207 protein-coding genes, 1 other RNA gene, 1 pseudogene and 1 riboswitch (2 of these 210 cut by a window edge) are annotated in these 225,968 nt (G+C 61.0%); of the genes and pseudogenes, 99 read left to right on the forward strand and 110 right to left on the reverse strand.

Annotated elements, in window-relative coordinates; all coding sequences use genetic code 11:
- Positions 1 to 939, reverse strand: partial view of a tyrosine--tRNA ligase gene (gene tyrS, locus ACZZ0Q_RS21190; protein WP_463540907.1) — the 5' portion only. 261 nt of this gene lie to the left of the window's left edge; the window shows 939 of its 1,200 coding nt (coding positions 1-939); the start codon lies at positions 937 to 939; its stop codon lies beyond the left edge, outside the window.
- 211 nt (positions 940 to 1,150) lie between these two features.
- Here tyrS and ACZZ0Q_RS21195 point away from each other — a divergent pair, with 211 nt between their 5' ends.
- Both ACZZ0Q_RS21195 and ACZZ0Q_RS21200 read left to right on the forward strand, forming a co-directional pair.
- Positions 1,151 to 2,575 carry a peptidoglycan DD-metalloendopeptidase family protein gene (locus tag ACZZ0Q_RS21195; RefSeq protein ID WP_463540906.1) on the forward strand — a complete coding sequence of 475 codons (1,425 nt, stop codon included), beginning with the start codon at positions 1,151 to 1,153 and terminating at the stop codon, positions 2,573 to 2,575.
- A 3-nt stretch (positions 2,576 to 2,578) separates the two neighbouring features.
- Positions 2,579 to 3,670, forward strand: coding sequence for an anhydro-N-acetylmuramic acid kinase (locus ACZZ0Q_RS21200; protein ID WP_463540905.1), 1,092 nt, complete (start codon positions 2,579 to 2,581; stop codon positions 3,668 to 3,670).
- Positions 3,671 to 3,724: 54 nt separating this feature from the next.
- On the opposite strand, the gene erpA is transcribed toward ACZZ0Q_RS21200, so the two are convergent.
- Positions 3,725 to 4,075 (reverse strand): iron-sulfur cluster insertion protein ErpA, encoded by a 351-nt coding sequence (erpA, locus tag ACZZ0Q_RS21205; protein ID WP_108099340.1) that lies wholly within the window; start codon positions 4,073 to 4,075, stop codon positions 3,725 to 3,727.
- A 127-nt stretch (positions 4,076 to 4,202) separates the two neighbouring features.
- Entirely contained in the window at positions 4,203 to 5,237 is a 1,035-nt protein-coding gene (argC, locus tag ACZZ0Q_RS21210; protein WP_463540904.1) for an N-acetyl-gamma-glutamyl-phosphate reductase, read from the reverse strand.
- A gap of 195 nt (positions 5,238 to 5,432) precedes the next feature.
- Between argC and hemJ the strand changes: the two genes are divergently transcribed.
- From hemJ to ACZZ0Q_RS21235, 5 genes are all read left to right on the forward strand, one after another.
- Positions 5,433 to 5,858, forward strand: coding sequence for a protoporphyrinogen oxidase HemJ (hemJ, locus tag ACZZ0Q_RS21215; RefSeq protein WP_463540903.1), 426 nt, complete (start codon positions 5,433 to 5,435; stop codon positions 5,856 to 5,858).
- 65 nt (positions 5,859 to 5,923) lie between these two features.
- Positions 5,924 to 6,886 carry an NAD(P)H-dependent flavin oxidoreductase gene (locus ACZZ0Q_RS21220; protein ID WP_463540902.1) on the forward strand — a complete coding sequence of 321 codons (963 nt, stop codon included), beginning with the start codon at positions 5,924 to 5,926 and terminating at the stop codon, positions 6,884 to 6,886.
- Entirely contained in the window at positions 6,883 to 8,148 is a 1,266-nt protein-coding gene (locus tag ACZZ0Q_RS21225) for an alanine racemase (RefSeq protein ID WP_463540901.1), read from the forward strand. Before ACZZ0Q_RS21220 ends, ACZZ0Q_RS21225 begins: the two co-directional genes overlap by 4 nt.
- A gap of 93 nt (positions 8,149 to 8,241) precedes the next feature.
- Positions 8,242 to 9,357, forward strand: a complete 1,116-nt coding sequence (locus ACZZ0Q_RS21230; RefSeq protein ID WP_463540900.1) for a DUF805 domain-containing protein — start codon at positions 8,242 to 8,244, stop codon at positions 9,355 to 9,357.
- Between the two features lie 42 nt (positions 9,358 to 9,399).
- Positions 9,400 to 10,191, forward strand: coding sequence for an SDR family NAD(P)-dependent oxidoreductase (locus ACZZ0Q_RS21235; RefSeq protein WP_463560908.1), 792 nt, complete (start codon positions 9,400 to 9,402; stop codon positions 10,189 to 10,191).
- Here the strand turns inward: ACZZ0Q_RS21235 and ACZZ0Q_RS21240 are convergent.
- Positions 10,188 to 11,669 (reverse strand): AAA family ATPase, encoded by a 1,482-nt coding sequence (locus ACZZ0Q_RS21240; protein ID WP_463540899.1) that lies wholly within the window; start codon positions 11,667 to 11,669, stop codon positions 10,188 to 10,190. The two genes, ACZZ0Q_RS21235 and ACZZ0Q_RS21240, sit on opposite strands and share 4 nt — an antisense overlap.
- 94 nt (positions 11,670 to 11,763) lie before the next feature.
- On the opposite strand from ACZZ0Q_RS21240, the gene ACZZ0Q_RS21245 reads away from it, so the two are divergent.
- From ACZZ0Q_RS21245 to coq7, 3 genes are all read left to right on the forward strand, one after another.
- Positions 11,764 to 12,102, forward strand: a complete 339-nt coding sequence (locus ACZZ0Q_RS21245) for a histidine triad nucleotide-binding protein (protein WP_463540898.1) — start codon at positions 11,764 to 11,766, stop codon at positions 12,100 to 12,102.
- Complete coding sequence (locus tag ACZZ0Q_RS21250) at positions 12,102 to 12,902, forward strand: formylglycine-generating enzyme family protein (protein WP_463540897.1); 801 nt, start codon at positions 12,102 to 12,104, stop codon at positions 12,900 to 12,902. Before ACZZ0Q_RS21245 ends, ACZZ0Q_RS21250 begins: the two co-directional genes overlap by 1 nt.
- Positions 12,903 to 12,983: 81 nt before the next feature.
- Positions 12,984 to 13,631 carry a 2-polyprenyl-3-methyl-6-methoxy-1,4-benzoquinone monooxygenase gene (gene coq7 / locus ACZZ0Q_RS21255; RefSeq protein WP_122497352.1) on the forward strand — a complete coding sequence of 216 codons (648 nt, stop codon included), beginning with the start codon at positions 12,984 to 12,986 and terminating at the stop codon, positions 13,629 to 13,631.
- Between the two features lie 222 nt (positions 13,632 to 13,853).
- On the opposite strand, the gene speD is transcribed toward coq7, so the two are convergent.
- Positions 13,854 to 14,648 carry an adenosylmethionine decarboxylase gene (gene speD, locus ACZZ0Q_RS21260; protein ID WP_463540896.1) on the reverse strand — a complete coding sequence of 265 codons (795 nt, stop codon included), beginning with the start codon at positions 14,646 to 14,648 and terminating at the stop codon, positions 13,854 to 13,856.
- Positions 14,649 to 14,912: 264 nt separating this feature from the next.
- Positions 14,913 to 15,335: an OsmC family protein gene (locus ACZZ0Q_RS21265; protein ID WP_108099318.1), complete on the reverse strand. Its 423-nt coding sequence runs from the start codon at positions 15,333 to 15,335 to the stop codon at positions 14,913 to 14,915.
- 235 nt (positions 15,336 to 15,570) lie between these two features.
- Here ACZZ0Q_RS21265 and crp point away from each other — a divergent pair, with 235 nt between their 5' ends.
- Positions 15,571 to 16,215 carry a cAMP-activated global transcriptional regulator CRP gene (gene crp / locus ACZZ0Q_RS21270; RefSeq protein ID WP_108099316.1) on the forward strand — a complete coding sequence of 215 codons (645 nt, stop codon included), beginning with the start codon at positions 15,571 to 15,573 and terminating at the stop codon, positions 16,213 to 16,215.
- Between the two features lie 158 nt (positions 16,216 to 16,373).
- On the opposite strand, the gene trpC is transcribed toward crp, so the two are convergent.
- From trpC to ompR, 14 genes are all read right to left on the reverse strand, one after another.
- Positions 16,374 to 17,201 carry an indole-3-glycerol phosphate synthase TrpC gene (gene trpC / locus ACZZ0Q_RS21275; RefSeq protein ID WP_463540895.1) on the reverse strand — a complete coding sequence of 276 codons (828 nt, stop codon included), beginning with the start codon at positions 17,199 to 17,201 and terminating at the stop codon, positions 16,374 to 16,376.
- Entirely contained in the window at positions 17,198 to 18,247 is a 1,050-nt protein-coding gene (gene trpD / locus ACZZ0Q_RS21280) for an anthranilate phosphoribosyltransferase (protein ID WP_463384564.1), read from the reverse strand. Before trpD ends, trpC begins: the two co-directional genes overlap by 4 nt.
- Complete coding sequence (locus tag ACZZ0Q_RS21285) at positions 18,244 to 18,840, reverse strand: aminodeoxychorismate/anthranilate synthase component II (protein WP_122450742.1); 597 nt, start codon at positions 18,838 to 18,840, stop codon at positions 18,244 to 18,246. Before ACZZ0Q_RS21285 ends, trpD begins: the two co-directional genes overlap by 4 nt.
- A gap of 12 nt (positions 18,841 to 18,852) precedes the next feature.
- Complete coding sequence (gene trpE, locus ACZZ0Q_RS21290; RefSeq protein WP_463540894.1) at positions 18,853 to 20,355, reverse strand: anthranilate synthase component I; 1,503 nt, start codon at positions 20,353 to 20,355, stop codon at positions 18,853 to 18,855.
- A gap of 162 nt (positions 20,356 to 20,517) precedes the next feature.
- Complete coding sequence (locus ACZZ0Q_RS21295) at positions 20,518 to 21,354, reverse strand: phosphoglycolate phosphatase (protein ID WP_463560911.1); 837 nt, start codon at positions 21,352 to 21,354, stop codon at positions 20,518 to 20,520.
- Positions 21,351 to 22,025, reverse strand: coding sequence for a ribulose-phosphate 3-epimerase (gene rpe / locus ACZZ0Q_RS21300; RefSeq protein ID WP_463540893.1), 675 nt, complete (start codon positions 22,023 to 22,025; stop codon positions 21,351 to 21,353). The genes ACZZ0Q_RS21295 and rpe overlap by 4 nt, the downstream gene beginning before the upstream one ends.
- A gap of 179 nt (positions 22,026 to 22,204) precedes the next feature.
- Entirely contained in the window at positions 22,205 to 23,035 is an 831-nt protein-coding gene (locus ACZZ0Q_RS21305; protein WP_463540892.1) for an ABC transporter permease, read from the reverse strand.
- Positions 23,036 to 23,049: 14 nt separating this feature from the next.
- Positions 23,050 to 24,282, reverse strand: coding sequence for an ABC transporter permease (locus tag ACZZ0Q_RS21310; protein ID WP_463540891.1), 1,233 nt, complete (start codon positions 24,280 to 24,282; stop codon positions 23,050 to 23,052).
- A gap of 148 nt (positions 24,283 to 24,430) precedes the next feature.
- On the reverse strand, positions 24,431 to 25,462 hold the full coding sequence (locus tag ACZZ0Q_RS21315; protein ID WP_463540890.1) for an ABC transporter substrate-binding protein: 1,032 nt from the start codon (positions 25,460 to 25,462) through the stop codon (positions 24,431 to 24,433).
- 62 nt (positions 25,463 to 25,524) lie between these two features.
- Entirely contained in the window at positions 25,525 to 26,637 is a 1,113-nt protein-coding gene (locus ACZZ0Q_RS21320; RefSeq protein ID WP_463540889.1) for an ABC transporter ATP-binding protein, read from the reverse strand.
- 227 nt (positions 26,638 to 26,864) lie between these two features.
- Positions 26,865 to 30,290, reverse strand: a complete 3,426-nt coding sequence (locus tag ACZZ0Q_RS21325; protein WP_463540888.1) for an ATP-binding protein — start codon at positions 30,288 to 30,290, stop codon at positions 26,865 to 26,867.
- Between the two features lie 258 nt (positions 30,291 to 30,548).
- Positions 30,549 to 34,325, reverse strand: a complete 3,777-nt coding sequence (locus tag ACZZ0Q_RS21330) for a bifunctional diguanylate cyclase/phosphodiesterase (protein WP_463540887.1) — start codon at positions 34,323 to 34,325, stop codon at positions 30,549 to 30,551.
- A 194-nt stretch (positions 34,326 to 34,519) separates the two neighbouring features.
- Positions 34,520 to 35,833 carry an ATP-binding protein gene (locus ACZZ0Q_RS21335; protein ID WP_122497387.1) on the reverse strand — a complete coding sequence of 438 codons (1,314 nt, stop codon included), beginning with the start codon at positions 35,831 to 35,833 and terminating at the stop codon, positions 34,520 to 34,522.
- A gap of 112 nt (positions 35,834 to 35,945) precedes the next feature.
- Positions 35,946 to 36,677, reverse strand: coding sequence for an osmolarity response regulator transcription factor OmpR (ompR, locus tag ACZZ0Q_RS21340; RefSeq protein ID WP_122497389.1), 732 nt, complete (start codon positions 36,675 to 36,677; stop codon positions 35,946 to 35,948).
- A 163-nt stretch (positions 36,678 to 36,840) separates the two neighbouring features.
- Between ompR and ACZZ0Q_RS21345 the strand changes: the two genes are divergently transcribed.
- The 4 genes from ACZZ0Q_RS21345 to rmf all read left to right on the forward strand — a co-directional run bounded on the left by ACZZ0Q_RS21345 (position 36,841) and on the right by rmf (position 41,637).
- Positions 36,841 to 39,153, forward strand: coding sequence for a Tex family protein (locus tag ACZZ0Q_RS21345; protein ID WP_463384557.1), 2,313 nt, complete (start codon positions 36,841 to 36,843; stop codon positions 39,151 to 39,153).
- A gap of 3 nt (positions 39,154 to 39,156) precedes the next feature.
- Positions 39,157 to 39,561 (forward strand): PaaI family thioesterase, encoded by a 405-nt coding sequence (locus tag ACZZ0Q_RS21350; protein WP_463540886.1) that lies wholly within the window; start codon positions 39,157 to 39,159, stop codon positions 39,559 to 39,561.
- A gap of 170 nt (positions 39,562 to 39,731) precedes the next feature.
- Positions 39,732 to 41,315, forward strand: a complete 1,584-nt coding sequence (gshA, locus tag ACZZ0Q_RS21355) for a glutamate--cysteine ligase (RefSeq protein ID WP_463540885.1) — start codon at positions 39,732 to 39,734, stop codon at positions 41,313 to 41,315.
- Between the two features lie 109 nt (positions 41,316 to 41,424).
- Positions 41,425 to 41,637 (forward strand): ribosome modulation factor, encoded by a 213-nt coding sequence (rmf, locus tag ACZZ0Q_RS21360; RefSeq protein ID WP_463540884.1) that lies wholly within the window; start codon positions 41,425 to 41,427, stop codon positions 41,635 to 41,637.
- A 166-nt stretch (positions 41,638 to 41,803) separates the two neighbouring features.
- On the opposite strand, the gene argA is transcribed toward rmf, so the two are convergent.
- Both argA and argE read right to left on the reverse strand, forming a co-directional pair.
- Positions 41,804 to 43,102 carry an amino-acid N-acetyltransferase gene (gene argA / locus ACZZ0Q_RS21365; protein ID WP_463540883.1) on the reverse strand — a complete coding sequence of 433 codons (1,299 nt, stop codon included), beginning with the start codon at positions 43,100 to 43,102 and terminating at the stop codon, positions 41,804 to 41,806.
- 103 nt (positions 43,103 to 43,205) lie between these two features.
- The gene (gene argE / locus ACZZ0Q_RS21370; RefSeq protein WP_463540882.1) at positions 43,206 to 44,369 is read right to left on the reverse strand and encodes an acetylornithine deacetylase; all 1,164 of its coding nucleotides are present in this window, start codon (positions 44,367 to 44,369) and stop codon (positions 43,206 to 43,208) included.
- A 184-nt stretch (positions 44,370 to 44,553) separates the two neighbouring features.
- On the opposite strand from argE, the gene ACZZ0Q_RS21375 reads away from it, so the two are divergent.
- From ACZZ0Q_RS21375 to ACZZ0Q_RS21400, 6 genes are all read left to right on the forward strand, one after another.
- Complete coding sequence (locus ACZZ0Q_RS21375; protein WP_463540881.1) at positions 44,554 to 45,924, forward strand: CYTH domain-containing protein; 1,371 nt, start codon at positions 44,554 to 44,556, stop codon at positions 45,922 to 45,924.
- 214 nt (positions 45,925 to 46,138) lie between these two features.
- Entirely contained in the window at positions 46,139 to 47,923 is a 1,785-nt protein-coding gene (gene tfpB / locus ACZZ0Q_RS21380; protein WP_463540880.1) for a type IV pilus assembly ATPase TfpB, read from the forward strand.
- A gap of 42 nt (positions 47,924 to 47,965) precedes the next feature.
- On the forward strand, positions 47,966 to 48,892 hold the full coding sequence (locus tag ACZZ0Q_RS21385) for an SPFH domain-containing protein (protein ID WP_122449711.1): 927 nt from the start codon (positions 47,966 to 47,968) through the stop codon (positions 48,890 to 48,892).
- Positions 48,893 to 48,905: 13 nt separating this feature from the next.
- Entirely contained in the window at positions 48,906 to 49,355 is a 450-nt protein-coding gene (locus ACZZ0Q_RS21390) for an NfeD family protein (protein ID WP_463540879.1), read from the forward strand.
- Between the two features lie 104 nt (positions 49,356 to 49,459).
- Positions 49,460 to 49,780 carry a DUF2388 domain-containing protein gene (locus ACZZ0Q_RS21395; RefSeq protein WP_463384551.1) on the forward strand — a complete coding sequence of 107 codons (321 nt, stop codon included), beginning with the start codon at positions 49,460 to 49,462 and terminating at the stop codon, positions 49,778 to 49,780.
- A 92-nt stretch (positions 49,781 to 49,872) separates the two neighbouring features.
- Positions 49,873 to 50,097, forward strand: coding sequence for a hypothetical protein (locus ACZZ0Q_RS21400; protein WP_463540878.1), 225 nt, complete (start codon positions 49,873 to 49,875; stop codon positions 50,095 to 50,097).
- A gap of 93 nt (positions 50,098 to 50,190) precedes the next feature.
- On the opposite strand, the gene gcvH is transcribed toward ACZZ0Q_RS21400, so the two are convergent.
- The 8 genes from gcvH to ACZZ0Q_RS21440 all read right to left on the reverse strand — a co-directional run bounded on the left by gcvH (position 50,191) and on the right by ACZZ0Q_RS21440 (position 59,189).
- Positions 50,191 to 50,580 carry a glycine cleavage system protein GcvH gene (gene gcvH / locus ACZZ0Q_RS21405; RefSeq protein WP_122497420.1) on the reverse strand — a complete coding sequence of 130 codons (390 nt, stop codon included), beginning with the start codon at positions 50,578 to 50,580 and terminating at the stop codon, positions 50,191 to 50,193.
- A 97-nt stretch (positions 50,581 to 50,677) separates the two neighbouring features.
- Positions 50,678 to 51,760, reverse strand: a complete 1,083-nt coding sequence (gene gcvT / locus ACZZ0Q_RS21410) for a glycine cleavage system aminomethyltransferase GcvT (RefSeq protein ID WP_463540877.1) — start codon at positions 51,758 to 51,760, stop codon at positions 50,678 to 50,680.
- Between the two features lie 178 nt (positions 51,761 to 51,938).
- Positions 51,939 to 53,552: an ABC transporter permease gene (locus ACZZ0Q_RS21415; protein ID WP_463540876.1), complete on the reverse strand. Its 1,614-nt coding sequence runs from the start codon at positions 53,550 to 53,552 to the stop codon at positions 51,939 to 51,941.
- Between the two features lie 116 nt (positions 53,553 to 53,668).
- The gene (locus ACZZ0Q_RS21420) at positions 53,669 to 54,628 is read right to left on the reverse strand and encodes an extracellular solute-binding protein (protein WP_122497708.1); all 960 of its coding nucleotides are present in this window, start codon (positions 54,626 to 54,628) and stop codon (positions 53,669 to 53,671) included.
- Positions 54,629 to 54,770: 142 nt separating this feature from the next.
- On the reverse strand, positions 54,771 to 55,991 hold the full coding sequence (locus ACZZ0Q_RS21425; protein ID WP_463542276.1) for a 2-octaprenyl-3-methyl-6-methoxy-1,4-benzoquinol hydroxylase: 1,221 nt from the start codon (positions 55,989 to 55,991) through the stop codon (positions 54,771 to 54,773).
- 52 nt (positions 55,992 to 56,043) lie between these two features.
- Positions 56,044 to 57,264, reverse strand: coding sequence for a 2-octaprenyl-6-methoxyphenyl hydroxylase (gene ubiH, locus ACZZ0Q_RS21430; RefSeq protein ID WP_463540875.1), 1,221 nt, complete (start codon positions 57,262 to 57,264; stop codon positions 56,044 to 56,046).
- Positions 57,261 to 58,595 (reverse strand): Xaa-Pro aminopeptidase, encoded by a 1,335-nt coding sequence (gene pepP / locus ACZZ0Q_RS21435; protein WP_463540874.1) that lies wholly within the window; start codon positions 58,593 to 58,595, stop codon positions 57,261 to 57,263. The genes ubiH and pepP overlap by 4 nt, the downstream gene beginning before the upstream one ends.
- A 36-nt stretch (positions 58,596 to 58,631) precedes the next feature.
- Positions 58,632 to 59,189, reverse strand: a complete 558-nt coding sequence (locus ACZZ0Q_RS21440; protein ID WP_463540873.1) for a YecA/YgfB family protein — start codon at positions 59,187 to 59,189, stop codon at positions 58,632 to 58,634.
- A gap of 180 nt (positions 59,190 to 59,369) precedes the next feature.
- Between ACZZ0Q_RS21440 and ACZZ0Q_RS21445 the strand changes: the two genes are divergently transcribed.
- From ACZZ0Q_RS21445 to ACZZ0Q_RS21470, 6 genes are all read left to right on the forward strand, one after another.
- Positions 59,370 to 59,576 carry a TIGR02449 family protein gene (locus ACZZ0Q_RS21445; protein WP_122449701.1) on the forward strand — a complete coding sequence of 69 codons (207 nt, stop codon included), beginning with the start codon at positions 59,370 to 59,372 and terminating at the stop codon, positions 59,574 to 59,576.
- Positions 59,576 to 59,887, forward strand: a complete 312-nt coding sequence (locus ACZZ0Q_RS21450) for a cell division protein ZapA (protein WP_108097941.1) — start codon at positions 59,576 to 59,578, stop codon at positions 59,885 to 59,887. Before ACZZ0Q_RS21445 ends, ACZZ0Q_RS21450 begins: the two co-directional genes overlap by 1 nt.
- A 33-nt stretch (positions 59,888 to 59,920) precedes the next feature.
- Positions 59,921 to 60,099, forward strand: a non-coding RNA gene (gene ssrS / locus ACZZ0Q_RS21455) — 6S RNA.
- 79 nt (positions 60,100 to 60,178) lie between these two features.
- Positions 60,179 to 60,817 carry a 5-formyltetrahydrofolate cyclo-ligase gene (locus ACZZ0Q_RS21460; RefSeq protein WP_463540872.1) on the forward strand — a complete coding sequence of 213 codons (639 nt, stop codon included), beginning with the start codon at positions 60,179 to 60,181 and terminating at the stop codon, positions 60,815 to 60,817.
- 339 nt (positions 60,818 to 61,156) lie between these two features.
- Positions 61,157 to 61,606, forward strand: a complete 450-nt coding sequence (locus tag ACZZ0Q_RS21465; protein ID WP_463540871.1) for an EVE domain-containing protein — start codon at positions 61,157 to 61,159, stop codon at positions 61,604 to 61,606.
- Between the two features lie 18 nt (positions 61,607 to 61,624).
- Positions 61,625 to 63,496: a sensor domain-containing diguanylate cyclase gene (locus ACZZ0Q_RS21470; protein WP_463540870.1), complete on the forward strand. Its 1,872-nt coding sequence runs from the start codon at positions 61,625 to 61,627 to the stop codon at positions 63,494 to 63,496.
- Between the two features lie 13 nt (positions 63,497 to 63,509).
- On the opposite strand, the gene ACZZ0Q_RS21475 is transcribed toward ACZZ0Q_RS21470, so the two are convergent.
- The gene (locus ACZZ0Q_RS21475; protein WP_122497712.1) at positions 63,510 to 63,929 is read right to left on the reverse strand and encodes a flagellar basal body-associated protein FliL; all 420 of its coding nucleotides are present in this window, start codon (positions 63,927 to 63,929) and stop codon (positions 63,510 to 63,512) included.
- Positions 63,930 to 64,071: 142 nt separating this feature from the next.
- Here ACZZ0Q_RS21475 and ACZZ0Q_RS21480 point away from each other — a divergent pair, with 142 nt between their 5' ends.
- A complete protein-coding gene (locus tag ACZZ0Q_RS21480) occupies positions 64,072 to 65,049 on the forward strand; it encodes an NADPH:quinone oxidoreductase family protein (protein WP_463540869.1) in 978 nt (325 codons plus the stop codon).
- Positions 65,050 to 65,152: 103 nt separating this feature from the next.
- Here the strand turns inward: ACZZ0Q_RS21480 and ACZZ0Q_RS21485 are convergent, their stop codons facing one another.
- From ACZZ0Q_RS21485 to trxA, 4 genes are all read right to left on the reverse strand, one after another.
- Complete coding sequence (locus ACZZ0Q_RS21485; protein WP_463540868.1) at positions 65,153 to 66,118, reverse strand: CDP-6-deoxy-delta-3,4-glucoseen reductase; 966 nt, start codon at positions 66,116 to 66,118, stop codon at positions 65,153 to 65,155.
- Positions 66,118 to 67,584, reverse strand: a complete 1,467-nt coding sequence (gene ubiD / locus ACZZ0Q_RS21490; protein ID WP_463540867.1) for a 4-hydroxy-3-polyprenylbenzoate decarboxylase — start codon at positions 67,582 to 67,584, stop codon at positions 66,118 to 66,120. The genes ACZZ0Q_RS21485 and ubiD overlap by 1 nt, the downstream gene beginning before the upstream one ends.
- Positions 67,585 to 67,707: 123 nt before the next feature.
- A complete protein-coding gene (gene rho, locus ACZZ0Q_RS21495) occupies positions 67,708 to 68,967 on the reverse strand; it encodes a transcription termination factor Rho (RefSeq protein ID WP_122449691.1) in 1,260 nt (419 codons plus the stop codon).
- 261 nt (positions 68,968 to 69,228) lie between these two features.
- On the reverse strand, positions 69,229 to 69,555 hold the full coding sequence (gene trxA, locus ACZZ0Q_RS21500; protein ID WP_122449690.1) for a thioredoxin TrxA: 327 nt from the start codon (positions 69,553 to 69,555) through the stop codon (positions 69,229 to 69,231).
- A 356-nt stretch (positions 69,556 to 69,911) separates the two neighbouring features.
- Between trxA and ppx the strand changes: the two genes are divergently transcribed.
- Positions 69,912 to 71,414, forward strand: a complete 1,503-nt coding sequence (ppx, locus tag ACZZ0Q_RS21505; protein ID WP_463540866.1) for an exopolyphosphatase — start codon at positions 69,912 to 69,914, stop codon at positions 71,412 to 71,414.
- Positions 71,415 to 71,545: 131 nt separating this feature from the next.
- Here the strand turns inward: ppx and ppk1 are convergent, their stop codons facing one another.
- Together ppk1 and hemB are read right to left on the reverse strand one after the other, a co-directional pair.
- On the reverse strand, positions 71,546 to 73,930 hold the full coding sequence (gene ppk1, locus ACZZ0Q_RS21510; protein WP_463540865.1) for a polyphosphate kinase 1: 2,385 nt from the start codon (positions 73,928 to 73,930) through the stop codon (positions 71,546 to 71,548).
- Positions 73,931 to 73,949: 19 nt separating this feature from the next.
- The gene (gene hemB / locus ACZZ0Q_RS21515; RefSeq protein ID WP_463384537.1) at positions 73,950 to 74,963 is read right to left on the reverse strand and encodes a porphobilinogen synthase; all 1,014 of its coding nucleotides are present in this window, start codon (positions 74,961 to 74,963) and stop codon (positions 73,950 to 73,952) included.
- A 209-nt stretch (positions 74,964 to 75,172) separates the two neighbouring features.
- On the opposite strand from hemB, the gene ACZZ0Q_RS21520 reads away from it, so the two are divergent.
- Positions 75,173 to 75,727 carry a DedA family protein gene (locus tag ACZZ0Q_RS21520; RefSeq protein WP_463540864.1) on the forward strand — a complete coding sequence of 185 codons (555 nt, stop codon included), beginning with the start codon at positions 75,173 to 75,175 and terminating at the stop codon, positions 75,725 to 75,727.
- Here ACZZ0Q_RS21520 and ACZZ0Q_RS21525 read toward each other — a convergent pair whose 3' ends face one another.
- Positions 75,728 to 76,966 (reverse strand): sterol desaturase family protein, encoded by a 1,239-nt coding sequence (locus ACZZ0Q_RS21525; RefSeq protein WP_463540863.1) that lies wholly within the window; start codon positions 76,964 to 76,966, stop codon positions 75,728 to 75,730.
- A 317-nt stretch (positions 76,967 to 77,283) separates the two neighbouring features.
- On the opposite strand from ACZZ0Q_RS21525, the gene elbB reads away from it, so the two are divergent.
- The 9 genes from elbB to ACZZ0Q_RS21570 all read left to right on the forward strand — a co-directional run bounded on the left by elbB (position 77,284) and on the right by ACZZ0Q_RS21570 (position 85,888).
- Positions 77,284 to 77,949: an isoprenoid biosynthesis glyoxalase ElbB gene (gene elbB, locus ACZZ0Q_RS21530; RefSeq protein WP_463540862.1), complete on the forward strand. Its 666-nt coding sequence runs from the start codon at positions 77,284 to 77,286 to the stop codon at positions 77,947 to 77,949.
- Positions 77,950 to 78,018: 69 nt separating this feature from the next.
- Positions 78,019 to 78,549 (forward strand): GspH/FimT family pseudopilin, encoded by a 531-nt coding sequence (locus ACZZ0Q_RS21535; RefSeq protein ID WP_463540861.1) that lies wholly within the window; start codon positions 78,019 to 78,021, stop codon positions 78,547 to 78,549.
- A 178-nt stretch (positions 78,550 to 78,727) separates the two neighbouring features.
- Positions 78,728 to 79,276 (forward strand): type IV pilus modification protein PilV, encoded by a 549-nt coding sequence (gene pilV / locus ACZZ0Q_RS21540; RefSeq protein ID WP_463540860.1) that lies wholly within the window; start codon positions 78,728 to 78,730, stop codon positions 79,274 to 79,276.
- An 11-nt stretch (positions 79,277 to 79,287) separates the two neighbouring features.
- Positions 79,288 to 80,064 (forward strand): prepilin-type N-terminal cleavage/methylation domain-containing protein, encoded by a 777-nt coding sequence (locus ACZZ0Q_RS21545; RefSeq protein WP_463540859.1) that lies wholly within the window; start codon positions 79,288 to 79,290, stop codon positions 80,062 to 80,064.
- The gene (locus ACZZ0Q_RS21550; protein WP_463540858.1) at positions 80,061 to 80,609 is read left to right on the forward strand and encodes a pilus assembly PilX family protein; all 549 of its coding nucleotides are present in this window, start codon (positions 80,061 to 80,063) and stop codon (positions 80,607 to 80,609) included. Before ACZZ0Q_RS21545 ends, ACZZ0Q_RS21550 begins: the two co-directional genes overlap by 4 nt.
- Positions 80,606 to 82,615, forward strand: coding sequence for a pilus assembly protein (locus tag ACZZ0Q_RS21555; RefSeq protein ID WP_463560914.1), 2,010 nt, complete (start codon positions 80,606 to 80,608; stop codon positions 82,613 to 82,615). The genes ACZZ0Q_RS21550 and ACZZ0Q_RS21555 overlap by 4 nt, the downstream gene beginning before the upstream one ends.
- The gene (locus ACZZ0Q_RS21560; RefSeq protein ID WP_463540855.1) at positions 82,602 to 83,051 is read left to right on the forward strand and encodes a type IV pilin protein; all 450 of its coding nucleotides are present in this window, start codon (positions 82,602 to 82,604) and stop codon (positions 83,049 to 83,051) included. The genes ACZZ0Q_RS21555 and ACZZ0Q_RS21560 overlap by 14 nt, the downstream gene beginning before the upstream one ends.
- Before the next feature lie 83 nt (positions 83,052 to 83,134).
- A complete protein-coding gene (locus ACZZ0Q_RS21565; protein WP_463540854.1) occupies positions 83,135 to 83,605 on the forward strand; it encodes a thioesterase family protein in 471 nt (156 codons plus the stop codon).
- A gap of 141 nt (positions 83,606 to 83,746) precedes the next feature.
- The gene (locus ACZZ0Q_RS21570; protein WP_463540853.1) at positions 83,747 to 85,888 is read left to right on the forward strand and encodes a putative bifunctional diguanylate cyclase/phosphodiesterase; all 2,142 of its coding nucleotides are present in this window, start codon (positions 83,747 to 83,749) and stop codon (positions 85,886 to 85,888) included.
- Here the strand turns inward: ACZZ0Q_RS21570 and ACZZ0Q_RS21575 are convergent.
- The 5 genes from ACZZ0Q_RS21575 to ACZZ0Q_RS21595 form a co-directional block, all read right to left on the reverse strand.
- Positions 85,873 to 86,334 (reverse strand): YaiI/YqxD family protein, encoded by a 462-nt coding sequence (locus ACZZ0Q_RS21575; protein ID WP_463560916.1) that lies wholly within the window; start codon positions 86,332 to 86,334, stop codon positions 85,873 to 85,875. The genes ACZZ0Q_RS21570 and ACZZ0Q_RS21575 overlap by 16 nt on opposite strands.
- Positions 86,335 to 86,409: 75 nt before the next feature.
- Entirely contained in the window at positions 86,410 to 88,326 is a 1,917-nt protein-coding gene (locus tag ACZZ0Q_RS21580; protein WP_463540852.1) for an FTR1 family protein, read from the reverse strand.
- Positions 88,327 to 88,500: 174 nt separating this feature from the next.
- A complete protein-coding gene (gene rhtB / locus ACZZ0Q_RS21585; RefSeq protein ID WP_463540851.1) occupies positions 88,501 to 89,133 on the reverse strand; it encodes a homoserine/homoserine lactone efflux protein in 633 nt (210 codons plus the stop codon).
- 95 nt (positions 89,134 to 89,228) lie between these two features.
- A complete protein-coding gene (locus ACZZ0Q_RS21590; protein ID WP_463540850.1) occupies positions 89,229 to 89,996 on the reverse strand; it encodes a TerC family protein in 768 nt (255 codons plus the stop codon).
- Between the two features lie 48 nt (positions 89,997 to 90,044).
- Positions 90,045 to 91,955 carry an ATP-binding cassette domain-containing protein gene (locus ACZZ0Q_RS21595; RefSeq protein ID WP_463540849.1) on the reverse strand — a complete coding sequence of 637 codons (1,911 nt, stop codon included), beginning with the start codon at positions 91,953 to 91,955 and terminating at the stop codon, positions 90,045 to 90,047.
- Positions 91,956 to 92,004: 49 nt separating this feature from the next.
- Here ACZZ0Q_RS21595 and ACZZ0Q_RS21600 point away from each other — a divergent pair, with 49 nt between their 5' ends.
- Positions 92,005 to 92,454 carry a TIGR02444 family protein gene (locus tag ACZZ0Q_RS21600; RefSeq protein ID WP_463540848.1) on the forward strand — a complete coding sequence of 150 codons (450 nt, stop codon included), beginning with the start codon at positions 92,005 to 92,007 and terminating at the stop codon, positions 92,452 to 92,454.
- On the opposite strand, the gene ACZZ0Q_RS21605 is transcribed toward ACZZ0Q_RS21600, so the two are convergent.
- The gene (locus ACZZ0Q_RS21605) at positions 92,451 to 93,494 is read right to left on the reverse strand and encodes an AlgP family protein (RefSeq protein ID WP_463540847.1); all 1,044 of its coding nucleotides are present in this window, start codon (positions 93,492 to 93,494) and stop codon (positions 92,451 to 92,453) included. The genes ACZZ0Q_RS21600 and ACZZ0Q_RS21605 overlap by 4 nt on opposite strands.
- A gap of 114 nt (positions 93,495 to 93,608) precedes the next feature.
- Between ACZZ0Q_RS21605 and ACZZ0Q_RS21610 the strand changes: the two genes are divergently transcribed.
- Positions 93,609 to 94,265, forward strand: coding sequence for an FKBP-type peptidyl-prolyl cis-trans isomerase (locus tag ACZZ0Q_RS21610; protein WP_463540846.1), 657 nt, complete (start codon positions 93,609 to 93,611; stop codon positions 94,263 to 94,265).
- Between the two features lie 31 nt (positions 94,266 to 94,296).
- On the opposite strand, the gene rsd is transcribed toward ACZZ0Q_RS21610, so the two are convergent.
- From rsd to ACZZ0Q_RS21650, 8 genes are all read right to left on the reverse strand, one after another.
- A complete protein-coding gene (gene rsd, locus ACZZ0Q_RS21615) occupies positions 94,297 to 94,770 on the reverse strand; it encodes a sigma D regulator (RefSeq protein WP_463540845.1) in 474 nt (157 codons plus the stop codon).
- A 251-nt stretch (positions 94,771 to 95,021) separates the two neighbouring features.
- Positions 95,022 to 95,516: a disulfide bond formation protein B gene (locus ACZZ0Q_RS21620; RefSeq protein ID WP_122497483.1), complete on the reverse strand. Its 495-nt coding sequence runs from the start codon at positions 95,514 to 95,516 to the stop codon at positions 95,022 to 95,024.
- A 185-nt stretch (positions 95,517 to 95,701) separates the two neighbouring features.
- On the reverse strand, positions 95,702 to 96,943 hold the full coding sequence (locus tag ACZZ0Q_RS21625) for a heme biosynthesis HemY N-terminal domain-containing protein (RefSeq protein WP_463540844.1): 1,242 nt from the start codon (positions 96,941 to 96,943) through the stop codon (positions 95,702 to 95,704).
- Positions 96,940 to 98,106 (reverse strand): uroporphyrinogen-III C-methyltransferase, encoded by a 1,167-nt coding sequence (locus tag ACZZ0Q_RS21630; protein WP_463540843.1) that lies wholly within the window; start codon positions 98,104 to 98,106, stop codon positions 96,940 to 96,942. Before ACZZ0Q_RS21630 ends, ACZZ0Q_RS21625 begins: the two co-directional genes overlap by 4 nt.
- A gap of 16 nt (positions 98,107 to 98,122) precedes the next feature.
- Positions 98,123 to 98,896 (reverse strand): uroporphyrinogen-III synthase, encoded by a 774-nt coding sequence (locus tag ACZZ0Q_RS21635; RefSeq protein WP_463540842.1) that lies wholly within the window; start codon positions 98,894 to 98,896, stop codon positions 98,123 to 98,125.
- Entirely contained in the window at positions 98,893 to 99,834 is a 942-nt protein-coding gene (gene hemC / locus ACZZ0Q_RS21640; RefSeq protein ID WP_463540841.1) for a hydroxymethylbilane synthase, read from the reverse strand. Before hemC ends, ACZZ0Q_RS21635 begins: the two co-directional genes overlap by 4 nt.
- A gap of 107 nt (positions 99,835 to 99,941) precedes the next feature.
- Complete coding sequence (locus tag ACZZ0Q_RS21645; RefSeq protein ID WP_122497493.1) at positions 99,942 to 100,688, reverse strand: LytR/AlgR family response regulator transcription factor; 747 nt, start codon at positions 100,686 to 100,688, stop codon at positions 99,942 to 99,944.
- The gene (locus ACZZ0Q_RS21650; protein ID WP_122497495.1) at positions 100,685 to 101,770 is read right to left on the reverse strand and encodes a sensor histidine kinase; all 1,086 of its coding nucleotides are present in this window, start codon (positions 101,768 to 101,770) and stop codon (positions 100,685 to 100,687) included. The genes ACZZ0Q_RS21645 and ACZZ0Q_RS21650 overlap by 4 nt, the downstream gene beginning before the upstream one ends.
- 258 nt (positions 101,771 to 102,028) lie before the next feature.
- Here ACZZ0Q_RS21650 and argH point away from each other — a divergent pair, with 258 nt between their 5' ends.
- Positions 102,029 to 103,423, forward strand: coding sequence for an argininosuccinate lyase (gene argH / locus ACZZ0Q_RS21655; protein ID WP_463540840.1), 1,395 nt, complete (start codon positions 102,029 to 102,031; stop codon positions 103,421 to 103,423).
- Positions 103,424 to 103,487: 64 nt separating this feature from the next.
- Here argH and ACZZ0Q_RS21660 read toward each other — a convergent pair whose 3' ends face one another.
- Entirely contained in the window at positions 103,488 to 104,147 is a 660-nt protein-coding gene (locus tag ACZZ0Q_RS21660; RefSeq protein WP_463540839.1) for a glutathione S-transferase family protein, read from the reverse strand.
- 144 nt (positions 104,148 to 104,291) lie between these two features.
- Here ACZZ0Q_RS21660 and ACZZ0Q_RS21665 point away from each other — a divergent pair, with 144 nt between their 5' ends.
- From ACZZ0Q_RS21665 to ACZZ0Q_RS21680, 4 genes are all read left to right on the forward strand, one after another.
- A complete protein-coding gene (locus ACZZ0Q_RS21665) occupies positions 104,292 to 104,576 on the forward strand; it encodes a hypothetical protein (RefSeq protein ID WP_463540838.1) in 285 nt (94 codons plus the stop codon).
- A 106-nt stretch (positions 104,577 to 104,682) separates the two neighbouring features.
- On the forward strand, positions 104,683 to 105,462 hold the full coding sequence (locus ACZZ0Q_RS21670; RefSeq protein ID WP_463540837.1) for a substrate-binding periplasmic protein: 780 nt from the start codon (positions 104,683 to 104,685) through the stop codon (positions 105,460 to 105,462).
- Positions 105,463 to 105,560: 98 nt separating this feature from the next.
- Positions 105,561 to 105,806 (forward strand): TIGR02647 family protein, encoded by a 246-nt coding sequence (locus ACZZ0Q_RS21675; RefSeq protein ID WP_122449656.1) that lies wholly within the window; start codon positions 105,561 to 105,563, stop codon positions 105,804 to 105,806.
- A 137-nt stretch (positions 105,807 to 105,943) separates the two neighbouring features.
- The gene (locus ACZZ0Q_RS21680; RefSeq protein ID WP_463540836.1) at positions 105,944 to 108,790 is read left to right on the forward strand and encodes a class I adenylate cyclase; all 2,847 of its coding nucleotides are present in this window, start codon (positions 105,944 to 105,946) and stop codon (positions 108,788 to 108,790) included.
- Between the two features lie 84 nt (positions 108,791 to 108,874).
- On the opposite strand, the gene ACZZ0Q_RS21685 is transcribed toward ACZZ0Q_RS21680, so the two are convergent.
- The 5 genes from ACZZ0Q_RS21685 to ACZZ0Q_RS21705 form a co-directional block, all read right to left on the reverse strand.
- The gene (locus tag ACZZ0Q_RS21685; RefSeq protein ID WP_463540835.1) at positions 108,875 to 109,675 is read right to left on the reverse strand and encodes a lipase family protein; all 801 of its coding nucleotides are present in this window, start codon (positions 109,673 to 109,675) and stop codon (positions 108,875 to 108,877) included.
- Between the two features lie 50 nt (positions 109,676 to 109,725).
- On the reverse strand, positions 109,726 to 110,130 hold the full coding sequence (gene rnk / locus ACZZ0Q_RS21690; RefSeq protein WP_122497510.1) for a nucleoside diphosphate kinase regulator: 405 nt from the start codon (positions 110,128 to 110,130) through the stop codon (positions 109,726 to 109,728).
- A 182-nt stretch (positions 110,131 to 110,312) separates the two neighbouring features.
- Complete coding sequence (locus ACZZ0Q_RS21695) at positions 110,313 to 110,534, reverse strand: DUF1289 domain-containing protein (protein WP_463540834.1); 222 nt, start codon at positions 110,532 to 110,534, stop codon at positions 110,313 to 110,315.
- Between the two features lies 1 nt (position 110,535).
- Positions 110,536 to 110,868 (reverse strand): iron donor protein CyaY, encoded by a 333-nt coding sequence (gene cyaY, locus ACZZ0Q_RS21700; protein ID WP_122497512.1) that lies wholly within the window; start codon positions 110,866 to 110,868, stop codon positions 110,536 to 110,538.
- 62 nt (positions 110,869 to 110,930) lie between these two features.
- Positions 110,931 to 111,968 carry an AraC family transcriptional regulator gene (locus tag ACZZ0Q_RS21705; RefSeq protein ID WP_463540833.1) on the reverse strand — a complete coding sequence of 346 codons (1,038 nt, stop codon included), beginning with the start codon at positions 111,966 to 111,968 and terminating at the stop codon, positions 110,931 to 110,933.
- Positions 111,969 to 112,127: 159 nt separating this feature from the next.
- Between ACZZ0Q_RS21705 and lptM the strand changes: the two genes are divergently transcribed.
- From lptM to ACZZ0Q_RS21735, 6 genes are read left to right on the forward strand one after another with little or no spacing between them, the layout of a single operon-like run.
- Positions 112,128 to 112,253: an LPS translocon maturation chaperone LptM gene (gene lptM / locus ACZZ0Q_RS21710; RefSeq protein WP_122449649.1), complete on the forward strand. Its 126-nt coding sequence runs from the start codon at positions 112,128 to 112,130 to the stop codon at positions 112,251 to 112,253.
- A 9-nt stretch (positions 112,254 to 112,262) separates the two neighbouring features.
- Positions 112,263 to 113,510: a diaminopimelate decarboxylase gene (lysA, locus tag ACZZ0Q_RS21715; protein ID WP_463540832.1), complete on the forward strand. Its 1,248-nt coding sequence runs from the start codon at positions 112,263 to 112,265 to the stop codon at positions 113,508 to 113,510.
- A 5-nt stretch (positions 113,511 to 113,515) separates the two neighbouring features.
- Complete coding sequence (gene dapF / locus ACZZ0Q_RS21720) at positions 113,516 to 114,346, forward strand: diaminopimelate epimerase (RefSeq protein WP_463540831.1); 831 nt, start codon at positions 113,516 to 113,518, stop codon at positions 114,344 to 114,346.
- Positions 114,343 to 115,044, forward strand: coding sequence for a DUF484 family protein (locus ACZZ0Q_RS21725; RefSeq protein ID WP_463540830.1), 702 nt, complete (start codon positions 114,343 to 114,345; stop codon positions 115,042 to 115,044). The genes dapF and ACZZ0Q_RS21725 overlap by 4 nt, the downstream gene beginning before the upstream one ends.
- Before the next feature lie 39 nt (positions 115,045 to 115,083).
- The gene (xerC, locus tag ACZZ0Q_RS21730; protein ID WP_463540829.1) at positions 115,084 to 115,980 is read left to right on the forward strand and encodes a tyrosine recombinase XerC; all 897 of its coding nucleotides are present in this window, start codon (positions 115,084 to 115,086) and stop codon (positions 115,978 to 115,980) included.
- The gene (locus tag ACZZ0Q_RS21735; RefSeq protein WP_463540828.1) at positions 115,977 to 116,672 is read left to right on the forward strand and encodes an HAD family hydrolase; all 696 of its coding nucleotides are present in this window, start codon (positions 115,977 to 115,979) and stop codon (positions 116,670 to 116,672) included. The genes xerC and ACZZ0Q_RS21735 overlap by 4 nt, the downstream gene beginning before the upstream one ends.
- A gap of 241 nt (positions 116,673 to 116,913) precedes the next feature.
- On the opposite strand, the gene sutA is transcribed toward ACZZ0Q_RS21735, so the two are convergent.
- The 4 genes from sutA to glnK form a co-directional block, all read right to left on the reverse strand.
- Positions 116,914 to 117,246 (reverse strand): transcriptional regulator SutA, encoded by a 333-nt coding sequence (sutA, locus tag ACZZ0Q_RS21740; RefSeq protein WP_463540827.1) that lies wholly within the window; start codon positions 117,244 to 117,246, stop codon positions 116,914 to 116,916.
- A gap of 77 nt (positions 117,247 to 117,323) precedes the next feature.
- Positions 117,324 to 117,776, reverse strand: a complete 453-nt coding sequence (locus ACZZ0Q_RS21745) for a secondary thiamine-phosphate synthase enzyme YjbQ (protein ID WP_463542274.1) — start codon at positions 117,774 to 117,776, stop codon at positions 117,324 to 117,326.
- A 203-nt stretch (positions 117,777 to 117,979) separates the two neighbouring features.
- Complete coding sequence (locus ACZZ0Q_RS21750; RefSeq protein WP_463540826.1) at positions 117,980 to 119,296, reverse strand: ammonium transporter; 1,317 nt, start codon at positions 119,294 to 119,296, stop codon at positions 117,980 to 117,982.
- A gap of 36 nt (positions 119,297 to 119,332) precedes the next feature.
- On the reverse strand, positions 119,333 to 119,671 hold the full coding sequence (glnK, locus tag ACZZ0Q_RS21755) for a P-II family nitrogen regulator (protein WP_003457590.1): 339 nt from the start codon (positions 119,669 to 119,671) through the stop codon (positions 119,333 to 119,335).
- 405 nt (positions 119,672 to 120,076) lie between these two features.
- On the opposite strand from glnK, the gene ACZZ0Q_RS21760 reads away from it, so the two are divergent.
- The 3 genes from ACZZ0Q_RS21760 (at position 120,077) to ACZZ0Q_RS21770 (ending at position 122,257) form a co-directional block, all read left to right on the forward strand.
- Complete coding sequence (locus ACZZ0Q_RS21760; RefSeq protein ID WP_122497530.1) at positions 120,077 to 120,337, forward strand: accessory factor UbiK family protein; 261 nt, start codon at positions 120,077 to 120,079, stop codon at positions 120,335 to 120,337.
- Positions 120,338 to 120,376: 39 nt separating this feature from the next.
- Positions 120,377 to 121,873, forward strand: coding sequence for a YifB family Mg chelatase-like AAA ATPase (locus ACZZ0Q_RS21765; RefSeq protein WP_463540825.1), 1,497 nt, complete (start codon positions 120,377 to 120,379; stop codon positions 121,871 to 121,873).
- A 162-nt stretch (positions 121,874 to 122,035) separates the two neighbouring features.
- The gene (locus tag ACZZ0Q_RS21770; protein ID WP_463540824.1) at positions 122,036 to 122,257 is read left to right on the forward strand and encodes a SymE family type I addiction module toxin; all 222 of its coding nucleotides are present in this window, start codon (positions 122,036 to 122,038) and stop codon (positions 122,255 to 122,257) included.
- Between the two features lie 42 nt (positions 122,258 to 122,299).
- Here the strand turns inward: ACZZ0Q_RS21770 and ACZZ0Q_RS21775 are convergent, their stop codons facing one another.
- From ACZZ0Q_RS21775 to ACZZ0Q_RS21785, 3 genes and pseudogenes are all read right to left on the reverse strand, one after another.
- Complete coding sequence (locus ACZZ0Q_RS21775) at positions 122,300 to 123,160, reverse strand: methyl-accepting chemotaxis protein (protein ID WP_463561044.1); 861 nt, start codon at positions 123,158 to 123,160, stop codon at positions 122,300 to 122,302.
- Positions 123,155 to 124,282, reverse strand: a pseudogene (locus tag ACZZ0Q_RS21780) (Cache 3/Cache 2 fusion domain-containing protein); the annotation flags it as partial. The gene ACZZ0Q_RS21775 and the pseudogene ACZZ0Q_RS21780, both read right to left, overlap by 6 nt.
- 185 nt (positions 124,283 to 124,467) lie before the next feature.
- Complete coding sequence (locus tag ACZZ0Q_RS21785) at positions 124,468 to 125,388, reverse strand: LysR substrate-binding domain-containing protein (RefSeq protein WP_463540823.1); 921 nt, start codon at positions 125,386 to 125,388, stop codon at positions 124,468 to 124,470.
- A gap of 150 nt (positions 125,389 to 125,538) precedes the next feature.
- Between ACZZ0Q_RS21785 and ACZZ0Q_RS21790 the strand changes: the two genes are divergently transcribed.
- Positions 125,539 to 126,966 (forward strand): NorM family multidrug efflux MATE transporter, encoded by a 1,428-nt coding sequence (locus ACZZ0Q_RS21790; protein WP_463540822.1) that lies wholly within the window; start codon positions 125,539 to 125,541, stop codon positions 126,964 to 126,966.
- Here the strand turns inward: ACZZ0Q_RS21790 and ACZZ0Q_RS21795 are convergent.
- Positions 126,890 to 128,554 (reverse strand): putative bifunctional diguanylate cyclase/phosphodiesterase, encoded by a 1,665-nt coding sequence (locus tag ACZZ0Q_RS21795; protein WP_463560917.1) that lies wholly within the window; start codon positions 128,552 to 128,554, stop codon positions 126,890 to 126,892. The two genes, ACZZ0Q_RS21790 and ACZZ0Q_RS21795, sit on opposite strands and share 77 nt — an antisense overlap.
- A gap of 253 nt (positions 128,555 to 128,807) precedes the next feature.
- Here ACZZ0Q_RS21795 and rep point away from each other — a divergent pair, with 253 nt between their 5' ends.
- Positions 128,808 to 130,817, forward strand: coding sequence for a DNA helicase Rep (rep, locus tag ACZZ0Q_RS21800; RefSeq protein WP_463560919.1), 2,010 nt, complete (start codon positions 128,808 to 128,810; stop codon positions 130,815 to 130,817).
- 61 nt (positions 130,818 to 130,878) lie between these two features.
- Positions 130,879 to 131,451, forward strand: a complete 573-nt coding sequence (locus ACZZ0Q_RS21805; RefSeq protein ID WP_463540820.1) for a xanthine phosphoribosyltransferase — start codon at positions 130,879 to 130,881, stop codon at positions 131,449 to 131,451.
- Positions 131,452 to 131,478: 27 nt separating this feature from the next.
- On the opposite strand, the gene ACZZ0Q_RS21810 is transcribed toward ACZZ0Q_RS21805, so the two are convergent.
- From ACZZ0Q_RS21810 to dadA, 6 genes are all read right to left on the reverse strand, one after another.
- The gene (locus ACZZ0Q_RS21810; protein ID WP_463540819.1) at positions 131,479 to 133,605 is read right to left on the reverse strand and encodes an acetyl-CoA hydrolase/transferase C-terminal domain-containing protein; all 2,127 of its coding nucleotides are present in this window, start codon (positions 133,603 to 133,605) and stop codon (positions 131,479 to 131,481) included.
- 283 nt (positions 133,606 to 133,888) lie between these two features.
- A complete protein-coding gene (locus ACZZ0Q_RS21815) occupies positions 133,889 to 134,317 on the reverse strand; it encodes a c-type cytochrome (RefSeq protein ID WP_463384504.1) in 429 nt (142 codons plus the stop codon).
- A 110-nt stretch (positions 134,318 to 134,427) separates the two neighbouring features.
- Positions 134,428 to 134,976 (reverse strand): cupin domain-containing protein, encoded by a 549-nt coding sequence (locus ACZZ0Q_RS21820; RefSeq protein ID WP_122497550.1) that lies wholly within the window; start codon positions 134,974 to 134,976, stop codon positions 134,428 to 134,430.
- Positions 134,977 to 135,076: 100 nt separating this feature from the next.
- Positions 135,077 to 136,165, reverse strand: a complete 1,089-nt coding sequence (gene alr, locus ACZZ0Q_RS21825; protein WP_463540818.1) for an alanine racemase — start codon at positions 136,163 to 136,165, stop codon at positions 135,077 to 135,079.
- 39 nt (positions 136,166 to 136,204) lie between these two features.
- Complete coding sequence (locus tag ACZZ0Q_RS21830) at positions 136,205 to 136,558, reverse strand: RidA family protein (protein ID WP_122497554.1); 354 nt, start codon at positions 136,556 to 136,558, stop codon at positions 136,205 to 136,207.
- Positions 136,533 to 137,831, reverse strand: a complete 1,299-nt coding sequence (gene dadA, locus ACZZ0Q_RS21835) for a D-amino acid dehydrogenase (protein WP_463540817.1) — start codon at positions 137,829 to 137,831, stop codon at positions 136,533 to 136,535. Before dadA ends, ACZZ0Q_RS21830 begins: the two co-directional genes overlap by 26 nt.
- Positions 137,832 to 137,987: 156 nt before the next feature.
- Here dadA and dadR point away from each other — a divergent pair, with 156 nt between their 5' ends.
- Positions 137,988 to 138,476 carry a transcriptional regulator DadR gene (gene dadR / locus ACZZ0Q_RS21840; protein WP_108098017.1) on the forward strand — a complete coding sequence of 163 codons (489 nt, stop codon included), beginning with the start codon at positions 137,988 to 137,990 and terminating at the stop codon, positions 138,474 to 138,476.
- Positions 138,477 to 138,480: 4 nt separating this feature from the next.
- Here the strand turns inward: dadR and ACZZ0Q_RS21845 are convergent, their stop codons facing one another.
- Positions 138,481 to 138,834, reverse strand: a complete 354-nt coding sequence (locus tag ACZZ0Q_RS21845; RefSeq protein ID WP_463540816.1) for a YkgJ family cysteine cluster protein — start codon at positions 138,832 to 138,834, stop codon at positions 138,481 to 138,483.
- Positions 138,835 to 138,965: 131 nt separating this feature from the next.
- Here ACZZ0Q_RS21845 and ACZZ0Q_RS21850 point away from each other — a divergent pair, with 131 nt between their 5' ends.
- Entirely contained in the window at positions 138,966 to 140,264 is a 1,299-nt protein-coding gene (locus tag ACZZ0Q_RS21850) for an NAD(P)/FAD-dependent oxidoreductase (RefSeq protein WP_463540815.1), read from the forward strand.
- 41 nt (positions 140,265 to 140,305) lie between these two features.
- Here ACZZ0Q_RS21850 and gbdR read toward each other — a convergent pair whose 3' ends face one another.
- Complete coding sequence (gene gbdR, locus ACZZ0Q_RS21855; protein ID WP_122497562.1) at positions 140,306 to 141,409, reverse strand: choline metabolism transcriptional regulator GbdR; 1,104 nt, start codon at positions 141,407 to 141,409, stop codon at positions 140,306 to 140,308.
- Between the two features lie 484 nt (positions 141,410 to 141,893).
- Entirely contained in the window at positions 141,894 to 143,270 is a 1,377-nt protein-coding gene (locus ACZZ0Q_RS21860; RefSeq protein ID WP_463540814.1) for an L-serine ammonia-lyase, read from the reverse strand.
- Between the two features lie 352 nt (positions 143,271 to 143,622).
- Here ACZZ0Q_RS21860 and ACZZ0Q_RS21865 point away from each other — a divergent pair, with 352 nt between their 5' ends.
- From ACZZ0Q_RS21865 to betA, 7 genes are all read left to right on the forward strand, one after another.
- On the forward strand, positions 143,623 to 144,567 hold the full coding sequence (locus tag ACZZ0Q_RS21865; RefSeq protein ID WP_463540813.1) for a choline ABC transporter substrate-binding protein: 945 nt from the start codon (positions 143,623 to 143,625) through the stop codon (positions 144,565 to 144,567).
- A gap of 298 nt (positions 144,568 to 144,865) precedes the next feature.
- Positions 144,866 to 145,807 (forward strand): choline ABC transporter substrate-binding protein, encoded by a 942-nt coding sequence (locus ACZZ0Q_RS21870; RefSeq protein ID WP_122497568.1) that lies wholly within the window; start codon positions 144,866 to 144,868, stop codon positions 145,805 to 145,807.
- 102 nt (positions 145,808 to 145,909) lie between these two features.
- Entirely contained in the window at positions 145,910 to 146,755 is an 846-nt protein-coding gene (gene choW, locus ACZZ0Q_RS21875; protein ID WP_463540812.1) for a choline ABC transporter permease subunit, read from the forward strand.
- Positions 146,752 to 147,930, forward strand: a complete 1,179-nt coding sequence (gene choV / locus ACZZ0Q_RS21880; protein WP_463384498.1) for a choline ABC transporter ATP-binding protein — start codon at positions 146,752 to 146,754, stop codon at positions 147,928 to 147,930. The genes choW and choV overlap by 4 nt, the downstream gene beginning before the upstream one ends.
- A 243-nt stretch (positions 147,931 to 148,173) precedes the next feature.
- Positions 148,174 to 148,764 (forward strand): transcriptional regulator BetI, encoded by a 591-nt coding sequence (gene betI, locus ACZZ0Q_RS21885; protein ID WP_463540811.1) that lies wholly within the window; start codon positions 148,174 to 148,176, stop codon positions 148,762 to 148,764.
- A gap of 40 nt (positions 148,765 to 148,804) precedes the next feature.
- On the forward strand, positions 148,805 to 150,277 hold the full coding sequence (gene betB, locus ACZZ0Q_RS21890; protein WP_463540810.1) for a betaine-aldehyde dehydrogenase: 1,473 nt from the start codon (positions 148,805 to 148,807) through the stop codon (positions 150,275 to 150,277).
- Positions 150,278 to 150,400: 123 nt separating this feature from the next.
- Complete coding sequence (gene betA, locus ACZZ0Q_RS21895; protein WP_463540809.1) at positions 150,401 to 152,083, forward strand: choline dehydrogenase; 1,683 nt, start codon at positions 150,401 to 150,403, stop codon at positions 152,081 to 152,083.
- 473 nt (positions 152,084 to 152,556) lie between these two features.
- Here betA and torT read toward each other — a convergent pair whose 3' ends face one another.
- Positions 152,557 to 153,588 carry a TMAO reductase system periplasmic protein TorT gene (gene torT, locus ACZZ0Q_RS21900; protein ID WP_463540808.1) on the reverse strand — a complete coding sequence of 344 codons (1,032 nt, stop codon included), beginning with the start codon at positions 153,586 to 153,588 and terminating at the stop codon, positions 152,557 to 152,559.
- Positions 153,589 to 153,787: 199 nt separating this feature from the next.
- Here torT and mdtD point away from each other — a divergent pair, with 199 nt between their 5' ends.
- On the forward strand, positions 153,788 to 155,215 hold the full coding sequence (gene mdtD, locus ACZZ0Q_RS21905; protein ID WP_463540807.1) for a multidrug transporter subunit MdtD: 1,428 nt from the start codon (positions 153,788 to 153,790) through the stop codon (positions 155,213 to 155,215).
- Positions 155,216 to 155,232: 17 nt separating this feature from the next.
- Here mdtD and ACZZ0Q_RS21910 read toward each other — a convergent pair whose 3' ends face one another.
- Positions 155,233 to 156,483 (reverse strand): HD-GYP domain-containing protein, encoded by a 1,251-nt coding sequence (locus ACZZ0Q_RS21910; protein WP_463560922.1) that lies wholly within the window; start codon positions 156,481 to 156,483, stop codon positions 155,233 to 155,235.
- A gap of 222 nt (positions 156,484 to 156,705) precedes the next feature.
- On the opposite strand from ACZZ0Q_RS21910, the gene dbpA reads away from it, so the two are divergent.
- Both dbpA and ACZZ0Q_RS21920 read left to right on the forward strand, forming a co-directional pair.
- Positions 156,706 to 158,085, forward strand: a complete 1,380-nt coding sequence (gene dbpA, locus ACZZ0Q_RS21915) for an ATP-dependent RNA helicase DbpA (protein WP_122497583.1) — start codon at positions 156,706 to 156,708, stop codon at positions 158,083 to 158,085.
- Positions 158,086 to 158,201: 116 nt separating this feature from the next.
- Entirely contained in the window at positions 158,202 to 159,437 is a 1,236-nt protein-coding gene (locus tag ACZZ0Q_RS21920) for a GGDEF domain-containing response regulator (RefSeq protein ID WP_463540806.1), read from the forward strand.
- On the opposite strand, the gene ACZZ0Q_RS21925 is transcribed toward ACZZ0Q_RS21920, so the two are convergent.
- The gene (locus ACZZ0Q_RS21925; protein ID WP_463540805.1) at positions 159,434 to 160,225 is read right to left on the reverse strand and encodes a substrate-binding periplasmic protein; all 792 of its coding nucleotides are present in this window, start codon (positions 160,223 to 160,225) and stop codon (positions 159,434 to 159,436) included. The genes ACZZ0Q_RS21920 and ACZZ0Q_RS21925 overlap by 4 nt on opposite strands.
- A 148-nt stretch (positions 160,226 to 160,373) precedes the next feature.
- Between ACZZ0Q_RS21925 and ACZZ0Q_RS21930 the strand changes: the two genes are divergently transcribed.
- The gene (locus tag ACZZ0Q_RS21930; protein ID WP_463560924.1) at positions 160,374 to 161,552 is read left to right on the forward strand and encodes a BaiN/RdsA family NAD(P)/FAD-dependent oxidoreductase; all 1,179 of its coding nucleotides are present in this window, start codon (positions 160,374 to 160,376) and stop codon (positions 161,550 to 161,552) included.
- A gap of 161 nt (positions 161,553 to 161,713) precedes the next feature.
- Positions 161,714 to 163,909 (forward strand): YccS family putative transporter, encoded by a 2,196-nt coding sequence (yccS, locus tag ACZZ0Q_RS21935; protein ID WP_463540804.1) that lies wholly within the window; start codon positions 161,714 to 161,716, stop codon positions 163,907 to 163,909.
- Between the two features lie 88 nt (positions 163,910 to 163,997).
- On the opposite strand, the gene ACZZ0Q_RS21940 is transcribed toward yccS, so the two are convergent.
- Positions 163,998 to 164,858 (reverse strand): HDOD domain-containing protein, encoded by an 861-nt coding sequence (locus ACZZ0Q_RS21940; RefSeq protein WP_463540803.1) that lies wholly within the window; start codon positions 164,856 to 164,858, stop codon positions 163,998 to 164,000.
- Positions 164,859 to 165,135: 277 nt separating this feature from the next.
- Here ACZZ0Q_RS21940 and ACZZ0Q_RS21945 point away from each other — a divergent pair, with 277 nt between their 5' ends.
- The gene (locus ACZZ0Q_RS21945; protein WP_122451486.1) at positions 165,136 to 165,378 is read left to right on the forward strand and encodes a DUF2789 domain-containing protein; all 243 of its coding nucleotides are present in this window, start codon (positions 165,136 to 165,138) and stop codon (positions 165,376 to 165,378) included.
- Here the strand turns inward: ACZZ0Q_RS21945 and ACZZ0Q_RS21950 are convergent.
- The gene (locus ACZZ0Q_RS21950; RefSeq protein WP_463540801.1) at positions 165,375 to 165,881 is read right to left on the reverse strand and encodes a YgjP-like metallopeptidase domain-containing protein; all 507 of its coding nucleotides are present in this window, start codon (positions 165,879 to 165,881) and stop codon (positions 165,375 to 165,377) included. The two genes, ACZZ0Q_RS21945 and ACZZ0Q_RS21950, sit on opposite strands and share 4 nt — an antisense overlap.
- Positions 165,882 to 166,144: 263 nt before the next feature.
- Between ACZZ0Q_RS21950 and ACZZ0Q_RS21955 the strand changes: the two genes are divergently transcribed.
- Positions 166,145 to 166,840, forward strand: a complete 696-nt coding sequence (locus ACZZ0Q_RS21955) for a polysaccharide lyase family 7 protein (RefSeq protein ID WP_463540800.1) — start codon at positions 166,145 to 166,147, stop codon at positions 166,838 to 166,840.
- Positions 166,841 to 166,976: 136 nt separating this feature from the next.
- Here ACZZ0Q_RS21955 and fba read toward each other — a convergent pair whose 3' ends face one another.
- From fba to tkt, 7 genes are all read right to left on the reverse strand, one after another.
- A complete protein-coding gene (fba, locus tag ACZZ0Q_RS21960) occupies positions 166,977 to 168,041 on the reverse strand; it encodes a class II fructose-bisphosphate aldolase (RefSeq protein WP_463540799.1) in 1,065 nt (354 codons plus the stop codon).
- A 106-nt stretch (positions 168,042 to 168,147) separates the two neighbouring features.
- The gene (locus ACZZ0Q_RS21965; protein ID WP_463384486.1) at positions 168,148 to 168,480 is read right to left on the reverse strand and encodes an MliC family protein; all 333 of its coding nucleotides are present in this window, start codon (positions 168,478 to 168,480) and stop codon (positions 168,148 to 168,150) included.
- Between the two features lie 44 nt (positions 168,481 to 168,524).
- Positions 168,525 to 168,728 (reverse strand): hypothetical protein, encoded by a 204-nt coding sequence (locus ACZZ0Q_RS21970; RefSeq protein WP_463540798.1) that lies wholly within the window; start codon positions 168,726 to 168,728, stop codon positions 168,525 to 168,527.
- 98 nt (positions 168,729 to 168,826) lie between these two features.
- On the reverse strand, positions 168,827 to 169,081 hold the full coding sequence (locus tag ACZZ0Q_RS21975) for a hypothetical protein (protein WP_463540797.1): 255 nt from the start codon (positions 169,079 to 169,081) through the stop codon (positions 168,827 to 168,829).
- Between the two features lie 8 nt (positions 169,082 to 169,089).
- A complete protein-coding gene (locus ACZZ0Q_RS21980) occupies positions 169,090 to 170,262 on the reverse strand; it encodes a phosphoglycerate kinase (RefSeq protein WP_463540796.1) in 1,173 nt (390 codons plus the stop codon).
- A 26-nt stretch (positions 170,263 to 170,288) separates the two neighbouring features.
- Positions 170,289 to 171,362: an erythrose-4-phosphate dehydrogenase gene (gene epd, locus ACZZ0Q_RS21985; RefSeq protein WP_463540795.1), complete on the reverse strand. Its 1,074-nt coding sequence runs from the start codon at positions 171,360 to 171,362 to the stop codon at positions 170,289 to 170,291.
- Positions 171,363 to 171,515: 153 nt separating this feature from the next.
- Positions 171,516 to 173,513 (reverse strand): transketolase, encoded by a 1,998-nt coding sequence (gene tkt / locus ACZZ0Q_RS21990; RefSeq protein ID WP_463540794.1) that lies wholly within the window; start codon positions 173,511 to 173,513, stop codon positions 171,516 to 171,518.
- 187 nt (positions 173,514 to 173,700) lie between these two features.
- On the opposite strand from tkt, the gene ACZZ0Q_RS21995 reads away from it, so the two are divergent.
- Together ACZZ0Q_RS21995 and metK are read left to right on the forward strand one after the other, a co-directional pair.
- The gene (locus ACZZ0Q_RS21995; protein ID WP_463540793.1) at positions 173,701 to 174,726 is read left to right on the forward strand and encodes an ArsR/SmtB family transcription factor; all 1,026 of its coding nucleotides are present in this window, start codon (positions 173,701 to 173,703) and stop codon (positions 174,724 to 174,726) included.
- 19 nt (positions 174,727 to 174,745) lie between these two features.
- Positions 174,746 to 175,936 (forward strand): methionine adenosyltransferase, encoded by a 1,191-nt coding sequence (gene metK, locus ACZZ0Q_RS22000; RefSeq protein WP_122497613.1) that lies wholly within the window; start codon positions 174,746 to 174,748, stop codon positions 175,934 to 175,936.
- A gap of 281 nt (positions 175,937 to 176,217) precedes the next feature.
- Here metK and ACZZ0Q_RS22005 read toward each other — a convergent pair whose 3' ends face one another.
- On the reverse strand, positions 176,218 to 176,535 hold the full coding sequence (locus ACZZ0Q_RS22005; RefSeq protein WP_463560926.1) for a hypothetical protein: 318 nt from the start codon (positions 176,533 to 176,535) through the stop codon (positions 176,218 to 176,220).
- Between the two features lie 89 nt (positions 176,536 to 176,624).
- Here ACZZ0Q_RS22005 and ligB point away from each other — a divergent pair, with 89 nt between their 5' ends.
- Positions 176,625 to 178,301, forward strand: a complete 1,677-nt coding sequence (gene ligB, locus ACZZ0Q_RS22010) for an NAD-dependent DNA ligase LigB (RefSeq protein WP_463540791.1) — start codon at positions 176,625 to 176,627, stop codon at positions 178,299 to 178,301.
- Between the two features lie 112 nt (positions 178,302 to 178,413).
- On the forward strand, positions 178,414 to 178,818 hold the full coding sequence (locus ACZZ0Q_RS22015) for a DUF1090 domain-containing protein (protein ID WP_463540790.1): 405 nt from the start codon (positions 178,414 to 178,416) through the stop codon (positions 178,816 to 178,818).
- Here ACZZ0Q_RS22015 and ACZZ0Q_RS22020 read toward each other — a convergent pair whose 3' ends face one another.
- The 3 genes from ACZZ0Q_RS22020 to ACZZ0Q_RS22030 all read right to left on the reverse strand — a co-directional run bounded on the left by ACZZ0Q_RS22020 (position 178,819) and on the right by ACZZ0Q_RS22030 (position 180,238).
- Entirely contained in the window at positions 178,819 to 179,268 is a 450-nt protein-coding gene (locus ACZZ0Q_RS22020; protein ID WP_463540789.1) for a c-type cytochrome, read from the reverse strand.
- Positions 179,269 to 179,342: 74 nt separating this feature from the next.
- Positions 179,343 to 179,729 carry an MAPEG family protein gene (locus ACZZ0Q_RS22025; protein ID WP_463540788.1) on the reverse strand — a complete coding sequence of 129 codons (387 nt, stop codon included), beginning with the start codon at positions 179,727 to 179,729 and terminating at the stop codon, positions 179,343 to 179,345.
- 104 nt (positions 179,730 to 179,833) lie between these two features.
- Positions 179,834 to 180,238: a hotdog domain-containing protein gene (locus ACZZ0Q_RS22030; protein WP_122497623.1), complete on the reverse strand. Its 405-nt coding sequence runs from the start codon at positions 180,236 to 180,238 to the stop codon at positions 179,834 to 179,836.
- 177 nt (positions 180,239 to 180,415) lie between these two features.
- Positions 180,416 to 180,533: riboswitch (S-adenosyl-L-homocysteine riboswitch) on the forward strand.
- A 21-nt stretch (positions 180,534 to 180,554) separates the two neighbouring features.
- Between ACZZ0Q_RS22030 and ahcY the strand changes: the two genes are divergently transcribed.
- The 5 genes from ahcY to ACZZ0Q_RS22055 all read left to right on the forward strand — a co-directional run bounded on the left by ahcY (position 180,555) and on the right by ACZZ0Q_RS22055 (position 187,902).
- Complete coding sequence (gene ahcY / locus ACZZ0Q_RS22035) at positions 180,555 to 181,949, forward strand: adenosylhomocysteinase (RefSeq protein ID WP_122497625.1); 1,395 nt, start codon at positions 180,555 to 180,557, stop codon at positions 181,947 to 181,949.
- A 115-nt stretch (positions 181,950 to 182,064) separates the two neighbouring features.
- Complete coding sequence (gene metF, locus ACZZ0Q_RS22040; RefSeq protein ID WP_463540787.1) at positions 182,065 to 182,910, forward strand: methylenetetrahydrofolate reductase [NAD(P)H]; 846 nt, start codon at positions 182,065 to 182,067, stop codon at positions 182,908 to 182,910.
- Between the two features lie 64 nt (positions 182,911 to 182,974).
- Positions 182,975 to 185,074 carry an outer membrane assembly lipoprotein YfiO gene (locus tag ACZZ0Q_RS22045; protein ID WP_463540786.1) on the forward strand — a complete coding sequence of 700 codons (2,100 nt, stop codon included), beginning with the start codon at positions 182,975 to 182,977 and terminating at the stop codon, positions 185,072 to 185,074.
- Positions 185,075 to 185,078: 4 nt separating this feature from the next.
- Complete coding sequence (locus ACZZ0Q_RS22050) at positions 185,079 to 185,804, forward strand: DUF3142 domain-containing protein (RefSeq protein WP_463540785.1); 726 nt, start codon at positions 185,079 to 185,081, stop codon at positions 185,802 to 185,804.
- 172 nt (positions 185,805 to 185,976) lie between these two features.
- Entirely contained in the window at positions 185,977 to 187,902 is a 1,926-nt protein-coding gene (locus ACZZ0Q_RS22055; RefSeq protein ID WP_463540784.1) for a DEAD/DEAH box helicase, read from the forward strand.
- A gap of 197 nt (positions 187,903 to 188,099) precedes the next feature.
- Here ACZZ0Q_RS22055 and ACZZ0Q_RS22060 read toward each other — a convergent pair whose 3' ends face one another.
- From ACZZ0Q_RS22060 to ACZZ0Q_RS22070, 3 genes are all read right to left on the reverse strand, one after another.
- Positions 188,100 to 188,690 (reverse strand): YceI family protein, encoded by a 591-nt coding sequence (locus ACZZ0Q_RS22060; protein ID WP_122497631.1) that lies wholly within the window; start codon positions 188,688 to 188,690, stop codon positions 188,100 to 188,102.
- Positions 188,691 to 188,720: 30 nt separating this feature from the next.
- Positions 188,721 to 189,275, reverse strand: coding sequence for a cytochrome b (locus tag ACZZ0Q_RS22065; RefSeq protein ID WP_463540783.1), 555 nt, complete (start codon positions 189,273 to 189,275; stop codon positions 188,721 to 188,723).
- A gap of 191 nt (positions 189,276 to 189,466) precedes the next feature.
- Complete coding sequence (locus tag ACZZ0Q_RS22070; protein ID WP_463540782.1) at positions 189,467 to 190,384, reverse strand: SdiA-regulated domain-containing protein; 918 nt, start codon at positions 190,382 to 190,384, stop codon at positions 189,467 to 189,469.
- 139 nt (positions 190,385 to 190,523) lie between these two features.
- Between ACZZ0Q_RS22070 and ACZZ0Q_RS22075 the strand changes: the two genes are divergently transcribed.
- From ACZZ0Q_RS22075 to ACZZ0Q_RS22100, 6 genes are all read left to right on the forward strand, one after another.
- On the forward strand, positions 190,524 to 191,540 hold the full coding sequence (locus ACZZ0Q_RS22075; protein WP_463384473.1) for an AraC family transcriptional regulator: 1,017 nt from the start codon (positions 190,524 to 190,526) through the stop codon (positions 191,538 to 191,540).
- Between the two features lie 141 nt (positions 191,541 to 191,681).
- On the forward strand, positions 191,682 to 192,737 hold the full coding sequence (locus tag ACZZ0Q_RS22080; protein ID WP_463540780.1) for an ABC transporter ATP-binding protein: 1,056 nt from the start codon (positions 191,682 to 191,684) through the stop codon (positions 192,735 to 192,737).
- Entirely contained in the window at positions 192,734 to 193,648 is a 915-nt protein-coding gene (locus ACZZ0Q_RS22085; protein WP_463560928.1) for an ABC transporter permease, read from the forward strand. The genes ACZZ0Q_RS22080 and ACZZ0Q_RS22085 overlap by 4 nt, the downstream gene beginning before the upstream one ends.
- Positions 193,645 to 194,433 (forward strand): ABC transporter permease, encoded by a 789-nt coding sequence (locus tag ACZZ0Q_RS22090; protein ID WP_463560930.1) that lies wholly within the window; start codon positions 193,645 to 193,647, stop codon positions 194,431 to 194,433. The genes ACZZ0Q_RS22085 and ACZZ0Q_RS22090 overlap by 4 nt, the downstream gene beginning before the upstream one ends.
- 34 nt (positions 194,434 to 194,467) lie before the next feature.
- The gene (locus ACZZ0Q_RS22095) at positions 194,468 to 195,514 is read left to right on the forward strand and encodes an ABC transporter substrate-binding protein (RefSeq protein WP_463560932.1); all 1,047 of its coding nucleotides are present in this window, start codon (positions 194,468 to 194,470) and stop codon (positions 195,512 to 195,514) included.
- 146 nt (positions 195,515 to 195,660) lie between these two features.
- A complete protein-coding gene (locus tag ACZZ0Q_RS22100; protein ID WP_463560934.1) occupies positions 195,661 to 196,692 on the forward strand; it encodes a histone deacetylase family protein in 1,032 nt (343 codons plus the stop codon).
- Positions 196,693 to 196,764: 72 nt separating this feature from the next.
- On the opposite strand, the gene ACZZ0Q_RS22105 is transcribed toward ACZZ0Q_RS22100, so the two are convergent.
- From ACZZ0Q_RS22105 to ACZZ0Q_RS22120, 4 genes are all read right to left on the reverse strand, one after another.
- Positions 196,765 to 197,112: a NirD/YgiW/YdeI family stress tolerance protein gene (locus ACZZ0Q_RS22105; RefSeq protein ID WP_463384781.1), complete on the reverse strand. Its 348-nt coding sequence runs from the start codon at positions 197,110 to 197,112 to the stop codon at positions 196,765 to 196,767.
- An 89-nt stretch (positions 197,113 to 197,201) separates the two neighbouring features.
- Positions 197,202 to 198,128: an SdiA-regulated domain-containing protein gene (locus tag ACZZ0Q_RS22110; RefSeq protein ID WP_463540779.1), complete on the reverse strand. Its 927-nt coding sequence runs from the start codon at positions 198,126 to 198,128 to the stop codon at positions 197,202 to 197,204.
- A 177-nt stretch (positions 198,129 to 198,305) separates the two neighbouring features.
- Positions 198,306 to 198,971: a fumarylacetoacetate hydrolase family protein gene (locus ACZZ0Q_RS22115; protein WP_463540778.1), complete on the reverse strand. Its 666-nt coding sequence runs from the start codon at positions 198,969 to 198,971 to the stop codon at positions 198,306 to 198,308.
- 99 nt (positions 198,972 to 199,070) lie between these two features.
- Positions 199,071 to 200,465 carry an FAD-binding oxidoreductase gene (locus ACZZ0Q_RS22120; protein WP_122497652.1) on the reverse strand — a complete coding sequence of 465 codons (1,395 nt, stop codon included), beginning with the start codon at positions 200,463 to 200,465 and terminating at the stop codon, positions 199,071 to 199,073.
- A gap of 202 nt (positions 200,466 to 200,667) precedes the next feature.
- Here ACZZ0Q_RS22120 and serA point away from each other — a divergent pair, with 202 nt between their 5' ends.
- Positions 200,668 to 201,897 carry a phosphoglycerate dehydrogenase gene (serA, locus tag ACZZ0Q_RS22125; protein ID WP_463540777.1) on the forward strand — a complete coding sequence of 410 codons (1,230 nt, stop codon included), beginning with the start codon at positions 200,668 to 200,670 and terminating at the stop codon, positions 201,895 to 201,897.
- Between the two features lie 272 nt (positions 201,898 to 202,169).
- On the opposite strand, the gene ACZZ0Q_RS22130 is transcribed toward serA, so the two are convergent.
- Entirely contained in the window at positions 202,170 to 202,637 is a 468-nt protein-coding gene (locus ACZZ0Q_RS22130; RefSeq protein WP_463384465.1) for a DUF4399 domain-containing protein, read from the reverse strand.
- 321 nt (positions 202,638 to 202,958) lie between these two features.
- On the opposite strand from ACZZ0Q_RS22130, the gene ACZZ0Q_RS22135 reads away from it, so the two are divergent.
- Positions 202,959 to 203,501 (forward strand): DUF6160 family protein, encoded by a 543-nt coding sequence (locus ACZZ0Q_RS22135; RefSeq protein WP_463540776.1) that lies wholly within the window; start codon positions 202,959 to 202,961, stop codon positions 203,499 to 203,501.
- A gap of 40 nt (positions 203,502 to 203,541) precedes the next feature.
- On the opposite strand, the gene ACZZ0Q_RS22140 is transcribed toward ACZZ0Q_RS22135, so the two are convergent.
- On the reverse strand, positions 203,542 to 204,168 hold the full coding sequence (locus tag ACZZ0Q_RS22140) for a 2OG-Fe(II) oxygenase (RefSeq protein ID WP_463540775.1): 627 nt from the start codon (positions 204,166 to 204,168) through the stop codon (positions 203,542 to 203,544).
- Positions 204,169 to 204,255: 87 nt separating this feature from the next.
- On the opposite strand from ACZZ0Q_RS22140, the gene ACZZ0Q_RS22145 reads away from it, so the two are divergent.
- Complete coding sequence (locus ACZZ0Q_RS22145; protein ID WP_463384463.1) at positions 204,256 to 205,026, forward strand: hypothetical protein; 771 nt, start codon at positions 204,256 to 204,258, stop codon at positions 205,024 to 205,026.
- A gap of 10 nt (positions 205,027 to 205,036) precedes the next feature.
- Here ACZZ0Q_RS22145 and bipL read toward each other — a convergent pair whose 3' ends face one another.
- Entirely contained in the window at positions 205,037 to 205,966 is a 930-nt protein-coding gene (bipL, locus tag ACZZ0Q_RS22150) for a phospholipase BipL (protein ID WP_463540774.1), read from the reverse strand.
- A 120-nt stretch (positions 205,967 to 206,086) separates the two neighbouring features.
- Here bipL and ACZZ0Q_RS22155 point away from each other — a divergent pair, with 120 nt between their 5' ends.
- Together ACZZ0Q_RS22155 and ACZZ0Q_RS22160 are read left to right on the forward strand one after the other, a co-directional pair.
- Positions 206,087 to 206,662 carry a DUF6436 domain-containing protein gene (locus ACZZ0Q_RS22155; protein ID WP_463540773.1) on the forward strand — a complete coding sequence of 192 codons (576 nt, stop codon included), beginning with the start codon at positions 206,087 to 206,089 and terminating at the stop codon, positions 206,660 to 206,662.
- Positions 206,663 to 206,757: 95 nt separating this feature from the next.
- The gene (locus ACZZ0Q_RS22160) at positions 206,758 to 208,257 is read left to right on the forward strand and encodes a methyl-accepting chemotaxis protein (protein WP_463560936.1); all 1,500 of its coding nucleotides are present in this window, start codon (positions 206,758 to 206,760) and stop codon (positions 208,255 to 208,257) included.
- Here ACZZ0Q_RS22160 and ACZZ0Q_RS22165 read toward each other — a convergent pair.
- Positions 208,254 to 209,276, reverse strand: coding sequence for an AraC family transcriptional regulator (locus ACZZ0Q_RS22165; protein ID WP_463540770.1), 1,023 nt, complete (start codon positions 209,274 to 209,276; stop codon positions 208,254 to 208,256). The two genes, ACZZ0Q_RS22160 and ACZZ0Q_RS22165, sit on opposite strands and share 4 nt — an antisense overlap.
- Positions 209,277 to 209,413: 137 nt before the next feature.
- On the opposite strand from ACZZ0Q_RS22165, the gene ACZZ0Q_RS22170 reads away from it, so the two are divergent.
- On the forward strand, positions 209,414 to 211,798 hold the full coding sequence (locus ACZZ0Q_RS22170; RefSeq protein ID WP_463540769.1) for a penicillin acylase family protein: 2,385 nt from the start codon (positions 209,414 to 209,416) through the stop codon (positions 211,796 to 211,798).
- A 309-nt stretch (positions 211,799 to 212,107) separates the two neighbouring features.
- On the opposite strand, the gene ACZZ0Q_RS22175 is transcribed toward ACZZ0Q_RS22170, so the two are convergent.
- The 8 genes from ACZZ0Q_RS22175 to ACZZ0Q_RS22210 all read right to left on the reverse strand — a co-directional run bounded on the left by ACZZ0Q_RS22175 (position 212,108) and on the right by ACZZ0Q_RS22210 (position 221,419).
- Positions 212,108 to 213,007: an ABC transporter permease subunit gene (locus tag ACZZ0Q_RS22175; protein WP_463540768.1), complete on the reverse strand. Its 900-nt coding sequence runs from the start codon at positions 213,005 to 213,007 to the stop codon at positions 212,108 to 212,110.
- Positions 213,004 to 213,885, reverse strand: coding sequence for an ABC transporter permease subunit (locus ACZZ0Q_RS22180; RefSeq protein ID WP_163016725.1), 882 nt, complete (start codon positions 213,883 to 213,885; stop codon positions 213,004 to 213,006). Before ACZZ0Q_RS22180 ends, ACZZ0Q_RS22175 begins: the two co-directional genes overlap by 4 nt.
- A 23-nt stretch (positions 213,886 to 213,908) precedes the next feature.
- Positions 213,909 to 215,051, reverse strand: coding sequence for a polyamine ABC transporter ATP-binding protein (potA, locus tag ACZZ0Q_RS22185; protein WP_463540767.1), 1,143 nt, complete (start codon positions 215,049 to 215,051; stop codon positions 213,909 to 213,911).
- A 143-nt stretch (positions 215,052 to 215,194) separates the two neighbouring features.
- Positions 215,195 to 216,289 (reverse strand): polyamine ABC transporter substrate-binding protein, encoded by a 1,095-nt coding sequence (locus ACZZ0Q_RS22190; RefSeq protein ID WP_463540766.1) that lies wholly within the window; start codon positions 216,287 to 216,289, stop codon positions 215,195 to 215,197.
- 257 nt (positions 216,290 to 216,546) lie between these two features.
- Complete coding sequence (locus ACZZ0Q_RS22195; RefSeq protein WP_463540765.1) at positions 216,547 to 217,644, reverse strand: extracellular solute-binding protein; 1,098 nt, start codon at positions 217,642 to 217,644, stop codon at positions 216,547 to 216,549.
- Positions 217,645 to 217,842: 198 nt separating this feature from the next.
- On the reverse strand, positions 217,843 to 219,210 hold the full coding sequence (locus tag ACZZ0Q_RS22200; protein ID WP_463540764.1) for an aspartate aminotransferase family protein: 1,368 nt from the start codon (positions 219,208 to 219,210) through the stop codon (positions 217,843 to 217,845).
- A gap of 54 nt (positions 219,211 to 219,264) precedes the next feature.
- Positions 219,265 to 220,623 (reverse strand): glutamine synthetase family protein, encoded by a 1,359-nt coding sequence (locus tag ACZZ0Q_RS22205; RefSeq protein ID WP_463540763.1) that lies wholly within the window; start codon positions 220,621 to 220,623, stop codon positions 219,265 to 219,267.
- A gap of 43 nt (positions 220,624 to 220,666) precedes the next feature.
- On the reverse strand, positions 220,667 to 221,419 hold the full coding sequence (locus ACZZ0Q_RS22210; protein WP_463540762.1) for a gamma-glutamyl-gamma-aminobutyrate hydrolase family protein: 753 nt from the start codon (positions 221,417 to 221,419) through the stop codon (positions 220,667 to 220,669).
- Positions 221,420 to 221,696: 277 nt separating this feature from the next.
- Here ACZZ0Q_RS22210 and ACZZ0Q_RS22215 point away from each other — a divergent pair, with 277 nt between their 5' ends.
- The 4 genes from ACZZ0Q_RS22215 to aguB form a co-directional block, all read left to right on the forward strand.
- Complete coding sequence (locus ACZZ0Q_RS22215) at positions 221,697 to 223,073, forward strand: glutamine synthetase family protein (protein WP_463540761.1); 1,377 nt, start codon at positions 221,697 to 221,699, stop codon at positions 223,071 to 223,073.
- A gap of 235 nt (positions 223,074 to 223,308) precedes the next feature.
- Positions 223,309 to 224,379, forward strand: coding sequence for a polyamine ABC transporter substrate-binding protein (locus tag ACZZ0Q_RS22220; protein WP_463540760.1), 1,071 nt, complete (start codon positions 223,309 to 223,311; stop codon positions 224,377 to 224,379).
- A gap of 132 nt (positions 224,380 to 224,511) precedes the next feature.
- Positions 224,512 to 225,153: a TetR/AcrR family transcriptional regulator gene (locus tag ACZZ0Q_RS22225; RefSeq protein WP_463540759.1), complete on the forward strand. Its 642-nt coding sequence runs from the start codon at positions 224,512 to 224,514 to the stop codon at positions 225,151 to 225,153.
- Between the two features lie 136 nt (positions 225,154 to 225,289).
- A protein-coding gene (gene aguB / locus ACZZ0Q_RS22230; protein WP_463540758.1) for an N-carbamoylputrescine amidase crosses the window boundary here: on the forward strand, positions 225,290 to 225,968 show its 5' portion. Its footprint extends 200 nt past the window's final position; only the first 679 of its 879 coding nucleotides appear in the window; its start codon is at positions 225,290 to 225,292; its stop codon lies beyond the right edge, outside the window.

The raw sequence follows: 225,968 nt of genomic DNA on the forward strand, positions 1-225,968 counted from the left end.
GCCAGCAGAGCGGTGTGCGTTGGCAGCCGCTTCCTCGCCGTGGAAGCGCGCCACGATTTCCTCGGCCAGTTTGATCTTGACGTCACGCGGATTCGCACCCGCAGCAACCTCAGCCTTGAACGTTTCAATTTCTTCCATTGAGCGGAAGCTGAGCAGCTCAAAGTAACGCCACATCAACGAGTCCGGGATCGATACCAGCTTGTTGTACATAACCCCCGGCGCTTCCTGGATGCCGACGTAGTTGCCCAGCGATTTGGACATCTTCTTCACGCCGTCCAACCCTTCCAGCAACGGCATGGTCAGGATGGTTTGCGCTTCTTGCCCATAAGCACGTTGCAGCTCGCGCCCCATCAGCAGGTTGAATTTCTGATCGGTACCGCCAAGCTCAACGTCCGCCTTCAACGCAACCGAGTCGTAGCCTTGGACCAGCGGATAGAGAAACTCGTGAATCGCGATCGGCTGATTCGTGGCGTAACGCTTGCTGAAGTCATCACGCTCAAGCATGCGCGCCACGGTGTACTGGGAGGCCAGGCGAATGAAATCGGCAGGGGTCAGCTGATCCATCCAAGTGGAGTTGAACGCCACCTCGGTTTTCGCCGGATCGAGAATCTTGAACACCTGAGCCTTGTACGTTTCGGCGTTATCCAGCACTTGCTCGCGGGTCAGCGGCGGACGGGTTGCGCTCTTGCCGCTGGGATCGCCGATCATGCCGGTGAAGTCGCCTATCAGGAAAACCACCTGGTGGCCCAACTCCTGAAACTGACGCAGCTTATTAATAAGCACGGTATGACCAAGATGCAGATCTGGCGCGGTAGGGTCGAAGCCTGCCTTGATACGCAGCGGCTGACCGCGCTTCAGTTTCTCGACCAACTCAGCCTCGACCAATACCTCTTCTGCACCGCGCTTGATCAGCGCCAGCTGCTCTTCAACCGACTTCATACCCGCCCCGCACCACCTGATTTTCGAAGGGAACCAACCATACAAGATCACCAACTAATTACAAGTTTGTGCCCACCGCTTATCCCTACGTTAAAAACGGGAAATCCGCAGGCTTGCCTCAGGGTGATTTTGGTTATATTTTATACAGTTATTTCATATTCATCATTTTCTTCATCTCTTCTTTTCACCTTTTCAAAGTCAAAATCACCTTATGACCTCTATTCCTAAAGCGCCCCCGCCGTACCCGAAAAGTCATCTACTTGCGGCTAGCGGCATTGCCGCTCTGCTGAGTTTGGCTTTGCTGGTGTTCCCCTCCCGTGAAGTAGAAGCAAAAAAGACCACGCTCAATCTCGATCTCAACGCTAGCGAGCAGCTTGAAACCAATCCGAGCGAGCCGCAGCAAACGCGCCTGCCGGGCGAAACCAGCGCATCGCCGTTTGCTCAGATCGACCCGCAGAATTCGACCACGCAGCAAGCCGAGCAACCTGCCGCAAAGCCAGCAGAGCCGGTGGCCGCAGCAGCCCCGGTTGATCCCTACACGAAGCTGATTACGGTGGCGAACGGCGACACACTTTCCACCGTTTTCCAGAAAGCAGGCCTGACGCCTGCGCATCTTCATGAAGCCCTTAGCAGCAGCAACGATGCCAAGCGTTTTGGTCAGCTGAAGATTGGGCAAGTCCTGGAAGTGAAGCTCACCCAAGATGGTGGCCTACAGCATCTGCAGAGCAAGCTCAGCGACCTCGAGACCATCACTTTGTCCAAGACGGATAAAGGCTTCGACTTTAAACGCGATATCACCAAGCCAACCGTTCAAACCGCTTACGCCCATGGCGTAATCAACAGCTCGCTGTTCCTTTCGGCCAAGCGTGCCGGCCTGTCGCACAACATGACCATGGATCTGGCCAACGTTTTTGGCTACGACATCGACTTCGCGCAAGACATCCGCGAAGGCGACGAATTTGAAGTGATCTACGAGCAGAAAGTGGTTAACGGCAAACAAGTCGGCGACGGCAACATCCTCGCGGCGCGCTTTGTTAACCGTGGCAAGCCGTTCACGGCTGTTCGCTACACCAACAAGCAGGGCTCTACCAGCTACTACACCGCTGATGGCAACAGCATGCGCAAGGCGTTTATCCGTACGCCGGTGGATTTCGCACGCATCAGCTCGCGCTTCTCGATGGGTCGGTTCCATCCGATTTTGAACAAGATTCGCGCCCACAAAGGTGTCGATTACGCCGCGCCGCGCGGTACGCCGATCAAAGCAGCCGGCGACGGTCGCGTGCAGCTGGCTGGCCGCCGCGGTGGTTACGGCAACACCATCATCATTCAGCACAACAAAACCTACACCACGTTGTATGGCCACATGCAGGGGTTCGCCAAAGGCATCAAAACCGGAAGCATGGTCAAACAGGGTCAAGTGATCGGTTACATCGGCACCACTGGCCTGTCGACCGGCCCGCATCTGCACTATGAGTTTCAAGTGAATGGCCAACACGTCGATCCGCTGAGCCAGAAACTGGCTATGGCAGACCCGATTTCCGGCCCAGATAAAGCGCGCTTCATGCAAATGAGCAAACCGCTGATGGCGCAGATGGATCAAGAAAAGGCCACTATGCTGGCCTTGAACAAGCGCTAATCCGTGCCGCGCTATATAGGAGTGATGTCCGGCACCAGCCTTGATGGGCTGGACATCGCTCTAATCGACCAAAGCAACACCACCACCCTTCTCGCCACCCGTTACTTGCCCATGCCGGACGACCTGCGTGCCGACTTGCTCGCGCTGTGCAGCTCTGGCCCGGACGAGCTTGCAAGAAGCGCAATCGCTGAACAGCAATGGGCTCGCCTGGCAGCTGAATGCATCCGCGCGATGCTTAGCGAACAGCAACTCGATCCCAAGGATATCCGCGCCATCGGCAGCCACGGCCAGACCGTTCGGCATGAGCCGGCACGCGGTTTCACTATTCAGATTGGCAACCCGGCACTGCTCACCGAACTAACCGGTATCAGCGTAGTGGCCGATTTCCGCCGCCGCGACGTTGCCGCAGGCGGCCAGGGCGCGCCATTGGTGCCGGCATTCCACGATGCGCTGTTCAGCGACGGAACCAGCCGGCAGGCCATCCTCAATGTCGGCGGTTTCAGCAACCTCAGTCTGCTCGATCCGCAGCAGCCGGCGCACGGCTTCGACTCCGGCCCCGGAAACGTGCTGATGGACGCCTGGATTCATCGTCACCAGGGTATTAGCTACGACCGCAACGGCGACTGGGCGGCAAGCGGCACGGTGTCAGATGAGCTACTCGGTGCGCTCTTGAGCGACCCGTTCTTCACGACCAAAGGCCCAAAGAGCACCGGCCGTGAGCTATTCAACTTGCCGTGGCTTGACCAACACCTGAGCGAGCGCCCAACCATAAGCCCGGCGGATGTGCAGGCCACGCTGCTAGAGATGACGGCACAGAGCATCATAGGCGCGCTGACCAATGCTCAGCAAAATACGGAACGGCTTCTGGTCTGCGGCGGCGGCGCCCGCAACCTTACGTTGATGAAACGCCTCGGCGAATTGCTGCCGGGCTGCAGCGTGCAGAGCACTGATGAACACGGCGTGCCAGCCGACTGGGTAGAAGCCATGGCGTTCGCCTGGCTTGCGCATTGCTGCCTGGAAAATATCCCCAGCAATCGCCCAAGCGTCACCGGTGCCAAAGGCCTGCGAGTGCTCGGCGCCATTTACCCGGCCTAATTGCAGAAACGAAAACGCCGCGCAATCGCGCGGCGTCGTTGTAGCAACCATTACTCAGATCGAGAAGGACGACCCGCAGCCGCACGTGGTCGTTGCGTTCGGGTTCTTGATCACGAAACGCGAACCTTCCAGCCCTTCCTGATAATCAACTTCCGCACCTGCCAGATACTGGAAGCTCATCGGGTCAACCACCAAGCTCACGCCTTCGCGCTCAACGATGGTGTCGTCATCGGCAACTTCTTCATCGAAGGTGAAGCCGTACTGGAAGCCGGAGCAACCGCCGCCGGTGACGAACACACGCAATTTCAGACGTGGATTGCCTTCCTCATCGACCAGGTTTTTGACCTTGTTCGCCGCGCCGTGCGTGAATTGCAGCGGTGTGGGGGTGAAGGATTCGACGCTCATGCTGTCTTTCTCCCGGCCAGTGGCCGACGTGTTACTTGGGGACGCGAGCATTATCCGCTTCCCCTACCAAAATGGTCAACTATTGAACGGCGACCGCCAGCTGGATGCCGTGCGGTCGCTTGGTCTATTACGGCAGCAACGCAGCGTGGGACAGGCCCAAACGCTCGTCCAGCCCAAACAGAATGTTCATGTTCTGTACGGCCTGGCCCGACGCACCTTTGACCAGGTTGTCGATCACCGACAGCACCACCACCAAATCACCACCTTGTGGGCGGTGCACCGCGATACGGCAGACGTTAGCGCCGCGTACGCTGCGCGTTTCCGGGTGACTACCGGCCGGCATCACATCCACAAACGGCTCGTTGGCGTAACGCTTTTCAAACAATTCCTGCAGATTGACCGACTTATCCGTCACGGTGGCGTACAGCGTGGAGTGGATGCCACGGATCATCGGCGTCAGATGCGGCACGAAGGTCAGGCCCACTTCACCGCCCGCGGCGCGACGCAGGCCTTGGCTGATTTCCGGCAAATGGCGATGACCTTTTACCGAATACGCCATCATGCTTTCACCGGCTTCGCAAAACAGTGAGCCCACTTTCGCCCCGCGACCGGCACCGCTGACGCCCGACTTGCAGTCAGCGATCAAGCGGCTGTTATCGGCCAAACCGGCTTCCAGCAGCGGAAGAAAACCGAGCTGCGTGGCGGTTGGGTAGCAGCCAGGCACGGCAACCAGGCGAGCGTTTTTGATGTGTTCCCGGTTCACTTCCGGTAGTCCGTAAACGGCTTCGCCGAGCAAATCCGGAGCGCCGTGAGGTTGGCCGTACCACTTGGCCCATTCCTCCGCGTCTTGCAAACGGAAGTCGGCCGACAGGTCGATCACCTTCGTGCCGGCTGCCAGCAATTCGCCGGCCAAGGCATGGGCGACGCCGTGCGGAGTGGCGAAGAACACCACGTCGCACGCGCCCAGGGTGGCGGTGTCCGGAACGGTGAAGCTGAGGTTGTCGTAGTGGCCGCGCAGGTTCGGGTACATCTCATCGACGCGTGTGCCCGCTTCCGAGCGCGAGGTGATAACCACCACCTCAGCCTGTGGATGCTGTGCCAACAGGCGCAGCAGCTCGACCCCGGTGTAGCCTGTGCCGCCGACGATACCGACCTTGACCATCACGAACCCCCTGCAAATCTGAATGCCCGCTGCGGGAAAGCGCAGCAGTCTCCCCGAGTCGGGGAAAGCTGCCGATGATACGGCTGCATCCGTCAACGGCCAACCGCCTTGGTGACGTATGACCGGGATAACCTGTTTAATACGGCCAATTCAGGCGCTCAACCGCCGCTTCCTTCCTCCGCTCAGGAAACCCCGATGCTCTACCTTTGGGTCAAGGCCTTTCACATCATCGCCATGGTTTGTTGGTTCGCCGGGCTGTTCTACCTTCCCCGCCTGTTCGTCTATCACGCCATGAGCGAAGACAACGTCAGCAAAGAACGCTTCTGCGTGATGGAGCGCAAGCTCTATCGCGGCATCATGACGCCCTCGATGCTCGCCACCGTTGGCCTTGGCATTTGGCTGCTGTGGCTCAATCCCAGCCTGCTCAGCCAAGGCTGGATGCACGCCAAGCTGACCCTGGTGGTGGCGCTGATTGGCTATCACCATATGTGCGGCGCCATGCGCAAACGCTTCGCCTCCGGGCAGCAAAGCCGCAGCCACGTGTTCTATCGCTGGTTTAACGAAGCGCCGGTACTGGCCTTGCTGGCCATCGTAATCCTGGTGGTCGTGCGTCCGTTCTAACTGGCCTCGTTCTGACTTCCACTGCTGCTGCCGCAGCCTCTATGCGACCGATTTGGAGAATGCCCATGTCTTTGCCCGCCCTGCTCGATCAACGCCTGCGTTTACCGGTAGTTGCTGCACCGATGTTCCTGGTCTCCAACCCGCAACTGGTATTGGCGTGCTGTAACAACGGCATCGTCGGCAGCTTTCCGGCACTGAACCAACGCGATAGCAGCGGCTTCAAGGCGTGGCTAGACGAGATCAATGCGGGCCTGGGCAGCGACGCCGCGCCATACGCCGTCAACCTCATCGTGCACAACACCAATCCGCGCCTGCAGGCGGACCTGGCCATCTGCGTGGAGCAGCGCGTGCCCATCGTCATCACCAGCCTCGGTGCAGTAAAAGAAGTGGTCGACGCGGTGCACAGCTACGGCGGCCTGGTATTCCACGACGTCACCACGCGCCGGCACGCCGAGAAAGCGGCCGAGGCCGGCGTCGACGGTCTGATTGCCGTGGCGGCTGGTGCGGGCGGTCATGCCGGAACCTGGAGCCCCTTCGCCCTCGTCGCAGAAATTCGTCAGTTCTTCGACAAAACCGTGTTGCTGGCCGGCTGCCTCAACCACGGTCACGAAATTCTCGCCGCGCAAATGCTCGGGGCGGACCTTGCCTACCTCGGCACCCGCATGATCGCCGTGAACGAAAACGACGCACCGCAGGCCTACAAAGACATGATCCTCGGCGCCAAAGCCGCCGACATCGTGCACACCCCTGCCGTCTCCGGCGTACCCGCGAGCTTTATGCGCCAGAGCCTGGAGCAAGGCGGTTTTGACCTGGCCAAGCTGCAAGACAAAGGCGCGGTGAACTACGGCGAGAAGCTCAAACCCATCAACGACGAAGCCAAAGCTTGGAAAACCGTGTGGTCGGCCGGCCAAGGCGTGGGCGACATCACCGACCTGCCCAGCGTCGCCGAGCTGATTCAGCGCCTGGACAGCGAATACCGCGCCGCCCAGCAACGCACCGTGCAATTGGGTCAGCGCTGGCCGCGATGAACCGGCGCCACCTGCTGGGCCTGGGCGCACTGGGCCTGCTGGGAGCCTGGGCTGCACGCCCAGGCGACAACGGCCGCCCTTACGACGACTACTTCGCCACGCTCAACCGCCTGTTAAAACAGGACGGCGGCGGCGTGCCGCAATTGGTGGTCGACATGCAACGGCTGGACGCCAACGCCGAGCTGCTGGCCAAGCGGCTTGGCCCGGCGCTGCCATTGCGACTGGTCGCCAAATCACTGGCCAGCGATGGCTTGCTCGGCTATCTCGCGCAAAAACTCGCCACGCGACGCTTTATGGTCTTCCACCAGCCGCAGCTCAATGGCCTGGCACGACTGTTTGCTGATGCCGACTTGCTCGTCGGCAAACCGCTGCCGGTAGACGCGGCCCTGAGTTTTTATCAGCAACTGGGCGCGGCATCATCGTTCGAACCGGCCCGCCAGGTCACCTGGCTTATCGACACGCCGCAGCGCCTGCAGCAATACGCGGATCTGGCTGCGGCCCTGAAACAACCCGTCCAGATTGCTTTGGAAATTGACCTGGGCCTGGCCCGCGGCGGCTTCGCGACCCCGCAGGCACTTGGCGAGGCGCTCGCCACGCTGCGTACCCGCAACGCGGATTTACGCCTGCGCGGCCTGATGGGTTATGACGCGCACGTCGCCCATTCGCCGCCGTGGGTCGGCCGCGACCGCGCCTTCGCCGACAGCAACGCCCGCTACCGCGCCTTTCTCGCCACCGCGCAAACCTTCACCGACCTCTGGCCCGCACAGCCCTTGCTCAACGGCGGCGGCAGCCTGACGTATGCGCTGCATGCGCGCGGCGACACACCGTTGAACGAAGTGGCCGTCGGTTCGGCATTGCTGAAGCCCAGCGAATTCGACACCGACTTGCTCAGCGGTCACACGCCCGCACTGTGGATCGCCAGCCCCGTGCTCAAAGCACAGACCGGCGAATTACCGTACCTGAGCGGTGTGCAAACAGCGCTGCAGACCTGGGACCGCAATCGCCAACAGGCCTACTACTTATATGGCGGTCGCTGGCCAGCCGAACCGGTTGCCCCCGCCGGGCTGAGCTACGACAGCCTCTTCGGTCGCAGCGCCAACCAGGAGCGGGTGAACGGCTCGCGGGCCACAGATCTGCACGTCGACGACTGGGTTTTTCTGCGACCGCAGCTCAGCGAAGGCCTTATGGACGACTTCAGCGCCCTGCGTCTGCTGCGCAATAACCGCTTCGTGGGGCGCTGGTTGCCAGAAAACATGGGCTGAAGCGTGATGCGCATCACGCCCGCGCTTGTCTGAACCTCACTCGGGCCAGTACGCTGTGTCCACTTCATCTCTAGTGCTGACAGGGACGTACGAATGACCGATCCACGCTTCAAAATCGTATTCACCGGCGAACTGATGCCGGCAGCGGCATTGGATGCCGTCAAAGACAATCTGGCCCGCCTGTTCAAGAGCGACCGCGACAAAATTGACGCGCTATTCACCGGCAACCCGGTGGCGCTCAAACGCGACCTCACCGAAGCCGAAGCGGACAAATACGTCACGGCGCTGCAGAACGCAGGCGCCCAGGTTTACAAAGAGGCTGACCTGGCCGCCAGCCTCAGCCTGGTGGAAACCGACGACCACCGCACCACACCCGCCGAGCCCACCGACGAAGCCACGCGCATGACCTGCCCCAAGTGTGGCCATGAGCAACCCAAGGCCATCGAGTGCAGCGCCTGCGGCATCGTCATCGACAAATACGTCGCCCGTCAGGCACAACTGGCCGAAACCGCTCCCGCCGCGCCGGCGCCTAGCGTGAGCGCTTCGGCCCCCGTAGCCGCTGCGTCGCCTTACGCCACGCCTCAGGCGCAAGTGGGCGAAACCCTGCCCGAATACGCCGAGCTGAACCTGTTCGGCATCGAAGGTCGAATCGGCCGCGTGCGCTACCTGGGTTGGAGCATGGGTCTGACCTTGCTGGCCCTGCCGGTGCTCGGCCTGGTCTTCGCCGGCGCCATGATGATCTCGCAGGTGCTCGCCATCGCCCTGATGGTGATCGGCTGGATCGCCTTGATGGTGGTCAGCGTCGGTTTCGGTGCCAAACGTTTGCACGACCTGGGCTGGTCGGCCTGGTTGCTATTGCTGCTGCTGGTTCCGATTGTCGGCAGCGTCTTCCCGTTGCTCATGCTGATTCTGCCCGGCACGCCTGGCGCCAACCGTTACGGCTCCCCGCCCCCGCCAAACAGCAAAGGCGTGGTGCTGATGGCCTGGTCGATGCTGGTGTTACCAGTAGTAATCGGCATCCTGGCCGCGATTGCCATTCCGCAGTACCAGAGCTACATCCAGGGCACTGAGGATTCCAGCTACGCGCAGCCTTACTCCGACGAAAACAGCGAAGAAAGCGCCGAGCCGTCTGCGGAGTACGCCGAACCTGCCGAGCCCGTCGAAGTACCGGTCGAGCCCGCTGAAGACGCTGAGTCTGACGAAGAGTAAGCACGCACCGTTGCACATCCCACTCGCCGCGCGGAGAACGTTATGCCCCGTTATGCATTGGTAACCGGGGCCTCCAGCGGCATCGGTCTGGCCTTGGCGGAAGCCTTGGCCAGACGCGGACGGAATCTGATTCTAGTGGCCCGCCAGCGCGACGTACTTGAAAGCGTCGCCTGTGAGTTCACCCAGCGCTTCGGCGTCGAGGTGCTGTTTCGCACCTGCAACCTCGCCCACCCCACCCAACTCACCGGCCTGATCCTTGAACTGGAACAGGGCGAGCTGCCTATCGACCTGTTGATCAACAACGCCGGCCTCGGCACCTCCGGTCCATTCCTGGACAGCGATTGGGGCCGCGAGCAGCAGCAGCTGGAAGTCAACGTGCTGGCCCTCACCCGCCTCAGTCACGCCCTTGGCAACAGCATGGCCGCACAAGGCGGTGGGCAAATTCTGAACGTGGCCTCGGTTGCGGCATTTCAGCCCGGCCCGTGGATGAGCAGCTACTACGCCAGCAAGGCGTTCGTGCTGCACTTTTCCGAAGGCTTGCGCGAGGAAATGAAAGGACGCGGCATCAAGGTATCGGTGCTCTGCCCCGGCCCTACGCGCACTGCGTTTTTTCGCGGCGCCGACATGGAGGTGAGCAAACTGGCGAACAGCAAGCTAATGATGAGCCCAGAGGAGTTGGCGCTCTACACCGTGCGGGCGCTGGAGAAAAACCGCGCGCTGATCATTCCCGGTTGGCGCAACCGACTGATCGCCAGAAGCTCACGGTTCGCCCCGCGCTGGCTGGTGCGCAAGCTGGCCGGGGTGGTCAACAAGCGCTTCAGTCGCCAGCCTTAACCCGCAGACACCGTACGCCCCGCCGCCCACGCGCGAAGCGCCGCCAAGTCTTCGGCCATCACCACCGACAACGGCGCCGTGCTGCTGATATTGCGCAGCAGCAAACCTTGATCAACCGCCTGCTGTTGCGCCTGACCGGCGTACAGCGCACTGACCACCACTTGCTCGATTTCCGCGCCAGTAAACCCGTCACTCACGGTCGCCAGTTGCGGCAAGTCGAAGGCGTTAGGGTCCAGCTCGCGACGCAGCAGGTGGATGCGGAAAATGTCGGCACGGGTCTCGGCGTCGGGCAGGTCGACGAAAAATAGCTCGTCGAAACGGCCCTTGCGCACCAGCTCCGGCGGCAGGCGGTCGATGGCATTGGCGGTCGCGACCATAAACACAGGCGCTTTGCGTTCGGCCATCCAGGTCAGCAAGGTGCCGAGCACGCGTTGGCTGACGCCGCCGTCGTGATCACCGCTAGCCAGGCCTTTCTCCACCTCATCCATCCACAGCACGCATGGCGCCATCTGCTCAGCCAGGCGCAGCGCTTCGCGCAGGTTGCGCTCGGTTTCCCCGAAGAATTTGTTGTACAGGCAGGCGAAGTCCAACCGCAGCAACGGCAACCCCCACAGCCCGGCAACCGCTTTGGCCGCCAGGCTTTTACCGCCGCCTTGAACGCCGACCAGCAGCATGCCTTTGGGCAAATCGGTGGCCTTGCCGGCAAGGAAAATGTCTTGCCGCTCAGCCAGCCAACGCTTGAGGTTGAGCAAGCCGCCGACTTCGGCGAAGCGGGCGGTGTCGTGTTCGAAGCTGAGTACGCCTTCCAGGTCGAGCAGTTTGAATTTGGTCTTGTTCAGCTCTGGCAAATCTTCCTGGGTGATGGCGCCGTCGTTGCAAATCACCCCGCGCGCCAGCACTCGCGCCTCGGCGTGACTCATGCCGCGAAGGTTTTTCACCACCTGCTGCAACGTGCGGTTATCAGTACGCACGCGGGCGCCGCGGTTGCGCTCGCTCCAGCGGCCGGCTTCTTCGCGCACGATGGCCAGCAACTCGTCTTCCGATGGCAGCGCCAGGCTGAAGCGCGCGGCGTAGCGCTGAACTTCCGGTGGCAACTTCAAGGCGTGAGACACCAACACCACCGTGGGTTTATGCGCGCCCTCGGCCATGGCGATTTCTTTGAGGAGCCGCACCAGCTTGGGGTTGTCTTCCATAAACGGATGCAGGTCGCACAGCACGTACAGATTCGGCATAGGGTCGTGCTTGATCAGGCGCAGCGCCGCTTCCGGCTCGAAGCTTGGCGCGTCGCCCTGCGGATCACCGCCAAAACCAAGCTTCTGCATGCCCTCGGTGACCGCCCAAGTGAACAAGCCCAGCCCGCGCTTCACCGCGAGACTGGTGAGGGTTTCCATCACCCGCTGCTCATCCCAGGACTCGATCACCACCAGCTTCACCTTGGAATCGAGCACCAGCCCCAAGTCATGGATATCGTTCTTCACACCTGCTCCCTATCGATGCCGCCGCACGCGCACTCGCGGTGCCGCACCCGCCTGGTTAAACTCCGGCTTCCTATCGCCAGCTGGAGACCTGTCCGTGGACTGTCTGTTCTGCAAGATCGTCGCCGGGGACATTCCCGCGCGCAAGCTCTATGAAGACGACCATGTTGTCGCGTTTCACGATATCGGCCCACAAGCGCCCGTGCACTTTCTGGTGATTCCGAAAAAACACATCGCCACGCTCAATCACCTCACCGAAGACGACAGCGCCCTGACCGGCCACATGCTGTTCACCGCCCAGCGCCTGGCGAATGAACAGGGCTGCGAGCAAGGCTTTCGCGTGGTGATGAACTGCAACGAGGATGGCGGGCAAACCGTCTTCCACATCCACATGCATGTGTTGGGCAAACGCCAACTGGCCTGGCCGCCGGGCTGATGCGAGGTTTCCTATTTGGGCTGGCGGCGCTAGTCACTGGCCACGCTCATGCCGTTGAAGCGTTTCACGACACCCTTGCCAACAACGAACCCGGACCAGAGCTGGTTGTGGTGCCGGCGGGCCAATTCGTATTCGGCGACAGCACTGGGCGCGGCAACTACAACGAGCACCCCGCGCAGTCGATCACCATTGATAAACCCTTCGCCATCGGCCGCTTCGAGCTGACCTTTGCTGATTGGCAGCGCTACGCCAGCGCGACTGGCAAAGCGCTGCCGGATAACGAGGGCTGGGGCTTGTCTGAGCAGCGGCCAGTAATTCACGTGTCCTGGTTTGACGTGCAGAGTTACCTGCAATGGCTGTCGAAAAGCACCGGACACCGGTACCGCTTGCCCACCGAAGCCGAATGGGAATACGCGGCCCGGGGCGGCGGCAGCACGTTTTACTGGTGGGGCCAGCAGCTCGACAGCCCGGAAGACCAACCGCGCGCCCATTGCCGCGGCTGCGGTTCGCCGCGTTCCGAGCAATACAAAACCAGCCAGGTCGGCCAGTTCGCCCCCAACGCCTTTGGTCTCTACGACACGGCCGGCAATGTGTGGGAATGGACCGCCTCGCGGTTTGTCACACCCTTTGACGGCAGCGAGCAACAGGTTGCCGGGTCGCTGGACCAAAGCCCTCGCGTGGTCCGTGGCGGCGCATGGAACAGCGGGCCTACGTACCTGCGCAGCAGCTTCCGTGACCTGAAGCAGCCGGGCACCGACGACTATGCTTTAGGTTTTCGCGTGCTCCGCGAACTGCCCTAAGTCCGACGGCGCGCCTTGCCAGCCGCCGTCTAGCAGATGAATTGGAGTAAACTGCCCTCAGACTTTTCCGGAGGTAATCCTATGACTACCGAACGCCACTACTCCCCCGTCGACCGCCTGTTGCTGCAAGCCGACGCCGCCCTGCGCACCTTGCTGCCGTTTAGCGGCCATCCGTATCGCCCCTCGCCAGGCCTCACCCAGCCGGACACCGAACTGAGCCGCGACGACACCCGCCACGTTGCCGGCCTCATGCGCGTCAACCACACCGGCGAGGTATGCGCCCAGGCGCTTTACCAAGGCCAAGCGCTGACCGCCAAGTTGCCCCATGTACGCAAAGCCATGGAGCACGCCGCCGAAGAAGAGATCGACCACCTCGCCTGGTGCGAACAACGCATCCGCGAACTGGGCAGCCACACCAGCATTCTCAATCCGGTGTTCTACGGTTTGTCGTTTGGTGTTGGCGCGGTTGCCGGCTTGATCAGCGACAAAGTCAGCCTCGGTTTTGTTGCCGCCACCGAAGATCAAGTGTGCAAACACCTGGACGAGCACCTGACGCAGATTCCCGCCGAAGACGAAAAGTCGCGGGCCATCCTGGAGCAAATGCTCACCGACGAAGCGCAGCACTCGGCCAGCGCCCTGGATGCCGGTGGCTTCCGTTTTCCGGCGCCGGTGAAGTTCGGGATGAGTTTGTTGTCGAAGGTGATGACGAAAAGTACGTATCGGATCTAATTTCCTGCAGCATAAAAAAGGCCGTTCACTGAACGGCCTTTTCTTTTGTCCGTTTTTGACCTTTCGATGCCAGCGACTCATGCAAATCCAGAACGAGCGAGCTAGAGCGGAGCAAGGCCAAGACGGCCCGGGCAAAAACGTTTTTTGAAGCGCAGTGGGCTGTAGCCCATGAGCAGTCAAAAAACGTTTTTAACGCAGCCCCGCCGACGCGCAGCCGTTCGCTTAGCCCACCATGTTCCTGGCGTAGAAGATTTCCAGCATCTCGTGCTTAACCCGCTTGGTCACGGTCTCGCGCTGTTCGGCCGACAAGTTCTGCGTGGCGTCGCCAAACAGGTAGTTATCCAGCTCGAACTCTTTAAGAAGCATCTTGGTGTGGAACAGATTCTCTTGGTACACGTTCACGTCGGTCATTTGATAGGCCGCTTGCGTGTCGTCCGAGAGGTAGTTCTGGATCGAGTTGATCTCGTGGTCGATGAAGTGCTTCTTGCCCTGCACGTCGCGGGTAAAACCGCGCACGCGGTAGTCGACGGTGACGATGTCGGAGTCGAACTGGTGAATCAGGTAATTGAGCGCCTTGAGCGGTGAAATTACGCCGCAGGTCGACACGTCGATGTCCACACGGAACGTCGCGATGCCATCCACCGGATGAATTTCCGGGTAGGTGTGCACGGTGATGTGGCTTTTATCCAGGTGCGCGAGGATGGTATCGGGCAGTGGGCCGGGGGATTCCTCGATCTGGCTGTCGGTCGGGGTGACCGGTTGCTCGGAGATCAGAATGGTCACGCTCGCGCCTTGCGGATCGTAATCCTGGCGGGCGATGTTGAGGATATTGGCACCAATAATGTCGACAACATCAGTGAGAATCTGCGTCAGCCGCGCTGCGTCGTACTCGGTATTGATGTACTGAACGTAAGCCTGCTGGTCTTCCGGCGTTTCCGCGTAGCAGATGTCATAAATGTTGAAGCTCAAGGTCTTCGTCAGGTTATTGAACCCGTGGAGCTTGAGTTTGCTTTTCACCGTTAGGAACTCTCTTTTTAACGATGCGGCGTGGCCGCGTGATCGAGCATGCCCGTCAGTTGTGAACAACACAGCTGCGTAGGACGGTTAACACCTCTTCGCTTTGGCGATTTTGGGTATGGGTGCGCGGCGCCGTTTCCAATAGACGACGCCCCGGAAAAAGGGGCGCCATTATGCAGAGGTCGGTTACCGGCTGCCAGCACCGTGTGACCCGCGCAATGCGGACCAGTGTGCGCTGGTTGTATGAACGCTCGGTGTCGGGTTTCAGCCCAATTCGATGATTTCGTAGTCGTGGGTAATTTCCACGCCACCGCGGCTGAGCATGATCGAGGCCGAGCAGTATTTTTCAGCGGAGAGTTCAACCGCGCGCTTGACCTGCGCTTCCTTCAAGCCGCGGCCTTTCACCACAAAGTGCACGTGAATCTTGGTGAACACTTTTGGCTCTTCGCTCGCGCGTTCGGCTTCAAGGAAAGCCTCGCAGCTTTCAACCGGTTGTCGGGATTTCTTCAGGATGCTAACGACGTCGTAGTTGGTGCAGCCGCCTAAGCCGATGAGCACCATCTCCATGGGACGCACGCCCAGGTTGCGTCCGCCGCTCTCGGGCGGGCCGTCCATGACAACAACATGGCCGCTGCCAGACTCACCGAGGAAAAGAGCTTCGCCAGCCCACTGAATCCGCGCTTTCATTGCCACGCCTCCGCTGTTAAAAGGGACGGGAGCTTATCACAAGCTCATAGACCAACTAGTTCAAGCCAGAAACGCTGATAGATAGCTGCCACTGTTAGCCACGTCTCAAAACCGATCAACGGCCATGAGTGTCTGTTAAGCTGGCGACAATTTACTGGCACACTTGCTCGAATAACTTATAAAAAAATTGCTGCTAGACAAAGGGTTGCATCTTATTTTTCTTCGGGGCTAGGGCATGGTAGCTATAACTCTCACACCAAAAATCAAGAACATCGACAAACTGCTCGCGCATTGTCATCGCCGTCGTTACACCGCCAAAAGCACCATCATCTACGCAGGCGATCGCGGCGAGACGTTGTTCTTTATTGTTAAAGGCTCGGTCACCATTCTTATCGAGGATGATGACGGTCGCGAAATGATCATCGCCTATCTCAACTCAGGCGACTTCTTCGGCGAAATGGGCCTGTTTGAAAAAGACGGCATCGAGAAAGAACGCAGCGCCTGGGTACGGGCAAAAACCGAATGCGAAGTGGCTGAACTGAGCTACGCCAAGTTCCGCGAACTGACTCAGCAAGACCCGGACATTCTCTATGCCCTCGGCAGCCAAATGGCTGAGCGTCTGCGTAACACCACCCGCAAAGTGGGCGACCTGGCGTTTCTTGACGTCACTGGCCGCGTTGCACGCACGTTGCTGGACCTGTGCAAACAGCCTGACGCCATGACTCACCCCGACGGTATGCAGATTAAAATCACTCGTCAGGAAATCGGTCGCATCGTCGGTTGCTCGCGTGAAATGGTCGGACGTGTCCTAAAGGCGCTTGAAGAACAAGGCCTGGTCAACGTCAAAGGTAAAACCATGGTGGTGTTCGGCACCCGCTAAGCCCATAAGGCTCGGATAAAAAACCGGACAATAAAAAGGCCAGCTGCGAGCTGGCCTTTTTATTGTCCGGTTTTTTATGTCTGTGGGAGCGGCTTTAGCCGCGATGCTTTTGACTTCAACCGCATCGCGGCTAAAGCCGCACCCACAAAAGCACCCAATCAATCAATGCTGACCGGCCCCTTACGCTCCGGGAAAAACAAGCGCTGCAATTCCTGCCCTGGATTGGCCGCGCGCATAAACGCCTCGCCTACCAGGAAACCGTACACGTTGCTGATTTCCATCAGTTCCACGTCGGCGCGATTGAGGATGCCGCTCTCGGTAATCACCATGCGGTCACGCGGAATACGCGGCAGTAAATCCAGCGTGGTTTCCAGGCTCACTTCAAAGGTGTGCAGGTTACGGTTGTTCACGCCCACCAGTGGCGTGTCGAGCACCTTTAAGGCGCGGTCGAGTTCTTCGCCGTCGTGCACTTCCACCAGAACGTCGAGGTTGACCGACTTGGCCACCGCCGCCAGCTCGGCCATGCGCACGTCGTCTAGCGCCGAAACGATCAGCAGAATGCAATCCGCCCCTAGCGCGCGCGCTTCGACAATCTGATACGGGTCGATCATAAAATCTTTGCGAATCACCGGCAGGCCACAGGCCGCGCGGGCTTGCTGCAGGTAATGATCGGCACCCTGGAAGAAGTCGATATCGGTGAGCACCGACAAGCACGCCGCGCCGCCGGCTTCGTAACTCTGGGCGATCGCCACCGGGTCGAAGTCTTCGCGCAGCACGCCTTTGCTGGGCGAGGCTTTTTTGATTTCGGCAATTACACCGGGTTCTTTACGCTTGGCTGCATCCAGCAGCGCGGCTGCAAAACCGCGTGGCGCATCGGCCGTACGGGCCTGTTGCTCCAGCTCAACCAGGCTCACCACTGCACGGCGGGCGGCGACTTCTTCGACTTTACGGGCCAGAATTTTTTCCAGGACGGTAGGCACACTCACGCTTGATTCTCCTGGCGGAACACCGCCGTAAAGGACGCCAACTCTTCCATTTTTTCCCGCGCCAAACCGGTGTGCAACGCGTCGTGGGCCAACTGCACCCCTTCATGCAGGCTAGTCGCTAAATCGGCGGCATACAGGGCCGCGCCCGCATTAAGCACGATCAAGTCGCCGGCTTTCCTGCCTGCCTCGGTTTTACGGCGCCCCAGGGCATCGCGGATCAGCTCCAGCGACGCCGCCGGACTGGCGACTTCCAGGCCCATCAGCGTTTGGCTGGTGATACCGAAATCTTCCGGACGCACATCGTATTCGCTGATCTGACCGTCTTTAAGTTCCGCCACATGAGTGGGCGCAGCCAGGCTGAACTCATCCAGACCATCACGCGAATGCACCACCAGAATGTGCTCGCTGCCCAGACGCTTAAGCACTTCGGCGAGCGGGCGGCACAGCTCCTGACTGAACACGCCGACCACCTGGTGCTTCACACCGGCCGGGTTGGTCAGAGGGCCGAGCATGTTGAACAAGGTACGCAGGCCCATTTCACGGCGCGGGCCGGCGGCGTATTTCATCGCCTTGTGGTGCACCTGCGCGAACATGAAGCCAACGCCAACGCTGTCGATGCAGCGCGCCACTTGCACGGGCGTCAGTTCCAGATAAATGCCCGCCGCTTCGAGCAGATCAGCGCTGCCGCTTTTACCCGATACCGCGCGGTTGCCATGCTTGGCCACCTTGCCGCCGGCAGCCGCAACGACGAACGCCGCGGCCGTGGAGACATTGAAAATGTTGGCGCCATCGCCGCCGGTGCCGACCACGTCAACCACATGTTTAAGCGTCGGCAATTCAACCTGAGCCGCCAGTTCGCGCATGACCGCGACGGCGCCGACGATCTCGTCGATGGTTTCGCTCTTCATGCGCATGCCCATCAGGAAGGCACCGATCTGCGCGTCGGTGCACTGCCCGGTCATGATTTCACGCATGACGTCCTGCATTTCCTCGGTGGTCAGGTCGAGCTGAGCGACCACACGGTTGAGCGCCTCTTTGATGTTCATGCGCGCACGCCCCCGCTTTGTTTGAGGAAGTTGGCAAACAGCTCGTGGCCCTGCTCCGACAGAATCGATTCAGGGTGGAATTGCACGCCTTCGATGTTCAGGGTTTTGTGGCGCAAGCCCATGATTTCATCCACCGAGCCGTCCTCGTGTTGAGTCCAGGCGGTGACTTCCAGGCAGTCGGGCAAGGTGTCCAGCTTGACCACCAGCGAGTGGTAACGGGTGACGGTCAGCGGGTTGTTCAGGCCTTCGAAGACGCCGGTGTTGTTGTGGTACACCGCGCTGGTTTTGCCGTGCATCACCTGGCGGGCGCGCACTACGTCGCCGCCGAAGGCCTGGCCAATGCTTTGGTGGCCCAGGCACACGCCCAGAATCGGCAGTTTGCCGCCGAAGTCCTCAATGGCTTCGATGGAAATACCGGCTTCGCTCGGCGTGCACGGGCCGGGCGATACCACGATGCGTTCCGGCTTCAGCGCTTCGACGTCAGCCACGCTGAGCTCATCGTTGCGCACCACTTTTACGTCCGCGCCCAACTCGCCCAGGTACTGCACGACGTTGTAGGTAAAGGAGTCGTAGTTGTCGATCATTAACAGCATGGCAAGTGCTCCTTAGGCGTCGGTGGCGGTGGAAGAAGTGGGGACGGTCTGCTCAGCCAGGGCGACAGCGCGGAACATGGCGCGGCGCTTGTTCAGGGTTTCTTCCCACTCCAGCGCCGGCACCGAATCGGCAACAATGCCGCCACCGGCTTGCACATGCAGCTCACCGTTTTTGATCACCGCGGTACGAATGGCAATGGCGGTGTCCATGTTGCCGTTCCAGGCCAGGTAACCCACCGCGCCGCCGTACACGCCGCGCTTGACTGGCTCCAGCTCGTCGATGATTTCCATGGCGCGAATCTTCGGCGCACCAGACAACGTGCCCGCCGGCAAAATCGCCCGCAGCGCGTCCATGGCCGTCAGCCCGCTTTTCAATTGGCCGGTGACGTTGGAGACGATGTGCATCACGTTGGAATAACGCTCGATCACCATTTTTTCGGTGAGCTTTACCGTGCCGATTTCGGAAACCCGACCGGTGTCGTTGCGACCCAGGTCGATCAGCATCAAGTGCTCGGCAATTTCCTTGGCGTCGGCCAGCAAGTCTTCTTCCAGCGCGCGGTCGGCCTCTTCGGTGGCGCCGCGCGGACGCGTGCCGGCGATGGGCCGCACGGTGATCAGGTTGTCTTCCACGCGCACCAGCACTTCGGGCGAACTGCCGACGACATGGAAATCGCCGAAGTTGAAGAAGTACATGTAGGGCGTCGGGTTAAAGCAGCGCAGCGCCCGGTACAAGTCGATAGGCGCGGCTTTGAAATCGATGGACATGCGCTGCGACGGCACCACTTGCATGCAGTCGCCAGCCAGGATGTATTCCTTGATGGTGTCGACCGAACGCTCGTAGTCCTCGCGGGTAAAACTGGAGCGGAAATTGGGCTCGATGCCGGACTCTTTGGTGAAGTCCAAACCGCGACGCGGGGTGATCGGCTGACGCAGTTTTTCCAGCAACTCTTCCAGGCGCCCCAGACCGTTTTCGTAGGCATCGGATTGCGCTGGGTCGGCCAGCACAATCGCGTGCATCTTGCCGGCCAGGTTGTCGAACACCACCACGGCGTCGGAGACCATCAGCAGAATGTCCGGCACACCAATCGGGTCCGGATTCGGGCAGGCGCCCAGGCGTTTTTCCACATAGCGCACGCAGTCGTAACCGAAGTAACCGACGAGGCCGCCGTTGAAGCGCGGCAGGCCAGCGATGGTCGGCACGTTGTAGCGGGCTTTGAAGGTTTCGACGAAGGCCAGCGGGTCTTCGCTTTCCAGGCTTTCGATCTCGACGCCGTCGTGGGTCACGCTGATGTGATGGCCATGCACTCGCAGCACCGTGCGGCACGGCAGGCCGATGATCGAGTAACGCCCCCACTTCTCGCCGCCCTGTACGGACTCGAGCAAATAGGAGTTGGGCTGGTCGGCCAGCTTGAGATAAATCGACAGCGGTGTGTCGAAGTCGGCCAGGGTTTCGCAGGCAAGGGGAATGCGGTTGTAGCCGTCGGCGGCCAGGCGCAGGAATTCTTCGCGGATCATGTAAACAGCCTCATGGCTTGAGGGTAAAAACCTGGCCGGGATGGCGAGCCGCTCGGGCTATCGGCAGTTACTCACTGCGCGCCCTGTTGGGGTACTCGCATCCGTCTTGCTCAGGTTTAGGGTCGTAATGGCAAACACGCAGGCCTTGCGGCCAGGCTCGGATCAGGCGCGCCAACGCCAGCGGGCCAGGGCCTTGAGGATTTTCATCCCGGATTTGACGAACCAGTGTTTGCGGGTGACCACCACGATGGCATCTCTTTGGCGGGGGGATTTGAAGGCGTCGGGCAACATTATCTCAGCGGCCGATTCGGCGCAATCGGGCAGCAGTTTGCGCAGATCGTCGATCACCAGTGCCGGTTCTTCCTCGGCAATCGGCCGACCATGGTTGTAGCCATAACTCAGCGCCACGCAAACCACGCCGGCGGCTTTGGCGGCTTGCACATCGCTGCGCGAGTCGCCGACAAACACCGCTTCGCCCGGCGACACTTCGGCCATTTGCATGACCACATTCAGTGCAGCTGGATCGGGCTTTTGCTGAGGCAGCGTGTCGCCGCCAATGATCCAGCGGAAGTAACGGCCAATGCGCATTTCATCCAGCAGCGGACCGACAAAGCGCTCCGGTTTGTTGGTGATTAGCGCCATCTCGATGCCTTGGCTTTTCAGCCATTTCAGCGTTTCGCGCACGCCTGGGTAAAGCTTGGACAGCGAGTGGTTGTCGGCGTACAGCTCCATAAAAATCGCCAGCGCCTGCTCGGTATCTTCATCGCTCACCGCTGTGTGGTCGATGTTGCCGGCCAGGGCGCGACGCACCAGCACACGCACGCCGTTGCCGACCCAGGTACGAACCTGCTCGGCGCCCGCTGTCGGGCGGTTGAGCTGAATAAGCATGTGGTCAACGGCGGCGGCAAGGTCGGGCACCGAGTCGATCAGGGTGCCGTCCAGGTCGAACATCACCAGGCGCGGCAAGCGCCCGCCGAGCACCTGCGCAAAGCCACTCATGGGCGCGCGAGCGCCAGTTCGGCGCGCATCTGGGCGATGACGGCCGCGTAATCCGGCGTGTTGAAAATGGCCGAACCGGCTACAAAAGTGTCGGCACCTGCCGCCGCGATTTCGCGAATGTTCTGAACATTCACGCCACCGTCGATTTCCAGGCGAATGTCACGGCCAGATGCCTCGATCAGGGCACGGGCTTCGCGCAGTTTGTCCAGCGTGCCGGGGATGAACTTCTGCCCGCCAAAGCCTGGGTTCACGCTCATGAGCAGGATCATGTCGACCTTCTCCATCACGTACTTGAGGCTGTCCAGCGACGTGGCAGGGTTGAACACCAGGCCCGCCTTGCAGCCGCCCGCCTTGATCAACTGCAACGAGCGGTCGATGTGCTGACTGGCTTCGGGGTGGAAGGTGATGTACGTGGCGCCGGCTTCGATAAAGTCGCCAATGATGCGATCAACCGGCGAGACCATCAGGTGCACGTCGATGGGTGCTGTCACGCCGTACTTGCGCAGCGCCGAACAAACCATCGGGCCGATGGTGAGGTTGGGCACGTAGTGGTTGTCCATGACATCGAAGTGCACGATGTCGGCGCCAGCGGCTAGAACGTTGTCCACTTCCTCACCCAGGCGGGCGAAGTCGGCGGAGAGAATGGATGGGGCAATAGCGAAAGGTTGCATGGCGCACCTCGGACAAAAATCGTGGCGCATTGTACCCGAGGCGTTCTGGATTTCGCCTGTCATGTATCAGACGGCAACCTGCTGCTTTCGTAGGGGGAGATAAAGAGCATCGCGGCTAAAGCCGCTCCTACAAATTGTGCCGTCTGTAGGAGCGGCTTTAGCCGCGATGCTTTTGACCCTTAGCTCTCACTCGCCGACGTCCGCAACTTCTCACTGCGCCCACGCAACCATTCCAACGTCAGCAACAGCACAATCGAAAACCCAATCAGCAACGTCGCCGCCGCCGCAATGGTGGGGCTCAGGTTTTCGCGGATGCCGCTGAACATCTGCCGAGGCAAGGTCGCCTGGCCCGGCCCGGCCAGAAAGAGCGTCACCACCACTTCATCAAACGAGGTGGCAAAGGCGAACAAGGCGCCGGAGATCACGCCCGGTGCAATCAGCGGCAAGGTCACTCGGCGAAAGGCGGTGAGCGGCGACGCCCCGAGGCTGGCCGCAGCGCGCACCAGGTTGTAGTTGAAACCCTGCAAGGTGGCCGACACGGTGATGATCACAAACGGCACACCCAACACCGCGTGCACCACAATCAGCGACAGGTAGCTGTTGCCCAAGCCCAGCGGCGCGAAGAACAAATAACTGGCGACGCCGACGATCACCACCGGCACCACCATCGGCGAAATCACCAGGCTCATCACCAGCGCCTTGCCGCGAAATTCGCCACGGGTCAGGCCGATGGCGGCGAGGGTGCCGAACACCATGGCCAGCACGGTGGCGGCCGGTGCCACGATCAGGCTGTTTTTCAGCGAGCGCATCCAGTCGGCTGAGGCGAAGAAGTCTTGGTACCAGTGCAGCGAGAATCCTTGCAGCGGGTACACCAGAAAACTGCCGGAGTTAAACGACAGCGGCACGATCACCAGCACCGGCAGAATCAGAAACAGCAGCACCAGCGCGCACAGGCCACGCAGGGCGTAGTACCAAACGCGCTCGATCGGAGACATATAAGGGCTTTGCATCAGAGTTCTCCTAATCAGCTCAGGCGCAGGCGGCTTGCGCCCACCAGCCAGCTATACACCACGTAAAGGGCCAGGGTCGCGAATAGCAGCAGGCCGCCGAGCGCCGTGGCCATGCCCCAGTTGATGCTGGTGTTGGTGTAGAAGGCAACGAAGTAGCTGACCATCTGATCGCTCGGGCTGCCCAGCAGCGCCGGGGTGATGTAGTAGCCAATGGCGAGAATGAACACCAGCAGGCAACCGGCGCCGACACCGGCCAGGGTCTGCGGAAAGTACACGCGCCAGAAGCTGGCGAATGGGTGGCAGCCGAGGGAAATTGCCGCACGCATGTAGGTGGGCGAGATGCCCTTCATCACGCTGTAGATCGGCAGAATCATAAACGGCAGCATGATGTGCACCATGGCGATGTACACACCGGAACGGTTAAACACCAACTCCAACGGCTTATCGATAATGCCTACGGCCATCAGCGCGCTGTTGATCAGGCCGCCCGACTGCAGCAGCACAATCCATGCAGCCACGCGCACCAGAATCGACGTCCAGAACGGCAGCAGCACCAGAATCATCAGCAGGTTGCTCTGGCGCGACGGCAGGTTGGCCAGCAGATACGCCAGCGGATAGGCGAGCACCAGGCAGATGGCGGTAATCACCAGGCCCATCCAGAAGGTGCGGGCGAAAATATCCAGGTAAATGGCTTGGTCCGGCGTGGCGGGTGCCACTTCGCCGACATCGTCGATGCGGTGATCCACAGCCGCCAGCAAGTAGTACGGCGTGACGCTTGAGGTGTTGCGGCGAATCACCTGCCAGTAGGCCGGATCGCCCCAGCGCTCATCCAACCCTTCCAGTGCTTCTTTGTAAGAAGCCGGCGCTTCGGCGAACGGCAGCGCGCGCGCAGTTTTCATCAGCAGGCTGCGGTAGCCGGCCGATTCCATATTCAGACGCTTGGACAAATCGCCCAAGACTTGGTTTTTCCGGGCTTCGCCCAGGTCTTCACTGATGGCTTTGTACACCGGCTCAGCCGGCAAGCCTTTGCCATCCCACTCGGCCACCGCCACCACGGTGCGCGGCAAGCCGTTGACCACCTCGGGGTTGGCAACGCTTTTGTAGAGCAGCGCAACAATCGGCACCAGAAACACCAAGAGCAAAAACAGCACCAGCGGCGCGATCAGCGCTTGCGCCTTGAGGCGATTGACCCGCTCGGCACGCGCGAGGCGTTGCTTTAAGGTGGTTTCAGCAATGGCGACGGCCATAGGGCTACTCCGAACAAAAATGAATCGCTATCCCCGTAGGAGCGAGCTTGCTCGCGAAGGCCATTACGCAGACGCATCGCATGGCGCTCAGGTTCTTCGCGAGCAAGCTCGCTCCTACAAGGGGTTACGCAGCGGCATTACCCGCGTGTTACTTGGCAGCCCACGAGTTGAAGCGCTGCTCCAACTGCTCGCCGTTGTCGGCCCAGAAGGTCACGTCGATCTGCACTTGATCGGCGATGTTTTCCGGTGTGGTCGGCATGTCTTTAAGGATGCCTTTGTCCAGCAGGGCAACGGCTTTGGAGTTGGCCGGGCCGTAGGCGATGTTTTCCGAGTAGATTTTTTGCTGCTCAGGCTGAACCGAGTAGGCGATGAATTTCTTCGCTTCTTCGGCGTTCTTCGAACCCTTCGGAATGGCCCAGGCATCGAAGTCGTAGATGCCACCGGTCCATACCACTTTCAGGTTGCTTTCTTTCTGCACGGCGGCGATGCGACCGTTGTAGGCCGAACTCATTACCACGTCACCGGAGGCGAGGTATTGCGGCGGTTGCGCGCCAGCTTCCCACCACTGAATGTTCGGCTTCAGCTCGTCGAGCTTTTTGAACGCGCGGTTCTGGCCGTCTTTGCTGGCCAGTACTTTGTAGACGTCTTTCGGCGCAACGCCGTCGGCCATCAGGGCGAATTCCAGGGTGTACTTCGCGCCTTTACGCAGGCCACGTTTGCCGGGGAATTTTGTGGTGTCCCAGAAATCGGCCCAGCTGGTAGGCGCGGTTTTCAGTTTGTCGGCGTTGTAGGCCAGCACGGTGGACCACACGAAGAAGCCCACGCCGCAGCTTTGAATGGCGCCCGGCACGTAGTCGGCCTTGTTGCCGAACAGCGCAGGGTCGAGGGTTTCGAACATGTCTTCGTCGCAGCCGCGCGACAGTTCCGGCGACTCCACTTCTACCAGGTCCCACGACACGCTGTTGGTGTCGACCATGGCTTTGACCTTGGCCATTTCGCCGTTGTACTCACCGGCCACGATCTTGCCTTTGCCAGCCGCTTCCCATGGCTCATAGAACGCTTTGACTTGCGCGGCCTTGTTCGCTCCCCCGAACGAGATCACGGTCAGATCGGCCGCCATGGCCTGGCTGGCAATTGCCAACCCGAGTGCCACGCTGACGAGTTTCAGTGCTTGTTTCATTGTTGTTTTCTCCACAGTGCTGGGTTGAATAACGCGTTATCAAACTGCGAACTTCAAAGCGGTCAGGCTGTTTCCAACAACGGATCCAACGCCCTGACGTGCTCCACCTGCCAACCGAGCGGAACCACGTCGCCCACCGCCAGCGCCGGATCGAGATCGGCGATGGGTTGCTTGACGTAGAAGTCGGCCTTGCCACACACCTCCAGGCGCACACGCACGTGGTCGCCCAGGTAGATAAATTCGGCCACGCGGCCGGAGAATCGGTTGCTGCACACATCGCTGGCGCTGTTGATCAGCACGCGTTCGGGGCGCACCGACAAGGTCACCGGCTCGCCCGGCTGGCCCACATTGACGGCCAGTGCATTGACCTTTTCGCCACGGCCCAGCTCGACCACGCACCGCTCGCCGTCGCGGCTGACCAGGCGGCCATTGAGGCGGTTGTTCTCGCCGATGAAGTTGGCGACAAAGGTGTTCTTCGGTTCTTCGTACAGTTCACGCGGCGGCGCAATCTGCTGGATCTCGCCCTGGTGAAACACCGCCACGCGGTCGGACATGGTCAGCGCTTCGCCCTGGTCGTGGGTCACGTACACCACAGTCACGCCCAAGCGCTGGTGCAGGTGCTTGATCTCCATCTGCATGTGCTCGCGCAGCTGTTTATCCAGCGCGCCCAGCGGTTCATCCATCAGCACCAGCTGCGGTTCGAACACCAGCGCGCGGGCCAGCGCCACGCGTTGCTGCTGGCCGCCGGACAACTGGCCGGGGTAGCGATTGCGGAAGGTGTCGAGCTGCACCATCGATAACGCACGCTTCACGCGCTCGCTGACATCGGTTTTGTTCATGCCACGCACGGTCAGCGGAAAGGCCAGGTTTTCCGCCACGGTCATGTGCGGAAACAAGGCGTAGTTCTGGAACACCATGCCGATGTCGCGCTTGTGCGGCGGCACGTTATTAATGGCGCGGCCGGCCAGCAGAATTTCGCCGCTGGTGGGCGTTTCGAAGCCGGCGAGCATCATCAGGCTTGTGGTTTTGCCCGAGCCGGACGGCCCCAGCAGGGTAAGAAATTCGCCTTTGCGGATGTCCAGGTTGAGGTCTTTGACGATGAGGTTTTCGCCGTCGTAGCTTTTCTGAACGCCACGAAAGCTGACCAGCACATCGTTCACTTGCGACTCGCCCATGACCCCACCTTTTTGATTTTGTACGTCGTGCCTTAAGGCTAGAGAAGCCTGGCGCGCGCGCAAATCGGTGGCTATGAGAGATTGCTATAAGCGCAGCGGAAGTCTGAGGGTAAGGATTGCCCTACCCCCGTGGCGCGTTTGAGTATTGCCAAACGCACGCGCCAGGAGCCAGAGCGGCGGCGCGGTTTGCTGAGGTCGCAAACAGGTAAACCGTGCGCAAGCGCGCCCTACCCCGCCCGTTCCAATTCGGCGCGCAGCACGTGCAGGTGGTCGTCCAGCACATCGCGCAGCACCTCGAGGGCGATGTCGCCGCGCTGCGCGGCAAGGCTCTGACGCGCCAAACCGTGCAAGCCGAAGTTTGCCGCGCTGCCCTGCAAACGGTGCAGCAGTGCACTGCGCCGTGCCTGCACCGCCTCACTGCTCGGCGCGGTTAATAACTCCTGCACGCCTTCACGTACCTCTTCCAGCGAGGCCAGGAACGAGGGCAGCAAACGGTCGAACAAATTAGCGCCCAGCCACTGGCGCAACTGCTCGAAGCGCGGCGCGGCCAGGGCACGCTCGTCACCACTGGCAAGGTCCGCGGCAGACGGCGCGAACATGTCTTCGCCGCTCAGCAGTGCCTGTAAATGACGACGTTGCAGCGGCTTGGCCAGCACGCCATCAAGCCCGGCTTGCAGGCAAGCCTGGCGGTCGAGGTCGGTGGCGTTGGCGGTGAGCGCCACCATCAGCGGGCCGACATCGCCCTGTTGCTGACGAATGATGCGACTGGCTTCCAGGCCGTCCATGTCGGGCAGGCGCATGTCCATGAGCACCAGGTCGTAGTCGTGCTCTTGGCAACTGGCGATGGCGCCTTCGCCGTCGACGGCGGTGTCCACCAGGCAGCCCCAACTGAGCAGCAGCTCGCGGGTTACTTCGCGGCTGACCGGCACGTCTTCCACCAGCAACACGTACAGGCCGTCCAGCGGCACGTCCAGATTCAGCTCCGGCTGGTGGCGCAGCAACGGCGGCCACGGCAACGCCAAACGAAAACACGAGCCGACGCCGACGCTGCTTTGCAGGCTGATTTCGCCACCGAGCAGCTGCACCAGCCGCCGCACGATATACAAACCGAGGCCCACGCCCGGCTGGTGGCTGTGCTGGTCAAGCCGGGTGAAGGCGGCGAACACCTGCGACTGCAAGTCATCGGGAATGCCCATGCCGGTGTCGGTGACCACCAGAATAAAACCTTCGCCTTGGGCGTCGGCCTGCACCCGCACATTGATGCCACCCTGCTGGGTGAACTTGATCGCGTTGCCCAGCAGGTTGTAGAGCACCTGCCGCACGCCCACCGGGCTGCCTTCCACCCAGCAGCGCTCGCCCAAATCCATGTGCAAACTGAGCGCCAGCTGTTTGGCCCCGGCTTGCAGGCGCATCACCTCGACGCACTCGCGCACCAGCGCGGCCAGGTCGAACGGCACGCGCAGCGGCAACTTGGCGGTTTCGCTGCGCGCCAGCGCCAACAAGCCGTCGAGCACGTCGGTGAGGTTGCGCGAGGCGTTCTGCACGGTGTCGAGGCGTCGGCGCATCGCCACTTGCAGTTCATGCTGATCAAGCAGCAGGGAAATGTGCCCTTGAATCGCCACCAGCGGCGTGCGCAATTCGTGGCTGAGGGTGGCGAGCAGTTCTTCGTTCTGCCGCGCCTCACGCACCGCTTGGTCGCGCGCCTGCTCCAGCGCGACTTGCGCGCATACCTCGCGGTCGATGTCTTCGATCACGCCAATCCAATACCGCGGCCGCTGCGCACGGTCGAGAATGCAGCGGCCGCGCAGCGACACCCACAGCCAGTCGCCATTGCTGTGGGCCAGGCGCAACGTGCATTGCAGCTCGCCTTTGCCGCGCCGCGCGCGCAGCACTTCGGTCATCAGGCGACTGCGTTCCTGCGGATGACTCAGGCTGAGCAAGTTCGGTGGGGCAATGGCTTCGCGGTGATACCCCAGCATGCTCCAGCAGCGTTCCGTGCCCTCCAACTGGCGCTTGTGCACATCGAATTTCCAATGGCCAATGTCGCCGCCCTGCACGCCGAGTTCGGCCAGGCGCTGGCTGGTGACGTCTTCAAAGGTCGACACCCAGCCGCCATCCGCCAGCGAGCGGCGGCGCACGTCGATGATCAGCCGGTTGGCCAGCGGCAGGTCTTCACGGGCGCGCAACTCCTGACCAATCGCCGGCAACAGCAACGCGCACTCGCACGGGTCCAGTGCCAGCTCGGCTTGCTGCAAGCGCTCCAGCAACTGCTCGCGCGTAGTTACCTCGGCCGACATACCGAACAGCCGCCGAAAGCGCTGGTTGATCGCCAGAATGGTGCCTTGACCGTCTACCGACAGCAGCGCGGCGTCCATATGTTCGAGGGTGCGGTCGAGCAAGTCGCGGTTCTGTCGCAGCACGGCGGTGCGCTGTTCTACACGCTGTTCCAGCGACGTGTTCAGGCGCTGAAGGTGGTCCGACAGCTCCACGTTGTGCCGCAGCGCGGCGAGCATGCGCTGCCCCAACACCACGCCGTGAGACAGCAGCAACCCCAACACGCCCAAAGGAAATACGCTGACCGTCACCAGGCCTTCGGTGTAAAGCAGCACGTCGTTGCACACCGCCGCGGTGACCACCAACATGCCGAGCAGAATGCTCTGCGCGCCATCGCGATGGCGCAGCACGGCGTGAATGATGTTGCTGAGAAAATAGATGCACGAGCCCACCACCAATACCGCCGCCAACTCGCGCGTGCCGGTGAACAGCGCGGGCGGCGTGAGCAGAATCAGCAGGGTGATCACTACCGCAATCGCCAACAGCGCGCGCGCTACAATCAGGCTCGACTCTTCCGGAAACAGCCGGCGCAACAGCAGCGCGTAGATGGCGGGATAGAGAATCTGGCAGATGTATTTGATGTGATAGATCAGACTGGTGGGCAGGTCGAGGCTGTCCATCAAGCTGCTGTTGGCCGCTGCGCTCATCGCCGCCAAACCGAGCATCAAACTGAACGGGCCGCTGAGCATTTGCTGGCTGTTCCAACTGCCCAGCAGCAACAGGTAGAACGCCATCAGAATGCAGCCACCCAGCGTGAACAACTGCACGCCCTGGCCGATGGCGGCGCGGTGTTCGAGGTAATTGCGGGCGCCCACCAGAATCGGCATATCGATGCCGCCTTCGCGATGAAAATGGTTCGACACCTCGATGCGCACCAACACGCTGTCGGCGCCGATGGGCAAAGGAATCAACAGCGGGCGGATGCGCGCCTGTTCAACATCAGCCTCACCGACACGGCCGGCCGTGGCCACCAATTGTCCATCGACCCACACGCGCCCGGCGGATTTCAGCGCATCGATATACAAGGCCAATGGTTCGTTGGAGACCGGCAGCAACAACTGCGTACTGAACTCCACGCGACCAAACCCGACCTCGCCCCACCACGTCGGCGTGCCGTTATGCCAGGTAAACGGCAACGTCACCCGCTGCGGCGCGCGGGCGCCGTCGCGCCAAGTGAGCAGCCACTGGCCATTCATAATGCGCATCGGCTCGGTGTCTGGTGACCAGGCACGCAAATCCACCGACCCCGGATACCCCGCCCACGCAGAGGCAGAACACGCCAGCAACAGCGACAACAGCAGCAGACGAAGAGCAGCCACGGAGGCCTCGCAGCGTGGGGGATGTAGAGGGAATGCACGCTACGCAAAAGCGTGGGGGGTTTCAAATTGGCAATAGATCAAAGGCCCCTCTCCCCAGCCCTCTCCCGCAAGCGGGCGAGGGGGCCGACCGAGTTGGCATACGCTCTGGCGATCACATCTGTAACCGGAGAAACTCGGTCGCCGCCCTGCGTCACCCCTCGCCCGCCTGCGGGAGAGGGGCTGGGGGAGAGGGGCCTTTGATCTTGCCAGCAACGCTGGCTAGCTACCCCGCTGCTGCAACCACGTCAGAAACTCTTCCTCACTCAACGGGTGACTGAAGTAGAACCCCTGCCCCAACGCACAATCGAGCCCGCGCAGGCTCTCGAACTGCGCGGCGCTTTCGATACCTTCGGCCACGCATTCCAGCCCAAGATTGCGGGCGATCATCAGGATGGTTTCGACCAGCATCATTCCGCTGGCATCGTCGGGCAGGTCGTTAACGAAGCTGCGGTCAACTTTCAGGCGGTCCAGCGGCAACCGTTTGAGGTAGGTGAGCGAGGAATAACCGGTGCCAAAGTCGTCGATGGCGAAGCGCACGCCGAGCGCTTTCAACGCCTGCATGGCGGCGATGCATTGGTCGACGTCTTCGAGCAGCACGCCTTCGGTAATTTCCAGCTCCAGCACGCTGGCGGGCAGGTCGTAGCGGTTGAGGCAGTCGGCCACGCGTTGCACCACGTCGAATTGGCGCAGTTCATGGGGGCTGAGGTTGACGGCCAGCACCAGCTCCGGCAATCGCCAGTGCCAACGCGCGAGCGCGGCGCACGCTTCGTCGAGTACCCAGGCGCCGATGTCCAGAATCAGTCCGGTTTCTTCGGCCAGGGGAATGAACTGCGCCGGTGGAATTTCGCCACGTTCGGGGTGAGTCCAGCGCAACAGGACTTCGGCGCCCACCACCTTGCCGGTCTTCAGGTCCAGCTGCGGCTGAAACGCCAAGTGCAGTTGGTCGCGGGCAATCGCTTGGCGCAGTTCGCCTTGCAGTTGCAGGCGCTGGTCGATGGCCGCCTGCATGGCCGGGGCGAAGAAGTGCAGCGCGTTGCGACCGCCGCGCTTGGCGCGGTACATGGCGGTGTCGGCCTGTTTCAGCACATCGGCGGCGCCCTGGTCGCCCACCGGGTGCAGGGCAATGCCGATGCTGGCGCTGATGGACAGTTCGTGGCCGTCGATGTGGTAGCTGCCGAGCAAGCTTTGCAGCAGCTTTTCGCCGACGTCGGCCGCGTGTTCGCCGGCAATTTCCGGGTTGTCGCCGATGCTTTCCAGCAGCACCACGAACTCGTCGCCGCCCAGGCGCGCCAGGGTGTCTTCGGCGCGCAGGCAGCCGGCCAGGCGCGTGGTGACTTCGCGCAGCAGCGCATCGCCGACCGGATGCCCAAGGCTGTCGTTGACGGTTTTAAAGTGGTCGAGGTCGATAAACAGCAGCGCGCCAAACGAGCTGTCGCGAATCTCGCGGGTCATGGCGTGTTGCAGGCGGTCGAGCAGCAGGCGGCGGTTGGGCAAGCCGGTCAGCTCGTCGCTGTAGGCCAGGCGTTCGATTTCCCGCTGGTAGCGCTGGCGTTCGGAGATATCGGTGACGCTGGCGCGGATCAATTTCTGCTCGCCGGGCATGCGCACCAAGCGCACCTCGCACGGCAACTGGCGCCCGGCGCTGTCACGGTGCAACCACTCGAACACCGGCGCTGCGCCTTCCAGTGCCGCCGTGGTATAGCCGCTGCCGGCCTGCACCGACAAGCGCCCGTCGGCCTGGCGGGCCGGGCTCAATTCCACCGGCCGGCGACCGATCAGCTCGTGGCGGCTGAGCTTGAACAGGCGCTCGGCGTTTTCGTTTACATCAACCAGGCCGCCGTCTTCGGTGAACAGCAAGATGGCTTCCGGCGCGTGCTCAACCAATGTGCGGTAGCGGGCTTCGGCTTCGTAGCGGGCGGTGATGTCTTCAATCAGCGCCAGGCAGGCTTCCAGTTGCCCTTGTGGATCACGCACCGCGCGCAGGCTCAGGCGGGTGTAAATGACGCTGCCGTCTTCACGCAGGAAGCGTTTTTCCAGTTCGTAATCGTCGCGCTCGCCCAGGGCCACGCTTTCGAACAGCGGCTGCTCGATCAGCAAATCGTCGGCGTGGGTGATTTGTGCCCAGCCGCAGTTGCGCAGGTAATCGCGCCCGCGTCCGAGCACTTGGCAGAGCTTGCTGTTGACCTCCAGCCACATGCCTTGCGGGCTGATCATGGCCATGCCGATCAGCGGCGCTTCGAAGAACAGGCGCAGCCATTCGTCCCGTTCGCGCAGCTGTTGTTCGGTGAGCTTGCGGGCGGAGATGTCCTGAATGGCGCCATAGATACGGATGACCTTGCCGTCGTCCATTTCGGCCAAACCCATCACGCGCAGGAACCGCGAGTTTCCTCGGGCGGTAATCAGCCGTACTTCTACATCGAACGGCCGGCCATCGCTGAGGGTGTCGGCAACTGTGCGCCGCGCGATCGCCTGGCCTTCTTTGTCGAGGTAGCTGATGGCTTGGTCGAAGTTCGGCGTGGCGCCGGTGGGGTCGAGTTCGTAGAGGCGGAAGCAGCCTTCGCTCCAGAACATGTCCAAGCCCGGCACTTCAAGCACCCAGCCGCCGATGTCGGCGATGGCTTCGGTTTGCGATAGCAAATGGGTTTGACGCAGCAGTTCCTCGCGGCGTGCGGACACTTCGCTGGCCAGGCGCTCGCGTGAGGTCACGTCGTTTTGCAGGGAGATGTAATGGCTGATGCCTTGGTCGTCGCGCAACGGCGACAGGGTGATTTCGTTCCAGAACAGCACGCCGTTTTTGCGGTAGTTGCGCAGGATTACCTGCGTGGCCTCGCCGCGTTGCAGCGCGGCGCGCACGCGATGAAGGTCGGCCTGATTACGGTCGGTGCCTTGCAGGAACCGGCAGTTTTGTCCTAACGCTTCACTGCTGCTGTAGCCAGTGATGCGTTCGAACATGGGGTTGCAGTAGATCATCGGAAAGTCGGGCTGGCGCGCATCGGCGATGGTGATGCCCAACGGGCTGGCCTCCAGCGCCAGGTTGGCCAGGGCCAGTTGCTGCTGCATATGGGCGCTGCGGCTGAGGGCCAGGCGCAAGTCGCTGAGGCTACGGCCGATCAACAAGGTGGCGACCATCAGCAGCAGCACGCTCAAATGCAATTCGGTGAGCGGCGCGTTCAACAGGGCGGCGGGAATGGGGCGCTCTTGCAGCAGCGGCAGGGCGAGCACCACCAAGCTGCTCATGATCGCGCCGCACAAAGCGCCGGGATAACCCCAGAGCATGGCCAGGCTGAGCATCACCACGCCGAGCAAAGGCAGCTGCAGGGGAGCCGGCAGGATGTCGAGCAGCAACGGCAAGCCGAACATCAGACTCACCAGCAGCCACCAGGGCGGCGAGCGGCGCAGCGGTTCGGCCAGCAGTTCCACGCGGTGATCGCTGCCTGTGCCGAACGGCGCTACCCAGCCGAGTCGGCGCAGGTACAGCGTGAGGTAACTGAGCATGGGCGTGACGATGACCAGCGTACTGAAGCTGTCGGCCAGCCACATGTTCAGGCTGTCCATCGCCCAGTCGGTTTTCGGTGCGTGGAAGCAGACAAACAAGGCCGCCTGTTTGAGCAGCGCCAGCAGTGACACCGGCACCAGAACGCCCAGCAGCAAATAGCGAATGACATGACTGAGGTCGGGCAAGGCGAAATCGAAGGGGCGCCGGCTCAGCAACCACCAGCCGCAGGCGACGGCGAGCACCTCGGGCAGACCAAACACCGGCCCCCATTGCCACGCCACGCCCCACAGCGGCGCACTGACAGCGGAGTTGATGTAGATCGCCAGCAGCACCCGAGGGCCCCACCAGTACGTCAACACCAGGCCAAGGGCAAACGGCAGATACCAGAGTGCCAAACCCGGGGTGAATTGGGTCGAGAGCGAACACCAGGTCGCCAGGTGTAACAGTGGCAGCGGCAGCCACCAGGTCCACTTCGGGGGATGATTGAAAACAGCCGGCATGCGGACCTCGGGACAAGACGCTGCCATAGCATAGAACAGCGCCACGAAAGGCGTGGTGCTGTTTTGCCAGTACCGATAAGTCCGATGGTCGTGTAGGAGTGACCTGGGTCGCGAACCGTGCAAACGGAGGTCTGGCCGCTGGGGTTTGCAGGGTTCGCCAGCAAGCTGGCTCCTACAGACAGACCGAGTCGGTGTTACACCGCGTCGCGCGGCAGCAGCAAACCCAGGGGCAAACACACCCGCGCTTCCAGCCCGCCACCCGAGCGGTTGCGCAGTTCTACGCTGCCGCCGTGCTGGGCGGCGATGCGTTTGACGATGGCCAGGCCCAGGCCGGTGCCTTTGCCGCCACGGGCGCGGTCGCCTCGGATGAAGGGGTTGAAGATGTCGCCCAGTTCGGCCGGATCAATGCCGTTGCCCCGGTCGAGCACGCTGAGCACCACATACGGTGCGCTGCTATCGCCCGACACATACGCCGCTACTTCCACAGCATTGCCGCCGTGGTGCAGGGCATTTTCGATCAGGTTGTTGAGCAGACGCTTCATCGACACCCGACGCAGGGGAAACGGCGGCACGGGCTCAAGGCACAGACGCACGTTTTCCTTGTCGTGGTTGAAGGGCGCTACGGCGTCCGCGACCAGATCGGCCAGGTCCACCTCTTCCAGCCGCTCATCGCGACCGTCGCGGATAAAGGCCAGGAACTGGTCGAGGATGGCGTCCATGTCTTCGATGTCGCGCACCATGTCTTCGACCAGCTCGGTGTCGCTGTTGAGCAACTCCAGGCCCAGGCGCAAGCGCGTCAGCGGCGTACGCAGGTCGTGGGAAACCCCGGCCAGCATCAGCTCACGCTCGCGGGCGGCTTGCTCCAGGCCGTCGGCCATCTGGTTGAAAGCGCTGTACACCTCGGTCATTTCGCTGGGCGTGTCGCTGATCGGCAACCGTACGCTGCGGCCCTGCCCCAACTGGCGCGTCGCCGATACCAGGCGTTGCAGCGGCTGGTTGAGTTGACGGACAAAAATCCACGCCGCTGCCGTCGACAGCACGCCGATGGCCAGAAACCAGCCCAGCACGCCCCAGATTTTTTGCCCACGCAGCGGATGCGGGTACAGCGGCACTTCCACCCACCCATCGCCCAACGCCGGCGCCCGCACCCACAGCGCCGACGGTTGATGGATGCGCAGCCGCACCTCGGTGTCCGGCCCCAGCTCCATACGCATCTGTCGCTGGAAAATGCCGGTGTACGGCCAGTGCTGCTCGCCCGGTGGTTCTTCAGCGTCGGAGGTCCAGCGCAGGCCGGCGGCTTTTTCGATAACGGCGCGCTTGTCTTCCTCGGTCGCCCAATAGGCGCGCAGCGTCAGGGCGGCGCCGTGGCTGTACTGGCGGTCCACCAGCACATCCTCGTTCATCATCAGATAAACCAGGGTCAGCGCTTTGGAAAACAGCACCACCACCAACACCAACCACAGGGTGCGGGCGAAGAAGCTTTGGGGGAACCAGACGGGGGTTTTCATGGCAAGGCAGAGATTCTGGGGGAGAGGGTTTTGTAGGAGCGGCTTCAGCCGCGATGCTTTTAATCAAGCGCATCGCGGCTAAAGCCGCTCCCACAAGGAGGGTGATGCAGCGTTACTTATTACCATCCGGCACAAACACATAACCCACGCCCCACACGGTCTGGATATACCGTGGTTTGGACGGGTCCGGCTCGATCAACCGGCGCAGGCGGGAAATCTGCACGTCGATGGAACGCTCCAGCGCGTCCCACTCACGGCCGCGGGCCAGGTTCATCAGTTTGTCGCGGGTCAGCGGCTCGCGGGCGTGTTGCACCAGCGCCTTGAGCACGGCGAACTCGCCGGTGGTGAGCATGTGCACTTCTTCGCCGCGCTTGAGTTCGCGGGTGGCGAGGAACAGTTCGTAGTCGCCGAAGGTCACGGTTTCGTCTTCGCTGCCTGGCGCGCCCGGTACGGAAACGGTCTGGCGGCGCAGCACGGCTTTGATGCGTGCGAGCAATTCGCGAGGGTTGAACGGTTTGGCCAGGTAGTCGTCGGCGCCCTGTTCGAGGCCTTGGATACGGCTGCTCTCATCGCCTTTGGCGGTGAGCATGATGATCGGCATCTGGTTGTTGGCTTCGCGCAAGCGTTTGCAGGCCGAGAGGCCGTCTTCGCCGGGAAGCATGAGGTCCAGAACCAGCAGTTGGAAGAGTTCACGCGAGAGCAGACGGTCCATCTGCTCCACATTTTCCACCGCCCGAACGCGGTAGCCTTGCTCTTCCAGGAATCGTTCCAACAGGCGTCGCAGACCGGGATCGTCATCGACGATCAGGATTTTTTCGCCTTCCAGCGGGGCCGTATTGCTCATAGGTGCTCCTTCAAATCGTCGCGCATTATGGCGCAGAGACCGCGCAGCAGTTGCGCACCATTCGTTAGCAGATTTTTCCCGGTTGCATCAAAAGGGCCTGGGTATAATGCCGGCCCTTCACGTTTTCATGTCAGCTCGTCTTATTAAAGTGGGTCTTTTATTAATGGATAGCATCAACAACCGTATCGCCCAGGAATTGGGCGTTCGCCCGCAGCAAGTCGCCGCTGCAGTCGCCCTGCTGGATGAAGGTTCCACGGTTCCCTTTATCGCCCGTTACCGTAAAGAAGTCACCGGCAGCCTGGATGACACCCAACTGCGTAACCTCGAAGAGCGCCTGCGCTACCTGCGCGAACTCGACGAGCGCCGCGCCAGCATCCTGGCCAGCATTGAAGAGCAAGGCAAGCTCACCCCGGAGCTGACCCGCGAGATCAACCTCGCCGACACCAAAACCCGCCTCGAAGACCTGTACCTGCCTTATAAGCAGAAGCGCCGCACCAAGGGCCAGATCGCCCTGGAAGCCGGCATCGGCGAGTTGGCCGACGGCCTGTTCAACGACCCAACGCTGACACCTGAAACCGAAGCCGCCCGTTTCGTTGACGCAGAGAAAGGCTTCGCCGATGTAAAAGCCGTGCTTGAAGGCGCCAAGTACATCCTCATGGAGCGCTTCGCCGAAGACGCCAAGCTGCTCGACAAACTGCGCAGCTTCCTCAAGCACGAAGCCATCCTCAGCGCCCGCGTTGTCGCCGGCAAGGAGGAAGAAGGGGCGAAATTCCGCGATTACTTCGAACACGACGAGCCGCTAAAAAGCATGCCGTCGCACCGCGCGCTGGCCATTTTCCGTGGCCGCAACGAAGGCATCTTGAGCTCCGCACTGAAAGTCGGCGACGAGACGCCCGGCGCCCTGCACCCGTGCGAAGGCATGATCGGCGAGCATTTCAGCATTCGTAACGAAAACCGCGCCGCAGACAAATGGCTCGGCGAAGTGGTGCGCTGGACCTGGAAGGTCAAGCTCTACACCCATCTGGAAACCGACCTGCTCGGCGAGCTGCGCGACGGTGCGGAAACCGAGGCGATCAACGTATTCGCCCACAACCTGCACGACCTGCTGTTGGCCGCACCGGCAGGCCCGCGCGCCACCTTGGGCCTGGACCCGGGCCTGCGCACCGGCTGCAAAATTGCCGTGGTCGATGCCACCGGCAAGCTGCTGGAATACGCCACCGTGTACCCCCACGTGCCGCAAAAGCAGTGGGACCAGACCTTGGCCATCCTCGGCGCGCTGTGCATCAAACACCGCGTCGACCTGATCTCCATCGGCAACGGCACCGCCAGCCGCGAGAGCGACAAACTGGCCGCCGAACTGATCAAAAAACTGCCCGAGCTGAAAATGACCAAAATCATGGTCAGCGAAGCCGGCGCCTCGGTGTATTCCGCGTCTGAATTGGCGGCGAAAGAATTCCCGGATCTGGACGTCTCGATTCGCGGCGCCGTGTCGATTGCCCGTCGCCTGCAAGACCCGCTGGCCGAGCTGGTGAAAATCGACCCGAAATCCATCGGCGTAGGCCAATACCAACACGACGTGTCGCAGCTGAAACTGGCGCGCAGCCTCGACGCCGTGGTGGAAGACTGCGTGAACGCCGTGGGCGTGGACGTCAACACCGCCTCGGTGCCGCTGCTGGCGCGTATCTCCGGGCTGAACACTACGCTTGCGCAAAACATCGTTAACCACCGTGATGCCCACGGCGCGTTCAAAACCCGCGATGCGCTGAAAAAGGTGCCGCGCCTCGGCGATAAAACCTTCGAGCAAGCGGCCGGCTTCCTGCGCGTAATGAACGGCGACAACCCGCTCGACGCTTCCGCCGTGCACCCGGAAACGTACCCGCTGGTGGAACGCATTGCCGCCGACACCGGCCGCGATCTGCGCTCGCTGATTGGCGATGCCGGCTTCCTCAAGCGCCTGGACCCGAAGAAATTCACCGACGAAACCTTCGGCCTGGTCACCGTCAGCGACATTCTCGCCGAGCTCGAAAAGCCGGGCCGTGACCCGCGTCCGGAGTTCAAAACCGCTGAATTCCAGGACGGCGTTGAAACCCTGCAAGACTTGCAGTTGGGCATGATCCTCGAAGGCGTGGTGACCAACGTCACCAACTTCGGCGCGTTCGTGGACATCGGCGTGCACCAGGACGGTCTGGTGCACATCTCGGCGCTGTCGGAAAAATTCGTCAAAGACCCGCGCGAAGCGGTGAAGGCCGGCGACGTGGTGAAGGTCAAGGTGATGGAAGTGGACATTCCGCGTAACCGCATCGCCTTGTCCATGCGCATGGGCGACACCCCCGGCGAGAAAATCGACGGCCCGCGCGGCGGCGACAAACGTGGCGGCGGCAAGCCTCGCCCGCAGGCGCAACCGACCACACAGCCGGCGCCAAGTAACAACGCCATGGCTTCGCTGTTCGCCAACGCCAAGCAACTACGGAAATAAACCATGACCCAGCCAGCGGACTCGCTTTCCAATTCCGAAGAAGTCGGCAGTAAAAGCGCATTTGCCCGCTTGCTGGGTTTACACATTCTCAAGGCCGACGGCGGCGAGGCAATTATTCGCCTGAGCGTTCACGACGGCCTGCGCAACCTGCACGGCAAGCTGCACGGCGGCGCGTTGTTCTCGCTGATCGACACGGCCATGGGCCAGGCCAGCCACAGCGTGGTCGGCGGGCCGGGCACGGTGACGCTGGAGAGCAAGATCAACTACATCCGCCCGGTAGACGAGGGCGACATCCTCTGCCGCGCATGGGTGGTACACGCCGGCCGACGCACGCAGGTGATCGAAGCCGAGGTGCACCAGGACGACAAACTGGTGGCCAAAGCCCAAGCGACCTTCGCCTGCCTGTAAACGCCCCGCTCAACTGCGCCCGAGAGCGGCTAGGTGAGTTCCGCCTGCGGTGCGGGTAATCTGTTGCGAAATTGCGTAAACCAGGCGACCACGCCAGTTGTTTCCCATTGCCCTTGCAGACCGTTGATCTAGCCCCCATATAGGGCCGACTGACGCGAAGGAACACAAAATTGAGCGACCTCCTCTCCCGCCGTTTGGCACTGCTCAGCAAGCCCGCCCACCTGAATTTGCTTACCCAGTGCCTGCACGGGATCGAGCGCGAATGCCTGCGTGTCGACAGCCAGGGCCAACTGGCCCTGACGCCGCACCCCATTGCGCTGGGCTCGGCGCTTACCCATCCGCAAATCACCACGGATTATTCCGAGTCGCTGCTGGAGTTCATCACCCCAGCTGAAACCGACCCGGCCGTGACGCTGGAAGATCTGGAACAGATCCACCGCTTCGCCTACAGCAAACTCGACAATGAGTACCTGTGGAGCCCGTCGATGCCGTGCCCGTTGCCGGAAGAAGAGGTGATTCCGATTGCCCGCTACGGCAATTCGAACATTGGCCGCCTTAAATACGTGTACCGCAAAGGCTTGGCGCTGCGGTATGGCAAGACCATGCAGTGCATCGCCGGCATCCACTACAACTTCTCCCTGCCCGAAGCGCTGTGGCCGGTGCTGCAAGTGGCTGAAGACGACACCCAAAGCCTGCGCGACTACCAGTCAGAGCGGTATATCGCCCTGATTCGCAACTTCCGCCGCTACAGCTGGCTGTTGATGTACCTGTTCGGCGCCTCGCCGGCTCTGGACGCGGGCTTCCTGCGCGGCCGGCCGCACAAGCTCGAGCAACTGGACGCCGACAGCCTCTACCTGCCCTACGCCACTAGCCTGCGCATGAGCGACCTCGGCTACCAGAGCAGCGCCCAGGCCGGGCTTACTCCTTGCTACAACGACCTGGCCAGCTACACCGACAGCCTGCGCCAGGCGGTGTCGACGCCTTACCCGGCCTACGCCGAAGCGGGCACCAAGAAAGACGGCGAATGGCAGCAGCTGAACACCAACATCCTGCAGATCGAAAACGAGTACTACTCGAACATCCGCCCCAAGCGCGTCACCTACAGCGGCGAGCGTCCGATTCAGGCGTTGATGGCCCGCGGCGTGCAGTACGTTGAGGTGCGCTGTCTGGACATCAACCCGTTCCTGCCCATGGGCATCGACCTGACCAGCGCGCGTTTTATCGACGCCTTCGTGCTTTTCTGCGCCCTGCAACACAGCCCGGAACTGGGCGGCGGCGAATGTAGCGGTTGCACTGATAACTTCCTCACCGTGGTGAAAGAAGGCCGCAAACCGGGCCTGCAACTCTGTCGCAACGGCGAAACCATCAGCCTGCAAGACTGGGCCACGGACTTGCTGGACCAGATCGGCCAGATCAGCGTTTTGCTCGACCAAAGCCATGGCAGCGACTTGCATGTTCAGGCGCTTGAAGCCCAGCGCGCGAAAGTTGCCAACCCGGCCCTGACGCCCTCGGCGCAGGTATTGGCGAGCCTCAAGGCCAACAATGAAACGTTTGCCCAGTTCTCGTTCCGCCAGAGTCAGGCCCATGCTGACTACTTCCGCAGCAAGCCGTTGAGCGAAGAACAACGCGCAGCGTTTGAGCAATCGGTGCAGCAATCGCTGGCCGATCAGGCGGCAACGGAAGCTGAACAGAGCGGTGATTTCGACACGTTTGTCGCCGCTTACCAGGCCAGTATTTTGGCCCTGGCGGTTTAGTCGATACCGTCACAAAAAAAGCCAGCGGGGTAAAAGCCGGGACCGACGGTCAGTCGCTCCTGGCCGGGCACGGCTAGCATTAGCCCAGTTCCCCCACGTGAGCTCACCCATGGCGCCGTCCGAGGCCATTCCCAAGGAAGACGAACCGCAATGGAGCCTGGAAAGCCTGAACAAGGCCTACCAACAGGGCTACATGGCCGGTTTAACTGGCAACCCGATCACCAACCAACCCCACGCCGCCGATGTATTGGCAGCTGCCTGGGAAGCGGGTTGGGATGATGGGGAAGAGCAGTATCAGCTGCTCGCGCAGAAGACGGCCTAACAGACTCAACGGCTTTGCACCCCTCGCCCGCTTGCGGGAGAGGGGCCGGGGGTGAGGGCCGGGCTTTATTCGGTCCGCCCTATCTAAAAAGCCCCTCTCCCGCCCTTCGGGCACCCTCTCCCGCAAACGGGCGAGGGGATAGACTTAATACCTAGCTGAATGGCCGCTACAGCTGCTTCTCAAATATCTGCGAATTACGCTGATAGTTATAAAGCGAAGCCCTCGCCGCTGGCAGGCGCTCTACGCCACTGGGCTCAAAGCCGCGCTCGCGGAACCAGTGGGCGGTGCGGGTTGTGAGCACGAACAGGGTTTTCAATCCCTGCGCCCGTGCGCGCTCTTCGATGCGTTCGAGCAGTTCGTCTCCGCGGCCGCCATGGCGGTATTCGGGATTAACCGCCAGGCACGCCAACTCGCCACTGTCTGAATCGGCAATTTGATACAGCGCGGCGCACGCGATGATCAGCCCGTCGCGCTCGACGATGGTGAATTGCTCAATCTCGCGCTCCAGCACCTCGCGTGAACGGCGTACCAGAATGCCCTGCTCTTCCAGCGGGCTGATCAGGTCGATCAGGCCGCCGACGTCTTCAATGCTGGCCTCACGCAATTGCTCGAACTGCTCCTGATCCACCAGCGTGCCGCCGCCGTCGCGGGTGAACAGTTCGGTGAGCAGCGAGCCGTCTTCGATGTAGCTGACGATATGGGCGCGCTTCACGCCGCCCCGGCACGCTTGCGCCGCCGCATCCAGCAGCTCGGCCTGGTAGCTGTTGCCCAGGCGCTGCAAATGCGTGGGCACTTGCTGCGGGCGCAGTTCGCGCACCAGCTTGCCTGCCTCGTCCATCAGGCCTTGTTCATTGCCGAACAGAATGAGTTTGTCGGCGCCCAGGTCGATGGCGGCGCGCATGGCCACGTCTTCGCAGGCGAGGTTGAAAATCTCGCCGGTGGGCGAATAACCCAGCGGCGACAGCAGCACGATGGAGCGCTCGTCGAGCAAGCGGCCGATGCCTTTGCGGTCGACCCGCCGTACTTCGCCGGTGTGGTGGTAGTCCACGCCCTCAACCACGCCAATCGGCCGCGCCGTGACGAAGTTGCCGCCGGACACGCGCAGGCGCGAGCCCTGCATGGGCGAGGCGGCCATGTCCATCGACAACCGCGCTTCAATGGCGATACGCAATTGGCCGACGGCGTCGATCACGCATTCCAGCGTGGGGCCGTCGGTGATGCGCATGTCGCGGTGGTAATGCGGGGTCAGGCCTCGGGCCGCCAGGCGCGCTTCAATTTGCGGGCGCGAGCCATGCACCAGCACCAGGCGCACGCCCAGGCTGTGCAGCAACACCAAGTCGTGAACGATGTTGCCGAAGTTAACGTGCGCAACGCCGTCGCCGGGCAGCATGACCACAAAGGTCCGGTCCCGGTGAGCGTTGATATAGGGCGAAGCGTGGCGAAGCCAATTGACGTATTCGGGCATAGCGCGAAGAGCCTTTTATTCGTGATGAGAAAGCCAGTGCAGGTACAGCGGGTCAGTCAGCTTTATCGTCGGAATTGGGGCTGTAACACGCGGGTGCTCCTTGTCATTGGGGTAACGGGGCGGTGGGGGTCAGGCAGTAATGCTGGATCAGTTCGCGCAACACTTTCACGGTGGGCTGCAAACGTGACAATTCCAAGAATTCGCCCGGCTGGTGCGCACAACTGATGTCGCCGGGGCCGAGCACAATGGTCTCGCAACCAAGTTGCTGAAGATAAGGGGCTTCGGTGCCGAATGCCACTGCCTCGGCGCGATGGCCGGTCAGCCGTTCGGCCACGCGCACCAGCTCGGCGTCGGCGGCCTGCTCGAACGCCGGCACATGGGGAAACAGCGGGGCGAAGTCGATTTTCACTTGGTGACGCTCGGCAATCGGCTGAAGCTTTTCGCGGATGGCAGCGCGCAGGTGCTCGGCATCCATACCCGGCAGGGGCCGCAAATCGAATTCCAGCGAGCACTGGCCGCAGATACGGTTGGGGTTGTCGCCGCCATGGATGCAGCCGAAATTCAGGGTCGGCTGCGGCACGCTGAATTGTTCGTTGCGGTACAGCCGCTGCCATTTTTGACGCAGGCTCATCAGCTCGGCCATGGTCGCGTGCATGGCTTCAAGGGCACTGCGGCCCAGGCTTGGGTCGGAGGAATGGCCGCTCTGGCCGAGAATATCGATGCGCTCCATCATCACGCCCTTGTGCAGGCGAATCGGCCGCAGCCCGGTCGGCTCGCCAATCACCGCCGCCCGCCCGAGCGGCTGGCCAGCGGCGGCCAAGGCACGGGCGCCGGCCATGGAGCTTTCTTCGTCGCAGGTGGCCAGCACCAACAACGGCTGCTTAAACGGGTGGGCGAGTAGCGGCAGAACCGCTTCGATGACCAGCGCGAAGAAACTCTTCATGTCGCACACGCCAAGGCCGACCCAAGTGCCGTCCACTTCAGTGAGCTTCAGCGGATCACTTTTCCACAGCGCTTCGTCGAACGGCACGGTGTCGCTGTGCCCAGCCAGCACCAGGCCGCCAGGGCCGGAACCGAAGCTGGCGAGCAGGTTGTATTTGCCGGGAGAGACTTGCTGCACGTCGCAGCGAAAGCCGAGGTCGCCCAGCCAGGTGCTGAGCAAATCGATCACCGCCTTGTTCGACAGGTCCAGGCTCGGCTGGGTACAGCTCACCGAAGGCGCGGCGATCAGCGCGGCGAATTGCTCTTTCAGAGTGGGTAATGGCATGCCGGGTCTCCAAAGCGAGGCCCATCATAGGGCTATAACAGCGACGGAATAAACCGTGGGAGCGGCTTCAGCCGCGATTGGCCGGGCCTGAAACCGAAGTTTCCAGGCATCGCGGCTAAAGCCGCTCCCACAGTGCGGTACACTCCACACCCTCTTAAGTTCACCGCGTCTGGACTCCCCGGCCATGCAGAAAGAAACCGAAATCAAACTCCGCGTCAGCCGCGAAACCCTCACTGCCTTGCGCGACCACCCGTTGCTGAAGAAGCGCAACAAAGCCGGTTGGGAACAGCGCGAACTGTTGAACCAGTATTTCGATACCCCCGAGCGCGACCTGGCCAAGGCGCGCATTGCGCTGCGCATTCGCCGCGACGGCGATCAATTTATTCAGACCCTGAAAACCCGTGGCCAAAGCGTGGCCGGTTTGTCGGAGCGCAACGAGTACGACTGGTACCTGACCAAACCTAAGCTCGACCTGAAAAAACTCGACGACAGCTGCTGGCCCGCCGCGCTGGCTGAGCTGGACAAGAAGACCCTGCAAGTCATTTTCACCACCGACTTCACCCGCCAGCGCGCCGAAATCGCCTGGGGTCGGGGCAAGGCTAAGGTCGTGGTAGAAGCGGCGCTGGACCTCGGCAAAGTGGTCGCCGATGGACAGGAAGAAGAAATTTGCGAACTTGAACTCGAGCTGCGCCAGGGCGAGCCGCAAGCGCTTCTGGAACTGGCCGCAGAGCTGGCCGCCGACGTGGCACTGATGCCATGCGACATCAGCAAAGCCGAACGCGGCTATCGCCTGTTCGATGCCGGCAGCTACTCGCTGAACCTGCCGCAGCCCGAACTGACGGTTGAACAGCCGCTGGACTCGGCTTTCGCCGCGCTCGCCTGGAATCTGTTGGGCAGCAGCCAGCGCCTGGCCGAGCAATACCGTTTCAACGGCCACTGGCGTTTGCTGGTGGAGTGGCTGGAAAACCTGGTGGATTTGCGCGCGCTGCTCAGCAGCTTGGGCCAGGCCGCACCGCGCGCCAGCAGCCACGACCTGCGCGAGCGTCTGGACGCCTTGCTCAATGACTGGCGCCCGCGTGTGGTCGCCGGCCTGAGCGACGATGACGCCCGTCAAGCCGCGCCGGCGCTATTCCAAGCAGAGCTGCAAGGCACGCGTTGGGGCCAGTTCTCGCTGAATACCTCGCTGTGGCTGATGACCCACGCCTGGACCGCCGAGCGCAATAACCGTGGCAATCGCCAAGGCGCGGCGCCGTTGGGCAATTGGCTGCCGACGCTGCTGGCCGAAGAAGCGCGCAGTCTGCAATTGGGTCGTTACCAGCAACAGCCGGAAGATTTGGCTGAGCAACTGCCGCGTATCGAGCGCATTCAAGTGTGGCTGCGCCTGGCGCGTCAGGTGCTGATTGAAGTGCCGGAAGTCGACCGCCTCTATGGCGAGCTGAACAAACTGCGCGACCTCGCCCACCGCCCCATCGAAGACGACTGCCTCGATGCGCGCAGCCAGCAAGCGCAAACGGTGCTGACCACAAAAGCGTGGAAAACCTTGCTGCGCGGTTGAAACCCCCTCCGACATTCTGCACCCCGCCGCTCTCGACCCGTTCCCCTGGCCCGCTTGCGGGAGAGGGTGCCCGAAGGGCGGGAGAGGGGGCTGCTCCCTGCAAAAGCCAATAGCGAGCAAAACCTGTGGACTCGGTTTGGCGCCAGCCCACGCATTCGGGCATGCTTGCGACTATTCTTGATCTACCCCGGCACCGCGTTTAACAGGAGTTTGCATGTCTGCCTTCGCTTCTCAGGCCCAGGATCGCACGCTGGATCTCAACGACCTGCTGCGCGAGCTGGTGGCCCAAGGCCGAGTCGCCCAGGACACCGCCGAGCAGTTGATGGCGATTCGCCGCAGCTCCAGCAACACGCAACTGCATCCCCTCGAATTCATTGCCGCGCAGCAGGTCGACGACCTCACCCGCCCCGGCAAAAAGCTCGACCTCGAAACCCTGACCATCTGGCTGGCCAACCTCGCCGGCCAGCCGTATTTGCGCATCGACCCGCTGAAGATCAACGTGGCTGCGGTCACGCCGCTGATGTCGTACGCCTTCGCCCAGCGCCATAAAATTCTCGCCGTGGCGGCAGATAACGAAGCCGTCACCATCGCTAGCGCGCAGCCGTTTGTGGCCAGTTGGGAAGCCAACCTGACCCACGTGCTTAAGCGCCCGATCAAGCGCGTTGTGGCCAATCCGGCAGATATCCAGCGCTTCACCGTGGAGTTTTTCCGCCTGGCCAAGTCGGTTAGCGGCGCCTCGGCGGTCGATACCAAAGGCACCAACATCGGCAACTTCGAGCAGTTGCTCAACCTCGGCGCCAGTGATCAGGAGCCGGACGCCAACGACTCGCACATCGTCAATATCGTCGACTGGCTGTTCCAGTACGCCTACCAGCAGCGCGCCAGTGACATTCATATCGAGCCGCGCCGCGAGCAAGGCACCGTGCGCTTTCGCATCGACGGCGTGCTGCACAACGTTTACCAATTCCCGCCCCAGGTGACGATGGCCATCGTCAGCCGCCTGAAAACACTTGGGCGCATGAACGTGGCAGAAAAACGCAAACCGCAGGACGGCCGGGTGAAGACCAAAACCCCGGACGGCGGCGAGGTGGAGTTGCGCCTGTCGACACTGCCCACCGCGTTTGGCGAAAAGATGGTGATGCGGATTTTCGACCCCGAAGTGCTGCTGAAGAACTTCGACCAGCTCGGTTTTTCGCCGGATGACTTGCGCCGCTGGCTGGAAATGACCAGCCAACCGAACGGCATCATTCTGGTCACCGGCCCCACCGGTTCGGGCAAAACCACCACGCTGTATACCTCGCTGAAAAAGCTCGCCACCTCTGAAGTGAACCTCTGCACCATCGAAGACCCGATCGAGATGATCGAGCCGGCCTTCAACCAGATGCAGGTGCAGCACAACATCGACCTCACGTTCGCCAGCGGTGTGCGCGCGCTCATGCGGCAAGACCCCGACATCATCATGGTCGGCGAGATTCGCGACCTGGAAACCGCCGAAATGGCCATCCAGGCCGCGCTCACCGGCCACTTGGTGCTGTCCACCTTGCACACCAACGACGCGCCGAGCGCGATTACGCGCTTGCTGGAATTGGGCGTGCCGTATTACCTGCTCAAGGCCACGTTGCTGGGCGTCATGGCGCAGCGCCTGGTGCGCACGCTGTGTCCGCATTGCAAAGAGCCGGTCGACATTAGCGAAGAAGATTGGCAATCGCTGACCCGCCCGTGGAGCGCGCCGCTACCAACCGGGGCGCACAAGGCCGTCGGTTGTCTGGAATGCCGCGACACCGGCTACCGTGGCCGTGCGGGCGTGTACGAAATCATGCAACTGAGCGACAGCCTGAAACCCTTCATCAGCGCCGACACCGATTTGCTGTCGCTGCGTCGCCAGGCATTTAAAGAGGGAATGCGCAGTTTGCGTCTCTCCGGCGCACAGAAGGTTGCGGCCGGGCTCACCACCATCGAGGAAGTGTTGCGGGTGACGCCGCAGAGTGAACAGAAGTAAGGTTCGGCGCGCAACATCACCCCCCAACAACAAGGATCCGTTATGCAAATCGGCAGTGTGCTTTTCCTCTTCGTCGGCCTCGCGGTCGCCATTCTTTTCATGGGTTTCAAAGTGGTGCCGCAAGGCTTCGAGTGGACGGTGGAGCGCTTTGGTCGATACACCAACACGCTGCGCCCGGGCTTGAACATTATCGTGCCGGTGATGGACCGCATCGGGCGGCGCATTAACGTGATGGAAAACGTGCTGGATATTCCGCCGCAAGAAGTCATCACCTCCGACAACGCCACCGTACAAATCGATGCCGTGTGCTTCTTCCAAGTGGTGAACACCGCCCAGGCGGCTTACGAGGTCAACAACCTCGAACACGCCATTCGCAACCTGCTGCAAACAAACATCCGCACCGTGCTCGGCTCCATGGAACTGGACGCCATGCTCGGCCAGCGCGATGTGATCAACGAACGGCTGCTGCGCACCGTTGACGAAGCCACGGCGCCATGGGGCATCAAGATCACGCGCATCGAAATCAAAGACATCAGCCCACCCGCCGACCTTATGGCCGCCATGTCCGGGCAAATGAAAGCCGAGCGGGTAAAGCGCGCGCAAATTTTGGAAGCCGAAGGCCTGCGCGCGGCGGCGATTCTTACTGCCGAAGGCAAGAAACAGGCACAGATTCTCGAAGCCGAAGGCGAACGCCAGGCGGCGTTTCTGGAGTCTGAAGCGCGGGAGCGTCAGGCCGAAGCGGAAGCGCGGGCCACGCAAGTGGTGTCCGAGGCCATCGCCACCGGCAACGTGCAGGCCATCAACTATTTCGTGGCGCAAAAGTACGTCGATGCCTTGGGCAAGCTGGCCTCGGCCAACAACAGCAAAGTGATCCTGATGCCGCTCGAAGCGAGCCAGGTGATCGGCGCGATCGGCGGTATTGGCGAAATCGTCAAAGCCACGTTTGATCAAAACAATAAAAAGGCCTGAGGACGCGCGTCAGATGATGGATTTTCTGCAACACCTGTCCTTCTGGGACTGGCTCGCGCTGGGCACCTTGCTGCTGATTCTGGAAGTGTTCGGCGCTGGCGGTTATTTGCTCTGGACGGGCATGGCGGCCGCTGCGGTCGGCGTCATCAGTTACCTGTTCCCGGCCTTGCCGTGGCCGTGGCAATTTCTGCTGTTTGCCGTGCTTTCCCTGGCCACCGCCGTGCTCTGGTGGCAGCGGCTGCGTGCGGGCAATAAAACCTCACAGCAACCGGGCCTGAACCAACGCGGCCAGGAATTTCTCGGCCGTACGTTTGCGCTGCATGAGGCCATCGTCGGGGGACGCGGCAAGATCAAAGCAGGCGACACACTGTGGCTAGTCAGCGGGCCTGACTTGCCCATCGGTACGCCGGTGGAAGTAGTCGGCCAGGACGGCGTGGTGCTGAAAATAAAAGCCTGCGCCTGAACGCTCGCTGCGAAGCAATTGGAACTCGCACGTTGGGCTTGGAGTCGTAACTTCAGGCTCCACACACCCACGCGTTATCAGCCAGTTATCGCAGGAGAACCACCATGCACCGCAAACTCGCTATTGCGTCCTTGTTGCTGATCGTCCCGGTTGCTTCGGCCACGGCCGACACGTTCTGGCGCAATGTGCTGTCATCTGGCGCCACCACCGGCTCGTTCTATCTGACCTCGCGCGACGACCACAAAGTGATCGTTAACGCCCAGGAAGACGCCGGCAGCTACATCGCCAGCAACGGCGCCATTCGTGGCCCGTACCTGGAAGCAGCACTGCAGAAAGTGCGTGCTGAGCACCCAGGCCTGAAAGCTTCAGACGACGAATTGGCCCAGGCCATTCTGACTGCCGAACCGGCAAGCAGCGCGCAGTAAGCTGATCGGGTTGGATTGCCTACCGCGTCCGGTTGCGGACGCGGTGAATATGCGAGCATCGCGCTTCACTTCTATCGACAAGGACCGTTGCCATGGGCAATCCCATCCCGACCCTCAAGGTCATTCTGATCCTGATCATTGCTGTGAACGCCATTTGGTTCACCGACCGTCTGGTGTCATTGATCGGCCTCGACTTTTTGACTTACCTGCCAAGCACCGTTTGGCAATTGCTGAGCGCCTTTAGTAGCGGCTTGCTGATCATCTTCAACGTGTTGCTGCTTGGGTTGCTGTCAAGGCTTCAGCTCAAGGACGAGTAACCGTTTGGATTTGTTGAGCAACGCGAAGCCCAACATAAGTCACACACAAAAAAGCCCCGACCATATCGGGGCTTTTTGCATAGCGCGAATCGCTTAAGCGTCAGCGTCGGCCACAGCCTGGTAAGCGCCCGCATCGAGCAGCTTGTCCAGTTCACTCACATCGCTCGGCTGCAGCTTGTAGAACCAAGTGCCGTAGGGATCGCCATTCACGCTTTCTGGCGCGTCGGCCAGGGCGTCGTTAACGGCGGTGACGGTGCCACTGACCGGCGAGTAGATGTCGGAGGCGGCTTTAACCGACTCGACTACACCGGCTTCCTGGCCTGCGGCCAGTTGCTTGCCGACTTCCGGCAGCTCGACGAATACCACGTCGCCCAGCGCTTCCTGCGCGTGGTCGGAGATGCCCACGGTCACGCTGCCATCGGCTTCAAGGCGGGCCCACTCGTGGCTGGCGGCGTAACGCAGGTCGCTGGGGATATTGCTCATGTCTTGGTCCTCAAGTCGGGAGGCGGAACGTCCGCCTGGAAAATTTAGCAGGTTGTGGCGCGTCGCCGAAACTGGCGTAGCACTGCATCACAACCGATCAGATCAACGCCTTGCCGTGTCGCACGAAATTCGGCCGAACCACCCGCACGGGATACCACTTGCCGCGAATTTCCACCTCGGCCCGTTCGCCAGTGCTGGCAGGAACCCGCGCCAGGGCAATGGATTTCCCCAGCGTAGGCGAAAAGCTGCCGCTGGTGATCTCGCCTTCGCCGACGCCTTCAACCCGCACCACTTGATGGGCACGCAATACCCCGCGTTCCTCAAGCACCAGGCCCACCAGTTTGGGCTGGTCGCCGGCGTCGCGCTGGGCTTGCAATGCCTCACGGCCGATGAACTGGCGAGTGGTCGGTTCCCAGGCGATGGTCCAGGCCATGTTGGCAGCCAGGGGCGAAACGCTTTCGTCCATGTCTTGGCCGTACAGATTCATGCCGGCTTCCAGGCGCAGTGTGTCGCGTGCGCCCAGGCCAATCGGGGCAATACCGGCGCCGACCAGTTCGTTGAAAAAGCTCGACGCATCCTCAACCGGCAACACAATTTCCAGGCCATCTTCGCCGGTATAACCGGTGCGCGCGATAAACCACTCGCCATCGGCGAAGCCCTGGAACGGTTTGAGATCGGCAATCAACGTGGCACGGCTGGATGACACCAGCTCCGCCACCTTGGCGCGGGCGTGGGGCCCTTGAATCGCCAGCATCGCCAGCTCGCTGCGCTCGTTGAGCTGCACGTCGAAATCAGCGGCTTGCGCCTGCATCCAGGCGATGTCTTTGTCGCGGGTGGCGGCGTTGACCACCACGCGGTAGCCGTCAGCGGTGAGATAGACGATCAGGTCGTCGATCACGCCGCCCTCGCGGTTGAGCATGGCGCTGTAGAGGGCTTTGCCGAGGTCTTGCAGGCGCTCGATATCGTTGGCCAGCAAGTGCTGAAGATAGGCCTTGGCCTGGGCGCCGCTGACGTCGACCACCGTCATGTGCGACACATCGAATACGCCGCAGTCGCGACGCACCTGATGGTGCTCCTCAACTTGCGAGCCGTAGTGCAGTGGCATATCCCAACCACCGAAATCGACCATCTTGGCACCCAATGCAAGGTGCAGATCATAGAGGGGCGTGCGCTGTCCCATGGGTTTCTCCTTCCGGGCTTGGCGAAGGTGCGGGCGAAGCGTGAAACCCGGCTGAGCCTACGGAAACAGGCACTTGCACGAGGTTTCAACACGACGGTCTGGATGACGTCCTACACCGAATGGCGCGCATTGTAGCCGCAAGACTCCCGCCTGCACACACGCCTTACAGACCAGCCGTTCAATGCCCGAAGCGTCGCGCCGAACGACGGATCAGGCCGATCACCGGCAGCAGGCCGACCAGCACCAGCGTCAGCGCCGGCAACGCGGCACGCGCCCATTCGCCCTCGCTGGTCATCTCGAAAATACGCACGGCGAGGGTGTCCCAGCCGAACGGGCGCATCAGCAAGGTGGCGGGCATTTCTTTCAACACATCGACAAACACCAACAGCGCCGCGCTCAACGCACCCGGCACCAGCAGCGGCAGGTAAACCCGGAAGAACAACCCATAACCGGACACGCCCAGGCTGCGAGACGCTTCCGGCAGCGACGGACGAATGCGCGCCAGTGCGCCTTCGAGCGGCCCGTAGGCCACGGTAATAAAGCGGATCAGATAGGCCAGCACCAGCGCCGACAAACTGCCCAGCAGCAGCGGTTTGCCCGCGCCACCCAGCCAGGTCGACAACGGCACCACCCAGTCGCGGTCCAGGTAGCTGAACACCAGCATGATCGACACCGCGAGCACCGAGCCGGGCAAGGCATAACCGAGATTGGCCAGGCTGACGGCGCTGCGGATGGGCCGCGTGGGCACCAGGCGCCGAGCGAACACCAGCAGCAACGCCACGGCGACCGTCACCGCAGCGGCAATGACGCCCAAGTAGAGCGTGTGGAGAATCAGGCCAATGTAACGCTCGTCGAGGTCGAAGCGCCCGCGCTGCCAGCACCACACCATCAACTGCAACAGCGGCACCACAAACGCACAGGCGAACACCAGTCCACACCACGTGCTGGCCGCCAGCGCCTTCCAGCCGCGCAGGTGATACAGCGCAAACCCGCGTGGCCGCTCGCTGGCCGGCCGGCTGGCGCCTCGGGCGCGGCGTTCGCCGTACACCACCAGCATCACCGCGAGCAGCAACAGGCTGGCCAGTTGAGTGGCGCTGGCCAGGCTATAAAAGCCGTACCAGGTTTTGTAGATGGCAGTGGTAAAGGTGTCGAAATTGAACACCGACACGGCGCCGAAATCCGCCAGGGTTTCCATCAGCGCCAAGGCGATGCCCGCACCAATCGCCGGCCGCGCCATGGGCATCGCCACCCGCCAGAACGCTTGCCACGGTGTTTGCCCGAGGATGCGCGCGGCCTCCATCAGCCCTTTGCCCTGAGCCAGAAACGCGCTGCGCGCGAGCAGGTAAACGTAGGGGTAGAAAACCAGCACCAGCACCACAATCACGCCACCGGTGGAGCGCACGCGCGGCAGGCGCGCACCGGTGCCGAACCACTCGCGCAATAGCGTTTGCAAGGGACCTGAAAAATCCAGCAAGCCGACAAATACAAAGGCCAGGACGTAAGCAGGAATGGCAAACGGCAGCATCAGCGCCCAGTCGAGCCAGCGCCGACCGGGGAACTCACACAAGCTGGTGAGCCAGGCCAGACTCACGCCGAGCAGCGTGACGCCAACGCCAACGCCGATGACCAGCACCAGCGTGTTGCCGAGCAGGCGTGGCATCTGGGTATCCCAAAGGTGCGCCCAGATTTCGTGGTCAATGGTTTGCCAAGAGAGCAGCAGAACGGAGAGCGGCAACAACACCAGCGCGGCGATGGCGAAAGAAATGAGATACCAGCGACGTTGGTGAACCACGGGTGAGCCTGGTTGGAATGGAATAAGGGCGCAACTATACGTTTGCAGGGATCGCGGCTGAAGCCGCTCCTACAGACGACACAAACCCTGTAGGAGCGGCTTTAGCCGCGATGCTTTTAATACCAGCCAGCGCGGTCCATCAACTTAATGGCCTCTGCCTGACGCTTTCCGGCGACCTCAACCGGAATGGTATCGGCCTTGAACGCCCCCCAACTCGCCACCTCATCCGACGGCTTAACGCTGGGATTGGCCGGGTATTCCTGATTCACGCCGGCAAAGATCGCCTGCGCTTCGGGGCCAGTCATCCATTCAACCAGCGCCTTGGCGGCAGCCGGGTGCGGCGCGTGCTGGGTCAGGCCAATGCCGGACAAATTGACGTGCACGCCACGGTCGCCCTGGTTCGGCCAGAACAGCTTCACGGCCAGACTTGGGTCTTGCTTGTGCAGGCGGCCGTAATAGTAGGTGTTGACGATGCCGACATCGCACTGCCCGGCATTGATGGCTTGCAGCACGGCGATGTCGTCGGAGAACACATCGGTGGACAGGTTGTTCACCCAGCCCTTGAGGATTTCTTCGGTCTTGGCCGCGCCATGGGTTTCGATCAGCGTGGCGGTCAGCGATTGGTTGTAGACCTTTTTCGCCGTGCGCAGGCACAAACGCCCTTCCCACTCTTTGCCCGCCAGCGCTTCGTAAGTGGACAGCTCTTCGGGCTTCACCCGGTCAGTGGCGTAGGCGATGGTGCGCGCACGCAGCGACAGGCCGGTCCAGCTGTCGGTGGAAGAACGGTATTGGCTGGGAATATTGGCGTCGATAACCGGCGAGTCGAAGGGCTGCAAAATGCCCATATTCTCGGCCTGCCAGAGGTTGCCAGCATCGACGGTGAGCAGCAGGTCGGCGGTGGCGTTGCTGCCTTCGGCCTTGATGCGCTGCATCAGCGGCGCTTCCTTGTCGGTGATGAACTTGACCTTCACACCGGTTTTGGCGGTGTACGCGTCGAAGACCGGTTTGATCAGCTCATCGATACGGGAGGAATACACCACCACTTCGTCGGCGGCTTGCGCGGTCGCTGCGGCCATCAGTACCAGCAGAGAAAAACAGGTGCGGCGAATCTGCACGGACAACGTCCTCGTAAAAACCAGAAGGTCGCAAATGATAGTTAACCTCAGTTGGCGACCGGCGATCGACGTGTGTCGGAATGTTGCGAGGCGCCGCCAAGACTCAGGCCTTTGCTAACGCCGGAAGGTCACCGGACAACCCCAGCGCCTGGCGCACAAACAGCGCTTTGCCTTCGGCCAGACCGTCCACCAAGTTCAAGCCGCTGTTACGCAGCCAGCGCACGGGAAGCGGATCGGCCTGGAACAAGCGCTGGAAGCCTTCCATCGCCGCCATCATCGCCAGGTTATGCGGCATACGCCGGCGTTCGAAACGGCTGAGCACGCGGGTGTCGGCCAGGCTTTCGCCACGCTCGACCGCATGCAGCAGCACTTCGGCCAGCACGGCGGCGTCGAGGAAACCGAGGTTGACGCCCTGCCCCGCCAGCGGGTGGATCGTGTGCGCGGCATCGCCGATCAGCGCCAGGCCGGGCTCCACGTAACGCTTGGCGTGACGCTGGCGCAGCGGAATGCACAGACGCGGATCAACCTCCAGCACGTCGCCCAAGCGCCACTCGAAGGCTTTGCCGAGTTCAGTGCGGAACGCTTCGTCGTCCAACGCCATCAAGCGTTCGGCTTGCGCCGGGGTGGTCGACCAGACGATGGAGCACCACTGCTCAGCCGCGCCGTCACGGGCCAGCGGCAAGAAGGCCAGCGGGCCGTCATCGGTGAAGCGTTGCCAGGCGGTGCGTTGGTGCGGCTGGCTGCAGCGCACGCTGGTGACGATGGCGTGGTGCAGGTAATTCCATTCGCGGGTGGCGCAACCAGCCAAACGCCGCACCGCCGAATTGGCGCCGTCGGCGGCGATCACCAAGGGCGTACGCACGGTGCGGCCATCGGCGAGGGTGAGCAGCCAATCGTCGCCGGAATGGCGAAGCTGTTCGAGGCGCGCATCGGCCAGCAAGCCGATATCGGCAGCATGCAGGCGCTCAAGCAACGCATCCTGAATCACGCGGTTTTCGACGATATGGCCAAGCACGTCGGCGTGCACGCTGGCGGCGGAGAAATGGATTTGGCCCGTTCCGGAACCATCCCACACCTGCATGTCACCGTAAGGGCTGTTGCGCCTGGCTTCGATACCCGACCAGGCGCCCACACGTTCGAGAATGCGCTGGCTGGCCATGGACAACGCGCTGACACGCGGCTCGAACGCGGCGGTGTGGTCGAAAGGCTTAACGCTCAGGGGACTGCCATCGATCAGCAGAATATTCAGACCGCTATGTTGCAGCGCCAAACCCAGCGCACTGCCGACCATACCGGCCCCGACTATTACCAAATCTGCTCGCATTTCCATGCTGTGGGCCTATGCGTGGGCGGCTATTGGCCGCCAGAAAAAAGAGTCAACCGTTGCTGCGAGTACCAATGCCCATGGCTTGCCGGGCAAACCAACGCTTGGCGGGTGGCAGCATGTCGAGGCCCAACAGGCCAAGATTGCGGCCAGTGGCCAGCAGCGGTTCGGCGGTACTGAACAGGCGCGTAACGCGATCTGAAAAGCCGACGGTGAGGCTTTGGTCCAGTTGCTGCCGGGTGTAGTACTGCTGCAGCGACGCGAAGTCGCCTGGTACTGACGGCCCGGCAAGCAGCACCTCGGCCAGCGCTTGTACGTCACGCAGGGCCAGGTTGTAACCCTGACCGGCGATGGGGTGCAGGCTGTGCGCGGCGTTGCCAAGAATGACCAGATGCGGGCGCACTTGTTCCTGCGCTTCGACCAGGGCCAGCGGGTAAACATGCCGCGCACCGACTTTACGCAACGCGCCGAGTCGGTAGCCGAATGCGGTTTGCAGCTCGGCCAGAAACGCCCGGTCGTCCAGGGCCAGCAAGCGCTGAGCATCGTCGCCAGGGCGGGTCCAGACCAGCGCGCTGCGGTTGTCCGAAAGCGGCAGCAAGGCCATGGGGCCTTCGTCGGTGAAACGCTCGAACGCCTGACCGCCATGGGGCTGACTGATGCTGATGTTGGCGATCAGCGCGTTTTGCTCATAGTTGGTGGTTTTGACGGTGATGCCCAATTGCTCGCGCAAGCGGGACCGGCCGCCGTCGGCCAGCACCGCGAGGTCGCAGTCCAGCAGGGTTTCGTCGTTGAGCGTAAGGCGATAGCCGCTGCGGCCTTCGGCCAGGTCTATCGCCTGCATGGCGACGACTTCGGCCGGGCAGCGCCAGCTCACCACGTCTGGATCCAGCGCTTGCCAGAGGCAATGGCCGAGCCAGGCGTTTTCCGCCACATAGCCCAGCGCCGGCACGCCCTCTTCTTCTGCGCTCAGCCGCGCGGCGGCGAACCGCCCGCGGTCGGAGACGTGAATGTGCTGGATGGCCTCGGCGCGTTCGGCCACTTTCGGCCAGATGCCGAGGCGTTGATAGATTTGCTGGGTGCCATAGGACAACGCCGTAGAACGGGCGTCGTAACTCGGTTGATAGGTGTCGCCGGGGGCGAACGGCTCGATCAGCACAATGGACCACCCGCGCGCCTTAGCGCCGGCTTGCAGGGCCAGCGCCAGGCTGGCGCCCACCAGGCCGCCACCAATGATTGCGAGTTGGGCGCGCCCGCTAGTCACTGACGCGCTCACGCCGCCTGCACGCGAGCAGCGGCCATCAAGGCTTCGATTTCGGTCACGGTTTTCGGCGCGTCTTTGGTGATGATTTCGCAGCCGGTTTTGGTCACCACCACGTCGTCTTCAATGCGCACGCCAATGCCGCGCCATTTCTTGGCCACGTTCTGGTTGTCCACGGCGATATAAATGCCCGGCTCAACCGTCAGCGCCATGCCAGGCTCCAGCACGCGCCATTCGCCGCCAACTTTGTAATCGCCGACGTCGTGAACATCCATGCCCAGCCAGTGGCCGGCGCGGTGCATATAGAAAGGTTTGTAGGCTTCGCTGGCGATCAGTTCATCAATATCGCCTTCCAGCAGACCGAGTTCGACCAAGCCGGCAGTGATGACCCGCACGGTCGCTTCGTGGGCTTCGTTCCAATGCTTGTCGGGGCCGATGGCGGCGAAGGCCGCTTCCTGAGATTTCAGCACCAACTCGTAGATGGCTTTCTGTTCGGGGGAGAACTTGCCGCTCACCGGGAAGGTGCGGGTGATGTCGCTGGCGTAACAGTCGATTTCGCAGCCAGCATCGATCAGTACCAAGTCGCCGTCTTTAAGCGGCGCGTCGTTTTCGCGGTAGTGCAGGATGCAGGCGTTGCGGCCCGCGGCAACGATGGAACCGTATGCCGGCATTTTCGCGCCGCCTTTGCGGAATTCGTAATCCAGCTCGGCTTCAAGGTGGTACTCGCTCAAGCCAGCGCGGCTGGCTTGCATGGCGCGGACATGGGCGCGCGACGAGATTTGCGCGGCTTCGCGCATCACCTTCACTTCGTTGGCGGACTTGTACAAACGCATGTCGTGCAACAGATGCGTCAGGGCCACGAATTCGTTTGGCGGCTGAGCGCCCTGGCGGGCTTTGGAGCGGATGACGTTGATCCACTCCATCAGGTGCCGGTCGAATTCCTGGTTGGTGCCCATGGCGTAATACACGCGATCACGGCCTTCGATCAGGCCGGGCAGAATTTCGTCGATGTCACCGATGGGGAACGCATCGTCCGCACCATAGGTGGTGATGGCGCCGTCTTGCCCGGCACGCAGGCCGTCCCACAATTCGCGTTCCGGATCGCGCTCGCGGCAGAACAACACGTATTCGCCGTGTTCGCGGCCGGGGATCAGGGCAATCACCGCTTCGGGTTCAGGGAAGCCGCTGAGGTATTGGAAGTCGCTGTCCTGACGGTACACATGCTCGACATCGCGATTGCGGATGTACACCGGCGCGGCCGGCAGAATGGCGATGCTGTTAGGTTCCATCTGCGCCATCAGCGCCTTGCGCCGACGAGCGTATTCCGACTTGGGGATGCTGATCATGGACGGACTCATCTGGTCAAAAGTCTGGGACGAAAATCAGTGCAGCGACGGTTTTGCAGCGGCGGGTGCGGCAGGTTTCACGCATTCGGTGAACAGCAGCAACGGCGCAACGCGCAGGTATTCCATCACTTCCATATAGTCGTTTTCGCCGTCTTCGGATTCTTCCAGCGCTTCTTGCACCTGGGCGATGGCGGCGAGGTCTTGCAGCACTTCCATGGCTTCGCTGCTTAGCGCCGCATCACGTGCGGTCAGACCGAAGCCGGCGAGAAAGCCTTGGCACCACTGGCCCATGGCGGCGGCACGTTCGGCCAGCGGCGCGTCGTCGGAGGGCAGCAGCAGAACCACGGCGATGTCTTCGCCAGTGAGTTCGGCTTTGACCATTTCCTGCAAACCGATCAGCGCGGCCTTGATGTTGTCTTGCGGCTCGGCGGTGAACAGGTCGGCGGCATCGACCAGCCAGGCATCCGTCTCGAAGCCAGCACCGGCGCAACTGCGACCGAGCAACAGGCCATGCAATTCGGCAGGCGAAACAGGTTGACCGCTGCTGGCAAGCAGGGCGGCGAAAGCGCTATACGGGGAATTTTGAGTGGGCATTGGCAACTAGGCGCCAGAGGGCGCAATGACTAGAATGAAGGCCTTGTATCCTAGCACCGGCAAGCGCGCCAAAACCATTGGCGGCTATCAACAGGTTTGTACCAACGTCGGCGCCTTCCGATATAGTTTCGCCGCTTCGACACTCCACCACATGCATCACACACGCCCTAGCGAGAGCCCATGGAAGACGCCGATCTGCACGCGCTGACCATCAAGCTGGAACTGCTTATTCAACGCGTCGAGCAGCTCAAAGCGGACAACCGCGCCCTGCGCGCAAGCGAGCAGGCGTGGCGCGAAGAGCGCGCCCATCTGATCGAAAAGAACGAAATGGCCCGGCATAAGGTCGAATCGATGATTTCGCGCCTCAAAGCCCTGGAGCAGGACTAATGACCTCGAACACCGTTACCGTTCACATCCTCGACAAAGACTATTGCATCGCCTGCCCGGCGGACGAACGCGCCAACCTTGAAAGCGCCGCGCGCTACCTGGACGGCAAGATGCGTGAGATCCGCAGCGGCGGCAAAGTCATCGGCGCCGACCGCGTTGCCGTCATGGCCGCACTCAACATTACCCACGACCTGCTGCACAAACAGCAGCGCCTTGATCAGGACGTTAGCTCCACCCGCGCTCACGTGCGTGACTTGCTCGAGCGAGTCGACGGCGCCCTGGCCACCGATCAGGACAGCAGCCATAGCTGATTGCAGAGCGGTGGATTGGGGTATACTGCCCCCCGCTCCCTGGAGTGTGCGCCAGTCGGTGATGTCCCTGAGCCGATACGCACAAACCCGGGGGTTGCAAGTTGGAGCCGGTGTGCATGTCCGCCTGACGGAAAGCCTTAACGCTCCCTGCAACCTCCACCTTGAACTTTCGGGTTCAAGGGCTAAACCGACAGCGGCACGCCGGGGGGTCTTATTTTTTAACGCTGTGCTCACGCCGTTGAGCCACGCCGCTTCTACCGGTTCGCGCCCGCGCACCACAGCCAGCATCCCATGCTGAGCGCCGCTTCTCTTTCTCGCCCGCAACTTCGTCGCTTACTGCGCAAAACCCGTCGCGCCCTCAGCGCCAGCGCTCAACGCGCCGCCAGCGAAAACCTCTATCGCCAGTTGGCTCAGCATCCGTTGTTTCGTCGAGCGCGGCATATCGCCTTGTACCTGCCGGCCGATGGCGAAATTGACCCACGGCCGTTGATGCGCGCCGCACAACGGCGCGGCAAAGCCACGTACTTGCCCGTTCTCAGTGCATGGCCACGAACGAAAATGGTGTTTCAACGGGTGCGCCCGAATGAGCGTCTGCGCCCCAACCGTTTCCGCATCGCCGAGCCTACGGCCAACCGAAATCGCCAACGCAAGGTGTGGGCGCTGGACGTCGTGATGCTGCCGTTGGTGGGCTTTGATGTTGAAGGCGGACGCTTGGGAATGGGCGGCGGTTTTTACGACCGCAGTCTGGCGTATTTGCAGAGGCGCAAAAATTGGCACAAGCCGACATTATTGGGCCTGGCCCACGAGTGTCAGAAGGTAGATCGCCTGGCGCTGGCCAGCTGGGATGTGAAGCTGCATGCAACGGTGACGGATAAAGCGTGGTATGCGGGCGCCGCACTCACTGCGACGTCCACAAACCCTGGCGAGTAGCGGTTAAGGCTGCTGCGACAACGTGACGGGAGCCTCGTTCTGACGGTCCCAAAGACTCTGGGTGTAACCGGTGGTTACGACGCCCAGGCCAAACAAAATGACTAATACCCACAACAAATCTGGTTTACGTTTCTTCATCGATTGCCTCCCCCTTCCAGGCAAATTTCACACGATGGCCGGCGACATTTCTTGTTCTTAGGCCGTCCGGCAGCGGTACATTCAGCAGGGCGGCATTGTCCTGCATGGTGTCTGCATGTGCAATTACGACGCCAACCGGCGGTCGTGTAAACGCGGGCAAATGCCCACAATGTTGTAACCCACGAGCGAAGAGCAAAGTTCATGCCTCACTGGCTGATGAAGTCCGAACCCGAAGAACTTTCCATCCACGACCTGCAGCGCCTTGGCCACGCCCGGTGGGATGGCGTGCGCAATTACCAGGCGCGCAATTTCGTACGCAGCATGGCAGTAGGCGATCTGTTCTTCTTCTATCACTCCAGTTGCCCGGAGCCGGGCATCGCCGGAATAGGCCGGATAATTGCTTCAGCCTACCCAGACCCGACCGCGCTCGACCCGAACAGCCATTACTTCGACGCAAAAGCCAGCGCCGAGAAAAATCCATGGAGCGCGCTGGAGGTCGAGTATGTTGAAGCGTTCGCCAACGTCATCCCGCTGGCGACCCTGCGTGAAGTGCCAGGCTTGGTTGATTTACCCTTGGTCAAAAAAGGCAGCCGGCTTTCGGTGATGCCAGTCAGTGCTAGCGAATGGGCGGCAATCTGCGCTCTGCATTAAGCAACACGGACCCGGTGCATGGAACAAGATAGCTTGCACGACGCCACGTCGACCCCGACCGCGCGGCCCGCCTGGCGCGCTCGCTTGGCGTTGGTGGTTTTGGCCATATCGTTGTTGGGCGCAAGCCTGCTGCTGTGGCAAAAAATGCTCACCATTGAGCGCGCCCACGCCAACGAACGCGTTGCCGCGCAAGCCCGCTTGCTTACACGACAGCTGGAAAGCAGCCTGAACACACAGGCGCAGGATCTCTATCGTCTTGCCGAACGCTGGAATCATCGGGGCCGCTTGAGCCGCGAAGAATGGGAGCTCGAAGCGCGCTTCTCGCTGGACCACTTCCGCGGCTACCAAGCTATTCAATGGGCAGACAGCAGCCTGCGGCTGCGCTGGATTCTGCCAATCGCGGGCAACGAAGCGGCGTTGAACTTCCAGCTCACACCTGGCCATCCCAACTACTTGCTCGCCATGCAGGCCAAGACCCAAAGCACGGCGGTGTTTTCCAACAGTTTTGAATTGGTGCAGGGCGGCCGCGGCTTTGCGCTGTACACGCCGCTGTACGTGATCGACGACCAGGGCAATCGCGCCTTCGATGGCTTTGTACAAGCCATCTTCCGCGTGCAGGCGCTGATGGACGAGCTGCTCGACACGGTCGAGAGCGCCGGCTTCAACGTGCGCCTCTCCGAATTCGGCCGCCCTTTGTACAGCCGCGAGCAAGCCGACTTCAGTGCAGGCCTGCAACAGGAACTGCCGCTGCACCTGCTCAACAACCGCAACTTCACCCTGCAACTCAACCCCACGCAGCAATTAGCGCAACAGCTCGCCAGCCCGCTGCCGCTGGTGGTGTTGATCGCCGCACTGACAACCACCTTCCTGCTGGTCGCGGCGTTGTGGCTGGCATTGGAAAACGCCCGGCGCGCCTCGGCGTTGCTGGCCAGCAACAGCCGATTAAACGAGGAAGTCGGCAATCGGGAGCTGATCGAGCAGGTGCTGCGCGAAAGCCGCGAGCGCTTGCAGCTCGTGGTCGACCTCACCGACTCCAGCCGCGACGGGCTGTTTATCATCGACCCGCACAACCGCAACATTCTGCACATGAACAAAGCCACCTACAGCAGCCTGGGCTACAGCGCCGACGAGTTTCGCCAGCAGTTGCTGGAGCAGCCGGAAAACCTGCTGCTCGGCTTTCATGCGTGGGTTGAGTTGGTGCGCCAGGCGCAGCAAGACAACCAGGGCAAAATCTTCCAGCGCGAAATGCGCCGACGCAACGGTACGTTGCAGCCCGCCGAAATCAGTGCGCAACTGGTGCAGATCAATGGCCACGAATACCTGATTGGTGTTTCGCGCGACAACAACGAGCGCCTGCAACTGGAAGCGCAGCTGCAGCATTTGTCTCAGCGTGACGGCCTCACGGGTTTATATAACCGCCGCTTCTTCGACCATCAGTTGCACAGCGAATGGCGCCGTCTGCAGCGCATTGGCGCGCCGATGAGCTTGTTGATGCTGGATGTCGATCACTTCAAAGCCTACAACGACCAACTCGGCCACCTGGCCGGCGACGATGCGCTGCGTAAAGTGGCGTCGGCGTTGCAGGGCTGTTTGTTACGCGATGGCGATGCGGTGTGCCGGTACGGCGGCGAGGAGTTTGCGGTGATTCTGGCCAATACCGATCAGGCCGGCGCCGAGGTTATCACCGCGCGCATTCACGCGGCATTGGCCGAGCTGCAGCTGCCGCATCCGGGCAGCCCGCTGTCGCGCTTAACCGCGAGTATCGGCCTGAGCACCGTCACGCCAAACCGTGACGGTCATCCCGATAGTTTGGTCGCCCACAGCGACCAGGCGCTGTATCAGGCCAAGCATCAGGGGCGTGACTGCACGTGCGTGTGGTCCACCACCTGAACGGCTTGCGGTGCTATTGCACGATCAGGTTGTTGAAGAGCAGGTCGTCCACCAACGGCTTGCCCTCCTCCTGGGTCAGCACGTCCTGCACCTGCTTTAACGCTTCCTGGCGCAGCTTTTCTTTCGACTCGACGTTGCCCATGGCATCGTCTGTCTGCTGGGAAAACAGCATCACCAGTTGATTGCGGATAAGCGGCTCGTGGTGCTCCACCTTGGCTTCGGCCTCGCTGCCTTTCACTTGCAGCGCAATGTCGGCTTTGAACACTTTCAGCCGCGGCCCAGTGCCGTAGTTGCCCACCAGTGCGGGCACCAGGCTGATATAGGCCACTGCGGGCTCTTTTCCCTCTTTCTCACCTTCACCGCCACCCTCCTCGTTGGCCAACGCCGCAAACGGGAGAGACAGAGCCATCACCACTACAAACCAAGCTTTCACAGTGCGCATCCTCGACTGGGTATGTGCTCTAGCATAGCGATAGCCCGGCGCTTATACACCTTTATCAGGCCAGGCCATGCTCGTTGACCCTCGCGACTACGCACCTACACTGCCAAGCCATAACTCTGCGAGGAACACTCCAATGAAAGCCGTGTTGTGCAAAGCCTTCGGCCCTGCCGAAACCCTGGTACTGGAAGAAATCGCCAGCCCGGAACCGAAAAAGAACGAAGTGCTGCTCGACGTTCATGCCGCCGGCGTGAACTTCCCGGACACGCTGATCATTGAAGGCAAGTACCAATTCAAACCGCCGTTCCCATTCTCGCCAGGCGGCGAAGCGGCGGGCGTTGTCGCGGCCGTCGGCGAAAAAGTTACCCACGTGAAACCCGGCGACCGCGTCATGGCGCTCACCGGCTGGGGCAGCTTTGCCGAGCAAGTGGCGGTGGCAGGCTACAGCGTGATGTCGATTCCGGCCGGCATGGACTTCGCCAGCGCGGCGGCTTTCGGCATGACTTACGGCACCTCGATCCACGCGCTGAAGCAACGCGCCAACCTGCAACCCGGCGAAACCCTGCTGGTATTGGGCGCGTCCGGTGGCGTTGGCCTGGCCGCCGTGGAAATCGGTAAAGCCATGGGCGCCCGCGTCATCGCTGCCGCCAGCAGCGCCGAGAAATTGGAAGTGGCCAAAGCGGCCGGCGCCGACGAGCTGATCAACTACAGCGAAGGCGGCCTGAAAGAAAAACTCAAGGAATTGACCGGCGGCCAAGGCGTGGACGTGATCTACGACCCGGTCGGCGGCGACCTGTTCGAAGAAGCCTTCCGCTCCATCGCCTGGAACGGTCGCTTCCTGGTGGTCGGTTTCGCCAGCGGCACTATTCCCTCGCTGCCGGCCAACCTGACGTTGCTCAAAGGCGCATCTCTGGTGGGCGTGTTCTGGGGCGCATTCGCGCAGCGTCAACCGGCCGAAAACGCCGCCAACTTCGAGCAGCTCTTCACGTGGTTCGCTGAAGGCAAAGTGAAGCCGCTGGTCTCGCAAACCTTCCCGCTGACCGATGCGGCTGGCGCGATCAATGCGCTGGGCCAGCGCAAAGCTGTCGGCAAAGTGGTGGTGCAGGTGCGTTAAGCGCCGGGCATTTCTCAGCCAATAAAAAACCGCCCGTAGGCGGTTTTTTATTGGGTATGGCGTTCTCAGGATCGCGACTAACGCCGCGCCTACAGGTTTCGGATTAACGCGGCGCGTAAGCGAACACATCGGCGCGCATCTGGTGTGCATCCATTCCCGCCTCCACCAACGCATCGAGCGTGGCGTACACCATCATCGGCGAGCCGCTGGCGTACACGTGCAGCGGTTTCAAATCGGCGAAATCTTCGCGTACGGCCTCGTGCAACAGTCCGCAGCGGCCCTGCCAACCACACACATCGCTGACAACCTGATGCAGATGCAGGTTGGGCATCGCCTGCCAATCCGCCCAATGGGGCAGTTGGTAAAAGTCTTCAGGGCGACGCGCGCCCCAATACAAATGCACCGGGTAGTCAAAGCCCGTGGCGCGGCAATGCTCGATCAGGCTGTGCATTTGCGCCATGCCGGTGCCGGCGGCAATCAGAATCAACGGCCCGGCGGGCAACTCGGCCAGGTGCGCGTCGCCGAACGGCATTTGAATTTCCACCATTGGCTCGCGTTGCAGCTGTTCCAGCAAACTCAGCGCACTGTCTTCGCGGCCAAGAATATGCAGCTCCAAGTCGCGCCCTTGAGAAGGCGCCGAAGCCAAGGAAAATGCCGACTGCTCGCCGTCATCGCGGCGCAGCATCACGTACTGCCCAGCGTGATAACGCGGCGCTTTGCCGGCCGGCGCGCGCAGGTTCACCCGCCACACATCGCCGCCAACGGGCGTGCATGCCACCACCTGACAACGCAGAGTGCGCACCGGCAATTCGCCGGGCGCCAACACGCCATCCCAATGCAACACGCAGTCTTCAAGCGGTTCGGCCAGGCAGGTGAACAGTTCGCCCTGGGTGCGCGCCTCGCCGTTTTGCTGCACGGCACCCTCCACCAGCAGCGCCGCGCAGATGTGGCAGTTGCCGTTGCGACAAGCCTGCGGGCAGTCGTAGCCCAGGCGCCGAGCGGCATCCAGAATGCGCTCGCCAGGGTTTACCTCGAGCACCGCGCCGGAGGGTTGCAGGGTTACTTTCATCACTCTATTCCAAGGTCCTTCCACATCGCGTCCACGCGCTGGGTTACCGCTTCATCCTTGACGATTACACGGCCCCATTCGCGCGTGGTTTCGCCGGGCCATTTGTGCGTGGCGTCCAGGCCCATCTTCGAACCCAAACCGGAAACCGGCGAGGCGAAATCGAGGTAGTCGATCGGCGTGTTATCGATCAATACCGTGTCGCGCTTGGGGTCCATGCGTGTGGTAATGGCCCAGATCACGTCGTTCCAGTCCCGCGCATTGATGTCGTCGTCGGTCACGATAACGAATTTGGTGTACATGAACTGGCGCAAAAACGACCACACACCCAGCATTACGCGTTTGGCATGCCCCGGGTATTGCTTCTTCATGGTCACCACCGCCATGCGGTACGAACAGCCTTCAGGCGGCAGGTAAAAATCGGTGATTTCCGGAAACTGCTTTTGCAGAATCGGCACAAACACTTCATTCAGCGCCACGCCAAGAATGGCCGGTTCATCCGGCGGGCGACCGGTGTAGGTGCTGTGGTAAATCGGCTTCTGCCGCCGGGTAATACGTTCGACGGTGAACACTGGGAAACGATCCACCTCGTTGTAATAGCCGGTGTGGTCGCCATACGGGCCTTCGTCCGCCATTTCGCCAGGATGGATTACGCCTTCCAACACAATTTCGGCACTGGCCGGCACTTGCAGTTCGCTGCCACGGCACTTGATCAACTCGGTGCGGTTGCCACGCAACAGCCCGGCGAAGGCATATTCGGAAAGGCTGTCGGGAACCGGCGTAACGGCGCCGAGAATGGTCGCCGGATCTGCGCCCAACGCCACGGCCACCGGGAACGGCTGACCGGGGTGTTTATCGCACCACTCTTTGAAATCCAGCGCGCCGCCGCGGTGGCTGAGCCAGCGCATGATCACCTTGTTGCGACCGATCACTTGCTGGCGGTAGATGCCGAGGTTCTGCCGATCTTTATTCGGCCCTTTGGTGACGGTGAGGCCCCACGTGATTAGCGGACCGACGTCGCCCGGCCAGCAGGTTTGCACCGGCAGGTTGCCGAGATCGACCGCTTCGCCCTCTTCAATCACTTCCTGGCAAGGCGCGTCTTTCACCACCTTGGGCGCCATGGAAATAATCTTTTTAAAAATCGGCAGCTTCGACCAAGCGTCTTTCAGCCCCTTCGGCGGCTCGGGTTCTTTGAGGAATGCCAGCAATTTGCCGATCTCGCGCAGCTCGCTTACCGCCTCCGCACCCATGCCGAGCGCCACACGCTCAGGCGTGCCAAACAAGTTGCCGAGTACCGGCATATCGAAGCCGGTCGGTTTTTCGAACAACAGCGCTGGCCCTTTGCGCCGCAGCGTACGGTCGCAGATTTCGGTCATTTCCAGCACAGGCGAGACGGGCACGGTGATGCGTTTCAGTTCGCCACGTTGTTCCAGGCCACGGATAAAGTCGCGCAGATCGCGATACTGCATGCTTGAGCCTCGTTTAGGGCGCTCGAGAGAGGGTGAAAAGTTTAGCCTGTTGGCGCAGCACAATGCGCGCCGCCCAGGTAGCAAAAAGCCGGGTTTCCCCGGCTTTTGCCTGTCTTCACGATGTTACTTGCGCTTCATCGACTGGAAGAACTCGTCGTTGGTTTTGGTCGCTTTCAGGCGATCAAGCAAGAACTCGATAGCGGCGATTTCATCCATAGGGTGCAGCAACTTACGCAGAATCCACATGCGTTGCAGCTCGTCTTCGGCCGTCAACAACTCTTCACGGCGCGTGCCGGAACGGTTGATGTTGATGGCCGGGAAAACGCGCTTTTCGGCGATGCGGCGGTCCAGCGGCAGCTCCATGTTGCCGGTGCCTTTGAACTCTTCGTAGATCACTTCATCCATCTTCGAACCGGTTTCAACCAGCGCGGTGGCGATGATGGTCAGCGAACCGCCTTCCTCGATGTTTCGCGCCGCGCCGAAGAAACGTTTCGGTTTCTCAAGAGCATGGGCGTCAACACCACCGGTGAGCACTTTGCCGGAGCTTGGAATCACGGTGTTGTAGGCGCGTGCCAGACGAGTGATGGAGTCGAGCAGAATGACCACGTCTTTCTTGTGCTCAACTAGGCGCTTGGCCTTCTCGATCACCATTTCGGCAACCTGCACGTGGCGGGTTGGCGGCTCATCGAAGGTGGAAGCAACCACTTCGCCGCGCACGGTGCGCTGCATTTCAGTTACTTCTTCCGGACGCTCATCGATCAGCAGAACGATGAGATGGCACTCGGGGTTGTTGCGGGTGATGTTCGCCGCGATGTTCTGCAGCATGATCGTTTTACCGGCCTTGGGCGGTGCCACGATCAAACCACGTTGGCCCTTGCCGATAGGGGCACAAAGGTCGATAACGCGGCCGGTCAAGTCTTCGGTCGAGCCGTTGCCGGCTTCCATGATCAGGCGCTTGTTGGGGAACAAGGGCGTGAGGTTTTCGAACAGAATTTTGTTCTTGGCGTTCTCGGGACGGTCGAAGTTGATGGTGTCGACCTTGAGCAACGCGAAGTAACGCTCGCCTTCTTTGGGCGGGCGAATCTTGCCAACGATGGTGTCGCCAGTGCGCAAGTTGAAACGGCGGATCTGGCTAGGTGAAACGTAGATGTCGTCCGGACCGGCCAGGTAAGAGGCATCGGCGGAACGAAGGAAGCCGAAGCCGTCCTGGAGGATCTCCAGCACGCCATCACCGGAGATTTCCTCGCCGCTCTTAGCGTGCTTTTTCAACAGGGAGAAAATCACGTCCTGCTTGCGCGAACGGGCCATATTTTCTATGCCCATCTGTTCGGCCATTTCGAGCAGTTCGGTAATCGGCTTTTGCTTGAGTTCAGTCAGATTCATATAGGAATGACGTATTCGAAAAGGAGGGGAAATAAGCGCTTAGCTTATGAGGCCGGACTGCGGAGAACGCAGCATGATCGCCTGCTTGTTTATCGATAGGTATCGAGTAGGAATGCGTCGGCGACGGCTTACAGAGAGCAACGGAGGAACCGTTGCGAGGCCGAATGTACCATCGGCTTTACGGAGCGTCTAGTGCTGGCGCAATGAAAAAGCCCCGCATAGGACGGGGCTTTCAGACGCAAAGGAGAAAATCCTTACGACTTAGATGTTGCTGTCGAGAAACGCAGCCAGCTGCGATTTCGACAAGGCGCCTACTTTGGTCGCCTCGACCGCGCCGTTCTTGAACAGCATCAGGGTCGGAATACCACGCACGTTATATTTAGGCGGGGTGTCCTGGTTTTCGTCGATGTTCAGTTTGCAGATTTTCAGTTTGCCTTGGTAAGTCTGGGCGATCTCGTCCAGAACCGGGGCGATCATTTTGCACGGGCCGCACCATTCAGCCCAATAATCGACCAGAACCGGGCCATCAGCCTGGAGCACATCCTGTTCAAAGCTGGCGTCGCTGACGTGGGTGATGAATTCGCTCATGGAAACTCTCCAGGGTCGCAAGGATGTAAAGTGGCGCCATCATAGCCCGGCTTTGCCAACACCGAAAGCGCCTACCGATTGAGCTTCGCTATGATGCGGCGCGCAAATACTGATCGCCTATTGAACTTAAAACCGCCGCAGTTGCTCCGTTTCTGTACGCCTGGCGCATGACATTGGTCATAAATACGACGTACAGCACCGGCATACTGCGCGGCCAAAACCTTGTCACCGCCCGACCTGCGGCTATAAAGAACAACTCCAGCATCGACATCACGCCCTGCCGATTTACCCGTCGCGTTGGCGCAATCGCCTGATCGTGGCACGATGTCGCGCTACAGCTCTGAGACCATCACACCATGCCGCAAAGCCCTGCCAAGCACTTCTCCATGATCGCCGCCATCGACCTCGGCTCGAACAGTTTCCATATCGTTCTGGCAAAAGCCGATCACGGCGAAATCCGCATTCTGGAGCGCATGGGCGAAAAGGTGCAGCTGGCCGCCGGAATCGATGAACAACGCGAGCTGAACGAAGAAGCCATGCAACGCGGCCTCGACTGCTTGCGACGCTTCGCCCAACTGACCAACAGCCTGCCGCCCGGCGCGGTGCGCGTAGTGGGCACCAATGCCTTGCGCGAAGCGCGCAACCGCTCTGTGTTTATCCGCCGCGCTGAGGAAATTCTCGGCCACCCGGTTGAAGTGATTTCCGGGCGAGAAGAAGCGCGACTGATTTATCTCGGCGTCTCCCACACGTTGGCCGACACCCCCGGTAAACGCCTGGTAGCCGACATCGGCGGCGGCAGCACTGAGTTCATCATCGGCCAGCGTTTCGAACCGCTGCTGCGCGAAAGCCTGCAGATGGGCTGCGTGAGTTTTACCCAACGTTATTTCCGCGACGGCAAAATCACTCCCGCCCGCTACGCCCAGGCTTATACCGCCGCGCGCCTGGAGTTAATGGGCATTGAGCACAGCCTGCGCCGCCTCGGCTGGGATGAAGCCGTGGGCGCCTCAGGCACCATTCGCGCGGTTGGTCTGGCCATCAAAGCCGGTGGCCACGGCAATGGCGAAGTCACTGCGGAGGGCCTGGCCTGGCTGAAGCGACGCGTGCTGAAACTGGGCGAAGCCGACAAGCTCGACATGGACGGTATCAAGCCCGACCGTCGCGCCATTTTCCCTGCCGGCTTGGCGATTCTCGAAGCCATCTTCGACGCCATGGACCTGCACACCATGACCCACTCCGAAGGCGCGCTGCGCGAAGGCGTGCTCTATGACTTGCTCGGCCGCCACCACCATGAAGACGTTCGCGAACGCACCCTCAGCGCGCTGATGGAGCGTTACCACGTCGACCTGGAGCAGGCGCAACGCGTTGAGGCCAAGGCACTGGAAGCGCTCGATGACGTAGCAGCCTCGTGGGGGCTGGAGGATGAATGGCACCGTGAGCTGTTGAGCTGGGCCAGTAAAGTGCACGAAGTCGGGCTGGATATCGCCCACTACTCCTACCACAAGCACGGCGCTTATTTGGTGGAGCATTCGGACCTCGGCGGCTTCTCGCGCCAGGACCAACAAATGCTCGCCCTGCTGGTACGCGGCCATCGCCGCAATATTCCCAAAGACAAGTTCGCCGAATTCGGTGACCACGGCGTCAAACTGATGCGCCTGTGCGTGCTGCTGCGCTTCGCCATCCTGTTCCACCACATTCGCGGTACGCAGGAAATGCCCAAGGTGAAACTGCGGGCCAGCGACGACACCCTCGATCTTGAATTCCCGGATGGCTGGCTGGCCGCCAACCCGCTGACCCAAGCGGACTTCGAAGCCGAAGCCGAGTGGCTCAAACGTATCGCGCTAACGCTCAGCGTGCGCTGAGTAGTTCAGCCACGAAAAAGCCGCGCAATTGAGCGGCTTTTTACTGTTGAAAACATTATCGAGGCTAAACCTCTCCCACAGCGAGCAGACACCTGTGAGAGAGGCTTCAGCCTCGATGTTTTACGCCTGGCTCACCGCACGCTAAGCGGCGGATTAGTCAGTTTCTCCAACAACCCGGCCTGCGCGCTGCGCGGGTTCTGGTTGCCGGTCGGGCTGGAGCGAACGTAACGGCCGTCCGGCTGCAGCACCCAGCTTTGGGTGTTATCGGTGAGGTAAGACTCCAGCTCTTTCTTCACCCGCGTAATCAGCTTTTTGCCTTCGACCGGGAAGCAGGTTTCCACGCGCTTATCCAGGTTGCGCTCCATCCAGTCAGCGCTCGACAGGTAAATTTTCTCGTCGAAATCGTTGAGGAAGTAGAACACCCGCGTGTGTTCAAGGAAGCGGCCGATGATCGAGCGCACGTGAATGTTGTGCGACACCCCAGCAATGCCCGGACGCAGGCAGCACATGCCGCGCACCACCAAGTCGATACGCACGCCGGTCTGGCTGGCCTTGTACAACGCGCGAATGATCTTCGGATCGGTCAGCGAGTTGAACTTGGCAATGATGTGCGCCGGTTTGCCTTCCGCGGCCAGCGCGGTTTCGCGGGCGATCATGTCCAGCAGGGTTTTCTTCAGGGTAAACGGCGCATGCAGCAGCTTTTTCATGCGCAAGGTTTTACCCATGCCGATCAGCTGACTGAACAGTTTGGACACGTCTTCACACAGCGCATCGTCAGAGGTGATCAAGCTGTAGTCGGTGTACAAGCGGGCGTTACCGGCGTGATAGTTGCCGGTGCCCAAATGGGCGTAACGCACGATCTCACCGGCTTCGCGGCGCAAAATCAGCATCATTTTGGCGTGGGTTTTGAAGCCCACCACACCGTAAATCACCACAGCACCGGCGGCCTGTAAACGGCTGGCCAATTGCAGGTTGGATTCCTCGTCGAACCGCGCACGCAGCTCAATTACCGCCGTCACTTCCTTACCATTGCGCGCGGCATCGACCAGCGCATCGACGATTTCGGAGTTGGCGCCGCTGCGGTACAGCGTCTGCTTGATGGCCAGCACGTGCGGGTCTTTGGCGGCCTGGCGCAGCAGGTCGACCACCGGGGTGAACGATTCAAACGGGTGCAGGAGCAAAATGTCTTGCTTGCTGACCACGTTGAACAGGTTGTCGCTGTTCTGCAGAAGCTTGGGGATGACCGGTGTAAACGGCGTGTATTGCAGCTCCGGGTGGCTATCCAGACCGGTGATGCTGAACAGTCGAGTGAGGTTGACCGGGCCATTTACGCGGTACAGCTCGCTTTCGCTGAGGCTGAACTGTTTGAGCAGGTAGTCGGCCAGATGCGCGGGGCAGGTATCTGCCACCTCAAGGCGCACGGCGTCACCGTAGCGACGGGAAAACAGTTCACCACGCAGCGCCCGCGCCAGGTCTTCCACGTCTTCGGAATCGAGGGAAAGGTCGGCGTTTCGCGTCAGCCGGAACTGATAGCAGCCCTTCACTTTCATGCCTTGGAACAGGTCGTCCGCGTGGGCGTGAATCATCGACGACAGGAACACGTGGTTATCGCCAGGCCCGCCCACCTCTTCAGGCACCTTGATGACGCGCGGCAACAGGCGCGGTGCGGGAATAATCGCCAGACCGGAGTCGCGGCCGAAGGCATCGATACCTTCCAGCTCAACGATGAAGTTCAGGCTCTTGTTCACCAACAACGGGAACGGGTGCGTCGGGTCAAGGCCGATGGGGGTGATGATCGGCGCGATCTCATCGCGGAAATAACGGCGCACCCACGCCTTGATTTTGGTCGTCCAGTAACGGCGACGAATAAACGTGATGTTGTGCTTGGCCAGCTCGGGGAACAGCACGTCGTTAAGAATCGCGTACTGGCGGTGCACTTGGTCGTGCACCAGCGTGCTGATCTGCGAAAGCACTTGGTGCGGCTGCAAGCCATCGGCACCGGCTTGTTCGCGGGCGAAGGTGATTTGTTTCTTCAGCCCGGCCACGCGAATTTCGAAAAATTCGTCGAGGTTGCTGGAGAAGATCAGCAGAAACTTCAACCGCTCCAGCAACGGGTACGACTCATCCAGCGCCTGCTCCAGCACGCGGATATTGAACTGCAGCTGCGACAGCTCGCGATGAATATACAAGCTGCTGTCGTCCAACCCTGGAATCGGCGGCGGCGCTGGCGCAGGTTCAGGAGCAGCGGCAACCGGCTCTTCGTGAGCCGGTTCGTGCGCCGACTCAGCGACGGGCTTGTCAGCGGACGATTTGTCAGTGCCCGATTTATAGGCGCTGGCTTTTTCAGCCGCAGCCTTGGGCTCGGTCGCCTTTTCGGCACTAGGCTTCTCGACGCTGGCTTTTTCAACGGCCACTTTTTCCGCCGCCTTGCCGCTCACGGCCTTCTCGGTCACTGCCTGTCCCGCAACGGCTGAGTCTTTCAGCTCATCCGCTTTGCTGAGTCCTTCGCTGTTCATTACGTATTCCCGAACGGGCTCACTGCCCTTGTTTTAATAGTTGCGCCGCACGCACGGCGAAGTAGGTCAGGATGCCATCAGCACCGGCACGTTTGAAGGCGGTGAGTGATTCCAGAATCACGGCCTCGCTGAGCCAGCCGTTCTGAATCGCGGCCATGTGCATCGCGTACTCGCCGCTGACCTGGTAGACAAAGGTGGGTACGCGGAATTCCGCCTTCACCCGGTAAAGAATATCGAGGTACGGCATGCCTGGTTTAACCATGACCATGTCGGCGCCTTCAGCCAGGTCGGCGGCCACTTCGTGCAGCGCTTCGTCGCTGTTGGCCGGGTCCATCTGGTACGACGCTTTGTTGGCCTTGCCCAAGTTCAACGACGAGCCGACCGCGTCGCGGAACGGGCCGTAATAGGCGCTGGCGTACTTGGCCGAGTAAGCCATGATTCGCACGTTGGTGTGGTCGGCCAGCTCCAGCGCTTCACGGATCGCCTGAATGCGCCCATCCATCATGTCCGAGGGAGCAACGACCTGGGCGCCCGCGTCGGCGTGGGACAACGCCTGGCGCACCAGCGCATCGACGGTGATGTCGTTTTGCACGTAACCGTGTTCATCGAGAATGCCGTCCTGGCCGTGGGTGGTGAATGGGTCGAGGGCGACGTCTGCGATCACGCCCAGCTCCGGAAATTTCTCACGCAATGCACGAATGGCGCGCTGGGCGATGCCGTCGGGGTTCCAGGCTTCGCGGCCGTCGAGGGTTTTCTTCTCGGCCGGCGTCACCGGGAACAGCGCCACCGCTGGAATACCCAAGGCCACCCACTCTTCAGCTTCCTTGAGCAGTAAATCGATAGACAAGCGCGCCACGCCGGGCATCGAGCTGACTTCTTCGCGGGCGTTTTCGCCGTCGAGCACGAATACCGGCAGGATCAGGTCATCAACAGTCAGGACATTTTCGCGCACCAGGCGGCGGGAAAAATCGTCACGGCGGTTGCGGCGCAGGCGGGTAGCTGGGAAAAGACGATTGGCGGGGGTAAAGCTCACGGCAGACTCCTGGGCCCGCACAGGCGGGCTAGCGTGACAGTTATAGGCGTCCATTATGACTAAAGAATGACACTTGCTGGCAGCTATGTGACGGCGCGCCGCAACCGGCGGCCATGAGCCTATGAATAGACTAAGGGCCTACGCGTCACGCTTTCCCCTGACGCGCCGTCAGGTTAGGCTGCGCGTTCATTTCGCCGTGCACGCTGACGATGCTCCAACAATTCCTGCAGGACTTCGGTTACCTCGCCTTATTTCTTGGCACCTTTTTCGAAGGCGAAACCATTCTGGTCTTGGCCGGCTTCCTCGCGTTCCGTGGCTACATGGACATCAACGCGGTGGTGGTCACAGCCTTCTTCGGCAGTTATGCCGGCGACCAACTCTGGTACTACCTGGGCCGCAAACATGGCCGCCGTTTACTGGCGCGCAAACCGCGACTGCAGAAAATGGGTGATAAAGCGCTGGGCTATATCCAACGTCATCCGGACCTCTGGGTGCTGAGCTTCCGCTTCGTGTACGGCATGCGCACGGTAATGCCGGTGGCGATCGGTTTGTCCGGCTACCCACCGCTGCGCTACCTCATCCTCAACGGCATCGGCGCCATTGTTTGGGCCATGGCGCTGGGCTACGCCTCGTTCCATTTCGGCTCGGTGATGGAAAGCATTCTAGGCAACGTCAAGAAATACGAGCTGTGGGTGCTCGGTGCGTTGTTGTTGCTCGGTGCGGCGCTGTGGTTGCGCCGCTACCTCAAATCGCGCAAGAGCTGATTACGCCGTCACGCTGCGAGCCGGCCTGCGGCTCATCATCAGCAACGCCGCAGCGCTGACGGCGCTGTACCCCAGCAACAAGCCCCAGCCCCAGACACTCATCGGCAGCAAACCGGCCTCCTCCGCCAGCCACAACGCGGGGGCATTGAGCAGCAAGCGAAGCACCTCCAGGCCCATCGCGTACGCGCGGCGCTCCAGCCAGACACCAAGTACATACAAGCCAAACGCCATCCAGGCGCAACTGCCGAGCAGCGCGCCCAGTGCCAGCGTCTCGCCATTCGCCAGCAAGAAGCTGCCCGCCGCGACATAGCCGACAAACTGCAACGCGACATACACCTGCTCGACTCGACGCAGCGGCACGTGGAATTTCTCGAAGCGGGCGAGATCCGCCTTAACCAATGGATAGTTCGCCGCCACATCAGCCGGTCGCCAACCGGTGCGCATAAACCAGATGCGGCCTTTGTCCCACCACGATCCGGCCCGTGCCGCGTCGCGCCAGAGCACTGCATAAAACTGCAAGTTGGCCCACAGCGGATTCCAACTCGCCAGCGGCGTGGTTACGCCGAACACCACAGGTTCCTCGTCCAGCTCTTCCTGGAACGTGCCGAACAGTCGGTCCCATACGATAAAAACGCCGCCGTAGTTGCGGTCCATGTACACCGCGTTCTGGGCGTGATGAACACGGTGATTCGACGGCGAAATAAACACCCACTCGAACCAGCCCAGCTTTGGCACATGCCGTGTGTGAACCCAGAACTGATACAGCAGATTCAGCGCGGCGACCGTCAGAAACACCACCGGTGGAATGCCCAACAACGCCATCGGCAAGTAGAAGATCCAGCCGAAAATCCAGCCCGTACTGGTCTGCCGTAATGCGGTGGAAAGGTTGTATTCCTCGCTTTGGTGATGCACCGAGTGCGCCGCCCATAGCACGTTGCGCTCGTGGCCCAAGCGGTGATTCCAGTAGTAGCAAAAATCGTAGAACACAAACGCGAACAACCACACCCACAGTTGCTGCGCCGACAGCTCCAGAAATCCCCAGTGTTGCCAGGCAAACGTATACGTCAGCAACCCCACCACTTTGGTCAGCAAGCCAACGGTCGTCGACAACACACCCGCGCTGAGGCTGTTAATGGCATCGGCCAGACGATACGTGCGAACGCCGCGCCAACGATCCGCCAGCAATTCGAGAGCAATCAGCAGAAAGAAAAAAGGTACGGCGTAGAGGACGTAATTCATGGCTCACCCATCTTTATTGTTGTTCGGCCACGTACGCGGCCAGGGGGTGATGCTAGCGCCGAGGCTCGTAGTACCCCGTAACGTCGGGTGACAACATGAGCGGCATTTGGCGACAGACGCCTCTGAAACCGGCTGGTGCTCGGCAAAAATGACAATTTCATAACGCCGTTTCCGGCAAACTGCGGTCCAAACTTTTACGAGCCAGGCAGCGACGGCAGGTCGAGGGCGCCAAGCATTAGCAGGCGCCCGGAACCCGCCGCTGCGCCACGCGCTAAGGGCCGCATGCTCGGCCAACCCATCGAGGAAGGGGAATCGCCATGCACAAAAAAGTCGCTGTAATTCTTTCGGGCTGCGGCGTCTACGACGGCGCGGAAATCTACGAAAGCGTGATTACCCTGCTGCGGTTGGACCAGCGCGGCGTCGACGTTCAATGCTTCGCGCCCAACATCACTCAACACCATGTCATCAACCACCTGACCGGCGACGAAATGCCGGAAACACGCAACGTGCTGGTGGAAGCGGCCCGCATCGTGCGCGGCGAAATCAAAGACGTGCGCGAAGCCAGCGCCGATGAGTTCGACGCGCTGATTGTTCCAGGTGGCTTCGGCGCGGCGAAAAACCTCAGCGACTTCGCCGTCAACGGTGCGCAACTGACCGTGCAGCCCGACGTGCTGGCCCTGGCGCAAGCCTTCGCCGCTGCGAACAAACCGGTCGGGCTGATCTGCATTGCGCCCGCGATGGCCGCGAAAATCTTCGGCCCCGGCGTGATCTGCACCATTGGCAACGATGCCGACACCGCCGCAGCACTCGCCACCATGGGCGCTCAGCATGAAGAATGCGCCGTTGATGACATTATCGAAGACCCGCAATACAAGCTCGTCACCACCCCCGCCTACATGCGCGCTCAGTCGATAAGCGAGGCCGCATCGGGCATCAACAAGCTCGTAGACCGCGTGCTTGAACTCAGCAACAGCGAGGCCTGACTCGCTCGGCCCCACCTCACACGCTCCCTAAAAGGCCAGGACGGCCCCCAGAAACAAGGACGTTTCGCTATGCAACTCTTCCACGCCCGTGGTTTTTCCCTGACCGAGCTGCTGATCATTCTTTGCCTGGTGGCAATCGTCAGCACCATGGCCTTGCCCAACCTCAATCAGTACGTGCAAAACAGCCGCCAAGACAATCTCCGCCACAGCCTGCAAAGCCATTTGAAAACCACGCGAAGCGAAGCCATCAGCCTGATGCGTCGCGTTGAACTGTGCGGCTCCAGCACCGGCCAGCAATGCGATCATGCCTGGAACCAAGGCTGGCTGATCCGCGATGTAGCGACCGGAGCCACGCTGGCCTACACCCGCCAAGCCGAGCCCCCAAAGGGCCGCGGCCGCCTACGCTGGGCCGGAACCGGCGCCTCCAGCCAAACCATTCTGTATCAGGCCAACGGCACCACAGCCGCCAGTAACGGGCGCTTCATTCTGTGCGCTGGCGACGACACAGTGGTCTGGCAACTGGTCATCAACCGTCAGGGTCGTGTGCGCCATAACGACGGTTTGGAAGCGGGTCAGAGTGATAGCGCGCTGTGCCGCTGAATGCACTTGGGCTGCCGCACGCCTGAGCAATCGCTAAGAGGCTTCCTACGGAGGAAATGCAACCAGCCGGCATTTCCGCTCAGCCATTGGTAAACAATCGAGACGCCCGCTGGAGCTGACAAGCATCGGCGCAGCAAGGAGCTACAACTCGATTACCACTGGCACAGGGAGCGCCACAATGAACAGTCCATGGAAGGTTTCAGCAGCCACTCGCAACACACCACCTCGCCTATTCCCACTTCCCGCGTTTAACGCATCAGGCTTCAGCCTGGTGGAAGTGCTGATAACCGCCTTACTGATCGGCATCGGCATGCTTGGCATGGCCGCCCTGCAAGGCCGGGCGATCGCCTATACCACCGAGACTGTGCAACGCACCACGGCGGCCATGCTGGCCAACGACATGCTGGAACTGGTGAGGGCCGCCCCAGACCACTGGACCCGCTACCTGCAAGCGGGCCTACCGCAGCCGGGCAACGCCTCGGCGTGCCGGCCCACGCCGACCCAACCGGCCGCGCAGCTGGGGTGCTGGCTAAACGAAGTCGCCACGCTGTTGCCCGGCTCCAAAGACTTGCCCAACGGCACCTCCCACGTATGCCACGCCCCAACGCCCGGCACGTGCGCAGCAAGCGGCTCGGTCATCGAAGTACAGGTGGCCTGGAAGGGCTCGCACGGTGAGTGCCTGGGCGCCGAAACGTACTGCCATCACCGCATTCGCAGCCAATTGTAGGAGTGCGCAGCATGAGAAAAATGCAGCGTGGACTGTCTTTGGTTGAGCTACTGGTGGCGCTGGCTATCGGCTCGTTTTTGATGCTCACCTCCGCCCAGGTCGTTATCGACAACAAACTCAGCTACCTCTTCCAACGGGCCCAGGCCGACAACCAGAACAACGCCCGTTTCACCATGCAATGGCTGGACAGGCAACTGGCCAGAACCGGGTTCAAGCGCCGACCTGATCAGCCTATAGAGTCGGCTTTTCCGGCACTCGATGAAGCCGGCTCCGGCGTACCAGGCTGCGCATTTGCCACCGGCCAGGTGGTCGTTTCGGTAAATGCCAAAACCTTGTGCATTCGCTACCAACCCAGCGACCGTCAGGAACTGGATTGCCTGGGCAATAGCCGGCCGGCCAACACCGCGAGCCTGACCATTCCCTATGCCGAACCGGTGGAAACGTATGTCGAGAAATTGACCGTCAACGCCACCCAGCAACTGATGTGCACCAGCAAAGATGGCACCGCCACCCTGATCGAAGGCATCACCGATGCTCGCTTTGATTTCGGCGTAGCGGCTCCCGGCGCACTCGACGTTCTGGCCTACACCGCCACGCCTGCGCCCAGCGACTTGGTTCGCAGCATTCGCTACGCCGCGCTTATCAGCGCAGCAGTGCCCGGTGGCACGGTGGCCAGCAATTCCCTGGCCTGGCGCTATTGGTACGAAAAGGACTTCCCCGCCGCGCCTACCCTGCGGCTCTTCCAAGTGGTGAAAGGCACCGCCACCTTAAGGAACGTACTGCCATGAAACACGCCCACGAGCGAGGCAGCGTTCTGTTGATAACGCTGATTTTAATGGTGGTGGTGACGACGTTAGCGGTGTCCGGCGTTCACGATATCGCTATGGAAACACGCACCCTCACCCGCGATCTGGAGCAGCAACGCTTGCTCAACGCCGCCGAAGCCGGGCTGCGTGAAGCCGAGCGTCACATTAATCAGGCACCCGTCCCCCTGCAAACGTGCGGCACGCAACCATGCTTGCAAGGAATTGCCAGTCATAACGGCGTAGATTTTTCAGCCGCCACTTCCTATCAGGCGGCGCTAGGCCCAACACGCACCGGGGCCACCGCGCGCTGGTATATCCGGCAAATTCCTTCGGCTAGCCAGCAGCCGGCCGATGTTTCGTATGGCGACGCCGCCAAGGCCGGCGGTACGTATTACTACGAAGTCAGCAGCCAGGCGTTTTTTGCGCACTTGGTCTCGCCCGGCTTGCCCCTTCATAACAACTGCGCGGTTGCGGCCGTTTGTTTACGTTCCGTCGTGGCGCGCACATTTCTGGACGTCCGACCATGAGCGCTTTTCATCTGCGGTTTACCGCCTGGGTGCTTGCCGGGCTCAGCTGTCTGTTTGCACCCAAAACCCTAGGAAACGGTGACGATTATTTCCAGGACCGATTGTGTGCCCGCCCACCTGCGTCCATCAGCATGGTGACGTCCCTCGAACCCCATGTGCGCTATTGGGCGCGCTTCCACCCGCTGAGCTGGTCCGGCGAGCTGAGCAAAGAGCGGATCGCGGCGACACCGGGCACCTCTCTGTGGCGCGCCAGCGAACATATGCCCCGGCCGCGCCGCCTGCTACTTGCTGGCCGCCATGGGGAGTCTGGATTCAAAGACTTTCGCTGGTCAGCGCTCAACGAGGAAGAGCGCGCGTTGCTAAATCTTGGCGCCGATGGCGAACCCGACGGATACGGCGAAGCCCGCGTGGCGCTGCTGGGCAGTGAATCATGCGAGGGGTTGGATGGATGCCCGCAGCTGCGCTCGGTGCTACCCGCGCTTGGCGACATCATCAATTCAGTCCCGCTGTTGGTCGGCTCGCCTGATCGCATAGCCAGCGTCATGGATAGCTACGACGGCTCGCCCGGCGCCTATGCCGCGTTCAAGGCCACGCTACGCCGAGCTCAAGTGTATGTGGGCGCCAATGACGGCAGGCTGTACGCGTTCGATGCCGCGACGGGCGAAGCACGCTGGAGCGTTGTGCCGTCGGCGCTCTTGCCCAAGCTCGTAACATTGACGGCGGCCACCTACGGCATCCACCACGGTGACCCGCACCGCTTCTTCGTTGACGGCCCTTTAATTAGCCAGGACGTTTATTACGACGGCGCCTGGCACACCGTATTACTCGTCAGCTTTGGCGCCGGTGGCCGAGGGTTGCTGGCGCTGGATGTCAGCGACCCGGACCAGCCTGTTCACCTGTGGGAATACAGTGCGAGCAACGACCCACACCTGGGCAATGTGCTGAGCGCACCGACCATTGCGCGTCTGCATACCGGGCAGTGGGCGGTTGTTCTGGGCAACGGGGTCGACGTGCCAACCGATACCGCTGCCCTGCTGTTGCTCGACATCCGCACTGGTGCGCTTATCCGCCGGATCGTCACGCCCCAACCCGCGCCTGGCCTGGCTATGCCGCGTGTGGTCGACACCAATGGCGATGGCAATGCTGACTACGCATATGCCGGAGATGACCTCGGCAACCTATGGCGTTTCGACTTGTACGACGCAAGCTTGGGCGGGCTGGACAAACCTGCGCCGCCGCACGCTGTCAGCCCCGAAAACTTCCTCGTGGCGTTCGCCGGCAATCCGCTGTTCAGCGCACCGACCCGTACGAGCGCCTCGGCACCGGCGCCGATAACGCTGGCGCCCGCCGTTGTCAGTCACCCTTCGGAGCAGGGCTACCTGATCCTATTCGGCACAGGGCAAAACCACCTCAGCCCTGGGAGCGATCAGCACAGTTTGTATGCCGTTTGGGACCGCAAAACCCGCGGTGAAAAAACCGGCGTTGCAGACGTTGTCCGCTTCGAGTCGCTACAAGAACAGCAGATCAGCCCACCGCTGCGCTTAACCAACCATGCAGTGAACTGGCAGCTTCCGGGCACTGCTTATGGCGACAAGCGCGGCTGGTATATCGACCTCCAACCAGGCAGCCCCGGGGCCGGCAGTGAGCGCTTGACTGAGCCGCCAGAGAAACTCGGCGAGCTGCTGTTCGTTCGCACCCGCATCCCGTCCATTACGCCCTGCCAGCACGACGTCGAACGACGCCTTTATGCAATCAACGCGGGCACTGGCAGCGGCACGCTGTTCCCCGTGTTTGACCTCAACAACGATGGCCGCGTAGACGAGCAGGACACGCAAGAAGGCGTGCTGCCCTCTGGTATCAGCGTGGAAGAAAATGTGCACATCGTCGTCGATCCTACGAGCGGCGCACCCTGTGTGCTGGGCGATAACGGCTGTGCAGCTATTGCTCTCGGCCCTCGCGCAAACGGGCGGCAAAACTGGAGGGTGATCACCGATGTCACACCGTGAACCAACCCTCCAGCGACGCCTCGCCGGCTTTAGCTTGTTGGAACTGATGGTGGTGCTGACCATCATGGGCCTGCTGTATGCCATCGCAATGCCGCAATATCGCCACTACGTGCTGCGCACTAATCGCACCGAGGCGCAGGCTCTGTTGGTCGACACCGCGGCTCGACAGGCCCGCTATTACGCGCAAAACCAGCTGTACGTCACCACCGTTGCGTCGCTGCGCGAGCTGCAATTGCCTCACACCGACGGCGATGTCGCGCTGAGCGCCAACGGCCTGTACCGCTTGACCATCGAGCCGGGCGACGGCGGCTACCTGTTGCGGGCCGAGCCAACTGGCGCGCAGCGAGCAGACACCGCCTGCGCCTCGCTGCTGCTGAACGGCGCAGGCGTGACCGGCTCGACCGGCACGGCCACCCCGCAGGAATGCTGGAAGTAATGGCCAAAACGTCCCCACGACGGCGATGGCGGATGCCGGCGGCTTGCGGCAGGCTAAGCCCCACACCTAGGAGCGAATACGCCATGCCCGACTCGACGTTCGAACTCACACCGGAACTCAAGCAAGCCGTGCAGAGCTTCTTCGAGCGCATTCCGTTTAATCAGATGTTGGGAATACGCATTGACGAACTCTCGACCGAGCAGGTGCTGATGTCGCTGCCGATGCAGCCGGGGCTGGTGGGCAACTTTGTTCACGGCATTCTTCACGGCGGCGTGATCTCGGCTTTGCTGGACGTCACCGGCGGTGCCATGGCCTTGATCGGCGCGTTTGAGCGGCACCAGAACCTCAGCAGTACCGAGCGTATGGCGAGGCTGTCCAAGCTGGGCACCATCGATTTACGCGTGGACTATTTACGCCCCGGACGCGGTGAGCACTTCGTCGCCAAAGCCGTGTTGCTGCGCTCCGGCAATAAAGTGGCGGTGGTACGCTCCGAACTGCATGCCGAAGATGGCACGCTGGTGGCGGTGGGGACGGGAACTTACCTGTGCGGATGACGGGACCAAAAAGGCCGTTTAGCGCACCTTGTGGGAGCCGACCAAAAGCGTAGCGTCTGCCCGTGCCGCCCTTTAAGATGCCGGAAAATGGCAATGCGCCATCATTGATGCCGCACCGCATAAACTTGGTTGGAGCTTGTAATGTCATTGCTGCACTTCATCGCGGACATGCCGGCCAACCAGACGGTCATCCTCGACTGCCGCCACGATCCGAGTCTGGTTTTACTGGCCTATTTGGTCGCCAGCGCCGCAGGGTTCACGGCGCTGGCCATGGCCAATCGGGTGAGCAGCAGCCGTACCACGGGCGGCCGCGAACTGTGGCGCTGGATCGGCGCTTTCGCCCTCGGCGGCGGCATCTGGTCGATGCACTTCATCGCCATGCTGTCATTCAGCGCGCCCTTGCATATCGGCTACAACTTCCACATCACCCTGCTCTCGCTGCTTATCGCCGTCGCCGTGTCGTATGCCGTGATGTGGGTGATCAGCCGCAAACGGTTGGCGCCGTGGCAGTACGTGGCCGCCGCTGTCACAGCGGGCGTGGGCATCGCCACCATGCACTACAGCGGCATGGCGGCGATTGAGTCTGCCGCCACGCTGTATTACGACCCCACGCTGTTTGCCGTATCGATCCTGATCGCCATTGGGGCTTCGCTGGCCGCCGTGGTGCTGGCGTTCTATTTCCGTGGCAAGACTGGCGAGCGCGCGCACTGGCTGCGCATCCTGGCCAGCCTGGTCATGGGCGGTGCAATTGCCTCCATGCATTTCACCGGTATGGCCGCCATGACGCTGGCCGTACCGACCGACCTGTATGCCCACGTGCTGCGCCCGGTGGCCGAAACCGGCGAACAAACCGTTCTGGCGGTCTCGATTGGTCTGATTGCGCTGATGATCATCGTCGCCGGCATCGGCGCCAGTTGGGCCGACCAGCGCCTGCGCGAACAACACGCCAAATTGCGCCATGTGGCGCAGCAACTGAACGCCGTTACGCAGTACGACCCCCTGACCAATCTGTTCAACGGCCGTGCATTCACGCAGTTGGCCAGCCGCGCACTGGGCGCGGTCGAGCCGCAGCAGCGTTGGGCGCTGCTGTTTATTGATCTGGATAATTTCAAGCGCATCAATGACAGCCTTGGCCACGCCACCGGCGACTATTTGCTGCAACTGGTGGCCCAGCGCATTCGCTCAGCGTTGGGTGGCGAAGACATATTGGCGCGTTTCTCCGGTGACGAGTTTTGCGTGCTCGCCCGCGTCGAGCACGGCTATCAGGCGGAACAGTTAGCCAGCCGTATCGTCGATCAACTGCAAACGCCGTTTAGCCTGGCCTGCGGCCAGCTTACGCAAACCGCGAGCATCGGCCTCAGCCTGTTCCCGCAAGACAGCGCCGACTACGACGCCCTGTTCAAACACGCCGGCCTGGCCGTGGGTTATTGCAAGCAGAACGGGCGCAATCGCAGCCTGCGCTTTAGTCCGGATCTGGAACGCCGCGCGCACATGGACCTGACACTTGAGCAGGACCTGCGCCGCGCGCTGAATGAAGACGGGCTGCATGTTCACTATCAGCCCATCGTCTCCAGCGAGACCGGCCAGGTGATGAGCCTCGAAGCATTGGCGCGATGGAATCACCCGGAGCGCGGCGCCATCAGCCCGGAGGTATTCGCGCCGCTGGCCGAGCAGCATGGTTTTATTGTCGAGCTGGATTTGTGGGTGGCCGAGCGCGCGTGCCGCGATTTGATGGCGCTGCGTAAAGCAGGCTTTCCCGAGTTGCGCGTGGCGTTCAACTGCTCTGCGCTGAACCTGTCGAACCGGGCGCTGCCGTCGGCCATTGAGCACATTCTCGCGCGCACCGGGTTGGATTCTGCCGGGCTGGTGATGGAGGTGACCGAGAACGCGCTGATGAACAACCTCAACACGGCGGTCGAAATACTCGAAGAAATCCGCCGGCTCGGGGTGAAGATTTCCATCGACGACTTTGGCAGCGGGTATTCCTCGCTGGCCTACCTGCGCAAGTTGCCGGTTAACAGTCTGAAAGTGGATCGCTCGTTTATCCGAGAAATTCCGGCACAACCGAACGACATGGCGATTACCGCCGCGATTATTGCCATGGCGCACAAGCTGCAGCTAAAGGTGGTCGCCGAGGGTGTGGAGAGCGAGGAACAGTTGGATTTTCTGCGCGCTAACGACTGCGATCTGATTCAGGGTTATTTGTTCAGCCGACCGCTGTCGCTGGAGGCGTTGCAACTGTGGCTTGCGCCGCCGCAAGCCTCGCCTCAGCTCAGTGCCTGACGGCTCAGGCGCGTGAGGATTCGGTCCAGGCTGTTGGCGAATGCCTGTTTTTCGCGCTCGCCATAAGGGCCCTGCCCGCCGCCGACTTGGCCTTGCTCACGCAGGTCGGTGAATAGATTCCGTACGGCCAAACGCTCGCCCATATTGCCGGCATCGAACTCGCGGCCTCGGGGGTCCAGCGTTGCCACGCCCTTTTTCACCAGGCGGTCGGCCAGCGGTACGTCGCTGCAAATAACCAGGTCACCCGGCGCCGCGTGTTCGACCAGATAGTCGTCGGCCGCATCCGGGCCGCTGGGCACCACGATAAGCCGAACGCAGGCGAACGCCGGTTTGGTCTGGCTTTGGCCGGCGACCAGCAACACCTCGAATTGGCGTTTCAAGGCGAATTTGACCACCTGATCTTTCGCCGCTTTCGGGCACGCATCGGCATCAATCCACACGCGCATACAACACTCCTGCATTCAAAAACAAAAACGGGCGAGCAGTGTGGCACTGCTCGCCCGTTTGCCTAAACGCTGCGTTTAGCCGGCGCTCGGCGCCTGCTCACGCTGGCGCGCCGTGACGAAACTGCGGCCATAGAGCAGGGCGATGGCGATAAGGGCAATCGCCTGCGCCGACAACGAGTACAGGTCAGCATGAATGCCGAGCCATTCGAACTCGATAAACGCCACCGGGTGCGTGCCGAACACGCCGGCTTCTTGCAGCGCTTTCACGCCGTGGCCGGCGAACACCACCGAGAGCGCGCATAGCAGCGCGGCGTTGATACCGAAGAACACGCCCAATGGCAGACGCGCCGAGCCGCGCAAAATCACCCAGGCCAGGCCGACCAATAGCACGCACGCCGTGGCGCCACCGGCCAACACGGCCGTATGCCCGGCAGCACCGGCTTGCAGCCAAAGGGTTTCGTAAAACAGGATGACCTCGAACAGCTCGCGGTACACCGAGAAGAACGCCAGGATGGCAAAGCCGAAACGCCCGCCGCCACCGACCAGGCTGCTCTTGATGTAGTCCTGCCAGGCGGCGGCGTGACGACGGTCGTGCATCCACACGCCCAACCACAACACCATCACGGCAGCGAACAACGCGGTGCAGCCTTCGAGCAGTTCACGCTGCGCGCCGCTGACGTCGAACAGATACGCAGCTGCCGCCCAGGTGAACACGCCGGCTAGCATCGCCAGGCCCCAACCGATGTGCACGCTGCGCTCAGCCGATTGCTGGCCGGTGTTGCGCAGGAAGGCGAGGATGGCGGCGAGCACCAGAATCGCTTCCACGCCTTCGCGCAGCAGAATCAGCAGTGCCGAGATAAAGCTCAGCGACTGGCTCAAGCCGTCGCTGCCCAACAGCTTGGCCGACTCCTGCAGTTTGGTCTTGGCGAACTCGAGTTTCTGCGCAGCTTGAGGCAACGGAAGGCCGTCTTGCAGCGATTGCCGATACGCCATCAGGGCCTTTTCGGTGTCTTTGCGTACTTGCGCGTCGACGTTATCGAGCGAGCTTTCGACCAGCTCGAACCCTTCCAAGTAGGCGGCCACTGATAGGTCGTACGCTTGGTCGTGGTCACCGGCGCCGTATGCGGCGAGGCTCTTGTCCAGGGTTACGCTGGTGTAGTCGAGCAACTGCTGCGGACCGCGCTGCACCACGGGCGGTTGAGCACGCTGGCTGCGGAACAATGCGGCCGCAGGCTCGCCTTGGCTGGCAGCGATTTCCTCGGGGGTCTGGCGGGCCAGTTCGGCGAGGTCGAAGGATTTCACTTTCGCGCCGTCGGCAGCTAGAGCCGTTTTCGCCGCGCTGAAGCTGGCGATGTACACGGCCAGGTCCCAACGCTGGCGCTCGTCCAACTGGTCAGCGAACGCCGGCATGTCGGTGCCTTCGATGCCAAGGGTGGTGGCGCTGTAAAGGTCGTACAGGCTGAGGCGGCCGAGGCGCTTGGCATCCGTCAGGTTTGACGGCGCAGGCTCCAGGCCGATGCCGGCCGGGCCATCGCCCAACCCGGCGTCGCCGTGGCAGACCGCACATTGCTGCGCATAAATCGGCGCGCCACGGGTGGGGTCCGGCGTGATCACCGGCGCCTGGCTGACTTCGTAGGCCGCAGCCACCTGGGCGCTGAGCTGACGCGCCTGACGGCTGACGGTGGCGGGCTCTTGCTGCTTGGCGATAGCGTCGTGCAGGGCTTGCGCGCCTTGCTCGATATCGCCGCGCTGCGGGCGCGCCGGCAGGGCGACGATCAAGCCTTGCAGCGTGGTCAGGGCATCAAGTTGTTTTTGGTAGCCGTCGGCGTTGATGACCTGCCCGGCATTCACCGAATCGGCGTAGTCGGCGCTGATGTAATCCAGCAAATGTATGGCTTGGGCGGTTCCTTCCACCGGGTCAGCGAATGCGTTCAGGCTCAAAACAGACAACAGCGAGAGGAGGCACAACAACACACGGGAAGAGGTAAACATGATTCCATCCCAAATAAGAATGGCTGACATTGTTACCTTCCTATCGTTCTCACTCAAGCCTTGTAACAAAGCTTTTCATAATCGCGGCGATTAGAAATTCGCGGAATTCGCGAACGTAGAAGCGAAAAAGGCGCGATCCGCTTGGAACGCGCCCGCAAAAACCAATCGGCGGACTCAGCTCACCGCTCGGCGGACGCTAGCCAGCAACCCAGCCGCGCCAATGAACAGCGCGCCGAACGTGCGGTTCATCACCCGTTGCTGACGTGGCGTGCGCAGCAAGCGCAGCACGCGAGAGGCCAAGCCGGTGTAGCCCGCCATGACAATCAGGTCGACCGTAATCATGGTCGCGCCCATGGCCAGGTACTGCATCAGCTGCGGGGCCTTGGGGTCGATGAATTGCGGCAGCACCGCCAGCATGAACACGACGGCCTTAGGGTTGCTGACGTTCACCAGGAACCCGCGCAGCACCAACGTCAATGGGCGACCAGAAGGACGCACAGCCGCTTCATCCGCCAAGTCGCTTGGCAGCGCGCGCCACTGTTTGATTCCCAGGTACACCAGGTAAATCACGCCGAACCATTTGATCAGGCTGAAGGCCAATTCCGATGCCGAGAGAATCGCACCGACGCCCGCGGCGACAATCGCAATTTGCAGGGCCAGGCCAAGCTGCAAGCCCAAGGCGTTCCAGTAGCCGCGCCAAAACCCGTATTGCAGGCCGGCCGACATCGAGGCGATTGCGCCTGCGCCAGGGGAAAGACTGATTAACCAACAGGCCACGAAAAACGCCAACCAGGTTTCGAGCAGCATGGCTGCGAACCTCAGAGATAGGGGGCGCTTACGGTAACGCGCTGTGTGATGACTGACTAGCACAGTCACCACACAGTTGAGGAGCACAGCGCCGTTTAGGCGTCCGGGCTGTTCTTGCGCAGTTGCACGGCGTCAACATTCTTGCTGGCCGCCCGAGCCCGGGCGGTGCGCATTTTGATGTTGATGACTTCTACCGCCAGCGAGAACGCCATGGCGAAGTAGACGTAGCCTTTTGGTACATGCACTTCGAAGGCTTCGGCGATCAGCACGGTGCCGACCACGATCAGGAACGACAGCGCGAGCATCTTCAGCGAAGGGTGCTTGTCGATGTATTCGCTGATGGTGCTGGCGGCCAGCATCATCACGCCCACGGAAATCACGATGGCGGCGATCATCACCGGCACGTGCTGCACCAGGCCGACAGCGGTGATCACCGAGTCGAGGGAGAAGATGATGTCGATGATGGCAATCTGCGTGATGATCCCCATAAAGCCGTACACCTTGCCGCCGGCTTTGGCCTCTTCTTCAGCGCCTTCCAGGCCGTGGTAAATCTCGGCGGTGCTTTTGAACAGCAGGAACAGGCCACCGAAGAACAGAATCAGGTCGCGCCCGGAAATGCCTTGCTCGAACACGGTGAACAGATCCGTGGTCAGGCGCATCACCCAGGTGATCGACAGCAGCAACAGAATGCGGGTACCCATGGCCAGGGCCAGGCCGAAAAAACGCGCTTTGGGTTGTTGTTCGATTGGCAGCCGGCTGACCAGAATCGAGATGAAGATGATGTTGTCGATGCCAAGGACGATTTCCAAAGCGGTCAAGGTCAGAAAAGCGACCCAGATCTCTGGACTCATTAGCCATTCCATAGTGTTGCCTCAAAAGGGGTAAGTGGTGGTCCGTCAGGTTCTTGGCTTTCAGTCGACTTGGGCCAGTTGTTGCTCGAGGCTTTCCAGGTGTTCCAGCGCCAGCATCCAAGCCTCTTCCAGCTCGCCTTCACGGACCTTCATTTTGGCTTGTTCGGCAAGAAGATCGCGCAATTCGTCTTTACGCGATGTTTCATAAATGGCCGCATGACCCAATCGCTCTTGAACTTTAGCGAGCTTTTCGTGCAGCAGCCCCAGCTCTTTTTCCAGCTTTTCTGCTTCACGTTTGTGCGGCGCCAGTTGCTGACGTAATGCCGCAGCGGCTTGGCGTTGGGCGCGCTTGTCGGTTTTGTCGCCGGCCGGCGCGCTGCTGCTGACCGGCGCCTGACGCGCACGGTAGTCGACGAGCCAGCGTGCGTAGTCTTCAAGATCGCCATCGAACTCCTGAATGCGCCCCTCGGCGACCAGCAGGAATTCATCGGTGGTGCTCTTGAGCAAGTGGCGATCGTGAGACACCACCACCACGGCGCCCTCGAACTCTTGCAAGGCCATGGTCAAGGCCAGGCGCATTTCCAAGTCGAGGTGGTTGGTGGGTTCGTCGAGCAGGAGCAGGTTGGGTTTTTCCCAGGCGATCAGGGCCAAGGCCAAGCGTGCTTTTTCGCCGCCGGAGAAATTCACCACCGGTTCGTCGCAGCGCGGGCCACGGAAGTCGAAGCCGCCGAGGAAATCGCGCAGCGTTTGCTCACGCTCAGTCGGCGCCAGGCGTTGCAGGTGCAACAGCGGGCTAGCTTTGTTATCCAGCGAGTCCAGTTGGTGCTGCGCGAAGTAGCCAACCACCAGGTTCTCGCCACGCACAAGCCGCCCGCCAATCACAGGCAATTCGCCGACCAGGGTTTTAATCAATGTCGACTTGCCCGCGCCGTTTGGCCCCAACAGACCAATGCGCGCGCCCGGCACCAGACCGAGTTTTACTTTCTCCAGCACCACCTTGTCGCCGTAGCCAAGACGGCCATCGGAGAGGTTAAGCAGCGGGCTGGAAATTTTGTCGGCTTCACGGAAGGTGAAGTCGAACGGCGAGTCGACATGGGCAGCCGACAGCTCCTCCATGCGCTCCAATGCTTTGATCCGGCTTTGTGCCTGACGCGCTTTGGTCGCCTGCGCTTTAAAGCGGGCGATGTACTTTTCCATGTGCGCGCGCTGCGCCTGCTGTTTCTCATACGCCTGTTGCTGCTGGGCCAACCGCTCAGCCCGGGCACGTTCGAACGCGGTATAGCCGCCGCGATACAGCACAAGTTTGCGCTGATCGACATGGGCGACGTGGTCAACCACCGCGTCGAGGAAGTCGCGGTCGTGGGAAATCAGCAGCAGCGTGCCGGGGTAGCTTTTCAGCCACTCTTCGAGCCAGAGAATGGCGTCGAGGTCCAAGTGGTTGGTGGGCTCGTCGAGTAAAAGCAAATCGGACGGACACATCAACGCCTGGGCGAGGTTCAGGCGCATACGCCAGCCGCCGGAAAAACTGCCGACCGGGCGATCCATCTGCTCATTGCTAAAGCCCAGGCCGGCGAGCAATTTGCGCGCGCGGGCATCGGCGGTGTAGCCGTCGGCAGCGTCCAGCTCGGCGTGTAGCCGGGCTTGCGCAGCGCCATCATGCGAGGCTTCGGCGGCGGCCAGGTCGGTTTGCACCTGGCGCAAACGCACATCGCCATCGAGCACATAGTCCACAGCGATACGGTCGAGGGTATCGACCTCTTGGCGCATGTGCGCGATACGCCAATCGGCTGGCAGGAAGCAGTCGCCGGAATCGGGCGTCAACTCGCCGCGCAGCAAGGCGAACAGGCTGGATTTGCCGGCGCCGTTGGCACCGATTAAACCGGCTTTATGGCCGGCGTGCAGCGTCAGCTCGGCGTCTTCTAACAAACGCTGCGGGCCACGCTGTAAAGTGAGGTTTTGTAGTCGAATCATAATGGCGGCGGAGTCTACCAGCTTCGTTCGCACATCGCCTGGAAAGACCATGCCCTCTGACCTGTGGAGTTTTGCCAGTACCTTGTATGCCAGCGCCGGCATCGAAACCGCATGCCTGCGCTTGCAAGCGCAAGGCGCGGATGTTTGCCTGGTGTTGTGCGCTGCCTGGCTGCAGCAACGCGGCGTCGCTTGCACACCGCAACGTGTTCAGGCGCTCGCGAATCTGGCCGCGCCTTGGCAGCAATTCGTCACCACCCCGCTACGCCAATTACGGCAACGCTGGCGCGAGACAGCCGCCCACGATCATGCCCTCGCCGAGTTACGCGAGCACATCAAGAAGTTGGAATTGCAGAGTGAACGAGAGCTGCTCGAACGCTTGCAGCAGTTAGCCAGCGCATGGCCGACAGGAGAAACAGAGGAAGACTGGCTAACCGCCGTGGCGGGCCAGTATGACCACGACGCGCTGGCAAAGCTGCGCGTCGCGGTCACTCACACTTAGGACAGGCTTGGCGCGCCGCTACCGTTGGTAGTAGGCGTTACGGCAGCAGGTGCAGCTGGAGCAGCTACTGGCGCAGGTGCTGCAGCCGGTTTTACCGGCGCCGCTGGTTTGGCAGCGACGGGCTTGGCGGCAGGTTTGGCAGCAGCAGGCTTGGCCGGCGGCTTGGCAGCGGGTTTCGCGGCCGGCTTCGCAGCAGGTTTAGCGACCGCTTTGGCCGGCGCTTTTACCGCTGGTTTAGCAGCCGGTTTTGCAGCAACTTTGGCAGCGGCAGGCTTGGCGGTGGCTTTCGCCGCCGGTTTGGCGGGTGCTTTAGCAGCAGGTTTCGCTGCTGGCTTAACTGCCGGTTTGGCGGCGGCTTTTACCGGTGCTTTGGCGGCCGGTTTGGCGGCGGTCGACGCGGCCTTCGCAGCCGGTTTCGCGGCAGCTTTCACGGGCGCTTTTTTCGCAACGGGTTTGGCCGGTGCTTTGGCAGCTGGTTTAGCAGCGGCTTTTGCGGGTGCTTTTGCGGCGGGCTTGGCGGCGGCTTTTACCAGCGCTTTGGCGGCTGGTTTGGCGGCGGGTTTGGCAGCAGGCTTGGCCGCCACTTTGGCTGCAGGCGCTTTGGCTGCGGGTTTAGCGGCCACTGGTTTTGGCGCCGCGCTGCGCGCGCTCAACGCTTTGGCTACGGACTCTTTTACCTTGCCAACGCCTTGAGCCAATTTCAGGCTTTCCTGCGCATCGCGTTTGAGTTGCACGATGTAGTTGCGCGTTTCGGCCTGGCTGGCTTTGAGAGTGTCGAGCAACGTCTCCAATTCGGCGACGGCTTGCTTGGCTTTGTTCTGTGCTTTGTTCTTGCCTGCGGTGGTCGCGGCTTGCAGCAAGCTGCGCGCGTCGTGCAGTTTTTCCTGGGCTTTGCCGCGCTGCTTTTCCAGTTTGGCGAGAAGCTTTTCAGCGTCGACCAAAGCCTGGGAACAAGCACTTTCGAGATGATCCAGCAGGCTTTGAGAAAGCTGCTGCAGCAGATGCAAAGGAGTAGTTACCGATTTCTTATTGGCCGACATGACGCGCCTCCTGGCGAACGTTGGTGCGGCCCATACTAGCCGGCCGTTTCGCCGCTCGCCAGTTCCGCGATGAGTGCTGGCATAATCGCCGCACTCGTCGCTCGGAGAACGCCCATGTCGCGTTATCTTTTACCGCTGTTTTTCCTGCTCGCGCCGCTCGCCGTCAACGCCACACCGGCGCAAGAAAATCAGCACGACCTGGCTTATAGCCTGGGCGTAAAACTGGGTCAGCGTCTGCGCGAAGAGGTGCCCGATTTGCAACTGCAAGCCTTGCTCGATGGACTGCGCCAGTCCTATCGCGGCGAGCCGTTGCAACTCGATGCCAAGCGCATGGAACAACTACTCGCTGAGCACGAAGCTCAGCTTGCCGAAGCACCTGTCGATGATCAAAAAGCGCGGCAGGCGGAAACGCGGTTCATGGTCAATGAAAAAGCCAAAACCGGGATGCGGGAATTAGCAGGCGGCGTGCTGTACAACGAACTGCATCGCGGCCAGGGGCGTGTGCCGAATTTGAACGGTCGCGTGCAGGTGAAATACGTGGGACGGTTTGCCGATGGCAGCGTGTTTGACGAGAGCGCACAACCGGTGTGGTTCAAGCTCGATAGCGTGATTACCGGATGGCGAATTGCACTGCGGGAAATGCCGGTGGGCAGCAAATGGCGGTTGGTAATTCCGTCAGCCCAGGCTTATGGCGCCGAAGGGGCCGGGGACTTGATCCCGCCGTACTCGCCCTTGGTATTCGAACTGGAATTGCTTGAGGCCGCCGACTGAACGACGGCCCCATTGCTTATCCAACAATTGCTTAGACGACGGGCGCCGCCTGTTGCTGATGGGCGTTGTGCAGTACTTCGATCAAACAATCTTCAAGCTCGAAGCGCTCGTGGAGCAATTGCCCCAAACGCTTCAACTCAGCGGTCACCAGAGCGGCGTCGCTGCAGTCGCCTTTGTCGCAACGATCATTGAAGGCCAGCGCCACTTCGGTAATGGCTTCAATGCGTGGATAAATCTGCTTGGCCAACTCCAGCCCGCGATCATCACCGAACGCCTTGGCTTCATTGGTGAGCTGTTCGTAGACCTCGAAGTGACCGGCCGACACGTAATCCACCAGCACTTCACAAAACCGTTGCAAGGCCTGTTCGTTGGCTTCCTTTGAAGCCGCTTCGTCGTGCAATACATCGAAGCTACGAACCAATTCATGGCGCTCTTGCAGCCAACGGTCGATTAGTAGATGCACCCCACCCCAGCGTTCTTGGGCGTTCTGACAGCTCTCGAGCATGATGACTCACTCCCCTTGATTCAATGCTGTTTCTACGTCTGCTCCGAGACGGTTTTTTGTCATTCGGTGCTTCACAACGGCATTTAACCGACGCTTTGTGCTGGCCAGATTATGCCCGCCCGCTACGCCCTACAAGGCACCACTGGAGAAAGTTTCATACGACCGTTTGATCGCAATGCCGCATGCGGCTTGGCCTGAGCAAACGCGCAGGCCGGGAGCACAGCGGCCTTGAGCCGCTGCGAAGGGAGGGGTCAGGCGCGGCGCAGAAACTGATACGCGGAGAAAATCACCATGCCGACAAAGGCCAGTAGGCACCATTCGGCGAGGCTCATGCCGAACAGTGTCCAGGTCACTTCGGCACAGTCGGCGGTGCCGTGGAGCACGCGGGAGACGAATTCCTGAAAGGGCAGGTTTTGCAGCATGTAGTCGAAATTGCTCGGCATGCACGATGCCATCGGATCGGGCGGCGTGTTCTGAATCCAGATTTGCCGGCACGCAGCGGCGGCGCCGGCCGCAGCGGACAAGAAAGTCAGCGAGGCATACACACGGCGCCCACCACGGCCAGGGTTGTGCAACGCAGCCAGCAACGCAAAGGCGCCGAACGCCATGACGCATAGGCGCTGCACGATGCAAAGAGGACAGGGCTCCAGGCCAACGACATGTTCCAGATACAAGGCGCCGCCCATCATGGCGACACAGGCAAGGAAGGCGAGGAAGAACAGCGAACGCGGGCTAGCCAGCGACATGACAACTCCGGAGGAGGCGAGGAAAGGCGGTACGTTAGTGGAAAGCGCCTCGCCGTTACAAGCCGGCACCGCAGTGCAGCCATCGCCCTGCTGGCACCGCACGTCCAGTCGCGGGTCGCCGCGTCAGTCACGTCGCGGCGCCGCAAGCCTCAAGCGTATTTGCCGGCAGACAAATTGTCGCGGCTTCAGGTGCCGGCAGTGGCTGGAACAGGAGCGGGAGCGACCCGCCGATCCAGCAACCCCATGCCTTCTTCGTACAATTCGTTGCTGCGTTGCAACTCGCCCTGCTGCGCCAACAGGCGCGCCAACTCAGCGCACGCTTGTGGCGTACGGCCGAAGCTCAGGCTGCTTTCGAAGTACTCGCGCGCCTTGCCCCACAGGTTGTTGTGCAAACACAGGCGCCCCAAGCAGAGCAGTAATACAGGGTCGGTCGGATTGGTCTTGAGCCAACCTTCGGCCGTCTGCACTTGCTTGGCGACATCGCGGCCACGCACCTGACCATAGAGCTCGACCAGGCGACTGTCGTATTGCCGCGAAATGGCAGCACGCAGCACCTCTTCCGCTTCCTCGGGCGCGCCCAGCACGCGCAACTGCTCGGCGTACACGGCCACCAATTGCGGTTCACTGCGCTGCGCTTTGGAAAGGTGCTGCCACGCCTGGGTCAGCGGCTGCAGCGCGATCTCGCCATTGTTCAAACCGTCGGTGGCAGCGCTGGCCAATCGCGCGCTCCAAGCTTGTTGTTCGAGGGCGCTGAGCTCGGCATCACCGAGCACTTTGTCTTTGCGAAGGTCCGGCAATAGTGCAATCACGGCCGGCCAATCGCCGCGTTGCTGGTGCACCTGCTGAAGATGTTTGAGCACCTGGCGATGATGGGGATGGCGGTCGCGCATCACCTGCAACGTTTCCAGTGCGGCTTCAGTCTGCCCGCGCGCCTGCTGCAATTCGGCATGCGCCAACGCAATCGCCAACTCGGCGTGGGGCTGGCGTTCCAAGGCTTTCTCAAGGAAGCCATCGCTCTGCTCATAGTCGCCCAACTCGTTCGCGGCACGCGCCGCACCGAGGTAGTAAATCAGCGGTTGTGGCTCGCCCTCAGCTGCGCGCTGCAAATGCCGTACGGCACGTGCCCAACGCCCTTCGGCGAGGTCGAGCAAGCCCTGTTCGCTGGCCAGTTGCACGCGGCGTTTGCGGTTGCGCCGCGACCACGGATTGACCACGCCGCCCGACACAAACACCAAACTCAGCAGCAAGCGGATCAGGTAAACCGCCAGCCACACCACGGCGATCAGCGTGACCGCAGCCCACAAACTGGACTCGTAACGGAAGTTTTTGTAGGCAATCAGCACGTAGCCGGGGTCTTCAACCACGGCCAAGCCAATCAACACAGCCGTTGCGACCAACAACAGCAGAATCAGCAGCGCACGTCTCATGGGCTGACTTCCTCCAGATCGCTGTCAGCCGCCGGCTGATCGCTCTGGGACTGCCGCTCTTCTTGCAGCTTCTGGCTGGCGTTTTGACGTTTCTGCACGTAGGCGCGCACCGCGTCGGTGGCCGGCGTGAGGTCCGGCATCGTCACCGCCACGGGTTGGCCGATGAGTTCGTCGATGCGCGCCAGCAGCGCTTGGCTGTCGGGATTTTGCGCATTGAAATAGCTGTCGAGCACGTTGCGCGCCTGGGTCATGGCCTGTCGATAAACTTCGGGCTTGCCGTTCAATGCCGCCCATTGCGCTTGCTCAAGGGCAAGAGTCAACGCGAGGCGAACTTGCGTCAGGCTCTGGCCGGCCAACAACGGCCGCACGTTCTGGTCGGCATGGAAGTCGATGCGGATGTAGCGCGACAGTTTTTCCAGCCACTGCGACCACCAGCCCTCGCCGTCGCCTTCAGCGGCGAAGTTGAATTGCTCGCCTTTGCTGGTGAACGCCGGTACCAGGGAGTTCAGCTCAGCCGCCTGCTCGCGCATGGCGCCCAGTTGCAAGAAGAGGCCGGTGCGATCCAGCGCAGTAATGCCACGCAACGCCACTAGGGCCTTGGCCAGTTGTTCGCGGGCGGCATAGGAGGCGGAGTCATCTTGGTCACGCAGAATTTCGTCGGCGCCCTGCACCAGCACGGTCGCGCTGCCAACATCCTGCAACGCCGAGAGGCGCAACGCGGCCAGACGCAACAGGTGCTCAGCTTCGGCCAGACGCCAATCCTGGCGGCTCGCGCCCAGCACGCTTTCAACGCGCTGACTCAGGTGCTGTTGATCGCCTTGCAATTGCGCCAGCAAGCGACGGCGGCTTTCCAGTTCTTGCGGGTCGGGCAGCGCCGCCACGCGGTCGGTCAGGCCCTGCTCACGTTGCGATAACAATTGGGTTTGGCTGCGAGCCTGTTCGAGTTGCGAAAGCTGCTCCCGGTCATGGCTTTGCAGCATTCGAACCTGCCAGACGCTCCAGCCACCGGCCGCTATACCCGCAGCGCCGATCAATAGCGCCAGAGCCGCCAGGCCCGTACCCCGTCCTTTTGCAGGCGGCGGGGCAACCGGTTCGGTGCGGGGAGAAGTGGGCGCTGTCAGCGCAGGTTGAGTGTCATCTTTCGGGGAGGTTGCTTCGCTCACGTATCCGTCCTGTGCATCAGAGGGCAGCCGGGGCATGGTCCCGCAAAGCTGCCAGCAACGCCGCGGCACTCGCACCACGACAGTCCACAACCGCACGAGCTCCAGCGGCAGTCGCCAATTCGGCAACCCGCGGGCTCGGTACAAACAAGGGTAGCCGCGCCAGTGTTGGCCACTCGGCGCCAGCCAGTGTGTGCAGGTGCTCAAAACCCTGCCCACTGCTGACCACCAGACCATTCAAGCGTTCAGCGTAAACACGCTGTGGCAAGGTCGCCACCGCGTAGTGCGGCAACGCGCGGCGATACAGTGGCAGATAATCGACCGCTACGCCTTGGCCGCGCAAGCATTCAGCCAAGGCTTCACGGCCACCCTCTCCACGCAGAATCAGTACGCGCGGTGAGGCGCTCGTGCCCAATGCGGCCTGCAATTGCGGCAGCGCCAATAAGGCTTCGCTGTCATCACCCTGGGCGGGATAGCTCACGGCCAAGCCATGGTCAGCAAGAATCTGGCCGGTGGCGGCGCCGACGGTGAACCACGCCACATGCTCTGGTGGCCGTGGCCAGTAGCGGTCGAGCAAGGCCAGACCCAAGCGCGCCGCCGGCTTGCTGACGACGATAACCGCGCAATAGCGATCGAGCTGTTCCATTAAGCGGTGCTGTTCAGGCGATTCAGCCACAGGCTGAATATCCAGCAATGGCAGGCTGCTACTGAACACGCCGTGCTCGGCCAGCGTGGCAGCCAGGGCTACGCATTCCTCAGCCGGGCGGGTGAGCAGCAACCGCCAGCGGGTCACTCGGGCTTAGCCTCACCGTAGACGGCTTGCAGAATCACGGCGGCGCCTTGTTGCAGCAGGTCTTGCGCGACGCTGACGCCCAGGGCATTAGGGTCTTTCACCGTGCCCGTAGCTTCGGCCCGCAGCAGCAAACCACCATCGGGCTGGCCGACCAGACCGCGCAGCCAGATGTGCTCGCCCTGCAGTTCGGCATAGCAGGCGATGGGCACCTGGCAGCCGCCGTTCAGGGTTTTGTTCAGGGCACGCTCGGCGGTTACGCGCAGGGCGGTTTCGTGGTGATGGAGGGCGGCGAGCAGCACGTGGATGTCGCTGTCAGCGCTGCGGCATTCAATACCAACCGCGCCTTGGCCACCGGCCGGCAGGCTGTCGATGACGCTGATGCTGGAGCGGATGCGGTCGGCGAAGCCCAAACGGATCAGACCGGCCGCCGCGAGGATGATGGCGTCATATTCACCGGCATCGAGCTTGGCCAGGCGGGTGTTGACGTTGCCGCGCAAAAAGCGAATTTGCAGGTCCGGGCGCATCGCCAACAGCTGGGTTTGACGGCGCAGGCTGGAGGTACCGACCACGGCGCCTTGCGGCAAGGCGGAGATGCTTTCGTAGGTGTTGGAGACGAAGGCGTCACGCGGGTCTTCGCGCTCGCAAATGCAGTACAGGCCCAGGCCTTCGGGGAAATCCATCGGCACGTCTTTCATCGAATGCACGGCGATATCGGCTTCGTTTTCCAGCAACGCGGTTTCGAGTTCTTTGACGAAAAGGCCTTTTCCGCCGATTTTCGACAGCGGTGAATCGAGCAATTTATCGCCACGACTCACCATCGGCACCAAGCTGACAACGAGCCCGGGATGAGCCGCCTGCAGGCGAGCTTTTACGTATTCAGCCTGCCAGAGGGCCAAGGCACTTTTGCGGGTAGCGATGCGGATTTCGCGGGACGACATGACGGCTCTCGAACGGAATTAACCCGCGCATAGTAAGGCAGCCGCGCAGGTGGTGCACCCGCCGTCAGGGTGACGGGCTGCCGCAGCAGCCGTTCGGGTGGGTCAGCTCAGAGGCTGTTCATCAACTTGCGCACGCCAGCCACATGGCGGCGGCTGACGATCAGGGCGTCGCCATTCAAGCCTTTGAGGTACAGCTGGAAATGCCCGAGCGGGGTGCGTTGCAAGCGTTCGATACGCTCACGGGCCACCAGCGCGTTGCGGTGAATACGCACAAAGCGATCACCGAATTCGTCTTCCAGAGCTTTAAGGGGTTCGTCCAGCAGCACCTCACCGCCCTCGTGACGCAAGGTCACGTACTTATGGTCGGCGATGAAATAAATGACTTGGTCCAGGGGAATCAGCTCGATGCCTTTGCGGGTGCGGGCGCTGATATGGGTGCGCGGACCGCTACCGCTCTCGGCGGCTGGCCGGGTCAGCGCCACCAGCTGCACGCGATTGGGACGTTCGGCTTTTTTCAGCGCTTCGATCAGGCTTTCCGGGCGCACCGGCTTGACCAGATAACCCACGGCACTGACCTGAAACGCATCGATGGCGAACTCATCGTGCGCGGTGCAGAAAATTACCGCCGGCGGCGCCTCGCGCTCGCAAAGTTTGGCGGCCACCTGCAAGCCATCCAGACCCGGCATGCGAATGTCGAGTAACACCACATCGGGTTTAAGACTATCGATAAGGGTCAACGCCTCTTCGCCATTGCTGGCACAGGGCTCCAACACTCGGTAACCATCGAGCTCACCGACCATACGGCTGAGGCGCTCGCGGGCTAGGGGTTCATCGTCGACGATCAGGACATTCATATTGCTCGGGCTTCCTGCGTGAGTCTCGCACAAGGATAGCGTAGACAGGTGAAGTGGCGCCCGTCACGGCGATCCACGCTGAGACTCGCGCGAGGGCCAAAAAGTGCCGCAAGACGCGCATCTATATTCACCAACGCTTGCTGTGTACCACGAGAGGGTTTGTGCTCACTGCCCTCCTTCTCCGGGTCATAAGGGTTGCTGACACTCAGCTCGAACACCCCATCTTTGTAATCTGCCTCTATGCGTACCACGCCCCCTTCGATGCGCGGCTGAATACCGTAGATCAAAGCGTTCTCCAACAATGGCTGCAAGGTGAGCTGCGGAATTGGCAGGTCGGGCGGAACGTTGTCGACCTGCCACTGCAACTGTAGACGCTCACCAAGGCGATATTGTTCGATAGAAAGATAGCGCTTGCTCAGCTCCAGCTCCTCACTCCACGTCACCAGGCTGCCGGGCTTTGCCAGGCTGGCTCGGAACAGATCGGACAAATCCAGCACCGCTTGTTCAGCTTTATAAGGGTCGATTACCACCAGGCTGGCGATGCTATTCAAACTGTTGAACAGAAAATGCGGACGGATCCGCGCCTGTAATGACTCGATTCTTGCTGACAATTCCGCTTGCTGCTGTCGCCGCCATTGGCTCTGCAGGTAGAAGTAGCGTAGCAGCAGCGCCGACATGATCAGACTAATCAGCGCATGGCGCAGATACAGGTTCACCTCGCCGGTACGCGGCAACGGTCCGCCCAGGCTGTAAAAGTCGGCAATGGCCGTGCAGGTCAGCGTCAGCCCTACTACCAAAAGGCAGCACAGCAACCCCGCCAGGGCTGCCGGCAAGCGCGCCAACAGCGGCCGCAATTGGCACATGAGGCCCGCTGAGAGCAGCACGATCCATTGCACGAATAGCGAGGTGAGTGCCAGACGAATCCAGTTGAAGCCCGGCTGCATCGGCTCGGCCAATACCAGCACCAGCACCAGCAGCTCGGCCAGCAGCACCAGCACTAGCAACGCTTCGGGCAGGCACAGCTCGGGCAAGAAGAATTCGCCGGGTGCGGTTTTTTTCGATTTAAGCCATGAGATACGCATCGACACAGTTTCCGGGGCGACTTGCGCGGCAGCAAGCGGGCGGGCGCTGCACGGACTAAATAAAGCAGCAAATGGCCATCGCGTCGGCAAAACTGTGATCAGTCCTACATTGCCGCCGCCCTTTGCCGACGGCGCCGGGCATATCTGCACGACTAACCGGTGCCGCGAAGTTGCTGTCTACCCTGCTATTATCCGCACACTTTTTACGCCGGCCGCTTCCCGTGGCCTCCCGTTTTGCGCACCAGCCGAGTCATTGCCATGAGCACCGAAAAGACCAACCAATCGTGGGGCGGCCGCTTCAGCGAACCTGTCGACGCCTTTGTTGCCCGCTTTACTGCCTCGGTCAATTTCGACCAGCGCCTGTACCGCCACGACATCATGGGCTCCATCGCCCACGCCACCATGCTGGCTAAGGTCGGCGTGCTCACGGCAGATGAGCGCGACGCCATCGAAAATGGCTTGAAACAGATTCAAGGCGAAATCGAGGCCGGCACGTTCGAGTGGCGCGTGGACCTGGAAGACGTGCATATGAACATCGAGGCGCGACTGACCGACCGCATCGGCGTTACCGGCAAAAAGTTGCACACCGGCCGCTCGCGCAACGACCAGGTCGCCACCGACATCCGCCTGTGGCTGCGCGATGAAATCGACCTGATCCTCAGCGAAATCACCCGCCTGCAACAAGGCTTGCTGGAGCAGGCCGAGCGTGAAGCCGGCACCATCATGCCCGGCTTCACGCACCTACAAACCGCCCAGCCAGTCACCTTCGGGCATCATTTGCTGGCCTGGTTCGAAATGCTCTCGCGCGACTACGAGCGCCTGGTCGACTGCCGCAAACGCACGAACCGCATGCCGTTGGGTTCAGCTGCACTGGCCGGCACCACCTACCCGATTAAGCGCGAAATCACCGCCGAACTGCTGGGCTTCGATGCCGTGGGTGGCAACTCGCTGGACGGTGTGTCTGACCGCGACTTCGCCATCGAATTCTGCGCAGCAGCTTCGCTGGCGATGATGCACCTCTCGCGCTTCTCCGAAGAGCTGGTGCTGTGGACCAGCGCGCAATTCCAGTTCATTGATTTGCCTGACCGTTTTTGCACCGGCAGCTCGATCATGCCGCAGAAGAAAAACCCCGACGTGCCGGAGCTGGTACGGGGTAAATCCGGGCGGGTATTCGGTGCCCTTATGGGCCTGCTGACGTTGATGAAAGGCCAGCCGCTGGCCTACAACAAAGACAACCAGGAAGACAAAGAACCGCTGTTCGATGCTGCCGACACGCTGCGCGACAGCCTGCGTGCGTTTGCCGACATGGTGCCGGCAATCAAACCGAAAACCGCCGTCATGCGTGAAGCTGCCCTGCGTGGTTTTTCCACGGCCACGGACCTCGCCGACTACCTGGTTCGCAAGGGCCTACCCTTCCGCGACTGCCACGAGATTGTTGGCCATGCAGTGAAGTACGGCGTGCAAACCGGTAAAGACCTGGCGGAAATGAGCCTCGACGAACTGCGCACCTTCAGCGACCAGATTGAGCAGGACGTGTTCGCCGTGTTGACCCTCGAAGGCTCGGTGAATGCTCGCGACCATATCGGCGGCACGGCACCGAATCAGGTGAAAGCTGCCGTGATTCGCGGCAAGGCGCTGTTGGCCAGCCGCTAAACGCATTTCCCTTCGCGACCCATCGCAGCGGATCGGGCAATCCGATCCGCCGCGAGCGGTTGGTTTACTTCTTGCCCCGCGCCATCGCCAAAAACTGCTCCATCTCGGCGTCTTTGTCCGCCGCCACCTTCTGCACATTCGGATTCTGGTTCAGCAGCTTGAACAGCGCGGCCGCCTGCGGGAAATCGGCCAGCACATCCGTGGCGAACAGCTTGCCCATTACCGTGCTCGCCAAGTCCAGGCTGAAGAGAAAATACAGATCCGCCAGGCTCAAGCTGTCGCCCGCCAAGTAGGGCGAAAACGCGCCGTGGCGCTTCAGGCTGGCCAGCCCCAGGTTCAGGTCTTCCAGGCTTTTGGCCTTGATCGCCGGGTCTACTTTGCCGCCGAAGAATGCCTCCAGATAACAGGCGCGCGCCGGCAGCTCGATATACAGCTCAATCTCGCGCATCAGCGAACGCACATAGGCGCGCGCCTGCGGGTCGCTCGGCAGCAAAGGTTTGGCGGGGTGGGTTTCTTCCAGGTACTCGAGAATGACGCTGGTCTCGTTGATAAAGCCTTGCTCGGTTTGCAGCACGGGCACTTTGCCGCGCGGGCTAATGGCCAGAAATTCTTCACGCTGACCGCCGTGAACCGCAACCGCTTCGAAGGGGATGCCTTTTTCCAGCAAGGCCAGTTTCACCATGTTGTAGTAGTTACTGACCGAAAAACCGTGCAGTTTGAGCATGACAATCTCCGTTCCTGGTGGAGTGGGCGTTGCACCTTATAAACCGTGACGAGCCAGGCGCCCAGCCGAATCCACCCTATGAATGCGTACGCCATAGCGCACGGACCATGGCACACTGCGGCCTTGTTTTCCGAGGAGCGCGCCATGAGCGACATTGATGAGAGCGAAGAATCCTTCGCTGAAGCAACCCTGGTCCAAGCCATTGAAAATCAGCTCGAAACCGACACCCCGCCTGCCGCTAACGCCGCCTTCAACAAGCTGACGCTGGTGGGCTATGCGCGTGAAGAGGCGTTGCGTTTGATGGCGCTGGTGTTGGCCTTCGAAATTGACGCCATGCTGGATGAAGACCGCCCGTTCGACACGGCCTGGTACGAACAAGCCCTTCGCGCGCTGCCTGAATTACCTGAAGGCTCGGAAGACACTGACTAATACCTAAGCAGCGCTTGCCTTGACTCAACGCAGCGGATTAGCCTCGCGGTCATAGCATCCTGCCATGGTCCCGCCCACCTCCTGGGCGGTCCCCGAGCCTGAATCGATGACCCATCGCGTCTATTTCAGCAGTTGGACAACCTTGTGTGCGGCCTTGCTGGTCGCCGCCCTCGGCATTTCCCGCGCTCAGGCCGACCCCATCCAGATCGGCGCCGAGGACGATTGGTATCCCTATACGGCGCTTCGCGATGGTGAAATTTCCGGCATGTCGGTGGACATCGTCAAAGCGGCCTTCGCCGCGACTGGCACGGACATTCAACTCGTCTCCTTTCCCTATACACGCTGCATGCAACTGGCTCTGCGCGGTCAGTTAGTGGCGTGCTTCAACACCTCGCCCAATGCGCAAATCGCTGCCGACTACCGTTTGCCCACCCACCCATTGTTCAGCGAATCGATTCTGCTGTGGGCGCGCAATGACAGCGCCAAGCCGGTGAGCAATCTGGATCAGTTGGCGGGCAAAACCGTGGCGGTCACCAATGGCTACGAATACGGTGCCGAGTTTGACAACGACATCCGCGTGAACCGCATCATGGTGCGCAAAGACCTCAACGGTTTTTTGATGTTGCAACGCTCGCGCGTCGATTACATGCTGGCATTTCGAGGAACCGCACTGCAGCTGTTCGAGGAGCATCCGGAACTGCGTGGGCAATTTATCCCGGTCATGACCGTGCACCGCCCTGATCTTTATCTATCCTTTTCCCGACACCATCCAGACGCTGAAAACCTGCTCAACCGTTTCGATCAAGGAATGCGCTTAATCGAAAGCGACGGCCGCTATCAACAGATCATCGACACCTGGAGGAACAAGCAGAACGCCGCGAAGTAAGCGGCCACCACCCACCACCCCCTGCCCGCTAGTTGGGGTCCACGCTGCTACCGACTCAATGCTGAGCGTTGGCGCACTACAAGAAATCTGGAGCAAACATGTCATTTACCCCCGAACTGATTGCTGAGCTGGAAATTCTTGCCCTGTACAACCTTTCCAACACCAAGGAAGGCCTCAAGGTCCACCATATCGCCTCGCCCACAGCCATTGCCGCCACCCAGCGCCTGCACGAAAAAGGCCTGGTGACGCTGCCCGATGGCGGTTACCTGACCAGTCTCGGGCTGGACGCCGCGCAACATGCCCAAGACCTGCTGACCATACTCACCGTTGAAGAAGCGGCCTAACCTTCCGTGACTCAGGCAAAGGCGGCGCCCAGCTGCTTTTGCCTGCTCCGCCTCACCGCCGTAAATCAAGCCACAGCCCCCTGCCCCCGGCGTTTCGCGGCTGCTAATCTAGCCCCACCAACCGGCAAGAGTTAGCTATGACGCGCACCCAGGAAATTCGTCCCGACATCGACGAGGGTATCGACCGCAAGGTGCTGACGCAGCTGCGCACGCGCTTTCTCAAGGTCAACAGCGGCCGTCTGGACCGCGCCATGCAAGGGCTCTCGACGCGTCAGCAGTTGGTGCTCAAGCTGTTGCCGTTGTTGTTTCACGTTAACCACCCGCTGCTTCCGGGCTACGTCTCCGGCCAGACGCCGGCCGGCGTATCCGGTTATGAACCCGACGACGAACTCCTGAGCGAAGCCCAACGCCTGACCCGCTCGTTCGTGTACAAAGCGCGGCGCGGCAATCCGCCGTTGCCAATTCATGGTCTGTTTCTGATGGGCAGCCTCGGCACCGTGGCGCAGGCCGAGCAAAGCGACATGGACGTTTGGGTGTGCCATGCGCCGAACCTGAGCGCTCAGGAGCTGCAAGAGCTGACGCGCAAATGCACGTTGTTGGAAGCGTGGGCAGCGACCCAAGGCGCCGAGGCGCATTTTTTCCTGATCGACCCGGCGCGCTTCACCGTCGGTGACCGTGAAGCCCAACTCACCTCTGATGATTGCGGCACCACGCAGCATTATTTGCTACTGGACGAGTTCTACCGCACCGCCATCTGGCTCGCCGGGCGCACGCCGCTGTGGTGGCTGGTGCCGGTGTACGAAGAAAAACGCTACGCCGAATACACCCATCAGCTGCTCAGCAAACGGTTTATTCGTGCGGACGAAGTGCTGGATCTTGGCCATCTGGCCACCATTCCGCCGGGCGAATTTATCGGCGCTGGCATGTGGCAGCTGTTCAAGGGCATCGAGTCGCCTTACAAGTCGGCGCTCAAATTGCTGCTGACCGAGGTGTACGCCAGCGAACACCCGAACGTTGAATGCTTGAGCCTGCGTTTCAAACAAGCGGTGTTCAGCAACCAGCTCGACCTTGACGAGCTCGACCCGTACGTCGTGGTGTACCGCCGCCTCGAGGAATACCTCAGTGGCCGCGGCGAAACCGAGCGCCTGGAACTGATCCGGCGCTGCCTGTACCTCAAGGTGAACAAGAAAATCAGCAACCCGCCGCGCAACCGGCGCAAAAGCTGGCAGCGTCTGTTGCTGGAGAGACTCACTGCAGGCTGGGGCTGGCAGCAGCGGCAACTGGCCATGCTCGATAGTCGCAGCCAGTGGAAAGTTCGGCAGGTCAGCGCCGAGCGCCGCGTGCTGGTTAACGAGCTGACCTACAGCTACCGCTTCCTCTCGCAGTTCGCCCGCACTCAACAAGTCGCCAGTTCACTCAACAGTCGCGACCTCGGCGTATTGGGCCGGCGCCTGTACGCCGCCTTCGAGCGCAAGGCTGGCAAGATTGAATTCATCAACCCCGGCATCGCCCCCGACCTGGCCGAAGACAACCTGACGTTGGTGTTCAACAGCGACAGCACCGATGACAGCCAATGGGCATTGTTCAACGGCAGCCTCAGCGGCCAGGAATGGCGTGATTTTGCCCCGCTGAAACGGGCCCGCGAACTGATCGAGCTGCTGGCCTGGTGTCACCGCAATGGCGTGATCGACAGCAGCACGCGCATCGCCCTGCACCCTGGCGACAGCGACCTCACCGAGTTCGAACTGGCCAATCTGCTCACCAGCTTGCAGCAAGCCGTGCCGCTGCCGTTACCGAGCGTGAGCGAAGATGCGCTGCTGCACAGCAGCGCGCCGAGCGAGGTGTTGTTGCTGGTTAACGTCGGTATCGACCCGCTCAAGCAGCACAGCCAGCTCAACGTGCACATGACCACCGGCCGCACGGATTCCCTGGGCTATTCGGGTGTGCGCGAGAACCTCGTGTTGACCCTCGATCAGGTGAGTTTGAACAGCTGGAACGAGTTGTCAGTCAGTCGTTATGACGGCACCCATGCGCTGCTCGACTGCTTGCGCGACTTCCTCAATAGCCTGCCGCCAGGTGGGGCGTTGCCGGTGTTGAAAGTGCGGTGCTTCTGTCGCAACCGCGCTCAGGCGATTGCCGAGCGTGTTGAAGAATTGTTCCGCGATATTCTTTCGCACTTCGTGGGCGAACGCGGGCAACGCTACTTGGTGCAGATTCAGCAGCAATACCACGTGCTGCAATTAACGCCTGGCCATGTCGACCATGTGGCGCTAAACAACCTGCCGGCGTTGCTGGAGCAGTTGGGCAGCGAGCTGAACAGCTACAGTCCGCTGCACTTGGATCGCCATGCATTGGAAGGCGAAGACCTGGCGATGATTTTGCCGCTGGGCCGACCCGACTGCATTCAAGTGTTCTACCGGCTGCACGAAGACACCGCCGAGCTGACCGTGTTGGATGAACGCAACGCGCTCTGGCGCCAGCGCCTTCCATTCCGGGATGAGCAAAGCTTGCTTACGCCGCTGCACCGTTTTCTGCAATCAGTGCTCTATCGACGCAACGCGCAGCTGCCGCTGGATACCGACCCGGTGTTAGCGGAAAACCTGGAAATTCTCTATTACGAAGTGCTGCCACCGGCACCTTCCCGGGCGCAGTTTCTGGAACGCCGCGCGTCGCCGCAATCGGCAGTCAGCCATCCGTTCTATGACGTTCAGGCGATTGTCGAACCCGCCGAGCAAGGACGGGTGCACGTGACGCTGTTCTGTAACCACCGGGAATTTTCCGAGCTGGAATACGGCAATGAACTGTTCAGCGCCGTGGCCCGCCACATCCTTTCGCAACGCAGCGGCCACGAGCGTTATCCGTGCTACATCACCGACCTGGATCTGTCGCGGGTGCTTGGTGAGGGGCAAACGCAGACCATTCATTACCTGCGCTACAAAACCCGGCTGGAGGCTGCGCTCAATAGCGCGCTGCAACGTGCGTAACGTGTTTGCCCGTTTGGCCCATCGCGGCTGAAGCCGCTGCCGCAGTGAAAAACAGTAAAAACAGTAAAAACAGTGAGCATCGGCTCACGCCTTCATTGGCGCCTGCGGGTTATTGAGTGCGTACAGGTAGCTGCCTGCCAGGCTGTGGTCGCCCAGCACGCTGGCGTAGCTGGCCGTGAACGTAATCGCCTGGCCAACATGCTGGTAGAGCCACGTGCCGCTGACGCCTGGCGGCACTTCGGGAACCAGGTCGCTGTCGTTCACAACCCGAAAGGTCGGCACCTGCAGACCGTTGTAGTACGCGGCGAACGAGGGCGAGGCCAGGCGCGGGCTGGCAAAATTGTAGTGCTGCAGCGCCAGGCCGGGCCAGCGCTCGCGCATATCAGGAACCGCCAGCGTCGACAAACTGCTGCCTAAACTGTGCCCGCATACCCACAGCGGTCCTTCGGGGCGCATATCGTCGAGCGCTTGTAACGCCAGGTCGCGCAGTGAGGTGTAGAGCTTCAAAAAGCCGTCGTGCACCAGGCCAACGTCGCTTTTCCACGGGTAGCTGCGCTGCGGCACATCCAGATCATCGAGCCAGTCTTGCGCCGTGTCGGTGCCGCGAAACACCAGGTAAACGGCGCCCTGCGGGTCGCGCGCCGCAAAGCCGAAAGGCTCGGACTCATTGAGAAAATGCAATTCGCTGAGCACGCTCCACACCGGCGCTGAAAACTGCCAACCGCGCATGTCGGGGAGCTGCCAGTGAAAGTCTTCAGGCTTTCGCGGCTGCTGCTGCGCCATCCATTGGTCGTACTGCTGATAAGCGCAGTTCACCAATTGGGCGCAGAGCAACGCTTGAGGCAGGGAAAACGCAGGCGGGAAGTACATCGGTAGGCTGGGCATCTCGGCCTCCTTGCCACTGAATGAACGCCTACTCTAAAAGCGCCTGGCGATTACTGGCTATAGGCACCGGCTGCTTCTGGTTGGTACTCGACTGCCAGCAATGTCAGCTGAATCAGTTTTCCAGCCGGCGTCGGCCAGTCGATGTGTTGGCCAACCGACAGCCCCAACAGCGCACTGCCTACGGGCGCCAGAACCGATACGGTGCCCTCGCCGCCCGCCTCGTTCGGGTACACCAGCGTCAGGTGGTATTCCTTGCCGCTGCTTTCTTCCCGGCAAACCACTCGCGAGTTCATGGTCACCACGCCGGCCGGCACTTCGTCATGGCCGACCACATTGGCGCGCGCCAGCTCCTCTTCGAGGGCTTGGGCGCCTGGGCCGAAATCGTCGAGGCTTTCGAGCAGACGCTCAAGGCGTTGCAGGTCCAGACGGGTGATGGTGATGGCTGGAGCGGTCATAACGCAGTACTCATAGTCAGTGGCAGCCAGGCAGCGGCTACCAGCGGAACGTCGCAACCCAATGCGGGCGGCAGCAAATTCCAGGCGGCAGTTAAAGAAAAACCCCGACCGAAGCCGGGGTTTGCAGGCGCCTCATTCTGGTGAGGCGAGTGCCGACCGTAGCACAAGACATGACTGCTTGGTCAAGACTGCCGAAAAGGCGACGGCTTTACGCGTGCCTGCGCTAACTCGATTATTTGCCGACGACGCGGGCTATCAGCGGCTTTCCACTCGCGGATTTCAGCGAGCAAACGACCGCAGCCCAAACACACGTCGTCGTCATCCAGGCAGCATTCGCGGCGGCATGGCGACAGCACCACGTCCGGGTCTTGCGCCTGTGGCTGGAAAATCTGCGGGGCATTCATGTCAGAGCTCATCGAACTCGATCGCTTCGCCGGCTTGTTCAAGAGTGATGCGTGCGAGCATTTCGCCGAGCAGCTCGTCGCTGGTGTCGCAGATCCAACGGTCAGTGGCGCCGTCGTAATCGAAGTGGAAACCGCCAGAGCGAGCCGCCACCCACAATTGGCGAATCGGCACCTGCCGGCTGAGGATCAACTGCGAGCCATTGGCAAAACGCACGGTGAGAATGCCGGCGGAATTTTCCAGGTCGAGGTCCAGGCCGCTGTCATCGAAAATGTCTTCTACCGATTCCTGGGTGGCATCCACCAGGTCGTGAAAACGCGCTTCGGTCAAACTCATAACGGGCACCTCAGGCAAAAATTAAGGCAACGACGCAGGTGCGTTGCGACAAGTTGTAGGCATTAGCCGACTAGTGTGCGGCGGTACTCGGCGGGGCTCTGTCCGGTCCAGCGGCGAAACGCGCGGGCCAGGGAACCGGCTTCGCTGAAGCCAACAAAAAATGCGATGTCAGCCAGCTCGAGCGTCGGATCCCGTAGGTAATTGAGCACCAACTGCTGGCGAGTTTCGTCGACAAGTTGGCTGAATGATAACCCGGTCTCGCGCAGACGGCGCTGCAAGGTGCGTGGACTGAGCCCCAAAGTCTGCGCCAGGCGCTCCAAGTCCGGTCCCTGTTCGGCGAGTTGCTTGGCCAGTTCCAGGCGCGCGCGGTCCAGCACGTTTTGCTCGTGGCGCAATTCCGTGAGCAGGCGGTCGGCATAGCCGTCGAGCATCTTGCGCACCAGCGCATCGGCCTGGCCAAGCGGCGCAAGCAGTAGGCGCTTGGGGAAGACCAGGGCGTTGTCGGGTTGGGAAAACAGCACTGGGCAACGAAAGATGCGCTGGTGCTCGGCCGTATCAGCAGGCGCCGGGTGCTGAAAGCGCACTTCGGTGGGAGGAACATCAAGGCCGCTGATCCAATGCCCAAAGGTGGTCCAGCCCGCCAGAGTTTCCTCGCACAGGTGCCGTTGCTGCTGCGGCAATAGCGGCTGCCAGCTGTGGGCGACTTGCGGTTCAAGGCCGGGCCGAGCGGGCTCATCGGCCAGGTCAACATGCCCGAGGCTGCCGACCAAGGTGGCGTAGCGCGCCTGGCGGTGCAGCGCGTCGCCCAGGGTCGCGCAGCTCATCAGCAAATAGCCGAGCACGCCGTAGTAACCCGGCCGCACCGCTTCGCCGAGGTGCAGCCCGAAGTGCGCATCGCCCGTCAGCTCAACGCCTTTTTCCATCACTGCCAGATACACCGAGGCGGCCACGCGTTGATCACGCTGGGCCAACAGCTCAGGGCTTACGTGCAAGGGCGCCAGCAACGTTTCGGTGGCGATTCCCTGGCGCGCAAGGTAGTCCAACAGGCCTTGGAAATAGGCGACCGAAACCGAACCGGCCAGTGGCGCAGGTGTGTGCATCAGAGCTCCTGTTGGGGCTTGAAGGGACAAACGTAGACGCTTTTACGATAGCGTCAGGGCCCGCTGCGCGGGAGCTCCGGTCTATCGCCCGGCGCATAGGCAAGGCGCCGGGCGGCCGGTATACTCCGGCGCAATCACTGCTTTTACAAGGAATCCGCCATGAAGCGGCTACTGACTGCCCTTATCGCGCTCGTCGCCATTTCGTCTCTGCTTACCGGCTGTGGCCAGAAAGGCCCGCTGTATCTGCCAGGCGAAGACCAACCTTCCGCTGAACACACCCATTAAGGAGGCGGTATGCACGCCTTCAATTACCGCACAGGCGAACTGTTTGCGGAGGGTGTGGCGTTGTCCGCCATTGCCGAGCGTTTTGGTACGCCCACTTACGTGTATTCCCGCGCGCACATCAGCGCGCAATTCAATGCCTATGCCGACGCGCTGCAAGGCGTCCCGCATCTGGTGTGCTACGCCGTCAAAGCCAACTCCAACCTCGCTGTACTGAACCTGTTGGCCCGCCTGGGCGCCGGGTTCGATATTGTTTCCTCCGGCGAGTTGGAGCGCGTGCTGGCCGCCGGTGGCGAGCCGGGCAAAATCGTATTTTCCGGTGTGGGCAAAAGCCGCGACGACATGCGCCGCGCGCTGGAAGTGGGCGTGCACTGCTTTAACGTCGAATCCACTGATGAGCTGGAACGCCTGCAACTGGTGGCCGCCGAGCAAGACGTGATTGCGCCCATTTCGCTGCGCGTAAACCCCGACGTTGACGCCGGCACCCACCCGTACATTTCGACCGGCCTCAAAGAAAACAAATTCGGTATCGCGATTGCCGACGCCGAAGCGGTATATGCCCGCGCCCACGAGTTGCCGAACCTGAAAGTGCTGGGTGTGGACTGCCATATCGGTTCGCAACTGACCAGCCTGCCGCCGTTCCTTGATGCACTCGACCGCTTGTTGGCGCTGATCGACCGCCTTTCGGCGCGCGGCATTCAGATTCACCACCTCGACCTGGGTGGTGGCGTTGGCGTGCGTTACAAAGACGAAACGCCGCCACTGGTCAGCGATTACATCAAGGCCGTACGCGAGCGTACCGCTGGGCGTGACCTAAAACTGGTGTTCGAACCCGGCCGCTACATCGTCGCCAACGGCGGCGTGTTGCTGACGCAGGTGGAATACCTCAAGCACACCGAACACAAAGACTTCGCCATCGTCGACGCGGCGATGAACGACCTGATTCGCCCCGCCCTTTATCAGGCGTGGATGGACGTTGTAGCGGTGCAGCCGCGCGAGGGCGCCGCGCGCGCTTACGACATCGTCGGGCCGATTTGCGAGACGGGTGATTTCCTCGCCAAAGGTCGTGAACTGGCTTTGGAAGAAGGTGATTTGCTGGCGGTGTGTTCGGCGGGCGCCTATGGTTTTGCCATGAGCTCTAACTACAACACCCGTGGCCGTTGCGCCGAAGTGCTGGTCGACGGCGAACAGGCTTATGAAGTGCGTCGCCGTGAGACCGTGCAAGAACTCTATGCTGGCGAAAGCCTGCTGCCGGAGTAACGGTCATGCTGCTGCGATTCACCAAAATGCACGGCCTGGGCAATGATTTCATGGTCCTCGACCTGGTCAGCCAGCACGCGCACATCCAGCCAAAGCACGCCAAACAGTGGGGCGACCGCCACACCGGCGTGGGCTTCGACCAACTGCTGTTGGTCGAGCCGCCGACCAATCCGGACGTCGACTTTCGCTATCGGATATTCAACTCCGACGGTTCTGAAGTTGAGCAATGCGGCAACGGCGCACGCTGCTTCGCCCGCTTTGTGCTGGATAAGCGACTGACCATGAAACGCCAGATTCGCGTGGAAACCTCCGGCGGCATCATCGAGCTGGACGTACGCCCCGACGGCCAAATCAGCGTAAACATGGGCGCGCCGATTCTTGAACCCGCGCGCATTCCGTTCCAGGCCGAGAGCCAGGCGCTGAATTATCAGGTCGATGTCGAGGGTACAGCGGTCACGCTGGCGGCGGTGTCCATGGGCAATCCGCACGCCGTGCTGCGCGTCGATAGCGTGGCCGACGCGCCAGTTCATACCCTGGGGCCGAAGCTGGAACATCACCTGCGTTTTCCTCAGCGCGTGAACGTCGGCTTTTTGGAAATTACTGATCGCCAACACGCCAAGCTGCGCGTTTGGGAGCGCGGCGCCGGGGAAACCCAGGCCTGCGGTACCGGCGCCTGCGCGGCGGCGGTCGCTGCCATCAGCCAAGGCTGGATGGATTCGCCTCTGCAACTCGAACTGCCTGGCGGTCGCCTGTTTATTGAATGGGCCGGCGCAGGGCACGCCGTAATGATGACCGGACCCGCCGTCCGGGTTTACGAAGGGCAGGTTCGCCTATGACCGATAAGCAGCAAGACGAGAGCACCCCTCTGGACGCCGAAGCGGTGGCCGCATTTCTGCGCGCGCATCCGGAGTTTTTCGTCGACCACGACGAGTTGATTCCCGAGCTGCGCATTCCGCATCAGCGGGGCGAGTCGGTGTCGCTGGTTGAGCGTCAGGTCAAGCTGCTGCGTGAGCGCAACATCGAGATGCGCCACCGTCTTTCGCAACTGATGGACGTCGCCCGCGACAACGATCGGCTGTTCGATAAGACTCGCCGCCTGGTGCTCGACTTGCTCGATGCCAGCTCGCTGGAAGAAGTGGTCAGCGCCGTTGAAGACAGCCTGCGCCATGAATTCCAGGTGCCCTTTGTCAGCCTCACCCTGTTCAGCGAAACGCCAACCGGCGTGGGCCGCTCGGTGAGTTTTGCCGAAGCGCATCAAGCCATCGGTGGCTTGTTGGCCGACGGCAAAACCATTTGCGGCGTATTGCGCAGCCATGAGCTGGCATTTCTGTTTGGCGAAGAAGAGCGCGAGAGCGTCGGTTCAGCGGCCGTAGTAGCCCTCAGTCACCAAGGTTTGCACGGCGTACTCGCCATCGGCAGTCCCGATCCGCAGCATTACAAGAGCTCGCTGGGCACATTGTTTCTTGGCTATATCGCCGAAGTTTTGGCCCGCGTTCTCCCGCGCTTTGCCACGCCCCTTCGCTCGGTACGCTAAGCGTCCGGGCAGTTCGCCGATAGCCAGGAGCGTCGCCTGATGCAAGCTGCCCTCGACGCCTACCTGAAACATCTGCGCAGCGAACGGCAGATGTCGCCCAACACCCTCGACGCCTATCAGCGCGACCTGCTCAAACTCATTGAGTTATGCGGCACTCAAGGAATCGATTCCTGGGCGGCGCTCGACGTGCGTCGGCTGCGCAGCTTCGTGGCGCGCCTGCATCAGCAAGGATTGTCGGCTCGCAGCCTGGCGCGTCTTCTTTCTGCCACGCGCGGTTTGTACAGCTACTTGATCGCCGAAGGCGTGTGCCAACACGACCCTGCAACCGGCATCGCCCCACCCAAACGTGAACGTCGCCTGCCACGCACGCTCGATGCCGACCGCACCTCGCAGTTGCTCGACGGGGCCGTGGAAGACGACTTTATCGGCCTGCGCGACCACGCCATGCTCGAGCTGTTCTACTCCTCAGGCCTGCGCCTTGCCGAGCTGGCGGGCTTGAATGTGCAACAGCTGGACTTACCGGGTGGCCTGGTCGAAGTGTTGGGTAAGGGCAGCAAAACGCGGGTGCTGCCGCTGGGGCGCAAGGCGCGTGAAGCCTTGGAAAATTGGCTGGCTCAGCGCGTATTGGCGAACCCCGCCGATGACGCCGTGTTCATCAGCGCCAAAGGCAAGCGCCTGGGTCCGCGCGCCATTCAACTGCGCGTCGGCCAGGCCGGTGTGCGCGAGCTGGGGCAGCATTTGCACCCGCATATGCTGCGGCATTCATTTGCCAGCCACATGCTTGAGTCTTCACAAGACCTTCGCGCCGTGCAGGAGCTGCTCGGCCACGCCGACATCGCCACCACACAGATTTATACCCACCTGGATTTCCAGCACCTGGCCACCGTTTACGACAGTGCCCATCCCCGCGCCAAACGTAAAAGCAGCGAACCATGAGCATTCAACTGATTACGTTCGACCTCGACGACACCCTGTGGGACAACCTTCCCGTCATCACGGGCGCCGAGGCGGCGATGCGCGATTGGCTGAGCCAACACGCACCGCTGTTGGCAGCGCTGCCGGTCGAGCATTTGTGGGGCATACGCAGCCAGGTACTGGCCGCCGAGCCGGGGCTGCGTTATCGCCTGAGCGAGCTGCGTCGGCGCACTTTGTTTCAGGCATTGGAAGGCGTGGGTTATAGCGCAGCATACGCCAAAGACATGGCCGAACAGGCCTTCCACGCCATGCTCGACGCGCGCCATCGCATCACCTTTTTCGACGACACCGTGCCCACACTGGAGCGTCTGACCGAGCGTTACATGCTCGGCGTCATCACCAACGGGAACGCCGACGTTCGCCGGCTTGGGTTAGCCGATTACTTTCGCTTCGCCCTGTGTGCCGAAGACCTCGGCGTAGGCAAACCGGACCCGCTGCCCTTTATCACGGCGCTGCAACAGGCCGGTGTCGCTGCGGCGGCGGGTGTGCACGTTGGGGATCATCCTGCCGACGATATCCGCGGCGCGCAGAACGCGGGCATGCGGGCGGTTTGGTTTAACCCGCAAGGGAAAGAGTGGGAAGGTGAGGGGCAGCCGGATGCGCAGATAAAAGCGTTGGCTGAATTACCTGGGGTGTTGGCGCAGTGGGGTTGAGATCGGCGACAAACCAGCGATCCAGTCGCGGTTAACGGACCGCGGAATACGCGGTCGGCGATACTCGGTCGAGATCGAGCGCGCTAGAGCGAGGCAAGGCGTAATTTGATTTTGAGGCGCAGTGGGCTGTAGCCCATGAGCATTGAAAATCAAATTTCAACGCAGCATCGCCGACGCGCAGCCGATCGATAAGCCCAATAAAAAGCCCGCCAAAATGGCGGGCTTTTTATTGGGCTAAACACTAAATAGGGCGGCTGCCGTATTTGCTGTCCGGCTTCTTGGGCGGGTCAGCAACCACATTCGGCTCGACCTCCTGCACCTTGCCGCCACGGGACAAAAACTCCTGCATGGCGCGTTCCAGCGCATCGCGTTCCTTTTGCTTGGCTTCGATGCTAGGCAGCTCGTCAACATCGACGGCAGCCTTGGCTTTCTTGCCAGCTTTTACCGGGACATCGCTGTCACTGTCGGTGTCGTCAGCGTCATCCGCCACGCCATCGTCAGCAGCCGCCAGCTCTTCGCCGTCGTCTTCCGCACCGCCTTCCAGTTCGTCTTGTTCCAGATCTTCGTCGCTCATGTTTAACCTCATGACTTGCGAAAAGCAGGTTAGTTATAGCCCAGCAATACACGCTGTCGCGCATTGCCAGAAAAAATTCAAAGAGCCTCGCCCTGCAGGGTCGCAAGCACTCTTCTGGGGCCACCGTGATCACGGTGCTCACCCAGATAAATCCCTTGCCAGGTGCCCAGTGCCAAACGACCCGCGCGTATCGGCAGCGTCACTTGGCATCCCAACAAACTGGCCTTGAAGTGCGCGGGCAAATCGTCCGCGCCTTCGTCGTTGTGTTCGTAAACGTCCTGGTCGTTGATGTCGGCATACGCACTGCCAACTTGAGGGACCAGACGATTGAAGAACCGCTCAAAGTCGCGTCGCACAGCCGGGTCGGCATTCTCGTTAATAGTCAGTGAAGCCGAGGTGTGCAACAGCCACAGATGTAACAGACCCAAACGGTAGCCAGCCAGTTCAGGCAATTTCGCCGTCACCTCATCGGTTACCAGATGGAAGCCTCGCGGGCGTGCTTGCAAGGTGAATTCGCGTTGCTGCCACATATGCATCTCCGCTGGTTCGGCGCGCATTCTAGCGTGCTCGTGGAAAAAGCAAAGGGCGCAGGCCAGAGCGTTTGAGTTTATTTAAGCGAACCATCTTTTCAAGCGCGTGGCGCTCGACAATGGTCGTAAATCACGCTAGCGCAAAACGCAAAATGCCCGGCAAAAGCCGGGCATTTTTTCTGCGGGTGTTGCCTGTAAAAAGCTTACAGGTTGTAGCCACGCTCGTTGTGTTGCGCCAGGTCGAGACCAACCGTCTCTTCCTCTTCGCTAACGCGCAGGCCCATCACCAGATCCAGCACTTTCAAGATGACGAATGTGACGACAGCGGTGTAGATCACAGTGAACCCGACGCCTTTGATCTGAGTGATCACTTGCGCGCCAATGTCTTCAACGGTGCCGAAGCCGCCCAGAGCAGGTGCTGCGAACACGCCGGTGAGAATCGCACCGACGATGCCGCCGATACCGTGAACGCCGAACGCATCCAGGGAATCGTCGTAGCCCAGTTTGCGTTTCAGGGTGGTGGCGCAGAAGAAGCAGATCACACCAGCAGCCAGACCAATTACCAGAGCGCCCATCGGGCCCACGGTACCGGCAGCCGGGGTGATGCCTACCAGGCCAGCGACCACACCCGAAGCGATGCCCAGGGCACTTGGCTTACCGTGGGTGATCCACTCGGCGAACATCCAGCCCAGTGCCGCAGCAGCGGTAGCGATCTGGGTAACCAGCATGGCCATACCGGCGGTGCCGTTGGCGGCAACAGCAGAACCGGCGTTGAAGCCGAACCAGCCGATCCACAGCATCGCAGCACCGACCAGGGTGTAGCCCAGGTTGTGCGGTGCCATTGGGGTGGTTGGGTAGCCTTTACGCTTGCCCATCACGATGCAGGCAACCAGACCCGCGATACCGGCGTTGATGTGCACCACGGTGCCGCCAGCGAAGTCCAGTACGCCCCAGTCCCACAACAAGCCGCCGTTGCCGCTCCACACCATGTGGGCGATTGGCGCGTAAACCAGGGTGAACCACACGCCCATGAAAATCAGCATGGCGGAGAACTTCATGCGTTCTGCGAAAGCGCCGACGATCAGAGCAGGAGTAATGATTGCGAAGGTCATTTGGAAGGTGATGAACACAGCTTCCGGAACCGCGTAGGTCAGGCTCGCTGGCGTTACACCGGCGAGGAATGCCTTGGACAAACCGCCTACAAACGAATTGAAGTTAACAACGCCCTGTTCCATGCCAGTGACATCGAACGTCATGCTGTAGCCGTAAACGACCCACAGAATGCTGATCAGGCCAGTGATGGCGAAGCACTGCATCATCACCGAGAGGATGTTCTTGGAGCGGACCATGCCGCCGTAGAACAGCGCGAGGCCCGGGATGGTCATAAACAGCACCAAGGCGGTGGCGGTCAGCATCCACGCCGTGTCGCCGGTATTCAACACAACCTCGTCCGCCATGGCCAAGCCTGGGGTAACGAGGGACAAAAGGGCTCCTAGCCCTGCGAGCTTACGCAGAGTCATATTGTTTTCTCCTGGGGCGTTGGGTTCGGCGGCTTTTTAGATTGCGTCGGTGCCGGTTTCGCCGGTACGGATGCGGATGGCCTGTTCCAGATTGACCACGAAGATCTTGCCGTCACCGATCTTGCCGGTGTTGGCCGCCTTGGTGATGGCTTCGATAACGCGGTCCAGCTGATCATCAGCAATGGCCACGTCGATCTTCACTTTGGGCAGGAAGTCGACCACGTATTCGGCGCCGCGATACAACTCGGTATGGCCTTTCTGACGACCGAAGCCTTTGACTTCAGTGACAGTAATGCCCTGCACGCCGATCTCCGATAGCGACTCGCGCACATCGTCCAGCTTGAACGGTTTGATGATGGCAGTTACTAACTTCATGAAACTCTCTCCCGTATTGGTGGACTTGCCCCAGGAAAAACGAACCCGGCTCAAGTCTAAGCGCAGTGTCTGGCTTTGTAACGCATCGAACGTCCTCAGGGAGGGCTCTCGACACAACCAATCGCTCCTGACGAAACGACTCCCCCGCTTCGCCTTACGCAGCCGAACTGCATCGGTGCATGCGTCATAGCCCACTAAGCAGAAAGCTTGCCAGCTCGGGGAAAAGCTTGAAATTCAGCGGGTTATTGAGTCAAAGCGCCCTCGTGACCAAAGCGCCCGGGCGAGTCACGCTCAACAACGGTGCAGGCCTGGCTTCGGCCGCGCGCCAAAACCGTGCAAAACCCCTCGCCCTGGCGCCGTGATGCTGCGTGTTACACTGCCGGCCGACCTATTTGGAACCTTCCTATGCTGCCGCCTAAAGCCCTTCTCGACGCCCTCAGCACCCACGCCTCGCGCCTGTTCAATGGCGAAACCCCCTTGCCGCGCAGCGAGTTCGAAAGCCAGTTCAAAGTGCTGCTGCAAAGCGGCTTCAGCAAGCTCGACTTGGTCAGCCGCGAAGAATTCGACAGCCAGATGGCCGTGCTCGCCCGCACCCGTGCACGCCTTGAAGCGCTTGAGGCGAAGGTTGCTGAACTGGAAGAAAAATTAACGCCGCCCAGCGAGTAATCCACTCGGACTGAGCGGCATGTGATCAAGGAGTGATCCATGTCTCTGGCTATCGTCCATAGCCGCGCCCAAGTCGGCGTACAAGCCCCTTCCGTTATCGTCGAAGCGCACTTGGCCAACGGCTTGCCCTCGTTGACCCTAGTGGGCTTGCCCGAAACCGCCGTCAAAGAAAGCAAGGACCGCGTGCGTAGCGCGATTCTGAATTGCGCCTTCGAATTTCCCCAACGTCGCATCACCTTAAACCTCGCTCCGGCCGATTTACCTAAAGATGGCGGGCGCTTCGACCTGGCCATTGCGCTCGGAATACTGGCCGCGAGCGGTCAGGTTCCCGTGGCCGCGCTGGAACATATTGAATGCCTGGGGGAGCTGGCGCTGTCCGGTGCTTTGCGCCCAGTACAGGGCGTATTGCCGGCAGCGCTTGCCGTGCGCGCCGCAGGACGCACCTTGGTAGTGCCGCGCTGCAACGCCGAAGAAGCCAGCTTGGCGTCGGGCCTGACGGTGCTGGCTGCTGATCATCTGCTGGAGTTGGCAGCGCACTTCAATGGGCTCACGCCCATTGCGCCCTACCAAGCAAAGGGGCTTCTGCGTCAATGCGCGCCCTACCCAGACCTTTGCGAAGTGCAAGGGCAGATCGCCGCGAAACGGGCGCTGCTGGTGGCTGCCGCAGGCTCCCACAACCTGCTTTTAAGCGGTCCGCCAGGCACCGGCAAGACGCTACTTGCCAGCCGACTTCCTGGGCTTCTTCCACCGCTGAATGAGCAGGAAGCACTCGAAGTGGCGGCCATTCAATCGGTCGCCAGCCACACGCCGATGAGCGCCTGGCCGCTACGGCCGTTTCGCCATCCTCACCACACCGCGTCAGGGCCGGCATTGGTCGGCGGAGGTAGTCGACCTCAGCCCGGCGAAATCACCCTGGCGCACCACGGCGTGCTGTTTCTGGATGAGCTTCCCGAGTTCGATCGACGCGTACTTGAGGTCCTGCGCGAGCCGCTAGAAAGCGGCCATATCGTCATCGCCCGGGCCAAAGACAAAGTGCACTTCCCGGCGCGCTTTCAATTGGTAGCCGCCATGAATCCCTGCCCGTGCGGCTACTTGGGCGACCCAAGCGGGCGATGCCGGTGCAGTACGGAGCAACTGCAACGCTACCGAGGAAAACTGTCCGGCCCACTACTGGATCGTATCGACCTGCATGTAACGGTTGCTCGTGAAACCACGGTGTTGCACGCCACCACATCGTCCAATACTTCAACCGCCACGGCGGCCGCTCAAGTGGCGCACGCCAGAACTCTACAGATAGAGCGACAAGGCATTGCCAACGCGTTTCTCGACCTGCCCGGCTTGCGCGAACATTGTGCGTTGCTGCAAAGCGATCAGGCCTGGCTCGAAACGGCGTGCGAGCGCCTCGGTTTGTCGTTGCGTGCTGCCCACCGCATTTTAAAGGTGGCTCGCACGCTGGCCGATCTGCAAAACGCTTCAGCGATCGCCCGCGAACACCTCGCTGAAGCCCTGCAATACCGGGGCGCTCCTCAGGAGTAAGCGAACTTCGAGGATTTATCCCCGCCCCGCTTCAGCCCCAGCCTGTACCACGCCCGGCAATAGTGTATGGATATACAGCTCGCGAATGCCCATAGTGCAGCTCATGGCCCCGTGCGATCCCGCACCCCGACCGGCCAAGCCACCTAGAGCAGGAGTCTGCCCATGACTATTCAACAAGTGATCCTTCCGCAATTTACCGAGCGGCAGCTCAAAATCTCCGCCGATTACGTGGCGCCCGGTAAGCGCGAGAGCATCCATGCGCTGCCCAAGCAAATACCCTGGATTCAACTCAAAGGCCTGTGGTTGCAGCAGGCGGGGTTCGAGGTGAACAGCATGATCCGCGTGCGCATCATCCAAGGTTGCCTGGTGATAACCGCTGCATAAAAAAATCCCCGGACAATGCCGGGGATTTTTATATTCGTTGGGTTACTGGAATCGCCCTACCTCAGCGCGCAGCCCTGCGGCCAACTGATCCAATTCCCTGGCGGTTTCGGCGAGGTTGGTGATCACTTCGTGCTGCTCGCTGTTGGCCAAGGCGATGCTTTGCAGGTTGCTGCTCAGCATTGTGGCGGTGCTGCTCTGCTCGCTGGTAGCAGTGGTGATGGCGGCAAACTGTTCGCCGGCCGCCTGGCTTTGCTCGGCAATCTGCGTGAGTGCTTGAGCGACTTTGGCGTTGCGCTGCAAGCCGTCAAGCATCTGCACTTTGCCTTGCTCCATGGTGGCGATGGCGCTGCTGGTTTCGCCCTGAATGCTCTGGATCATGGCGGAAATTTCATTGGTCGCGTCACGGGTGCGGCCTGCGAGGCTGCGCACTTCGTCGGCGACCACGGCAAAGCCCCGGCCTTGCTCGCCGGCACGTGCCGCTTCGATCGCAGCGTTGAGTGCGAGCAAGTTGGTTTGGTCGGCGATGGAGGTAATCACGCTGACGATGCCGCCAATTTCCTGGGAGCGCTGACCAAGCGTGTTGATGACGTCGGCGGTGCCATTGAGGGAACTGGAAATCTGCTCCAGCGCGCTCGACGCTTCTTCCATGGAAGTGCGGCCAATGCGCGTTTGCTGCGAGTTTTCGTTGGCCAGGCGTTCGGTGTGACGCATGTTGTCGGCGATGTTCAGCGAGGTGGCGCTGAACTCTTCGACGGCGCCCGCCATGCTGCTGATTTCACCGGACTGTTGCTCGATGCCTTCATAAGCGCCGGACGACAACCCAGCCAACGCTTGCGCCCGGCTGCTGACGTTTTCAGCTGCGCCGCGAATACGCGCGACCATGGTCGACAGGGCTTCGCCCATCTGGTTGAAGTTACGAGCGAGTTCGCCAATTTCATCGTGACTGGTGATATTCAGGCGCACGCTGAGGTCACCGTTGCCGAGGGCTTGCGCCTGCTCAACCAAGTCGCCTAAAGGCCGCAGCTTACGGCGCAGCAACCAGATCACAGCGCCCACGGCCAACAGCAACGTAATCAGGCTGCCGATAGCCAGTTGACTGCCGACGTGCCAGGTCACCGCTTCGATTTCGGCCTTGGGCATGCTGGCCAATACCGTCCACGGCCCGCCAGTAAAAGGCATGGCAACGCTGTAGAACGACTGCTCACCGTCGTCCCAAAACTCGCCTTCGCCCGGCTTGGTTGCCAGCGACGCAATCGTCTCGATGGCTTTCTCGGGTTGCTGAGCACCAGCTGGCGGCACCAGCCAATGTTTCTGCTCATCGAGCAACGCCAACGAGCCGGTAGCGCCGATGCGGAAACGCTTGAGGTTTTCGAACTGCGCGTTTTGCGCGGCGGTGTAATCGAAGCCTACAAACAACACAGCAATCACGCGGCCCGACGGATCAGCCACCGGCGTGTACTGCGTCATGTAGAAGCGGTCGAACAACAGGGCGCGGCCCACATAGTTTTGCCCGCCGAGCAAACGTTGGTACGCGGGGTGCGCGTGATCGAGCGCGGTGCCGATGGCGCGGCTGCCGTCCTGCTTGGTCAGGGAAGTGGTGACCCGAATGAACTCGTCGCCATCGCGCACAAACACGGTCGCCACGCCGGCGGTGAGGTTGCGGAACTCGTCCACCTCATTGAATTCGTTGTTCAGGCGCACATCGCCCAGGTAAAGCGCCGGCGTCTGCAGCGCGCCGACCGCCACACGCTCATCGGCGTGTACATTCAGCCCCTCGCGAAAACGCTGTTCGAACAGCCCTGCCAAACGCTGGGTGCTTTCGCGCAGGCTGTCATGGAAGGTGCTTAATTGGTCGGCCAGCAGACGCGCTTCGCTGCCTAGGTGTTCTTCGCGGGTTGCCAGCGTCGCGTTACTCAATGAGCGCAGGGCAAACAAGGTGCTCAGACCAATCAACAACACCAGAATCACGGCCAAAGCAGACGCTAGCTGCCAGGCAATGCGAGAGCGGGGCTGGGACATGTACATCTCCGTGGGGTAATACGGCTGTGGAACCGCTTCCTTATAAAAGCAGAAAAAAGGCCGCCCGCTTGTGGAAGGCAGCCTGCTTACATAGGTGTTCGGCGGGGCGCGAAGAATACTTGAGTGAAATCGTGCGTCAAATAAAAAGCGGCATTTAGCCAGCACTCCGTCGCATAATTACCGATCAAAGATTACAGAAGATGTACGACGTCAGGTAACTGCATAGCGTGCACCTCGCTTAACAGGTAATCGCGCAGTCGTTGATAGCGCGCCTGGCCGCGGCGGGCCTTAGGCCACACCAGAAAATAACTGTCGCCGCTGGCCACTGCGCTGGGCCATGGCAATGCTAGCCGGCCATGGGCGACGTCTTCAGCCACCATCACCAGATCGCCAATCGAAACGCCGTAGCCGCGCGCCGCGGCGACCATGCCCAGCTCCAATGTGTCGAATACCTGCCCGCCCTTGAGCGGAATCTGCTCGGCCAACCCCATCGCTTCCAGCCAACGCCGCCAGTCGCGACGGTCGGGAGTGGGATGAAGCAGTTGCGCCTGCTGCAATCGCGACACATCCCAAGGCGCCTGGCCCATCGCTTCCGGTGCGCAAACAGGAATCAGCCACTCAGCAAATAGCGGCACGCTTTCCCAGTCCTCGGGAAATTCGCCCTTACCCAGCAATATCGCGCAATCGAAGGGCTCTTGCTGAAAGTCCACCCGATCGACATCCATCCAGGCGCTGGTCAGTTGCACTTCCATGCCGTCGCCAAGCAGGCGAAAACGCGACAACCGGGCCAGTAACCATCGCATCGTCAGCGTTGACGGGGCTTTAAGTCGCAGCGTGGTTTCGTCGGTGCGCAACGTGGCGCACGCCCGCTCAAGCGCCGCGAAGCCGTCGCGTATGCCAGGCAGCAACAGGCGAGCCGCCTCCGTGAGCTGTAACGTTCGGCCGGCACGCTGAAAAAGACGACAGCCGAAATGCTCTTCAAGCGTACGAATGTGCCGGCTTACGGCGCTTTGAGTGATGGCCAGTTCCTGCGCCGCTTGTGTGAACGAGCTGTGACGGGCCGCCGCCTCAAAGGCGCGCAAGGCATATAAACCGGGAAGACGCTGTGTCATCACGCAATTCCTTATCGACAAGGCATGAGTTTAAGTCATGTCTGGCATCGTTTTTATCCTTTTGTGGCGTCCCGTTTTCTCTCGCAAGATGGCGGCTCTTAATAACGCCAGCGTAAAGCGGGCGCCTTTTTAGTTTGAGTCAGACTCATCATGCCCAACGCCACCCGAGCCGAATTGAAAGCCATCCTGCGTTTGGCAGGGCCCTTGATCGCCGCGCAATTGGCGCACGTGATGATGGTGTTTACCGACACAGTAATGATGGGCCTGCTCGGCCCTGCGGAACTGGCAGGCGGCGGGCTTGGCGCGGCGAGCTATTCGTTCGTTTCAATCTTCTGCGTTGGCGTCATTGCCGCCGTGGGCAACCTGGTTGCGATTCGCCACGGCAGCAACGATGCCCGCGGCGTGGTGCACATCAGCCAGAACGGCTTGTGGCTCGGCTGGGCCATGGCGGTAGCGGCAGGTGTTCTGCTGTGGAACCTGGGCCCGGTTCTGTTGATGTTTGGTCAGTCGCCCGAGAGCGTGCACGGCGCCGAGCAGTTCCTTTCCACACTGGCGTTCGCCCTGCCCGGTTACATGACCTTTATGGCGCTGCGCGGATTTACCAGCGCCTTGGGCCGAGCAGGTCCGGTGATGGCGATCAGCATTGGCGGCGCGGTGGCAAATCTGGGCCTTAACTACGCGCTGATTCACGGCCTGTTCGGCCTGCCGCATTTGGGTCTGGCGGGAATTGGGTTGGTAACTGCCATCGTCAGCACCGTTATGGCGCTGCTGCTGGCGATGCATGTGATGCGCCATCGGGCTTATCGGTCGTATCCGGTGTTTGCCGGACTGCTGCGCCCGGATCGGGCGGCGATGAAAGAGCTGCTGCGCCTGGGCCTGCCGATTGGCGGCACCTACGCCGTGGAATCCGGGTTGTTTGCCTTCGCCGCGCTGTGCATGGGCGCACTGGGCAGTACGCAACTGGCGGCGCACCAAATTGCGCTGCAGTCGGTGTACGTGGCGTTTATGGTGCCGGTGGGCATTTCCTACGCGGTGACCTTCCGTATCGGGCAACACTTCGGCGCGGGTCGGCTGGCCGATGCACGTCGGGCCGGCCGCCTGGGAATCGCCATTGGCGGTTGCTGCATGCTCGGTTTCGCGCTGCTGTTCTGGCTAGCGCCCTACGCGGTAGTTGATCTGTTTCTGGATGCCAGCGATCCCGCGTTCGCCAACATCGTCGCCCTGGCGGTCAGTTTGTTGGCCATCGCCGCCTGGTTTGAGCTGTTCGATGGCATTCAAACCATCGCCATGGGCGCGATACGCGGTTTAAAAGATGCCAAAACCACGTTCTTTGTTGGGCTGGTTTGTTATTGGGCTGTCGGTGCGCCAGCCGCCTGGCTGCTAGCGTTTCACTGGGGTTGGGGCGCGCAGGGCGTATGGTGGGGATTAGCCGCCGGCCTGGCCTGCGCGGCGCTGGGCCTGACGCTTGGGTTCGAATGGAAAACCGCAGGATTGCTGGCGATTAAATCGACAACATCGCCTGACGATTGCCAAACACCAGAAAACGCGCCAGATCGGCCAGGGGCAGAGGCTTGCTGACCAGATAACCCTGCACCTGATCGCAACCGAACTGACGCAGCAGCGCCAACTGCTCGGCGTTCTCCACGCCTTCGGCCACCACGGCGAGTTCAAGGTTGTGCGCCAGATTGATCATCGCCCGCACCAACTGACGATTCTCGGGGCGGTTATCCATGCCGCCGACGAAGCTCTTGTCGATCTTCAACATGGTGATCGGCAGGTTGTTCAGGTGCACGAACGATGAAAAACCGGTGCCGAAATCGTCAAGGGAAAAACGCACGCCGAGTTTGCCCAGCGCCTTCATGGTTTGTTGCACGTGATCACTGCGGCGCATCACGGCAGTTTCGGTCAGTTCGAACTCCAGCCACTGCGCGTCAACGCCGCGCTCCTCGATCAGACGCGCCAGAGTGCTCAGCAACTGACTGTCCTGAAACTGGCGAAACGACAGGTTCACTGCCATATGCAGCGCCGGCAAACCGCGCCCGCGCAGCCACTGCATATCGCGCAACGCGCGCGAAATAACCCAGTAACCCAGCGGCACAATCAGCCCGCTCTCTTCGGCCAATGGTACGAACTCGTTAGGCGCCAGCAACCCGCGCTCGGCGTGGCGCCAGCGCACCAGCGCTTCAAGGCCGAGAATGTGCCCGGTTTTCAGGCACAGGCGCGGCTGGTAATGCAGCTCCAGTTCATCGCGGCGCAAGGCACGGCGCAGTTCGCTTTCCAGGTCGGCAAGACTGCGGGCGTTGCGGTTGATGCGCTCGTCAAACACGTGAAAGGTACAACCCTGCTGGCTCTTGGCTTGTTGCATGGCGATATGGGCGTGCCACATCAGCGGATCGGCACCCGCGTCGGCACGGGCGTGCGCCACGCCGAGGCTGCAGCCGATCAGCAGGCTTTCGCCATCGACCCAATACGGCTCGGACAATGCTTCGGTAATGCGCTCGGCCATGCGCTCGGCGCGCTTGGGGTCGCGGCGAATATCCAACAGCAAGGCGAATTCATCGCTGCCTAAACGGGCCAGATGATCATCTACGGAGAGTTGCGCTTTGAGCCGCGCCACCACCTGCAGAATCAGGCGGTCACCGGCTTGGTGGCCGAGCGCATCGTTGGCGTGGCGGAAGTTGTCGAGATCCAGATGCCCGAGCGCCAGCCCACGGCCTTTGAATTCAGCCAATTGCGCGGTGAGCAGGGTTTGAAAGCCTTGGCGGTTGGCGATGCCAGTGAGCGGATCTTGCTCGGCCAGGCGCTGAAGCGTGTCTTTAAGCACGCCGTGCTCGCGCACATAACGCAGGCAGCGGCGCAGGGTATCGGCGCTCAACGTCTCGCGCACCAGCCAATCGCTGATGCCAACCGGCGGCTCGGCCGGCTCGTGTTCGAGCAACAGAACGGTAGGCAACGGGCAACTGCCGGGAGCAGGCTGAAGGCGAGGGGTGGTTAACAGAAGGCCGTGGGCGTGATCATCGAACAGGCCACTGGCGGCCACCCAGGAAGGTGCGGTAATCAGCGCCGACGGGTGGCCCATCGCGGCCAAATGCTCGCGCAACAGCGCCGCCCAATCTGGCGTCTCGGCCAGCAGGACAATACGCAAGGTTTCAACATGCGCGGACAAACGACTTCCCCCAAAAGCATTTCACATGGCGGTTCTACCGCCCTTTCGCGCCGTTATCGGCGTCTCTTGCGCACATCCTGTGCGATGTATTCCTCATCAGCCCCCGCTGATGAGGCACTAGCGTACTGCATTATCTGAAATAACCAAGACCATCACGCGGTCAGTATGGCGTGCGTCACAGTATCCAGACGGTTAAGGCATTGTGCATCAGGCCTGCTAAAATGCGCGCCCACTTTCCTGCGATACAACGACGATGTCCCGACTCAATCCCCGGCAGCAAGAAGCCGTGAACTACGTCGGCGGCCCACTATTGGTGCTCGCCGGCGCCGGTTCTGGCAAGACCAGCGTAATCACCCGCAAAATTGCCCACCTGGTTCAACAGTGCGGCATCCGCGCGCAACACATCGTGGCGATGACCTTTACCAACAAGGCCGCGCGAGAAATGAAAGAACGCGTCGGCTCCTTGCTCAAAGGCGTGGAAGGGCGCGGCCTGACCGTATGCACCTTCCACAACCTGGGCATGAACATCATCCGTAAAGAGTACGCCCGCCTCGGTTACAAGCCTGGTTTCTCGATTTTCGACGACGGCGACATCAAGGCGTTGCTCAGCGACATCATGCAAAAAGAGTATTCGGGCGACGACGGTATCGATGAGATCAAAGGCTACATCGGCTCGTGGAAGAACGACCTGATCCTGCCGCCCGAAGCGCTGGAAAACGCGCGCAATCCCAAAGAGCAAACCGCCGCCATCGTCTATATGCACTACCAGCGCACGCTCAAGGCGTACAACGCGGTGGACTTCGATGACCTGATTCTGCTGCCGGTAAAACTCTTCCAAGACCACGCCGACATCCTGGAAAAGTGGCAGAACAAAGTGCGTTATCTGCTGGTGGACGAGTACCAGGACACCAACGCCAGCCAATACCTGCTGGTGAAAATGCTGGTGGGCATGCGCAATCAGTTCACCGTGGTGGGCGATGACGACCAATCGATTTACGCCTGGCGCGGTGCACGGCCGGAAAACCTCATGTTGTTGAAAGAGGACTTTCCCTCGCTCAAAGTCGTGATGCTTGAGCAGAACTACCGCTCCACCAGCCGCATCCTCAAATGCGCCAACACGCTGATCGCCAACAACCCGCACGCCTTCGAGAAACAGCTGTGGAGCGAGATGGGCCATGGCGATGAAATCCGCGTGATTCGTTGCAAAAACGAAGACGCCGAATGCGAACGCGTGGCTATGGAAATTCTCAGCCTGCACCTGCGCACCGACCGGCCGTACAGCGATTTCGCGATCCTGTATCGCGGTAACTACCAAGCCAAACTGATGGAGCTGAAACTTCAGCACCACCAGATTCCCTATCGCTTATCGGGCGGCACCAGCTTTTTTGCGCGCCAGGAAGTGAAAGATTTAATGGCCTACTTCCGCCTGCTGGTGAACCCCGATGACGACAACGCCTTTCTGCGCGTGATCAACGTGCCGCGCCGCGAAATCGGTTCCACCACCCTGGAAAAGCTCGGCAACTACGCCACCGAGCGCAAGATTTCCATGTACAACGCGGCCGATGAAATGGGCCTGGGCGAGCACCTGGACAGCCGTTACAGCGAGCGCCTGCAACGGTTCAAACACTGGATGGACAAGATTCGCCAGCAGTGCGCCGAGAACGAGCCGATTGCCGTGCTGCGCAGCATGGTCATGGACATTGATTACGAAAACTGGCTGCGCCAGAACGCCTCCAGCGACAAGGTGGCCGAGGCGCGGATGGGCAACGTCTGGTTCTTGATCGATGCGCTGAAGAACACCCTTGAGCGCGACGAAGACGGCGACATGACCATCGAAGACGCCATCGGCAAGCTGGTGTTGCGCGACATGCTCGAGCGTCAGCAAGAAGAGGAAGAAGGCGCCGAGGGCGTGCAAATGCTGACGTTGCACGCATCCAAAGGCCTGGAATTTCCGTACGTGTTCATCATCGGCATGGAAGAAGAAATTCTCCCCCACCGCTCCAGCATCGAAGCCGACACCATCGAGGAAGAACGCCGCCTGGCCTACGTGGGCATCACCCGCGCGCGGCAAACGCTGGCCTTTACCTTTGCGGCCAAACGCAAACAGTACGGCGAGATCATCGACTGCTCGCCGAGCCGTTTCCTCGACGAATTGCCGCCCGAAGATTTGTCGTGGGAAGGCTTGGAAGACACCCCCGTGGAGGTCAAAGCAGTACGCGGCAACGCGGCCCTGGCCGACATCCGCGCCATGATGAAAAAATAGTCGGGCGCCGCTGGGCGCCCCTGCGTTTACTAACCTGCACCGCTAAAACGAGAGCCTTGAGATGGAAGCGCTGAAAACGAAGATTATTGAAGAAGGCGTGGTGCTGTCCGACCAAGTGCTCAAGGTCGACGCCTTTCTGAACCACCAGATCGACCCACGCCTGATGCAGCAAATCGGCCAGGCGTTTGCGGATCTGTTCAAAAATCAGGGCATCACCAAAATCGTCACTATCGAAGCGTCGGGCATCGCCCCCTCGATCATGGCGGGCCTGGAGTTGGGTGTGCCGGTGATTTTCGCGCGCAAATACCAGTCGCTGACCCTGACCGACAACCTGCTGGTGTCCAAGGTGTTCTCGTTCACCAAGCAAACCGAAAGCACCATCGCCGTGTCGGCCAAACACCTGCTGCCCACCGACCGCGTATTGCTGATCGACGACTTCCTCGCCAACGGCCGCGCCGCGCACGGTTTGATCGACCTGATCAAGCAGTCCGGCGCGACCATTGTGGGCATTGGTGTGGTGATCGAAAAATCCTTCCAGAAAGGCCGCGAAGAACTCGACTCGCAGGGTTACTGGATCGAGTCCCTGGCGCGGATCAAATCGCTGGAAGGCGGCAAGGTCGAATTTCTCGAGTAACGGTTGCCGCTCAAACGGGGCACCGCGTCAAGGCGCGGTGGCCTGCAACCCCGCCAGCACCAATTTCTGATAAAGCTGCTCCTTAATCCCATCCGGCTGCGCCAACTGCAAGCGTTCCAAGTGCGCGTCAAACACCCCTGGCTCCGGCTGATCAAACAACGCCGCCTTGCCTAACTCCAACACTTCGCTGAGCTTGAGCTTGCTCTTCAGCCAGCGCAGCGCGCGCAGCAAATCCTGTTCTTCGTCGGTGAAATCGCAGCCCAGCGGATATTCGGCGAACAGGTTTTTGTGCTCCTCGTAACACGCCTGCAAACGCTCCGGCGTGTTGTCGCGAAACGCCTCGTCCAGCACAAAATCCTCCGCCAATTTGCCCGCCGCCTGCGCCTGCTTGATCAGCTCATCCTGAAAACGCGAGTCTGCAATTTGCAGCAACGCGGCGATCACCTGAGCGTCGTTCTTGCCACGCAAGTCGGCGATGCCGTATTCGGTGATGACAATGTCGCGCAAGTGCCGAGGGATGGTGGTGTGGCCGTAGTCCCAGCGGATATTGGAGCTCACCTCACCATCGGCTTCGCGCCAACTGCGCAGCATCAGAATGGCGCGCGCATCGTCCAGCTCATGGGCCTGGGCGAAGAAATCGTACTGCCCACCGACGCCGCTGATGACACGGCCATCTTCCAGTTGATCGGCCGCGCTGGCGCCGAGCAGCGTCACGCAAAAGGCGCTGTTGATAAATCGCGCCTGTGTGCGCTGCAACCGTTTGAGGTCTTCCTGGCCGTATAGCCGATTGATGTAGCTGATGCCGGTCATGCCGATGCGCGAACGGCGCTCAACGTTGAGCTGTTGCAAGCGCCGATAGAACGCTTGAGGGCCGAGAAAGAACCCGCCGTGAACACAGACGCCAGCGGTGGTCGGTTTCAGGTACTCCTGCAAAGCGTTCACGCACGCCGGATCGGTTAGATCGGCAGACACGGTGCGGCCATCCGGCAAGCGCACTCGCTGTGCTTCGATGCGCACGCCTGCTTCAAGCATGCCCTGCTCTTGCAACCAGGAGACCAGCGGCTGATCGAGGGCAATGGCGGGCTCGGCCTTTGGCCACACGGCGAGGTTGAGATGACCGTGCTCATCCACCACACCCGCGTTCGCCAATTGCTGCAAGCGCTCATCAGCAAATACCGGGCGCCGCACGATGCCTGCATCGAACAGCGCCACCAGGCCCGGCACCAGCATTTCACTGCACCCATACAGGCCCTTGGCAAAAGGCTGCAGCCCACCGAAGCGTTCCACCAACTCACCCCAACGACCAATATCAAGGGCCTGCAACGCCGCCTGGTAACCGCCATTGTTGCCTTGGCGATTTAACAACGCGGCTGTCACCGCGTCGCCCATCGAGCCAATGCCAATCTGCAAGGTGCCGCCATCGCGCACCAGGCTGCTGGCGTACAGGCCAATGGCGTGATCGGCGACGCCCACCGGCATATTCGGCGTGGAGAACAAGGTGCTGGGCTCGCCGGCTTCGACCAGCACATCGAAGTCATCCAGCGGCCGCTCGGCATCGCCCGGCATATACGGCAGATCAGCATGAACCTGACCCACGCAGACAATCGTCTCACCGGCCTGCTTACGCGCGTGCAGCATCGGCAACAAATCGAGGGTGATATCGGTGTTGCAGCTCAGGCTGACGTGATCAGGGCGGGCAGCATCTGCGGCCACCAACTGCGCGACGACGTTGATGCCCTTGCGATTCAGATCGCGCGCCACCTGGCTGTAGTTGAGGCTAACGTACGCCTGCTGCGCCTTGGGATTTTGCAGTTGGCTGCCGGGCTGCAAATAAAATTCCTGCAGGTGGATATTGTCCGGCAGCTCGCCGCGGCGCTGGTCTTTCAGGTAATCGAGCTCTGGATAATTGCCAAACACCCGCTCCAGAAACGGCGCCATCAAGCGCTGCTCAAGATCACTGCTGGCATGGGGACGGCCAAGGGACAGTGCGGTGTAAATGGTCAGCGAGCGATGGGGCATCGCCTTGATGCGCTGATACAACGCATTCACCAGCCGATTCGGCTTGCCCAAGCCCAGTGGCAGACCGAGATGAATCGGTCCCTCGATGCGCTGCAGAATCTGTTCGACGGCATAGTCCAGAGAGCTAAGAGCCACAGGTCAATCTCCATAAGTTGGCTTGTGGAGTGTGACTGCAAAAACGCAGGGATGACGCCCGTTTCGCTGAAAAATGAATGCCCACCCTCGCCGATGTGTGGATGGGGCCTTGCTCGGTTGAGATCGAGCGAGCTCGAGCAGTGCAAGGCGAAATTGGTTTTTGAAGCGCAGTTGGCTCTAGCCAATGAGCATTCAACAATCAATTTCAACGCAGCAATGCCGACGCGCAGCCGATCGGCGCATAAAAAAACCGCCCCGAGGGCGGTTTTTTGAACTCCAAACCTTACTTCAGGCCGGACATTTTCTGGATGGTGGCTTTCAGCTCATCATCGCTGCAATCAGCACAGGTGCCTTTAGGCGGCATGCTGTTGATGCCGGTGATGGCTTTTGCCAGCAGGCCGTCGAGGCCGCCTTGGTGGTCGGCGCGGTCTTTCCAGGCAGCTGTGTCACCGATTTTTGGGGCGCCCAGTACGCCGGCGGTGTGGCAGGCGCCACAGTGGGCGGCGATGATGTCGTCCGGCGTTTTTGCGCCGCCGCCAGCAGAAGCCGCAACGGCTTCAACGCCTTTGCATTCTTCGCCCTGGATGCAGACTTCACCCACTGGCTTCAGTCGCGCAGCGATGTCGTCATTGGTCGTCGCAGCCTGAGCGCTGACCGCCCAGAGGGCCAACACAGCGACATGCGCCGCCAGCATTTTCTTAATTAGGTTCACGCGTACACCCTCTATCGTGGCTAGTCACGCTCGCGGCCACGGTTGCGCGAGCGGGCGTCAGTATACCGATTAGGTCGGCGTGTCGAAACACGCCATCCTGTCGCAGTTTCTTAGAAATTGGCGGGCGTGGTGGCTGAAATAAGCCGCGCCGGCTCTTCAAACGGATTACGGAAGCGATGCGGCTTGCTGCTTTCAAAGTAGTAGCTGTCGCCGCTTTCGAGGATATAAATCTCGCCGCTCACCGTCAGTTCCAGACGGCCGTCCACCAACAGACCCGATTCTTCACCTTCGTGGGTGAGCATCTCGTCACCGGTGTCAGAGCCTGGCGGATAGGTTTCGTCAAGAAAGGCGATGGCCCTGCTGGGGTGCGCCTTGCCGACCAATTTCATGGTGACCGCGCCACTGGACAAATCGACCAGTTCGCTCGCTTTGTAAACAACCTGGGTGTGGTTGTCCTGTTCCACTTCGAGGGAGAAAAACTCGACCAACGACATGGGTATGCCCGCCAACACCTTCTTCAGAGAACTGATCGAGGGGCTCACGCTGTTCTTCTCGATCATGGAAATGGTGCTGTTGGTGACGCCCGCGCGTTTGGCGAGTTCACGCTGAGACAGGCCTTTAAGCTTGCGAATAGATTGCAGTCGAACGCCGACGTCCAATGATAGAGCCCCCTTGGGAAAATTCCGATTTGAGGGCGCATCATCGCAACAGCGTTCAGTATTTACAACACTTGCATGGCAATCCTGTTCAGGCCTGGCGCTAGGCCCCGGAATAGACGAGTGGCGCGCGGCGCACATTACAGAACAGCTGGTAAGGAATAGTCCCAGACGCAGCGGCAACATCGCTGGCAAGTACCTGTTTTCCCCACAGTTCCACCCGACTTCCTACGCCGGCTTTAGGCAAACCGGTGAGATCGACGGTCAACATATCCATCGAAATCCGACCGATCAGCCGACTCAACTTCCCGTCGATTGCCACCGGCGTGCCGCTTGGCGCATGGCGCGGATAGCCATCGGCGTACCCCATGGCCACAACGCCGACCCGCGTCGGTTGTTCGGTGACATACCGGGCGCCGTAGCCAATCGGCTCGCCGGCTGGCAATTCGCGCACGCTGATTATTTTCGACTCCAGCGTCATCACCGGCTGCAAGCGCGCGGCGTGGTCGTGCGGAGTTTCGAACGGGCTGGCGCCATACAGCATCAGTCCGGAGCGGACCCAGTCGGTCTTTTGCAGCGCGGGAAAACGTGACGACCAGCCAAGAATCGCCGGCGAATTAAACAGGCTGACGTCGGCCTGTAGCCCCTCGCGGGCTTGGGCGAAAGCGGCCATTTGCTCTTCGCTGCGCGGATTCTCCAGCTCATCGGCGCGAGAGAAGTGCGTCATCAGCACGATTTTTTCCGCCTTGCCGCTCGCTTGCAGGCGGCGATAAGCGTCTTGGTACTGCTCGGGAAAGAGGCCAACGCGGTGCATGCCTGAGTCAAGCTTCAGCCAAATCTGCAACGGTTTGCGCAGCGTCGTACGTTCCAGTGCTTCCAACTGCCACGGCGCGTGAATCACACACCAAAGATCATGCTCGACGATCAACGCCAACTCATCGGCCTCGAAAAACCCTTCGAGCAACAAAATCGGCGCGGTAATTCCCGCAGCGCGCAGGCTCAGCGCCTCTTCAATGGCTGCCACGGCAAAACCATCGGCCTCGCTTTGCAACGCCTGCGCGCACTGCACCGCGCCATGCCCGTAGGCGTCCGCTTTGATCACGGCCAGGGCGCGGGCCCCGGTCAGTTCACGGGCAAGGCGGTAGTTGTGACGCAGAGCAGCGAGGTCAATCAGGGCGCGGGCGGGACGCATGGCAGCGAGTCTTCTAAAGGTCGAGGGCTAGAAACGGTGTTACGGCAGCGCCGCGATGACGGTCATTTCCACCAAGGCTTCGTCGGTGTACAGCTTGGCTTCAACGCACGCCCGGGCAGGCGCAGTGCCCGGCGTTACCCAGGCGTCCCACACGGCATTGAGGCCGGCATAACCGCTGGCCATGTCTTTGAGGTAGATGGTCACCGACAGAATGCGGCTCTTGTCGGTACCCGCCTCGGCGAGCAAGCGGTCGATGTTGGCAAGCGTTTCGCGGGTCTGCTGCGCGGCATCGCCTGCGTAGCTGTCAGCCAGTTGGCCGGCCAGGTAGACCGTGCCGTTGTGGATGACGATTTCGCTGTAGCGGGTTTCAGTGTGCAGGCGCTGGATTGGCATGTTTGTGGCTCTCTTTGGAATGGCCGTAACGGGAGATATCCAGACCTTCGGCGCTGATTTGCGGGCGTTTCTTCGCCATCAAGTCAGCCAGCAGACGACCAGAGCCACAGGCCATGGTCCAACCGAGGGTGCCGTGGCCGGTGTTCAGGAACAGGTTTTTATACGAGGTGCCACCCACAATCGGCGTGCCGTCCGGCGTAGTCGGGCGCAGGCCGGTCCAGAACTCGGCCTGGGCCAGGTTGCCGCCTTGTGGGTACAGATCGTTGACGATCATTTCCAGGGTTTCGCGACGACGCGGGTTCAGGCTCAGGTCGAAGCCGGCAATTTCCGCCATGCCGCCGACGCGGATGCGGTTGTCGAAACGGGTGATGGCGACCTTGTAGGTTTCATCAAGGATGGTGGAGGTCGGTGCCATATCGCCATTGGTGATCGGCACGGTCAGCGAGTAACCCTTGAGCGGATACACCGGGGCTTTGATGCCCAGCGGCTTGAGCAATTGCGGCGAGTAGCTGCCCAGCGCCAACACGTAGCGATCAGCCGTTTCCAGTTTGCCGTTGACCCACACGCCGTTGATGCGGTCGCCAGCGTGGTCGAGGCCTTCGATGCTTTGGCCGAAGCGGAACTCGACGCCCAGGTCCACGCACATTTGCGCCAGGCGGGTGGTGAACATCTGGCAGTCGCCGGTCTGGTCGTTAGGCAGACGCAGGGCGCCGGCGAGAATATTGGTCACGCCAGCCAGCGCCGGTTCAACGCGGGCAATGCCGTCTCGGTCCAGCAGTTCATACGGCACACCGGATTGCTCCAGCACGGCGATGTCTTTGGCGGCGTTATCGAGCTGTGCCTGGGTGCGGAACAGCTGAGTGGTGCCCAAGCTGCGACCTTCATAGGCGATGCCGGTTTCGGCACGCAGCTCGTCGAGGCAGTCGCGGCTGTATTCAGACAACCGCACCATGCGCTCTTTATTCACCGCATAACGGCTGGCGGTGCAGTTGCGCAGCATCTGCAACATCCACAGGTATTGGTCGATATCGGCGGTGGCTTTAATGGCCAGCGGGGCGTGGCGTTGCAGCAGCCACTTGATGGCTTTCAAGGGAACACCCGGTGCGGCCCAGGGCGAGGCGTAGCCTGGCGAAACCTGGCCGGCGTTGGCGAAGCTGGTTTCCATGGCCGGCGCGGCCTGGCGATCCACAACCACCACCTCAAAGCCGGCACGGGCTAGATAGTAGGCGCTGGTCGTACCAATCACACCGCTGCCCAACACCAGAACTCGCATGGTTTGCTCCCTTGCCGCGATTTCTCGCTGACGTTTGATATCTTGATCGAAATTCCGCGCAGTATATTGAGCCACTACCAGTGCATTTCACTGTATTGCTGGCTATATTCGACGAGAATTCTTGGCAAAACCCGTTATTACAGAGGCGGATTCCCCATGCGGACCCAGCACCAGAGCCGTCGTGAACTGGACAAAATCGACCGTAATATTTTACGAATCCTGCAGGAAGACGGTCGTCTGTCCTTCACCGAACTGGGCGAGCGCGTGGGGCTTTCCACCACGCCGTGCACCGAGCGGGTTCGGCGCCTGGAGCGTGAAGGCATCATCATGGGCTACAACGCCCGCCTGAATCCGCAGCACCTCAAGGCCAGCTTGTTGGTATTCGTAGAGATTAGTTTGGACTACAAATCTGGCGATACTTTCGAAGAGTTCCGACGGGCCGTGCTGAAGCTGCCGCACGTGCTGGAATGCCACTTGGTGTCGGGCCACTTCGACTATTTAGTGAAGGCGCGCATTTCCGAGATGGCTTCGTACCGCAAGCTGCTGGGCGACATCCTCCTCAAGCTGCCCCACGTACGCGAATCGAAAAGCTACATCGTCATGGAAGAAGTGAAGGAAAGCCTGACCTTGCCCGTGCCCGACTGATCGTTCAGACCAGCACCTGGCGTGTGCTGGCGATCAACTGATGCACGCCCTTCTCCACGCGCTCATCAATCCACTCGTCAGGACGGCGACCGTTCGGGCACGGCAGGCGCGGCGTGGTGCCGAATAGCCGGCAAATCAGCGGCCGCTCTTCGTACACCTCGCACCCTTGCGGGCCGAGGTGCACGCAGTTGAACTCAGCCAGCGCCGCGTCATGCTCGGCATCCGACTTCACCGGCAAACGCGACATTTCTTCCGACGACGCCGTCACCGGCCCGCAGCAATCGTGACAACCGGGCACACAGGCGAAGCTGGGAATGCGTTGGCGCAGCTGATCAATCTTGCGGCTGTTGCAGCTCATGGGGCGAGTCCTGGAGTGAGCCGGCATGGTAGCAACCGACGAAGGTTTTTTCCCGCCGCCCCTTGGCGCTGCCTGAGCGGCCCGCTTATCCTGCGTAAAATTTACCAAACATAAGAATCAGGATTTCACACATGCACGCCAGCGTTCAGCCAACGCACGCTCCTTCCTATTACGCCGCCACCGCCAACCGCCAGCTTAGTTTTGCGCCGTTGGCCGGCGAAGTGCGGGCGGATGTCTGCATCGTCGGCGGTGGGTTTTCCGGGCTGAACACCGCCATCGAACTGGCTGAACGCGGCCTTAGCGTGGTGCTGTTGGAAGCCAATCAGGTGGGCTGGGGCGCCAGCGGGCGCAACGGCGGCCAACTGATTCGCGGCGTCGGCCATGACGTCGAGCGCTTTGCCGGCGTGGTCGGTGCCGACGGTGTGCGCGAACTGAAGCTGCTGGGCCTGGAAGCGGTGGAGATCGTTCGCCGGCGCATCGAGCACTTCAACATTCAGTGCGACCTCACGTGGGGCTACTGCGACCTGGCCAACAAACCCGACGACCTCGAAGGCTTCGCCGACGACCTCGCCGAATTGCGCGGACTGGGCTATCGCCACGAACTGCGTTTGCTGCAAGCCGACGACATGCATCAGGTAGTCGGTTCCAGTCGCTACGTAGGCGGTTTGATCGACATGGGCTCGGGCCATCTTCATCCGCTCAACCTGGCGCTCGGTGAAGCGGCTGCCGCGCAGTCGCTCGGCGTGCAGCTGTTCGAGCACTCGGCCGTTACCCGCATCGACTACGGCAACGAAGTGGTGGTGCACACCGCTGGCGGCAAGGTGCGGGCGACCAATCTGGTGCTGGCGTGCAACGCCTATCTCAATGGTTTGAACAGCAGCCTGGGCGGCAAGGTGCTGCCGGCGGGCAGCTACATCATCGCCACCGAACCCTTGAGCCCGGCGCAGGCGCGCACGCTCATTCCGCAGAACATGGCGCTCTGCGACCAGCGTGTGGCGCTGGATTACTATCGTTTGTCTGCCGACCGCCGCTTGCTGTTCGGCGGTGCCTGCCATTACTCCGGGCGGGATCCGAAAGACATCGCCGCCTATATGCGGCCGAAAATGCTTGAGGTGTTCCCGCACCTGGACAAGGTGAACATCGATTTCCAGTGGGGCGGCATGATCGGCATCGGCGCCAACCGGCTGCCGCAAATTGGCCGACTCAAAGACCAGCGCAACGTGTTCTATGCCCAGGCCTATTCCGGCCACGGCGTGAACGCCACGCACCTGGCCGGCCGCCTGCTCGCCGAGGCGATTGCCGGTCAGGAAAGTCGCGGTTTCGACCTGTTCGCCAGCGTGCCCCACGTCACCTTCCCGGGCGGCAAATACCTGCGCTCGCCGCTGCTGGCCATGGGCATGCTCTGGCATCGTTTGAAAGAAGTGCTGTAACCGATCTGGCCGCAGCACGCGGCCAGGTTCGCGCTGGGACGTTACAGGCGCACGCTGGCGAAGGTGGATTCGCTGCGTGCCTGACTCAGCGCCGACATCGCGCCCGGCGTCGACGCCAGTACCAACGCTTGTGGAATCGGCATCAGGGCAACTTGCTGAGCGGTGTTGGAGCCCATGCGTTCGTCACGCGGTGGAATGCCGAAGTACTCGCGGTAGCACTTGGAGAAGTGCGGCGTAGACACAAACCCGCACACGGAAGCCACTTCGATAATCGACATCGGCGTCTGCTTGAGCAGTTGGCGCGCCCGCACCAGGCGCAGCTTCAGGTAGTAGCGCGACGGCGAGCAGTGCAGGTACTTCTGAAACAGGCGCTCAAGCTGGCGACGCGAGACGTTGACGTACACCGCCAACTCGTCGAGGTCGATGGGTTCCTCCAGATTGGCCTCCATCAACACCACGATTTCCTGCAGCTTCGGCTGATTGGTGCCGAGCATGTGCTTGAGCGGCACGCGCTGGTGGTCTTGCTCGTTACGGATGCGCTCGTACACAAACATTTCCGAAATCGCCGCCGACAGCTCGCGGCCGTGCTCGCGGGAAATCACGTGCAGCATCATGTCCAGCGGCGCGGTGCCGCCCGAACTGGTGAAGCGGTTGCGGTCCAGGGTGAACAAGCGCGTGCTCATCACCACACGGGGGAAGGCTTCCTGCATCGCGGCCAGGCATTCCCAGTGCACGCTGCAATCAAAGCCATCGAGCAGCCCGGCGCACGCCAGCGCCCAGCTGCCGGTGCACACCGCGCCCAGCTTGCGCGACTGACGCGCCTGGGTTTGCAGCCACAACACGTGTTCGCGGGTAACACTGCGTTGAATGCCAATGCCGCCGCAGACAATCACCATGTCCAGCGCCGGCGCCTTGCTGGCTGCGCAGTCCGGGGTAATTTGCAGACCATCGCTGGCCCACACCTGATTGCCGTCCAGGGTCATGGTGGTCCAGCGATACAGCTCGCGGCCCGAAAGCTGGTTGGCCATCCGCAGGGGCTCCACGGCCGAGGCCAGGGAGATCAGAGTGAAATTGTCCAACAGCAGAAAGCCGATGGATTGTGGAGCACGGTTCTGGGGTTGTGCCCCTTGGTTGAACGGCGTCATCACGGTTCTCCTCACGCAGGTGTGGCCCCAGTCGGGACTCTTTATTTTTATGACTCGGGTGCGTTCACACCTTCGAGCTATAGCAGGCCTAACGCAAAGCCCATGCCTAAATTGAACGAGCATTCAAAAAAAACTGAAAACGACGTCGTTGAGGCTCTAGCCAGCGGCGGCTAACAAGACGGGAGCGCCTGAGCCAAGGGGTTTGGTGCGGCGTGACTGAGCAGTTTCGTAGCACTTGGGCCGGCGCGTTGGCGACGCGCTTGGAAACTGTCACTGCTGGCACATGGCTGGCCGTTACACCGCGCCAAAACATGGCGTGGGGCAAGCGCAGCGATCAAAAAGTGTGCAGCGCTTTGCGCCGGCGGCTGGGCTTCAAGGGCGAGATCAAAAACTCGAGGCTAAAGCCTCTCGCACAGGGACCGCATAGCTTCTGTAGGAGAGGCTTTAGCCTCGATTCCTGCAAACGGTGATAGCCAAAGCCACCTCAACACTCAATCGCACTCACCGCCAATCCACCGCGTGAGGTCTCTTTGTATTTGTCGTGCATGTCGGCGCCGGTGTCGCGCATGGTGCGGATCACGCGGTCGAGGGAAATAAAGTGTTCGCCATCACCGCGCAGCGCCATTTGCGCGGCGTTGATGGCTTTCACCGCGGCGATGGCATTGCGCTCGATGCACGGCACCTGTACCAGCCCGCCCACAGGGTCGCAAGTCAGGCCCAGGTTGTGTTCCAGGCCGATTTCGGCGGCGTTTTCCAGTTGCCCTGGCGTGGCGCCCAGAATTTCCGCCAAGCCCGCAGCGGCCATGGCGCAGGCAGACCCGACCTCGCCCTGGCAACCGACTTCGGCGCCAGAAATCGAGGCGTTTTTCTTGCACAAAATGCCGATGGCGGCAGCGGCCAAAAAGTAATCGCACACGTCCGCCTCGGTCACCGCCGGGCTGAAGCGCACGAAGTAATGCAGCACCGCCGGAATGATGCCGGCCGCGCCATTGGTAGGCGCGGTCACCATGCGCCCTCCCGCTGCGTTTTCTTCGTTCACGGCCAGGGCGAACAGGTTCACCCATTCCATGCCGCTCAATGTCGAGCCAATCACGTTGGGCTTGCCCAGCTCCTGCAGGCTGCGGTGCAACTTGGCGGCGCGGCGTTTCACGTTCAAGCCGCCGGGCAGAATGCCTTCGTGCTTGAGACCGTTGTTGACGCACTCGCACATGGCTTTCCACAGGCGCATCAGGCCTTGGCGAATTTCCGCTTCACTGCGCCAGGCCTTTTCGTTGGCCATCATCAGCTCCGACACGCGCAGGTTGTGGGTTTTGCACAACTGCAGCAGCTCTTCGGCACTGGAAAAATCGTACGGCAGCGCCGTGTGGTCCTGGTCAAGCAGGCCGCTGGCAGCCTGCTCGGCGTCCACCACGAAACCACCGCCCACGGAGTAATAGGTGTCACGGTGCAGCTCGCCGCCCTCGCCTTCGGCAATCAGCGTCATGGCGTTGGGGTGATACGGCAGGTTTTCGTCGAGCAGCAGCATGTCGCGCTGCCACTGGAACGGCACTTCGAAATGCCCGTCGAGCAGCAGGCAGCCGCTCTCGTGCAGCGCCGCAATGCGCGGGGCGATGGCCGCCGGGTCGATCGCATCTGGCCAATCGCCCATCAAGCCCATGATCACCGCGCTGTCGCTGCCATGGCCGACGCCGGTGGCCGACAGCGAGCCATACAGGCGCACTTCAACGCGGCGCACGTGTTGCAGTTGTCCGCGTTCGCGCAGGCCTTGCAGAAACAAGGCGGCGGCGCGCATTGGGCCAACGGTGTGAGAGCTGGAGGGGCCGATGCCTATTTTGAATAGGTCGAACACGCTGATGGCCATGGTATTTCCTCAACCGGTACAGGGCAGCAAGCGCGCCCAACTTGCGCGGATCATCAGGCTTTTAGTGCGCTGTGCGGGGTCTGACACCGACTTGATCATGCCCAGCAACGTCGCCGCTGCGCTGCCTTGAGACCGGCAGCGACACGCCCGCGCTGAATGCGACCTCGGCCACTCTAAACGCGACCTCCAGCGTGGCCGCGGTCACGTCCCACGCGCATAGTCGCCGCGCCCGGCATGCTTCCTGCGAGTGTATGGGCCTGCCATTTGGCAACCGGCGACTTCCAGGTGTACGCCCGCGCGGCCGACACGGAAGTTTGGAGTGAATACCCGTCCCGCTAAGGAAAAGCATCCTATGAAACTCGTGACCTCTGTTTGCCTGGCGCTCAGCCTGGCGACGCCCGTATTGGCCACTGCCGCTGAACCGGAAAGCTGCAAACTGGTGCGCTTTGCCGACGTGGGCTGGACCGACATTACCGTCACCACCGCCGTCAGCCGCTACCTGCTGGGCTCGCTGGGCTACACCACCAATGCCAAGCGCCTGTCGGTGCCCGACACCTTCAAGAACCTGGAAACCAAACAGATCGACGTGTTCCTGGGCAACTGGATGCCGGCCCAGGAACACGAGATCAAACCCTTCCTCGATGCGGGCAGCATCGAAAGCGTGCGGGCCAATTTGCACGGCGCCAAATACACCTTGGCAGTGCCGACGTTCGTGTACGACGGCGGCCTGAAAAGCTTCGCCGACCTGGGCAAATACCGCGAAAAGCTCGACGGCAAAATCTACGGCATCGAGCCCGGCAACGATGGCAACGCGCTGATCCAGAAAATGATCAAGGGCAATTCGTTCGGCACCGGCCAATTCGAGCTGGTGGAAAGCAGCGAACAGAAAATGCTCGCCAGCGTGACCCGCGCCGAGCACTTGGAGCAGTGGATTGTGTTCCTCGGTTGGGAACCGCACCCGATGAACAACCACCTGAAAATGAAATACCTGGACGGCGGTGACGAGTTCTTCGGCCCCGACTACGGCGGCGCCACGGTGTACTCGTTGACGCGCAAAAACTTCAGCACGGAGTGCACGAACGTCGGCACCTTGCTCAGCAATCTGGAATTCAGCCTGGGCATGGAAAACGAGCTGATGGACCAGGTCATCAACCAAACCGCCAACCCGCGCCAGTCGGCCAAAGACTGGCTCTACGCGCACCCCGAAGTGCTCGATAAGTGGCTGCATGGCGTCACCACGCGCGACGGCAAACCCGCACTGGCGGTGGTGCGCGAAAAGCTCGAACTGGCGCCCTGAGCACCATTCCCTGAGCGCAAAACCTCGCAATAAGCAGGCTCGCGCTCAGGGCAAAACGTCGTAAACGACCTGACCAATGCTGGATACGACGCCCTCTGCACTGGTTGCGACCCACCCTGTAGGCGTTTGAATTGTCCTGCTACATGATCGTTCTCGACATGACCGCTAGGCTTCGTTGCGCCAATGCCGGGACTTTCCCGCGCTTGCCCGACCCGAGGCCGACCCTATAAGCAGGACTACAACAAGCGGCGAAGCGCGTACTGCACTGCCAACCAATAATTTTAAAAGGAGTCAGTCCATGAAAATGTCCACACCCTTGTTATTGCTCGCCACGCTTAGCCTGCCCTTGCTGGCTAGCGCTGCCGAGCCTGCGTCATGCAGCACCGTGCGTTTTTCCGATGTGGGCTGGACCGACATCACCGTCACCACTGCGGTGACCAGTGAAGTGCTGGAGTCGCTGGGTTACAAAACCAAGACCACCATGATTTCCGTTCCCGTGACCTACAAATCACTGGCCGCAGGCAAAGACCTCGACGTGTTCCTCGGCAACTGGATGCCGACCATGGAAAACGACATCAAGGCCTACCGTGATGCCGGCACCGTGGAAACCGTGCGCGCCAACCTCGAAGGCGCCAAGTACACCCTCGCCGTACCGGACTACGCCTACGAGGCGGGCCTGAAAGATTTCTCCGACATCGCCAAATTCAAAGACAAGCTCGACGGCAAAATCTACGGCATCGAGCCTGGCAACGACGGCAACCGTCTGATCCAGAGCATGATCGACAAAGACGCCTTCGGCCTGAAGGGCTTCAAGGTGGTGGAGTCCAGCGAAGCGGCCATGCTTTCGCAACTCAAACGCTCCAGCCGCAAGAACGAGTTCATGGTGTTCCTGGGCTGGGAACCGCACCCGATGAACACCCGCAACAAGATGAAGTACCTCACCGGCGGCGACGAGTATTTCGGCCCCAACTTCGGCCAGGCCACCGTACTCACCAACGTGCGCAAAGGCTACGTGCAAGAGTGCGGCAACGTCGGCAAGTTGTTGACCAACCTCTCCTTCACCCTGGAGATGGAAAACAACCTGATGGACGCCGTGCTCAACGAAAACCAGAAACCGCGCGATGCCGCCAAAGCCTGGCTCAAAGCCAACCCGCAAGTGCTCGACACCTGGCTGGCCGGGGTTACCACCCTCGACGGTAAGCCGGGCCTGGACGCAGCCAAAGCTGCGCTCGCCAAGTAAGCCTTCGCTTCCAAAGACAGTAAGCAGTAACCGGGCGCGCACAGCCGTGATGGCGCGCCCGGCAGCCTGTGCCCATCCCGACCCACGTGGATAATCTCTACCATGCCGACTTTTGAAAAACTCCCTCTGGGCGAGAAAATCGCCGAATTCGTAGAGTGGCTGACCCAGCATGGCGCGGCGTATTTCGATGCCATCGCCTCGGCCCTGGAATTCATGATCCATGGGGTGACCAATGGCCTGACTTTTTTCAATCCGCTGGTATTGATCGGCCTGTTCGGTTTGCTCACCCACCTGATTCAACGCAAATGGGGCCTGACCCTGTTTTGCATCCTTTCGTTTCTGCTGATTCTCAACCTGGGCTACTGGCAAGAGACCATGGAAACCCTGGCGCAAGTGCTGTTCGCCACCTTCATCTGCGTATTGATTGGCGTGCCGCTGGGCATCATGGCCGCGCACCGCCCGCACTTTTACACGGTGCTGCAACCGATCCTCGATCTGATGCAAACCGTACCGACCTTCGTGTACCTGATTCCTACCCTGACCCTGTTCGGCCTGGGCGTTGTGCCGGGGCTGATTTCCACCGTGGTGTTCGCGGTGGCCGCACCTATTCGCCTGACCTACCTGGGCATTCGCGACGTGCCTAACGAGCTAATGGACGCCGGCAAAGCCTTCGGCTGCTCGCGCCGCCAACTGCTGACTCGCATCGAACTGCCGTACGCCATGCCGAGCATCGCGGCGGGCATCACCCAATGCATCATGCTGTCGCTGTCGATGGTGGTAATCGCCGCCCTGGTCGGCGCCGATGGCCTGGGCAAACCCGTGGTCAACGCATTGAACACAGCCGACATCGCACTCGGCTTCGAAGCCGGCCTGGCCATTGTGCTGCTGGCCATCATCCTCGACCGGGTGTGCAAACAACCCGAAGCGAAAGTGAAGGTTGAACAATGAGCATGATTCGTTTCGATAACGTCGACGTCATCTTCTCCAAGTACCCCAAGGAAGCCTTGGCGCTGCTTGACCAGGGCATGACCCGCGACCAGATCCTGAAAAAAACCGGCCTGGTGGTCGGTGTCGAGAAGGCCAGCCTGGACATCGAACGCGGCGAAATCTGCGTGATGATGGGCCTGTCGGGCTCGGGCAAATCCAGCCTGCTGCGCTGCATCAACGGCCTCAACACCGTGAGCCGTGGCCGCTTGCTGATCGAGCACGAAGGCCAGGAAGTGGACATCGCCAATTGCTCGCCCGCCACCCTCAAAGACATGCGCACCAAACGCATCGCCATGGTGTTTCAGAAGTTCGCCCTGATGCCCTGGCTGACCGTGCGCGAAAACATCAGCTTCGGCCTGGAAATGCAGGGCCGCCCCAGCGCACAGCGCACCAAGCTGGTGGATGAAAAACTCGAACTGGTGGGCCTCACCCAATGGCGCAACAAGCGCCCGGATGAGCTTTCCGGCGGCATGCAGCAGCGTGTAGGCCTGGCCCGTGCGCTGGCCATGGACGCCGACATTTTGCTGATGGACGAACCGTTCTCCGCCCTCGACCCGCTGATTCGCCAAGGCTTGCAAGACGAGCTGCTGGAGCTGCAACGCAAGCTGAGCAAAACCATCGTGTTCGTCAGCCACGACCTCGATGAAGCGCTGAAACTGGGTAGCCGCATCGCCATCATGAAAGACGGTCGGATCATCCAGTACAGCAAGCCGGAAGAGATCGTACTCAACCCGGCCGACGAATATGTACGCACCTTCGTTGCTCACACCAACCCGCTCAACGTGCTGTGCGGCCGCAGCCTGATGCGCAGCCTGGACAAATGCACGCGGGTAAACGGTGAAGTGTGCCTGGACCCTGGCAACGACTCCTGGCTTGGCTTGGCCGAAGGCAACATGTACCAGGGCGCTCGCCAAGGCGCCGATGCCATTACCCTGCAAAACTGGGCGCCGGGCGACGCAGTAGAAAGCCTGACCCGCCGCCCAACCTTGGTCGACTCCAACATCGGGATGCGCGACGCGTTGCAAATCCGCTACCAGACCGGGCACAAGTTGGTGCTGCACGATGCCAATCGGGTGGTGGGGGTGTTGGGGGATACGGAGCTGTATCACGCGTTGTTGGGTAAAAATCTGGGTTAACCAGACACGCAGATTCTTGCGGCTGGGCGGCATTCCGATTAGCCGCGATGCTCTTGATGAAAAAGCATCGCGGCTAAAGCCGCTCCTACAGGGTCGACGTCCCGTCCTCATGTCGCGAACACACCACACCGACTCCCCTATGTCGCTCCCAGCTACAGCCGGTCGTTTTTATTGATTCCTCGTTCAATAAAAACTCACTAGACTGCTGCAAAGCCCGTCGCGTCTGGATGCAGGAGTACACCGATGCCCAAAGTAGGGATGCAACCCATCCGCCGTTCACAGCTTATTCACGCCACCCTGGAAGCCGTGGACCAAGTGGGCATGGACGCCAGCATCGCCCTGATCGCCCGTTTGGCTGGCGTGTCCAACGGCATCATCAGCCATTACTTCCAAGACAAAAACGGCCTGCTTGAGGCCACCATGCGTCACCTGATGACGGCCCTCAGCCTGTCGGTGCGCGACCGTCGTGCGTTGCTGGAAGACGCTAGCCCCCGCGCCCACATCCGCACCATCATTGAAGGCAACTTCGACGACAGCCAGGTCAATGGCCCGGCCATGAAAACCTGGTTGGCCTTCTGGGCCAGCAGCATGCACCAGCCCTCGCTGCGTCGCTTGCAACGGATTAACGACCATCGCTTGTATTCAAATATCTGCTGCGAATTCCGCCGCGTATTGCCCGTTAACGAGGCGCGCATGGCGGCCCGTGGGCTGGCGGCGTTGATTGATGGCTTGTGGTTGCGCGGCGCCCTGAGTGGCGAGGCGTTCGATACCCAGCAGGCCCTGCAAATCGCTTTCGACTACCTGGACCAACAACTGGCCAGGCAAGCGGGCTAAGCGCTCGCCCTTCCCCTTACCCGAATTCCGCGAGGACACCATGGCCCGTTTCCCCCTGCAAAAACTCTACATCCACGGCGGCTACGTTGAGGCCACCAGCGGTGCCACGTTCCAGTCCATCAACCCGGCCAACGGCGAGGTGCTGGCCGAGGTGCAACGCGCCTCGCAGGCGGATGTGGAGCGCGCCGTGGCGAGCGCGCAACAGGGGCAGAAAGTCTGGGCCGCGATGACCGCCATGCAGCGCTCGCGCATCTTGCGCAAAGCCGTGGACATACTGCGCGAGCGCAACGACGAACTGGCCGAATTGGAAACCCTGGACACCGGCAAGGCGCTGTCGGAAACCCGTTACGTCGACATCGTCACCGGCGCCGACGTGCTCGAGTATTACGCCGGCCTGGTGCCCGCCATTGAAGGCGAGCAGATTCCGCTGCGCGAAACCTCGTTCGTCTACACCCGCCGCGAACCGCTGGGCGTAGTTGCCGGCATCGGCGCGTGGAACTACCCGATTCAGATCGCCCTGTGGAAATCCGCACCGGCGTTGGCGGCGGGCAACGCGATGATTTTCAAACCCAGCGAAGTCACCTCGCTGACCACCTTGAAGCTGGCGGAAATCTATACCGCCGCCGGCCTGCCCGATGGCGTGTTCAACGTGCTCACCGGCAGCGGCCGTGAAGTCGGCACCTGGCTCACCGAGCATCCGGCCATCGAGAAAATTTCCTTCACCGGCGGCACCGACACCGGCAAGAAAGTCATGGCCAGCGCCTCCAGCTCATCGCTTAAAGAAGTGACCATGGAACTGGGCGGCAAGAGCCCGTTGATCATCTTCGAAGACGCCAACCTCAACCGCGCCGCCGACATCGCCGTGATGGCCAACTTCTACAGCTCCGGCCAGGTGTGCACCAACGGCACCCGCGTGTTCGTGCCCCGCAGTTTGCAGGCGCGCTTCGAAGCCAAGGTGCTGGAACGTGTGCAGCGCATTCGCCTCGGCGACCCGACCGACGACAGCACCAACTTCGGCCCGCTGGTGAGCTTCGCGCACATGGAAAACGTGCTCGGCTACATCGCCAAAGGCAAAGAAGAAGGTGCGCGTCTATTGATCGGCGGCGAACGCGTGACCACGGGCGAATTCGGCAAAGGCGCCTACGTGGCCCCCACCGTATTCAGCGACTGCACCGACGACATGAGCATCGTGCGCGAAGAAATCTTCGGCCCGGTGATGAGCATTCTGGTGTACGACGACGAAGCCGAAGTGATCCGCCGCGCCAACGACACCGAGTTCGGCCTGGCGGCCGGCATCATCACCCAGGACCTCAACCGCGCCCACCGCGTGATTCACCAACTCGAAGCCGGTATTTGCTGGATCAACACCTGGGGCGAGTCGCCGGCCGAAATGCCAGTGGGCGGCTACAAACAGTCCGGCGTTGGGCGCGAAAACGGCCTGGTGACGTTGGCGCAGTACACGCGAATTAAATCGGTGCAGGTGGAGTTGGGTGGGTATACGTCGGTGTTCTAGGCATTGCAACTTCCTGTGGGAGCGGCTTAAGCCGCGATGCTCTTCAAGGTCAACAACTCGCGGCTAAAGCCGCTCCCACAGGCCGCATTCATACGGTTTGCCGCGTCTGATTCAGGACCAATCATGAACACAGAATTCGATTACATCATCGTCGGCGCCGGCTCGGCCGGTAACACCTTGGCCACGCGCCTGACCGAAGATGCCGACGTCACCGTGCTGCTGCTCGAAGCGGGCGGTCCGGACTATCGCCTCGACTTTCGCACCCAGATGCCCGCCGCGTTAGCCTTTCCGCTGCAAGGCCGGCGCTACAACTGGGCGTACGAAACCGACCCCGAACCGCACATGAACAATCGCCGTATGGAATGCGGGCGCGGCAAAGGCCTGGGCGGCTCGTCGCTGATCAACGGCATGTGCTACATCCGTGGCAATGCCATGGACTACGACGGCTGGGCGAAAAATCCAGGCCTGGAAGACTGGACCTACCTCGACTGCCTGCCCTACTTCCGCAAAGCCGAAACCCGCGACATTGGCGCCAACGACTACCACGGCGGCGACGGCCCGGTGAGCGTCACCACGCCAAAGGCCGGCAACAATCCGCTGTTCAACGCCATGGTCGAAGCCGGCGTGCAAGCCGGTTACCCGCGCACCGAAGACCTCAACGGTTACCAGCAGGAAGGCTTCGGCCCGATGGACCGCACCGTTACCCCGCAAGGCCGGCGCTCCAGCACGGCGCGTGGGTATTTGGACCAAGCGCGCGGGCGGCCAAACCTGACCATCGTCACCCACGCCCTCACCGACCGCGTGCTGTTCGAAGGCAAACAGGCCGTGGGCGTCGCGTACCTCAAAGGCACCAGCTCGATTCCCGTGGAAGCCATGGCGCGCCGCGAAGTGCTGGTGTGCTCGGGCGCCATCGCCTCGCCCCAAATCTTGCAACGCTCCGGCGTCGGCCCGGCGGCCTTGCTGAAAAAACTGCGCATACCGCTGGTGCACGACTTGCCCGGCGTGGGCGAGAACCTGCAAGACCATTTGGAAATGTACCTGCAATACGCCTGCACCCAACCGGTGTCGCTGTACCCATCGTTGCTGTGGTGGAACCAGCCGCCGATTGGCGCGAAATGGCTGTTCCTCGGCAAGGGCATCGGCGCCAGCAACCAGTTCGAAGCGGGCGGGTTTATCCGCAGCCGCGCCGAGTTTGAATGGCCGAACATCCAATACCACTTCCTGCCTGTGGCGATTAACTACAACGGCAGCAACGGCGTTAAAGAGCACGGCTTCCAGGCGCACGTGGGCTCCATGCGCTCGCCGAGCCGCGGGCGTATTCAGCTCAAATCCAAAGACCCGCGCGAGCACCCGAGCATCCTGTTCAACTACATGGCCACCGAACAGGACTGGCAAGAATTCCGCGACGGCATCCGCATCACCCGCGAGATCATGAACCAGCCCGCCCTCGACCCGTTCCGTGGCCGCGAAATCAGCCCCGGCCCCGAGGTGCAGACCGACGAGCAGCTCGACCAATTCATCCGCGAGCACGCCGAAACCGCCTTCCATCCCTCGTGCTCCTGCAAGATGGGCACCGACGACATGGCCGTAGTCGACGGCGAAGGCCGCGTGCATGGCGTGCAGGGCTTGCGCGTGGTGGATGCCTCGATCATGCCGCTGATCACCACCGGCAACCTCAACGCCCCGACCATCATGATCGCCGAGAAAATCGCCGACAAAATCCGCGGTCGAGCGCCGCTGCCACGCAGCACTGCGCCGTACTACGTGGCGAATGGGGCGCCGGTTAGAGGGGCGCCGTTGCGCTGATTTTCGTTTCCAGGAATCGCGACTGAAGTCGCTCCCACAGGGGAACGTGCCTTTGATCTGGGTTTTGATTTTGATCTACCCATCGCGACTGAAGTCGCTCCCACAGATCGCACAACCTGTAGGAGCGGCTTTAGCCGCGATGCTTTTGATTTAGCGTGTGATCTACCGCTTTTGATCTTGATCCTCCCGCCCCGTTGGCGAAGGCCGAGCGCAGGTGATGCGTAGGTGGACGCGAGGCAGGAAGCCGAGCGAGACGCGGTGGGCCACGGATGGCCCATCGCGGCGCGCCGCCGGGAGCATCACCGAAGCGAGGGGACCCGAAGCGCAGCGTCGGGCCGAGGTCGGGGCGAGCGCTTTTGGTTACTTTTCTGGCGACTGAGAAAAGTGACTCGCCCGTAAGGGGCGAAACAAAACGTTCAGCACGCGCGGTAACGAATGAAAACTGCGATCGCCAGGCGATGGCGACGAGCAGACTAGTCCGGCAAATTCCTACGAATCATCCACTGCCCATTCGGCGGCACCAGCACACTCAAATCCAGCCCTCGTACCGTCTGCTTATCCAGCATGATGATCTGCGGACTCACCCACCTCGCCACCGTCTGCTTCTCCAACAACCGCACCGCCATATCCACCGCAATGCGCGCTTGCACCACCGGTGAATCGGTCGGCGCCGCCAGCACCTGCCCCTGTGCAATCGGCTCCAGCAACCGCTCGTTGGTATAGAACGACAACGTCTCGAAGTGATAACGCGGCGCACTGTTGTGCTGCAGGCGCGAGGCAAACGCGGCCGCTTCGGCGTTGCCGACGATGTAATCGAGGTTGGGCTCGCGCTCCAACAAGCCGCGAATCAACGGTGCCTGCCCGGAAATATCCGCCGGCCCGTAGCCGCCATGAATCAACGTGACCGAGGTGCCTTCAAGCGCCTTGTGCAAACCCGCTTCGGCATCCTTCAACCAGCCTGCGCCCTGCGGACCCGGAAACCAGCCGACCCGAATCGCGCGGTCCTTGCTGTTGGCCAGCATGTAGGCAACGGCCGCCTCGGTCATGGCCGCGAAGTCCACCCGCGAATGGGCGCTGACGCCGGGACAGTCGAGTCGATTGGCCAGGTCAATCACCGGCGCGCCCTGATCGGCGACCGCTTTGATTTGCCCGCACAGCGCCGTGTCGCTGACGGCGCCGATGATGTACGCATCGGCGCCACGGTCGGCGCAGCGGGCGAACTGGTCGCTCTGCACCGTGGCGTTTTGGTAGCCGCCGGCATCGTAAATGCCCAGCCGCACACCCTGGCGATTGGCCTCTTGCGACAAGCCCCACGACATCGCCCACCAGTAACGACCGACGCCTTGCGGCACCATCGCGCAGATACGCCACGGCTTGCTGGCTTTGAGTTGCGGCCGATAACTGGCGGGCTGGCCATCGCTGACCACCGGCACCGGGAACCACTCTTCAGCGCGCAGGGGCAGCGCGAACAGCAGGCACATCGTTAAGCAATACATCACCCGCATGAGGCACGCCTTAACCAATGGAGTAGCAGAATGGAACGCCGGTACAAGCGTGGCAGTCGCATTTGAATAATGCCAACCCGTCGGCGGCAAAGTCAGGTCCGAACCGAGGCCATTTGCGCCATAGCTGCTGGTCAGTTGCAAAGCTTGGGCCTAGAGTCCGTGCAGCGTTGCCCGTGTCGCTCAGAAGTCGAGAACTGTTATGCCCGTACAACCCGCGCTGGATGCCCGCACTGCCCGTTTGCTGCCCTGGATTGTCGCCATCGCATTTTTTATGCAGACCCTGGACGGCACCATTCTCAACACTGCCCTGCCGGCCATGGCCCGCGAGCTGCTCGAAGACCCGCTGCGCATGCAGTCGGTGGTCATCGCTTACATGCTGACGGTGGCGCTGCTGATTCCGGCCTCCGGCTGGATTGCCGATCGCTTCGGCACACGCAGAATCTTCTTCGGCGCGATTTTGTTATTCAGCCTCGGCTCGTTGCTCTGCGCGCTTAGCGTCAGCCTCCCGCAGTTGGTGGGCGCGCGCATCGTGCAGGGGTTGGGCGGCGCGTTGATGATGCCGGTCGGGCGCTTAGTGGTGCTGCGCGCCTACCCACGCACGGAACTGGTGCGCATCATGAGTTTCATCACCCTGCCCGGTTTGCTGGGCCCGCTGATTGGCCCGACGCTGGGCGGCTGGCTGGTGGAATACGCCAGTTGGCATTGGATTTTTCTGATCAATATTCCGGTCGGCATCATCGGCTGCATAGCGGTGTACCGCGTGATGCCGGATTTGCGGGGCCCGCAACGCAGCCGCTTCGACACCTTGGGTTTTGTGCTGTTTGGTGGCGCCATGGTGCTGATCACCATCGCCCTCGAAGGCCTGGGCGAACTGCACCTGGCACACATGCGCGTGATGTTGCTGCTGCTCGGCGGCCTGGCCTGTTTGGCCGCCTACTGGCTGCGCGCCGGGCAGGTGGACGAGCCATTGTTTTCGCCCCGGCTGTTTCGCACCCGCACCTTTGCCGTGGGCATTCTGGGTAATTTGTTCGCCCGCCTGGGCAGCGGCTCGTTGCCGTTTCTGGTGCCGCTGTTGCTACAGGTGGCGCTCGGTTATTCGCCGGCCCAAGCGGGCATGAGCATGATTCCCCTGGCATTGGCGGCGATGGCAGTAAAGCCTGTGGCAAAAACTATCATCGACCGCTTCGGCTACCGCACCGTGCTTACCGGCAACACCCTGCTGCTCGGCGCCCTGCTGGCCAGCCTGGGCACCGTCAGCGCCGACACGCCTTACGCGCTATTGCTGCTGCACCTGGGCTTTCTCGGCGCAGTGAATTCCATGCAGTTCACGGCCATGAATACCGTCACCCTGATTGATCTGGACGACGCCAGCACCAGCAGCGGCAACAGCCTGCTGTCGGTGGTGGTGCAATTGGCGATTAGCCTGGGCATTGCCTCGGGCGCGGCGTTGCTCGGCGGCTTCACCAGTGAGATCGGCTCAGGCGAAATCGACAGCGTGCTGGGTGCGTTTCAGCTGACGTTTCTGTGTGTGGGCGTGTTGACGCTGCTGGCGGCGGGAATATTTCTGCAGCTATCGCCGGACGACGGGCGCAAGGCGAATCGCATCGCGACCGAGGTGCACGACTAAACAACGCGGCTGACGGCCTAGCTGAAGTAACTGCCGTTCTTGGTCGGCAGACCGCTCCACAGCTCTTCGAGCCGGGGGAATTTCCAGTCTTCCGGCGCTTCGCGGCCGACGATCTTTTCCCGGCCGACCAGCTTGGATAAGTCGACGATTTGCTGAGGAATCGGGGTTTTCGACTTGGCCGAGAAAAACACTTTTACCCGGGGCGTCAGCAGCGAGGTGGGGTGTTGGTCCATGACCAGGCCCAGCCGGCCACTTTCCAGACGCACCAGCGAGCCGGTGGGGTAAATGCCGACCGATTTGACGAAGGCCTGAAACACCGCCTGGTCGAAATGGCCCTTGCTCCACTCGGCCATTTTGCGGATGGACTCGGCCGGGTCCCAACCGGCTTTGTACGGGCGGTTGGAGGTGATGGCGTCATACACGTCGCACACCGCGCCCATTTTGGCGAACAGGCTGATTTCGTCGCCTTTCAAACGATGGGGATAACCGCTGCCATCGACTTTTTCATGGTGGTGCAGGCACACGTCGATCACCGCATCACTCACTTGCTGGTTTACGCCGAGCAAGCGCACGCCGGCTTCCGGGTGCTGGCGCACAGTGGTGAATTCGGCGTCGGTGAGCTTGCCGGGTTTGTTGAGGATGGCGTCGGGGATCATCATTTTGCCGATGTCGTGCAGCAAACCGGCAATGCCCGCCTCGCGCACTTGCGCCTCTTGCAGCTCCAGCTGACGCGCCAGGGCAATCATCAGCGCGCACACGGCCACCGAGTGCATGTAGGTGTATTCATCTGAGGTTTTCAACCGCGCCAGGCTGATCATGGCGTCGGGGTGGCGGGCTACCGACTCGGCGATTTCTTCCACCAGTTCGGCCACGTGCTCCGCGTTAATGGCCTGGCCCATGCGTACTTCGCCGAACATGGCGACCACCGCTTTTTTCGAGCGGGCGCAGAGTTTTTGTGCACGTTTGACTTCGTCATCCAGCGAAGCGCTGATCGGTTTTTGCGGCGCTTGGGCGTCGGTTACCAGCAACTGATCCACTTCGGCCGCCACTTGCGCCTGGCTTAACGCGGCGCTGCCGTCAGCGACATCACGACCTTTGGAGGCGTCGATCCACACTTCCTCGATGCCACTGTCGAGAATGCGCTTCAGGTCTTTTTCTTCGGTGAGTAGAAACTTGGCCTTCCAGAACGGGTGCTCCATCCACGAACCGCAAAATTCGTGAATGTGCATGCCTAGGCAAAGGTCAGTAACGGCGATTCGTTTCAGCACGGTGGCACCCGGAAACGGTCTTCGGTAACGGGCATGCATGAGCGCAAGCCCGACAAAGAAGTAATACCAGCAAATGGCCAGTTCTGCGCCAGACTTTAGCCGTAATCCGTCGGCTGCAACGCAGTTTTCCAACGCAGTCTGTCGCGCGCCGGTACGGCCCATGCCGTGCCGCGCGGCGCCCCTGTTACACTGCACGCCATTTCCGTTTAGCAGGTCTGTGCCGTGACTTCCACCGCGTTCAATTCGTTGCCCCTGTCCGCCGCCATGTTGGCCAACCTCGAGTCGCTGGGGTACGCCGAAATGACGCCGATTCAGGCACAAAGCCTGCCGGTGATTCTCAAGGGCATGGACCTGATCGCCCAGGCCAAAACCGGCAGCGGCAAAACGGCCGCCTTTGGCATCGGCCTGCTCAACCCGCTAAACCCGCGCTATTTCGGTTGCCAGGCGCTGGTGTTGTGCCCCACCCGCGAATTGGCCGACCAAGTGGCCAAAGAAATTCGCCGCCTGGCCCGCAGCGCCGACAACATCAAAGTACTGACCCTGTGTGGCGGCGTGCCCTTCGGCCCGCAAATCGGCTCGCTGGAGCACGGCGCACACATCATCGTCGGCACGCCGGGTCGTATTCAGGAGCACCTTCGTAAAGGCACGTTGAAACTCGACGGCCTCAACACACTGGTGCTCGACGAAGCCGACCGCATGCTCGACATGGGCTTTAACGACGCCATCACCGACATCATTGGCCAGACCCCCAGCAAGCGTCAGACGCTGCTGTTCTCCGCCACCTACCCGGCCGGCATCAAGCAGCTGTCCGCTGCCTTCATGCGCAATCCGCAGCAAGTAAAGGCCGAGGCGCTGCACGCCGACAGCCAGATCGAGCAGCGCTTCTACGAGATTGATCCGGACCAACGCATGCAGGCAGTGACAAAACTGCTGGCGCACTTCCGCCCGCAATCGTGCGTGGCGTTCTGCTTTACCAAGCAACAGTGCCAGGAAGTGGTCGACCACCTCACCGCCAAGGGCTTTTCGGCACAGAGCCTGCACGGCGATCTGGAACAGCGTGACCGCGATCAGGTGCTGGCCATGTTCGCCAACCGCAGTTGCAGCGTGCTGGTGGCCACCGACGTGGCGGCGCGCGGGTTGGACATCGACGCCCTCGACGCCGTCATCAACGTAGAGCTGGCGCGCGACTCGGAAATTCATATTCACCGCGTGGGCCGTACCGGTCGCGCCGGCGAAAAAGGCCTGGCCTTGAGCCTGGTCGCCCCGGCCGAAGGGCATCGTGCGCAAGCCATCGAAACCCGCCAGCAAGCGCCGCTGCACTGGGACCAGCTCGACAACCTGAAACCGCAACCCGGCGGCCCGCTGCAACCGCCCATGGTGACCCTGTGCATCGCCGCTGGGCGCAAAGACAAAGTGCGCCCCGGCGACATTCTCGGCGCGCTGACAGGCGATGCCGGCATTGCCGGAGACAAGGTCGGCAAGATTGCGATTTTTGATTACCAGGCCTATGTGGCGGTGGATCGCAACGTGGTAAACCAGGCGCTGAACCGCTTGAATAGCGGCAAGATCAAAGGCAAGTCGATTCGGGTAAGAATGTTGTAAGAGCCATCGCGGCTAAAGCCGCTCCCACAGGAAATCGGTTTTCTGTAGGAGCGGCTTTAGCCGCGATCGGGAACACGCCGTACGGTGCCGGCCACCGCGATTACAAGGAGTTGTAGGTGAGGAATATTCTGGTCGTCGAAGACAGCCCGCTCGTGCTCAAAATCCTCGAGCACCTGTTCCGCCAGGAACCCAACCTGCAGCCAGTGTTCTGCGCCTCGCTGGGCGAAGCCCAGGTGATGCTGGAGACCTCCGCCGGGCTGTTCTTCGCCGCTATCGTCGACCTCAATCTGCCCGATGCCATGGACGGTGAAATCGTCGACCTGGTGCTCGGCTTCAACCTGCCGTGCATCGTGCTCAGCGGCTCGTACAACGAGCAGCGCCGCGACGAGTTGTTGCTCAAAGGCGTGGTCGATTATGTGTTGAAGGAAAGTCAGCACTCCTACGAATACGCCTTCCGCCTGCTACACCGTCTGGAGAGCAACAGCCAGGTGAAAATTCTGGTGGCCGAGGATTCCGACGCCACGCGCAATTTCATCCGGCGCATTCTCACGTCCCACCTGTATCAGATCATCGAAGCGCAAGACGGCAACCAGGCGCTGCAAATTCTCAAAGATCAGCCCGACATCGACCTGCTGCTGGTAGACCACAGCATGCCGGGTATCAGCGGCTTCGATCTGGTGAAGTTGCTGCGCCAAAAAATGAAGCGTTCCGACTTGATCATTCTTGGCCTGTCGGCAGACACCAAAGGCTCGCTCAGCGCCTTGTTCATCAAACACGGCGCCGACGACTTCCTGCGCAAACCGTTTTGCCCGGAAGAACTCAACTGCCGCGTGATGTCGACCCTGGAACGTCGCGACCTGATGCAAGCGCTCAAGCAAGCGGCCTTGTTCGATTCGCTGACTAACCTTTACAACCGCCGCGCCTTCTACGAGCAAGGCACGCAAATGTGCAAGCTGGCGCAACGCGGTGGCCATGATCTGAGCGTGGCGATGCTTGATCTGGATTTATTCAAAAGCATCAACGACGACTACGGCCACGCCAGCGGCGATACGGCATTGGTGTTGTTTGCGCGGGCCTTGTTGCAGGTATTCCCCGACGCCTTGCTCGGGCGTTTGGGCGGCGAGGAGTTTGCGTTGATCAGCCGCCAGGACGCACCGGCCTTGGCAGTGGCGCTGGAGCAACTGCGCAACGTGGCGGCAGGTTTGCGTTATGCCACTGACGCACCGCCGCTGAATTTCAGCGCGGGCGTGTACCAGGGCGTGGCCGAGGATCTGGAAAGTCTGCTGCATCACGCCGACGGTCGTTTGTACCAGGCCAAGCATCAGGGTCGGGGCCGCACGGTCAGCAGCTAGTCAGGGATTTCGCCCGGGTCTTGCCCGGTTGGGCCCACTGCGTCACTCGCCGCCGCAAAACCATGAGCGGCAAAAATCTTCGCGTAGGTGCCGTCTTCACGCATGGCCTGCATGGCTTTATTGAAGCCGGTCACGATCTCTTGCGCGTGCGGGTGATTACTGCGCACCAGAATATGCAAACCGTTTTCGCTTAACGGTTTCGGCAAAAACTCCACTTGGTCTTCGATGCCGCGCAGCTCGTGCTGAAAGTAGTGACGCGCCACCAGTTCATCTTCGAGGGTCATTTGCACGCGGCCTGCGGCCAACATGCGTGCGCCCATGGCGAAATCCACCACCGGCACCCTGAGCAGCGATGGGGCGTTGTCGAACTCGCGCTGATACGAGTAGCCCCGCACCACCGCGATGCTGTTGTCGGCCAGATCGCTCAAGGAGTTGAAGTGAAGGTCGCTGCCTTTGCGCTGCATAAAACGGATGCGGTTAATCAGGTACGGTTCGGAAAAAATACCGTACTGGGCTCGTTCCGCGTCGTACCAGGCGCTCAGCACAATGTCGTAGTCGCCCGCTTGTAGGCCGTACAGCACCCGCGCCCAGGGCACTTGGAAATACGCACTGGAGTAACCGGCGCGCTTGAGCGCGGTGATCACCAGGTCGCTGGATAACCCGTTGTTGAGCAGGTTCACGTCGTTGAACGGCGGCCAGGTATTGGCGACCAAGCGCAGCGACTCGGCGCTCGTCGATGCGCTACAGGCTATAACCAGCCACAACATAAGGCGCGGGAATAACTTCATGCCTGGCGTCTTCTCAGTCTGACCCGTTTATACAAGCAGCTTAGTCAGGCCAGCGCCAACAACACCAGCGACCAAACGCCAAGTTTGTGCGGCGCTTACGCTAAACTGCCGCCCCGGTGGGTTGGCTCAATTGTTTTCGAGGTGCGTGGTGCAGGTTTCGGATGTGGTGATTATTGGCGCGGGCGCCGCCGGCTTGATGTGCGCCATGCAGGCAGCCGGGCGCGGCCGTTCGGTGTTGCTGCTGGACCACGCGAACAAGGCCGGGAAGAAAATCCTGATGTCCGGCGGCGGACGCTGCAACTTCACCAACCTGTACACGGAGCCTGCCAACTTCCTTTCGCAGAATCCGCACTTCTGCAAATCGGCCCTGGCGCGTTACACCCAGTGGGACTTTATCGAACTGGTGAGCAAGCACGGCGTGCCGTACCACGAGAAAAAACTTGGCCAGCTGTTCTGCGATAACAAGGCCAGCGACATCCTCGAGATGCTGCTCAGCGAATGCGACAACGCTGGCGTGCAGCTGCACCTGAACACCGCCGTCACGCAGATCGAAAAAAGCGACGCCGGTTACCTGCTGCAAACCGGCCTTGGCGCGGTGACGTGCACCTCGCTGGTGATCGCCACGGGCGGCCTTTCAATCCCCACGCTGGGCGCCACCGGCTTCGGCTACCAAGTGGCCAAGCAGTTCGGTCATAACCTGCTGCCCACGCGCGCCGGCCTGGTGCCGTTCACCATTACCGATCAGCTCAAAACCCTGTGCACCGAACTGTCGGGCACCTCGGTGGATTGCCTGGTGAGCTGCAACGACGAAAGTTTCCGAGAAAATATCCTGTTCACCCATCGCGGCCTTAGCGGCCCGGCGATTTTGCAGATCTCCTCGTACTGGCTGCCCGGCCAGGCCATCAGCATCAACTTGCTGCCCGACCACGACGTGCCGACCTGGCTCAGCGAGCAACAGGCAGAACGCCCCAACAGCGAATTGAAAACCCTGCTCGGCGAGTTGTTCACCAAGAAGATGGCGACGCTGTTGGCTGAGCACTGGTTCGCGTCCAAGCCGATGAAGCAATACACGCCGGCCGAGCTGGCACAGATCGCCGAACAGCTCGCCAACTGGCAAGTGGTGCCCGCCGGCACCGAGGGTTATCGCACGGCGGAAGTGACCTTGGGCGGCGTCGACACCAAAGAGGTGTCGTCAAAAACCATGGAGTCGCTGAAGTCCCCGGGCCTGTATTTTATTGGCGAGGTGCTGGATGTGACCGGCCACCTGGGCGGCTTCAATTTCCAGTGGGCGTGGGCCTCTGCCTACGCGGCGGCGCAATTCGTTTAAGCAAGGCGTGACTTCATGGCGCGGCGAGAGTCCAACCACTCTTCACGCGCCACAGCGCTGTGTCACCGCTGCCGTTTTCGCTAAAAAATCGTAACGGCGGTTCGCACAGCCGGGCTTATCCGTTCTAATCAACGTATCGCCAGTCAGGTTGTCTGCCCACGATGCCAGCGTCCACTATTCGCCAAACCCTCCGCCGCCTCTGGGCGCAGGACAAATTCAGCTACAGCGTGCGGGCCTTTATCGCCCTCACCGGCATCATGGCGTTGTGCTGGACCCAAGACGCCATGCACCAGCTGATTCCGCTGTTCCTCGGCGTTATCGCCAGCGCCCTGGCGGAAACCGACGACAGCTGGCAAGGCCGCCTCAATGCGCTTCTGGTGACCCTGGTGTGTTTTAGCGTGGCCTCGGTGGCGGTGGAATTGTTGTTCCCGCTGCCCTGGGTGTTCGCCGCCTCGATGGCGGTGGCCAGTTTCTGCCTGACCATGCTCGGCGCCCTGGGTGAGCGCTATGCGCGCATTGCTCAGGCCACGCTGATTTTGTCGGTGTACACCATGATCGGCGTGGATCAGCGCGACGGCGCCCAGGTGAATTTCTGGCACGAACCCATGCTGTTGGTGGCCGGCGCCGCGTGGTACGGGCTGTTGTCGGTGGTGTGGCAGGCGCTGTTTTCCAATCAGCCGGTGCAGCAAAGCCTGGCCGTGCTGTTCCGTGAGCTGGGGCGTTTTCTCAAGCTGAAGTCGGCGCTGTTCGAGCCGCTGCGCGGTGTGGATCTGGAAGACAAACGCCTGGCCCTGGCCAAGCAAAACGGCAAGGTGGTGGCGGCGCTGAATGCCAGCAAAGAAATCATATTGAACCGGGTCGACAGCGCGCGGCCGGGGCAGAAAATCAGCCGCTACCTGAAGCTCTACTTTATGGCGCAAGACATCCACGAACGCGCCAGCTCCTCGCACTACCCTTACAACGAATTGGCCGAAGCGTTTTTCCACAGTGACGTGCTGTTCCGCTGCCAACGCTTGCTGCGCCAACAAGGCGAAGCCTGCCAACGCCTGGGCCAGGCCATTCAGTTGCGCCAGAGCTTCGACTACGGCGGCCACTCCAGCCAAGCCCTGGCCGACTTGCAAGCCTCGCTCGAACACCTGCGCATCCAAAGCAACCCGGCCTGGCGCAGCCTGCTGCGTTCATTGCGCGCACTGGCCAGCAACCTCGGCACGCTGAACAACCTGCTCAGCAACGCCAACAACCCCGACGCCCTGGCCGACGAACAAGACAGCAGTCTGCTCGACCGGTCGCCGCGTTCGTTCAAAGACATCATCGGCCGCATCCGCCTGCAACTGACGCCCACCTCGCTGCTGTTTCGCCATGCGCTGCGCCTGTCCATCGCCCTGAGCGTTGGCTACGGCATGCTGCACCTGATTCACCCCGAGGAAGGTTACTGGATCATCCTCACCACGTTGTTCGTGTGTCAGCCCAACTACGGCGCCACGCGCAAAAAGCTCATGCAGCGGATCGGCGGCACGGTGATCGGGCTGATTCTGGGCTGGGCGCTGTTCGACCTGTTCCCCGGCGCGCTGATTCAGGCGATGTTCGCGGTGGTGGCCGGCGTGGTGTTCTTCGTCAACCGGGCCACGCGTTACATGCTCTCGACTGCCGCCATCACGCTGATGATCATGTTCTGCTTCAACCAGGTGGGCGACGGCTACGGCCTGATCGTGCCGCGTCTGGTCGACACCCTGCTCGGCGCGCTGATCGCCGGCCTGGCGGTGTTCCTGATCTTGCCGGACTGGCAGGGCCGACGGCTGAACCAGGTGGTGGCCAACACGCTGGCCTGTAACAGCCGTTACCTGCAGCAAATCATGCTGCAATACGCCGGCGGCAAGCGCGACGACCTCGCTTACCGCCTGGCCCGCCGCAACGCCCACAACGCCGACGCGGCGCTGTCGAGCACGCTGGCCAACATGCTCATGGAACCGGGGCATTTCCGTAAGGAGGCCGACGTGGGCTTCCGCTTTCTGGTGCTCTCGCACACCTTGCTCAGCTACCTGTCGGCCCTGGGCGCGCACCGCGGCGAACCGCTGCCGGGCGCGGCCGAACCGGGGCTGATCAGCCAGGCGGTGACGACGCTGGCGGCGAGCCTGGACGAAGTGGCGCAGAACCTCGCGCAGAAAACCCCCGTGGTGGTGCACAGCGATGCCGAGGAAAACCTGGCCAAAGAGCTGGAGCAACTGCCGGAAGAAATGGACGACCGTGAGCGGTTGGTGCAGAGCGAACTGGCCTTGATTTGCCGCCAGCTAAGCCCGCTGCGCACGTTGGCGGCGCATGTGTTGCGCGATCCGGTGAGTATCAATGCGCCGGGCTAAGCGCTTGCGCCACCGAAGCTAAGGCCTCTCCCACTAACTACGCCCCACCTGTGGGAGAGGCTTTAGCCTCGATTCCTGGAAACGCCGATCAACGCAACATATCCGCCAGCGCATCGATCTCCTGGCGGTGCACGCTGATCAGTTGCAGGCCGCCGTGGATATCGAGCTGGTTATAGGGCGGCAGCAACTTGCCAAAGCCGGTCAGGCTTTGCAGCGGCGGCAGGTCGCTGACGTGGTCGAAGCCTTTAAGGCGGTGATAGCGCGCCAGGTTGACCAGGTCGATCAGCTCCATGTGGTAGTCCGTGCTGCGCTCGCTCCAATCGCCGCTGTGGCGCACGATTTCCACCAGCTCGGCGTCCACCGCCCACTTGCGCAACAAAATGATGCCCAGCGACTTGCTGTACTCGCGGCACAGCTCTAAGTACAGCTCGCGCGACGGCACGGCATCTTCTTTGAACGCGGACAAAATCGCCAACGAGCCCAGCTCGCTCATCAAGCTTGCCAGCAGCGCCTGCTCGGGCTGGATATGGCTGGCGCGGGAGGCCAGGAACGCGCAAATACAGGCCTGCAAAATCAGGCGTTCCCAGGCTTCGAGAAACAGTTTTTTATGCGCGGCGCTGTGCAGGGTGAACAGGCTTTGAATGCTGTGGACCATGGTGATGCGGTCCACCTGGCCGACGCCGAGTACCTGCATCACGTCTTTGAGGGTTTTCGGGCCGCGGCGGGTGCGGTTGAGCGGGCTGGAGGAGTATTTGATCAGCAAGGCGGCGAGCGCAGGGTCGCGGCTGACCAGTTTGCTCAGAACTTCGAGACTGATGTCCGGGCTGCGCAAGGCTTTGCGTATTTCCAGGGTCAGCGCCGGCAGGCTCGGCAGTTGTTCTTCACCAGACATCAACTCCGTCACCACCTGGCGATAGCGGGCGTAGCTACTCATCATCACTGCCGACATGAAACCCTACTCCGCGCGAACCTCAGGCAATACAGGCTAATCGCTATCACGGGGTTTGCCCATTGGCCGCCCGTCTAGTCGACGTGTTTTTTCGCAACTATCGCTGACTCCAAAACCATCGAGGCTGAAGCCTCTCCCACAAGACAGCGCATTTCTGTAGGAGAGGCTTCAGCCTCGATTCCTGGAAACGCTTACCCCATGGTCTTAACGCAGGTTGAACCTGCGCCCGACCCAGGCAGTCCCACCCTTACAACGCTTCGCTACGAGAGGACTTCTCATGGAATTGCCAGTGCACAGCCTGCCCACCCTGTTCGAACAACTGGGCTTGCCCTCCGAACCTCAGGAAATCGCCGCATTCATCTCCAGCCATTCACCGCTGCCGGATGAAGTAAAAGTGTCGGAAGCGAGTTTCTGGACCCCCGCCCAGAAAGCGTTTTTGCTCGAGGGCATTCGTGATGATGCGGATTGGGCGCCGTACGTTGATCAACTCAACGTGCTGCTGCACGAACACAAAGCTTAGCTGGCTTCGCGGCCTGCGAGGTCGCGCCAGGTGAGGTAGACGCGTAAGTCGAATTCGAGCTGGTGATACCCCGGCAGCATGTGTTCACAGAGCTTGTAGAACGCTTTGTTGTGGTCCGACTCTTTGAGATGGGCCAGCTCGTGCACCACGATCATGCGCAGAAATTCCGGCGCCGCGTCTTTGAACAGCGAGGCGACGCGAATTTCTTTTTTGGCCTTGAGCTTGCCGCCCTGCACCCGCGAAATTGCCGTGTGCAAACCTAGCGCGCGGTGCGTCAGGTCGAGGCGATTGTCGTAAAGCACCTTGTCGATAGCCGGGGCATTGCGCAGGTGCTCCTGCTTCAATTCCAGCGTGTAGCTGTAAAGCGCCTTGTCGCTCTGCACCGAATGTTTGCCCGGATATCGCTGCTGCAAATAATCCTCCAACCGATTGCTGGCAATCAGCTGCTGCACCTGCTCTTGCAGGGCGGGCGGGTAGGCTTGCAGGTATTTGAGCGGGGGCATGGTGCGTTGTTCGTCGGCGGCGGATCGCCAGTTTAACGGAGGCGACTGGCGCGGCAAAACGCCAGCTTTTGCTTGGCGATCAACTGCATCAAGCACTTGCCTGCGCCACACGCCGAGCGAGCGAAACGGCCGTCGTTTTCATGGCAGCGCGGGCACGACGAAAGGCATTCAAGGGCAGCAGACGCCGCACGATAAACAGGCCGCGGGACACCCACGCAACACCGTTGAGTTGCGCCGAAACCACCGCTCCCGCGGAGAACATGATGATCGACCTTGCAACCTGGAACCTGTCTATTCCCGTTGGCGTTCCGGCCACCACCATCCAGACGCCACTGCTGGTGGGCGGCTATCAGGACTACTACTTCAAGTCGGACAACGGTTCGATAATTTTCTGGGCGCCGGTCAACGGCACCGTCACCGACAGCGCCAGTTACCCGCGCAGCGAACTGCGCGAAACCTACCCCGACGGCAAATTGCGTAACTGGACTTACCCCAGCGCCGACAACTTCTTGCGCGCCGCCGTGGCCGTCACCCAAGTGCCTTCAACCGGCAAAGTAGTGATCGGGCAAATTCACGCCTATGGCAGCTCCAAGCCGATGGTGAAGCTGGAGTTCCAATACAAAGCCAAAACCGCGACCGCCAACATCGTCGCCAAAGTTCGCACCGCGCCGGCCGATGAAGAAGGCCAGGTGATCACCGTATTGAGCGGCGTGAAGATGGGCCAACGCTTCACCTACACCTTGCACCTGACGCCCAAAGGCTCGTTGTCGGTAACGGTGAACGGCGCGCAGTGGTCGACCAAGCTGGACCCCACCTGGGCGCCGAAACCGCTGTACTTCAAGGCCGGGGTTTATACCCAGGACAACAGCGGCTACGAAACCGAAGCCGGCGCGGCGACGTTTTATGTGTTGAAGATTGATCATGTGGGCGAGGCGCCGGCGGTGGCGGCCAAAAAATAAAACGCATCGCGGCTAAAGCCGCTCCCACAGGTATTGCGCAGTACCTGTAGGAGCGGCTTTAGCCGCGATTACCGCCCACAAAAAAGCCCGCCATTACGGCGGGCTTTTTAAGCAACCAATCAACGCATCAGCGAACTCAGTTCACCTTGGCGTTCAGCTCACCTTTGGCGTAGCGCTGGTACATCGCTTCGAGGGAGATCGGTTTGATCTTCGAGGCATTGCCGGCGGTGCCGAAGGCTTCGTAGCGGGCGATGCACACGTCACGCATGGCTTTGACGGTTTCGCCAAAGAATTTGCGTGGGTCGAATTCGCTCGGGTTGGTTGCCATCAGGCGGCGCATGGCGCCAGTCGAGGCCAGACGCAGGTCGGTGTCGATGTTGACCTTGCGCACGCCGTGCTTGATGCCTTCAACGATTTCTTCAACCGGCACGCCGTAGGTTTCTTTAATGTCGCCGCCGTACTGGTTGATGATCGCCAGCCATTCTTGTGGCACCGAGGAAGAACCGTGCATCACCAGGTGGGTGTTGGGGATGCGTTTGTGGATTTCCTTGATGCGGTCGATGGCCAGCACGTCGCCGGTAGGCGGCTTGGTGAACTTGTACGCGCCGTGGCTGGTGCCGATGGCGATGGCCAGGGCGTCGACCTGGGTCTTCTTGACGAAGTCAGCGGCTTCTTCCGGGTCGGTGAGCATCTGGCTGTGGTCCAGCACGCCTTCAGCGCCAATGCCGTCTTCTTCGCCGGCCATACCGGTTTCCAACGAACCCAGGCAGCCCAGCTCGCCTTCAACCGACACGCCGCAGGCGTGAGCCATGGCGACGGTCTGTTGGGTAACGCGTACGTTGTAGTCGTAGTCGGTTGGGGTTTTGCCGTCTTCGCCCAGCGAGCCGTCCATCATCACCGAGCTGAAGCCCAGTTGAATGGAGCGCTGGCACACGTCAGGGCTGGTGCCGTGGTCTTGGTGCATGCACACCGGAATGTGCGGAAACTCTTCGATTGCCGCGAGGATCAGGTGACGCAGAAACGGTGCACCTGCGTATTTCCGTGCGCCGGCCGAAGCCTGGACGATCACCGGGGAATTGGTCTTGTCAGCCGCTTCCATGATGGCGCGCATCTGTTCCAGGTTGTTGACGTTGAAAGCTGGAACGCCGTAGCCGAATTCGGCGGCGTGGTCCAGCATCTGGCGCATGCTGATAAGTGCCATGGTTTAACTATCTCCCGGTTTCGCTAGTTAATCGTGCAAGCCTGCAACTGCGGGCATTGTATAGGCGAAGAAGGCGCTGCGTTAGGCCCTCTTGCCGTGTGAAATCTCACTGGGCTTTGCAGCCCCGGCCAATCAAGTCGTCGTTGGCGACCCAGTAAAGCAGGCCTTCCTGTCCTTTTATGTGAAAGGCCAGCACATCGCTGCTATAGAAAGCCCCGGTCTCGACTGGTTCCTGTTGCAACTGATAAACCACATCGCTGCCGCCCAGGCGCACGTCGACAGCTTTCTGCTGGCTGTCGGCATAACGCCATTGGACTTTGGCTTGGCTGTCGCAGGTCCAGGTGGTCCACTGCTCAGCCGATGGCGAGCTGGCACAGCCGGTCAATGCAGCACTGGCAGCAAGCAATACGAGGGCCAATCGGCCCATAACGCCTTTCATCCACACTCCTTATGGGCCAGCGTTGCTTGCCCGGGTTCGTTCGGTCAGGGGCAGTTTTGCTCGTGACTGTCAGTCATTGGTGGTTCGCCGGTGCTTTGCGCCTCAACCCGTTGATCGTTCTGATTGGTCGGCAGACTGATCTGAGCAGGGCTCAACACTTCGCACGTACTCGTCGCGCCGCCGCCGGCACAGCCGGTCAACAGCACTAACAACGAAGCGGACAACAGCGTGGCGCAGTAGCGGTTCATGGCAGGTCTTCCTTTACGCGGGAGGGGGTATTAGCAATGACCGTTGGGCCGCTGAAATAGTTGCTCCTACGTAACGGCGCAGGCCGCTCACGAACTCGCTACGGGCATTCCTCCATGGCTGCCGCCGGCTGGTTATCGCCTTGGGCCGGCTGCGGGCGGTGCTCTTCGTCGAATCGACGGTAGATCACCGCTGAGGTTTCCGCCCACCAGCTGGTTTGATAACAGCTCGGTTCGCCAGCCTGCTGCGCCTGCTCGGGTTTATCCGGCGTGACCTTTTGCTCAGGCGCGCTGCTGCAACCTTGCAGCACCAGGCCAAGAACGGCGCAGACCGACAACGGAGCGAGCAGGCGCATGGTTCGCATCAGGCCTTGGCGCGCTGCTCGAGCACTTCCACTGCGGGCAGAACTTTGCCTTCCACGAATTCGAGAAACGCACCGCCGCCAGTGGAAATGTAGGAGATCTGCTCGCCCACGCCGTATTTGTCGATGGCCGCCAGGGTGTCGCCACCGCCGGCGATAGAGAACGCCTGGCTCTCGGCAATCGCCAGGGCCAGGGCTTTGGTGCCGTGGCCGAACTGGTCGAATTCAAACACGCCAACCGGGCCGTTCCACAGAATGGTTTTCGACGACTTCAGCAAGTCGGCGAACAGCGCGGCAGTTTGCGGGCCGATGTCGAGGATCATGTCGTCGTCGGCCACGTCGCTGATGGCCTTGACGGTGGCTTCGGCGGTTTGCGCGAATTCCTTGGCAACCACCACGTCCACCGGCAGCGGCACGCTGACCTTGGCGGCGATTGCTTTGGCGGTGTCGAGCAGGTCCGGTTCGTACAGCGACTTGCCCACCGGGTAACCCGCAGCGGCGAGGAAGGTGTTGGCGATGCCACCGCCGACGATCAACTGGTCGCAAATCTGGCTCAGGCTGTTGAGCACATCGAGTTTGGTCGACACTTTCGAGCCCGCAACAATCGCGGCCATTGGCTTGGCTGGCGCGCCCAGGGCTTTGCCCAGTGCATCCAGCTCGGCAGCCAGCAGCGGCCCGGCAGCGGCGATTTTCGCGAACTTGGCCACGCCATGGGTCGAGCCCTCGGCGCGGTGGGCGGTGCCGAAAGCGTCCATCACGAACACGTCGCACAGGGCGGCGTATTGCTGGGCCAACTCGTCGGCGTTCTTTTTCTCGCCCTTGTTGAAGCGCACGTTTTCGAACAACACGATGTCGCCGGGCGCAACGTCAACGCCACCGAGGTAGTCGGCCACCAACGGCACGTCACGGCCCAAGGCCTTGCTCAGGTAGTCGGCCACCGGCTTCAGGCTGTTCTCAGCGCTGAATTCGCCCTCGGTCGGACGCCCCAGGTGGGAGCACACCATGACGGCCGCGCCTTTTTCCAGGGCCAGTTTGATGGTCGGCAAAGAGGCGAGAATGCGCGCATCGCTGGTAACCACGCCGTCCTTGACGGGCACGTTAAGGTCTTCGCGAATCAGCACGCGCTTACCTTTCAGATCCAGATCGCTCATTTTTTGTACAAGAGGGGTGGTCATGGCGCAGTCCTTCCCGGGCTGGTTGATCAAAGGGGCTTGCAAACAGGTGCAACAGAAACAGGTGAAGCAGCGACGTCCAGATAATGCTGAGCCACGTCGAGCATGCGATTGGCGAAACCCCATTCGTTGTCGAACCAGGCCAGCAGGTTCACCAGCCGTGGGCCGGAAACGCGGGTCTGACTGCCATCGACAATCGCTGAATGCGGGTCGTGGTTGAAATCGCAGCTGGCGTGCGGCAATTCGGTGTAGGCCAATAAACCCTTCAATGGCCCACTTTCCGCCGCCTGGCGCAGCACTCGGTTGATCTCGTGTGCATCGGTATCACGCGCAGTTTGCAGGGTGATGTCCAGGCACGAGACGTTCACCGTCGGCACTCGCACGGCTTTGGCCTGAATTCGCCCGGCAAGTTCCGGCAACAAACGCTCGATACCACGGGCCAGGCCGGTGGACACCGGAATCACCGATTGAAACGCCGAGCGCGTGCGACGCAAGTCTTCGTGGTGATAAGCGTCGATCACCGGTTGGTCGTTCATGGCCGAGTGAATCGTGGTGATGGATGCATATTCCAGACCCACCGCTTCATTGAGTAACTTCAGCAACGGCACGCCGCAGTTGGTGGTGCAGGAGGCGTTGGAAACCAGGGTTTCGTGGCCTGTCAGGCGCTGCTGGTTAACGCCGTAGACGATGGTGGCGTCGATATCCGCCTCGCTCGCCATCGGCTGCGAGAACAACACGCGCGGCACGCCGGCATCGATAAAGCGCTGGCCGTCGGCGCGGGTGTTGTAGACGCCGGAACATTCCAACACCAGGTCGACATCCAGCGCCTTCCAATCGATGCCCTCAGGCGTGGCGCTGCGCAGCACCAGCAGGTTGTCGCCATTTACGTGCAGGCAATCGCCTTCAATCCGCACCTCACCGGGGAACCGCCCGTGGGTGGAGTCGAAGCGCGTGAGGTATTCGATGCTGGCCAGATCGGCCAGATCATTGAGCGCCACCACCTGAAAACCGGCCTTGGCGCCACGCTCATACAACGCGCGCAGCACGCAACGGCCGATGCGGCCATAACCGTTAAGGGCAACTTTGTAAGGACGTTGGGACATGGACAGGCTCACGTCGGGTAAAACGGAGGGGGTGCGGCAAAATCGTGCTCACCTCTAGCACCGTCATCCCCGCGCAGGCGGGGATCCAGGCTTATCGATTGGACGACACGACTGAATCCACCTGCGTGAGGACGGCAAGTGCAGAGCCGGCTTTTAACCTTCCAGCAACTCGCCAGCCTGCTCGAGGATATTCTCCACGGTAAAGCCGAAGTGCTCGAACAAGGCCGGCGCCGGGGCCGACTCGCCGAAGCTGGTCATGCCGATTACGCGACCTTCCAGACCGACGTACTTGTACCAGTAGTCCGCGTGGGCGGCTTCGATGGCGATACGCGCGCCCACCTGCAGCGGCAACACGGCCTGCTTGTAGCCGGCGTCTTGGGCGTCGAACACGCTGGTGCACGGCATGGACACTACGCGCACCTTGCGGCCTTGCTCGGTGAGCGTGTCGTAAGCCTGAACGGCCAGCGCCACTTCCGAACCGGTGGCGATCAAAATCAGCTCAGGCTCGCCTGTGCAATCTTTCAGCACATAACCACCGCGCTCGGCGTTAGCCAGTTGCTCGGCGTCGCGGGTTTGGTGCGGCAGGTTCTGGCGCGAGAAAATCAGCGCGCTCGGGCCGTCTTTACGTTCAACGGCGTGCTTCCAGGCGATGGCCGATTCCACCGCGTCGGCTGGGCGCCAGGTGTCGAGGTTCGGCGTGGTGCGCAGGCTGGTCAGTTGCTCGATCGGCTGGTGCGTCGGGCCGTCTTCGCCCAGACCGATGGAGTCGTGGGTGAACACATACAGCACGCGCTTTTTCATCAGCGCCGACATGCGCACAGCGTTGCGAGCGTATTCCATGAAGATCAGGAAGGTGGCGCCATACGGCACGAAGCCGCCGTGCAGAGCCACGCCATTCATGATGGCGCTCATGCCGAACTCGCGTACGCCGTAGAACATGTAGTTGCCGGCGGCGTCTTCAGCGCTCACGCCTTTGCAGCCTTTCCACAGCGTGAGGTTGGAACCGGCGAGGTCAGCCGAACCGCCGAGGAATTCCGGCAGCAGCGGACCAAATGCATTCAGGGCGTTCTGGCTGGCTTTGCGGCTGGCGATGGTTTCGCCTTTGCTCGCCACTTCATTGATATAGGCAACGGCCTTGTCGGCGAAGTCGGCAGGCAGGTCGCCGGCCAGGCGGCGTTTCAGCTCGCTTGCCAGTTCCGGGTGAGCGGCGGCGTAAGCGTCGAAACGGCTGTTCCACTCCGCTTCGGCGGCAGCGCCCGCAGCTTTGGCGTCCCACTCGGCATAGATGTCGGCCGGAACTTCGAACGGGCCGTGGTTCCAGCCCAGCGCGGCACGGGTCAGGGCGATTTCCTCGGCGCCCAGCGGAGCACCGTGGCAGTCTTCTTTACCTTGCTTGTTCGGCGAGCCGAAGCCGATCACGGTTTTGCAGCAGATCAGTGTCGGCTGCGCGCTCTTGCGGGCGGTGTCGATGGCGATCTTGATTTCTTCGGCGTCGTGGCCGTCCACGTTGCGGATCACTTGCCAGCCGTAGGCCTCGAAACGCTTGGGCGTGTCGTCGGTGAACCAGCCTTCCACTTCGCCGTCGATGGAGATGCCGTTGTCATCGTAAAAGGCGATCAGCTTGCCCAGGCCCAGGGTGCCGGCCAGGGAACTCACTTCGTGGGAAATGCCTTCCATCATGCAACCGTCACCCAGGAACACGTAGGTGTGGTGGTCGACGATGTTGTGGCCAGGACGGTTGAACTGCGCGCCCAGCACTTTCTCCGCCAGGGCAAAACCCACGGCGTTGGCCAGGCCTTGGCCCAGTGGGCCGGTGGTGGTTTCTACGCCGGGGGTGTAGCCGTATTCCGGGTGGCCCGGGGTGCGGCTATGCAGTTGGCGGAAGTTTTTCAGGTCGTCGATGGACAGGTCGTAACCGGTCAGGTGCAGCAACGAATAGATGAGCATCGAGCCGTGGCCGTTGGACAGAATAAAGCGGTCACGGTCGGCGAATTCGGGGTTGCTCGGGTTGTGCTTGAGGTAGTCGCGCCACAGCACTTCGGCGATATCCGCCATACCCATCGGTGCACCGGGGTGGCCGCTGTTGGCTTTCTGCACGGCATCCATGCTGAGGGCACGAATGGCATTGGCACGCTCACGACGGCTGGGCATCGCTAATCTCCTGGGTAGGGCTGATCACAAAAAGGCGGCCATTTTCGCCCAGGCCGGTAGTGCGGGGCAATCACAGATGGTCGAAGCGGGCAGCTTTTGTCCCCTCGATGACCCTCGGCGCGCAATATCAAAACATTTTGATATTGGTATTGCTGGATAAAAAATGACCGACTAGACTGCGCACCCTATGAATATGCGCGTCCCCCAACTGCGTTTCGAACCTGCCGATGAGCTGGCCGCCCTGTGCAAGGCCGGCGGTGATCCGCTGCGGTTGAACGTGTTGCGCGCGCTGAGCAACGACTCGTTTGGTGTGCTGGAACTGGCGCAGATTTTCGCCACCGGCCAATCCGGCATGAGCCACCATTTAAAGGTGCTGGCCCAGGCCGGGCTTGTGGCCACGCGGCGCGAAGGCAACGCCATTTTCTACCGCCGCGCCCTGGCGCCGGCTGAACGCCTGGGCGGTTTGCTGCACAGCGCGTTGCTTGATGAAGTCGACAGCCTGGAGCTGCCGGCCGACGTGCAAACCCGCATCGCCGCCGTGCACGGCCAACGCGCCGCCGCCAGCCAAGACTTTTTCAGCCGCATGGCCGAAAACTTCCAGGCCCAGCAAGACCTGATCGCCGGCCTGCCGCAATACCGCGACAGCGTGCTCGCCCTGCTCGATGCGTTGGGCTTCAACCGCGAAGCCACGGCGTTGGAAGTCGGCCCCGGCGATGGTGGTTTCCTGCCCGAGCTGGCCAAGCGTTTCGCCCGTGTTACGGCGCTGGACAACAGCGCGGCCATGCTTGAACTGGCCCGCGTGCGCTGTGAGCAAGACGGCCTGAACAACGTTGAATTGCAACTGGCCGATGCCTTAAATGAAGAAAGCGCGCGGCTGACCGCCGACTGCGTGGTGCTGAACATGGTGCTGCACCACCTGGCCGCCCCGGCCGACGCGCTGAAGCAACTGGCGCAGCGGGTCAAACCCGGCGGCAGCTTGTTGATTACCGAGTTGTGCCGCCACAACCAGAGCTGGGCCCGCGAGGCCTGCGGCGATCTCTGGCTTGGCTTCGAACAGGACGACCTGGCCCATTGGGCACAAGCCGCAGGGCTTGAACCCGGTGAAAGCCTCTACATTGGTTTACGCAATGGTTTCCAGATTCAGGTGCGCCATTTTCAGCGCGCCCCTGGTAGCCCGGACCCATCAGCAGCCACAACGCTGCCGAACACTTGATAAACAGGAACCCGTCGAGATGAGCGAATACTCTCTTTTCACCTCTGAGTCCGTGTCTGAAGGACATCCAGACAAAATCGCCGACCAGATTTCCGATGCCGTCCTCGACGCCATCATCGCCCAGGACAAACACGCTCGCGTGGCGTGCGAAACCCTGGTGAAAACCGGTGTTGCCATCATCGCCGGCGAAGTGACCACCAACGCCTGGGTCGACCTGGAAGAAATCGTCCGTAACGTCATCACCGACATCGGCTACACCAGCTCGGACGTCGGCTTCGACGGTGCCACTTGCGGCGTGATGAACATCATCGGCAAGCAGTCCCCCGACATTAACCAGGGCGTTGACCGCAGCAAGCCGGAAGACCAGGGCGCCGGCGACCAGGGCCTGATGTTCGGGTACGCCAGCAACGACACCGACGTGCTGATGCCAGCGCCGATCTGCTACGCGCACCGTTTGGTTGAGCGTCAGGCCGAAGCGCGTAAATCCGGCCTGCTGCCTTGGCTGCGCCCGGACGCCAAATCGCAAGTGACCTTCCGCTACGAAAACGGCAAGCCCGTCGCCGTGGATGCCGTGGTTCTGTCCACCCAGCACAACCCGGAAGTCAGCTACAAAGACCTGCGCGAAGGCGTGATGGAACTGATCGTCAAACACGTGCTGCCGGCTGAATGGCTGCACAAAGACACCCAGTTCCACATCAACCCGACCGGCAACTTCGTGATCGGTGGCCCAGTGGGCGACTGCGGTCTGACCGGCCGCAAAATCATCGTCGACTCCTACGGCGGCATGGCCCGTCATGGCGGCGGCGCGTTCTCCGGTAAAGACCCATCCAAGGTAGACCGCTCGGCCGCTTACGCCGGTCGTTACGTGGCCAAGAACATCGTCGCTGCCGGCCTGGCCGAGCGCTGCGAAATTCAGGTGTCCTACGCTATCGGCGTAGCGCAGCCGACGTCGGTTTCGATCAACACCTTCGGCACCAACAAGGTCAGCGAAGAGAAGATCATCCAACTGGTGCGCGACACCTTCGACCTGCGCCCGTACGCCATCACCAAAATGCTCGACCTGCTGCACCCGATGTACCGCCCGACTGCGGCCTATGGCCACTTCGGTCGTACGCCGGAAGAACTGACCGTGGGTGACGACACCTTCACCACGTTCACCTGGGAAAAAACCGACAAGGCCGAACAGCTGCGCGCTAACGCCGGGTTGTGAGTGCTTCGGTGAAATGAAAAAGCCCCGCCTTGTGCGGGGCTTTTTTTGTGTGGGACGGGATGGATCTCGAGCCTGCCTCAAGCAACACCGTCATTCCCGCGCAGGCGGCGGTTCGGCGACTCGAAATCCAGAATTTCGGACCGAAGTGGAATAGTCGGCAGTGCCAAGTCCTTTGCCCGCCGAAATATTCTGGATCCCCGCTTTCGCGAGGATGACGGAGGTTTTTCTCAACATCATCGTCACTTCTGCGAAGGTGGCGGAGGTCGATCCCAAAACCACCGTCATTCCCGCGCAGGCGGCGGTTCGACGACTCGAAATCCAGAATTTCGGACCGAAGTGGAGTAGTGGGCGGTTTCAAGCCATTTGCCAGCCGGAAAATCCTGGATCCCCGCTTTCGCGAGGATGACGGAGTTTTTTCTTAACATCGTCGTCACTTCCGCGAAGGTGGTGGAGGTGTATCCCAAAACCACCGTCATTCCTGCGAAGGTGACGGAGGTTTTTCTCAAGATCCTCGTCGCCCAGCGAAGGGTGGCGGAAGTTTCTCTCAACATCATCGTCACTCCCCCGCAAGCGGCAACGACAGTGGCTTTTCCAGCCATAACCTACACCCCCACCAGCCCCCTCCGCTTGGAACCCCTCGCCCAATCCGTAACCTGCCGGCTGCCCTCATTCGAACAGGACGTTCGCCATGCTGCGACGGATTGCCATACTGCTCTGCTCAACCCTTCCCCTGCTGTGTTCCGCTGCGCCCTGCCCGCCGTGGGCGCCTGAGCGCGCCACTCTGGAACTAAACGCCCTTAGCGACCAAATCGGCCAATGGAACGAGGACTACCGCCAGGGTCGCGCCACGGTTGCCGATGAGCTTTACGATCAGACACTCCTGCGACTTCAGGATTGGCGAACCTGCTTCTCGGCTGTCGATGTGGCCGAACCGGCGACCACCCCGACTCAGGGCGGACCGCTGGAGCATCCCGTCGCCCACACTGGGCTCAACAAATTGCCAAACGCGCAAGCAGTCGGCGAATGGCTGAAGCACCGCAACGATATCTGGGTGCAGCCAAAGGTCGACGGCGTGGCCGTGACGCTGGTGTACGCCGACGGGAAACTGCAGCGCGTAATCAGCCGCGGCGACGGGCTCAGCGGGCAGGATTGGACCGAGCATGCGCGGCACATTCCTGCCATCCCGCCTCGGTTGAACGCCAGCGACACGCAGACGTTGGTCCAGGGCGAGTTGTATCTACGCGCCGCTGGCCACGTTCAGGCCAAACGCGGCGGCATCGGTGCGAGGGCGACCGTGGCGGGGCTGCTTAATCGCAAGCAGCTGTCGGACGCAGACGGCCAGCGCATCGGCCTGTTCGTGTGGGAGCTGCCAAACGGCCCTTTGGATATGTCGTCCCGGCTAGACCGTCTGATTGAACTGGGCTTTACCGATACCGTGAAGCTGACCCACCCAGCCAACTCTCTCGCCGATATAGAGCAGTGGCGCCGGCACTGGTACCAAAGCCCCCTGCCGTTTGCCAGCGATGGCATCGTCATCCGCCAGGGCACCAGGCCCGCCGGCAAGCGCTGGCGAAACGCACCGCCGGCCAGTGCCGTGGCGTGGAAATACCCCTACGCCCAGGCGCTGGCTGAAGTGCGGCGGGTGGAGTTCAAAGTTGGGCGCACGGGGCGCATCACGCCCCTGCTGCATCTGCGTCCGGTTGAACTGGACGACCGCACCATCCGCCGCGTAAGTGTCGGGTCGTTACGGCGCTGGGAGCGGCTGGATATTCGCCCCGGCGACCAGGTGGCAATTGCCCTGGCGGGGCTGACCATCCCGCGACTGGAGAATGTGGCCTGGCATACGCAAACGCGCGAAGAAATTGATCCACCCGATGCGGGTCGCTATCACCCCTTGAGTTGCTGGACATCGGAACCAGACTGCGCCAGCCAGTTTCGAGCCCGACTGGAGTGGCTGAGCAGCAAAAAAGGCCTGGCGATGGCAGGCGTCGGCCCGGGCACATGGGAAAAACTACTCAGCGCCCAGCGTCTGGGCGGATTGCTCGATTGGCTGGACCTGAGCGAAAGCGAACTCGCCAGCCTGCCAGGCTTCGGTAAACGCAGCGCCAGCAATGTGCACAGCAGTTTCCGACGCGCGTTGCAGCAACCGTTTTCCACCTGGCTGAAAGCGCTGGGAATGCCGCCGACGGGCGAGGCGAGTGTTAGCCAACGCTGGGATGAACTGGCCCAACGAACCGAACGCGACTGGCTCGACCAGCCCGGTATCGGCAAAACACGCGCACAGCAGTTGGCCGCTTTTTTCCGTGATCCACAGGTGCTGGCACTGCGGGAAAAATTGCAGGCGGCAGGGGTTCATGGATTTTGAGCGCCAGGGCTCGCCACCCAACAGGTCGGTTTCTATGGGATAGACTTCTGGCCATCGCGACCTTGGGCAAGCGTCCGGTCGCCGACTTTTTCACTGCCAACGGAGCGTCGCAATGTTGTCCTTTAATGCCTTACGTCACCTTCTATCGGCGGCCGCGCTTGGCCTTCTCGCCACCTCGGCGATGGCTGCCGAAACCACCAAAACCCTGACCGGCTGCGCCGCCAAGCGCGACGAAATCCAACAACAAATCGAACGCGCCAAAGCTGCCGGCAACAGCGCGCAGCAGGCGGGTTTGGAAACGGCGTTGAGCCAGGTTAAGAGCAACTGCACCGACGAGCAGTTGGAAAAATCACGGGAGCAGAAAGTGCTGGAGGCTCAGCACGAAGTGAAGCGCCGCGAGAGCGACCTGCAAAAGGCCATGGCCAAAGGCGACCCTGAGAAAATCGACTCACGCAAAAACAAACTGGCCGAAGCGCGCAAAGAACTCGACGAAGCCAAGAAGCAATTGGAGCGCTGATCAGTGATTGCGGAAGGCCTTGTGGCAGGTTTCACAGGCGTCTTCCACGGCCTGTACGGGCGCGTCGAGTTTCTTCGCGTCCAGTGCCGGGTCCCGGCTGGCAACCACGAGGGCTGCCGTCGCGGTTTCCAGGTTTTTCGCTAGTTCTTGAAAGCGCGCCTGGTTTTCCCAGACTTCGGGCTTGGCGCTGCTTTTGTCGGTTTCCTGCACCTGCGGGAAATACTGCCAAGGCTGTTTGGACAACTCGTCGAGCTTCACCGCGCCGGCCGCGAATTTCTCGCTGTCGAACTGCACCCTGCCGCGCAACATGCCGCCCAGGTCTTCACCTGTTTTGAGCATCTGTTTGAAGATGGCCTGGCGCTTGCCCTGCGGCGAGTTAGGGTCAACGCCACCGCAAGCGGCGATGGCCAGGCAGGCAAAAATAATGAGAGCGGCTTTTTTCGAAATCATGGCGAGGCTACTTTTGGCTGTTCAACGGCGGCCGCCAGTATCCTCGCCTTGCTCCCGATTACCAACCTTCGAGGTCAGACGCTGACGAAGAAAAAGCTCGCGATCAGCGCCATACCAACGCCCCATATCAGCGAGCGAATCGGCGCCCAGTCGGCCAGGTAGCAGATGATGTACAGGATGCGGCTGACGATAAACCAGATCGCCAGCAGGTCGATGGTGGTCTGTGCGGCATGGCCGATTTGATGGGCAATGATCACCGCCGCAGCAAAGGCGGGCGTCACTTCAAAGCCATTGAGTTGGGCGTTGTTTGCGCGCTTGGCCGGCCCATTCATGGTCGCCTGCAGCGCTCGCGGGTCGTGGTTGTGCTTGGGCGCGAAACCGCCGCCCAAGCCTTTGGCCAGCCCTGTGCAGAGGTAGGGAAGAAACAGCGCAATCAGCACGCACCAATAAGCAACGGTCATGGCAACTCCTCGGTTTTATTGTTCCGAGCAGCTTGCCTTGATGCGCGCGCCGAATCCATGGCCAGCGGGGCGCTGGCCAATGGCATATCAGTCAATCGCTCGGCTTAGGCCGAACCGCCTTCTTCCTTGAACTGATCGCGGATATAGGTGATTTCGGTTTTGCCATGGGGCGCCGGGTTGCCGTCGGCATCGACATTGACGAACACCATCTTGTCGATGGTCAGGATGCTTTTGCGGGTGATCTTGTTGCGCACTTCGGCGCGCATGGTCAGCGAGGTGCGACCGAACGCGGTGGCCGTGATGCCCAGCTCGATGATGTCGCTCTGGCGCGCCGACGAGACGAAATTGATTTCGGAAATCAGCTTGGTCACCACGTGCTGGCTGCCCAGCTGAATGATGGCGTAGATCGCCGCTTCTTCATCGATCCACTTTAGCAAGCTGCCGCCGAACAACGTGCCGTTGGGGTTGAGGTCTTCGGGCTTCACCCATTTGCGTGTGTGGAAGTTCATACCTGCTCCTCGTGTTAGAACGCCCGCAGCATGGCAGAAGCGATGCGAGGCTGTCGCAACAACACAGTTAATAGTGGCTATAGCGCATTGCGACAGAAAGCCTTGGGCAAGCTCGCCGGCGCAGCTATAATCCCCCAGCTTCAAAGCGGCCCCTGGATTGTGGGTCGCTCCCGCCACCTGTTCGAGGGGCGCTGCAGCAGGTTCTTCCATCGCGAAGTGGCCTGTCAGGCTCGAACAGGGCGTAGAGAACAGCCATTCGCTGGCTGTTAAAACGCATCAACGGCGCCCATTCGCACACCACGAATGGAGTTACAGCATGAGCGCTGCTTTTACCGACTATAAAGTCGCCGATATTTCCCTGGCCGCTTGGGGCCGTCGCGAAACCATCATCGCCGAATCCGAAATGCCAGCCCTGATGGGCCTGCGCCACAAGTACGCCGGCGAGCAGCCGCTCAAGGGCGCGAAGATCATCGGCTGCATCCACATGACCATTCAGACTGCCGTGCTGATCGAAACCCTGGTTGCCCTGGGTGCCGAAGTACGCTGGTCGTCCTGCAACATTTTCTCCACTCAAGACCAAGCCGCTGCTGCTATCGCCGCTGCCGGCATTCCGGTGTTCGCCTGGAAAGGTGAAACCGAGCAAGAGTACGAGTGGTGCATCGAGCAAACCATCCTTAAAGATGGCCAGCCGTGGGACGCCAACATGATTCTCGACGACGGCGGCGACCTGACCGAAATCATCCACAAGAAATACCCGGCCATGCTCGACAAGATTCACGGCGTGACCGAAGAAACCACCACCGGCGTACACCGTCTGCTGGACATGCTGGCCAAGGGCGAGCTGAAAATCCCGGCCATCAACGTCAACGACTCGGTAACCAAGAGCAAAAACGACAACAAATACGGCTGCCGTCACAGCCTGAACGACGCCATCAAGCGCGGCACCGACCATCTGTTGTCCGGCAAGCAAGCGCTGGTCATCGGCTACGGCGACGTGGGCAAAGGCTCGGCTCAGTCGCTGCGTCAGGAAGGCATGATCGTGAAGGTCACTGAAGTGGACCCGATCTGCGCCATGCAAGCCTGCATGGACGGCTTCGAAGTCGTCTCGCCGTTTATCGATGGCAACAACGACGGCACCGCCGCCAGCATCGACAAACTGCTGCTGGGCAAAATCGACCTGATCGTCACCACCACCGGTAACGTCAACGTCTGCGACAGCAACATGCTCACTGCCCTGAAAAAGCGCGCTGTGGTCTGCAACATCGGTCACTTCGACAACGAGATCGACACCGCTTTCATGCGCAAAAACTGGGCATGGGAAGAAGTGAAGCCACAGGTGCACAAGGTTCACCGCACCGGCGCCGGCAGCTTCGATCCGCACAACGACGACTACCTGATTCTGCTCGCCGAAGGCCGCCTGGTTAACCTGGGCAACGCCACTGGCCACCCGAGCCGCATCATGGACGGCTCGTTCGCCAACCAGGTTCTGGCGCAAATCTTCCTGTTCGGCCAGAAGTACGCCGACCTGTCGGCCGCTGCAAAAGCCGAGCGTCTGACTGTGGAAGTGCTGCCGAAGAAACTCGACGAAGAAGTGGCCCTGGAAATGGTCAAGGGTTTCGGCGGCGTTGTGACCAAGCTGACCAAAACGCAAGCCGACTACATCGGCGTGCCGCAGGAAGGCCCGTTCAAACCACACGCCTACCGCTACTGATGTGCCCGGCGCCCGCACCTGCGGGCGCTTTGCCGCGAAGTACAGGCCCGCTGTTTTCCGCGTTGGAAAGCCGGGCCTGTCGACCATTCGCCAGCGTTTCCGAGAGCACTTTTAAATGAGCAAAGAACGTCGCTACAGCTTCGAGTTCTTCCCAACCAAGACCGACGCTGGGCATGAAAAACTGTTAGCCACCGCCCGCGTGCTGGCTGGTTACAACCCCGACTTTTTCTCCTGCACCTACGGTGCCGGGGGTTCGACCCGCGACCGCACGATCAACACCGTGCTGCAACTGGACAGCGACGTGAAGGTGCCCACCGCACCGCACCTGTCCTGCGTGGGCGACAGCAAGGCCGAACTGCGCGCCCTGCTCAAGCAATACCAGGAGGCCGGCATCAAGCGCATCGTCGCCTTGCGCGGCGACCTGCCATCGGGCATGGGCATGGCCAGCGGCGAGCTGCGTCACGCCAACGACCTGGTCAGCTTTATCCGTGAAGAAACCGGCAGCCACTTCCACATCGAAGTCGCCGCCTACCCGGAAATGCACCCGCAAGCGCGCAACTTCGAAGACGACATCGCCAACTTCGTGCGCAAGGCCAAAGCCGGCGCCGACAGCGCGATCACCCAGTACTTCTTCAACGCCGACAGCTACTTCTACTTCGTCGAGCGCGTGCGCAAGATGGGCGTCACCATTCCGATCGTGCCGGGCATCATGCCGATCACCAACTACAGCAAACTCGCGCGTTTCTCCGACGCCTGCGGCGCTGAAATTCCACGCTGGATTCGCAAACAGCTGGAGGCTTACGCCGATGACATCGAGAGCATTCAGGCGTACGGCGAGCAGGTCATCACAGACATGTGCGACCGCCTGCTGCAAGGTGGCGCACCGGGCCTGCACTTCTATACCCTGAACCAGGCCGAGCCAAGCCTGGCGGTGTGGAACAACCTCAAGCTGCCACGCTGATAACGCTTGTTCGAGAGCCGCTTGCCCAAGCGGCTTTTTTTATGACTGTTCAAGGAAGACCCGCATGAATCGTTTAGCCCTCGCACTGCTCTTGCTCGGCGCTCCTCTGGCCCACGCCAGCTCCGACGACGGCGAGTGCGAACCGACCTTGCAACTGCAAGCCAAAGGCCTGGATACCTGCTCCACCCAGGCGTTTCTGAGCCCCAGCAACGACACCCGCGCCAACCTCCAATGGCTATTGGCCGATGCCGGCCAACCGAACCTGGCGGGCAATCCGGAAAAGGCCGAGGACCAGAACGCCTTGGTGCCCTTCGCGCTGGAGCAACTGTTCTCGGTCGCAGAGCCTGAGACGCAACCGACCGACACGCCAACCGCGGCCGATACGAACTCGCTATCGGCCCAGCTGGAAAAATTGGGCCTGAGCGCCGAATATCCGGACCTCGGCGAGACGCCTTCCTACGCCAGCGGCGAAGGCAGTCGGCAGAGCAGCAACAACAGCGTTACCACGGCGACCTTTCTCGGTCAGCTGTTGGCCAGCGACCTGCCGGACCCGGAACGCAAACGCTTGGCCAGGCAGCGCCTGACCCTGCTGCAACAAGAGCACCCGGCCAGCGAGCCGCAGCCCCTGAATTTCATCGGCGTGCAATCGATCCTCGGTCGGCAGTTCGCCACCTACTTGCAGGGTGCCAGCGCTTTTTACGACGGCGACTTCGCCGCCGCCAGTGCACGCTTTACCGAATTGCTCAGCAGCGAGCAGGCGTGGTTGAAGGAAACCGCGACTTACATGGTGGCCCGCAGTCAGCTGAATGCCGCCCAGGCCAATGCATTCGACGAGTACGGCTATCCCGACCTGAGCAAGGCGGACCAACCCGCACTGACGCAAACTGAAACCGACCTCAAGCAGTACCTCGCCAGCTACCCACAAGGCCAGTACACCCTGTCGGCCAAGGGCTTGCTGCGTCGGGTGTATTGGCTGCAACAAGACAACGTCAAGCTGGCGGCGGCCTACGCCGAGCAGCTGGCCGAACAGAACCTGAACAACCGTGACAGCACCGTGCAGCAGCTAACCGACGAGGTGGACAACAAGCTGTTCACCAGCGCCCAAGGCGTGACCAACCCCATGTTGCTGGCCGTGATCGACCTCAAGGGCATGCGCTCGGGCGAGCCGATCAGTGAAGACCAGCTGCTGGCGCAAAAGCCGCTGTTTGCCGATGAGCCGGATCTGTACGCGTACCTGCAAGGCGCCTGGCACTACTACGTCGGCGAAGTCCCGGCCGAAGCCTTGAAGTTTCTGCCCGAGGCCAGCGACGAGAGCGTGCTCGACCACCTGCACTTCAGCCAACAGATCGTGCGCGGCCTGGCCCTCGAAGAAGACGGCCAATGGCCCGTGGCACAAGCCCATTGGTTGAAGCTGTTCAAGCTAACCGAACAGCCGATCCAGCGGCAGCAGTTGCAGCTGGCACTCGCGCTCAACTACGAGCACAGCAACCAGGTGGAGAAGATTTTCGCCGCCGACTCGCTGATCACCAACAGCAACTGGCGGGCGCAAGTGCTCGGCCGCGTCGCCTCGCCTGAGCTGCTGCGGCAGGTGGCCAAAGACGGCAAGGTCGGTACCGATGAGTCGGTCACCGCGCTGTCGGTGCTGCTCTACAAAGAATTGCTGCAAGGCCATTACCCAGCCTTCATTGACGACCTGGCCCTGGTCCCCGAGCCAGCCCCCGAAGCACTCCAGCAGTTCGTTGTCGCGCAGGGCACCAATGACGATGGTTATGCCTGTCCGGCCCCCAAGGAAACCGCCGCCGTGCTGGAAAAAGAACCGGCCAATGCCAAGGCCATCAACTGCCTGGGTGAGTTCACTCGCAGCCACTCGCTGGCCTTCGACGGTTTCCCTGGCGAGTTCGCCTTGGGCGGCAGCAAAACCCAGTTCCCGGGCGAGCGCTTCGACCCGCTGCACGGCTACCAGCAGATCATCGCCAACGACAAAGCACCGGCAGATGATCGCGCCTACGCGCTGTATCGCGCGATCAACTGCTACGCCACCAGCGGCTACAACCACTGCAACGGCGACGACCTCGACAAGTCCGTGCGCAAACAGTGGTTCTCGACCCTCAAACGTCAATACGCCAAGAGCACCTGGGCGCAGTCGCTGAAGTATTACTGGTGAGTCAGTGAAGGGTTTGCGGCTCGGCGTGCTGCTGGCCTTGCTCAGCAGTCCGGCAGCCGCCGAGGTGGATGCCAGCCAGTACGACGCCTTCTGGTTGTGGAGCGGCGTGCAACCGCAGCCGGTGCTGGCCCAGGCGAAAAGCCTGTATGTCCTGCAAGGCCAAATCGAACGCGCGCCGCGTAGCCAAGGCGGGGCCGTACGCTTTTTGGCCCAGGGAATCTCCATACCCAGGCTGGCCGAACACCCCGGCGAGATCTGGCTGGTGTACCGCGCGCAAACGCTGGACTGGCCGCCCGAGGCGTATGCGGTAATGCTCTCGCAAGTGCGCCGCTGGCAGCTCGCCGGTAACCCGGTGGTGGGCATCCAGATCGACTTCGATGCCCGTACCCGCGAGTTGCACCACTACGCGCAATTTCTGCGCGACTTGCGCGCGCGCCTGCCGAACGACTACCGCCTGAGCATCACCGGTTTGCTCGACTGGGCACCGAACGCCGATACCGGCGTATTGAACCAATTGGCCGGTGTTGTGGACGAAATCGTCATCCAGACGTATCAGGGCCGCCACAGCATTGCCAACTACAGCGCTTACCTGCCACCCACCAAGCGCCTGCAACTGCCGTTCAAGATCGGCTTGGTGCAGCACGGCGACTGGCAGGCGCCCGACTACCTGCACGACTTGCCGCTGTTTCGCGGTTACGTGGTTTTCCTCCTCAATGCCCCTGCGTCGTAGCGCTAGGCGCATTGTGGAAATGCTCTGTTATACTCCGGCTTCCCCGCTGGCTGACGCCCGGACGCCGGCCCTCCTAGAGGCCCGCAGGACCGGACGGGAACGCGCCCTCAACGCGTTTCATGCACGGCAGAATTTCCCCCATGGGCCACGCCCTCACTAAACAGGATTACTCATGTCCTTTGCTTCCCTCGGTCTCTCCGAGGCTTTAGTCCGCGCCGTCGAGGCTGCTGGCTACACCGAGCCCACCCCAGTGCAACAGCGGGCCATCCCCGCCGTGTTGCAAGGTCGCGATCTGATGGTTGCCGCCCAGACGGGCACCGGCAAAACCGGTGGCTTCGCCTTGCCGATCCTCGAGCGCTTGTTCCCCAATGGTCACCCGGACCGCGAACACCGCCACGGCCCGAAACAGCCGCGCGTATTGGTGCTGACGCCCACCCGCGAACTGGCCGCGCAAGTGCATGACAGCTTCAAGCTGTATGCCCGTGATCTGAAATTCGTCTCTACCTGCATCTTCGGCGGCGTTGGCATGAACCCGCAGGTGCAAGCCATGGCCCGTGGCGTTGACGTGCTCGTCGCCTGCCCCGGTCGCTTGCTCGACCTGGCCAGCCAAGGCAGCGTCGACTTGTCTCACGTTGAAATTCTGGTGCTCGACGAAGCCGACCGCATGCTCGACATGGGCTTTATCCATGACGTGAAAAAGGTCCTGGCGCGCTTGCCGTCCAAGCGTCAGAACCTGCTGTTCTCGGCGACCTTCTCCAAAGACATCACCGACCTCGCCGGCAAATTGCTGCACAACCCCGAGCGCATCGAAGTGACGCCGCCCAACACCACGGTCGAGCGCATCGAGCAACGGGTGTTCCGCCTGCAGTCCAACCACAAGCGCGCCCTGCTCGCTCATCTGATCACCGCCGGCGCGTGGGAACAGGTACTGGTGTTCACCCGCACCAAGCACGGCGCCAACCGTCTGGCCGAGTACCTCGACAAACACGGCCTGCCGGCTGTGGCGATCCACGGCAACAAAAGCCAGAACGCGCGCACCAAGGCCCTGGCTGATTTCAAAGCCAACGCCGTACGTGTGCTGGTTGCTACCGACATCGCCGCTCGCGGTCTGGACATCGACCAGTTGCCCCACGTGGTCAACTTCGAACTGCCCAACGTTGAAGAAGATTACGTGCACCGCATCGGCCGTACCGGCCGTGCCGGTCGCAGCGGTGAGGCCATTTCGCTGGTCGCGCCGGATGAAGAGAAATTGCTCAAAGGCATTGAGCGCATGACCAAGCAGAAAATCGCCGACGGCGACCTGATGGGCTTCGATGCCAGCACCGTGGAAGCGGAAAAACCGGAAGTGCGCGAGCGCCCTGAAGGTCAAAACCGTGGCCGTGGTGGCCCGCGTGATCCGAACAAACCAGGCGGTGGCGGCGGCGGTGATCGTCGTGGCAGCGGCCGTAAAGACAAAGGCAAGGACGGCAAAGACAAACCTGCCGCTCAAGGCCGCGACAAGCCAGCCAACTCAGGCCGTCAGCAACAGCCGCGTCAGGGCCAACCGCGCAGCAACGAACCGCGTCAGCCGCGCACCAACAGCACTGCGGCGGCGGTTCCGCCATTGCCAGCCGATCGCGCGCCGGACGAGTTTCTGGACGACGAAATCGATAACTTTGGTAACCGCGCCGACTACGTCAGCCCGAACCAGGGCAATCGTCAGCAGAACCGTGGCCGCAAGCCGGCCGCTGCTGCTGGCGCCGCGCCGAGCGCACCGCGTCCTGCCGGGCAACCGCCGCGTGGTCAATCGCCACGTCCGCAAGGCCAGGGCAAACCCCAAGGCCAGCGCAGTGGTGGTGCTGCCAATGCTCAGGGCAAGCGTCCGCAACGCAACGGCGGTCAGGCCCGTCGCGACGACTCGCGCGCCCGCCCCGACGCACTGCGTCAGGAACCGGCTGTTCGGGGTCCGCGTGAGCCGCAGCACCAGCCAGTGATCGTGCACAAGGAGTCGAAAATCGACCGCACCTTGACGCCCGAGCAGCTGGAGCAACTGGACAAACTGCCGAGCCGCAATCGTGGCGAGAAACCGGCATTGCTTACCCGTAACCGCGAAGGCTAAGGCTCAGCGTTACAGCAAAAACACCGGCCTTGTGCCGGTGTTTTTGTTTAGGCCCGACATTTCGATTGGGCGCGATGCGCATGATAAAAAGCATCGCGGCTAAAGCCGCTCCCACAGGTCCTGCGCGAGTTTTCCTTAAAGCTGCGCCCATAAAAAACGCCGGCATCAGCCGGCGTTTTTTATGGGCGGTTAAAACCTTACTTCTTTACACCTTCAAACGAGATCTGCAGTTCCAGCTCTTGAGATTTCGGGCCCAGGTCTTTCTGGATGTCGAAGTCTTTCAGCTTGATGGTGGTGGTGCCTTCGAAGCCGGCGCGGTAGCCGCCCCATGGGTCTTTGCCTTCGCCGAGGAAGGTTGCCTTGATCACGACCGGCTTGGTCACGCCGTGCAGGGTCAGGTCACCGGTAACGTCGGCCTTGCCTTCGCCAGTCGATTTAACCGAGGTGGACACGAACTTGGCTTCCGGGAATTTCGACACGTCGAGGAAGTCGGCGGTGCGGATGTGCTTGTCGCGCTCGGCGTGGTTGGTGTCAACGCTGGTGGTTTTCAGCGTTACGTTGATTTTGCTGGCTTCCGGGTTCTTGGCATCAAAGCTGAACGAGCCGTCCCAATCTTTAAACGTGCCGTAGATGTAGCTGTAACCCAGGTGGCTGATTTTGAAATCGATGAAGGCGTGCTGGCCGGTTTTGTCGATGGCGTAGTCGTCGGCCATGGCGTGCCCAGCGCTGAGCATTGCGGTGCCGAGTGCCAGAGCGGCCAGGGATTTTTTCAGGGTTGCGTTGAACATTGCGTAAGTCCTTCTTGTGCAGTGAGAGAGCTAGTCGGCGCGACGGCCAAACATGCGGGTCAGGGTTACATCGTGATCGATAAAGTGGTGCTTCAAAGCTGTTAACGCGTGAACGCCGGCAAAAATTACCAAGGCCCACGCCAGGTACAAGTGCACCGCGCCGGCCAGATCTTCCTGATCAGGAATGCTGGTCAAAGTGGCGGGCACAGCGAACAAGCCGAACACCTCGATGGGGCGGCCATCGGCGGTGGAGATCAGGTAGCCGGCGATCAGCACGGCGAACAACAACAGGTACAAGGCGCCATGGCCGAGCTTGGCGCCCAAGCGGGTGGCGCGGCTGTAGCTGCTTAGGGTCGCCGGAGCCGGACTGATAAAGCGCCACAGCAGGCGCACGATCATCAAACCCAGCAGGGTCAAGCCGATGCTTTTATGCAGCGCCGGGGCGGAGTGGTTGTAGGGGCTGTAGTAATCGAGCGTGACCATCCACAGGCCCAAACCGAACAATCCGAATACCGCTAATGCGATGCCCCAGTGCAAAACAATGCTGACCAGACCATAACGGGAAGGGGAGTTGCGCAGTTGCATGTAAGGGGTTCCCTAAAAAAGCAGTGGGGTAAGACTAGCGGTTAATCTATCGAGTTAAAGCGAAAAATTCTGCTTTGAAATATCGGGAAATACGATCGGTTCGCGGCCGTGCAAACCAAGCGTCAAAGCGGCAGCAGTTGGCCGTCAGTCCGCCCCTGCTCGCCCGTTAACCCCCGGCGAGTCGGCGGCCTTTATTCTTCCTTCTTGAACACATAAAACAGATTCGGCTCGCTGACGATATACAGATTGCCCGCGTTATCGCTGGCAATGCCCTCCGCCTGGGGCACGGTTTTCTTCAGCCCACTCTGGCCGCGCAACAACGACAAGGTGCTGATCGGCTTGCCGTCGGTGTCCAGCTCGATCACCAGCCGCGACTCATCCGAGAGCGCCAGTAAATGCCCGGTGGGCATGTCGAAATCCAGACTCGACAGGTCGCGCACAAACAGCCCGGCGTCCCGCTTGGGGTCGTCTACCACATGCACGGCGAAGGGGCGGTCGACGTTGGTGTGGGGGAAACCGTGCACCTCATAGATGCGTACCGGATCGCGTTCCTTGGCGACAAATAAGCGCTGGCCTTTGGCGTCGTAAGCCAGGCCTTCAAAGCCTTTGTTGCCGCTTGGGCCCAGGCCGAGGGAGAGCTGCTGGGCGTCATCGGCGCGTACTGGCGTTGAGGTTTCGTCCAGCTGCACGCTGATCAAACGTTGGCGGCGCTCGTCGGTGATGACATACACGCCAGGGCTGATGTATTCGATCGCCTCCGGGTCGCCAAAGCCCAGCAGCGGGATGCGCCGTAGCACGTCGCCGGCCAGCGACAGTTCGATAATTTCCGAGCGCTGGTTGGTCACGGTGAAAAGCGTGTTGCGGTCGGGGTCGTAGGTCAGGGCCGACACATCGTCATTCAGGCCCTTAATGGGCATGGCCTCAACGCTCACCCGATACGCCGGCAGCCACAGCGAGCGCGCTTGCCAGGCTTCGCCATGGCGCCATTCTTGCACCTGAAACCAGGCCCGTTCGAACAGACGAAACTCCTGCGCAGCCGCTGCCAGGACAATCAATGCGCCGAGCACCACGGCTCCCAGCAGGTACTTCAAGGTCAGCAGACGACGCATCGGGGGTTCTCGCAAAGGGTGGCGGGGTACAAAACGGGCGCTAGAAATAGCACAGCCATGCTGAATTGAAACTTAACCGTGCACGCCGGTTGCAGTTCGCCGCACTGGCGTTACAAGAAGAAGCATCAAGGGCAGAAATATGGGCTTGTCATTACTTCCCGAAGACCGCGCACGCACCACCCTTCACACCATCGCCCTGGCCGTCAGCCAGCTCAGCGAAACCGGCATCCCTCGCCAGCGTTTGCTGCACGACAGCGGCCTGAGCAGTGCCGATCTGGAAACTCCGGAAAAACTCATCAGCCCCGCGCAAGAGCTGCGCGTGTTCGCCAACGCCATTCAATGCACCCGCGACCCAGCGCTCGGGCTGTCAATGGGCCTGCGTATGCACGTGTCGGCCTACGGCATTCTCGGCTACAGCATGCTCGCCAGCCGCACCCTGCGCGACGCGCTAAACCTGGCGATGGCGCAACCGACCCTGCTGGGCACGTATTTCAAATTGCACTTGGAAGAAGACGGCGACGAGGCTCGCCTGGTCGCGCGCGGTTATCGCTATGCGCCAGAGCTGACGGTGTTCAACACCGAGCTGTGTTTGATGTCGTTGCTCACCGTGATTCGCGACCTGTTGGGCGAAGCGGTTCGCCCGCGCAGCGTGCATTTCTCCTACCGCCCGCCCTTGCATGCACATTCCTACACGCAGTTATTCGGCTGCCCGGTGGAGTTTGGTGAGCCGGTTAACACCTTGTGTTTCAGCGCCGCCCTGCTCGACCGCGAGCTGCCGCTGGCCGACCCGGTGAGTTGCCATTACGGCGTGCAGCAATGCCTGAAACTCGCTGCGCAACTGGACAGTGGCCAGGACGTGCTCGAGCAGATCCGTCAGCACCTGAGCAGCAACATGCGTGAAGCCAGCAGCCTGGAGCGGGTGGCCAATCAGTTGCACCGCAGCGCCCGCACCCTGCGCCGCCACCTCACGCGGATGAACACCAGCTACCAGCGCCTGCTCGACGAAGTGCGCTATGACAAGGCGCGCCAACTGCTGATGCAAACCGACCTGCCCATTTACCTGATCGCCGAGCAGTTGGGCTACAGCGAAACCGCCAGTTTTCGCCATGCGTTTTTGCGCTGGAGCGGGCAGACGCCTAGCGTGTATAGACGTTAGCGGCCAACTTGGCCGCATCTATCCCCTTTTGACCGTTTCTATCGTTCTGCCCTGCGGGTCACGCTGACAGAATCGAAGACACGCTTGGCAGCCGTTTCGTATGCGCTAAAAGCCAACAATAACAATGGGTTATAGAACTCTATGGGAAATTCCAGCGCCATCAGCATTGAGCAGCTCAGCATGGAATTCGGCGACCCTGGTCAGGGCGTCAAAGCCCTCGATGCGGTTTCTCTGGAAATCCAGTCCAACGAATTCTTCACCCTGCTCGGCCCCTCCGGCTGCGGCAAAACCACGCTGCTGCGCCTGATCGCCGGCTTCGAACAACCCAGCGCCGGCACCATTCGCTTATACGGCGAAGCCATGCAGGATTTGCCGCCCTTTCGCCGCCCGGTGAATACCGTTTTCCAAAGCTACGCGCTATTTCCCCACATGACGGTGGCGCAGAACATCGCCTTCGGTTTGGAGATGCGCGGACTGAGCAAGGCTGAAATCAGCGAAACCGTGACCCGCATGTTGGCGCTGGTAAAGCTGCCGGATGTGGGCGCACGCCGGGCCGACCAACTCTCCGGCGGCCAGCAACAACGCATCGCCCTGGCCCGCGCTCTGGCCAATCGGCCCAAAGTGCTGCTGCTGGATGAATCGTTGTCGGCGCTGGACCAGAAGCTGCGCAAAGACATGCAAATCGAGCTCAAGCGTTTGCAGAGCGAAACCGGCATCACCTTTATTTTCGTGACCCACGATCAGGAAGAAGCGCTGACCATGTCCGACCGCATCGCGGTCATGAGCAAGGGCCGCATCTTGCAGGTGGGCACGCCGACTGAAATCTACGAAGCACCGGCCAACCGCACCGTGGCCGACTTTATTGGCGAGACCAACTTCTTAACGGCCGAGGCCAGCGACGACGGCGTGAAGCTGAGCGACGGTCAGTTGCTCAGCACGCTCACCGAACATCGCGGCCCGGTCACCCTGGCCATTCGCCCGGAACGGGTGAGCCTGGCCGCCGACGGTCAGTTGCTCGGCGAGGTGGAGAACGTGGTGTATGTCGGCACCGACACCGTCTACCACCTGGACGTTGCCGGCCAAGGCGGCTTCCGCGTGCGCCAGCAGAACCGCGACGGCGCCGTGGGCGGTTATCAGGTCGGCGACAAGGTGCGGGTGCAGGTGCCCAGCGCCGCCATCAAGGTGCTGGTCGAATGACTACGCCACGGCTGTTGGCCGAGCGCCGCCAATTGGGCCGCCGCCTGCTGCTCAGCACGCCCGCCATGCTCACGCTGCTGGTGTTCATGCTGCTGCCGCTGGGCATCATGTTTGTGGTGTCGATCCTGCAATCCGGCGAGTACGGCGGGGTGAAGTGGGGCGAGTATTCCCTGGAGGCGTACCGCAATTTCTTCTACGAGCGCGATCTGGATGACGTGTTGGTGTTCAACACTGACTACCTGGAGATCTTTCAGCGCTCGTTCTGGCTGTCGATCCTGACCACCGCCGGATGCCTGCTGATCGGCTTCCCCACTGCGCTGTACCTGGCGTTGCAGAGCGAGCGCAAGCGCAACCTGCTGCTCTTTCTGGTGACCGTGCCGTTCTGGACCAACCTGCTGGTGCGCGCCTATGCCTGGATGTTGCTGCTGCGCAACGGCGGGTTGGTGGATGAAGGGCTGCAAGGCCTGGGCATTACTCAGCATGGCTTGGGGCTGCTGTACACCGACAACGCCGTGATCATCGGCCTGCTCTATACCTACCTGCCGTTTATGGTGCTGCCGATTTACACCAGCTTGGAGAAAATGGACTGGCGCCTGGTAGAGGCGGCGTTCGACCTGGGCGCCAATCGCTTCCATGCGCTCAAACGCATCATCGTGCCGCTGGCCATGCCGGGCATCGTCGCCGGCAGCATTCTGGTGTTCATTCCCTCGTTGGGTAACTACATCATTCCTGAGCTACTCGGGGGCGGCAAAACCCTGATGATCGGCAACCTGATTCAGCTGCAATTTGGCAGCTCGCATAACTGGCCGCTCGGCGCTGCCCTGTCGTTTGCCCTGCTTAGTTTCGTGCTGCTGGCCATGCTGGTGTACAGCGTGCGCTTCAAGCCGGGCAGCGCGGGGGGCCATCCATGAATACGCGCAATCCATTGTGGCGCTTCGCGGGCATGCGGCCGGCGGCGTGGTTCTTTTTTATTTTTCTGTACCTGCCGATTGTGGTGCTGGTGGTGCTCAGTTTTAACGGCGGGCAATCGGCCACGCTTTGGGACGGTTTCAGCCTGAAGTGGTACACCGTGGTCGCTAACGACGCCGAAGTGGTGCGCGCGGCGAAGAACTCGCTGATCGTCGCCACCCTCGCCACCCTGATTGCCACGTCGCTGGCCACCCTGGCGGCGCTGGGCATGCGCGGTCGTGCCTTTCGTGGGCAAACCTTAATGAGCGGCGTGCTCGGCTTGCCGCTGTTGGTGCCGGAGATTGTCACGGCGGTGTCTACGCTGATGTTCTTCTCGTTTATCGGCCTGAAACTGAGCCTGTTCACCATCCTCATTGCCCACGTGGTGTTCTGCATTCCGTTCGCCTATCTGCCGATTCGCGCCCGCCTCGAAGGCATGAACCCGTACCTGCTCGAAGCCGCCGCCGACCTTTACGCCTCGCCGTGGAAAGCGTTCTGGAAAGTGACCTTTCCGCTGCTCAGCCCGGGGATCCTTTCCGGGGCAATGCTGGCGTTCATCATTTCCATGGACGACTTCGTCATCACCTACTTCGTTGCCGGTGCCGGCGCCACGACGTTGCCGGTGTACATCTTCAGTTCGATTCGCATGGGTATCTCGCCGAAGATCAATGCGATCTCGTCGATCATCCTGGTGATTTCCATCGCGTTTGTGGCGCTGTCGTATTACGTGGGTCAGCGCAAACGCTAACGCTCTCAAAAAAAGTCCAGCAAGGAGCTTTGCCATGCACGTTCGCACCACCTCGCTCGCGTTGTCCCTGCTATGCGCCATGGGCATCGCCACCTCGGCTCAGGCCGCCGGCACGCTGCACTTCGCCAACTGGTCGGACTACTACCCGCCAGAGCTGCTGAAAAAATTCGAAGCCGACACCGGCATCAAGGCCACGCTCGACGCCTACGACTCCAACGAAACCCTGCTGGCCAAACTCAAGGCCGGCGGCGGCGCGTACGACGTGGTGGTGCCGTCAGACAGCTTTATCGAAATCATGGTCAAGGAAGACCTGCTGCAGAAGTTCGACAAGAGCAAGCTCACCAACCTCGCCCTGCTCAAAGACACCTTCAAAACCCTGAGCTTCGACCCGGGCCATGACTACAGCGTGCCGTATCTGTGGGGCACTACGGGTTACAGCTACGACACCGCCAAGGTGCCCGGCGGCAAACTGGAAGAAAGCTGGAAACCCTTCTTCGAGCCCGACCCCGAACTTAAAGGCAAAGTCGTGGCGTTGAATTCGATCGAAGAATTGTTCGTGCCGGCCGCGTTCTACCTGGGCGTCGACCAGTGCACCGAAGACCCGAAAGCCGCGCAGAAAATTCAGGACCTGCTGCTTAAGCAGAAACCTTCCCTGGCCATGTACAACAGCGACGGCACTATCGAGCGCATGGCCGCCGGTGAAGTGACGATGCACCAGCAATGGAACGGCGCCTTCCACCGCGCCCAGGCCCAGCGCGCGAGCCTTACTTACGTGTACCCGAAAGAAGGCATTCGGGTGTTTATCGACAACTTCGCCATTCCTAAAGACGCCACCAACGTGGCCGAAGCCCACGCCTTCATCAACTGGATGATGAAACCGGAAAACATCGCCGCCGCCTCCAACTTCGCCAAGTACAACAACGCCATCGAAGGTTCGGATAAGTTCATGGACAAAGAACTGTTCGACGACCCGGCCATCAACACCCCGGCCGACAAACTCGACCGTCTCAAGCCCTTCGAACTCTGCTCCCCCAAAGCCCTGGCCCTGCGCGCCAAGGTGTGGACCAAGTTGAAGAAATAAGCCGTAAACCCCGCCTGCGGTGATCCCTGTAGGAGCGGCTTTAGCCGCGATGCTTGCGACCTGAGAGCATCGCGGCTAAAGCCGCTCCTACAGGAAAAACCATAACGACAAACCCTCTTCACAGGCCTGCTCCTGAGGGCACCCCTATGCTGACGATTTATAGCGTCGACCATCACCTGCACCACGGCAAGTACGAGTTGATCGGCGGCCAGTTCACGCCGTGTTTTGAGATGCCCAGCCGCGCCGACATGGTGCTCGACCGCGCCAAGGCCGTTGGCCTGGGCGATGTGCACGCGCCGCTGGATTTTGGGCTGGCGCCGATTCGTCGAGTGCACACCGAAGGCTTTGTGCGCTTTCTGCAAAACGCCTGGAGCGACTGGCAGGCCATCGGCCGCCAGCACGACATGCTGCCCATCGCCTGGCCGACCCGGCGCCTGCGTCAGGTAGAACCGACCGCCATCGACGGTCGTTTGGGCTACTACTCGTTTGATGCCGGCGCGCCGATTACGGCCGGCACCTGGCAGGCGATTCTAAGTTCGGCCAACGTCGCCCTTACCGGCCAGGCCGAACTGGCGAAAGGCGCGCGCGGGGTGTTTTCCCTGTGCCGGCCGCCAGGTCACCACGCGGCCGCTGACTACATGGGCGGTTATTGCTACCTGAACAACGCCGCCATTGCCGTGCAAGCCCTGCTCGACCTCGGCGCCAAGCGCGTGGCCGTGCTAGATGTGGATTACCACCACGGCAACGGCACGCAGGATATTTTCTACGAACGCGCCGACGTGCTGTTCACCTCCATTCATGGCGACCCACGGTTTGAATACCCGTATTTCCTCGGTTTCGCCGATGAGAAAGGGGCAGGCGTGGGCAGCGGTTTCAACATCAACTATCCACTGGCCGAGGGCAGCGACTGGTCGGTGTGGAGCCTGGCCCTGGCCGACGCCTGCCGGCAGATTCAGGCCTACGCGCCGGATGCGTTGGTGGTGTCGCTGGGCGTGGACACTTACAAGTCCGACCCCATCTCGCAGTTCAAACTCGACAGCCCCGATTACCTGCGCATGGGCGAGGTCATCGGCAAGCTCGGCTTGCAGACCTTGTTCGTCATGGAGGGCGGTTACGCGGTTGAAGAGATCGGCATCAATGCCGTGAACGTGTTGCAGGGGTTTGAGAGCGTCGCCTAAGCGCGCGGTGTGTCAGCCACAAAAAAGCCCGCCCCGGTGGAATGCCAGGGCGGGCTTTTTGCAGTGCAATGTTTACATCACTTCGACGATATCCACGTCCACTTCGCGGCTCATCAGGTCGCGTTCGACTTCGCCGGTGAGCTTGACCTTGGCGCTGTCGGAGATGGCTTGTGGCGGCCAGTCTTCATCGTCAATTTCCACTTCGATGGTGCCGCTGGCGTCTTTGAATTCGTAGCGATCACCTTTCAGGCGTTTGACGATCTGGCCTTGCAGCACCACCGGCGCATCGTCGGCGGCATCCAGGGCAGCGGCTACGCTGGTGATCTGCTGGGTGGCGCCAGGGCCGGTGTAACCGCCGGCGGCCACAGCGGCGCCGGACAGCAGAGGAATAAACAACAGGGCGAGTGCTTGGGTTTTCAGTTTCATCAGGACAATCCCGTTCTGGTAAATGACGGGGTCAGGTTAAGCAGCGCACCTGAACTGAAACTGAATAGCGCCTTAATCGAAGCTTAAGACGGGTCGGCCGGTTTCTCTTTGCGGAACACGTAAAACAGGTTCGGCTCGCTGACCATATAAATGGTGCCCTGCTCATCGATGGCCACGCCTTCGGCGCGCGGAATACTGTCGTGCAGACCGTTCATGCCGCCGTACAAGCTGATAAAGCTAACCGGCTGACCGTGCTCGTCCATTTCCAGCAGCAACTTGGATTGAGCCGACAACACCAGCGAATGGCCGGTGCGCGGATCGACGCTCAGGGCCGAAATATTGCGCATATACAGCTCGTCGCTAGGCAGCGGCTCCATCTGCCCGGCCAATCCCGCGGTGCCGTCACTGCTCCAACTGAACAGGGCCGTTGGCGAACGCTCTTTGCCCAGCAGCAGGCGCTTCTGCGCGGGATCCCAGGCAATGCCTTCAAAGCCCTTGTTGCCGGACTCGGCGTAGCCCAGGTCGAACTCGCGGGTGTCGATGGCGCGCAATTCCAGGGCCACCGGCCCGAGCTTGAAAATCGACAGCGTACGGCGGCGCTCGTCGGTGATCGCCATGTTGCCGTTACTCAGCATCGCCACGCCCTCGGGATTGGAAAAACCAACCAGGGCAATGCGCCGCAGCACTTCACCGTCCAGGCTCAGTTCCACCAACAGCGGCTCTTTGCCGGTAACGGTGAACAGGGTTTTGGAGTCGGGGTTGTAGGTGAGGTCCGAGGTTTCATCATCCTCGAGGTCTTTCAGGGGTTTGGCTTGAATCACCGGGCGGTAGCCGGGAAGCCAGATGCTGGCGGCGCGCTCGGCCGGGTCGAAGTTGTCTTCATCCGCCCAGTACTTCACCTGGCCAAGCCAATGCTGGGTGTAGGTGAGCACCGCAACGGTGAGCAGCACGAAAGCGAGCAGCAGCCAGGGCCAGTTGCGACGAAACGAAAAGGAGCGAGCGGTGGGCATGGGACGTTCTCTGTTACTGCAGCAGCAAGCTAGCCGCCAAAGCAGGAGATTACGGTTTGATCATCCGTGAACAACCGCGAACCCGCGCAAAGCCGGCGCGGGCAGTGCCGAACTGTACATCAGCCGTTCGCGGTTATCCCACCCATGAGTAATTACAGCGCTTGTACGCAGCGCCGCTTACAGAACGCGGGTCGTCACGCTCGAATGGCCGACCAGTTCGAGCAGCAATTCATCACCTTGGTTCAATGGCCCAACGCCGGCTGGCGTGCCAGTGAGAATCACGTCACCCGGCTGCAAGCTGAAGTGCCCGGCGATGTGCGCAATGATCGGCACAATCGGGTTGAGCATCGACGCGCTGCTGCCGTCCTGGCGCACTTCACCGTTGATGCTCAGACGAATGCCGATCTCGGTCAGATCGCTCACCGCATCGCTGCTGACAAAAGGCGCCAGCACGCAGGCACCGTCGAACGACTTGGCCACTTCCCACGGGTAACCCTTTTCCTTGAGCTTGACTTGCACGTCACGCAGGGTCAGGTCCAGCGCCGGGGCGAAGCCGGAAATGGCGTCGAGCACTTCTTCCTGGTTGGGTTTGCGCGACAGCGGCTTGCCGATCAGCACGGCAATTTCCGCTTCGTAGTGCACGCCGCCACGGTCGGTCGGAATGCTGAAGCCGCCCTCGGCTTCCACCACGCAGCTGCCCGGTTTGATAAACAGCAGCGGCTCGGTGGGCACCGGGTTATTCAGTTCTTTGGCGTGCTCGGCATAGTTGCGGCCAACGCACACCACTTTGCCGATGGGGAAATGGATGGTGGTGCCGTCGAGGTAACGGTGTTGGTAGCTCATGAGTGAATCTCCAGAAAGTGCGATCCCTGTAGAAGAGGCTTCAGCCTCGAGCTTTTGAAACATCGAGGCTGAAGCCTCTCCCACAGAGAGCAAAGCGGCTTACAAGGCGAAAATCTTGCCCGGGTTCATGATGCCGTTCGGGTCGAACACCGCTTTGATGGCCTTCATGTAGGCGATCTCGGCCTCGGAGCGGCTGTAGGTCAGGTAATCGCGCTTGGTCATGCCCACGCCGTGTTCGGCGGAAATCGAGCCGTTGTATTTCTGCACGATCTCGAACACCCACTTGTTCACCGTGGCGCACTTGGCGAAGAACTCGTCTTTGCTCAGGTTGTCGGGTTTGAGGATGTTCAGGTGCAGGTTGCCGTCGCCGATATGGCCGAACCAGACGATTTCGAAATCCGGATAGTGCTCGCCGACGATGGCGTCGATGTCATGCAAGAACGCTGGCACCTGGGCGACAGTCACGGAGATGTCGTTCTTGTACGGCGTCCAGTGCGAGATGGTTTCGGAGATGTACTCGCGCAGCTTCCACAGGTTCTGCAGCTGCTGCTCGCTCTGGCTCATCACACCATCCAGTACCCAGCCTTGTTCCACGCAATGTTCAAAGGTGGCGAGCGCCGCTTCGGCGACTTCTTCGGTGGTGGCTTCGAATTCCAGCAGCGCATAGAACGGGCACTCGGTTTCGAATGGCGCCGGCACATCGCCACGGCCCATGATTTTGGCCAGGGCTTTGTCGGAGAAGAATTCGAAGGCGGTGAGGTCGAGTTTGTTCTGGAAGGCGTGCAGCACCGGCATGATCGAGTCGAAATCGGCGGCGCCCAGCACCATGGCGGTGAGGTTTTGCGGCGCGCGGTCCAGGCGCATGGTGGCCTCGACAACAAAACCCAGCGTGCCTTCAGCGCCAATAAAAAGCTGACGCAGGTCGTAGCCGGTGGCGTTTTTGATCAGGTCTTTGTTCAGTTCGAGCAGGTCGCCCTTGCCGGTGACCACTTTCAAACCGGCCACCCAGTTGCGGGTCATGCCGTAGCGAATCACTTTGATGCCGCCGGCATTGGTGCCGATGTTACCGCCAATCTGGCTGGAACCAGCGGAGGCAAAGTCCACCGGGTAGTACAGGCCTTTTTCTTCGGCGAACATCTGCAATTGCTTGGTCACCACGCCTGGCTGACAGACGGCGGTGCGGTCGAATTCGTTGAAGCTGAGCACCTGGTTCATGTAGTCGAACGCCACGACCACTTCGCCATTGGCGGCCACCGCAGCGGCGGAAAGCCCGGTGCGGCCGCCCGATGGCACCAGCGCCACCTTTTGTTCATTGGCCCAACGGACGATCGCCTGAACCTGCTCGGTGGTTTTGGGAAACACGATGGCCAACGGCGCCGGGGCGAAGTGTTTGGTCCAGTCTTTACCGTAGGCGTTCAGCGAATCGGCGTCGGTGAGTACCTTGCCGGGCTCGACCAGGGTCTTGAGTTGTTCAATCAGGGCAACGTCGGTCATCTACGGAACTCTCACGCAATTCATGGTCGCCCTGAGAACCTTTCAGGTCGCAACCGAGCAAGTAAAAAGGAAGACATGCTAGCATACGCCCCCCGCGAAACGTGCTCTGTGCTCGGTTTCGCGGCAGCGGCGCGACGCCGAAACGGGCTGCCCGCGACGCTGGCTTTCCCTGACTTTTCTACCGGGACAAACAGGTACTCAGATGAGCAAGACCTCTCTCGACAAGAGCAAGATCAAGTTCCTTCTTCTCGAAGGTGTGCACCAGAACGCTGTCGACACGCTGAAAGCGGCCGGCTACAGCAACATCGAGTACCTCAAGGGCGCCCTGTCGGACGCTGAGCTCAAAGAAAAGATCGCCGACGTGCACTTCCTCGGCATCCGCTCGCGTACCCAGGTCACCGAGTCGGTGTTCGACCACGCCAAGAAGCTGATCGCCGTCGGTTGCTTCTGCATCGGCACCAACCAGGTCGACCTCGACGCCGCCCGCGAACGCGGTATCGCCGTGTTCAACGCCCCCTACTCCAACACCCGTTCGGTGGCCGAACTGGTACTGGCTCAGGCGATTCTGCTGTTGCGCGGCATCCCCGAGAAAAACGCCTCGTGCCATCGCGGTGGCTGGATCAAGTCCGCCGCCAACTCGTTCGAAATTCGTGGCAAGAAGCTGGGCATCGTTGGCTACGGTTCCATCGGTACCCAGTTGTCGGTTCTGGCCGAAGCGCTGGGCATGCAAGTGTTCTTCTATGACACCGTGACCAAACTGCCGCTGGGCAACGCCACTCAGGTTGCCAAGCTGCATGACCTGCTGGGCATGGCCGACATCGTGTCGTTGCACGTGCCGGAACTGCCGTCCACGCAGTGGATGATCGGCGAAGCAGAAATCCGCGCCATGAAAAAGGGCGGCATTCTGATCAACGCCGCACGCGGCACCGTGGTTGAGCTGGACCACCTGGCCCAGGCGATCAAAGACGAACACTTGATCGGCGCGGCCATCGACGTGTTCCCGGTAGAACCGAAGTCCAACGACGAAGAGTTCGAGAGCCCGTTGCGTGGCCTGGACCGCGTCATTCTCACCCCGCACATCGGTGGTTCCACCGCCGAAGCCCAGGCCAACATTGGTCTGGAAGTGGCAGAGAAGCTGGTTAAGTACAGCGACAACGGTACGTCCGTGTCTTCGGTCAACTTCCCCGAAGTGGCCCTGCCGGCGCACCCGGGCAAGCACCGTTTGCTGCACATCCACGAAAACATTCCGGGTGTAATGAGCGAAATCAACAAGGTGTTCGCCGACAACGGCATCAACATCTCCGGCCAATTCCTGCAAACCAACGCCAAGGTCGGTTATGTGGTGATTGACGTGGATGCGGAGTACTCGGACCTGGCGCTGGAAAAACTCCAGCACGTGACCGGCACCATTCGCAGCCGCGTTCTGTTTTAACCAAACGATCGGCTGCGCGTCGGCCGGGCTGCGTTGAAATCGGTTTTTGAATGCTCATTGGCTACAGCCAACTCCGCTTAAAAAACCGATTTCGCCTTGCCCTGCTCTAGCTCGCTCGATCTTGATCGCTGTAATGAAAAAGGGAGGCTTCGGCCTCCCTTTTTCATTATCCAAAAACACCCTTCCTGTGGGAGCGGCTTCAGCCGCGATGCTTTTGAATTAAACAGCACTGCGGCTAATCGGAGTACCGCCCAGCCGTTCCCAAATAAGCGCTATTTCACCGTGATATTAATCACCGGCGAAACCACAGGCAGCGGCGCAAGCACGCCGTTCTTGTCGGTCTGTACCAGCTGCAAGCGGTGCGGGCCGCTGGGCAGGATGAATTTCTCGGCTTTGTCTTCGGACAGCAATCGCACCTGGTCGCTGCGCAGCACCGGCATGTTGGACGACACCGGCGGCGCGTCGATCAGCAGGTGAATCTCGTTGTCTGGCGCGCTCATTACCGGCGGCGACATGCCCGGCGTCACCGTCACGGTGCGCAGACCGAATTTGATCGCGAACGGACGGTCAACGGTGGCGCCGTCGTGGGGTTCGATAAAGTACAGCTGCGCCGTTTGCGTCACTTCAATTGGCACGGCGGGCTCGGGGGTGGTGGCGGCCACGCTGGCGGAACTGGCGCCCAACGCCATGGCCATCAACAGCGCAGCCTGAACGGCCGGGGTGAACAACTTCATGTGCATGGTTGAGCCCTCCTGGATCCTTATAAGAAACCGCCCGTTGTCCGAGCTGCTCATTTAATGACCACCAGAGTGTAGGACGGTTCAGGCATAACGCCCGCGCTTCAAGCGCCCGGCTCCAGCGCTTGGCAGGCGTTCCAGGTCACTCCCGGTAACACCGCCAAAACCGGCCACTATCGAAGGTGTGGCTTGGCCGGCAATAACCTGCAAAAGACCGGTTTACGCGGCTTGCAGGCCCATCCTTCGACGGGAACCCGCGCGCGCCGCTGGCGCCTTGCCAGGCCGCTCGCCAGACTGCCGGTCGCCCATCAAGGAAGTGCCGCCATGATAAAAACAATCGCACCTGCCGCTCTCGCTCTACTGTTCGCCACGCCGTGCCTGGCGGACTTGCAGCCGCTGGACAATCCCGCCCTGAGCGACGTGGCAGGCCAAGCCGGCATCAGCATTCGCCTCGACTTGCAGGCGCGCATCAACCAGATCCGCTTCAGCGACACCGGTGGCAACGTGTCGCTGCGCAACGTGAAAATCGACAACGGCTGCGTCACCGCCAGCGACTGCCCCAACGGAGCCGGTGGAAGCTTTGCCCTGGGCCCGGCGCAATTGGGGTTGGTGCTGCCGATTTTTGGCGTTAACCAGCCCACCCTGATGGTCGACGTGGTGACCGGCGCCAACGGCCAGCAGCAGCTGCAATTCACCCTGCCGGATCTCACCACCATCAACGAGCAACTGATCGCCAGCGGCCTGCCGGCGCAACGCATTCGCCTGCGCGTGGCCAGCGACATGTTCGTCGGCGAGAGTCGTTTAGGCAGTTTGGAGGTGCGCGATATCACCGATTTGCACGGCACGATCAAGGTGTGGGGGCACTGATCGCAACAGACGCCGGCCGCCCGTCGAAAACAGCGGGGTGCTAGGCCTCTCGGCGGCGAAACCACCCGGTCAACGACAACCGCTCCCGCGTCGCCGGCAGCACTTCATGGGGCAACTCGCCGGACATGAAAATCACCAGTCGCCCGCCGAGGGGTGCGATGTCGTAGGGCTGCTCGCCAGGGTAAATGCGCAACGCCCCACCCTGCTCGGCTAACCAGCCTTCGTTCAGGTACAACACGGCCGACACGGTGCGGCGGTCGTCGTCGCGGAAGCGGTCGACATGGCGCTGGTAAAACGCGCCGGGCGGGTACAGCGCGAAGTGGCTTTCGTAATCGTCCAGGCCCAGGTACAGCGCTCGATTCAGCGCCAGCCGCAGTTGGTCCATCACGCTCAGGTAGGCATCGGTGGCCACGCTCTCGCCCGGCTCCAGCCATTGAATGCTGTCGCCGCGCACGCCTTCGCGCACTTGCGTCGCGGCACCTCGGCCGACACCCGCGCGCGCCAGGCGGCCATCGGCGGCACGTTGTTGGCACTCAGCGGCCAGTTCGCCGGTCAGAGCCTGTGGAATAAACAGGTCGTGCTGCGACCAGCCCTTGTCGGCGAGGTTGTCGACAAGGGTGGTCAGCAGCGCGTGATCGAGCAGAAGCGTTTCGGATGGAATGGGCATGCCGGCGATTCTATCAGCGCCGCTCACGCGCCTCGACAAGCCCACGCCATGCCGCTGAAAATAGCGGCCTGCCCGACAGGAGTCTTTATGCGCGCCCTCTTTGCCCTCGTCTTGTTGTTTTGCACCTTGCCAAGCCTGGCCGACGAGCACAGCCAGCTCTATGAAACCGCTGGCTGGCCGCAACAACGCGCGCACTTCAACGCGGCCCTGAAAGCCGCGCAGGAACGCTACCGCGCCAGCCTGCCGGACGCCGTCTATCAAACCCTGGTCAACAACAGCAACCAGCGCTTCGCCCCCGAGGCGATGGACCAGCGCGGTGAAGCCACCCTGCGCGAGAAACTGCCCAACCCGGCACCGGCGTTGGCGTTTTTCCAGTCGCCGCTGGGGCGCAAAATTGTTCAGGCCGAAGTCGATGCCACCCGCCCGGAAGAACTGGCCCAACACGCCAACGGCATTCCGCGCATTCAGGCTGAAGCCACTCGCGCCTTATTGATTCGCCACCTGGCCCAGGCGCTGCCGGCCAAGGAAGCGGGCGCCGAAGTGAGCTTGGCGCTGGCTGGGGTCGCGGCCGACAGCCTGAGCCAGATGATTCCCGGCCTGCTCGGCGGCGGCCAGGCGCAAGGCATGTTGCAAAGCCAGCGCCAGCGGTTGATGCAGCAGATTGGCGCCGACGTGGATAACACGCTGCTGTATGTGTACAGCGGCCTGTCGGACCCGGAGCTGGATGAGTTCGTGGCGTTCGCCGAGTCGGCCGATGGCAAGGCCTACTACCAGGCGGCGCTGGAGGCGATGCGCGCCGGCTTGGCGGTGGGCCAGCCGGCTGCGGTGGCGAACCCGGCAGCCAATCCGGGTATTTGAGTTTTAAAAATCAGCGCGAAAACTGCTCACTCAAAAACGCAAAGTAGCGCTGGCGAATCTCCGCGCTTTCATTGGCCAGGTGATGCCGCCCGCCTTCCACCATCAGCACCGTCACCTCGCTGAACTTGCTGCGCAGCACCTCGAGGTTGAAACGCCAGTCCACGGTCATGTCCGCATCGCCTTGCACAATCACCACGCGCCGCTGAACCACAGCGGCGCGTTCGATACCCGGCACCCAACGCGATAACGCGCCCACCCAGGCGGTCGGCAAACTCAGCGGTTGCAGTGGATCGGCCTGAATAAAGGTGAGGAACTGGGCGTCATTGGAGTTCGGACTGAAGCGTCGCGGAATTTCCGTGACGAAGTGGCGCAGCACGCGGTAGCTGAGCTTCGACCAGCCCCACGCACGGGGCCGCACCAGCGGCGCCAATAGCAGCACCTCGCCAATTTCGGCACGCGCCGGGTTATTCAACAGAAAGTCGACGATGATCGCCCCGCCGGTGCTCTGGCCGCACAAGTGCCACGGCTGCGGCAAGTCGAGGCTGGCGGCTTCAGCCAACACGGCCTTGAACACGGCCTGATATTCGCTGAACTCGCCAATGCTGGCGCGCGGGCCGCTGGATAAGCCATGGCCCGGCAAGTCGCAGGCCAGCACGGCGAAGCCCATGCCCAGCGCCCAGGCGATGACGTGTCGATACAGGCCCATGTGGTCGTAGTAACCGTGTTGCAGCACCAGCGTGGCGGTGGGCGCGGGCGGCAACCAGAGCTGCGTCACCACCTCGTAGCCATGAACCTTCACCACGCCGAGGCGGCAGGTGGCGCCTGGAATATTCAGCCCATAGAACTGCCGATAAACCTGCGCCTCTGGCGGCTCGGCATGCGCCGCGGCCAAGGGTCGCAATTGGGCGCGCAGGGAATCGGGCTGAACGGGTTCTGACATGGGGCATCCGTGGATGTCGAGGAAAACGGGCGGCCAACCAAACGGCGCCGCAACGGCTGGGAAGTTTCAGCCCCGCAGCCTTCCGTGGCAAGCTAGCAACCCGCCACCGAACGATTTGCCATGCGCCCCAGCCGAAAAGCCGTACTCGCCACCTTGCTTGCCATTGTCTGGCTGGGCGCCATGCTCAGCGCCTTCTGGTGGTATGAAGCGCGCTACATTCGCCCTTTCGCCGAAACCACCGCGCTGTTCTCCGGCGACCCGCTGCAGCTACCTGCGCAACTGGCCGGGCCGGGGCCGATCCGCGTCGTGCACTTCTGGGACCCCGCCTGCCCCTGCAACGTCGGCAACCAGCAGCATCTGGCCGAGCTGCTGGCGCGCTTCGGGCCGCAAGGCGTGGCCTTTTATGCCGTGCAAAAACCCGGCAGCAGCGGCCAACTGCCAGACACGCTAAGCGCCCTGCAACCGCTCACCGCCTTCCCAGGCGCCGAACATTTGCCGGCCAGCCCGGCGGTGGGCATCTGGGATAAAAACGGCAACCTCGCCTACTTCGGCCCCTACAGCGAAGGCGCCACGTGCACCTCCAGCAACAGCTTTATCGAGCCGATTCTGGAAGCACTGGCCCAAGGCCGCGCCGTAAACGCCACGCACACGCTGGCGGTGGGCTGCTTCTGTCAGTGGGCGACGCCCGCGCCCTGACAGGCAGGCAAAGCTGTACAACACTGTAGAGACTTAACCGCTTCGACCTGCCGCCGCTCCTCGGTTTTGACGGCAGACCTGCCTGAGGTCTTTCCGTGAACAGCCCGCGCATTTCCCTTGATGCCCACTACCGAAAAGCCGACCGCATCATGCTCGGTGTCTTGTGGCTGATGTTTCTGTATGCCCTGGGCCTCGCTGCCTGGCATGGCACGTGGGGCCAAGCCATGGTGGTGGGTGGCATCACCGTGGCGGTCATGAGCCTGATGCACCAACTTATTCCTGGCCGCCGCCTGCTGCGTTGCTGCATGGGCGCGGCCTTTATGGTGATGTCGGCGTTGCATGTGAACCAGAGCCACGGCCTGCTGGAGATGCACTTCGGCATCTTCGTGTTGCTGGCGTTTTTGGTGTATTACCGCGACTGGCTGCCGATTGTGGTGGCGGCCGCTGTGATTGCCGTGCACCACCTCAGTTTTTTTGCCATGCAAAGCCAGGGCATCGACGTGGCGGTGATTCCCAACGGCACCTGGCCGCGCATTTTTCTGCATGCGTTCTATGTGGTGCTGGAAAGCGCCATCCTGATTTACCTGGCGCAACAAACCCATGTGGAAACCCAGGAGAACCTGGCATTGATGGCCACCGCCGCGCACCTTACCCAGCGCGAAGACGGCATCGACCTGCGCTACCGCAGCCCGGCTACTGGCGAAGTCGCCGGGCGCTTTAATCATTTTCTCGAACTGCTCGATGAGTTGGTCAGCGCCGTGGTGATCGACACGCAAGGCCTGACCGACATGGGCGAGCAAATGGGCACCGCCACCAGCCACTTGCGCGAAGGCTCGCAGCTCCAGGAGGCCGAAGTGGCCTACATGAGCAAGGCCATGCAGCAAATGAGCAGCGCGATCGACACCGTCGCCGAGCACGCCGACCATGCCGCTCGGGCAGCCACGGCCGCCAACCAGCAAGCGAGCGAGGGCAGCCGATCGGTGAACCATGTTCGTGGCGAAATCGAGACCCTGGCGCAGCATATCGTCGGCACGGACCGCGAGGTTCAGTCGCTCGCCACCCAGGCCAAACAGATTGGCAAAGTGCTGGAGGTCATTCGCAGCATTGCCGAGCAGACCAACCTGCTGGCCTTGAACGCGGCCATTGAAGCGGCGCGCGCCGGCGACCAGGGGCGAGGGTTTGCCGTGGTGGCCGATGAGGTGCGCAACCTGGCGCAGAAAACCGCGCTCTCCACGGCGGAAATCCAGGACATCATCGCCCGCCTGCAACACAGCAGCCGCCTGGCCGCCAGCGCCATGCAGCAAAGTCAGAGCAGCGTGCAGCGCTGCGTGAACGACAGCCAAACCGCTGCCAACCTGCTCAGCGCCGTAGCCGACGATATTGGCGCCATCACCACGCTGAACCAATCCATCGCCGATGCGACCCGCACGCAGGTGGAGGTCAGCAGCGAAGTCGTCGCGCACTTGAGCAGCGTCCAACAGGTAGCTGAGCGCAACGTGGGCGATGCCGCCGAGCTGGACCGCAACGGCCAGCGCCTGCGGCAACTGGCCGAGCGGCTGAGTCGCCTGAGCCAGCGGTTTCAGGTCAGCGCCTAGGCTCGCTGCGCCCTGAGCTGATACGCCTGCGGCGTCATGCCCTGCCAGCGGCGAAAGGCGCGGTAGAACGGCGACAACTCGGCGAAGCCACAGGCGCGCGCCACTTCTCGAATCGGCTGGCCCGCTTCCAGCAGTTGCATGGCGTGCTGGCGTCGGACTTCTTCGTGCAGCTCGCGAAAGCTGCTGTTTTGCTGCGCCAAGGCGCGCTGCAAGGCGCCCCCGCTCAGGTGCAGCGCTTCGGCGCAATTGAGCAAGGTGCACAGCGGCTGGCCCACATTCACGTGCAGCCAGTAACGCACCCGGTTGAGCAATTGGTTCTCGCCCAGTTCCTGCAATTCCAATTCAGCCTGCTGGCTAAGCAGGGCAAACAAGCGAGGGTTGGCACTGCGCGAGGGGCGGTTGAGCAGGTTGCTGGAAAACAGCAGCGCGTCGTGGGCTTGGCCAAAGTGCGGGGTGAGGCCAAACAGGCGTTTGTGCTCGCTGAGCCGGCGCGGCGCGGGGTGACGAAACTCTACGCGCTGCACGCGAAACTCCTCGTCGGTGACGCTGCCGAGCATTTTGATCAGCAGCAACGCCAAGCATTCGATCTGCTGGCGCAAGGAGCCGAAGCCTCGGTAGTTGAGGTCCAGCACCAGGCGTGCGGTGTCGCCGTGCTCTTCGAAATGCGCGGCAAACCCGCCAGACAGAATGTGCTGATAGCGAACAAAGCAGTGCAGCGCTTCGCGTAAGTCGCGACTGGCCAGCAGCAGGTAACTGACCACGTCCAACGGCCGTGGCTTCATGACTTCGGCCAGGTGCAGACCGATATCGCAATCGCCAGTGAGGTCTTGCAGGGCTTCCCAGAACAGCGGCGCGTTGTCGTGCTCCTCGCGCCCGGACACCGAGGGCGCCGCCAGGGGCACGCCCTGATAAGCGCGGCGGTAGGTGTCGGTCGGGTCCCAACCCAGACTCATCAGCCCTTCGTACAACAGGCGGCGCATGGTCGGCGAATGGGTGAGCACGGCAGGGGTGGTGGACATGGGCGGCCTGGCGAGAAGCGAATTGACCGCAGATTTTCACTGTTCGAATGTTTGGTCAATGCCGGCCACCCAACACGCTGCGCAAAATGCAGCACGCGCGCCCCGCCGTCGCTGCGCATAACAATAAGGACTCGACAATGAAACGCACCCTGACCGCCCTTGCCGTGGTGGTAGCCGCCGTTGCTGCTGGCGCCACCTGGTACATCCACAGTAAACAGCCGATGCGCGATGGCCAGGTACAACTGGCGCACCTGGATGGCGCTGTCAGCGTGCGCTACGACGAGCGCGGCGTTCCCCATATCAAGGCGCAGAACGAGGCCGACATGTACCGCGCCCTGGGTTACGTGCATGCCCAGGACCGTCTGTTCCAGATGGAAATGCTGCGTCGCCTGGCCCGAGGTGAACTGGCCGAAGTGCTCGGCGCCAAGTTGGTGGACACCGACCGCCTGTTCCGCACCCTGCGCCTGCGCGAACACGCTGACGCCTTCGTGCCCAAGCTCGACCACAACACGCCGGCCTTCAAAGCGCTGGAGGCCTACCTGGATGGTGTTAACCAGTTCCAGGCCAGCCACCCGAAACCCATCGAGTTCGACCTGCTGGGCATCCAGCCCCGGCCGTTTACGCCCGAAGACACCTTGAGCGTCGCCGGCTACATGGCCTACAGCTTCGCCGCTGCGTTCCGGACCGAACCGGTGCTCACCTATGTGCGCGATGAACTGGGCCCGGACTACCTTAAAATCTTCGACCTGAACTGGAAGCCGCAAGGCGCCATCGGCCAGGCCGCACTGGCGAGCAACGACTGGAAAGACCTCAACGCCATCGCCCGCCTCAGCCACGACGCGCTGGTGGAGGCCGGCCTGCCGCAGTTTGAAGGCAGCAACGCCTGGACCATTTCCGGCAGCCGCACGCAAAGCGGCAAGCCGCTGCTGGCCGGCGACCCGCACATTCGCTTCGCCGTGCCGGCGGTGTGGTACGAAGCGCAGCTGTCGGCCCCTGGCTTTGAGCTGTACGGCCATCACCAGGCATTGAACCCGTTCGCCTCGCTGGGCCACAACATGGACTTTGGCTGGAGCCTGACCATGTTCCAGAACGATGACCTGGATCTGATCGCCGAGAAGGTCAACCCGGACAACTCCAATCAAGTGTGGGTGAACGGCCAGTGGGCCGACCTGCAAACCCGCGAAGAAGAGATCAAGGTCAAGGACGCCGCGCCGGTCAAACTCACCCTGCGCCAGTCCCCCCATGGCCCGATCATCAACGACGCCCTCGGCGCCTCGGCCGGCAAAACACCGATTGCCATGTGGTGGGCCTTCCTGGAAACCGAGAACCCCGTGCTGCAAGGTTTCTACGAGCTGAACCGCGCCAACACCGTGGAAAAAATGCGCAGCGCCGGGGCGAAGATTCAGTCGCCGGGCCTGAACCTGGTGTGGGCCAACGCCAAAGGCGACATCGGCTGGTGGGCCGCCGCACAACTGCCCATCCGCCCCGAAGGCGTGAACCCGACGTTCATCCTCGACGGCAGCACACACGAGGCGGATAAAAACGGCTTCTACCCCTTCAGCGCCAACCCACAGGAAGAAAACCCGGCGCGCGGTTACATCGTCTCCGCCAACTTCCAACCGGTATCGCCCACCGGCATGGAAGTGCCGGGCTACTACAACCTGGCCGACCGTGGCGCGCGCCTCAACGCGCACCTGGCCGACAGCAGCGTGAAGTGGAACCTGGAAAACAGCCAGGCGCTGCAACTGGACACCGGCACCGACTACGCCAGCCGCGTACTCACGCCGCTGCTGCCGGTGTTGCGCACCGTGGTTACCGACCCCAAGGAAATTCCTCTGCTGGAGCAGCTGAGCACCTGGAAAGGCGACTACCCGCTGGACTCTGTGAGCGCGACGATCTTTAACCAGCTCATCTACCAACTGGCCGACAGCGCCATGCGCGACGAGTTGGGCGATGCCTTCTTCACCAACCTGCTGGCCACCCGTTCGTTCGACGTGGCATTGCCGCTGCTGGCGGCCGACGAGCATTCGCCGTGGTGGGACAACCGCAACACACCGGCCAAAGAGACGCGCGCCGACACCGTGAAAGCGGCCTGGCAGGCGAGCATCGCGCATTTGAAAGCCACCGCTGGCGACGACTCGAAAAACTGGCAGTGGGGCAAGCTGCACACCCTCACCCACGGTCACCCGCTGGGCGCGCAGAAGCCGTTGGACAAACTCTTCAACGTTGGCCCGTTCGCCGCACCCGGCAGCCACGAAGTGCCCAACAACCTCACCGCGCCGGTCGGCCCGGCGCCGTGGGGCGTGGTTTATGGGCCTTCGACCCGTCGCCTAATCGACTTTGGCGATGCGGCGCACAGCCTGGGCATCAACCCGGTTGGGCAAAGCGGCGTGGCGTTTGATGCGCACTATTCCGACCAGGCGCAGACCTACATTCAGGGCGGGTATGTGCCGCAGCATTTTGAAGAGTCGGAAGTGGCGGCCAATACCAAAGGGACGTTGAAGTTGGTGCCGGGTAAGTAAGGTTGCTGGAATGCAAAAGCCCCGCAGATGCGGGGCTTTTTTATGGGCGTGGGTTTTGCGTTGGGGCTGGCCCTCACCCCTAGCCCCTCTCCCGCAAGCGGGAGAGGGGAACTCAATCACCGATTTAGCCTAATACGCAGTTAGGCCCGCTTTTGACTTGCGATTTCAGCCTCCCACCTATCGAGAGCGAGCGAGCTAGAGCGAGGCAAGGCGAAAACACTTTTTGAAGCGCAGTGGGCTGTCGCCCATGAGCATTCAAAAAGTGTTTTCAACGCAGCATCGCCGACGCGCAGCCGCTCGGTCACTCAATTACGCAGTCGCATGCTTCTGCGACGGATCCCGACGACTATCCGGCCCAGCCGCATTGGCCGCCCCGGTGGTCTCGTCCATGGCCTGCTGAATCGCTTTCAACCGACGCTTTTCGGCCTTGCGGCTGAAGAACCAGACCAGGAAGGTGAAGATCGACACCACCAGCAGAATCAAGCTGGCCACGGCGTTGATCTCTGGCTTCACACCCAGACGCACGGCGGAGAACACTTCCATCGGCAGGGTGGTGGAACCCGGGCCCGATACGAAGCTGGCCAGCACCAGGTCGTCCAGCGACAGGGCGAATGACATCATGCCGCCCGCTGCCAGCGACGGCGCGATCATGGGGATGGTGATCAGCATGAACACCTTCCACGGCCTGGCGCCCAGGTCCATGGCCGCCTCTTCGATGGACATGTCCAGCTCACGTAAGCGCGCCGATACCACTACCGCCACGTACGAGGCGCAGAAGGTGGTGTGGGCGATCCAGATGGTCAGAATGCCGCGCTCTTGTGGCCAACCGATCATCTGCGCCATGGCTACGAACAGCAGCAACAGCGACAGACCGGTGATCACTTCGGGCATTACCAGCGGCGCGGTGACCAGACCACCGAACAAGGTGCGACCCTTGAAGCGGGTGATACGGGTCAGCACGAAGGCCGCCAGGGTGCCGAGCACCACCGCCGAAATCGCGGTGTAGAAAGCGATTTCCAGCGAGCGGCCCACGGAGTTCATCAGTTGAGTGTTGTCGAGCAAACCGACGTACCACTTCACCGACCAACCGCCCCACACCGTCACCAGTTTGGAGGCGTTGAAGGAGTAGATGACCAGAATCACCATCGGCATGTAGATGAACAGCAGCCCCAGCACCAGCATTACGTTTGAGAAACTGAAGCGCTTCATGCTTTGCCCTCCAGTTCTTTGGCTTGGCTACGGTTGAACAGAATGATCGGCACGATCAGGATCGCCAGCATCACCACCGCCAGGGCAGAGGCCACCGGCCAGTCGCGGTTGTTGAAGAACTCTTGCCACAACACCTTACCGATCATCAGCGTTTCCGGACCGCCCAACAGTTCTGGAATCACGAACTCGCCCACTACCGGAATGAACACCAGCATGCAGCCGGCGATGATGCCGTTCTTGGCCAGCGGCACGGTGATTTTCCAGAAGTTGTTGAGGTTGGTTGAGCCCAGGTCCGAGGCGGCTTCGAGCAACGACAGGTCGTGCTTCACCAGGTTGGCGAACAGCGGCAGCACCATGAAAGGCAGGTATGAGTAAACGACGCCGATGTACACCGCTAGGTTGGTGTTGAGGATTTGCAGCGGCTCGTTAATCAGCCCCATGCCCATCAACGCCGCGTTAAGCAGGCCGTTGTTGCTGAGAATGCCCATCCAGGCGTACACGCGGATCAGGATGGCCGTCCAGGTCGGCATCATGATCAGCAGCAGCAGAACGGTTTGCGTGTCCTTGTTGGCGCGGGCAATGCCGTAGGCCATCGGAAAACCGATTACCAGGCACAGCACCGTGCTGATAAAGGCCATCTTCAACGAACCGAGGTAGGCCGAGATGTACAGCTCGTCCTCGGTGAGCATCACGTAGTTGCCCAGGTTGAGGATCACCTGCAGCTTCTGCTCCACGAAGGAGTAGATCTCGGTGTACGGCGGAATGGCGACGTCGGCTTCAGCGAAGCTGATCTTCAGAACGATGAAGAACGGCAGCATGAAGAACAGAAACAGCCACAGGAACGGCACGCCGATGACAGCGTGTCTGCCGGTCGGCATCAGCGCTTTTAGTTTTCGACTGTTCATGAGCGCAACGCGACCCCGCTATCGTCTTCCCACCAGACGTACACCTCGTCGCCCCAGGTTGGACGGGCGCCACGTCGTTCGGCGTTGGCCACGAACGATTGCACGATCTTGCCGCTCGGCAGCTCGACGTAGAACACCGAGTGACCGCCCAGGTAGGCGATGTCATGCACCTTGCCGCGCGACCAGTTGTATTCGCAGGTCGGCATTTCGGTGGTCACCAACAGCTTCTCGGGACGGATGGCGTAGGTGATTTGTTTGTCTTGTACGGAGGTGGTTACCCCGTGGCCGACGTAGATGGCGCGTTCCAGATCCGGGCTGGCGATCAGGGCGTGGCCTTCCATGTCTTCCACCACGTGGCCTTCGAACAGGTTCACGTTGCCGATGAACTCGCACACCATGCGGCTGGTGGGCGTTTCATAGATGTCGATGGGGCTGCCGATTTGCGCGATCCAGCCCAGGTGCATGATGGCAATGCGTTCGGCCATGGTCATGGCCTCTTCCTGGTCGTGGGTCACCATCACGCAGGTCACGCCAACGCGCTCGATGATTTCCACCAACTCAAGCTGCATTTGCGAACGCAATTTTTTGTCCAGTGCGCCCATGGGCTCATCGAGCAGCAGCAGCTTCGGGCTCTTGGCCAGCGAACGGGCCAGGGCCACACGCTGACGCTGACCACCGGACAGCTGGTGCGGCTTGCGCTTGGCGTATTGGGTCATGTGCACCAGCTTGAGCATTTCAGCCACACGCTCGTCGATTTCAGCCTTGGACATGCGGTCCTGCTTGAGGCCGAAGGCGATGTTCTGCGCCACGGTCATGTGCGGGAACAGCGCGTACGACTGGAACATCATGTTGATGGGCCGCTCGTAGGGCGGCATATCGGTGATGTCTTGGCCGTCGAGGAAAATCCGTCCCTCGGTTGGGCGTTCAAAGCCTGCCAGCATCCGCAGCAAGGTGGATTTACCCGATCCTGAGCCGCCGAGCAGGGCGAAAATCTCGCCCTTGTTGATTGTCAGGGACACATCGTCCACTGCAATCGTCTCGTCGAACTTCTTGGTCACCCGATCGATTTTGACCAAAACCTCTTTAGGTTTCTGGTCGCCCTCGAGGGCTTTCTTGTAGGCGCCGGAGGCAACTGCCATTACAAAACTCCCAACTTTATTTTGAGGGCCAGCCCACTACGGGCCGGCCTTTTTTCATCATCACCCGGTGAAAGCCAGGTGATTACTGGGTGAGTAGCGCCAGGTGCGCGCTGCTGTTTCGGTGGTACTTGTTCGGGTCTTAACTATTTGCCGGACTTGATCTTGGTCCAGGAGCGGGTCTCAACACGTTGCAGTTTTTGCGGCAACGGCACCGACACGTACAGGCGGTCGATAACCTCTTGCGGCGGGTAAACCGCCGGGTCGTTACGCAGCTCTTGGTCCATTACCGCATCAGCTTTGCTGTTGGGATTGGCGTAACCGACGTACTCGCTGATCGGCGAGATCACCTTGGGGTCCAGCAGGAAATTGATGAACGCGTGGGCTTGTTTGGCGTTCGGTGCGTCAGCCGGAATGGCGAGCATGTCGAACCACAAATTGCCGCCCTCTTTGGGAATGCTGTAGGCGATCTCAACGCCCTTGCCGGCTTCCTTGGCGCGCGAGGCGGCCTGGAAAACGTCGCCGGAAAAACCCGCGGCGACGCAGATGTTGCCGTTGGCCAAGTCGGAGATGTACTTCGAGGAATGGAAATAGGTGACGTAAGGGCGAACGGCCAACAGTTTGGCTTCGGCCTTTTTGTAGTCTTCAGGGTTGGTGCTGTTGGGGTCCAGGCCCATGTAATTCAGCACGGCGGGGAACATTTCGTCCGGCGAGTCGAGGAAGGCGACGCCGCACTGGCTCAGTTTCTTGATGTTCTCCGGCTCAAACAGCATGGCCCAAGAGTCGATGTGGTCGACGCCCAGTACCGCTTTTACTTTTTCGACGTTGTAGCCGATGCCGTTGGTGCCCCACAGGTAAGGCACGGCGTAGACATTGCCAGGATCAACCTTGTCGAGCTGCTTGAGCAGCTTGGGATCCAGGTTACTGAAATTGGGCAGTTGGCTGCGGTCGAGTTTCTGGAACACGCCGGCCTTGATCTGCTTGGACAGGAAGTTGTTCGAGGGCACCACCACGTCGTAACCGGTGTGGCCGGCGAGCATTTTGCCTTCCAGGGTTTCGTTGGAGTCGAAGACGTCGTAAACCGGCTTGATCCCGGTGGCCTTCTGGAAGTCGGCCAGGGTGGTTTCGCCGATGTAGTCGGTCCAGTTGTAGACATGCACGGTCGGCTCGGCCTGGGCCAAGGCACTGATGCCCATCAGGGCAGCGGCGCTTATCAGGGTTTTGCGCAAAGAGGTTCGCACACGTCCATCCTCATTTTGTTAGATCAATATGGCCATCAACGGTGGCCAGTTGGGTTACCGCATCTGCCCCGTTTGTACGGTGAACAGGTGGCAAAACGGCAATCGCGGGGCGCAAAAAACTGTAAACGCCACTGCTGAGAGCCCGGCACTTCAACTACTGAGCAATACATCTTCAGAAGAACCGTGGGCCTCGTCGACGCCCAGGTTCCGGACACACCTCCAGCGGTTTGTTGTCACCGCCAGAGGTGTTGGTTCGCTTACTTACCAGACTTGATTTTGGTCCAGGAGCGGGTCATCAAACGCTGAACCTTGGCCGGTAGGTCAGGGAACGCGTACAGCTTTTTCATGACGTCTTCGCTTGGGTAGATGCCTGGGTCTTTACGAATGGCTTCGCTCACCATCGGCGTGGCGGCGGAGTTGCCGTTCGGGTAGGACACTTCGTCACTGATCTCAGCAATGATTTCTGGCTTGAGCAGGAAGTTGACGAATTTCAGAGCACCCTCTGGGTTCTCGGAATCCTTCGGAATGGCCACGGTGTCGAAGAACGCGCCGGCACCTTCCTTAGGAATGTTGTAGCCCACATTGACCTTGTTCTTCGCTTCTTCAGCGCGGGACTTGGCCTGGTAGATGTCGCCCGAATAACCGATAGCCACGCAGATGTTGCCGTTAGCCAGGTCGGAAATGTACTTGGACGAGTGGAAGTAAGCGGTCGACGGACGCACTTTCAGGAACAGCGCCTCGGCGGCGGCCAGCTCTTTGGGGTCTTGGCTATCGGATTTGTAGCCCAGGTAGTGCAGGGCGGCCGGCAGCATTTCGGTCGGCGAATCCAGGAAGCTCACGCCGCACTCTTTAAGCTTGGCCATGTTCTCTGGCTTGAACACCAGGTCCCACGAATCGACCGGCGCGTTGTCGCCCAGAATGGCCTTGACCTTGTCGACGTTGTAACCGATACCGATGGTGCCCCACAGGTAAGGAATGGCGAACTTGTTGCCCGGGTCGCTGATTTCCAGGGTCTTCATCAGCTCGGGGTTGAGGTTCTTGTAGTTCGGCAATTTGCTGCGATCGAGCGGCTGATAAACGCCGGCTTTGATCTGCTTGGCCAGGAAGGAGTTGGACGGCACGACGATGTCATAGCCCGACTTGCCGGCCAGCAATTTGGCTTCGAGCACTTCGTTGCTGTCGTACACGTCGTAGACGACTTTGATGCCAGTCTCTTTGGTGAATTTTTCCACGGTGTCCGGTGCGATGTAATCGGACCAGTTGTACACGTGCAGCACTTTGTCATCGGCCTGGACCGCGCCGACCATCACTCCCAATAAGGACAACGCGAGAAAGGACTTGCCGAATGTTTTCATGCGTACAGCTCCTGTTTTATGTAGTTATCCGAACAGTGGCGTTTGCTCAGGGAGCGTTGCATCCGCTCCCTTGGCGGCCACCCTTCGGTGAGCCTGGCCAACGCACCGTGCAGTCTGGCAAGGACCAGCGCGGGTTTACAACTTTTAGGCGCTTGCGAAGCGAAATTTTCGCCCCGTACGTGCCTGCCCATTTACTGCTTAGCCCAGTACTGCACTGGCGGTCAGATCCAGGCACTTACGTGCCTTGGTCACCAGCTCATCGATTTCGTCTTTGCTGATTACCAGCGGTGGCGCAATGATCATGGTGTCGCCTACAGCGCGCATGATCAGACCGTTGTTGAAGCAGTGGCCGCGGCAGATCATGCCCACGCCCTTACCCTCGAAACGCTCGCGGGTCTTTTTGTTCTTCACCAACTCGATTGCGCCGAGCATGCCAAGACCGCGCACTTCGCCCACCAGCGGGTGATCCGCCAGCTCACGTAAACGCTTCTGCAAATACGGTGCCGTTTCGGCGCGCACTTTCTCCAGAATCTTTTCTTCGCGAATGATCCGCAGGTTTTCCAACGCCACGGCGGCGGCCACCGGGTGACCGGAATAGGTGAAACCGTGGTTGAAATCGCCGCCCTCGTTGATCACTTGCGCGACCTTGTCGCTGACGATCAGGCCGCCCATGGGGATGTAACCGGAGGTCAGGCCCTTGGCGATGGTCATCAGGTCGGGCGTGTTGCCGTAGTAGTCGCTGCCGAACCATTCGCCGGTGCGGCCGAAGCCACAAATCACTTCGTCAGCGGCGAACAGAATGTCGTACTTGGCGAGAATCTCGCGCACCTTCGGCCAGTAGGTGTCGGGCGGAATAATCACGCCGCCTGCGCCCTGAATCGGCTCGGCAATAAACGCCGCGACCTTGTCTTCGCCGACTTCGAGAATTTTCTTTTCCAACTGCTCGGCGGCCCAGATACCGAACTCGGCCGGGCTCATGTCACCGCCTTCGCCAAACCAGTACGGCTGTGGGATGTGCACGATGTCTGGCAGCGTGCCGCCCTGCTCGTGCATGCCTTGCATACCGCCCAGCGCGGCGCCGGCAACGGTGGAGCCGTGGTAGCCATTCAGGCGACCGATGATGACTTTCTTCTGCGGCTTGCCCTTCACCTGCCAGTAGTGACGGACCATACGCAGCATGGTGTCGTTACCTTCGGAACCCGAGCCGGTAAAGAACACGTGATTCATGTGAGGCGGCGCCAGCTCGGCGATGGTTTTAGCCAACTCCAGCACCGGCGGGTGCGCGGTCATGAAGAAGGTGTTGTAGAACGGCAGCTGCTTCATTTGTTTGGCGGCTGCATCGGCCAGTTCGTCACGGCCGTAGCCGATGGCCACGCACCAGAGGCCGGCCATGGCGTCGAGAATCTTGTTGCCTTCGCTGTCCCACAGGTACACGCCGTCGGCCTGGGTGATGATGCGCGGGCCCACTTCTTTCAGCTGTTTATAGTCGCTGAACGGCGCCAGGTGATGGTCGTTGCTCAGCGCCTGCCATGCGCGCGTCTGCGGGTTTTTCATCGGGCTGGTCATTGCAAACCTCAATTCAAACAAGCCCGGCGTGTGCCGGGCCTGGTGAGTCTCTGATTAAACCGAGAGCAGTAGGAACTCGCGTTCCCACGAGCTGATTACGCGCTTGAAGTTCTCGTGCTCGGCACGCTTCACGGCGATGTAACCGCTGACAAACTTGTTGCCCAGGTACTTCTCGACGGTCCTGGAGTTTTCCATGCGCTCCAGGGCGTCTTCGATGGTCAGCGGCAGGCGCAGGTTGCGACGCTCGTAGCCGCGACCTTTTACCTGGGCGCTCGGGTTCAGCTGCTCAACCATGCCGATATAGCCGCACAGCAAGCTGGCTGCGATGGCGATATAGGGGTTGGCGTCCGCGCCCGGCAGGCGGTTTTCCACGCGGCGGTTCTGCGGCGACGCATCCGGTACGCGCAGGCCCACGGTGCGGTTTTCTTCGCCCCATTCCACGTTTACCGGCGCCGAGGTGTCGGGCAGGAAGCGGCGGAAGGAGTTCACGTTCGGCGCGAACAGCGGCAACAGCTCAGGAATGTATTTCTGCAGACCACCGATGTGGTGCAGGAACAGCTGGCTCATGGTGCCGTCTTCGTTGGAGAAGATGCTCTTGCCGGTGGCGATGTCGATGATGCTCTGGTGCAAGTGCATCGCGCTGCCAGGCTCGCCGGTCATGGGCTTGGCCATAAAGGTGGCGGCCACATTATGTTTAAGCGCGGCTTCACGCATGGTGCGTTTGAAGATGATGATCTGGTCGGCCAGGTGCAGGGCGTCGCCGTGACGGAAGTTGATTTCCATCTGCGCGGTGCCGTCTTCGTGGATCAGGGTGTCGAGATCCAACTCCTGCAATTCGCACCAGTCGTAGACGTCTTCGAACAGCGGATCGAATTCGTTGGCGGCGTCGATGGAGAACGACTGGCGACCAGTCTCGGCGCGGCCGGAACGGCCAATCGGGGCTTGCAGCGGGTAGTCCGGGTCGTCGCTGCGCTTGGTCAGGTAGAACTCCATCTCCGGCGCGACAATAGGCTGCCAGCCTTTCTCGGCGTAGAGCTTGAGCACCTTCTTAAGGATGTTGCGCGGCGACAACTCGATGGGGTTGCCTTGCTTGTCGTAGGTGTCGTGAATCACCTGGGCGGTAGGCTCGATGGCCCACGGTACGAGGAACACGGCATTTTCGTCCGGGCGGCAGATCATATCGATGTCAGCCGGGTCGAGCAGGTCGTAATAAATGTCGTCTTCCACGTAGTCGCCGGTGACGGTCTGGAGCAGTACGCTCTCTGGCAGGCGCATGCCCTTCTCATCGATGAACTTGTTCGTGGGCGCAATCTTGCCGCGCGAAATGCCGCTTAGATCACTAATAAAGCACTCAACTTCGGTGATCTTGCGCTCTTTCAGCCAACTGGTGAGTTGGTCGAGTTTGGGACTCATAAAGACCTCAGGGGGGATTGAAAACTTAGCTCTATAGCTAAGCTCAGCGTTGACTCGCCCGCTTGCGGCAGGCATCTCCAAATGCCTGGAAGATGGCGAGGTATTCAGGGTTCGAGGCCACTTGCCACTCAGGGTGCCACTGCACACCGAGGGCGAAGCTTTTGGCGCCTTCAACCGAGACCGACTCGATCAGCCCGTCAGGAGCCAGGGCCTCAACACGCAGGCCCGGCGCCAGACGTTCAACGCCCTGACCATGTATGGAATTGACGCGAATCTCGCCTGGTAAACCAAGGCCGGCGAGCACACCACCCGGCTGCACATGCAGCGGGTGACTGGGTGAATACTGCACTTCAACGGGCTCGTTTTCCGGCTCGCGGTGATCCATGAAGGTGCCGGTTTCGTGAACTTTCTGGTGCAGGCTGCCGCCAAAAGCCACGTTCATTTCCTGAAACCCGCGGCAAATACCGAATACGGGCACGCCAGCGGCCACCGCTGCGCGAATCAGGGGCAGCGTGGTGGCGTCGCGTTCAGGATCATGAAGCGTGCCGGGCGCACTGGCCGGGCCGCTATAAAGGTGGGGTTCTACGTTGGACGGCGAGCCAGTGAACAACAGGCCGTCTAGACTCTCCAGCAGGGCATCGAAATCGAGCAAATCGGCCAGCGAAGGAATGATCAATGGCAGGCCACCTGCGCCGACGGCCACTGCCCGAACGTATTTGTCACCCGCTATATGGTAGGGATGGAGGCCGACCTGCTTGGTGCAGGCGGTAACGCCGATTAACGGCAGGCGCGACATGGGACACCCGTTTTATTGCTGTTATGGGTTTGAACCGGAGCTTAGCCTTGTTCATTTTTTTACACAATAGTGATGTAAAAAATCTAACACGGCTCGCTGAGCGCCGCGCCAGACAAGGGCGCCAAGGGGGTTCAGATGCCCTGAAACGCCCTAAAAATGGCCACTGCGCCCCGTTTCAGGGCAAAATGTGGCACTATTGACAGCCTGAGGCGATTAAGATTGACTCACACCCCATCAGTCTGATGATTGATATTTTTAACAATAAAGGTGTTGCATCATGTCGGTACCCCCGCGTGCCGTTCAGCTTAACGAAGCGAACGCGTTCCTTAAGGAACATCCTGAGGTCCTGTTCGTCGACCTTCTTATTGCAGATATGAATGGTGTGGTGCGCGGCAAGCGCATCGAGCGTGCGAGCCTGCACAAGGTTTACGAACGCGGCATCAACCTCCCGGCTTCTTTATTCGCACTCGATATCAACGGCTCGACAGTGGAAAGCACTGGCCTGGGTCTGGATATCGGCGATGCCGACCGTATCTGCTACCCCATTCCGAACACGCTATGTAATGAGCCTTGGCAGAAGCGTCCGACCGCGCAACTGTTAATGACCATGCATGAAATGGAAGGCGAGCCGTTTTTCGCCGATCCACGAGAAGTGTTGCGGCAGGTGGTCGCGAAGTTCGACGAACTGGGCCTTACTATTTGCGCCGCGTTTGAACTTGAGTTTTATCTGATCGACCAGGCAAACGTGAACGGCCGGCCTCAACCGCCGCTGTCGCCACTGTCGGGCAAACGTCCGCACTCCACACAGGTTTATCTCATTGATGACCTGGACGAGTACGCCGAATGCCTGCAAGACATCCTCGAAGGCGCTAAAGAGCAGGGCATCCCTGCTGACGCCATCGTTAAGGAAAGTGCTCCGGCGCAATTCGAAGTCAACCTCCACCATGTGGCCGATCCCATCAAGGCGTGCGACTACGCCCTGCTCCTCAAGCGTCTGGTGAAAAACATCGCCTACGACCATGAGATGGACACCACCTTCATGGCCAAGCCGTACCCGAACCAAGCGGGCAACGGTCTGCATGTGCATATTTCGATTCTGGACAAAGAAGGCAATAACATCTTTGCCAGCGATGACCCGGAACAGAACGATGCCCTGCGCCACGCCATTGGCGGTGTGCTGGAAACCATGCCGGCCTCGATGGCGTTCCTCTGCCCCAACGTCAACTCGTACCGCCGTTTTGGCGCACAGTTCTATGTGCCGAACTCGCCGAGCTGGGGTATCGATAACCGTACCGTTGCCTTGCGCGTGCCTAACGACACCCGCGATGCCGTGCGTATCGAACACCGCGTTGCCGGCGCCGATGCCAACCCGTACCTGTTGCTCTCGGCAGTGCTGGCGGGCGTGCATCATGGCCTGACCAACAAGATCGAGCCAAGCGCACCGGTAGAAGGCAACTCCTACGAGCAGAACGAGCAGAGCCTGCCGAACAACTTGCGTGATGCCCTGCGCCTGTTGGACGACAGCGAAGTCATGGCCCGTTATATCGACCCGAAATACATCGACATCTTCGTCGCGTGTAAAGAGAGTGAACTCGCCGAGTTCGAAAACTCCATTTCGGACCTCGAGTACAACTGGTACCTGCACACGGTGTAAGTACCCATTCAACGCCGGCCTTCAGGCCGGCGTTGTTTTATCTGCTAACTCCAATTTTGGCTACACCGCAGCCTCGCGCTGCGGTGTTGTTTGTGTGCCATGGCCAGCCCAGACGTGCATTGAAATTCACCAGACATGTCGCGGCTCGCTCAGTTGTAAAGGATTTGAGCGATAACTCCGTTCGCCGCACGGTTTGTGCGGCCCATGCTGTGAACCGACACGTAAGGAAGTCGTCATGCCACGCTTTTTAGCCGCACTGTTGTTTGCTGGCTCATCCGTTTTGCTCGCCGCCCCGGCCGCCCATGCCGAAGACCTGGTGGTCTACAACTGGAACGACTATATCGCCCCGCAGGTGCTGGTCGATTTCGAGAAAGAAACCGGCATTCATGTCGACTACCACACCTACAGCACCGCCGAGGAACTTGAAAAAGCCTTGGCCAGCGGCGAGTCCATCGATATTGCCGTGCCCTCGCACGACACCCTGCCCGCCCTCATCAAAGCCGGGCGCTTGCAACCGTTGGACCTCACCCGCCTGCCCAACCGCTCGCACCTCGACAAACAGCTGCTGAGCAAACTCAACGCCGTGGACCCGCAAAACCGCTACGCGATTCCCTATCTCTGGGGCGCGGTCGGTTTGGCCATCAACGTACCGCAGGCGGAAAAAGCCTTTGGCGGCCCGCTGCCGAACAGCTGGAGCCTGCTGTTCGACCCGGCGCAAAGCGCGCGCCTGGCCAGTTGCGGTATCAGCGTTCTGGATGCGCCGGATGAAGTGATGTCGGTCGCTATGAACTACCTCGGCCGCAGCCTGGCCCACAGCCCGCCGACGCAAATCAAACAAGGCGGCGACATGTTGCAGGCGGTTCGCAGGAACATTCGTTACGTCGACAGCGAGCGCTATATCGACGATTTGAAAGAGGGACGGCTGTGCATGTCACTGGCCTGGGTGGGCGACGCATTGGGCGCCAGCGCCGCTGGGCAGAACGTGCAGTTCGTGGTGCCGGACGAAGGCTCGGTGCTGTTTATCGACAACCTGGTGATCCCCAGCAGCGCCCGCCGCGCCGACCTGGCGCACCGCTTTATCGACTACGTGATGCAACCAAAAGTGGCCGCGCAAATCACCGCCGAAACCCTCTACCCGAGCGGCAACGCCGACGCCCGCCAATTCCTCGACCCGGCCCTGCGCGACCAACCCGGCTTGTACCCAGACCGCGCCACCAAGCGCCGGCTGGCTGCGCTGGAAGTGCTGCCGGAGAAAATCTCGCCGATCAAAGACGAGGTGTGGGGCAAATTTCGTAGCGGCAGTTGAAAGGATTAAGCCGTTCCCACAAGCGCGAGTCCGATGCTGTGGGAGCGGCTTCAGCCGCGATGCTCTTCCAGCCCCCGCTTGCCCATCACCTGTGGCCTGACGTCCAATAGCGCCTCGATCAAGGAGAGCCTTATGCAGCGTCCCGCCACCGCCCGCAAACCCCGCGCCAGCAGCCAGGCGCGCATCGCGTCCATTCTCGATGCCGCGCGCGCCTTGTTAGCGGAGGAAGGCGTTGCCGGCCTGTCGATTTACAGCGTGGCCGAGCGCGCGCTGATGCCGCCCTCCTCCGTGTACCACTTCTTCGCCAGCGTGCCGGCTATTCTGGAAGCGCTGACGGCGGATGTGCACGCCGCCTTTCGCGCGACCCTCGAGTGCCCCATCGACCACGCCAGCCTGCAGCACTGGCGCGACCTTTCGCGCTTGGTCGAGCAGCGCATGCTGGACATCTACACGGGCGATGCCGCCGCCCGGCAGTTGATTCTCGCCCAGCACGGGCTCGCTGAAGTCACCCAGGCCGACCGCCAGCACGACATCGAACTGGGCCGGCTGCTGCACGCCCTGTTCGACCGCCACTTCCCCCTGCCGCAATTGCCCACCGAGCTGGATGTGTTTGCCCTGGCGCTGGAACTCAGCGACCGCGTGTACGCCCGCTCGGTGCAGCAATACGGCGAGATCACCCCGCGCCTGGCCGAAGAAGGCATGCGTGTGTTCGATGTTTATCTGGGTTTGTACCTGCCGGCATTCCTGCCAAAGCGCGAGACGCGGGCTAAATAACCGATATTTATCTGCTTATTTATCGATAAATAGCTACCAATAGACAAAATCACCTTCTAAGTCAGATTTTTATCGACTATAAAGTGGCACCTGCAAAACGGCTTTTAGGGCCTGCCAACAAGAAAAGAGGTGTTTGATGTCTCGTACCGTAACTGTCGCCGCCACGCAGATGGCCTGTTCCTGGGACCGTGCCGCGAATATCGCCACGGCGGAAAAACTGGTTCGCGAAGCCGCTGCCAAGGGCGCGCAAATCATCCTGATTCAGGAGCTGTTCGAGACGCCCTACTTCTGCCAGAAGCCCAATCCCGAGTACCTGCAACTGGCCACGCCAACCGAAACCAACGCCGCCATCGCCCATTTCCAGAAGGTGGCCAAAGAGCTCAGCGTGGTGTTGCCCATCAGCTACTTCGAACTGGCCGGGCGCGCGCGTTTCAACAGCATCGCCATCATCGACGCCGACGGCAGCAACCTCGGTGTGTACCGCAAAAGCCACATTCCCGATGGCCCCGGCTACCACGAGAAGTACTATTTCAACCCCGGCGACACCGGCTTCAAGGTGTGGAAAACCCGCTACGCCAAAATCGGCGTGGGCATTTGCTGGGACCAGTGGTTCCCCGAATGTGCCCGCAGCATGGCGCTGATGGGCGCGGAAATTTTGTTCTACCCCACCGCGATCGGCAGCGAGCCGCATGACAAAACCATCAGCTCGCGCGACCACTGGCAGCGCGTGCAACAAGGCCATGCCGGCGCTAACCTGATGCCGCTGATTGCCTCCAACCGCATCGGCAACGAAGCGCAAGACGGCTACGACATCA

It is taken from the genome of Pseudomonas sp. AC070 (assembly GCF_979258635.1).

Coding starts and splice junctions, on each gene's coding strand:
- ACZZ0Q_RS21725 (WP_463540830.1), top strand. CDS start 114,343: ATGACCGATAAGCAGCAAGACGAGAGCACCCCTCTGGACGCCGAAGCG.
- pilV (WP_463540860.1), top strand. CDS start 78,728: ATGAACAGTCCATGGAAGGTTTCAGCAGCCACTCGCAACACACCACCT.
- hemC (WP_463540841.1), bottom strand. CDS start 99,834: ATGTCGTCCCGCGAAATCCGCATCGCTACCCGCAAAAGTGCCTTGGCC.
- ACZZ0Q_RS21350 (WP_463540886.1), top strand. CDS start 39,157: ATGACCCAGCCAGCGGACTCGCTTTCCAATTCCGAAGAAGTCGGCAGT.
- ACZZ0Q_RS21250 (WP_463540897.1), top strand. CDS start 12,102: ATGCGAGGTTTCCTATTTGGGCTGGCGGCGCTAGTCACTGGCCACGCT.
- elbB (WP_463540862.1), top strand. CDS start 77,284: ATGCACAAAAAAGTCGCTGTAATTCTTTCGGGCTGCGGCGTCTACGAC.
- hemJ (WP_463540903.1), top strand. CDS start 5,433: ATGCTCTACCTTTGGGTCAAGGCCTTTCACATCATCGCCATGGTTTGT.
- ACZZ0Q_RS21595 (WP_463540849.1), bottom strand. CDS start 91,955: ATGATTCGACTACAAAACCTCACTTTACAGCGTGGCCCGCAGCGTTTG.
- rho (WP_122449691.1), bottom strand. CDS start 68,967: ATGAATCTGACTGAACTCAAGCAAAAGCCGATTACCGAACTGCTCGAA.
- ACZZ0Q_RS21520 (WP_463540864.1), top strand. CDS start 75,173: ATGCTCCAACAATTCCTGCAGGACTTCGGTTACCTCGCCTTATTTCTT.
- ACZZ0Q_RS22130 (WP_463384465.1), bottom strand. CDS start 202,637: ATGCACATGAAGTTGTTCACCCCGGCCGTTCAGGCTGCGCTGTTGATG.
- argA (WP_463540883.1), bottom strand. CDS start 43,102: ATGCCCGAATACGTCAATTGGCTTCGCCACGCTTCGCCCTATATCAAC.
- ACZZ0Q_RS21285 (WP_122450742.1), bottom strand. CDS start 18,840: ATGCTGTTAATGATCGACAACTACGACTCCTTTACCTACAACGTCGTG.
- ACZZ0Q_RS21665 (WP_463540838.1), top strand. CDS start 104,292: ATGAGCGACATTGATGAGAGCGAAGAATCCTTCGCTGAAGCAACCCTG.
- ACZZ0Q_RS21695 (WP_463540834.1), bottom strand. CDS start 110,534: ATGAATGCCCCGCAGATTTTCCAGCCACAGGCGCAAGACCCGGACGTG.
- ACZZ0Q_RS22165 (WP_463540770.1), bottom strand. CDS start 209,276: ATGTCCACCACCCCTGCCGTGCTCACCCATTCGCCGACCATGCGCCGC.
- ACZZ0Q_RS22140 (WP_463540775.1), bottom strand. CDS start 204,168: ATGCCCATTCCATCCGAAACGCTTCTGCTCGATCACGCGCTGCTGACC.
- crp (WP_108099316.1), top strand. CDS start 15,571: ATGGTAGCTATAACTCTCACACCAAAAATCAAGAACATCGACAAACTG.
- gcvH (WP_122497420.1), bottom strand. CDS start 50,580: ATGAGCAATATCCCCAGCGACCTGCGTTACGCCGCCAGCCACGAGTGG.
- ACZZ0Q_RS21805 (WP_463540820.1), top strand. CDS start 130,879: ATGGAAGCGCTGAAAACGAAGATTATTGAAGAAGGCGTGGTGCTGTCC.
- rep (WP_463560919.1), top strand. CDS start 128,808: ATGTCCCGACTCAATCCCCGGCAGCAAGAAGCCGTGAACTACGTCGGC.
- dadA (WP_463540817.1), bottom strand. CDS start 137,831: ATGCGAGTTCTGGTGTTGGGCAGCGGTGTGATTGGTACGACCAGCGCC.
- ahcY (WP_122497625.1), top strand. CDS start 180,555: ATGAGCGCTGCTTTTACCGACTATAAAGTCGCCGATATTTCCCTGGCC.
- mdtD (WP_463540807.1), top strand. CDS start 153,788: ATGCCCGTACAACCCGCGCTGGATGCCCGCACTGCCCGTTTGCTGCCC.
- lysA (WP_463540832.1), top strand. CDS start 112,263: ATGCACGCCTTCAATTACCGCACAGGCGAACTGTTTGCGGAGGGTGTG.
- ACZZ0Q_RS21470 (WP_463540870.1), top strand. CDS start 61,625: ATGGAACAAGATAGCTTGCACGACGCCACGTCGACCCCGACCGCGCGG.
- ACZZ0Q_RS22215 (WP_463540761.1), top strand. CDS start 221,697: ATGTCGGTACCCCCGCGTGCCGTTCAGCTTAACGAAGCGAACGCGTTC.
- ACZZ0Q_RS21440 (WP_463540873.1), bottom strand. CDS start 59,189: ATGCCCACTCAAAATTCCCCGTATAGCGCTTTCGCCGCCCTGCTTGCC.
- ACZZ0Q_RS21850 (WP_463540815.1), top strand. CDS start 138,966: ATGCACGCCAGCGTTCAGCCAACGCACGCTCCTTCCTATTACGCCGCC.
- ACZZ0Q_RS21560 (WP_463540855.1), top strand. CDS start 82,602: ATGTCACACCGTGAACCAACCCTCCAGCGACGCCTCGCCGGCTTTAGC.
- bipL (WP_463540774.1), bottom strand. CDS start 205,966: ATGTCAGAACCCGTTCAGCCCGATTCCCTGCGCGCCCAATTGCGACCC.
- ACZZ0Q_RS21705 (WP_463540833.1), bottom strand. CDS start 111,968: ATGCACACACCTGCGCCACTGGCCGGTTCGGTTTCGGTCGCCTATTTC.
- trxA (WP_122449690.1), bottom strand. CDS start 69,555: ATGAGCGAATTCATCACCCACGTCAGCGACGCCAGCTTTGAACAGGAT.
- ACZZ0Q_RS22075 (WP_463384473.1), top strand. CDS start 190,524: ATGGGCTTGTCATTACTTCCCGAAGACCGCGCACGCACCACCCTTCAC.
- ACZZ0Q_RS21860 (WP_463540814.1), bottom strand. CDS start 143,270: ATGGCCATCAGCGTGTTCGACCTATTCAAAATAGGCATCGGCCCCTCC.
- ACZZ0Q_RS21865 (WP_463540813.1), top strand. CDS start 143,623: ATGAAACTCGTGACCTCTGTTTGCCTGGCGCTCAGCCTGGCGACGCCC.
- ACZZ0Q_RS21945 (WP_122451486.1), top strand. CDS start 165,136: ATGGAATTGCCAGTGCACAGCCTGCCCACCCTGTTCGAACAACTGGGC.
- ACZZ0Q_RS21955 (WP_463540800.1), top strand. CDS start 166,145: ATGATCGACCTTGCAACCTGGAACCTGTCTATTCCCGTTGGCGTTCCG.
- ACZZ0Q_RS21310 (WP_463540891.1), bottom strand. CDS start 24,282: ATGGCCGTCGCCATTGCTGAAACCACCTTAAAGCAACGCCTCGCGCGT.
- ACZZ0Q_RS22115 (WP_463540778.1), bottom strand. CDS start 198,971: ATGAGCTACCAACACCGTTACCTCGACGGCACCACCATCCATTTCCCC.
- ACZZ0Q_RS21425 (WP_463542276.1), bottom strand. CDS start 55,991: ATGCGAGCAGATTTGGTAATAGTCGGGGCCGGTATGGTCGGCAGTGCG.
- torT (WP_463540808.1), bottom strand. CDS start 153,588: ATGCGGGTGATGTATTGCTTAACGATGTGCCTGCTGTTCGCGCTGCCC.
- ACZZ0Q_RS22175 (WP_463540768.1), bottom strand. CDS start 213,007: ATGAAGCGCTTCAGTTTCTCAAACGTAATGCTGGTGCTGGGGCTGCTG.
- betA (WP_463540809.1), top strand. CDS start 150,401: ATGAACACAGAATTCGATTACATCATCGTCGGCGCCGGCTCGGCCGGT.
- ACZZ0Q_RS21650 (WP_122497495.1), bottom strand. CDS start 101,770: ATGCGTATCTCATGGCTTAAATCGAAAAAAACCGCACCCGGCGAATTC.
- ACZZ0Q_RS22200 (WP_463540764.1), bottom strand. CDS start 219,210: ATGACCAGCCCGATGAAAAACCCGCAGACGCGCGCATGGCAGGCGCTG.
- ACZZ0Q_RS22205 (WP_463540763.1), bottom strand. CDS start 220,623: ATGAGTCCCAAACTCGACCAACTCACCAGTTGGCTGAAAGAGCGCAAG.
- ACZZ0Q_RS21385 (WP_122449711.1), top strand. CDS start 47,966: ATGCAAATCGGCAGTGTGCTTTTCCTCTTCGTCGGCCTCGCGGTCGCC.
- ACZZ0Q_RS21685 (WP_463540835.1), bottom strand. CDS start 109,675: ATGCCCAGCCTACCGATGTACTTCCCGCCTGCGTTTTCCCTGCCTCAA.
- ACZZ0Q_RS22090 (WP_463560930.1), top strand. CDS start 193,645: ATGAATACGCGCAATCCATTGTGGCGCTTCGCGGGCATGCGGCCGGCG.
- ACZZ0Q_RS21870 (WP_122497568.1), top strand. CDS start 144,866: ATGAAAATGTCCACACCCTTGTTATTGCTCGCCACGCTTAGCCTGCCC.
- ACZZ0Q_RS21980 (WP_463540796.1), bottom strand. CDS start 170,262: ATGACCACCCCTCTTGTACAAAAAATGAGCGATCTGGATCTGAAAGGT.
- ACZZ0Q_RS21265 (WP_108099318.1), bottom strand. CDS start 15,335: ATGAAAGCGCGGATTCAGTGGGCTGGCGAAGCTCTTTTCCTCGGTGAG.
- ACZZ0Q_RS22100 (WP_463560934.1), top strand. CDS start 195,661: ATGCTGACGATTTATAGCGTCGACCATCACCTGCACCACGGCAAGTAC.
- ACZZ0Q_RS22095 (WP_463560932.1), top strand. CDS start 194,468: ATGCACGTTCGCACCACCTCGCTCGCGTTGTCCCTGCTATGCGCCATG.
- ubiD (WP_463540867.1), bottom strand. CDS start 67,584: ATGCAGTATCGCGATCTGCGCGACTTTATCCGTGGCCTGGAACAACGT.
- ACZZ0Q_RS22025 (WP_463540788.1), bottom strand. CDS start 179,729: ATGACCGTTGCTTATTGGTGCGTGCTGATTGCGCTGTTTCTTCCCTAC.
- ACZZ0Q_RS22145 (WP_463384463.1), top strand. CDS start 204,256: ATGCGCGCCCTCTTTGCCCTCGTCTTGTTGTTTTGCACCTTGCCAAGC.
- dadR (WP_108098017.1), top strand. CDS start 137,988: ATGCGGACCCAGCACCAGAGCCGTCGTGAACTGGACAAAATCGACCGT.
- glnK (WP_003457590.1), bottom strand. CDS start 119,671: ATGAAGTTAGTAACTGCCATCATCAAACCGTTCAAGCTGGACGATGTG.
- ACZZ0Q_RS21330 (WP_463540887.1), bottom strand. CDS start 34,325: ATGCCGGCTGTTTTCAATCATCCCCCGAAGTGGACCTGGTGGCTGCCG.
- ACZZ0Q_RS22060 (WP_122497631.1), bottom strand. CDS start 188,690: ATGTTCAACGCAACCCTGAAAAAATCCCTGGCCGCTCTGGCACTCGGC.
- dapF (WP_463540831.1), top strand. CDS start 113,516: ATGCTGCTGCGATTCACCAAAATGCACGGCCTGGGCAATGATTTCATG.
- ACZZ0Q_RS21525 (WP_463540863.1), bottom strand. CDS start 76,966: ATGAATTACGTCCTCTACGCCGTACCTTTTTTCTTTCTGCTGATTGCT.
- ACZZ0Q_RS21620 (WP_122497483.1), bottom strand. CDS start 95,516: ATGTCGCTGGCTAGCCCGCGTTCGCTGTTCTTCCTCGCCTTCCTTGCC.
- ACZZ0Q_RS21450 (WP_108097941.1), top strand. CDS start 59,576: ATGACCTCGAACACCGTTACCGTTCACATCCTCGACAAAGACTATTGC.
- epd (WP_463540795.1), bottom strand. CDS start 171,362: ATGTCCCAACGTCCTTACAAAGTTGCCCTTAACGGTTATGGCCGCATC.
- alr (WP_463540818.1), bottom strand. CDS start 136,165: ATGCGTCCCGCCCGCGCCCTGATTGACCTCGCTGCTCTGCGTCACAAC.
- ACZZ0Q_RS21235 (WP_463560908.1), top strand. CDS start 9,400: ATGCCCCGTTATGCATTGGTAACCGGGGCCTCCAGCGGCATCGGTCTG.
- ACZZ0Q_RS22085 (WP_463560928.1), top strand. CDS start 192,734: ATGACTACGCCACGGCTGTTGGCCGAGCGCCGCCAATTGGGCCGCCGC.
- ACZZ0Q_RS21790 (WP_463540822.1), top strand. CDS start 125,539: ATGCCCAACGCCACCCGAGCCGAATTGAAAGCCATCCTGCGTTTGGCA.
- ppx (WP_463540866.1), top strand. CDS start 69,912: ATGCCGCAAAGCCCTGCCAAGCACTTCTCCATGATCGCCGCCATCGAC.
- ACZZ0Q_RS22220 (WP_463540760.1), top strand. CDS start 223,309: ATGCCACGCTTTTTAGCCGCACTGTTGTTTGCTGGCTCATCCGTTTTG.
- rnk (WP_122497510.1), bottom strand. CDS start 110,130: ATGACCGCTCCAGCCATCACCATCACCCGTCTGGACCTGCAACGCCTT.
- trpE (WP_463540894.1), bottom strand. CDS start 20,355: ATGATCCGCGAAGAATTCCTGCGCCTGGCCGCCGACGGCTACAACCGC.
- tkt (WP_463540794.1), bottom strand. CDS start 173,513: ATGCCCAGCCGTCGTGAGCGTGCCAATGCCATTCGTGCCCTCAGCATG.
- ACZZ0Q_RS21230 (WP_463540900.1), top strand. CDS start 8,242: ATGACCGATCCACGCTTCAAAATCGTATTCACCGGCGAACTGATGCCG.
- trpD (WP_463384564.1), bottom strand. CDS start 18,247: ATGAACATCAAAGAGGCGCTCAACCGTGTGGTCGCTCAGCTCGACCTG.
- ACZZ0Q_RS22195 (WP_463540765.1), bottom strand. CDS start 217,644: ATGAAAACATTCGGCAAGTCCTTTCTCGCGTTGTCCTTATTGGGAGTG.
- gcvT (WP_463540877.1), bottom strand. CDS start 51,760: ATGGGACAGCGCACGCCCCTCTATGATCTGCACCTTGCATTGGGTGCC.
- ACZZ0Q_RS22180 (WP_163016725.1), bottom strand. CDS start 213,885: ATGCCGACCGGCAGACACGCTGTCATCGGCGTGCCGTTCCTGTGGCTG.
- ACZZ0Q_RS21555 (WP_463560914.1), top strand. CDS start 80,606: ATGAGCGCTTTTCATCTGCGGTTTACCGCCTGGGTGCTTGCCGGGCTC.
- ACZZ0Q_RS21400 (WP_463540878.1), top strand. CDS start 49,873: ATGGGCAATCCCATCCCGACCCTCAAGGTCATTCTGATCCTGATCATT.
- serA (WP_463540777.1), top strand. CDS start 200,668: ATGAGCAAGACCTCTCTCGACAAGAGCAAGATCAAGTTCCTTCTTCTC.
- ACZZ0Q_RS21375 (WP_463540881.1), top strand. CDS start 44,554: ATGCAGAAAGAAACCGAAATCAAACTCCGCGTCAGCCGCGAAACCCTC.
- ACZZ0Q_RS21830 (WP_122497554.1), bottom strand. CDS start 136,558: ATGCCAATCCAGCGCCTGCACACTGAAACCCGCTACAGCGAAATCGTC.
- ACZZ0Q_RS21625 (WP_463540844.1), bottom strand. CDS start 96,943: ATGAGACGTGCGCTGCTGATTCTGCTGTTGTTGGTCGCAACGGCTGTG.
- fba (WP_463540799.1), bottom strand. CDS start 168,041: ATGGCACTTATCAGCATGCGCCAGATGCTGGACCACGCCGCCGAATTC.
- betI (WP_463540811.1), top strand. CDS start 148,174: ATGCCCAAAGTAGGGATGCAACCCATCCGCCGTTCACAGCTTATTCAC.
- ACZZ0Q_RS21295 (WP_463560911.1), bottom strand. CDS start 21,354: ATGAGTGGCTTTGCGCAGGTGCTCGGCGGGCGCTTGCCGCGCCTGGTG.
- ACZZ0Q_RS21565 (WP_463540854.1), top strand. CDS start 83,135: ATGCCCGACTCGACGTTCGAACTCACACCGGAACTCAAGCAAGCCGTG.
- ACZZ0Q_RS21460 (WP_463540872.1), top strand. CDS start 60,179: ATGCTGAGCGCCGCTTCTCTTTCTCGCCCGCAACTTCGTCGCTTACTG.
- ACZZ0Q_RS21485 (WP_463540868.1), bottom strand. CDS start 66,118: ATGAAAGTAACCCTGCAACCCTCCGGCGCGGTGCTCGAGGTAAACCCT.
- ACZZ0Q_RS21600 (WP_463540848.1), top strand. CDS start 92,005: ATGCCCTCTGACCTGTGGAGTTTTGCCAGTACCTTGTATGCCAGCGCC.
- ACZZ0Q_RS21570 (WP_463540853.1), top strand. CDS start 83,747: ATGTCATTGCTGCACTTCATCGCGGACATGCCGGCCAACCAGACGGTC.
- rpe (WP_463540893.1), bottom strand. CDS start 22,025: ATGCAACCTTTCGCTATTGCCCCATCCATTCTCTCCGCCGACTTCGCC.
- ACZZ0Q_RS22155 (WP_463540773.1), top strand. CDS start 206,087: ATGCGCCCCAGCCGAAAAGCCGTACTCGCCACCTTGCTTGCCATTGTC.
- potA (WP_463540767.1), bottom strand. CDS start 215,051: ATGGCAGTTGCCTCCGGCGCCTACAAGAAAGCCCTCGAGGGCGACCAG.
- ACZZ0Q_RS21750 (WP_463540826.1), bottom strand. CDS start 119,296: ATGACTCTGCGTAAGCTCGCAGGGCTAGGAGCCCTTTTGTCCCTCGTT.
- ACZZ0Q_RS22055 (WP_463540784.1), top strand. CDS start 185,977: ATGTCCTTTGCTTCCCTCGGTCTCTCCGAGGCTTTAGTCCGCGCCGTC.
- ACZZ0Q_RS21580 (WP_463540852.1), bottom strand. CDS start 88,326: ATGTTTACCTCTTCCCGTGTGTTGTTGTGCCTCCTCTCGCTGTTGTCT.
- ACZZ0Q_RS21735 (WP_463540828.1), top strand. CDS start 115,977: ATGAGCATTCAACTGATTACGTTCGACCTCGACGACACCCTGTGGGAC.
- ACZZ0Q_RS22110 (WP_463540779.1), bottom strand. CDS start 198,128: ATGCCCACCGCTCGCTCCTTTTCGTTTCGTCGCAACTGGCCCTGGCTG.
- ACZZ0Q_RS21465 (WP_463540871.1), top strand. CDS start 61,157: ATGCCTCACTGGCTGATGAAGTCCGAACCCGAAGAACTTTCCATCCAC.
- ACZZ0Q_RS21950 (WP_463540801.1), bottom strand. CDS start 165,881: ATGCCCCCGCTCAAATACCTGCAAGCCTACCCGCCCGCCCTGCAAGAG.
- ACZZ0Q_RS21320 (WP_463540889.1), bottom strand. CDS start 26,637: ATGGGCGAGTCGCAAGTGAACGATGTGCTGGTCAGCTTTCGTGGCGTT.
- pepP (WP_463540874.1), bottom strand. CDS start 58,595: ATGATCAGCATCCCCAAGTCGGAATACGCTCGTCGGCGCAAGGCGCTG.
- ACZZ0Q_RS21195 (WP_463540906.1), top strand. CDS start 1,151: ATGACCTCTATTCCTAAAGCGCCCCCGCCGTACCCGAAAAGTCATCTA.
- lptM (WP_122449649.1), top strand. CDS start 112,128: ATGAAGCGGCTACTGACTGCCCTTATCGCGCTCGTCGCCATTTCGTCT.
- ACZZ0Q_RS21305 (WP_463540892.1), bottom strand. CDS start 23,035: ATGCAAAGCCCTTATATGTCTCCGATCGAGCGCGTTTGGTACTACGCC.
- argH (WP_463540840.1), top strand. CDS start 102,029: ATGAGCACCGAAAAGACCAACCAATCGTGGGGCGGCCGCTTCAGCGAA.
- ACZZ0Q_RS21315 (WP_463540890.1), bottom strand. CDS start 25,462: ATGAAACAAGCACTGAAACTCGTCAGCGTGGCACTCGGGTTGGCAATT.
- ACZZ0Q_RS22080 (WP_463540780.1), top strand. CDS start 191,682: ATGGGAAATTCCAGCGCCATCAGCATTGAGCAGCTCAGCATGGAATTC.
- ACZZ0Q_RS21680 (WP_463540836.1), top strand. CDS start 105,944: ATGACGCGCACCCAGGAAATTCGTCCCGACATCGACGAGGGTATCGAC.
- ligB (WP_463540791.1), top strand. CDS start 176,625: ATGCTGCGACGGATTGCCATACTGCTCTGCTCAACCCTTCCCCTGCTG.
- xerC (WP_463540829.1), top strand. CDS start 115,084: ATGCAAGCTGCCCTCGACGCCTACCTGAAACATCTGCGCAGCGAACGG.
- ACZZ0Q_RS21550 (WP_463540858.1), top strand. CDS start 80,061: ATGAAACACGCCCACGAGCGAGGCAGCGTTCTGTTGATAACGCTGATT.
- argE (WP_463540882.1), bottom strand. CDS start 44,369: ATGCCATTACCCACTCTGAAAGAGCAATTCGCCGCGCTGATCGCCGCG.
- ACZZ0Q_RS21335 (WP_122497387.1), bottom strand. CDS start 35,833: ATGAAAACCCCCGTCTGGTTCCCCCAAAGCTTCTTCGCCCGCACCCTG.
- rmf (WP_463540884.1), top strand. CDS start 41,425: ATGGCGCCGTCCGAGGCCATTCCCAAGGAAGACGAACCGCAATGGAGC.
- ACZZ0Q_RS21535 (WP_463540861.1), top strand. CDS start 78,019: ATGCAACTCTTCCACGCCCGTGGTTTTTCCCTGACCGAGCTGCTGATC.
- ppk1 (WP_463540865.1), bottom strand. CDS start 73,930: ATGAACAGCGAAGGACTCAGCAAAGCGGATGAGCTGAAAGACTCAGCC.
- argC (WP_463540904.1), bottom strand. CDS start 5,237: ATGGTCAAGGTCGGTATCGTCGGCGGCACAGGCTACACCGGGGTCGAG.
- ACZZ0Q_RS21225 (WP_463540901.1), top strand. CDS start 6,883: ATGAACCGGCGCCACCTGCTGGGCCTGGGCGCACTGGGCCTGCTGGGA.
- ACZZ0Q_RS21445 (WP_122449701.1), top strand. CDS start 59,370: ATGGAAGACGCCGATCTGCACGCGCTGACCATCAAGCTGGAACTGCTT.
- ACZZ0Q_RS21645 (WP_122497493.1), bottom strand. CDS start 100,688: ATGAATGTCCTGATCGTCGACGATGAACCCCTAGCCCGCGAGCGCCTC.
- ACZZ0Q_RS22030 (WP_122497623.1), bottom strand. CDS start 180,238: ATGAACTTCCACACACGCAAATGGGTGAAGCCCGAAGACCTCAACCCC.
- ACZZ0Q_RS22225 (WP_463540759.1), top strand. CDS start 224,512: ATGCAGCGTCCCGCCACCGCCCGCAAACCCCGCGCCAGCAGCCAGGCG.
- ACZZ0Q_RS21970 (WP_463540798.1), bottom strand. CDS start 168,728: ATGAACCGCTACTGCGCCACGCTGTTGTCCGCTTCGTTGTTAGTGCTG.
- cyaY (WP_122497512.1), bottom strand. CDS start 110,868: ATGAGTTTGACCGAAGCGCGTTTTCACGACCTGGTGGATGCCACCCAG.
- gbdR (WP_122497562.1), bottom strand. CDS start 141,409: ATGACGCCGTTCAACCAAGGGGCACAACCCCAGAACCGTGCTCCACAA.
- rsd (WP_463540845.1), bottom strand. CDS start 94,770: ATGCTCGAGAGCTGTCAGAACGCCCAAGAACGCTGGGGTGGGGTGCAT.
- ACZZ0Q_RS22070 (WP_463540782.1), bottom strand. CDS start 190,384: ATGCGTCGTCTGCTGACCTTGAAGTACCTGCTGGGAGCCGTGGTGCTC.
- ACZZ0Q_RS21670 (WP_463540837.1), top strand. CDS start 104,683: ATGACCCATCGCGTCTATTTCAGCAGTTGGACAACCTTGTGTGCGGCC.
- ACZZ0Q_RS22020 (WP_463540789.1), bottom strand. CDS start 179,268: ATGATTTCGAAAAAAGCCGCTCTCATTATTTTTGCCTGCCTGGCCATC.
- ACZZ0Q_RS21995 (WP_463540793.1), top strand. CDS start 173,701: ATGAATATGCGCGTCCCCCAACTGCGTTTCGAACCTGCCGATGAGCTG.
- tfpB (WP_463540880.1), top strand. CDS start 46,139: ATGTCTGCCTTCGCTTCTCAGGCCCAGGATCGCACGCTGGATCTCAAC.
- yccS (WP_463540804.1), top strand. CDS start 161,714: ATGCCAGCGTCCACTATTCGCCAAACCCTCCGCCGCCTCTGGGCGCAG.
- coq7 (WP_122497352.1), top strand. CDS start 12,984: ATGACTACCGAACGCCACTACTCCCCCGTCGACCGCCTGTTGCTGCAA.
- sutA (WP_463540827.1), bottom strand. CDS start 117,246: ATGAGCGACGAAGATCTGGAACAAGACGAACTGGAAGGCGGTGCGGAA.
- ACZZ0Q_RS21220 (WP_463540902.1), top strand. CDS start 5,924: ATGTCTTTGCCCGCCCTGCTCGATCAACGCCTGCGTTTACCGGTAGTT.
- ACZZ0Q_RS21590 (WP_463540850.1), bottom strand. CDS start 89,996: ATGGAATGGCTAATGAGTCCAGAGATCTGGGTCGCTTTTCTGACCTTG.
- ACZZ0Q_RS22135 (WP_463540776.1), top strand. CDS start 202,959: ATGATAAAAACAATCGCACCTGCCGCTCTCGCTCTACTGTTCGCCACG.
- ACZZ0Q_RS21760 (WP_122497530.1), top strand. CDS start 120,077: ATGCTGCCGCCTAAAGCCCTTCTCGACGCCCTCAGCACCCACGCCTCG.
- ACZZ0Q_RS22005 (WP_463560926.1), bottom strand. CDS start 176,535: ATGGCTGGAAAAGCCACTGTCGTTGCCGCTTGCGGGGGAGTGACGATG.
- ACZZ0Q_RS21605 (WP_463540847.1), bottom strand. CDS start 93,494: ATGTCGGCCAATAAGAAATCGGTAACTACTCCTTTGCATCTGCTGCAG.
- ACZZ0Q_RS22120 (WP_122497652.1), bottom strand. CDS start 200,465: ATGACCGACGTTGCCCTGATTGAACAACTCAAGACCCTGGTCGAGCCC.
- rhtB (WP_463540851.1), bottom strand. CDS start 89,133: ATGCTGCTCGAAACCTGGTTGGCGTTTTTCGTGGCCTGTTGGTTAATC.
- ACZZ0Q_RS21925 (WP_463540805.1), bottom strand. CDS start 160,225: ATGAAGTTATTCCCGCGCCTTATGTTGTGGCTGGTTATAGCCTGTAGC.
- ACZZ0Q_RS21975 (WP_463540797.1), bottom strand. CDS start 169,081: ATGCGCCTGCTCGCTCCGTTGTCGGTCTGCGCCGTTCTTGGCCTGGTG.
- ACZZ0Q_RS22045 (WP_463540786.1), top strand. CDS start 182,975: ATGAATCGTTTAGCCCTCGCACTGCTCTTGCTCGGCGCTCCTCTGGCC.
- ACZZ0Q_RS22170 (WP_463540769.1), top strand. CDS start 209,414: ATGAAACGCACCCTGACCGCCCTTGCCGTGGTGGTAGCCGCCGTTGCT.
- ACZZ0Q_RS21545 (WP_463540859.1), top strand. CDS start 79,288: ATGAGAAAAATGCAGCGTGGACTGTCTTTGGTTGAGCTACTGGTGGCG.
- choW (WP_463540812.1), top strand. CDS start 145,910: ATGCCGACTTTTGAAAAACTCCCTCTGGGCGAGAAAATCGCCGAATTC.
- ompR (WP_122497389.1), bottom strand. CDS start 36,677: ATGAGCAATACGGCCCCGCTGGAAGGCGAAAAAATCCTGATCGTCGAT.
- ACZZ0Q_RS21420 (WP_122497708.1), bottom strand. CDS start 54,628: ATGGCCGCAGCGACCGCGCAAGCCGCCGACGAAGTGGTGGTGTATTCC.
- ACZZ0Q_RS21745 (WP_463542274.1), bottom strand. CDS start 117,776: ATGTGGCAGCAACGCGAATTCACCTTGCAAGCACGCCCGCGAGGCTTC.
- choV (WP_463384498.1), top strand. CDS start 146,752: ATGAGCATGATTCGTTTCGATAACGTCGACGTCATCTTCTCCAAGTAC.
- ACZZ0Q_RS21345 (WP_463384557.1), top strand. CDS start 36,841: ATGGATAGCATCAACAACCGTATCGCCCAGGAATTGGGCGTTCGCCCG.
- ACZZ0Q_RS21775 (WP_463561044.1), bottom strand. CDS start 123,160: ATGGGCGAAGCCCTGTCGACCATGGTCGCGCGTATTCGCGGCGCAGCT.
- ACZZ0Q_RS21675 (WP_122449656.1), top strand. CDS start 105,561: ATGTCATTTACCCCCGAACTGATTGCTGAGCTGGAAATTCTTGCCCTG.
- ACZZ0Q_RS21480 (WP_463540869.1), top strand. CDS start 64,072: ATGAAAGCCGTGTTGTGCAAAGCCTTCGGCCCTGCCGAAACCCTGGTA.
- ACZZ0Q_RS21940 (WP_463540803.1), bottom strand. CDS start 164,858: ATGTCGGCAGTGATGATGAGTAGCTACGCCCGCTATCGCCAGGTGGTG.
- ACZZ0Q_RS21390 (WP_463540879.1), top strand. CDS start 48,906: ATGATGGATTTTCTGCAACACCTGTCCTTCTGGGACTGGCTCGCGCTG.
- ACZZ0Q_RS22015 (WP_463540790.1), top strand. CDS start 178,414: ATGTTGTCCTTTAATGCCTTACGTCACCTTCTATCGGCGGCCGCGCTT.
- ACZZ0Q_RS22210 (WP_463540762.1), bottom strand. CDS start 221,419: ATGTCGCGCCTGCCGTTAATCGGCGTTACCGCCTGCACCAAGCAGGTC.
- ACZZ0Q_RS21395 (WP_463384551.1), top strand. CDS start 49,460: ATGCACCGCAAACTCGCTATTGCGTCCTTGTTGCTGATCGTCCCGGTT.
- ACZZ0Q_RS22065 (WP_463540783.1), bottom strand. CDS start 189,275: ATGCAACTGCGCAACTCCCCTTCCCGTTATGGTCTGGTCAGCATTGTT.
- erpA (WP_108099340.1), bottom strand. CDS start 4,075: ATGAGCGTCGAATCCTTCACCCCCACACCGCTGCAATTCACGCACGGC.
- ACZZ0Q_RS21765 (WP_463540825.1), top strand. CDS start 120,377: ATGTCTCTGGCTATCGTCCATAGCCGCGCCCAAGTCGGCGTACAAGCC.
- metK (WP_122497613.1), top strand. CDS start 174,746: ATGAGCGAATACTCTCTTTTCACCTCTGAGTCCGTGTCTGAAGGACAT.
- ACZZ0Q_RS21660 (WP_463540839.1), bottom strand. CDS start 104,147: ATGCTCAAACTGCACGGTTTTTCGGTCAGTAACTACTACAACATGGTG.
- ACZZ0Q_RS21770 (WP_463540824.1), top strand. CDS start 122,036: ATGACTATTCAACAAGTGATCCTTCCGCAATTTACCGAGCGGCAGCTC.
- ACZZ0Q_RS21785 (WP_463540823.1), bottom strand. CDS start 125,388: ATGACACAGCGTCTTCCCGGTTTATATGCCTTGCGCGCCTTTGAGGCG.
- ACZZ0Q_RS21575 (WP_463560916.1), bottom strand. CDS start 86,334: ATGCGCGTGTGGATTGATGCCGATGCGTGCCCGAAAGCGGCGAAAGAT.
- ACZZ0Q_RS21610 (WP_463540846.1), top strand. CDS start 93,609: ATGTCGCGTTATCTTTTACCGCTGTTTTTCCTGCTCGCGCCGCTCGCC.
- ACZZ0Q_RS21965 (WP_463384486.1), bottom strand. CDS start 168,480: ATGAAAGGCGTTATGGGCCGATTGGCCCTCGTATTGCTTGCTGCCAGT.
- betB (WP_463540810.1), top strand. CDS start 148,805: ATGGCCCGTTTCCCCCTGCAAAAACTCTACATCCACGGCGGCTACGTT.
- ACZZ0Q_RS21845 (WP_463540816.1), bottom strand. CDS start 138,834: ATGAGCTGCAACAGCCGCAAGATTGATCAGCTGCGCCAACGCATTCCC.
- metF (WP_463540787.1), top strand. CDS start 182,065: ATGAGCAAAGAACGTCGCTACAGCTTCGAGTTCTTCCCAACCAAGACC.